The 230,686-nt window shown below is 73.0% G+C and carries 173 protein-coding genes and 9 pseudogenes (1 of these 182 cut by a window edge); 92 read left to right on the forward strand and 90 right to left on the reverse strand.

The window, feature by feature from the left end; translation table 11 throughout:
• Positions 1-87 precede the first annotated feature (87 nt).
• Positions 88-426 carry a MerR family transcriptional regulator gene (locus POF43_RS05215; protein WP_271317900.1) on the reverse strand — a complete coding sequence of 113 codons (339 nt, stop codon included), beginning with the start codon at positions 424-426 and terminating at the stop codon, positions 88-90.
• A gap of 1,610 nt (positions 427-2,036) precedes the next feature.
• Between POF43_RS05215 and POF43_RS05225 the strand changes: the two genes are divergently transcribed.
• Positions 2,037-2,783 carry an RNA polymerase sigma factor SigF gene (locus POF43_RS05225; RefSeq protein WP_372515844.1) on the forward strand — a complete coding sequence of 249 codons (747 nt, stop codon included), beginning with the start codon at positions 2,037-2,039 and terminating at the stop codon, positions 2,781-2,783.
• 415 nt (positions 2,784-3,198) lie between these two features.
• A complete protein-coding gene (locus POF43_RS05230; RefSeq protein ID WP_271322153.1) occupies positions 3,199-4,431 on the forward strand; it encodes a PP2C family protein-serine/threonine phosphatase in 1,233 nt (410 codons plus the stop codon).
• 333 nt (positions 4,432-4,764) lie between these two features.
• On the opposite strand, the gene POF43_RS05235 is transcribed toward POF43_RS05230, so the two are convergent.
• The 8 genes from POF43_RS05235 to dnaK all read right to left on the reverse strand — a co-directional run bounded on the left by POF43_RS05235 (position 4,765) and on the right by dnaK (position 13,863).
• Complete coding sequence (locus tag POF43_RS05235) at positions 4,765-6,441, reverse strand: FAD-dependent oxidoreductase (RefSeq protein ID WP_271322147.1); 1,677 nt, start codon at positions 6,439-6,441, stop codon at positions 4,765-4,767.
• Positions 6,442-6,561: 120 nt separating this feature from the next.
• Complete coding sequence (locus tag POF43_RS05240) at positions 6,562-6,825, reverse strand: UBP-type zinc finger domain-containing protein (protein ID WP_271322146.1); 264 nt, start codon at positions 6,823-6,825, stop codon at positions 6,562-6,564.
• A complete protein-coding gene (trxA, locus tag POF43_RS05245) occupies positions 6,822-7,346 on the reverse strand; it encodes a thioredoxin (protein ID WP_271322145.1) in 525 nt (174 codons plus the stop codon). The genes POF43_RS05240 and trxA overlap by 4 nt, the downstream gene beginning before the upstream one ends.
• Entirely contained in the window at positions 7,346-9,970 is a 2,625-nt protein-coding gene (gene clpB, locus POF43_RS05250) for an ATP-dependent chaperone ClpB (protein ID WP_271322144.1), read from the reverse strand. Before clpB ends, trxA begins: the two co-directional genes overlap by 1 nt.
• On the reverse strand, positions 9,961-10,377 hold the full coding sequence (locus POF43_RS05255; RefSeq protein ID WP_372515845.1) for a chaperone modulator CbpM: 417 nt from the start codon (positions 10,375-10,377) through the stop codon (positions 9,961-9,963). Before POF43_RS05255 ends, clpB begins: the two co-directional genes overlap by 10 nt.
• A gap of 5 nt (positions 10,378-10,382) precedes the next feature.
• Entirely contained in the window at positions 10,383-11,360 is a 978-nt protein-coding gene (locus tag POF43_RS05260; protein ID WP_271322143.1) for a DnaJ C-terminal domain-containing protein, read from the reverse strand.
• A gap of 7 nt (positions 11,361-11,367) precedes the next feature.
• Complete coding sequence (locus tag POF43_RS05265) at positions 11,368-11,943, reverse strand: nucleotide exchange factor GrpE (protein ID WP_271322142.1); 576 nt, start codon at positions 11,941-11,943, stop codon at positions 11,368-11,370.
• 9 nt (positions 11,944-11,952) lie between these two features.
• Positions 11,953-13,863 (reverse strand): molecular chaperone DnaK, encoded by a 1,911-nt coding sequence (gene dnaK / locus POF43_RS05270; protein WP_271322141.1) that lies wholly within the window; start codon positions 13,861-13,863, stop codon positions 11,953-11,955.
• Positions 13,864-14,204: 341 nt separating this feature from the next.
• On the opposite strand from dnaK, the gene POF43_RS05275 reads away from it, so the two are divergent.
• The 3 genes and pseudogenes from POF43_RS05275 to POF43_RS05285 all read left to right on the forward strand — a co-directional run.
• Complete coding sequence (locus POF43_RS05275) at positions 14,205-15,980, forward strand: PucR family transcriptional regulator (protein ID WP_271322140.1); 1,776 nt, start codon at positions 14,205-14,207, stop codon at positions 15,978-15,980.
• A gap of 321 nt (positions 15,981-16,301) precedes the next feature.
• Complete coding sequence (locus POF43_RS05280) at positions 16,302-17,975, forward strand: SpoIIE family protein phosphatase (protein ID WP_271322151.1); 1,674 nt, start codon at positions 16,302-16,304, stop codon at positions 17,973-17,975.
• Between the two features lie 26 nt (positions 17,976-18,001).
• Positions 18,002-18,187: pseudogene (locus POF43_RS05285) on the forward strand (SDR family oxidoreductase); the annotation flags it as partial.
• Positions 18,188-18,263: 76 nt separating this feature from the next.
• Here POF43_RS05285 and POF43_RS05290 read toward each other — a convergent pair.
• Entirely contained in the window at positions 18,264-18,800 is a 537-nt protein-coding gene (locus POF43_RS05290; RefSeq protein ID WP_271313113.1) for a MarR family winged helix-turn-helix transcriptional regulator, read from the reverse strand.
• A 276-nt stretch (positions 18,801-19,076) separates the two neighbouring features.
• On the opposite strand from POF43_RS05290, the gene POF43_RS05295 reads away from it, so the two are divergent.
• The 3 genes from POF43_RS05295 to POF43_RS05305 all read left to right on the forward strand — a co-directional run bounded on the left by POF43_RS05295 (position 19,077) and on the right by POF43_RS05305 (position 21,503).
• Complete coding sequence (locus POF43_RS05295; protein ID WP_271322150.1) at positions 19,077-19,295, forward strand: NADPH-dependent FMN reductase; 219 nt, start codon at positions 19,077-19,079, stop codon at positions 19,293-19,295.
• 142 nt (positions 19,296-19,437) lie between these two features.
• Positions 19,438-20,427, forward strand: a complete 990-nt coding sequence (locus tag POF43_RS05300) for an amidohydrolase family protein (protein WP_271322139.1) — start codon at positions 19,438-19,440, stop codon at positions 20,425-20,427.
• 182 nt (positions 20,428-20,609) lie between these two features.
• Positions 20,610-21,503 carry a dioxygenase family protein gene (locus tag POF43_RS05305; protein ID WP_271322138.1) on the forward strand — a complete coding sequence of 298 codons (894 nt, stop codon included), beginning with the start codon at positions 20,610-20,612 and terminating at the stop codon, positions 21,501-21,503.
• A gap of 102 nt (positions 21,504-21,605) precedes the next feature.
• On the opposite strand, the gene POF43_RS35100 is transcribed toward POF43_RS05305, so the two are convergent.
• The 3 genes from POF43_RS35100 to POF43_RS05320 form a co-directional block, all read right to left on the reverse strand.
• Positions 21,606-21,896 (reverse strand): HAAS signaling domain-containing protein, encoded by a 291-nt coding sequence (locus tag POF43_RS35100; RefSeq protein WP_372515846.1) that lies wholly within the window; start codon positions 21,894-21,896, stop codon positions 21,606-21,608.
• The gene (locus tag POF43_RS05315; RefSeq protein WP_271322149.1) at positions 21,893-22,192 is read right to left on the reverse strand and encodes a PadR family transcriptional regulator; all 300 of its coding nucleotides are present in this window, start codon (positions 22,190-22,192) and stop codon (positions 21,893-21,895) included. Before POF43_RS05315 ends, POF43_RS35100 begins: the two co-directional genes overlap by 4 nt.
• A 448-nt stretch (positions 22,193-22,640) precedes the next feature.
• Positions 22,641-24,095, reverse strand: coding sequence for a dihydrolipoyl dehydrogenase family protein (locus POF43_RS05320; protein WP_271322137.1), 1,455 nt, complete (start codon positions 24,093-24,095; stop codon positions 22,641-22,643).
• 434 nt (positions 24,096-24,529) lie between these two features.
• On the opposite strand from POF43_RS05320, the gene POF43_RS05325 reads away from it, so the two are divergent.
• Entirely contained in the window at positions 24,530-26,296 is a 1,767-nt protein-coding gene (locus POF43_RS05325; protein WP_271322136.1) for an MOSC domain-containing protein, read from the forward strand.
• Between the two features lie 67 nt (positions 26,297-26,363).
• Here the strand turns inward: POF43_RS05325 and POF43_RS05330 are convergent, their stop codons facing one another.
• From POF43_RS05330 to nhaA, 3 genes are all read right to left on the reverse strand, one after another.
• A complete protein-coding gene (locus POF43_RS05330; RefSeq protein ID WP_271322135.1) occupies positions 26,364-27,143 on the reverse strand; it encodes an SDR family NAD(P)-dependent oxidoreductase in 780 nt (259 codons plus the stop codon).
• Positions 27,144-27,424: 281 nt separating this feature from the next.
• The gene (locus POF43_RS05335; protein ID WP_271322134.1) at positions 27,425-27,880 is read right to left on the reverse strand and encodes a hypothetical protein; all 456 of its coding nucleotides are present in this window, start codon (positions 27,878-27,880) and stop codon (positions 27,425-27,427) included.
• A gap of 114 nt (positions 27,881-27,994) precedes the next feature.
• Positions 27,995-29,272, reverse strand: coding sequence for a Na+/H+ antiporter NhaA (gene nhaA, locus POF43_RS05340; protein WP_271322133.1), 1,278 nt, complete (start codon positions 29,270-29,272; stop codon positions 27,995-27,997).
• 284 nt (positions 29,273-29,556) lie between these two features.
• Between nhaA and POF43_RS05345 the strand changes: the two genes are divergently transcribed.
• The gene (locus POF43_RS05345; protein ID WP_282704432.1) at positions 29,557-31,104 is read left to right on the forward strand and encodes a cation:proton antiporter domain-containing protein; all 1,548 of its coding nucleotides are present in this window, start codon (positions 29,557-29,559) and stop codon (positions 31,102-31,104) included.
• Between the two features lie 121 nt (positions 31,105-31,225).
• On the opposite strand, the gene POF43_RS05350 is transcribed toward POF43_RS05345, so the two are convergent.
• Both POF43_RS05350 and POF43_RS05355 read right to left on the reverse strand, forming a co-directional pair.
• Positions 31,226-31,987, reverse strand: coding sequence for an SDR family NAD(P)-dependent oxidoreductase (locus tag POF43_RS05350; RefSeq protein WP_271324232.1), 762 nt, complete (start codon positions 31,985-31,987; stop codon positions 31,226-31,228).
• The gene (locus POF43_RS05355) at positions 31,984-32,406 is read right to left on the reverse strand and encodes a VOC family protein (protein ID WP_271313903.1); all 423 of its coding nucleotides are present in this window, start codon (positions 32,404-32,406) and stop codon (positions 31,984-31,986) included. Before POF43_RS05355 ends, POF43_RS05350 begins: the two co-directional genes overlap by 4 nt.
• Before the next feature lie 69 nt (positions 32,407-32,475).
• Between POF43_RS05355 and POF43_RS05360 the strand changes: the two genes are divergently transcribed.
• Complete coding sequence (locus POF43_RS05360) at positions 32,476-33,150, forward strand: GntR family transcriptional regulator (RefSeq protein ID WP_271313902.1); 675 nt, start codon at positions 32,476-32,478, stop codon at positions 33,148-33,150.
• Positions 33,151-33,298: 148 nt separating this feature from the next.
• Here POF43_RS05360 and POF43_RS05365 read toward each other — a convergent pair whose 3' ends face one another.
• Together POF43_RS05365 and POF43_RS05370 are read right to left on the reverse strand one after the other, a co-directional pair.
• The gene (locus POF43_RS05365; protein ID WP_271324231.1) at positions 33,299-34,477 is read right to left on the reverse strand and encodes a GDSL-type esterase/lipase family protein; all 1,179 of its coding nucleotides are present in this window, start codon (positions 34,475-34,477) and stop codon (positions 33,299-33,301) included.
• Between the two features lie 15 nt (positions 34,478-34,492).
• The gene (locus POF43_RS05370) at positions 34,493-35,080 is read right to left on the reverse strand and encodes a TetR/AcrR family transcriptional regulator (RefSeq protein ID WP_271324230.1); all 588 of its coding nucleotides are present in this window, start codon (positions 35,078-35,080) and stop codon (positions 34,493-34,495) included.
• Between the two features lie 186 nt (positions 35,081-35,266).
• Between POF43_RS05370 and POF43_RS05375 the strand changes: the two are divergent.
• From POF43_RS05375 to POF43_RS05385, 3 genes and pseudogenes are all read left to right on the forward strand, one after another.
• Positions 35,267-35,658, forward strand: a pseudogene (locus POF43_RS05375) (FBP domain-containing protein); the annotation flags it as partial.
• A 1,107-nt stretch (positions 35,659-36,765) separates the two neighbouring features.
• Positions 36,766-37,293 (forward strand): DUF4232 domain-containing protein, encoded by a 528-nt coding sequence (locus POF43_RS05380; protein WP_271324229.1) that lies wholly within the window; start codon positions 36,766-36,768, stop codon positions 37,291-37,293.
• A 378-nt stretch (positions 37,294-37,671) separates the two neighbouring features.
• Positions 37,672-38,568, forward strand: coding sequence for a hypothetical protein (locus POF43_RS05385; RefSeq protein ID WP_271324228.1), 897 nt, complete (start codon positions 37,672-37,674; stop codon positions 38,566-38,568).
• 85 nt (positions 38,569-38,653) lie between these two features.
• Here the strand turns inward: POF43_RS05385 and POF43_RS05390 are convergent, their stop codons facing one another.
• Together POF43_RS05390 and POF43_RS05395 are read right to left on the reverse strand one after the other, a co-directional pair.
• Entirely contained in the window at positions 38,654-39,244 is a 591-nt protein-coding gene (locus tag POF43_RS05390) for a hypothetical protein (protein WP_271324227.1), read from the reverse strand.
• 396 nt (positions 39,245-39,640) lie between these two features.
• Positions 39,641-40,378, reverse strand: a complete 738-nt coding sequence (locus tag POF43_RS05395; protein WP_271323793.1) for an SDR family oxidoreductase — start codon at positions 40,376-40,378, stop codon at positions 39,641-39,643.
• A gap of 189 nt (positions 40,379-40,567) precedes the next feature.
• Between POF43_RS05395 and POF43_RS05400 the strand changes: the two genes are divergently transcribed.
• Complete coding sequence (locus tag POF43_RS05400) at positions 40,568-41,179, forward strand: TetR/AcrR family transcriptional regulator (protein WP_271323792.1); 612 nt, start codon at positions 40,568-40,570, stop codon at positions 41,177-41,179.
• Between the two features lie 250 nt (positions 41,180-41,429).
• Here POF43_RS05400 and POF43_RS05405 read toward each other — a convergent pair whose 3' ends face one another.
• The 4 genes from POF43_RS05405 to POF43_RS05420 all read right to left on the reverse strand — a co-directional run bounded on the left by POF43_RS05405 (position 41,430) and on the right by POF43_RS05420 (position 45,433).
• Entirely contained in the window at positions 41,430-42,203 is a 774-nt protein-coding gene (locus tag POF43_RS05405) for a 3D domain-containing protein (RefSeq protein ID WP_271315235.1), read from the reverse strand.
• Between the two features lie 681 nt (positions 42,204-42,884).
• The gene (locus tag POF43_RS05410) at positions 42,885-43,451 is read right to left on the reverse strand and encodes an inorganic diphosphatase (protein WP_271323791.1); all 567 of its coding nucleotides are present in this window, start codon (positions 43,449-43,451) and stop codon (positions 42,885-42,887) included.
• Between the two features lie 218 nt (positions 43,452-43,669).
• Positions 43,670-44,326 carry a phosphatase PAP2 family protein gene (locus POF43_RS05415; RefSeq protein WP_271323790.1) on the reverse strand — a complete coding sequence of 219 codons (657 nt, stop codon included), beginning with the start codon at positions 44,324-44,326 and terminating at the stop codon, positions 43,670-43,672.
• Positions 44,327-44,587: 261 nt separating this feature from the next.
• On the reverse strand, positions 44,588-45,433 hold the full coding sequence (locus tag POF43_RS05420) for an MIP/aquaporin family protein (RefSeq protein WP_271315238.1): 846 nt from the start codon (positions 45,431-45,433) through the stop codon (positions 44,588-44,590).
• Positions 45,434-45,748: 315 nt separating this feature from the next.
• Here POF43_RS05420 and POF43_RS05425 point away from each other — a divergent pair, with 315 nt between their 5' ends.
• Together POF43_RS05425 and POF43_RS05430 are read left to right on the forward strand one after the other, a co-directional pair.
• On the forward strand, positions 45,749-46,099 hold the full coding sequence (locus tag POF43_RS05425; RefSeq protein WP_271315239.1) for a CrcB family protein: 351 nt from the start codon (positions 45,749-45,751) through the stop codon (positions 46,097-46,099).
• Between the two features lie 331 nt (positions 46,100-46,430).
• A complete protein-coding gene (locus POF43_RS05430) occupies positions 46,431-47,126 on the forward strand; it encodes an SDR family NAD(P)-dependent oxidoreductase (protein ID WP_271315240.1) in 696 nt (231 codons plus the stop codon).
• A 95-nt stretch (positions 47,127-47,221) separates the two neighbouring features.
• Here the strand turns inward: POF43_RS05430 and POF43_RS05435 are convergent, their stop codons facing one another.
• The 17 genes from POF43_RS05435 to POF43_RS05515 all read right to left on the reverse strand — a co-directional run bounded on the left by POF43_RS05435 (position 47,222) and on the right by POF43_RS05515 (position 65,003).
• A complete protein-coding gene (locus POF43_RS05435) occupies positions 47,222-47,389 on the reverse strand; it encodes a hydrophobic protein (protein ID WP_271315241.1) in 168 nt (55 codons plus the stop codon).
• A gap of 113 nt (positions 47,390-47,502) precedes the next feature.
• Positions 47,503-48,636, reverse strand: a complete 1,134-nt coding sequence (locus tag POF43_RS05440; protein WP_271315242.1) for a carboxylate-amine ligase — start codon at positions 48,634-48,636, stop codon at positions 47,503-47,505.
• 265 nt (positions 48,637-48,901) lie between these two features.
• Positions 48,902-49,081, reverse strand: coding sequence for a hypothetical protein (locus POF43_RS05445; protein WP_271315243.1), 180 nt, complete (start codon positions 49,079-49,081; stop codon positions 48,902-48,904).
• 339 nt (positions 49,082-49,420) lie between these two features.
• On the reverse strand, positions 49,421-50,701 hold the full coding sequence (locus tag POF43_RS05450) for a glycosyl hydrolase family 8 (protein ID WP_282698958.1): 1,281 nt from the start codon (positions 50,699-50,701) through the stop codon (positions 49,421-49,423).
• Between the two features lie 37 nt (positions 50,702-50,738).
• A complete protein-coding gene (locus tag POF43_RS05455) occupies positions 50,739-51,671 on the reverse strand; it encodes a glycosyl hydrolase family 18 protein (protein ID WP_271316593.1) in 933 nt (310 codons plus the stop codon).
• Positions 51,672-51,898: 227 nt separating this feature from the next.
• Entirely contained in the window at positions 51,899-52,999 is a 1,101-nt protein-coding gene (locus tag POF43_RS05460) for an N-acetylglucosamine kinase (protein ID WP_271324620.1), read from the reverse strand.
• On the reverse strand, positions 52,996-54,261 hold the full coding sequence (locus POF43_RS05465; protein ID WP_271324621.1) for a 6-phospho-beta-glucosidase: 1,266 nt from the start codon (positions 54,259-54,261) through the stop codon (positions 52,996-52,998). The genes POF43_RS05460 and POF43_RS05465 overlap by 4 nt, the downstream gene beginning before the upstream one ends.
• A 5-nt stretch (positions 54,262-54,266) precedes the next feature.
• Positions 54,267-55,193 (reverse strand): carbohydrate ABC transporter permease, encoded by a 927-nt coding sequence (locus tag POF43_RS05470; RefSeq protein ID WP_271316591.1) that lies wholly within the window; start codon positions 55,191-55,193, stop codon positions 54,267-54,269.
• Positions 55,194-55,206: 13 nt separating this feature from the next.
• The gene (locus POF43_RS05475) at positions 55,207-56,163 is read right to left on the reverse strand and encodes a carbohydrate ABC transporter permease (protein WP_372515851.1); all 957 of its coding nucleotides are present in this window, start codon (positions 56,161-56,163) and stop codon (positions 55,207-55,209) included.
• Positions 56,164-56,170: 7 nt separating this feature from the next.
• Entirely contained in the window at positions 56,171-57,526 is a 1,356-nt protein-coding gene (locus tag POF43_RS05480) for an extracellular solute-binding protein (RefSeq protein WP_372515863.1), read from the reverse strand.
• A gap of 216 nt (positions 57,527-57,742) precedes the next feature.
• A complete protein-coding gene (locus tag POF43_RS05485) occupies positions 57,743-58,930 on the reverse strand; it encodes an ROK family transcriptional regulator (protein ID WP_271318450.1) in 1,188 nt (395 codons plus the stop codon).
• Positions 58,931-59,018: 88 nt separating this feature from the next.
• On the reverse strand, positions 59,019-59,774 hold the full coding sequence (locus tag POF43_RS05490) for a hypothetical protein (RefSeq protein WP_271325783.1): 756 nt from the start codon (positions 59,772-59,774) through the stop codon (positions 59,019-59,021).
• A gap of 268 nt (positions 59,775-60,042) precedes the next feature.
• Positions 60,043-61,359: an MFS transporter gene (locus tag POF43_RS05495; protein WP_271324629.1), complete on the reverse strand. Its 1,317-nt coding sequence runs from the start codon at positions 61,357-61,359 to the stop codon at positions 60,043-60,045.
• 22 nt (positions 61,360-61,381) lie between these two features.
• The gene (locus tag POF43_RS05500; protein WP_271316588.1) at positions 61,382-61,651 is read right to left on the reverse strand and encodes a PqqD family protein; all 270 of its coding nucleotides are present in this window, start codon (positions 61,649-61,651) and stop codon (positions 61,382-61,384) included.
• On the reverse strand, positions 61,644-62,528 hold the full coding sequence (locus POF43_RS05505) for a nucleotidyltransferase domain-containing protein (RefSeq protein WP_271324630.1): 885 nt from the start codon (positions 62,526-62,528) through the stop codon (positions 61,644-61,646). The genes POF43_RS05500 and POF43_RS05505 overlap by 8 nt, the downstream gene beginning before the upstream one ends.
• A gap of 70 nt (positions 62,529-62,598) precedes the next feature.
• Positions 62,599-63,855 carry a hypothetical protein gene (locus POF43_RS05510; RefSeq protein WP_271324631.1) on the reverse strand — a complete coding sequence of 419 codons (1,257 nt, stop codon included), beginning with the start codon at positions 63,853-63,855 and terminating at the stop codon, positions 62,599-62,601.
• Positions 63,852-65,003 carry a phosphoenolpyruvate carboxykinase (ATP) gene (locus tag POF43_RS05515; RefSeq protein ID WP_271324632.1) on the reverse strand — a complete coding sequence of 384 codons (1,152 nt, stop codon included), beginning with the start codon at positions 65,001-65,003 and terminating at the stop codon, positions 63,852-63,854. Before POF43_RS05515 ends, POF43_RS05510 begins: the two co-directional genes overlap by 4 nt.
• A 603-nt stretch (positions 65,004-65,606) precedes the next feature.
• Between POF43_RS05515 and POF43_RS05520 the strand changes: the two genes are divergently transcribed.
• The 10 genes from POF43_RS05520 to POF43_RS05565 all read left to right on the forward strand — a co-directional run bounded on the left by POF43_RS05520 (position 65,607) and on the right by POF43_RS05565 (position 78,732).
• A complete protein-coding gene (locus tag POF43_RS05520; RefSeq protein WP_282704433.1) occupies positions 65,607-68,138 on the forward strand; it encodes an AfsR/SARP family transcriptional regulator in 2,532 nt (843 codons plus the stop codon).
• Between the two features lie 404 nt (positions 68,139-68,542).
• Positions 68,543-69,712, forward strand: coding sequence for a 3-dehydroquinate synthase (locus POF43_RS05525; protein WP_271317693.1), 1,170 nt, complete (start codon positions 68,543-68,545; stop codon positions 69,710-69,712).
• Complete coding sequence (locus POF43_RS05530) at positions 69,705-70,601, forward strand: carbohydrate kinase family protein (RefSeq protein ID WP_271317694.1); 897 nt, start codon at positions 69,705-69,707, stop codon at positions 70,599-70,601. The genes POF43_RS05525 and POF43_RS05530 overlap by 8 nt, the downstream gene beginning before the upstream one ends.
• 33 nt (positions 70,602-70,634) lie before the next feature.
• On the forward strand, positions 70,635-71,729 hold the full coding sequence (locus tag POF43_RS05535) for a BadF/BadG/BcrA/BcrD ATPase family protein (RefSeq protein WP_282704434.1): 1,095 nt from the start codon (positions 70,635-70,637) through the stop codon (positions 71,727-71,729).
• Positions 71,726-72,694, forward strand: coding sequence for a sugar phosphate isomerase/epimerase family protein (locus POF43_RS05540; RefSeq protein WP_271317873.1), 969 nt, complete (start codon positions 71,726-71,728; stop codon positions 72,692-72,694). The genes POF43_RS05535 and POF43_RS05540 overlap by 4 nt, the downstream gene beginning before the upstream one ends.
• On the forward strand, positions 72,691-73,809 hold the full coding sequence (locus tag POF43_RS05545; protein WP_271325062.1) for a sugar phosphate nucleotidyltransferase: 1,119 nt from the start codon (positions 72,691-72,693) through the stop codon (positions 73,807-73,809). Before POF43_RS05540 ends, POF43_RS05545 begins: the two co-directional genes overlap by 4 nt.
• Before the next feature lie 175 nt (positions 73,810-73,984).
• Complete coding sequence (locus POF43_RS05550) at positions 73,985-75,016, forward strand: SDR family oxidoreductase (protein ID WP_282704435.1); 1,032 nt, start codon at positions 73,985-73,987, stop codon at positions 75,014-75,016.
• Positions 75,013-76,467 carry a trehalose-6-phosphate synthase gene (locus POF43_RS05555; protein WP_271324993.1) on the forward strand — a complete coding sequence of 485 codons (1,455 nt, stop codon included), beginning with the start codon at positions 75,013-75,015 and terminating at the stop codon, positions 76,465-76,467. The genes POF43_RS05550 and POF43_RS05555 overlap by 4 nt, the downstream gene beginning before the upstream one ends.
• On the forward strand, positions 76,451-77,728 hold the full coding sequence (locus tag POF43_RS05560) for an aspartate aminotransferase family protein (protein WP_271324992.1): 1,278 nt from the start codon (positions 76,451-76,453) through the stop codon (positions 77,726-77,728). The genes POF43_RS05555 and POF43_RS05560 overlap by 17 nt, the downstream gene beginning before the upstream one ends.
• A complete protein-coding gene (locus POF43_RS05565) occupies positions 77,725-78,732 on the forward strand; it encodes an MDR/zinc-dependent alcohol dehydrogenase-like family protein (protein WP_271324991.1) in 1,008 nt (335 codons plus the stop codon). The genes POF43_RS05560 and POF43_RS05565 overlap by 4 nt, the downstream gene beginning before the upstream one ends.
• 156 nt (positions 78,733-78,888) lie before the next feature.
• Here the strand turns inward: POF43_RS05565 and POF43_RS05570 are convergent, their stop codons facing one another.
• The 5 genes from POF43_RS05570 to POF43_RS05590 form a co-directional block, all read right to left on the reverse strand.
• Positions 78,889-80,046 (reverse strand): hypothetical protein, encoded by a 1,158-nt coding sequence (locus tag POF43_RS05570; protein WP_271324990.1) that lies wholly within the window; start codon positions 80,044-80,046, stop codon positions 78,889-78,891.
• A gap of 201 nt (positions 80,047-80,247) precedes the next feature.
• Positions 80,248-82,326: an FHA domain-containing protein gene (locus tag POF43_RS05575; protein ID WP_282704436.1), complete on the reverse strand. Its 2,079-nt coding sequence runs from the start codon at positions 82,324-82,326 to the stop codon at positions 80,248-80,250.
• Between the two features lie 440 nt (positions 82,327-82,766).
• Positions 82,767-83,603, reverse strand: coding sequence for a glycoside hydrolase family protein (locus POF43_RS05580; protein WP_271325242.1), 837 nt, complete (start codon positions 83,601-83,603; stop codon positions 82,767-82,769).
• A 170-nt stretch (positions 83,604-83,773) separates the two neighbouring features.
• A complete protein-coding gene (locus tag POF43_RS05585) occupies positions 83,774-84,529 on the reverse strand; it encodes a thaumatin family protein (RefSeq protein WP_271325241.1) in 756 nt (251 codons plus the stop codon).
• A gap of 282 nt (positions 84,530-84,811) precedes the next feature.
• Positions 84,812-85,723, reverse strand: a complete 912-nt coding sequence (locus tag POF43_RS05590; protein ID WP_271325965.1) for a LysR family transcriptional regulator — start codon at positions 85,721-85,723, stop codon at positions 84,812-84,814.
• A 127-nt stretch (positions 85,724-85,850) separates the two neighbouring features.
• Here POF43_RS05590 and POF43_RS05595 point away from each other — a divergent pair, with 127 nt between their 5' ends.
• Complete coding sequence (locus tag POF43_RS05595; protein WP_282704437.1) at positions 85,851-86,231, forward strand: VOC family protein; 381 nt, start codon at positions 85,851-85,853, stop codon at positions 86,229-86,231.
• A gap of 48 nt (positions 86,232-86,279) precedes the next feature.
• Here the strand turns inward: POF43_RS05595 and POF43_RS05600 are convergent, their stop codons facing one another.
• Positions 86,280-88,289 (reverse strand): enoyl-CoA hydratase/isomerase family protein, encoded by a 2,010-nt coding sequence (locus POF43_RS05600; protein WP_271325506.1) that lies wholly within the window; start codon positions 88,287-88,289, stop codon positions 86,280-86,282.
• A 108-nt stretch (positions 88,290-88,397) separates the two neighbouring features.
• On the opposite strand from POF43_RS05600, the gene POF43_RS05605 reads away from it, so the two are divergent.
• Positions 88,398-88,985: a TetR/AcrR family transcriptional regulator gene (locus POF43_RS05605; protein WP_271325505.1), complete on the forward strand. Its 588-nt coding sequence runs from the start codon at positions 88,398-88,400 to the stop codon at positions 88,983-88,985.
• Between the two features lie 478 nt (positions 88,986-89,463).
• Here POF43_RS05605 and POF43_RS05610 read toward each other — a convergent pair whose 3' ends face one another.
• Entirely contained in the window at positions 89,464-90,843 is a 1,380-nt protein-coding gene (locus POF43_RS05610; RefSeq protein WP_271325771.1) for an MFS transporter, read from the reverse strand.
• Positions 90,844-90,916: 73 nt separating this feature from the next.
• Between POF43_RS05610 and POF43_RS05615 the strand changes: the two genes are divergently transcribed.
• Complete coding sequence (locus tag POF43_RS05615) at positions 90,917-91,675, forward strand: DeoR/GlpR family DNA-binding transcription regulator (protein ID WP_282704438.1); 759 nt, start codon at positions 90,917-90,919, stop codon at positions 91,673-91,675.
• A 329-nt stretch (positions 91,676-92,004) separates the two neighbouring features.
• The gene (locus POF43_RS05620) at positions 92,005-92,253 is read left to right on the forward strand and encodes a hypothetical protein (RefSeq protein WP_271317061.1); all 249 of its coding nucleotides are present in this window, start codon (positions 92,005-92,007) and stop codon (positions 92,251-92,253) included.
• 211 nt (positions 92,254-92,464) lie between these two features.
• On the opposite strand, the gene POF43_RS05625 is transcribed toward POF43_RS05620, so the two are convergent.
• Positions 92,465-93,460 (reverse strand): phosphotransferase family protein, encoded by a 996-nt coding sequence (locus tag POF43_RS05625; protein ID WP_271317060.1) that lies wholly within the window; start codon positions 93,458-93,460, stop codon positions 92,465-92,467.
• A 23-nt stretch (positions 93,461-93,483) separates the two neighbouring features.
• Positions 93,484-93,885 (reverse strand): MarR family winged helix-turn-helix transcriptional regulator, encoded by a 402-nt coding sequence (locus POF43_RS05630; RefSeq protein WP_271317059.1) that lies wholly within the window; start codon positions 93,883-93,885, stop codon positions 93,484-93,486.
• Between the two features lie 83 nt (positions 93,886-93,968).
• On the opposite strand from POF43_RS05630, the gene POF43_RS05635 reads away from it, so the two are divergent.
• The 16 genes from POF43_RS05635 (at position 93,969) to POF43_RS05710 (ending at position 132,713) form a co-directional block, all read left to right on the forward strand.
• Entirely contained in the window at positions 93,969-95,480 is a 1,512-nt protein-coding gene (locus tag POF43_RS05635) for an MFS transporter (RefSeq protein WP_271317058.1), read from the forward strand.
• 787 nt (positions 95,481-96,267) lie between these two features.
• On the forward strand, positions 96,268-97,611 hold the full coding sequence (locus tag POF43_RS05640) for a LysM peptidoglycan-binding domain-containing protein (RefSeq protein ID WP_271322630.1): 1,344 nt from the start codon (positions 96,268-96,270) through the stop codon (positions 97,609-97,611).
• Positions 97,612-97,669: 58 nt separating this feature from the next.
• Positions 97,670-97,966 (forward strand): WXG100 family type VII secretion target, encoded by a 297-nt coding sequence (locus POF43_RS05645; protein WP_271314660.1) that lies wholly within the window; start codon positions 97,670-97,672, stop codon positions 97,964-97,966.
• Between the two features lie 80 nt (positions 97,967-98,046).
• Entirely contained in the window at positions 98,047-102,414 is a 4,368-nt protein-coding gene (locus POF43_RS05650) for an FtsK/SpoIIIE domain-containing protein (RefSeq protein ID WP_271322629.1), read from the forward strand.
• A gap of 30 nt (positions 102,415-102,444) precedes the next feature.
• On the forward strand, positions 102,445-102,735 hold the full coding sequence (locus tag POF43_RS05655) for a hypothetical protein (RefSeq protein ID WP_271314662.1): 291 nt from the start codon (positions 102,445-102,447) through the stop codon (positions 102,733-102,735).
• Positions 102,736-102,745: 10 nt separating this feature from the next.
• Entirely contained in the window at positions 102,746-102,919 is a 174-nt protein-coding gene (locus tag POF43_RS05660) for a hypothetical protein (RefSeq protein WP_271314663.1), read from the forward strand.
• Complete coding sequence (locus tag POF43_RS05665) at positions 102,912-107,465, forward strand: DUF6531 domain-containing protein (RefSeq protein ID WP_271322628.1); 4,554 nt, start codon at positions 102,912-102,914, stop codon at positions 107,463-107,465. Before POF43_RS05660 ends, POF43_RS05665 begins: the two co-directional genes overlap by 8 nt.
• An 80-nt stretch (positions 107,466-107,545) precedes the next feature.
• Positions 107,546-107,968, forward strand: a complete 423-nt coding sequence (locus POF43_RS05670; protein WP_271314665.1) for a hypothetical protein — start codon at positions 107,546-107,548, stop codon at positions 107,966-107,968.
• Complete coding sequence (locus POF43_RS05675; protein ID WP_271322627.1) at positions 107,965-108,576, forward strand: hypothetical protein; 612 nt, start codon at positions 107,965-107,967, stop codon at positions 108,574-108,576. The genes POF43_RS05670 and POF43_RS05675 overlap by 4 nt, the downstream gene beginning before the upstream one ends.
• Before the next feature lie 205 nt (positions 108,577-108,781).
• Positions 108,782-110,053: an alpha/beta hydrolase family protein gene (locus tag POF43_RS05680; RefSeq protein ID WP_271322626.1), complete on the forward strand. Its 1,272-nt coding sequence runs from the start codon at positions 108,782-108,784 to the stop codon at positions 110,051-110,053.
• Between the two features lie 617 nt (positions 110,054-110,670).
• Positions 110,671-111,285, forward strand: coding sequence for an ArsR/SmtB family transcription factor (locus POF43_RS05685; protein ID WP_271317613.1), 615 nt, complete (start codon positions 110,671-110,673; stop codon positions 111,283-111,285).
• Complete coding sequence (locus POF43_RS05690; RefSeq protein ID WP_271322625.1) at positions 111,285-112,703, forward strand: MFS transporter; 1,419 nt, start codon at positions 111,285-111,287, stop codon at positions 112,701-112,703. The genes POF43_RS05685 and POF43_RS05690 overlap by 1 nt, the downstream gene beginning before the upstream one ends.
• 546 nt (positions 112,704-113,249) lie before the next feature.
• Positions 113,250-119,942: a non-ribosomal peptide synthetase gene (locus POF43_RS05695; RefSeq protein WP_282704439.1), complete on the forward strand. Its 6,693-nt coding sequence runs from the start codon at positions 113,250-113,252 to the stop codon at positions 119,940-119,942.
• Positions 119,943-120,063: 121 nt separating this feature from the next.
• Positions 120,064-127,905, forward strand: a complete 7,842-nt coding sequence (locus POF43_RS05700) for a non-ribosomal peptide synthetase (RefSeq protein ID WP_282704440.1) — start codon at positions 120,064-120,066, stop codon at positions 127,903-127,905.
• The gene (locus POF43_RS05705; RefSeq protein ID WP_282704441.1) at positions 127,902-131,882 is read left to right on the forward strand and encodes a non-ribosomal peptide synthetase; all 3,981 of its coding nucleotides are present in this window, start codon (positions 127,902-127,904) and stop codon (positions 131,880-131,882) included. Before POF43_RS05700 ends, POF43_RS05705 begins: the two co-directional genes overlap by 4 nt.
• A gap of 306 nt (positions 131,883-132,188) precedes the next feature.
• Positions 132,189-132,713 (forward strand): hypothetical protein, encoded by a 525-nt coding sequence (locus POF43_RS05710; RefSeq protein WP_271318893.1) that lies wholly within the window; start codon positions 132,189-132,191, stop codon positions 132,711-132,713.
• Between the two features lie 95 nt (positions 132,714-132,808).
• Here the strand turns inward: POF43_RS05710 and sbnB are convergent, their stop codons facing one another.
• The 6 genes from sbnB to POF43_RS05740 form a co-directional block, all read right to left on the reverse strand.
• Positions 132,809-133,816 (reverse strand): 2,3-diaminopropionate biosynthesis protein SbnB, encoded by a 1,008-nt coding sequence (sbnB, locus tag POF43_RS05715; protein WP_271322598.1) that lies wholly within the window; start codon positions 133,814-133,816, stop codon positions 132,809-132,811.
• 44 nt (positions 133,817-133,860) lie between these two features.
• Positions 133,861-134,808, reverse strand: a complete 948-nt coding sequence (sbnA, locus tag POF43_RS05720; RefSeq protein ID WP_271313304.1) for a 2,3-diaminopropionate biosynthesis protein SbnA — start codon at positions 134,806-134,808, stop codon at positions 133,861-133,863.
• 55 nt (positions 134,809-134,863) lie between these two features.
• A complete protein-coding gene (locus POF43_RS05725) occupies positions 134,864-136,117 on the reverse strand; it encodes a glutamate synthase-related protein (protein WP_271322599.1) in 1,254 nt (417 codons plus the stop codon).
• Positions 136,114-137,130: an asparagine synthetase A gene (locus POF43_RS05730; RefSeq protein WP_271322600.1), complete on the reverse strand. Its 1,017-nt coding sequence runs from the start codon at positions 137,128-137,130 to the stop codon at positions 136,114-136,116. The genes POF43_RS05725 and POF43_RS05730 overlap by 4 nt, the downstream gene beginning before the upstream one ends.
• A 117-nt stretch (positions 137,131-137,247) precedes the next feature.
• Entirely contained in the window at positions 137,248-138,516 is a 1,269-nt protein-coding gene (locus POF43_RS05735) for a methylaspartate mutase (protein ID WP_271313301.1), read from the reverse strand.
• Complete coding sequence (locus POF43_RS05740; RefSeq protein WP_372515855.1) at positions 138,503-138,991, reverse strand: cobalamin B12-binding domain-containing protein; 489 nt, start codon at positions 138,989-138,991, stop codon at positions 138,503-138,505. Before POF43_RS05740 ends, POF43_RS05735 begins: the two co-directional genes overlap by 14 nt.
• Positions 138,992-139,326: 335 nt before the next feature.
• Here POF43_RS05740 and POF43_RS05745 point away from each other — a divergent pair, with 335 nt between their 5' ends.
• Entirely contained in the window at positions 139,327-148,206 is an 8,880-nt protein-coding gene (locus POF43_RS05745; protein WP_271322601.1) for a non-ribosomal peptide synthetase, read from the forward strand.
• Between the two features lie 95 nt (positions 148,207-148,301).
• Here POF43_RS05745 and POF43_RS05750 read toward each other — a convergent pair whose 3' ends face one another.
• Complete coding sequence (locus POF43_RS05750; RefSeq protein ID WP_271322602.1) at positions 148,302-149,297, reverse strand: LuxR C-terminal-related transcriptional regulator; 996 nt, start codon at positions 149,295-149,297, stop codon at positions 148,302-148,304.
• A 380-nt stretch (positions 149,298-149,677) separates the two neighbouring features.
• Between POF43_RS05750 and POF43_RS05755 the strand changes: the two genes are divergently transcribed.
• The 3 genes from POF43_RS05755 to POF43_RS34770 all read left to right on the forward strand — a co-directional run bounded on the left by POF43_RS05755 (position 149,678) and on the right by POF43_RS34770 (position 154,382).
• Positions 149,678-149,839: a hypothetical protein gene (locus POF43_RS05755; protein ID WP_271313297.1), complete on the forward strand. Its 162-nt coding sequence runs from the start codon at positions 149,678-149,680 to the stop codon at positions 149,837-149,839.
• Between the two features lie 425 nt (positions 149,840-150,264).
• Positions 150,265-151,050, forward strand: a complete 786-nt coding sequence (locus tag POF43_RS05760; RefSeq protein ID WP_271313296.1) for a leucyl/phenylalanyl-tRNA--protein transferase — start codon at positions 150,265-150,267, stop codon at positions 151,048-151,050.
• 437 nt (positions 151,051-151,487) lie between these two features.
• Positions 151,488-154,382, forward strand: coding sequence for a helix-turn-helix transcriptional regulator (locus POF43_RS34770; protein WP_282704446.1), 2,895 nt, complete (start codon positions 151,488-151,490; stop codon positions 154,380-154,382).
• 257 nt (positions 154,383-154,639) lie between these two features.
• On the opposite strand, the gene POF43_RS05770 is transcribed toward POF43_RS34770, so the two are convergent.
• The 3 genes from POF43_RS05770 to POF43_RS05780 form a co-directional block, all read right to left on the reverse strand.
• Positions 154,640-156,205, reverse strand: a complete 1,566-nt coding sequence (locus POF43_RS05770; RefSeq protein ID WP_271324962.1) for a flavin-containing monooxygenase — start codon at positions 156,203-156,205, stop codon at positions 154,640-154,642.
• A gap of 2 nt (positions 156,206-156,207) precedes the next feature.
• Positions 156,208-156,672, reverse strand: coding sequence for a cupin domain-containing protein (locus tag POF43_RS05775; RefSeq protein WP_271324963.1), 465 nt, complete (start codon positions 156,670-156,672; stop codon positions 156,208-156,210).
• Positions 156,673-156,990: 318 nt separating this feature from the next.
• Entirely contained in the window at positions 156,991-157,758 is a 768-nt protein-coding gene (locus tag POF43_RS05780; RefSeq protein WP_271324646.1) for an IclR family transcriptional regulator, read from the reverse strand.
• Between the two features lie 154 nt (positions 157,759-157,912).
• On the opposite strand from POF43_RS05780, the gene POF43_RS05785 reads away from it, so the two are divergent.
• The 7 genes from POF43_RS05785 to dmpG are packed head-to-tail and all read left to right on the forward strand — an operon-like array spanning position 157,913 to position 163,766.
• Positions 157,913-158,668, forward strand: coding sequence for an SDR family oxidoreductase (locus POF43_RS05785; protein ID WP_271324645.1), 756 nt, complete (start codon positions 157,913-157,915; stop codon positions 158,666-158,668).
• On the forward strand, positions 158,668-159,171 hold the full coding sequence (locus POF43_RS05790; RefSeq protein ID WP_271316645.1) for a cupin domain-containing protein: 504 nt from the start codon (positions 158,668-158,670) through the stop codon (positions 159,169-159,171). Before POF43_RS05785 ends, POF43_RS05790 begins: the two co-directional genes overlap by 1 nt.
• Positions 159,168-160,049: an alpha/beta fold hydrolase gene (locus POF43_RS05795; protein ID WP_271316646.1), complete on the forward strand. Its 882-nt coding sequence runs from the start codon at positions 159,168-159,170 to the stop codon at positions 160,047-160,049. The genes POF43_RS05790 and POF43_RS05795 overlap by 4 nt, the downstream gene beginning before the upstream one ends.
• A complete protein-coding gene (locus tag POF43_RS05800) occupies positions 160,046-160,981 on the forward strand; it encodes a DODA-type extradiol aromatic ring-opening family dioxygenase (protein WP_271324644.1) in 936 nt (311 codons plus the stop codon). Before POF43_RS05795 ends, POF43_RS05800 begins: the two co-directional genes overlap by 4 nt.
• Position 160,982: 1 nt before the next feature.
• Positions 160,983-161,786 carry a 2-keto-4-pentenoate hydratase gene (locus POF43_RS05805; protein WP_271324643.1) on the forward strand — a complete coding sequence of 268 codons (804 nt, stop codon included), beginning with the start codon at positions 160,983-160,985 and terminating at the stop codon, positions 161,784-161,786.
• Positions 161,787-161,820: 34 nt separating this feature from the next.
• Positions 161,821-162,750, forward strand: a complete 930-nt coding sequence (locus POF43_RS05810; protein WP_271316649.1) for an acetaldehyde dehydrogenase (acetylating) — start codon at positions 161,821-161,823, stop codon at positions 162,748-162,750.
• Positions 162,747-163,766: a 4-hydroxy-2-oxovalerate aldolase gene (dmpG, locus tag POF43_RS05815; protein WP_271316650.1), complete on the forward strand. Its 1,020-nt coding sequence runs from the start codon at positions 162,747-162,749 to the stop codon at positions 163,764-163,766. The genes POF43_RS05810 and dmpG overlap by 4 nt, the downstream gene beginning before the upstream one ends.
• A gap of 72 nt (positions 163,767-163,838) precedes the next feature.
• On the opposite strand, the gene POF43_RS05820 is transcribed toward dmpG, so the two are convergent.
• Entirely contained in the window at positions 163,839-164,651 is an 813-nt protein-coding gene (locus POF43_RS05820) for a thioesterase family protein (protein ID WP_271325744.1), read from the reverse strand.
• Positions 164,652-165,059: 408 nt separating this feature from the next.
• Positions 165,060-165,893 (reverse strand): aldo/keto reductase, encoded by an 834-nt coding sequence (locus POF43_RS05825; RefSeq protein WP_271318349.1) that lies wholly within the window; start codon positions 165,891-165,893, stop codon positions 165,060-165,062.
• Positions 165,894-166,436: 543 nt separating this feature from the next.
• Here POF43_RS05825 and POF43_RS05830 point away from each other — a divergent pair.
• On the forward strand, positions 166,437-167,777 hold the full coding sequence (locus POF43_RS05830) for a ThuA domain-containing protein (RefSeq protein ID WP_372515856.1): 1,341 nt from the start codon (positions 166,437-166,439) through the stop codon (positions 167,775-167,777).
• Between the two features lie 213 nt (positions 167,778-167,990).
• Positions 167,991-168,863, forward strand: a complete 873-nt coding sequence (locus POF43_RS05835) for a hypothetical protein (RefSeq protein WP_271325428.1) — start codon at positions 167,991-167,993, stop codon at positions 168,861-168,863.
• Positions 168,864-168,967: 104 nt separating this feature from the next.
• Here the strand turns inward: POF43_RS05835 and POF43_RS05840 are convergent, their stop codons facing one another.
• Both POF43_RS05840 and POF43_RS05845 read right to left on the reverse strand, forming a co-directional pair.
• Entirely contained in the window at positions 168,968-169,411 is a 444-nt protein-coding gene (locus POF43_RS05840; protein WP_271317949.1) for a lamin tail domain-containing protein, read from the reverse strand.
• Between the two features lie 336 nt (positions 169,412-169,747).
• The gene (locus POF43_RS05845) at positions 169,748-170,122 is read right to left on the reverse strand and encodes a MerR family transcriptional regulator (protein ID WP_271326045.1); all 375 of its coding nucleotides are present in this window, start codon (positions 170,120-170,122) and stop codon (positions 169,748-169,750) included.
• A 303-nt stretch (positions 170,123-170,425) separates the two neighbouring features.
• On the opposite strand from POF43_RS05845, the gene POF43_RS05850 reads away from it, so the two are divergent.
• Complete coding sequence (locus POF43_RS05850) at positions 170,426-170,683, forward strand: hypothetical protein (protein ID WP_271326044.1); 258 nt, start codon at positions 170,426-170,428, stop codon at positions 170,681-170,683.
• Between the two features lie 364 nt (positions 170,684-171,047).
• On the opposite strand, the gene POF43_RS05855 is transcribed toward POF43_RS05850, so the two are convergent.
• Entirely contained in the window at positions 171,048-171,470 is a 423-nt protein-coding gene (locus POF43_RS05855) for a DUF5959 family protein (RefSeq protein ID WP_271326076.1), read from the reverse strand.
• Positions 171,471-172,088: 618 nt separating this feature from the next.
• Here POF43_RS05855 and POF43_RS05860 point away from each other — a divergent pair.
• Positions 172,089-172,406, forward strand: coding sequence for a peroxiredoxin family protein (locus POF43_RS05860; protein ID WP_271322475.1), 318 nt, complete (start codon positions 172,089-172,091; stop codon positions 172,404-172,406).
• A gap of 426 nt (positions 172,407-172,832) precedes the next feature.
• On the opposite strand, the pseudogene POF43_RS05865 reads toward POF43_RS05860, so the two are convergent.
• Positions 172,833-173,075: pseudogene (locus tag POF43_RS05865) on the reverse strand (LmrA/YxaF family transcription factor); the annotation flags it as partial.
• A 742-nt stretch (positions 173,076-173,817) separates the two neighbouring features.
• On the opposite strand from POF43_RS05865, the pseudogene POF43_RS05870 reads away from it, so the two are divergent.
• The 10 genes and pseudogenes from POF43_RS05870 to POF43_RS35105 all read left to right on the forward strand — a co-directional run bounded on the left by POF43_RS05870 (position 173,818) and on the right by POF43_RS35105 (position 183,259).
• Positions 173,818-174,593 (forward strand): annotated as a pseudogene (locus POF43_RS05870) (transposase).
• Positions 174,571-175,069, forward strand: a pseudogene (locus tag POF43_RS05875) (IS110 family transposase); the annotation flags it as partial. The pseudogenes POF43_RS05870 and POF43_RS05875, both read left to right, overlap by 23 nt.
• Before the next feature lie 484 nt (positions 175,070-175,553).
• A complete protein-coding gene (locus POF43_RS05880; protein ID WP_271316910.1) occupies positions 175,554-176,645 on the forward strand; it encodes an NADH-quinone oxidoreductase subunit B family protein in 1,092 nt (363 codons plus the stop codon).
• A gap of 113 nt (positions 176,646-176,758) precedes the next feature.
• A complete protein-coding gene (locus tag POF43_RS05885) occupies positions 176,759-178,540 on the forward strand; it encodes a nickel-dependent hydrogenase large subunit (RefSeq protein WP_282698748.1) in 1,782 nt (593 codons plus the stop codon).
• Positions 178,537-179,097: a NifU-related iron-sulfur-binding protein gene (locus POF43_RS05890; RefSeq protein ID WP_271317285.1), complete on the forward strand. Its 561-nt coding sequence runs from the start codon at positions 178,537-178,539 to the stop codon at positions 179,095-179,097. Before POF43_RS05885 ends, POF43_RS05890 begins: the two co-directional genes overlap by 4 nt.
• Positions 179,094-179,708, forward strand: a pseudogene (locus POF43_RS05895) (DUF5947 family protein); the annotation flags it as partial. The gene POF43_RS05890 and the pseudogene POF43_RS05895, both read left to right, overlap by 4 nt.
• A gap of 200 nt (positions 179,709-179,908) precedes the next feature.
• Positions 179,909-180,553 (forward strand): annotated as a pseudogene (locus POF43_RS05900) (DUF6084 family protein); the annotation flags it as partial.
• Between the two features lie 287 nt (positions 180,554-180,840).
• Positions 180,841-182,490 carry a hypothetical protein gene (locus tag POF43_RS05905; protein ID WP_271322474.1) on the forward strand — a complete coding sequence of 550 codons (1,650 nt, stop codon included), beginning with the start codon at positions 180,841-180,843 and terminating at the stop codon, positions 182,488-182,490.
• The gene (locus POF43_RS05910) at positions 182,487-183,056 is read left to right on the forward strand and encodes a hydrogenase maturation protease (RefSeq protein WP_271322473.1); all 570 of its coding nucleotides are present in this window, start codon (positions 182,487-182,489) and stop codon (positions 183,054-183,056) included. The genes POF43_RS05905 and POF43_RS05910 overlap by 4 nt, the downstream gene beginning before the upstream one ends.
• Before the next feature lie 101 nt (positions 183,057-183,157).
• Complete coding sequence (locus tag POF43_RS35105; protein ID WP_372515857.1) at positions 183,158-183,259, forward strand: DUF6893 family small protein; 102 nt, start codon at positions 183,158-183,160, stop codon at positions 183,257-183,259.
• Positions 183,260-183,644: 385 nt separating this feature from the next.
• Here POF43_RS35105 and POF43_RS05915 read toward each other — a convergent pair whose 3' ends face one another.
• The 4 genes from POF43_RS05915 to POF43_RS05930 form a co-directional block, all read right to left on the reverse strand.
• Entirely contained in the window at positions 183,645-185,018 is a 1,374-nt protein-coding gene (locus POF43_RS05915) for a hypothetical protein (protein ID WP_271322472.1), read from the reverse strand.
• A 23-nt stretch (positions 185,019-185,041) separates the two neighbouring features.
• A complete protein-coding gene (locus POF43_RS05920) occupies positions 185,042-185,245 on the reverse strand; it encodes a hypothetical protein (protein ID WP_271322471.1) in 204 nt (67 codons plus the stop codon).
• Positions 185,246-185,553: 308 nt separating this feature from the next.
• Entirely contained in the window at positions 185,554-187,377 is a 1,824-nt protein-coding gene (locus POF43_RS34775) for an ABC transporter ATP-binding protein (protein WP_271322470.1), read from the reverse strand.
• 435 nt (positions 187,378-187,812) lie between these two features.
• On the reverse strand, positions 187,813-188,811 hold the full coding sequence (locus POF43_RS05930) for an Lrp/AsnC family transcriptional regulator (RefSeq protein WP_271322469.1): 999 nt from the start codon (positions 188,809-188,811) through the stop codon (positions 187,813-187,815).
• Positions 188,812-189,240: 429 nt separating this feature from the next.
• Between POF43_RS05930 and POF43_RS05935 the strand changes: the two genes are divergently transcribed.
• Complete coding sequence (locus POF43_RS05935; protein ID WP_271322468.1) at positions 189,241-189,957, forward strand: SDR family oxidoreductase; 717 nt, start codon at positions 189,241-189,243, stop codon at positions 189,955-189,957.
• A 218-nt stretch (positions 189,958-190,175) separates the two neighbouring features.
• On the opposite strand, the gene POF43_RS05940 is transcribed toward POF43_RS05935, so the two are convergent.
• The 8 genes from POF43_RS05940 to bioB all read right to left on the reverse strand — a co-directional run bounded on the left by POF43_RS05940 (position 190,176) and on the right by bioB (position 199,730).
• Entirely contained in the window at positions 190,176-191,012 is an 837-nt protein-coding gene (locus tag POF43_RS05940; RefSeq protein WP_271322467.1) for an oxidoreductase, read from the reverse strand.
• Between the two features lie 283 nt (positions 191,013-191,295).
• Positions 191,296-192,201: a helix-turn-helix domain-containing protein gene (locus POF43_RS05945; RefSeq protein WP_271322466.1), complete on the reverse strand. Its 906-nt coding sequence runs from the start codon at positions 192,199-192,201 to the stop codon at positions 191,296-191,298.
• Positions 192,202-192,519: 318 nt separating this feature from the next.
• Positions 192,520-193,536 carry a phosphotransferase family protein gene (locus POF43_RS05950; protein ID WP_271322465.1) on the reverse strand — a complete coding sequence of 339 codons (1,017 nt, stop codon included), beginning with the start codon at positions 193,534-193,536 and terminating at the stop codon, positions 192,520-192,522.
• A 406-nt stretch (positions 193,537-193,942) separates the two neighbouring features.
• Positions 193,943-194,665 (reverse strand): hypothetical protein, encoded by a 723-nt coding sequence (locus POF43_RS05955; RefSeq protein WP_271322464.1) that lies wholly within the window; start codon positions 194,663-194,665, stop codon positions 193,943-193,945.
• 619 nt (positions 194,666-195,284) lie between these two features.
• Positions 195,285-196,070, reverse strand: a complete 786-nt coding sequence (locus POF43_RS05960) for an SAM-dependent methyltransferase (protein ID WP_271313736.1) — start codon at positions 196,068-196,070, stop codon at positions 195,285-195,287.
• 261 nt (positions 196,071-196,331) lie between these two features.
• Positions 196,332-197,051 (reverse strand): dethiobiotin synthase, encoded by a 720-nt coding sequence (gene bioD / locus POF43_RS05965; RefSeq protein ID WP_271322477.1) that lies wholly within the window; start codon positions 197,049-197,051, stop codon positions 196,332-196,334.
• Positions 197,052-197,194: 143 nt separating this feature from the next.
• Complete coding sequence (locus tag POF43_RS05970; RefSeq protein WP_271324685.1) at positions 197,195-198,508, reverse strand: adenosylmethionine--8-amino-7-oxononanoate transaminase; 1,314 nt, start codon at positions 198,506-198,508, stop codon at positions 197,195-197,197.
• The gene (bioB, locus tag POF43_RS05975) at positions 198,501-199,730 is read right to left on the reverse strand and encodes a biotin synthase BioB (RefSeq protein ID WP_271313734.1); all 1,230 of its coding nucleotides are present in this window, start codon (positions 199,728-199,730) and stop codon (positions 198,501-198,503) included. The genes POF43_RS05970 and bioB overlap by 8 nt, the downstream gene beginning before the upstream one ends.
• Before the next feature lie 120 nt (positions 199,731-199,850).
• Between bioB and POF43_RS05980 the strand changes: the two genes are divergently transcribed.
• Entirely contained in the window at positions 199,851-201,110 is a 1,260-nt protein-coding gene (locus POF43_RS05980) for an 8-amino-7-oxononanoate synthase (RefSeq protein ID WP_271324684.1), read from the forward strand.
• A gap of 2 nt (positions 201,111-201,112) precedes the next feature.
• Here the strand turns inward: POF43_RS05980 and POF43_RS05985 are convergent.
• Positions 201,113-201,630 (reverse strand): annotated as a pseudogene (locus POF43_RS05985) (MFS transporter); the annotation flags it as partial.
• A 29-nt stretch (positions 201,631-201,659) separates the two neighbouring features.
• Here POF43_RS05985 and POF43_RS05990 point away from each other — a divergent pair.
• Complete coding sequence (locus POF43_RS05990; RefSeq protein ID WP_271324683.1) at positions 201,660-202,595, forward strand: LysR family transcriptional regulator; 936 nt, start codon at positions 201,660-201,662, stop codon at positions 202,593-202,595.
• A gap of 55 nt (positions 202,596-202,650) precedes the next feature.
• Here the strand turns inward: POF43_RS05990 and POF43_RS05995 are convergent, their stop codons facing one another.
• Positions 202,651-203,835 (reverse strand): L-talarate/galactarate dehydratase, encoded by a 1,185-nt coding sequence (locus tag POF43_RS05995; protein ID WP_282704442.1) that lies wholly within the window; start codon positions 203,833-203,835, stop codon positions 202,651-202,653.
• A gap of 121 nt (positions 203,836-203,956) precedes the next feature.
• Entirely contained in the window at positions 203,957-205,234 is a 1,278-nt protein-coding gene (locus tag POF43_RS06000) for an alginate lyase family protein (RefSeq protein WP_303659190.1), read from the reverse strand.
• Between the two features lie 429 nt (positions 205,235-205,663).
• Here POF43_RS06000 and POF43_RS06005 point away from each other — a divergent pair, with 429 nt between their 5' ends.
• The 7 genes and pseudogenes from POF43_RS06005 to hypE all read left to right on the forward strand — a co-directional run bounded on the left by POF43_RS06005 (position 205,664) and on the right by hypE (position 213,812).
• Positions 205,664-207,043, forward strand: coding sequence for a sugar porter family MFS transporter (locus POF43_RS06005; RefSeq protein ID WP_271312582.1), 1,380 nt, complete (start codon positions 205,664-205,666; stop codon positions 207,041-207,043).
• Between the two features lie 361 nt (positions 207,044-207,404).
• Positions 207,405-207,782 carry a hydrogenase maturation nickel metallochaperone HypA/HybF gene (locus tag POF43_RS06010; RefSeq protein ID WP_271323931.1) on the forward strand — a complete coding sequence of 126 codons (378 nt, stop codon included), beginning with the start codon at positions 207,405-207,407 and terminating at the stop codon, positions 207,780-207,782.
• A 4-nt stretch (positions 207,783-207,786) separates the two neighbouring features.
• A complete protein-coding gene (gene hypB / locus POF43_RS06015; RefSeq protein ID WP_271323930.1) occupies positions 207,787-208,620 on the forward strand; it encodes a hydrogenase nickel incorporation protein HypB in 834 nt (277 codons plus the stop codon).
• Between the two features lie 14 nt (positions 208,621-208,634).
• Entirely contained in the window at positions 208,635-211,052 is a 2,418-nt protein-coding gene (gene hypF / locus POF43_RS06020; RefSeq protein WP_271323929.1) for a carbamoyltransferase HypF, read from the forward strand.
• Positions 211,053-211,148: 96 nt separating this feature from the next.
• A pseudogene (locus tag POF43_RS35380) lies at positions 211,149-211,418 on the forward strand (HypC/HybG/HupF family hydrogenase formation chaperone); the annotation flags it as partial.
• Between the two features lie 155 nt (positions 211,419-211,573).
• Positions 211,574-212,713: a hydrogenase formation protein HypD gene (hypD, locus tag POF43_RS06030; RefSeq protein ID WP_271323927.1), complete on the forward strand. Its 1,140-nt coding sequence runs from the start codon at positions 211,574-211,576 to the stop codon at positions 212,711-212,713.
• Positions 212,706-213,812 carry a hydrogenase expression/formation protein HypE gene (hypE, locus tag POF43_RS06035; RefSeq protein WP_372515859.1) on the forward strand — a complete coding sequence of 369 codons (1,107 nt, stop codon included), beginning with the start codon at positions 212,706-212,708 and terminating at the stop codon, positions 213,810-213,812. Before hypD ends, hypE begins: the two co-directional genes overlap by 8 nt.
• Before the next feature lie 361 nt (positions 213,813-214,173).
• Here the strand turns inward: hypE and POF43_RS06040 are convergent, their stop codons facing one another.
• The gene (locus POF43_RS06040; protein ID WP_271322570.1) at positions 214,174-214,350 is read right to left on the reverse strand and encodes a hypothetical protein; all 177 of its coding nucleotides are present in this window, start codon (positions 214,348-214,350) and stop codon (positions 214,174-214,176) included.
• Positions 214,351-214,366: 16 nt separating this feature from the next.
• On the opposite strand from POF43_RS06040, the gene POF43_RS06045 reads away from it, so the two are divergent.
• The 3 genes from POF43_RS06045 (at position 214,367) to POF43_RS06055 (ending at position 217,832) form a co-directional block, all read left to right on the forward strand.
• Positions 214,367-214,537, forward strand: coding sequence for a hypothetical protein (locus POF43_RS06045; RefSeq protein ID WP_372515860.1), 171 nt, complete (start codon positions 214,367-214,369; stop codon positions 214,535-214,537).
• Between the two features lie 1,185 nt (positions 214,538-215,722).
• A complete protein-coding gene (locus POF43_RS06050) occupies positions 215,723-216,523 on the forward strand; it encodes a GH25 family lysozyme (protein WP_271312608.1) in 801 nt (266 codons plus the stop codon).
• An 841-nt stretch (positions 216,524-217,364) separates the two neighbouring features.
• Positions 217,365-217,832, forward strand: coding sequence for a GNAT family N-acetyltransferase (locus POF43_RS06055; RefSeq protein WP_271322571.1), 468 nt, complete (start codon positions 217,365-217,367; stop codon positions 217,830-217,832).
• A gap of 198 nt (positions 217,833-218,030) precedes the next feature.
• Here the strand turns inward: POF43_RS06055 and POF43_RS06060 are convergent, their stop codons facing one another.
• On the reverse strand, positions 218,031-218,783 hold the full coding sequence (locus tag POF43_RS06060; RefSeq protein ID WP_271322572.1) for a class I SAM-dependent methyltransferase: 753 nt from the start codon (positions 218,781-218,783) through the stop codon (positions 218,031-218,033).
• A 659-nt stretch (positions 218,784-219,442) separates the two neighbouring features.
• On the opposite strand from POF43_RS06060, the gene POF43_RS06065 reads away from it, so the two are divergent.
• The 4 genes from POF43_RS06065 to POF43_RS06080 all read left to right on the forward strand — a co-directional run bounded on the left by POF43_RS06065 (position 219,443) and on the right by POF43_RS06080 (position 223,496).
• Positions 219,443-220,288, forward strand: coding sequence for a dimethylarginine dimethylaminohydrolase family protein (locus POF43_RS06065; RefSeq protein ID WP_271312609.1), 846 nt, complete (start codon positions 219,443-219,445; stop codon positions 220,286-220,288).
• Positions 220,289-220,409: 121 nt separating this feature from the next.
• Positions 220,410-221,615: a type III PLP-dependent enzyme gene (locus tag POF43_RS06070; RefSeq protein WP_271322573.1), complete on the forward strand. Its 1,206-nt coding sequence runs from the start codon at positions 220,410-220,412 to the stop codon at positions 221,613-221,615.
• A gap of 418 nt (positions 221,616-222,033) precedes the next feature.
• The gene (locus tag POF43_RS06075; RefSeq protein WP_271322574.1) at positions 222,034-222,867 is read left to right on the forward strand and encodes an EamA family transporter; all 834 of its coding nucleotides are present in this window, start codon (positions 222,034-222,036) and stop codon (positions 222,865-222,867) included.
• A 104-nt stretch (positions 222,868-222,971) separates the two neighbouring features.
• Positions 222,972-223,496, forward strand: coding sequence for a GNAT family N-acetyltransferase (locus POF43_RS06080; protein ID WP_271322575.1), 525 nt, complete (start codon positions 222,972-222,974; stop codon positions 223,494-223,496).
• 318 nt (positions 223,497-223,814) lie between these two features.
• Here the strand turns inward: POF43_RS06080 and POF43_RS06085 are convergent, their stop codons facing one another.
• On the reverse strand, positions 223,815-224,225 hold the full coding sequence (locus tag POF43_RS06085; protein WP_271312610.1) for a winged helix-turn-helix transcriptional regulator: 411 nt from the start codon (positions 224,223-224,225) through the stop codon (positions 223,815-223,817).
• A gap of 127 nt (positions 224,226-224,352) precedes the next feature.
• Between POF43_RS06085 and POF43_RS06090 the strand changes: the two genes are divergently transcribed.
• Both POF43_RS06090 and POF43_RS06095 read left to right on the forward strand, forming a co-directional pair.
• Positions 224,353-225,210 carry an NmrA family NAD(P)-binding protein gene (locus POF43_RS06090; protein WP_271322576.1) on the forward strand — a complete coding sequence of 286 codons (858 nt, stop codon included), beginning with the start codon at positions 224,353-224,355 and terminating at the stop codon, positions 225,208-225,210.
• A gap of 68 nt (positions 225,211-225,278) precedes the next feature.
• Complete coding sequence (locus POF43_RS06095; RefSeq protein WP_271322577.1) at positions 225,279-226,265, forward strand: SMP-30/gluconolactonase/LRE family protein; 987 nt, start codon at positions 225,279-225,281, stop codon at positions 226,263-226,265.
• 117 nt (positions 226,266-226,382) lie between these two features.
• Here POF43_RS06095 and POF43_RS06100 read toward each other — a convergent pair whose 3' ends face one another.
• Both POF43_RS06100 and POF43_RS06105 read right to left on the reverse strand, forming a co-directional pair.
• Entirely contained in the window at positions 226,383-226,847 is a 465-nt protein-coding gene (locus tag POF43_RS06100) for a MarR family winged helix-turn-helix transcriptional regulator (RefSeq protein WP_271322578.1), read from the reverse strand.
• A 79-nt stretch (positions 226,848-226,926) separates the two neighbouring features.
• On the reverse strand, positions 226,927-227,661 hold the full coding sequence (locus POF43_RS06105) for an SDR family NAD(P)-dependent oxidoreductase (protein ID WP_271322579.1): 735 nt from the start codon (positions 227,659-227,661) through the stop codon (positions 226,927-226,929).
• 263 nt (positions 227,662-227,924) lie between these two features.
• Here POF43_RS06105 and POF43_RS06110 point away from each other — a divergent pair, with 263 nt between their 5' ends.
• A complete protein-coding gene (locus tag POF43_RS06110) occupies positions 227,925-228,134 on the forward strand; it encodes a hypothetical protein (protein ID WP_271322580.1) in 210 nt (69 codons plus the stop codon).
• A 275-nt stretch (positions 228,135-228,409) separates the two neighbouring features.
• Here POF43_RS06110 and POF43_RS06115 read toward each other — a convergent pair whose 3' ends face one another.
• Entirely contained in the window at positions 228,410-229,348 is a 939-nt protein-coding gene (locus tag POF43_RS06115) for an ROK family protein (protein ID WP_271322581.1), read from the reverse strand.
• Positions 229,345-230,686, reverse strand: partial view of a dipeptide ABC transporter ATP-binding protein gene (locus POF43_RS06120; RefSeq protein WP_271322582.1) — the 3' portion only. It continues 497 nt past the right edge of the window; the window shows 1,342 of its 1,839 coding nt (coding positions 498-1,839); the start codon falls outside the window, past its right edge; the stop codon is at positions 229,345-229,347. The genes POF43_RS06115 and POF43_RS06120 overlap by 4 nt, the downstream gene beginning before the upstream one ends.

Raw genomic sequence — 230,686 nt, forward strand, 5'->3', positions numbered from 1 at the left:
GCGGTGCCCGGAAGGCTGCCGCGTTCCGGGCAACTCTCGTGAGCGGCAGTGGTGAAGCCGCTGGGGGAACCACTAGTCCCGGTCATCTCAGCCTGTTCTCCGTAGGCCCGCTGATTCAGCGGCCCGGCGGTATTCGGCGTTTATACGCTGGGCTTCCTCGAGTTGGTCTTCGAGGATGACGATGCGGCAGGCGGCCTCGATGGGGGTGCCCTGGTCGACCAGCTCGCGGGCGCGGGCGGCGATGCGCAGTTGGTAGCGGGAGTAGCGGCGGTGCCCGCCCTCGGAGCGCAGCGGGGTGATCAGGCGGGCCGCGCCGATGGCGCGCAGGAAGCCCTGGGTGGTGCCGAGCATCTCGGCGGCCCGGCCCATGGTGTAGGCGGGGTAGTCGTCGTCGTCGAGTCGGCCGAACGATTCGCCTGCTGTCATCTCACCTCTCTGTGGAACGCGCGTGGAGGGGCCCTGGTGCCGCATGGCACCAGGGCCCCGAAGGAACTGCTACACCATCTGCCGGCCTCGATCCTGCGCCGGCCTTCTGTTTCCGCACACCCACGTGGGCAAGAACGGGAAATGCGGGGATCGCGGTTGCTCGACCGGAGACCACCTCACTAACGATGTCCTGCGGTACCCGGGCCCAACGTCTTTCGCCCGGGCGATCCTGATGGCGTTCAACTCCTCCGTTCTTCCCTCTGGATCAGCTGCCTGTCTACGGAAGTTGTTCACTGCTCGTACTGCGTACTGCTGATGACCTGTGTGAGCGTCACCTTTCGGCAGCCGGCCCCGTCGCCCATATGGCATCTGCTCCGGCTTGGAACCCCGCTGCCGAACCTCCCGGTACGCGCGCCCGCAGCCGACGCCTTTACCGGAGAACCACTGAACCGCGCTGCTGGTATCGCGAACTGCACTACTGCATTGCCTTACTGCTGTCGGCGGCCCCTGAGCACTGCGGGCCACCCGGTACGGTCGTCAGCTCCGTCGCCGTCCTGCAACCACCCTGGCTCCGGAACTCCACCACCGCACCGTCCTGCGTACTGCACGTACTGCTTCCCGCCAGTTCGTCTCTGCCGGGCCTGCTCGATCTCGGCTACGAGAGAAACCATAACCACGCCCCGCCCCAATGTCTACTCCGACCGACATAGATTTTTGCGTGTCCTGCGATGAGGCAATCGCCCCCGGTCGGGTTGAGGGAGCGCTGCGCCGGGGTCGGCGGGCGGCGTGGGCGGGGCCAGGCGGTGACGAGCCGGGCGGCCGAGGGGGACCTGAAGGACGCGGTGTGCGTCGACGCCCATGACCACCCGCTCCGCGACCGCCGTCGCCGAAGCACGCGGTACCACCCGGCCTTCCTCGAATGCCCTGCCGGCCATCGACTCGGAAGCGGCCGACACGGTCGTCCTGCTCGTCTGCGTACGTGTCACGCCCTGCGCCGCGGCGGTGGCGTCTTCACTCTGCGCCTGACCGCGCACCCCGGCCTCACCGAGGTGGCCGTCGATGACCCCGGCCCGCGGACCCCGCGCATGCGCGCCTCGACCTGAACGGCGGCGCCGGCGGCTTCGGCGGGGGCGTGGCCGGTCGCCTCGCCCCCGCCATCCGGGTCGCCCGCGGAACGTTCGGTGGCAGGACCGTGGGTGCTCTCATCGCCCGGTGACGGCAGGGTGGCCGGAGCCGGCCGCTCCGTGGAGCCGGGAACCTGCTGATCTCATTTCCCCGAATTCGTACCGTTGCCCAGAATCGTTTCGGCCCGTAGGACGAGTTGTGGCCGATAGCGGAGCCCTCCGTGAGCACAGGCGAAAGGGCGGCCTCGGCGATACATGCAGACGCAGAGATGGCTCCCTCTTTGCCTTGAATTGGCAATTGCCCCCCACAATGTGGGTAGCAAGACCGCAAATAACGGACAGAATGGGATGTTGGGAGGCGTGGTGACGCTCCGGATCACCGAGGGTGCGGTCACATCGGCAGCACCGGAAGCGGAAGGTGTCGAGCCTTCCTGGCTCGCCGGCTTCCCGCCCTCCGGTAGCGCCTCGGTGGCCCAGGTGCGCCAGATGTCGAAGGTGCTCTTCCAGCGACTGGCCGCCCTGGAGGAAGGCACGCGTGAGTACCAGTACGTGCGCGGCACGCTCATCGAGCTGAACACCACGCTGGTGAACTTCGCTGCCAAGAAGTTCGGCAACCGGCCTGATCAGATGGAGGACATTCATCAGGTTGGCATGATCGGGCTCATCAAGGCTGTCGATCGCTACGACCTCGCCTACGGTACAGAGTTCACCACTTTCGCCATCCCCACGATCGTCGGGGAGATCAAGCGTTTCTTCCGCGACACCAGCTGGTCCGTCCACGTGCCCCGTCGTCTCCAGGAGATGCGGGTGGATCTGGCCAAGGCCAATGATCTCCTCGTCTTCGAACTCGGTCGTACGCCCACCACCGCGGAACTGGCCGACCGACTCGGTCTCGACCTCGAAGAGGTCGTCGAAGCGCAGATCGCCGCCAACGCCTACACCACGGATTCCATCGACGTCGGGGCCGGCGCCGAGGACGACGAGGGCACCTCGTGGGGCCGCCGCATCGGCTTCGAGGACCCGGCATACGAGGGCGCCGAGAACCTCTCCGCCCTCAAGCCGCTGATGGCCGCCCTGCCGGAACGGGACCGGCGGATTCTCGCCATGCGCTTCGGTGCCGACATGACCCAGGCGCAGATCGGCGCCGAACTCGGCCTGTCCCAGATGCAGATCTCCCGCCTGCTCAACACCGCCCTGCGCAAACTGCGCCGCGGCCTGCTGACCGAGGACTGACCCCCCCAGCTCTCCTGCGCCGTCTCGCGCCGCAAGCCATCGCGGCGCGAGACGGCGCTCGCTGTGCCGGGTCGTATTCCCCTCATTCAGGGCGTGCGGGAATTCGTTTCCTGTCGCCGCCTTCAGCGCGCACCACACGTCCGTCCCCCGATCAGCCGCATGACGGACTTTCGGGGAAGGCTGAAGCAACGGGCACGAGGGGGCATGGCCGCGCGTGGTCCGAATGGGGCGGGAGGGCCGGTCGGCGGCGGGTCCGGGCCGGGCCGGAGGCCTCATGATGCAATATGACGGTCCGGTGCCGGTCCCGGTGCTGGTCTCTCACGAACGGTGAGGAGCCACCGTGACCGCAGACGGGCCGGACGGAGACACCAGGCGTCCCACACGTCCAGGGGACGGCGGCGACCAGGGCCGGACGATGACGCTGGCCGGGGCGCTGTCGGCGGCGGAGGCGGCTGCGCCCGTGGAGTCGCTCGACGTCGTCGCGCGCATGCTCAAGGAACACCTCGGGGCCGTGGCGGTGTCGTTCCTGATCACCGACTTCACCGGCAGCTCAGTCGTACGGCTCGGGGCCGCGGGCAGCGTCGGGACCGATGAGCCCGCCCGGCGCATCTGGCTGCGGGGGACCCTGTACGACGACGTGATCCGCACTCAGCAGCCAGCCGTGGAGACCGATGGCGAGGGGTCGCTGGTACGGGTCGTCGCTCCGGTGACCAACCGCGGGGACGCCATCGGGCTGCTCGAGCTGTTCCTGTCCGCGGCGCCGGGCGCTCAGGTGATGCGGGAGATCGGCGAGACCGCGCACGCACTGGCGTACATCGTCATCGCGAACCGGTCCTTCACCGATGTGTACCAATGGGCCCGCCGCACCAGCCCGCTCAGTCTGGCCGCGGAGATCCAGCACCGGCTGCTCCCGGCCTCGCTGGCGTGCGAGGCAGCGCAATTCGCGGTCGCCGGCGCCCTGGAACCCGCCGACCACGTAGGGGGCGACACCTTCGACTACGTCATCGACCGGGACACCGTCCAGCTCTCCGTGACCGACGCCATGGGCCACGATGTCGCCGCCGCGCTGCTGGCCACCCTCATGGTGAGCGCCCTGCGCCGGGCACGACGGGCGGGCGGAAGCCTCCTCGAGCAGGCCCGCCAGGCCGACCGGGCCCTGTACGAGCACGGGCAGCACGGCTACGTCACCGGCCAGCTGCTGCGGATCAGCCTGCTCGACGGCGGTACCGAGTTCATCAACGCCGGCCATCCCTGGCCGCTGCGCATGCGCGACGGCCGGGTGCAGCAGATCGCTCCCGAGGTCGATATGCCGTTCGGCGTCCGCATCCCGCACGGCTACCGGGTCCAGTCGCTCGACCTTCGGCCCGGGGACCGGCTGGTGATGCTCACCGACGGCATGCTGGAACGCAACATCATGAACCTGGACCTGTCGGACCTGATCGGCCGAACCCGCGCTCTGCACCCCCGCGAGGCCGCCCGCACCCTCATCGCCGCGGTCATCGACGCCAACCGGGGCCATCTGAAGGACGACGCGACCGTCATCTGCCTGGATTGGCACGGCACCGGAAACGCTCGACGGGACGCCGCCACCGGCGCCGACCTCACCAACGCCTCACAACCGTCACAGCGGGACAAGCCCACTGCGTGAGACTGCGTGCCCCGCGCGTTCCGCCCGTGACCGGCAGGACCGGGACGAACGTTGCTCGACGCGGTACCGGGCGCTGGCGGAGCTGGAGGGCAACGGTGTACGCGTGCCGGGTCTGCCTGCCGCCTGACCGGCACCGCCGAACCGGCCGGAACGCCGGCCCGGTGGACACCCCCGCTCGGATCAGCAGGTCGAAGAGTTCGAAGGCCTCGTTCCACTGGTCCGTGGCGCGTTGTTGTGGACATCCCTGCCGGCCGCGCGGAAGAAGCGCTCGAACGTGGTGACTCCCATGACGGGCATCCCGTTTCACCTTCTCGCGTTGTGGACGGGCTGAGGTCATCGGACGACGGGTGGTCCCGCCTCCGCGAGGTGCTCGTACGCCAGGCGCACGGCCATGGCGCCTTCACCGACTGCGGAGGCCACCCGCTTGACCGAGCCGCTGCGGACGTCGCCGACGGCGAAGACCCCCGGCAGACCGGTCTCCAGGGCGAGCGGGGCGCGGGCCAGGGGATCCCAGAGGTCCGCTGTCACCTCGGCCACGTCCTGCCCGGTCGGAATGAAGCCGCGCCGGTCCAGGGTGACGGCGTCGGCGAGCCAGGAGGTGGCGGGACGCGCGCCGATGAAGACGAACAGGGCGCGAGCGGTCAGCACCTGCTGCTCGCGGGTGCGGTTGTCCGCGACGACCAGGGACTCGACCTGGTCCTCGCCGGCGACCTCCCGGACTTCGGTATGCAGCCGGACCTGGATCCGCGGATGCCGTTCGATCCGGTCGATCAGGTAGCGGGACATGCTGTGTTCCAGGTCGCCGCCGCGGACCAGCAGATGGACGGCGGGTGACTCGCGCGCCAGGAACAGGGCGGCCTGGCCGGCGGAGTTGCCGCCGCCGACGACTGCCACCGGGTCGAGACGGCAGGTCCGTGCCTCCCAGAGCGTGGCGGCGTAGTGGACTCCGAGTCCCTCGAACCGCTCGACGCCGGGGGCGGTCAGCCGCCGGTAGCGGGCGCCGGTGGCCACCACGACGTTCGTGGCGGTCACCGTGCCGCCGTCGGCGAGTCGCACCACGCTGTTCCCGTCGCGCTGTTCGAGGCCGGCGGCCTCGGTGGGGACGTCGATCCGTGCGCCGAACCGGTCGGCCTGTACGACGGCGCGGTCGGCGAGTTCCCCGCCGGAGATGCCGGCGGGGAAACCGAGGTAGTTCTCGATCCGGGAGGAGGTGCCCGCCTGGCCACCGGTCGCCACGGCGTCCAGGACGACGGTGGAGAGCCCCTCGGACGCGCCGTACACCGCGGCGGCCAGGCCGCCGGGGCCCGCTCCGACGACCACCAGGTCGCAGACGTCCTTCGGGGCGATCTCGGTGCGCAGCCCGATGACCCGGGCGAGTTCGACGTTGGAGGGATTGCGCAGCACCCGGTGACCGTGCCAGACGACGACCGGGGTCTCCTGCGGAGCGACCCCCAGACGCGTCAGCAGCGCCTCGGCCTCGGTGTCCCTCTCCAGATCGGCCCAGCGGTGCGGGAGGCGGTTGCGGGCGGCGAACTCCAGTAGCCGACGGGTGTCGGGGGAGAAGGCGGAGCCGATGATGCGGAAACCCGTGCCCGCGCCGGCCAGCATCGTACGGCGCAGCAGGTAGGCCCGCAGGATCACGTCGCCGAGCGCGGGTTCGCGGCTGAGCAGGTCGCGCAGGGCGGCCGAGCCGACCACCAGCACCTCGCCCGGTGTGTTCACCACCGCGCTGAGGAAGGAGGTCTGGCCCTCCAGTACGCCCAGTTCGCCGAGGAAGCTGTGCGGACCGTGCAGCTGGACGACCCGCTCCTGGTCGCCGAGGTCTTCGACCACGGCTACCGTGCCGCTGAGGACGACGAAGAACTCCTCGCTGGGTTCGCCCTCCCGAAAGAGCCGTTGCCCCGCACGGACCGGCTGTACCCGGCCGCAGGAACTCAGGATGGCGATCTGGTCGTCCGTCAGCGACGGATAGGCGCTGTGGACATCGACCGTCGGCGTGGGCGTCGACACGATTGGCTCCTTTCGCCGGGAACGGAGGCGGAAGCGGACAGCAGCAGGGGGTGCAACGCGGCGGCGCGGGCAGCCGCCGGGGTGACGGCGCTGGAGGAACCGCCGGGCGGGCTCACCGGCTCACACCATCGCTTCGTGCACGAAACACCACCGCCAGTCCTCGCCGGGTTCGAACGACTGGACGATCGGGTGCCCGGCGCTCGCCGCGTGGGCGCGGGCGTGCCGCATCGGCGAGGAGTCGCAACAGCCGACGTGGCCGCAGGTCAGGCACAGGCGCAGGTGCACCCACGGAGTCCCCATGCGCAGGCAGTCCTCGCAGCCCTGCGGTGTTGTGGGCTCCACGGGCCGGACCATGGACAGGTGCGGGTCGGGAAGAGTGGTCATGACGGCCTCCTGGAGGCGGGATCAGCTGGTCCGTGCGACGTCGGCAGCGACTCGTCCACCCACCGGCGCAGCGCGTTCGCGGGCGCGGCGCCTGTCCGGCGGGCAATGGGCCTGCCGTGGTCGAGAACCAGGAGGGTGGGTACGGCTTGGACCTCGAACCGCCGTGCCAGGACGGGGGACTTGTCGATGTCGACCTTCACGAGCTTGAGCCGGCCGGCCCGGTCCTCGGCGACCTGTTCGAGGGCCGGGGTCACCTGGCGGCAGGGGCCGCACCAGGCGGCCCACAGGTCGACCAGCACGGGCAGGCTCGCCCGCTCGGCGACCTCCCCGAAGTCGGCGTCCCCCGCTTCGGCGATCCACGGCAGCGGGGCCCGGCAGTTTCCGCAGCGCGGGCTGCCCTCCGCCGCGGCGGGTACGCGGTTGGTACGGCCGCAGGTGACGCAGACGACCGTCCGCACCGCGGTCCCGGCGCCGTCGGTACCGCGGTCCCGGCCGCCGCGGTCCGGTGGAGAGGCACTCATCACGGCTCCCGCTGCTCGTCCTGGAGGGTGACGGTCAATTCGCCGCCCGCGGCGTCGACCAGGATGGTCACGCCTTCACGTGCCTCGCCGCTGAGCAGCGCTCGGCCGATCCTGGTCTCGACCTCGTGCGAGATGAAGCGGCGCAGCGGCCTGGCCCCGTAGACCGGGTCGTAGCCCTCGGCGGCGATCAGGTGGCGGGCCGGCTCGGTCAGGACGAGCGTGATGCGCTGTTCGCGGAGGCGGTCGTACAGCTCGGCGAGGAGCAGGTCGACGATGCGCTCGATCTGCGCGATGCCGAGCGGGTGGAAGAGGACGACGTCGTCGACCCGGTTGAGGAACTCGGGGCGGAAATGGCCGTTGAGCTCGGTCATCACCATCGCCCGTGCCTCGGGCTTGATCTCGCCGGCCTGGGTGGCGTCCTGGAGCAGGTACTGCGACCCGAGGTTGGAGGTCATGATGATCACGGTGTTGCGGAAGTTGACGGTACGTCCCTGGGCGTCGGTGATCCTGCCGTCGTCCAGCACCTGGAGCAGCGTGTTGAAGACGTCGGCGTGCGCCTTCTCGATCTCGTCGAACAGCACGACGGAGTACGGCTTGCGGCGCACCGCCTCGGTGAGCTGGCCGCCCTCCTCATGGCCGACGTAGCCGGGGGGCGCGCCGACCAGGCGGCTGACGGTGTGGCGTTCCTGGTACTCGCTCATGTCGAGGCGGATGATGTTGCTCTCGCTGTCGAACAGCGCTGCGGCCAGCGTCTTGGCCAGCTCGGTCTTCCCGACGCCGGTCGGGCCGAGGAAGATGAACGAGCCGATCGGCCGGCCCGGGTCGCGTACGCCGGAGCGGGCCCGTACCACCGCGTCGGCGACGAGCTGGACGGCCTCGTCCTGGCCCACGACCCGCTCACGCAGGATCTCGTCCAGCCTGAGCAGCTTCTGCCGTTCGCCCTCCTGAAGGCGGGTGACGGGGATGCCGGTCCACGCGGAGACGATCTCGGCGATCTCCTCGGCGGTCACCACCTCGCGCAGCAGCCGGCTGTCGCCCTGCTTGCCGGCGAGCTGTTCCTCCTCGGCGGCCAGCCGGCGCTCCAGTTCGCCGACGGTGCCGTAGCGCAGCTGGGCGGCCCGGTTGAGGTCGTAGGCGCGTTCGGCCTGCTCGGCCTCCTGCCGGGCGCGCTCCAGGTCCTGGCGCAGTTCCTGGACCTTGCGGATGGCCTGGCGCTCGGCCTCCCACTGGGCGTGCTTCGCGTCCACCTCGCCCCGCAGGTCGGCCAGTTCACGCCGCAGGTCCTCCAGGCGGGCGCGGCTGGCCGGGTCGGTCTCCTGGTCCAGCGCGGCCTCCTCGATCTCCAGGCGGGTGGCCCGGCGGGTGAGTTCGTCGAGTTCGGCGGGCATGGAGTCGATCTCGGTGCGCAGCCGCGCGCAGGCCTCGTCGACCAGGTCGATGGCCTTGTCCGGGAGGAAGCGGTCGCTGATGTAGCGGTGGCTGAGGGTGGCGGCGGCGACCAGCGCACCGTCCTGGATCTTGACGCCGTGGAAGATCTCCAGTCGTTCGCGGATGCCGCGCAGGATGGAGATGGCGTCCTCGACGGTCGGCTCGTCCACCTGGACGGTCTGGAAGCGGCGCTCCAGGGCGGCGTCGGACTCGATGTGCTTGCGGTACTCGTCCAGCGTGGTGGCGCCGATCATGTGCAGCTCGCCGCGGGCCAGCATCGGCTTGAGCATGTTGCCCGCGTCCATCGCGCCCTCGGCGGCGCCGGCCCCGACGACGGTGTGCAGCTCGTCCACGAACAGCAGGATCCGGCCCTCGGCGCCCTTGACCTCCGACAGCACGGCCTTGAGGCGCTCCTCGAACTCGCCGCGGTATTTGGCTCCGGCCACCAGCGAGCCCATGTCGAGCGAGAACACCGTCTTGTCCCGCAGCCCTTCGGGCACGTCGCCGCGCACGATCCGCTGGGCCAGGCCCTCGACGATGGCGGTCTTGCCGACACCCGGTTCGCCGATCAGGACCGGGTTGTTCTTGCTCTTGCGGCTGAGGATCTGGATGACGCGGCGGATCTCGGCGTCCCGGCCGATCACCGGGTCCAGCCGGCCGGTGCGGGCCTCGACGACGAGGTCGCGCCCGTATTTCTCCAGGGCCTCGTACGCCTCCTCGGGGTTGGCGGAGGTGACCCGCTGGTTTCCGCGCACCGTGGTGAGGGCGGCGAGGAAGGAGTCCTTGGTGATGCCCTGTTCGCCGAGCCGCCGGGCGGCCGCGGTACCCGTCCCCTCGTCCACCAGGGCCAGCACGAGGTGCTCGGTGGAGACGTACTCGTCCTTGAGCCGCTTGGCCTCCCGCTCGGCGGCGTCGAGCAGCCGGGCCAGCCGCTGGGTCACCACCACCTGGCCGGGGGAGGCGCCCGGACCGGTCGTGCGGGGGCGTCGGGCGAGATCGTCCTCGACGGCGGCCCGCAGGGCGGTCGGGTCGGCGCCGGCGTCGGCCAGCAGGCGGGTGGTCAGGCCGTCCTTCTGATCGAGCAGGGCCAACAGCAGGTGCTCCCCGTCAACCTCGCTCTGGCCCATCCGTACCGCGACGCTCTGCGCTTCCTGAAGCGCTTCCTGGGACTTCTGGGTGAGGCGGTTCATGTCCATGTCGTCGGCTCCTTGGCGGCTCGTTCGCTGCGGCGCAGTGCGGTTTCCAGCCGTTCGACGCGGTCGAGCAGGTCCACGACGACGCCGACGGCCACGTAGTTGAGGCACAGTCCGTCCCGCAGCCGCCGCACCCGGGCGATGGCCGACGGCGCGCTCGGCCGGAACCACAGCCGACCCCGGGCGTCCCGCTCGGCGTCCACCAGCCCCAGGGCCACCAGGCGGCGTACCAGCTCGGGCGGCAGTCCGCTGTGGGCTGCCACGTCGGCGATGGTGAGCTGGTAGGGGCCGGTCCGGTAGGCCCGCATCAGGGGGTAGTCGGGCCCGACCCGCCGGACGGCGTGGGCGGCGGGCGCGTTCTCGGCGCCCGAGACCCTTCCGGGGGCGGGGCTGCGGTGATGAGCTGTCATGTCTGCTACCTCGGGTTCCTCGGGTCGAAGGAGGAGACGGCAGCCAGTTCCTCGAACAGCTCGCGTTCACGCGGGCCGGGCGACGGCGGCACCGTGACCTTGATCTCGGCGTAGAGGTCACCGCGGGAACCCTTGGGAGCAGGCATCCCCTCGCCGCGCAGCCGCAGTCGGCGGCCGGTGGAGGTGCCGGGCGGTACGTGCACTTTCGCGGTCCCGCCCGGTCCGGTGACCGGGACCGTCGCCCCCAGCGCGGCCTCCCAGGCGGCGACCGGCAGATCGACGTGGATGTCGCGCCCGGCGAGCCGGTAGCGGGGATGGGGGGCGATGCGGACCACCAGGTAGAGGTCCCCGGCGGATCCCGGGCCGCGGCCCCGGCCGCCCTCGCCGGCGAGCCGGATGCGCTGCCCGTCGACGACGCCCGCCGGGACGGTGACGTCGTAGCTGCGCTCCCCTTCGGGCCCGCCGAGGGTGATCTTCCGCCGGCCGCCGTGGTACGCCTCCTCCACACTGAGCGTGAGTTCGGCCTCCTGGTCCGCGCCCGGGATGGGGCTGCCTCGCCCCGCGCCCCCCGCCCGGCCGCCGAAAATGCCTCCGAAGAGGTCCTCGAAGTCCACGCCAGAGGCATCGAAGCCGGTATCCGTCCAGGTCCGGGCCCCTGCCCGGCCGGCGCCCGCGGTGCCTGTGAAGGGACTGCCGCGGTACGCGCCGGCTCCGCCGCCGAAGCCATGGCCGGCTGCGACCCGCTCGTCGTAGTCCTGGGGAACCTGCCGGAAGTCGGGTCCGAAGCGGTCGTAGCGGGACCGGGTGTCGGGGTCGGACAGCACGCTGTAGGCCTCATTGATCTGCTTGAAGCGCTCCTCCGCGGCCGGATCGCGGTTGACGTCCGGGTGGTAGCGGCGGGCCAGGGTGCGGAACGCCTGCTGGATCTCGGCGGCGTCGGCGGTGCGGGGAACGCCCAGCACCTCGTAGTGGTCGTCTGCCATGGCGGCCTCACTCCTGCTTGCGGCTGACCGTCACCGCGGCCGGCCGCAGCTGGTGACCGGGCTCGCCGTAGCCGGGCCGCAGCACCTGGACGACAGTGCCCGCGGGGGTGCCGGGTTCATCCACCACGGAGACCACCTCGTGCTGCTCGGGGTGGAAGGGGACGCCGCTCTCCTGGTGGCGGGGGTAGCCGAGGGTGCGCAGCACCTCGACGGCCTGGTCGCGTACCGCCCGGACTCCGCTGACGATCGCGCCGGGGTCGTCGGCGCCCGCGTGGGCGAGGGCCAGTTCGAGGTTGTCGACGACCGGGAGGAACGCCGCGGCCACCTTGGCCCGCTCGGCCTCCCGTTCCCGCAGCAGCTCACGGGCGTAGCGCTTGCGGAGGTTGTCGAGGTCGGCGAGGGCTCGTCGCCACCGGTCCTCCAGCTCCTCGACCTCGGGGCTGCGGGGTGCGGGCGCCGCCTCCCGCTGCCCGGCTTCGGGGGCTCGCGGTGCCGTCCGCGGTGCCGGTGTCCCCTCGGGCGACGTCTGCTCGGACTCGGTCGGGGAATCCTGGGCGGGAGGCGTCTGTTCCTGATCCGACATGTCGCCGCCTCAGCTCTTGTCGAAATCGGCGTCGATGACGTCGTCGTCGCCGCTTCGGGAGCCGTCCTCGGCACCCTGGCCGGTCGCGGCGCCGGGTTGCGCCCCTTCACCGGCTCCGCCCGCTTCGGTGGCGTGGGAGGCCAGCGCCGCGTGGATCTGCTGGAGTTCGGAGGCCAGGCTCCGGGACCGTTCCGCCGGTGCCTCCTCCTTGACCGCGTCGCGCGCCTCGTCGACGAGCAGGCGGGCGCGGGCGCGCTCGTGTTGCGGTGCGGCGTCGCCGAGGTCGTCCAGCCGGCGCTCCACGTGGTACGCGGCGGCGTCGAGCTCGTTGCGGGCGTCTATGGCTTCGCGCAGGGCCACATCGCTGGTGCGGTGGCTCTCGGCCTCGTCGATCATCCGCTCGACCTCGGACGGGTCGAGGTTGGAGCCCTCACTGATGGTGATCGACTGCTCGGCACCGGTGTCCCGGTCCTTGGCACCGACCTTCAGGATGCCGTTGGCGTCGATGTCGAAGGTGACCTCGATCCGGGTCTCCCCCCGACGGGCCGGCCGCAGGTTCTCCAGCCGGAAGCGGCCGAGCACCCTGTTGTCGGCCGCCAGCTCGCGTTCGCCCTGGAGCACCACGATGTCCACGGCCGGCTGGTTGTCCTCAGCGGTGGAGAAGGTCTCGGACCGGCGGGCGGGGATGGTCGTGTTGCGCTCGATGATCTTGGTCATCACGCCGCCGGCCGTCTCGACGCCCAGCGACAGCGGGGTGACGTCCAGCAGCAGGACGTCCTTGACCTCGCCCTTGAGCACACCGGCCTGGATGGCGGCGCCCAGCGCGACCACCTCGTCCGGGTTGACGCTCATGTTCGGGTCCTTGCCGCCGGTCACCCGGCGCACCAGGTTCTGCACGGCCGGGATGCGGGTCGAGCCGCCGACGAGGATGACCTCGTCGATGTCGTTGTCGGTGACCTTGGCGTCACTCATCGCCGTCCTGACCGGTTCGAGGCAGCGTTCCACCAGGTCCGAGGTGATCTGCTCGAAGGTGGAGCGGCGCACCGTCTCGGTGAGGTGCTTCGGCCCGGAGGCGTCCGCCGTGATGAACGGCAGGCTCACCTGGGTCTGGCTGACCGAGCTCAACTCGGTCTTCGCCTTCTCGGCCGCCTCGAACAGGCGCTGCAGAGCCTGCGGGTCCTTACGCAGGTCAATGCCCTCGTCCTTCTGGAAGCCGTCCGCCAGGTGGTCCACCAGCCGGCGGTCGAAGTCGTCGCCGCCCAGGTGGGAGTCGCCCGCGGTGGCGCGGACCTCCACCACACCGTCGCCGACGTCCAGCAGGCTGATGTCGAACGTGCCGCCGCCGAGGTCGAAGACCATGACCGTCTCGTGCCCCTTCTTGTCCAGCCCGTAGGCCAGCGCCGCGGCGGTCGGTTCGTTGATGATCCGCAGGACTTCGAGGCCGGCGATCTTCCCGGCGTCCTTGGTGGCCTGGCGCTGAGCGTCGTTGAAGTACGCCGGTACGGTGATCACCGCCTCGGTCACCTTCTCGCCGAGCGACTTCCCGGCGTCATCGGCCAGCTTGCGCAGCACCTGCGCGCTGATCTCCTCCGGCGCGTACTGCTGTGCGCCCACCTCGAAGCGGGCCACCCCGCCGGGTCCCTCGACCACGTCGAAGGAGACCGCCTTCGCCTCGTCGGAGATCTCGTCGTAGCGGCGTCCGATGAACCGCTTCGCGGAGGTGATGGTTCCTTTGGGATTGAGGATCGACTGCCTGCGGGCGAGCTGTCCGACCAGCCGCTGCCCGTCATCGGAGAAGGCCACCACCGACGGGGTCGTCCTGGCACCTTCCGCGTTGGGCACCACGGAGGGCTCACCGCCCTCCCAGACCGCGATGACCGAGTTGGTGGTGCCGAGATCGATGCCTACTGCCTTCGCCATGAGAATCTCCTCCGCCTCGAAGCGGGACCGGTCGGCGGGATGCCGGACGAACGCAGCCGGGGCATACCGCACCTGTTCGCAGCCTCGCGCGGTCCGGTGACGCGCTTCCTCGCCCTGGCGGGACCAATCCGTGTCGACGTTCCGGATCGCGGGGACAGGGACACGACACGGCTGGCAGGTGAGACACCATGCCGAGCGGCGTAGCGTGAAAGGGGGGAAGCCGCAGTCGAGCCACGAATGGACCTGCGATGGACGCTGTACCCCGTCCGACGGGCGGGTCCCTCCACCTCACCCCGCAGCCGGGGGCCGCGCGACACGCACTGCTACGACTGGTGACGGTCATGCTCGACCGCACGGACGAGCGCGGGGTGCTGTGGGAGGCCATGGTGGCGATCGCCGCCACCGGCCCCTTCACCGCCGAAGCCGCCTACACCGTGCACGACGGTCTGGCGCGGCGCTGCCCACCGCGCCAGGTCGCCGCCCCCGTCATCGCCCGGCCGGGTAGTCCCGTGCTGCGGTGGCCGGCGGCGGACCCGTCGCGCGGAACGCCGGCCGACGTGGCCGCCGCCGACGTGGCGGCCGCCGACCGGCTCGACCGGCGGATCGACGCTCTGGACGGCCACAGCCGGCACCTGGACGAGCCGGGCGTGCCGTGGGCACGAGCCATCGCTCTGCGATACCGGGACCACTGCCTCGGCTATCTCGTCGTTCGATCCCTGACCATGCCCTCGGCCGAGGAGAGCGCCCTGACGGACCTGCTCGCGCAGCAGACGGGGATCGCCCTCGCACGCCTGACCGGGTACCGGGCGCAGCCGGCCCGCGTCGAGTCGGAGGGCATGGCGGGGACCGGGGAACTGCCGGAGAGCGGGAACGTCCGGGGGGCCGCAGACGGCCCGCCCACCCCAGCACTCACCGCGACCGTCTCCGCCCTGGCGTCGCGGCTCGCCGTCCAGGACGCGCTCTCCCGCGCCGCCGTCTCCGGCGGCGGCGAGCAGGGAATCCTGCACGCCCTGCACGACCACACCGGATTCACGGCCCTCACCGAGGACCGATTCGGCAACACGCGGGCCCGGGCCGGTCCCCGCCGGGGCGAGTCCCGGACAGTACCCGGCAGCCGGCCGTACCCGCAGCCGGGCGCCCGGCGCCGGACCGCCCTGATGGACGGGGCGCTGCGCCGGCCCGGCACCGTCCGGGACCGGGACCGGCTGATCGTCCCCATCCAGATGGCCGGCGATCTGCTCGGTGTGGTCGCGCTGGTCGACCCGGACCGGCGGGCGACCGAAACGGACACCGCGGCGCTCGAACAGGCGGCGCTGGTGCTGGCCCCCCAGCTCGCGCACGAGTACAGGCTGGCCGAGCTGGAACCCCGGCTGAGAAGCGCGTTGGTCGACCGGCTGATCTCAGGTGGGACGACCGACGACGTCTTCACCCAGGCGGCGGCCCTGGGCCACGACCTGCACCGGCCGCACAGGGTTGCCGCACTGGAATGGCCCGGCACGGCCGCGACGGCCGTCGTCGGGGAAGCGGTGGTGCGGGTGGCCGGGCGGCTGCGCCGGGAGGTGCTCGTCGGCTCCCGCGGCGCCACCACGGTCGCCCTGGTGACCGACGAGGACCGGCGTGATCCGGGAAGCGAGCTGCACCGGGCCCTCTCGGACGAGCTCGGCACCGGGGCCGGCACGATCGGGGTCGGCGGCCGGTGCGACGTCTTCACCGATCTGCCCCACTCCTACGACGAGGCGGTCCGCGCCCTCACCATCCGCCGCCGGTCCCAGGACCCGTACGGCAGCACCGGCTTCGAGGAACTGGGCCTGTGCCGCATGATGGGCGCCGGCGACGGGCAGCGGGAAGCCGACCGTTTCGTCCGCGAGTGGCTGGGCCGGCTGCTGGACTACGACGCCCGCCACCACACCGAGCTGGTGACCACCCTCTCGCGCTATCTGGAGAGCGGCGGCAGCTACGACACGACCTCGCGGACGCTGCTCGTCCACCGCAGCACGGTCCGCTACCGCCTCCAGCGCATCGGCGAGATCACCGGGCACGACCTCAGTGACGTCGGGACCCGCCTCAACCTGCACGTCGCCACTCGCATCCGCAACGTGCTCGACGTACCGCACTGAGTCGTGGGCGTTCGGGAGGGACGCCGGCGACGCAATGGCCGGCACCGGTGCGCGCGGGTCCGCGGGTCGGGTTCACCGGTTCTCCGAGGCGGATCGCGGCCAGCAGCGGGCGGCTGGCGCGGGGTGGCGTGGGGACGAGGTTCCGGCGCTTTCGTGTTTGTCCCGCCTGGGAATCCGTGGTATGCGGGTCAGTGCGTTCCGTCGCACGAGCCCGGCTGGTCCGGCTTCGGCCACCTGGCACGGATCGTGAGAGGCTCACGCCGTCCGGACAGGACGGGCCGAAGGAGGGAGGAGATCGTGGTGAACGCCGGGGCCGGTGATATGCGCGCAGCCGGGGCGGCTCCTCCGGCCGGGGTGCCCGACCTGCTGGGGGCGGCGGTCTGCGTGGTGGACAGGCACGGGGTGATCGCCCGGGTCAACGGCCACGCGGAGCGACTGCTGGGCAGGGACACCGCTGATCTGGTCGGGCAGGATGCTCACGACCTGCTGCACCGCGACCAGCACGGGCAGCCGCCGACCAGGGCCGGGTGCCCGATAGCGCGGGCGTTCTCCGCCCGCCGCGCCCAGGCCGGCTCCGGATGGTTCGAGCGCGGCGACGGGGCGCTGGTCGAGTTGTCCTGGCTGATCGCGCCCTACGCCGCGCCGAGTGCCGACGCGGACACGGTGGTGGTCTTCGCCGACCACGGCCGCGCCGCGGACGACCCCGACCTGCCGCGCGAGCCCGGTGCGGTGCTGTCGGAGCTGGAGCGGCTGGCGCTGCTGGCTGAGACGACCACCCAGCTGACGTCCACCCTCGACAGCGACGAGGCGCTGAACCGCCTGGTTCGCCTGGCCGTTCCCCGCATCGCCGACTGGGCGGTGGTCGACCTGATCACCGAGAGCGACGAGGTCGAACGGTCCATCGTCATGCACTACGAGGACGGTGTGCTCGCCGCTCGGGAGGACTTGCAGGGGCCGATGCCGCCGGTGCCGGCCGACTCGCCGATGCCGCTGTCCCGCGCGCTGCGGGGAGCGGCCTCCACCTTGGTGACGCCGCAGACCTACCAAGGGCCGCCGGACTCCGGCATCGCCATCGAACAGGCCAGGCTGTTCGAGGCGACGGGCATGCACTCGGCCGCCATCGCGCCCATCAGAGGTCTGCGGGACGTGCTCGGCGCGCTGACCCTGGGGCGGTCGAGACAGTGCGGTCCGCTGACCTCGGCGGACCTGTCGCTCGTGGAGGACCTCACCCGCCGTACGGGGCTGGCCCTGGACAACGCCCGGCTCTACCAGCGCCAGCGCAAGGTCGCCGAGACCATGCAACGTCACCTGCTGCCGCAACTCCCCTCGATACCGGGGCTGGGCATGGCCGCGCGCTACCTTCCCGCGCCGGACGAGTCCCAGGTCGGCGGGGACTGGTACGACGCCTTCACCCTGGCCGACGGCATGACAGCTCTGGCCATCGGCGACGTGGTCGGGCACGACCTGGACGCCGCGGCGGGCATGGCGCAGATGCGCAGCATGCTGCGCGCCTACGCCTGGAGCCACCACGAGCCACCCAGCGCGATCGTGCGGCGGCTGGACGGGTCGACGCGTCTGGCGGGCGTGCCGATGGTGACTCTGGTCTTCGCGGTCATGGAGCGGGGCGCCGACGGCATGTGGCGGCTGACCTGGACCAACGCCGGCCACCCGCCGCCGCTGCTGGTCACGCAGGACGGACGGGCCAGCTATCTCACCGACGGACACGGCATGCTCCTGGGCACCGGGCTGACGCCTACGCGCACCGATGCCAGCGTCACCTTGCCGCCCCGATCGACCCTGGCCTTCTACACCGACGGCCTGGTCGAAAGCCGCGCCCGCCCCATCGACGACGGTCTCGGACGGCTCCGCAAGCATGCCGCGTCCCTGGCCCATCGCCCGCTGGCGGCGTTCACCGACCTGCTGCTGGAGCGAACTCGCCCGGCCGGCGACAAGAACGACGACGACGTCGCCATCCTCACCTTGCGCACCCCCTGACCCGCCGATCGTTCGAGGCGGGCCTGCTGTCCTTCTCCCGCGGGCTGACCCATGAGCTGAGGGACCGGGGTATCCGGGTCGACGGGCTGAGCCCGGGGCCGACTGTCACGGCCGTGTCCACGTCGCCCGGTCCCGAGCGGCAGGCCGCCGTCCACGGCGAACTCCGGCGGACCGTGCCCCTCCACCGCGTCGGCACCGCCGCCGAGTTGGCGAAGGCAGCCGTCTCGGTACCGGCGGCGCAGGCGGACTCTTCGCAGGCACGGCACCTCGCCCACCGACCCCCGTACTTCAGCGGCCCCGTTGCCCGACCGGGTTCTCGGCCCGCCCCGTTCCGCCCTTTTCCGGCGAGCCGTCGATGCGGGCGCCGACCTTCTCGGCGCACCGGCGCAACGTCTGCAGTTCCTCCGGGTCGAGGACGTCGATGAACAGCTCGCGCACCCGCCCGACGTGCCCGGGGGCCGCTTCCGCCAGGTAGGCGTACCCGGCGTCGGTCAGGATCGCGTGCGTGTACCGCCCGTCGCACGGATCGGGTTCGCGGCGGAGCAGACCGCGCTTCTCGAGTCGGCCGACCATGTGCGACAGGCGTGACAGCTCCGAGTTGGCCCGGGCCGCCAGTTCGCTCATCCGCATGCGGCGCTCGGGCAGATCGGACAGGAGCGCGAGCACGTAGTACTCGATGAAGCTGAGCTGCGCGTCCCGTTGGAGCTGCCACTCGAGAGCGGTGGGGAGCCGCTGAAGGAGGTTCATGAACCCGCGCCACGCCGCGAGCTGGTCGGCGGTGAGCCAGTGGGGCTCGGCCGCCTCGGGCTCCCCTTGAGCAGACATGCGCACAGTCTAAGCTCCGCTCCGGCCGGGAGGACTTGAATTTTCACGTGATGGTCGCCTACGGTTACACATGAACGTTCAAGTGATGCGTCGATCGTCACCGGAGGCTGCACTCATGAGCGACCTGAAGCTCGCGATCATTCCGGGCGGCACCCACCCCGGCCGCAACGGCAAGGCGGTGGCGGACCGGTCCCGGCCAGGGCGGGGGAACGCACCGCCGCCGTCCACGAGTTGATCGACCTGGCCGATTTCCCGCTCCCGCACCTGCACGAGCCGGTGCCGCCGGCCCGAGGCGCCTACGCCGGCGATCACACGAAGGCCTGGGCCGCGAGGATCAGCGCGTTCGACGGGTACGTCTTCGTCACCCCGGAGTACAACCGCTCCATCCCCGGAGTGCTGAAGCACGCGATCGACCACGTTCAAGCCCGCGGCGCACCACGACCGCCGCGGCCGCTGCCCAGTTCACCCGGCTCGAGTCCTGGGCCGGCGCGCTGAAGACCATCAGGTACTGACACGCCCGCACTCACGGCGGCCGACCACCGGGACCCGCCGCGAACCCACCGGGCCGGCGACCTCGAAGTGCGTCCGCGCTCGACGAGCCGAGCCTGACGTGAAGAACAAGGAGGCGGTTTCGTCGATGAGGATCTACGGGCTGGAGGAGCACATGGCCACCGCCGATGTGATCGAGGCGTGGAAGCTGCAGGACCCGCAGCTCACCGAGCCGATGATGCGATGGGCCGTCGGGAGCGACGTCACGCCGGCGCTGCTGGATCTCGACGACGGCCGCCTCGCCGCCATGGACGACGCCGGGATCGACACGGCGGTGCTGTCCCTGACCACGCCGGGCCTGCAGAACCTGGCCGCGGCAGAGGCCGTCGCCCTTCAGCGGCCCACGAACGACGCCATCGCTGCCGCCGTGCGCCGCCACCCCGAGCGGCTCCAGGGATTCGCGACGCTCGCCATGCCCGCTCCGGTGGCCGCCGCCACCGAACTGCGGCGTGCCGTCACCGAACTCGGGCTCAACGGCGCGCTGGTCCCCGCGCGGTCCGGCGACCGCACGGTGGACGCACCGGCGTTCTGGGACGTCTACGAGGCGGCCGCACACCTGCGCGCGCCCGTCTACCTGCATCCGCGCGCTCCGGTCCCGGTCGTCGGGCAGGCCTACTACAGCGGGTTCGACGAGCCCGTGAACAGCCTGCTCGCGACCGGGGCGTTCGGCTGGCACTACGACGCCGGGCTCACCGTCCTGCGGATGATCGTCTCGGGCCTGTTCGACCGGTTCCCCGATCTCCAGGTGATCCTCGGGCACTGGGGCGAGGTCGTCCTGTTCTACCTCGACCGCATCGCCGCCCTCGACAGGGTCACCCGCCTCCAGCGGCCGGTCGCCGAGTACTTCCGCTCGAACATCTTCATCACGCCCGGCGGCATCTCCAGCCACAAGTACCTGCGGTGGAGTCTGGAGACCGTGGGCGCCGAGCGGCTCATGTACGCCTCCGACTACCCGTTCAACCGCGAGCGCGACGGCTCCGCGCGCCGATTCCTCGACACCGCGCCGCTCAGCGACGCGGAACGCGAAGGCATCGCGTTCCGCACCTGGGAGAAGCTCGTCGCCGGCATCCGCCGCTGACCGGCCACCCGGCTCGGCTCCGGTCCGATCGGGGCCCCGGCCCCGTCGGGCCCGGCCCGGCTGCGGCAAAGGGCGCGTCCGCGAGCCGGGGAGCCGCCGGGGCGAAGGCCGCCGGCCGGACACGCCTGGTTCGGCCCGCACCCGTTCACCTCCCGCCACCCGCGTCCAGGAGAGGAAGAGCCATGAGCAAGCCCGCCGGGACCAGACTTCAGGTCGTGTTCGCCGATCTGCGCCGCGCCGTCGACGACGTGATCGCCAAGCACCGGGTCACCATGGAGGAGCTGTCGGCCGCCGTGAGGTGGGTCCAGCAGGCCGCCGACGCCGGGGAACTGCCGCTCGCCACCGTCCTGTTCGTGAAAGCCGTGCTGAAAGGCACCGAGGGCGCCGGCTACGCCCATCCGGAATCGGACGGCGCGAGCTCCTGGGAGATGGAGGGCCCCGCCCACCTGCCCGGAGCCCCGCTGCTGGACAGCCCCGCCGTGCTGCCGAGTCGCCCCGGCGAACCCGGCGAGCCCCTGATCGTGTCCGGGAGCGTGCGGTCCACTGCGGGCGAGCCGCTTCCCGGTGCGGTCCTCGACGTCTGGCAGATCGACGCCGACAACATCTACTCCGGCCTGACCGCCGCCGACTTCATGCCGCTGGACATCCCCAACGACGCGACCGGCATCCCCGCCGACAACCTCCGGGCCCGGGTCGTCGCCGACAGCGGCGGGCACTACGAGTTCCGCACCGTGATGCCCGGCGTCGAATCCTTCGGCTTCCGGCCCGGCGGCCCCCTCGCGGACCTCACCCGGGCACTGCGGCTACCGGGCGAACGCCCCGTGCACATCCACGCCATCGTCTCCGCCGGCGAATCCCTGACGCTGACCACCCAGATCTACTTCGACGGCGACCCCCGCGTCGACGGCGTCATCGAAGGCCCCGTTCCCGCTGCCGCGGTCGGGACCACCACCCGGCACGACGACCCCGACGACTGCCGCGCCCACGGCCTCGACCGGCCCTACCGCGCCCTCACCCACGACTTCGTCCTACGGCCCGCGACCTCAGCGGTTCCCGCACGCGGCGTGGGCCGGTGATTCAGCAGCGGTTTTCCGATTGCGCTGGTCAGGATGGCTGTCGGTTGCTGTCGGAAGTTCCGGCGGGCGGTGTGCCGCAGGGCTGCGGGGCGAGGGCAGGTCCTAGCCGTGCGGGTGCGGAGCCGACCGCGAGCGCTCCGACGGCCAGCCGCGGGTTGCGGTCCCTGGCGTGGTCGGCATCCACCGCGTTCTCTTGCAGGCGATGGCGGCGATCTCCTCCGGATCACCCAACTCAGCGAGAATGGCGACCAATTGGCCCGGTCGCTCGATGAGGTTGACCCCTATGTGCTCAGCGAGATCTTCAATCAGCTCTTCGCGCCGTCGGGCCGGCAGCGCGGACGCGGCGCGCTCGACGGAGGCCAAGTAGGGCCGTATCCGGGAATCGGTCTTCACTGCTTACCCCGAAGGTGGGGCCGGTCGAGAGCGAGGACGCGGTCGACCGCGTCGGTGAACTCCGCCCACACCGAGGAGAAATCCTCCAGTGCGGCACGGCCTTGTGGGGTCAGGGTGCAGAAGCGGCGGGGCGGGCCGTTGGGCGACTCGTTCCAGTCGGTGGTCACCAACTCCTCTCGCCGCAGCCGCGCCAGCAGCGGATACGCGGTGCCCTGGCTGGTCGCCAGGGCACCGGTCTCGGCCGGCGCCGCCAGTAGCTCCGTTCCGTAATGCGGCCCGCCGCGCAGCAGGCTCAGGACACGGTCGTCGGACCAGGCGGCAGGGCACCATGACGTGCAGACAACGGAGCTCCGTGAGTGGCAGAAGTCTTGGCGGACTACCTGCTCCAACGCCGTTCCGTTGCCCGCGTTCCCTCCGGCACGACGACCGCCGCCAACTCCCTTGCCACCAGCACGAATGCGCTGAATACCCGGCCTTGGAACAAGCTCACCCGCTGTCCCGCATCATGTAGCCGGTGTTCAGGCAGTCGATGAGATGGCGGCCGGGCCGGTCCGCCGCGGCCCCTGCGATGCCGCGTACGACCCGCGCTCGCTCCGCAGCCACGGTCCTGGTTCCGGCCGCGTCATGGGGCCGGTGGCGCCCGGCACCTCCCCGTCGTCCCCCTCACGCTCGGGGAAGACGGTGGCGTGGCCCCGGCCCGGCCGCCCCGGCCGCACCGGACCGGCGGCGGGGCGGACCGGCGCGTCAGCCGCGGTACGTCTCCAGCAGCCGCAGCCAGATCTCGCTGATGGTGGGGTAGGACGGGACCGCGTGCCACAGGCGTTCGACGGGGACCTCGCCGGCGATGGCCACCGTGGCGGAGTGCAGCAGTTCGCCGACGCCGGAGCCGACGAAGGTGGCGCCGACGAGGTGGCCGCGGTCGAGGTCGACCACCATGCGGGCCTGCCCGCGGTAGCCGTCGGCGAACAGCGCGGCCCCCGCGACGGCCCCCAGGTCGTGGTCCACGACGCGGATCCGGCGGCCCTCGCGTTCGGCGTCGGCGGCGGACAGGCCGACGGAGGCCACCTCGGGGTCGGTGAAGACCACCGCGGGCACCGCCGCCGAGTCGGCCGTCGCCGCGTGCGGACCCCACGGCCCCGGCTGGACCGCTTCGCCCTGCGCCCGGGCGGCGATGACCGCGCCGGCGATCCGGGCCTGGTACTTGCCCTGGTGGGTCAGCAGCGCGCGGTGGTTGACGTCGCCCGCCGCGTACAGCCAGCCGCCCTCGACCGCGGTCACCCGGCAGGTGTCGTCGACGGTGAGCCAGCTCCCCGGTTCCAGGCCGACGCTGTCCAGCCCCAGGTCCGCGGTCCGCGGGAAACGCCCGGTGGCGAACAGGATCTCGTCGGTGTCGAGCCGGCCGCCGTCGTCCAGCGTGAGCGTCACCGGTCCCGCCGCGTCCGCACGGCTGAGCCCGGTGACCGACACGCCGGTGCGGACCGTGACGCCGGCCTCGGTCAGCCCCTTGGCGACCAGCTCGCCCGCGAACGGCTCCAGGCGCGGCAGCAGCCCGTCGCCGCGCACCAGCAACGTCACCTCGCTGCCGAGCGCCCGCCACGCGGTGGCCATCTCGACGGCGACCACGCCGCCGCCGACCACCGCCAGCCGGCGCGGTGCCTCCTTGGCACTGACCGCCTCCCGGCTGGTCCACGGCCGGGCCTCCTCGATCCCGGGCAACGGCGGCAGCGCCGCGCCGGACCCGGTGCACACCGCGACGGCGTGCCGGGCCGTCAGCACCCGTTCGCCGCCGTCCGGTCCTGTCACCACCACCCGGCGCTCGCCGTCGAGCCGCCCGTGCCCCCTGACCAGGTCGATCCCGGCCGATTCCAGCCAGGAGACCTGGCCGTCGTCCTTCCAGTGCGACGCGAAGGCGTCCCGGCGCTCCAGCACCGCCGGCACGTCGGGCGATCCGGTCACCGCCTGCCGCGCCCCGCCCACCCGTCCGGCCTCGGCCAGCGCCACCACCGGCCGCAGCAGCGCCTTGCTCGGCATGCACGCCCAGTACGAGCACTCGCCGCCGACCAGTTCGCTCTCCACGACGACGGCCGTCAGGCCCGCCGCGTGCACCCGGTCGGCCAGGTTCTCCCCGGTCGGCCCGGCGCCGAGCACCACCACGTCGTACTCGGCCTGGTCGCCGGTCCTGTCGTCTGCCGCTGTCATGCGATCCGCCCTTCGTCACCGGTGGTCCGTGATCATCATGGCGAATCACCGGGCGTTCCGCGGCACCGCCCGCCGACACGCCCTTCCCCCGAAGGCGTTCGCCGGGCGTCGGCTGCCCCCCGGTGGCCCCTGGTGGTCCCGGTGCTCCCGTTGCTCCCGGTGGCGGCGCGGGCGCCGACCGGGGACGCGGCGCGCGGTGAGCCGTCCGACGCGGGTGCCGTACGCAGCGCGGCGGGGCGGAAAGCGGCGCACTGCCGTCCTTGGCGGTGCGGCGCGCGGCGGGGCGGGGGAACTCGGCGGTGCGGCGCGCGGCGGCGCGCGGTGCGGCGGGGCGCCGTACCGGCGTCGCGCGCCCGCCGGTATCCGCCGGACATGGCCTACCCTGAAGCGGAACAAAAGTACTGAAATCGGATGTCGCGGGATGAGGTGGCGTCGTGGCCAGGCTGGTCTCCGTGAACGTGGGGTTGCCCCAGGACGTCTCCTGGCGCGGGCGGACCGTGCGCACCGGGATCTGGAAGAGCCCGGTGCGCGGACCGCGGATGGTCCGGCGCCTCAATGTCGACGGCGACGGACAGGGCGACCTGGCCGGCCACGGCGGTGAGATGCGTGCCGTGATGGTCTACCAGCTCGACTCCTACCGGTACTGGCAGCGCGTCCTGGGCCGCGACGACTTCGTCCTGGGGCAGTTCGGTGAGAACTTCACCGTGGAGGGGCTGGCGGACGACGAGGTATGCCTCGGGGACCGCTACCGGATCGGCGACGCGGTCTTCGAGGTGACCCAGCCGCGGGTGACCTGCTACCGGGTGGGTCTGCGGATGGCCGAACCCCGGATGCCCGCCCTGCTGGTCTCGCACCGGCGCCCCGGCTTCTACTTCCGGGTCCTGACCGAGGGCGCGGTGGAGGCCGGCCAGCAGATCACGAAGATCGCCTCCGGACCCGGCCGGATGACCGTCACCGAGGTCGACGGTCTGCTGTACCTGCGCGACCACCCCCGGGACCGGATCGAACAGGCGCTGCGCGTCGACGCGCTCAGCCCCGGCTGGCAGCAGTCGTTCCGCGCCCTGCTCGACCAGGCCGGCCAGGGCCCGGGCACCTCGGGCAACGCGGGGTTGAGCCCCGGCACCGCCGCGCCCCCGCCCGCCTGGCCCGGGTTCCGCCCGCTGACCGTGACGGCGATCCGGCACGAGAGCCGCAGCATCGTGTCGCTGTGGCTGGCCGCCGCCGACGGCACCCCGCTGCCCGCCGCCGCGCCCGGCCAGTACCTGACCCTGCGGCTGGACCCCGACGACGCCGGGCCCGCGCTGGTCCGCAGCTACTCGCTGTCCGGCCGACCCGGCGCCGACCAGTACCGCGTCAGCGTCAAGCGCGAACCGCACGGCGCCGCCAGTGCCCGTATCCACACCCGGGTACGGGAGGGCGACACCCTGCGGGCCGCCGCTCCCCGCGGCTCCTTCGTGCTCGCCCCCGGCACCGGGCCGCTGGTCCTCGCCTCGGCCGGCGTGGGCGCCACCCCGGTCGTGGCCATGCTGCGGGCCGTCGCCGACAGCGCCTCCGGCCGGCCGGTGTGGTGGCTGCACGGAGCACGCGACGGCGCCGAGCACGCCTTCGCCCGCGAGGTCAGGGAACTGCTGGACCGGTTGCCGGGCAGCACCTGGCGCGTCTGCTACAGCCATCCGCGCCCGGAGGACCGGCCGGGCACCGACTACACCGACACCGGCCGCCTGTCCGGTGAACTCCTCGCCCGCGCCGGCCTGCCCACCGACGCGGACGCCTACCTGTGCGGACCCGTCGCCTTCATGGACGACCTCACCGCCGCGCTGACCGCCCACGGCCTGCCGGCCGGCCGCGTCCACCGCGAGGTCTTCGGCACGGCCGCCGCCGTCACCCCCGGCATCGCCCCCGCCACGGCCGTCCGCCCGCACCCGCCCACCGGGCGACCGGGCCCGGGGCCGGCCGTCTCCTTCGCGCGCGCCGGCCTCACCGTCCCGTGGGACCCCGGCCACGGCACGCTGCTGGAGCTGGCCGAGGCGTGCGACGTGCCGGTGCGCTGGTCGTGCCGCACGGGCGTGTGCCACACCTGCGAGACCGCCGTCCTCCAGGGCGACGTCGTCCACGACCCCGACCCCGTGGAACCGCCGGCCGCGGGCAGCGCGCTCATCTGCTGCTCGGCGCCCGCGGCGGACGTCGTCCTCGACCTGTGACAACGGGTCCGCTCGGCCGGTGATATGCCGGTATGCCGGTACGCCGGTACGCCGATACGCCAGTGCGTCAGTAGTGAATCGGTCCGAGGGTGCCGCCGCTCGCCACCACCGGGTCGCCGTTGAGCGCGACGCTGCGCGGGCTGGCGAGGAACGCGACGACGTCGGCGACCTCCTCGGCGGTGACCATGCGGCCGATCGAGATCGACGCCTCGGCGGCGCGCTGGACGTCCGTTACGTCGGTACCGCGGTTCGCGGCCATCGTGGCGAGGGTCTGCGGGGTCCGCTCGGTGCGTGTCAGGCCGGGGTGGACGACGACGACGGTCACCCCGTGCGGGCCGAGTTCGTCGGCGAGGTTCTTCGACAGCGCGGCCACCGCGACGTTCCGCACGGACCCGACGAGCGAGCCGGTCTGCCGGGCGGCGCTGCCGCTGATGTTGATGATCCGCCCCCAGCCCCGCTCCCGCATGCCCGGTGCGAAGGCGCGGGCGGTGCGCAGATACCCCTGGACCTTGACGTTGACCTCGTCGGCGAGGGTGTCCTCGGGGAAGCTCCCGGTGCTGGCGGTGGCCGCCGCGTTGACCAGGATGTCGACCCCGCCCAGCCGCCCGACGACCTCCTCGGCCATCGCGGCCACCGAGGCGTCGCTCCCGGTGTCCGCCGGTACCGCGACGACCAGCCGGCCGCTCTGCGCCGCCACCCGTCCGGCCGCCTCGTCCAGCGCCCGCGCACCGCGCGCGACGAGGGCCACGTCGGCCCCCTCGGCGGCCAGCGCCCGCCCGATCGCCAGCCCGATCCCCCTGCTCCCACCGGTCACCACGGCCCGCCGGCCGGTCAGCCCAAGATCCACGATGTGTCCTCTCGCCGCGTGCTGTCCCTTCGTCAATCGGCCCCGGCGGCGGATTGTTCCTGGCGGAGGCGGGTTGTTCCCGGGGGAGGCGACGACGGACGCGGCGATGGTGCCGCGTCCCCGATCTCGCGCGAGCGGTCGGCCGGACCGTGCCGATCACGGACGCGTTCGTCGCCGCGCTCCCACCCGCCGCCCGCCGGTCCACCGTTCCGCCGCTTCACCGTTCTGCCGCTTCACCGTTCTGCCGCTTCACCGTTCCGCCGGTCCACCGCACTGCCGCTTCACCCGTCCCGTTCCGGCGCCGGCCCCGGCGCGGGCGGGCCGTTGAAGGTGAGGCCGCCGAAGAAGTCGCGGCCCTGGAAGACCGGGCCGTGCTGGACGCCGCCGCTGATCGTGTTGTGGACGGACTCGGCGGACTGCGAGGGGGCCGCGCCGTCCAACTCCGCCAGCAGCGCCAGCAGTTGACGTCCGGCGTCCGGGTCGCGGCGCAGGAGGCGGCGCAGGCGCGGAGTCCACTCCTCCACGTAGTCGGACTCGGCCTCCTCGTCGCCGTCGTCCCGGGCGGCGACCACCCCGTCCCGCGCCCGCTGCAACTCGGCCTCGGCGGAGGGCACGTCACCGTCGCGCGCGAGCAGCCGGGCGATCCGCCGCCGCACCTGTTCCCAGCCGTCCGAGACCATCAGCCCCACCAGCGTCGACGCCCCCGACCCGGCCAGCGCCACCAACTCCGCTTCCACTCGTCCCCCTCGACCCACAGCCAGTGCCCCTACGGCGTCGTCCCACCGTAGACAGCGTGCCGGGCCCTGGGTAGTACGACCGCGGCGTGCCGCGCGACGCATGCCGGGGAACGCTCACGCCGGCACGGAGTGGTCGTCGCCGGGGGAGTTCTCCGCCTCCCACAGCCGCCGGTAGACCCGGTTGCGGCGCCGGATGAACAACGTGGCCAGCGCGGCGGCGATCAGCGAGCCGACCAGGACGGCGGCCTTGACGTGGCCGGCCTCGTCGGCGCCGGGGAAGGCGAGTTCGCCGATGAGCAGGGAGACGGTGAAGCCGACGCCGGCCAGCACGGAGACGGCGAAGACGTCGGCCCAGGCGAGGTCCGGGTTGAGGCGGGCGCGGGTGAAGCGGGCGGCCAGGTAGGTGCCGGCGAAGATGCCCAGCGTCTTGCCGGCCACCAGCCCGACCAGCACCCCCAGCGGCTCGGGAGCGGTGAAGACCGCCCGCAGCGCCGGGCCCGAGACGCTCACCCCGGCGGCGAACAGCGCGAACAGCGGCACCGCGACCCCCGCCGAGACCGGCCGCAGCAGGTGCTCGACCCGTTCGCCCGGCGACGCGGTCTCACCGGCCGCCTCGTCGCGCCGGGTGCGCAGCAGCAGCCCCATGGCGATGCCGGCGACGGTGGCGTGCACCCCGCCGTTGTAGGTCAGCGCCCAGATGACGAGCGCCAGCGGCACGTACCACCACCAGCCGCGCACCCGGAACCGCTGCATCAGGTAGAAGACGACGAGCCCGGCGGCGGCACCGCCGAGCGCGGCCGGGGCGAGGTGGCCGCTGAAGAACAGCGCGATGACGATGATCGCGCCGAGGTCGTCGACGACGGCCAGCGTGAGCAGGAACGCCCGCAGCGCGGACGGCAGATGGGTGTTCAGCACCGCGAGCACCGTCAGCGCGAAGGCGATGTCGGTCGCCATCGGCACCGCCCAGCCCGCCGTGCTGCCGCCGCCGGCCCGGGCGACGGCCACGTACAGCGCGGCGGGTACCGCCATCCCGCACACCGCCGCGATGACCGGCAGCGCTGCGGCGGCCGGAGTGCGCAGCTCGCCCAGCACCAGTTCACGCTTCAGCTCGATCCCGGCGACGAGGAAGAAGACGGTCAGCAGTCCGTCGGCCGTCCAGTGCGCCACCGACAGGTCGAGCCCGATCGCGGCGGGACCGAAGTGGTACGCGGCCACCCGGGCGTACGCGTCGCGCCAGGGGCTGTTCGCCCAGGCCAGCGCCACCACCGCGGCGGCCAGCAGGATCACGCCGCCCACCGTCTCGGCCCGCAGGGCGCGGGCCACCTCGACCCGTTCGGGCCACGGCAGCAGCTTGAGGAAGACCGAACGCCGGGGCGGGGTGCCGCGTTCCAAGACGACCTCCTGGCTGTCGGGCCGGGTCCCCGCGGACCCGCACCTCGCCGACCAGTCTTCCCGGCGCACCCCGCGTCCCGTGCCGCGGCACGTTCAGCATACGGGCGGATACCGGATGATATGGGCGGTGCGGGGGCGTGGGTGCGGAGTACCAGGAGAGCGGGTCGCGGCCGCGCTCGCCGGGCAGGTCATCGGGTCATGGGCCAGGCAGGTCATCGGGTCATGGGCTGGGCAGATCATCAGGTCACGGGCGTGACGCGGTGGGCGTTTGATGGAATGACCCGGTGCGAAGTACGGAGAACATCGGGCTGACGGTGCTGGTCCTCGGGGTCGTGGTGCTGGCCGGGGTGCTGTCGAACCGCGTCAGCGAACGCACGCGGGTGCCGGCGCCGTTCCTGTTCCTGGTGTGCGCGGCCGCCGCGTCCGACCTGGTCCCGGGGCTGCGCGCACGGGTGCCGGTGCCGCTGGTCGAGCAGGTGGTCACCGTCGCGCTGATCGTGGTGCTGTTCGACGGCGGCCTGGGCATCGGACGGCGCCGGTTCCGCGCGGCCGCGGTGCCCGTCGTCTCGCTCGGCGTGGCCGGCACCGTGCTGACGGCCGGCGCGGTCACCCTGCTGGCCCACTACGCCTGCGACCTGTCCTGGCGCACCGCCCTCGTGCTGGGCGCCGCGCTCGCGCCGACCGACCCGGCGGTGGTCTTCTCGGTGCTGGGCCGCCACGAGATCACCGGTCGCACCGGCACGGTCCTGGAGGGCGAGTCCGGCGCCAACGACCCGGTGGGCATCGCGCTGATGGTGGCCCTGCTCGGCGCCGGCGGTACGACCGGTGAGCAGATCGGCCACATCCTGGTGACGTTCGCCGAACAGCTGGCGGTCGGCGTGGCGGTGGGCGTGGCCGGCGGATACGGCCTGCTGCGGTTCATCCGGGCGGTGCCGCTGCCGGGCGCCGGCCCCCATCCGGTACGGGCGCTGGCCGGCGCGGCGGTGATCTACGGCGCCGCCTCGGTCGCGCACGGCTCCGGGTTCCTCGCGGTGCTGGTGGCGGGCGTCCTGCTCGGCGACGAGGCCGTTCCGTACCGGATGGAGATCCGGCAGGTGTGCGGTGCGCTGGCGTCCCTGGCGGAGATCGTGGTGTTCGTCGCGCTCGGCCTCACCGTCGGGCTGCGGGCGCTCGGGCGCGACGACGTGTGGCTGATCGGCCTGGTGCTCGCCGTCCTGCTGGCGTTCGTCGTACGGCCGTTGCTGGTCGGCCCGTTGCTGCTGCCGGTGCGCCTGCGCGCGGGGGAACGCGCATTCGTACTGTGGGCCGGGCTGAAGGGAGCGGTGCCGATCCTGCTGGGCGCGTTCGCCGTCACCGCGGGGGTGCCGGACGCCCATCGCGTCTACGGGATCATCTTCGTGGTCGTCGCGTTCTCCGTCCTGGTCCAGGGCGGCACCGTCGGCTGGGCGGCCCGCCGCTTCGGCGTCCCGATGCGCACCGCCGACCCGACACCGTGGACCTTCGGCGTCCGGCTGCCCCACGAACCCCGCAACACCCGCCGCCACGCGGTCGAACCGGGCTCCGACGCCGACGGCACCACCCTCGGCGACCTCGTCGGCGCCGGCGACGTCTGGGTCAGCATGGTGCTGCGCGACGGACACCTGCTGACCGCCTCCGCGGACACCGTCGTCCGCGCGGGCGACGAACTCCTGCTGGTCACCGGCGAGGAGGACGCCGGATCGGCGGGCCAGGAGCGCCTGCCGGCGTCGTGGGCCGCGCGCCGGCCGCCGGCCGGCCGCGTTCGGCGCGCGGGAACGCCGGCGGGGTGGACGTATCGCCGGCGGAGGCGGTGAACGGAGGGGTGGGGGCACCGGGGGCGTGGTGCGTCCGGGGGCGTGGTGCCTCCGGGGAAGCTCAGCCGCTCGGAGCCGTGCTCACTCCCGTCTGCATGCGCCCCCCGTCCGCAATCAGTCCTCACGTACGCAAGTGGGACGCGCCGTTCAGGTCGAGCACCGTGCCGGAGGACCAGACGGCTTGCGGTGAGGCCAGGAAGAGCACGGCGGCGGCGACCTCCTCGGGGGTGCCGACCCGGCCGAAGGGGCTCTGGTCCCGCAGGGCGTCGCCGTCCGGGCCGGCCAGCTTGCCGGACTGCCGCTCGGTGGCCACGAAACCCGGGGCCACCGACGTCACCGCGATGCCGTGCGGCGCCAGCGCGACGGCCATCGACTGCCCGAAGGCGTGCAGCGCGGCCTTGCTCGCGCCGTAGGCGGGGAAGTCCGGCTCCCCCCGGAAGGCGCCGCGGGAGCCGACGTTGACGATGCTGCCCGTCGCACCGCGGTCGATGAGATGCCGGGCGACACCGTAGGTCAGGTTCGCCGCGCCGAGCAGGTTGACGTCGATCATGCGGTGCCAGGCCCGCTGCCAGTCCGCGTAGGACACGTCGGCCACCGGGTGGCGGTTGGCGGCGGTCGGGGCGACGCCGGCGTTGTTGACCAGCACGTCGATCCCGCCCAGCTCCTGCACCGCGTCCCGCACGACGCGCTGAGCGGCCTCCGGGTCGCCGAGGTCGCCGCCGATCAGCGCGTGACCGTGGCCGGACAGCGCGCGCAGCGTCTGCTCGGCGTCCCCGCGCCGGGAGGCGTAGTGCACGGCCACCCGGTCGCCGCGTTCGGCGAACGCCACGGCGACGGCGCGACCGATCCCGCGCGAGGCTCCGGTGACCAGGACCCGCCTCACGGGGTGAAGATCTTCGACTCGTCGAGGAACGCCTTGAACTCCAGCGCGTTGCCGGCCGGGTCGTACAGGAACATCGTCCACTGCTCCGCCGGCTCGCCGGGGAAGCGCCGGTAGGGCTCGATGACGAACTCGGTGCCCGCCGCCCGCAGCCGGTCGGCGAGTTCGTGGAACTCCCCGGTCGACAGCAGCAGCCCGAAATGCGGTACGGGCACGGCATGCCCGTCGACCGAACTGGTTCCCGCCGCCGCGGGGCCGCCCGCCACGACATGCGTCACCAACTGGTGGCCGTGCAGGTCCCAGTCGACCCAGTGGCCGGTGGAACGCCCCTCGCGCAGGCCGAGGACGCCGCCGTAGAACCGGCGGGCGGCATCCAGGTCGTCGACCGGGACGGCCAGGTGGACTGCGGGGCGCGTGGTCATGGGCGTCTCCTCTGCCGGCTGGGACCCCCGATCTTGCGCCGCGCGATGTCCGGATGTCAACATTCGGACATGACCGCAGCACCGCTCCCCAAGGCCCGGCTTCGCGGGCTGGCCCAGGAGGCCGCCGACCTCGTGCGCGAGGCGATCTTCGCCGGCCACTTCCCGCCCGGCTCGCCGCTGCGCGAGGTGGAACTCGCCGCCGCGCTCGGCGTCAGCCGCGGATCGGTGCGTGAGGGACTCGCGCTGCTCGAACGCGAGGGGCTGGTCCGCAGCGTCTGGCACCGCGGCACCACCGTCGTCGACATCACCGCGCAGGACGTCGAGGAGGTCTACGCCGTGCGCGCCGCACTCGACCGGCTCGCCGCCACCAGCGCCCGACGGACCGCGTCCGAGGGGCAGTTGGCCGAGCTGGACGACCTGGTCGGCGCGATGTCGGCGGAGATCGCCGGCGAGGCGTCCGGGCCACGGCTGCTCGCGCTCGACATCGCCTTCCACGACCGGATCTACGACGCCGCCGGCAACCGCAGGCTCAGCGACGCCTGGCAGGCGGTGCGCTCCCAGGTCCACCTGTTCCAGCTGCGCCGCGTCGCCCTCGGCTACCAGCACTACCGCGCCCGCGTGGTGGACGAGCACCGCGAACTGGCGGCACTCCTGCGCTCCGGCGATCCCGCGACGCTGGCCCGGCGCGCCGAGGAACACGTCCACTCCGCCTGCCGCAGCCTGCTCGCCGGACTGGGCGGCTGACGGGGCCGGGCTTCCGGGGGAACGTGACGGGGCCGGACCTCCTGCGTGAGCCCGGTACGCAGGCGTACCCCGGCCGTGCACACCGGCGGCATCGGCACCGGCATCGGTACGGGCTCCGGGTGTCGCGGTCCGCGTGACCGCGGGGTGGTCAGCCCTCCCGGGCGGCGAAGGGGCCGTTGTCGCCGAACACGAGCCGCGCGAAGTTCTCGCCGATGCGGCGGTGGCCTGCGGGATCGGGGTGTACCTCGTCGGGCAGCGGGAACGCGGCGTAGTCCGCTTCGCCGTAGAGGTTACGGCCGTCGAGGTAGTGCAGGTTCGGGTCGTCAGCCGCCCGCAGTTCGACGATCCGGGCGAGTTCGTCGCGGATGATGTTGAGTGTCAGGCGCCCGGTGGCGCGTTCGGCCGGATCGCCGGTGGCCTTGAACCGCAGGGTCCCGCCGTCGAAGTCGGGCGCGAGGGGGCCGGGGGTGTCCTCCTGGACCGGACACAGGATCGGGGACACCACCAACAGCGGGGTGGTCGGGTGTCCCTCGCGGACGGTGTCGAGGAAGCCGTGAACCGCGGGGATGAAGGCACGCAGGCGCATCACGTCGGCGTTGACGATGTTGATGCCGATCTTGACACTGATCAGGTCCGCGGGTGTCTCCCGCATCGCACGTGCGGTGAACGGGTCGAGCAGCGCGCTGCCGCCGAACCCCAGATTGACCAGCTCCACGCCGCCCCGGGCCGCGGACAGGGCAGGCCAGATGGCGGTCGGGTGGGCGGCGTTCGAGCCGTGGCTGATGGAACTGCCGTGGTGCAGCCACACCCTGCGCCCGCTGTCCGGAGCCGGCTCGACCGGGGCATCGGTGCGCAGAGCGATCAGCTCGGTGATCTCCGTGTGCGGAAGCCAGATCTCGACGTCCTTGTCACCCGCCGGCAGACCGGTGAACCGGGCGGTGCCGGCGGGCCCCTCCCGCAGTTCGGTGGACTGGGTGACCATGTCGGTGACCGTGCAGACGTTACCGCCGGCCACCGTGGCCCGGGCAGCGAGACGGCCATCGACCAGCAGGTCGTACACGCCGTCCGCCGGGGCCGGGAAACCTTGGTAGACCCGCTTGGTGGGCAGCGTGTCCAGTTCGATGGTCGTGGCCCGGGTACGGAATGCCAGGCGCACGCCGGAGGGCTGGGCCTCCGCCACGGCCAGCCGGTCGTCGGGGATCTGCCGGCGCAGCCGCGCGGGCAGCCGATGCGGCAGCAGGCCGCGCCCGGTCGGTTCCAGGTCGAGGAAACCGCGCAGGATGTCCGCGGTGACCGGTGTGGTGATCCAGTCGTGCTCAGTGTTCATTGTTCAACCTGTTGGTCACGTTATCGGGGGTGTTGTGCGGGCGTGCCGGTTCCGCAGAAGCGCGTCGAGGGAATCCAGGACCCAGACCCAGGACTCCTGCGAGTCGATGGCGGTGTGGCTGAAGCCGCCGGCCGTCTCCAGGCTGACGTAGCCGTGGAAGACGCTGCCCAGCATCCGGACCGCGTGTGTCTGGTCCGGTTCCGTCAGGTCGTAGCCACGCAGGATCGCCCGCGTCATCTGTGCGTGCCGCACGCCGGCGCTGGCGGCCGCCGTCGCGGGGTCGAGCCTGAGCCGGGCGGCGGCATAGCGGCCGGGGTGCTCGCGGGCGTAGTCGCGGTAGGCGTTCGCGAAGGCGGCCAGGGCGTCCCGGCCCGCGCGTCCGGCCAGGGCGGCGGCGACCCGGTCGGCGAGTTCGTCCAGTGCGAACAGGGCGATCCTGATCCTGAGGTCCTGGGAGCTCTTCAGGTGCGAGTACAGACTCGCGACCTTGACGTCGAACTGCCGGGCGAGCGCCGAGACGGTCACCTGGTCGAAGCCGACCTCGTCGGCCAGTTCCGCTCCCGCCCGGGTCAGCCGCTCCGGGGTCAGTCCCGCTCGAACCATAGCCTTCCTTCCATATGACGAACACCATTATGCTCTTGCCTAACACCTTTAGGCAAATGAGCCTGCCGTTCATGCGGCCGCTGCACCGTTGTCGCAGCGAAGCGCCGGTCCGACGGACCGGCGTGTCGGGCCGGAGGAGCGTTGCTGTTCGCTGAAACCGTTGATTGGTCGTTGACTTCGACAATCGTCCCCCGCGACCTGGCCGAGCGGCCCTGGGACGACCTGGACTTCCTCGGCCGGCGGGTCCCCGGGCCCCCACCGGGCCCACCTCGCCACGGAGCTGGACGGCCGCCCGGTGGCGCTGGCGCTGCCCCGCTGCCGCTTCCTGGCAGGCGCGGCGCAGCAGGTGCCCGCTGTGCACGGCCACCCCCACCGGAGGCGTCTCGCTCATGGTTGCCGCGAGGGCGGGCAGGGCAGCGGAACCCCTACATGTGCAGCGACCTCGCCTGCCCGCCGTACGTGCGGGGCAAGGGGGAGGCGGGCGTCGGCGCGCGGCTCCACGAGTCGCTCACCTTGGGGAGAAGATCCAGCGGACCGTCGCCGACCTCGCCGCGTTCATCACCGAGGTCACCGCCTGACGCGACCGGCGGCCCGGCCGCCCGACGCGGGAGGACGCTCGCGGCGCTCCGCCCCGGCGGCCCGCCTGCCGTCGCGGGCCTGGACCTTCCCGTTGAACCGGACAGTTCCCCTCACGCCTGTCGGGGCGGTTCTCCGCCAGGGTGCGGCGAGCCTTCGCGGTGCGAGCGTGGACGCGGTCGATCTGAAGCCGGCTTCCGGGGCTTCGGAAAGTGGCGGACGCAGGGGGCGCCTCGCAGCCGGCGACGTGGCGCCAGGGCGTCAGCGATCGGGGACGCCCTGGCGCCTGGCGCGCTCCGGTGGGCAGCGGCATCCGCCGCACCCGGGTTCCGGCACCGCCTGTTCCGGCAGGATCCCGCCCAGTGGGAACGGCTGACCGGCGCCGCCGGGGCCGCCCGAGGAGAACGGGCGTGCGCACGACCCGTGTGCCGTCCGTACGGCTTCACCGGCGGGCTTCGTCACCACCTGCGGAATTCTGCTCGTCCGCATACCGAAACCACGTACTCCACCAGGCGGCGGGCGGTCGGGCCGCCCTCGTCAACGTCTTTGAGCAACGGTGAATCCCGGTTATGAATTCATGCCTCAATATGCCATTCAACCGCAGCCGGGTATCTGCCACCAGGGTGTGATGCACCCCCTCGAAAATCCGGGCCGTTCGGTACGATGAGTGCTTCGCTCGTGCGGTTCCGAGGGGGCGCGTGAGGGGTGCGCCGATGTGACGGGAGGCGAACCGCTCGCAAAAGGACTGAGGGCCACGGAGAGGTCGATCGAGGCACGTCCGAGGTCCGTTCGGCAAGACGGCGTGAGCGAGCCGTGCGACAGTGGCGGCTGCGAAGTCAAAAGGCATGATAAACAGCGCGATTAGTCTCCCGCTCATAGTCACGGCGTACCGGGGCGGTTCTCAACCGCCCCGGTACGCCGTGCTGCCTTTTGTCAAAAATTCTTCGCGCGGTGGCATTGGTATCGGTTCTTCCTCGCGGCGGCCGGGACACGTGAAAATATCGACGCTTCGTCAACCGGGTGTTACGAAACCCGGATATTCGGCGGCCATGATTGATGGCAGACGCCCGGCGGGGAAAAGAGCCGTCGGGCATTCGAAAGGAACACCTATGCGCACACTGATGACCGCGATGGCCGCCGCTTCCGTCGTGGTGCTCGCCGGAGCCGGGGTCGCCACCGCGGCCGCGCCCGCGGCCCACGTGACCGCGGCCAAGACCTCGCCCTGCCAGCCGGGCACCCTCGCGGCGCACACGGTGGGCGATCAGTACGAGACGAGCACCTTCGGGACGCTGCTCCAGGTCACCAACCACGGCACCCGGAGCTGCACCGTCAGCGGTTACGCCGGCCTGGGCCTGGAGGGCGCCGGGCACAAGGCGGTCAAGATGACCGTTAAGCACGGCAGCACGGAGTTCACCCACAACTCCGGTACCCGCGCCATCACCTTGAAGCCGGGCGCCAGCGCCTGGGCCGACCTGGCGTGGACCAACACGGGCGACGACTCGGCGAACGCCAAGTACCTGCAGATCTCGCCCAGCGGGAGCAACAGCCACAGCACCGTCGCCTTCTCCCACCTCATCGACAACGGCGCCCTGACCGAGACCGCCTGGTCCACCAGCAAGCCGACGATCGCCGGCTGACCCTCCGGGTACTCCGGCTCACCCACCTGGCACTCCAGGTGGCCGCGCCCCGGCAGCCGCCGGGGCGCGGGCCCGGAGCCGAACGGGAAGCAGCGGACCCGCAGAAGATCCCGGCGCCCCCGCGATCCCGCGCGCCGTGGCCGCGCCCTCGTGGCGGCGGCTCGAGCCCGTGGTGAACGTGCGAGTCCCGTGGCGGAGACCCGAATCCTGTGGCCGGCCGCACCTTTGGCAGAGCCACATCGCCCGAAGCCCGTGGCGTCGTTTTGCAACCCGTCGCGGTCCGGTGGTGTCTTGTCACATGAGTCAGCAGACTCGTTGACCGCCTCCGCCGCGGCGGCCGGATCGCGGTCGCCACGGCGCCTGTTCACCGGAGACTTCATGCGCTATCGCACCACCGCGGCCATCGCGGTCGTGTCGGGGGCCCTGGCCCTGACCACAGCCGCCATACCGGCCGCGCAGGCCACCGGCCCGGCCCACCCGGCGGCACCGGCCGGGTCCCGGTCGCCCGCCACCACGTCCGGCCGGCTCGCGCCCGCCGTCAACACCACCAACACCATGGACGTCACGTTCTCGAACGTGGACATCGACAAGGGCGCGGCGTATGTCGCCGCCGGTACCACCAACACCGTGCCGGTGCCGTACACGTACACGCTCACCGCCACCGGCGTGGACCCCACGAAGGACTTCAGCACCAGCCTGGACCTCTACCGCGGTGCCGTCGCCAGCCCGGACAACCTGCTCAGCGGCAACCATGCCGGCTGCGAGCACGCCTCGACCACGACCGGTGCCGGGGGTGCCACCACGGTCACCGAGACGTGCTCCGGCACGGTCGACATCCACCCCGACGACCTGGCCACCGCGGACGCCGGAGCGACCTGGAAGGGCGTCGCCTACGCCTTCGACAGCGCCACCTCCGGCTGGGCCCAGCACGGCACCTGGCCCGCGCCCACCATCAAGCGCTGGGGAACGCTGACCGACGACGCCAACCCGGAGCCGGTCACCAAGGGCGACGACGTCACCGTGACCGGCACCCTGAGCCGTGCGAGCTGGGACACCCACAAGTACTGGGGCTACGCCGGCGAACCGGTCAAGCTCCAGTTCCGCCCGGCGACCAGCAGCACCTACACCACGCTGAAGACGGTCACCACGAACAGCGACGGCGAGGTGACGGCCTCCTCCCCGGCCACCGTCGACGGTTACTGGCGCCTCAGCTTCGCCGGTTCCACCACCACGGTCCCGTCCACTCCGACGGGCGACTACGTCGACGTGCGCTGACTTCTCCCGCCGCGCTCAGCCCCCGACCCGTGCCGTCGTCAACCCCGAGCCCGTACCGTCGTCAACCCCGAAACCCGTACCGCGATCAGGCCTTGACCCGGCGGTCGGTCAGGAAGAACGTCAGGACCGACACCACCAGGTAGACCGGGAAGCCCACCGTGTACAGCACGGCCTCCGCACTGTCCTTGCGGGCGAGCCGGGCGATGGTGGTCACCACGGCGAAGTAGGCGGCGCCGGCCAGCAGGGTCCCGGCCACCGCCGCGACGTCCCACCACACCGGCCGGGCGCCGCCGGGGACGCCCGGGCCTGGTACGTGACGGGCCGCCAGCCACAGGCCCGCGTAACACCCGGCGCACGCCAGCGCGTAAGGCGCCCTGCGCAGCAGGTGGTTGAGGCGCCCGGCGCCGACCGCGACCACGAGCAGCAGGCCCGACGCCATGTCGACCAGATCGCCCAGCACCGGAACCGCCACGGCCAGCCCCGCCATGACCGGCGGCACCAGCACCGCGGCCACCGCGCGCCGGGCGACATCGTGCAGGATGACCGGCGCCGGCAGCACACCCAGCACCGCGAACAGCAGCACGGCGTCGACCCGGTGCCACAACGACAGCGCCAGGCAGCAGGCGAAGGCGGCCACCAGGCCGACGGCGAGCACGAGGCGTCCGTTTCCGCGCATCCGCCCTCCCACGCCGTCGCCCGAACCGGGTAAGCGACCGTAGTCCTGCCGCCCGCCCGGGACAAGGGCGCCTGACCACGCGGCGTCGCCGGTCCGCGCGACGCGAGCCGGGGGCGTGAGGTCCGAACGGGCAGCGGTGGCAGCGGTCGTGCCGGAACGTCAGGCGGCCGCGCAGCTGGACGGCGGCGGCGTCTCGGCCCGCGCCGCCCGTCTCACCCCTGCCTGCCGACCGCTCCGCCGACCGGTCATTCCGCCTGCCGGCCGCCCCGCCGGTCACCCCGCCTGCCGGTCGTCCCGCGAACCGGTCACCCATGGCGCCGCCACCCCCACGGTCCCGTTGCCCTCGCGGCCCCGCCGCGCCCCCGGCACCCCCGCGCCCTCGCCCCCGCGCTCCCGTCACCCCTGCGCCGTCGGGCGGACCACGATCTCGTTCACGTCGACGTCGGCGGGCTGCTCGACCGCGAAGGCGATGGCGCGGGCGATCGCGTCGGGTGCGATGGCGAACTTCTCCTTGGACGCGGTGAGCCGGGCGCGTACCGCTGCGTCGGGCACCGAGTCGGTGAAGCCCGTTCGGATGAATCCGGGGGAGACGATCGACACGCGGACCGAGTCGCCGGCCTCTTGGCGCAGGCCCTCGGACAGGGCGCGTACCGCGACCTTGGTGGCGGAGTACACCGACTGGTCCGGCACCGTCCGGTACGCCGCGGTGGAGGCGACGTTGACGAACTGCCCGTACCCCTGCTGGCGGAAGACCGGAAGCGCCGCCGCGATGCCGTACAGCACCCCCTTGAGGTTGACGTCGATCATCGCGTCCCAGTCGTCGACGCGCAGGTCGTCGAGGGCGGAGACCGGTCCGATGCCGGCGTTGGCGACCAGGACGTCGAGCCGGCCGAAGCGTTCGCGGGCCAGTGCGACCAGGCCGGCCAGGTCCTCGCGCCGGGTGACGTCGGTGGGCGTGTGGGCGGCCTCGCCGCCGGCGGCCGTGATGCGGGCGGCCAGCGCCGCCAGCCGTTCCGGCCGGCGCGATCCGAGGACGACCTTGGCGCCCCGTTCGGCCAGCAGCAGGGCTGTCGCCTCGCCGATGCCGCTGCCGGCGCCCGTGATGGCGATGACCTTGCCCTTGATCCCTGTCATGTCGCTGTCCTCTCCGGACGCGGTGGACGCGGTCGCGCGCCCCGGGCCGCGTCTGCCACCTGCCGTAACAGCACATTGGCGGTGCCGCGGCAACCTGGCGTAGCATCGAAACGGACGGATGTCCGTTACTCCTGACGACGGTAGCGGACATGTGTCCGCTTGGCAACGGACGACGACCGAGGGGTGCTCATGCCGGAACGCCGAGAAGCGGGGGAGAGCCGCCGGGCCATGCGCTCCGACGCGGAGCAGAACCGCGCCCGCATCCTGGACGCCGCCCGCGCGGCGCTGGACGCCTCCGGCGACGCGTCGATGCAGTCGGTCGCGAAGCTGGCCGGCATCGGACAGGGCACCCTCTACCGGCACTTCCCGAACCGGGAGGCCCTGGTGCTCGCGGTGCACCGGCACGACGTCGGCGAACTGGTCGACGCCGCCCCCGCGTTGCTGGCCGCGCATCCGCCGCTCGAAGCGCTGCGCCGGTGGTTCGACCGGCTGGCCGCGTACGGACGGATCAAGCACGGCCTGGCCGGCGCGCTGCACACCGTCACCAGGGCCCAGCTGGGCGACGAGGGCTACGGTCCCGTGGTGGCGGCGATCGCACTCCTGCTGGACGCGGGCCGGGCCGAGGGATCGATCCGGCCGGACGTCGACGCCGAGGAGGTGCTGCTCCTGGTGGGCTTCCTGTGGCGCATCGACCTCGACGCCGACTGGGAGGCGCGGTCGGGGCATCTGCTCACGCTGGTGATGGACGGCCTGCGCGGCGGACCGGGGCGGCCCTCCCCGGGATCCGGCGGTGCGGAGTAGCGGTCGGCTTACTCCGTGCGGCGGGTGGCCGCGTGCCGGGGGCGCCGCGTGGCCGGTCCCGGCGGCGGACCGCGCCCCGGCGAACGCCCGAGTCGCCGCACCGGCGCACCGCCGAACCGCCGAACCGCCGAACCGCCGAACCGGCGAACCGGCGGACCGGCGGCCGCCGCGTCGCGCCGCCGCCCGCGCGAGACGCTCCGCGCGGGCGGGTGGGCGTACCGGGGCCGGTCGCGGCCGCGGTGACGGCTCGCTACTGCACGACGAGCGTGCGCTGCTGGACGCCCCAGTCGTCGGCCTCGGTGCCGGGGAGCCAGACGTCGACGATGTCGTCCTTGATCCAGCTGCCGATGTCGGCGGCGTAGCAGTACCCGTAGCCGGGGACGTAGAAGCGGGTGCCCCAGGGGATGTTGCGGGCGTCGACGGCGCAGAATCCGGGGCCGGCGTTGTAGCCGAGCGCGGTCTGGCCGGTGTCGTTGTAGGAGGTCACCTTGTACGTGAAGGTGGTTCCGGCCGGGATCGACCAGGCGGCGAGCTGGTCGTCGGCGCCGACCCGGTAGGCCGTGGAGATCTGTCCGATGCTGCTCGCCGAGCCGGAGGTGTCGGACATCGCGTAGATCTGGTAGTTGGCGTCCTCGCACGGCGCGGAGTCGGTGACGGTGAAGCTCGGCTGCCCCCAGTCGTCGATCCACTGCAACGCCTGGCCGTTGCGGAAGGCCCGGTAGGCCACCGCGCCCGGCACCCGGTCGAACGTGAACGTCACCGTGCCGTCCGCGTTGAGCCCGCCGGACACGCCGCCGGGCGCGGCCAGCCTGCCGCTGACGTCGACGGCGCCGATCTCCGGGCTCGGCCCCACCCCCGGCGACAGCGGGCGGTCGGGGATCGGGCCGGTGTAGAAGTGCTGGCACGCCGGCAGCGCGGCGGGGGCGACGGGCGCGGCGGACGCGTGCGGCTGAAGGGCGACGGTGGCGGCCAGCACGGTCGCGAACACCGCTGCGATGGATCCGGTCCTTCGGGAGTTACCCATGGGGCGGTCACCTCTGTGAGCCGATCCGGACGGAGGCGGGGCATGGCGCGGATGGTCCTGCGACGCTGTCCGTGCGCCCGGTCGTGCGAGCCGCACGGGAACGGGCCCGACGGGCCCGCGCCGAGGATATTGGCGTGGACCAGCACCGGTCAATGGGTCTAGACCTTTTTGGGGCGCGTGGTGTTGACGCGGCCTGCCGTGCGTCTGCCGTGCGTCCCGGCCGCGGGTTCGCAGCGGGGCCATGCCGCTGTTTTGCTGGGCCGCGGTATGCGGTGCTGCCGCATGGCTGCGTGTCTGCTGATGCTCAACTCAGGCTGTGCAGACGGGGATTCGGTGCCGGGGTTCGCCGTCCGCGGCACCGCCGTATGCAGTGCCGCCGCATGCCTGCGTGCCTGCTGACGCCTCCCGGCGTTCAACGCGGCGTGCGTAGGCGGGAGTTCAGCGCCGGTGTTCACCGTCCGCCGCGCCGCCTTACGTGGTGTCGCCGCAGGCATGCCTGCCGCCTACGCCTGCCGACGTTCAACGCGGCCTGTGGTGGCGGGAGTTCGGTGCCGGCGCGGATCGGCCGCAGGCATCACGCGTACCGCCTGACGCTCCGTCACGCGATCCGACCCGCGGCGCACGGTCCACCGCAGCGGCCATCAAGTCACGGGCGCCGCACGGAGGTTCGCCCCGGCGCGGTCACGCCTTCCGCGTCGACGCTGCTGAAGGCCCCGCCGCCGAAGGCGTGACCGTCGCGGGGCCCGCCGTCGCAGGGACCGACGCCGCGCGTCGTCGTGAGGCGGCGATCTCCTGGTAGGTGCTCTCCCGGCCCTCCCAGTGCGAGCCCTCGACGGACTTGCCGGGTTCGAGGTCCTTGTAGACCTCGAAGAAGTGGGTGATCTCCAGGAGGTCGAACTCGGGGATGTCGGCGAGGTCCTGTACGCCGGCGAACCTCGGGTCGTCGGCCGGCACGCACAGCACCTTCTCGTCGGGCCCGCGTTCGTCGGTCATGCGGAACATGCACACCGCCCGGCAGCGGACCACCACCCCGGGGTAGGTCGGCCCGGTCCCCATGACGAGGGCGTCCAGCGGTTCGCCGTCCCGTCCGAGGGTGCCCTCCACGAAGCCGTAGTCGCACGGGTAGCGGGTCGAGGTGAACAGCAGCCGGTCCAGACGGATGCGGCCGGTCGCGTGGTCCATCTCGTACTTGTTCCGGGACCCCTGGGGGATCTCGACGATGACGTCGAACGCGGTCGCGCCGTCCATGGCTTCCTCGGTTCTCTCCGGGGGTCCTCCGGCGGTTTCCTCGGGCGGCGGGCGCTTCGCCGGGGCCGGCGCGAGCGGCTGGTGCGGCGGGCCGGTGCGCGCCCGCCGCCTTCTCGGGGGCCCTGCCCCTCGAAGGGTCCATCGCCTGGTCACAGTGAAGGTCGCGCTCCTTCGGCCGTCAAATCGTGACGTACGCCGAATGGACCCCGTTCGTCCGCTCAGTCCGCCGCGCGCGTCCCGGCCGGGTCGGCGGTCAGGACCGGTGCCAGGGCGCCGCCGGCCCGCCACCGGGCGACCAGCGGCGTGGCCGTGCGGCGCAGGGCGAGGCTGGTGAGCAGGGCGACGGGCGCGGCGAGGATCGCGGCGCCGACGACGTCGTGCGGATAGTGGCCGCCGACGTAGACGCGGGTGAACGCCTCCAGCACGGCGAAGACCGCGGCGATCGCGGCGAGCCGGCGGTCGAGCAGCCACAGTGCCGCGACGGCGGCGGCAGCCGTGGTGACGTGGCCGCTGGGGAAGGCGTAGTCGCCGGGCGCGGGGCAGGCCTCGACGATGAACGCGTGCGGCACCGAGCGGCACGGCCGCAGTTCCCCGACGTACTTCTTGACCACCTCGGCCACCGCGAAGGCGGCGACGATGCTCACCGGCGCGGCGAGGGCGAGCGTCATCGCCTTCGCGTCCCGGCGCCGGGCCCGCCACCAGCCGACGGCCACGAGGACGGCGAACACGCCGAGCCCGGCGTTCGTCCACCACTCCATCGGAGCGTTCAGCCACCGCGTGTCGCGGGCGAGGCCGGTGATCGCGGTGAACAGCGAACCGTCGATGTGCGAACCGTCGTAGGCGAGCGGCAGCAGGGGTGGGGCGGCGTTCGGCACGGGTTTCTCCCACGGCGCAGGGCGTCCTCGGCGGTCGGCGTGCCGGTCCGCCGACCGGACGGTCGCCGCTCGGCGCCCCTGGCCGGGGGCGGCCGGATCGCGGGAACGTTGAGTTCCTACGAACTGTAGTAGATGAAGCGGGCGGGTCGTGCCGGGGACGCCGTCCGGGGGTCCGCGCGGCGCCGGGCCGGGTGGCGGAAAGCCGTGAGCCGTGCCCGGCGGGGGCACGGCTCACGGCGGTGGGCGCGGGGGCGTGCGCGGTCACACGTCCGGCTGGGGAATGCGGCCGGTCGGCTCCGCGTCGGCGGTCGGCAGGTAGCTGCTGATCAGGAACTTGTAGATGGCCGCGCCGATGAGGCCGCCGATCAGCGGGCCGACGATGGGCACCCAGAAGTAGAGGTTGCCCCACTGGTCGCGCCAGGCGCTGTGGTAGCCGGTGATGAAGCTGGCCAGGCGCGGGCCGAAGTCACGGGCCGGGTTGATGGCGTAGCCGGCGTTGGTGCCGAAGGCCATGCCGATGGCCACCACGATCAGGCCGGTGATGAACGGCGCCAGGTTCGCCTTCGGCGGGGTGTTGAGCAGGTCGGTGACGGCGAAGATGAGCATCATGAGCAGCGCGGTGCCGATCACCTGGTCGCGGAAGGCGCCCCACTCGTGCACGCCCGCGGTCGTGGAACCGTTGCCCGGCAGGGTGGAGAAGACGATCTGCGTCATGAAGGAGTGCTTCGGGTCCGCCTTGGCCAGCACCTCGGTGTAGTCCCAGCGCACCAGCAGGGCGGCGACGAACGCGCCGAGTGTCTGCGCCAGGATGTAGGGCGCGACCTTGGACCACGCGAAGCCCTTGAATGTGGCCAGCGACACGGTGACGGCCGGGTTCAGGTGGGCGCCGCTGAGCCGGGCGGCGACGTAGATGCCGAAGGTGACGCCCAGCCCCCAGGCCCAGGAGATGCTGTCGTGGTTGCCCAGGCCGCCCTTGGGGCTGGTCAGGGCACCGCCGGCGATCACCTGGGCCACGACGCCGGCCCCGAAGAGCAGCAGCACCATCGTGCCCAGGAACTCCGCGGACATCTCACGGATCAATTGCGGTTTGTGAACCGGTTCGCTCATGTCTTTCCCGGTCTCCTCGACGGTGGGACCCGGGCGTACGAGTACGGTCGGCCCCGGGTTCGGCCATCATCGGGCGCCGCGCCCGCGCCCACCCTGCGGGACGGGCCGCGACCCCCTCTACCGGGTGAGTGGATTGCTCCGTTCGGTGGCGTGGCCGACGCCGGCGCCCGCGCGGCGGACGGCTCGGGGCGCGGGGGAACGGTTACCGTGCGCGAAACGGCGGAGGGGCCCGCCGGGACCGCGACACGCCGGGCGCGTGCGGTTCGCGCGCCGCAGCCCGCCCCACTCGTACGTTCCGTGAGGGAGCCCTCGCCCATGCCCCTGCTCCTGGCGCTGCTCGGCGGACTGGCCGGCGGCACGCTGCGCTACCGCACGGAACGGACGCTCCAGACCCGCGCCCGGTGCCCCACCCACTGGGGGCCGTTCACGCTCAACTTCCTGGGCTGCTTCCTCATCGGCGCGCTGGCCGGATGGGCGTACCGCAGCGGGCTGGGCTGGGGGACGGCGCTGCTGGGCGGGTCGGTCGTCGCGTTCAGCGTCTGCGGCTACGAGACCGCCCAGCTCCTCGGCGGCGGACGGCACGGCCGGGCCCTGGTCAGCGCCCTGGCCGGCTGGTTCATCGGCCTGGCGGCGTCGGCGATGGGGGTCTTCCTGGCGCTGGGCTGACCGCCCCGCGGGCCGGCCCCGGCCGGGAGGACCGTCGCCGGTCGGTTCGTACCCCGGGACGACCCGTACCCCGGACGGCCTCGTACCCCGGACGGCCTCGTGCGCCGGTCGGCTCGAGCCCCGGACGGCCTCGTGCTCCGGACTGACTCGCACCCCCGCCCGCACGGTCCGCGACACCGCGGCGCATCCCCGCACGGACGCTGCCGGTCGGCTCGCACCCCCGCCGGTCGGCCTCGCGTCCCCGCCTGCACGGGCCGGCTCAGCCTGGTACCGCGGGTACCGGTACAACCGGTGGCTGGCTGGCAACCCTCGCGGGCGAGAGGGTGGAGTCATGACCATCACATTGATCACCGGGGCCAACAAGGGCCTGGGCCGGGAGACCGCCCGCCGGCTCGTCGCCGCCGGCCACACCGTGTACGTCGGTGCCCGCAGCGAGGACAACGCCCGCCGGACCGCCGAGGAGCTGGGCGCCCGCCCGCTGCTCATCGACATCACCGACGACGCCTCGGTCCGGGCGGCCGCCGACCGGCTGGCCGCCGAGCACGACACGCTCGACGTCCTGGTCAACAACGCCGGGATCGCCGGCCCGCGCACCGGTGTCGGCGAGTCCACCGGTGCGGACGTGGCGGCCGTGCTGGACACCAACGTCGTCGGCATCGTCCGCGTCACGCACGCCTTCCTGCCGCTGCTGCGGAGCGGCGGCCACGGCGTCGTCGTCAACGTGGGCAGCGGCCTGGGCTCCTTCGCGCGGGTCCACGACCCCGAGCGGATCGAGTCGAAGGTGCCGAGCCTGGCGTACACCGCCTCGAAGGCCGCGGTGTCGATGCTCACCGTCCAGTACGCCCGGGCCTTCCCGGAGCTGCGGGTCAACGTGGTCGACCCCGGCTACACCGCCACCGACCTCAACGGCTTCAGCGGCACCCAGACCGTCGAGCAGGGAGCCGAGCCGATCGTCCGGGCCGCGCTCCTCACCCCGGACGGCCCCACCGGCGCCTTCTTCGACCCCGAGGGGATCTCACCCTGGTGAGCGCCCGCCGGGCGGGCGGCCGGCGCGATGCCGTCAACGGGCCGGGGGCGACACCTGTGCAGGTGTCGCCCCCGGCCCGTTCACGCGTCATCCGGTCACCATCGGTACCAGCGGCCCCGGGACCCACCGGAACCGCTCCGGAACAGGAATCCCAGCAGCCACACGACCAGTACGACGATCGCGACCCACCACAGGATGTGTACCGCGAAACCGATGCCGCCGAGAATCAGCGCCAGCAGCAGGACCAAGAGCAGAGCACCCATGTCATCAACCTCCTGAGCAGCGTATTCCCCGGTTTGTGGTGAACATGCGCGCAGATCGTCGCAATATCGTGGAACGCCGACGGGCCAGCCTCCGCCCGTGATAAAGGGCCGCCTCAGCCGGTGGCGATCGTCTCGCGTTCCGCGCCCGGCGGCAGCGCCAGCCCGCCGCCGCCCGCCCCGAGCAGGTCCAGCAGGGCGCCCGGGCCGCCGCCGTCCAGGGCCCGGCGCTGCCGCTGCTCGCCGGAGCCGTCGGTCAGCAGCCGGCGCACGCCGCCCTCGACCCGGTCCAGGTCGCCGGCCTCCTTGAGCGCCGGGGTGAGGTGCTCCAGGAGGGTGGTCACCACCTCCGCCGCCGGCCGCAGGCCACCGCCGACCGGGTCGACCAGCTCGCCGTTGAGGCCGTGCCGGGCCGCGTGCCAGTTGGCGGCGGCCAGCAGCTCGGACGGCTCCGGGGTGAACGGGGTGCCGTCGTCGGCCTCCCGCAGCGCGGTGGCGACGAGCGAACGGATCAGACCGGCCAGCGTGACGGCGTCCTCCGGCAGCAACTGGACGTCCAGGGCGCGTACTTCGAGGGTCGGATACCGTTCCGACGGCCTGGCCTGCCAGTAGATCTGGCCGCGGTCGCGGATCACCCCGGTGCGCAGCAGGGCCGCCGTCCGGTGGTCGTAGTCCTCGGGGCCGGCGAACACCGGCGGCGGACCGCTCACCGGCCAGCGGCCGAAGACCACCGTGCGCCAGCTGGCGAAACCGGTCTCCGAACCGTCCCAGTAGGGGGAGTTGGACCCCAGCGCCACCAGGACGGGCAGCCATCGGCGGATCCGGTTCAGCGCGGCGATCGCGGCGCGCCGGTCGGGTACGGCGACGTGCACGTGCATGCCGTTGATCATCATCTCGTCGACCAGCCGGGCCGCGTCGTCGAGCATCGTGCGGTAGCGCGGCTCGTCGGTCACCGTCGCCGGCCCGAGGAACGGCGCCGCCCCGCAGGCCGCGATCCGGCAGCCGGTCTCGGCCGCCGCGAGGTGCAGCGCGCCGCGCAGCCTGCGCAAGTGGTCGCCGACCTCGTCGATCGAGCCGCACACCGGCGTGGCCACCTCCACCTGTGCCTGGAGCAGCTCCCTTTCGACCTCACCGTTCAGCAGCGCGGGCTGCCGGACGGCGGCGGCCCGCACCTCTTCCCATCGCGAGACCGGAGACCCGCTCTCCGCGTCCAGCAGCAGGTATTCCTCTTCCACTCCCACGGTCACCATGGCGGGTGCCTACCCCCTCGGCCCCAGGCCACACGGTGGGCCCGCGGCCCGCGCGCGTGCGCCGGGGGCGCGAACGGCGCGAAAACGACAAGGGTGGCGAGGACGGCGCGGCGTGCGCACCGATCGGCTCGCCGTGACGGCGGCGTCACCGGGAGTCTGCGGGCACGGCTCCTGGCGGTCGGCCGGTGCGACCGCGTGCCGGACGGACCGGGGCGCCACGACGGCCTGCGGTGACCGGGACGCTGATGGACCGGGCATGACCCGATCAGCGGGGCATGGCCTGGTCGGCGCCGTCCTCGGCGCCGGCGGTGGCGAGGCTGCCGACGGCCGCGGCCGCCGTGCGCCGGGCCTGTTCGGCGGTGCGGCGGGTGTCGGCCGGGATGTCGCCGAGTTCGGCCACGAGCATGTCGTAGATCGGTGATTCGCCGCCGGCGGTCTTCAGCACGGTGCAGTCCTCGGGGGTGGGGGGAGGGGCGGCCGTACCGCCCGTTGACCTGCCACGGTTACCCCGGCCCTCCGCCGCCATGCATACGGTCGCGCGCCGCCCGATCCGCGCCGGCGCCCCGGGGACAGCGCCTGGTCAGCGGGCTGTCGTCGGGTGCGGCGGCGGGCCGGCCGGGGTACCCCTGCGGCGCCGGCGGCACGCCTCGGCGGTGGAGGCCGCCGGACCGCGCGACGGCGCACCGCACGTGGTGGCGGTGCCGGACGCGGCTGTCCGGGTGCCGTGCGGTCGCACGGCACCCGGACAGCCGGTCCCCGGGCCCGGCGGGCCCCGGTGCGCCGGTCAGGAGGTGGCCGGGTTCCAGTAGTCGCCGGCCATCACGATGTAGACGAGCATCTTGATCGTCTCGCCGTAGTAGGCGTCGCCGAAGGGGTTGGTGGCCAGCTGCTTCCAGATCGCGTCGGTCCACGTCTGGTCGCCGGCCGCCATGGCCGCCGGGCCGACCGCGTCGCCGGCCTCCTCGGCCTGGGTGTCGTCGGAGATGTTGCCGTTGGCGCAGGTCAGCTTGATGTGCGGCTGGACCTTGGCCGGGTTGCCGCCGGACAGCGACTTCAGGCAGGCCGACTCCTGCTTGGCCGTGGCGTAGGACACGGCGGCGGTCGAGGAGCCGTTGACCAGCGCGTCGGTGCCCAGGTGCCACGGCACGCGCAGCGAGTTGTAGCCGACGATGTTGTCCGGCTGGTCCTCCTGGTAGTCGGCCGGGGCCGGCTTGGGGGAGCTGGTGTCGGCGTTGACGACGAAGTCCGACAGCAGGCCGGCCGAGGGGGAGTGGGCGGCGGTGAAGGAGCTGATGACCGCCTCGGTGCGGGTGACGACCTTGCTCCAGTCGTGCGCGGTGTCGTAGGCGGCGAAGGCGCGCAGGTGGTCGAGCATCATGTCGGAGGGCCGGGTGTCGGTGTTCGGGCCGTCGTCCTCGCACTTGAGGTGGCCGTCGGGCGCCACGTCGTGGGCGTAGAAGGAGGCGAGCCACGCCTTGGCGTCGGCGGTGTAGCCGCCCCACTGCTCGTCGGCCAGGATCAGCCCGTAACCGACGTCGAGGTCGCCGTCGGTGGCCGCGTCGGGCGTGCCGCTGTCGGTGTACTTGCACGTCTTGCCGTCCAGCTGCCACTGCATCAGGCCGTCGGCGTCCTCGTGGTCCTTCACCAGCTGCCACAGCCCGTTGAACTCGGTCTGCGCGGAGCTGTCGTAGCCGGCCATCAGCGGCACGATGTTCATGCCGTAGCCCTGCGCCTCGGAGACCGTGCCGTTGTTCGGGGCGTCGTCGTCGCCCTTGGTTGACACGTAGTACTCGTCGGAGGCGCAGCCGTGCACCAGGTAGGTCTTCTTCCACGCGTCGTAGGCGGTCTCCACCGCGGTGTCCCGGGAGGACTGGGACGCCGACGGCATGACGCCGACCTTGTACGTCACGTGGGTGGGGAAGGGGTGGGCGGTGGTGGCCGCGGGGTGGGCGGCCGGGGCCGGGGTGCGGGGGGCGGCGGCGGATGCCCCGCCGATGCCCGCCAGGGTCAGGGTGAGGCAGGCGGCCGCGCAGGCGGCCGCCGGCTTGCGTCCGGGAAAGCGCATGACGTTCTCCTTGCGGGCAGGGGAGGGGAGGGGTCTGTCAGATCTTGTTGAAGATCTTCGAGTAGGCGTAACCGGCGCTCTTGTCGTACTGGTCGACCTCCCAGAACGACAGCTCCTGCACGCCCTCGGAGGCGGCGAAGCTCTCCAGGGTCGAGGCGTTGGACTGGGTGAAGTCCTCGTTGTCGTCGTTCTGTCCGGCGATGGGCGTCAGGCCCAGGCGGGCCCAGTTCTGCGCGGCGGACCCGCCGTAGATCGAGGCGAGTTGCGGCTCGGTGCCCTTCGCGGCCGACTCGCTGTCGTTCAGCGCGTTCTCGCCGTCGCCGAAGTCCATGGTCATGATGTTGACCAGGTTGACGCTGACCCCGGCGGACTTGGCGTCCTTCAGCAGCTTCGTCGCGTCGGACTCCAGGCCGCTGGGGTCGACCGGCAGCGTGAAGTCGACCTGCACCGAGGGGTCGGCCTGCTGCAACGCGGCCAGTGCCTGGTCGCGGCGCTGGTTGGAGGTGGTGTCGTCCAGCGCGCCGCCCTCGATGTCGAAGTCGAGGCGGGTGATGCCGTAGGTGGTCACCACCTTCTGGTACGCGGCGGTGAGGCTGGAGACCGACGTGCAGGACTTGGCCAGCTCGGTGCTGCCCGCGCCGCCGAACGAGATGATCACCGAACCGCCCGCCGACTTCAGCGAGTTGATCTGCGAGGTGAAGGCGCCGACCGAGTCGCCGCCGTCCTCCCACTGCAGGGTGCAGCCGGACTTGGAGGTCAGGAAGGCGAGCGTGTAGTAGCTCAGGCCGGTCTTCGCCTTGTCGGCCGCCATGTCGGCGGCCGAGCTGCTGTCGATCTGCAGGTAGGGCGCGGCGTACTGGGTGGGGAAGGTGCCCGCGGCCTGGGCCGGTACGGCACCGGCCAGCAGGAGCAGGGCGGGGCTCACCGCGACGGCGGCGGTGAAGGCGGTACGCGCGAGGTGCTGGGCCATGAGGTGACCTCTCCAGTCCGCGTAGCTGTTAGGAAACCTTCCTAACACGCCGAGAATGTTCTTCCGCGTCCCTGTGGCTGTCAAGGCATCGGCCACGATTGGAAGTTCGGACATCGGGCCGGTGCCGCCGGCCCCCCTGACGGCCCCCGCGACCGGCCCGGCGAACGCGCGCACGCCGCAGTCCCCCGGGGCGGTGGGCCGCCGCCGGGGGTGCCGGACCGGTGCCGTCAGCCGGTGCCGGACTGCCCGGACCGGTGCACCGCGTGGCCGGCGCGCAGCCGTTCGTGGCTGTGCGGGCCGCCGCCCAGTCCCACGGCGGCCAGGTGGTCCAGGCCCAGCAGTGCGGCGCCCACCACCGGGGCCGTGGTGGCGATCCGCGGCACCGCCTTCGGCGCGCCGGCCGCCAGCCGGGCGAAGACGCCGTCCAGCAGCAGCCGCTGACCGGCCGCCAGCACTCCGCCGCCCAGCACCACGTCGACCGGTTCGTCCAGCAGGTCCAGCCGGCGCAGCGCCACCAGGGCGAGCCGGGCGACCTCCTCCGCCTGCCGCTCCACCAGCCGTACCGCGGCGGTGTCGCCGGCGCCGGCCACTCGGAACAGCACCGGCACCAGCTCGTGCAGCCGCTCCTTCGACAGGGCGCCCAGATGCACCGCCTCGGCGACCGCCATGGCGGTGGGCAGCCCGAAGTGCCCGGCCACGGCCGGGGCGAGCGCGGTCTCCGCCCCGCGCCCGTCCTCCGCCCGCACCGCGTGCCACATCACCTCCAGCGCGAGGCTGCCGCCGCCGCCCCAGTCGCCGGTGATCATGCCCAGGGCCGGGAAACGCACCGTGCGCCCGTCGGGCAGCAGCCCGGCGCAGTTGATGCCCGCGCCGCACACCACCGCCACCCCGCGCGGCTCGTCGGTGCCCGAACGCAGCAGCGCGAACACGTCGTTGGCCACCACCGTGGTCCGCGACCAGCCGCGCCCGGCGATCTCCTCGCCCAGCTTCCGTTCCTCCACCGGCAGGTCCGCGTTGGCCAGGCACGCCGAGGTGTGGGTGACCAGCGGCCGGCCGGCGCCGGGATCGAGCCCGGCCCGTTCGGCGGCCAGCGCCACCAGCGGTGCCAGCCCGTCGACGGCGGCGCGCGGGCCGACCAGGTGCGGTACGAAGCCGTCGCCGCGCGCGGTGCCCAGGACGGTGCCGTCGGCGGCGACGATCGCCACGTCGGTCTTGCTGTTGCCGGCGTCCACCGCCAGCACGCCGCGCACGAGTTCGGTGCCGGTGGCGCCGGGCAGGCCCGCGCCGAGGGGACCGTCGATGCCGGGGACGGGCGCCGTGGTCGTCATGCCCACGCCAGGTGGGCCCGGTTGTGGTCGATCAGCTGATCGGTGAGCCGCTCCGCCAGGTCGAGCTGGCCGACCAGCGGATGGGCCAGCAGCGCGGCGAAGACCCGGTCGCGGCCGCCGAGCACCGCGGCCTCCAGGGCCAGCGCCTCGTAAGCGGTGGTGTGCGCGATCAGCCCCGCGTACAGCGGCTCGACCGGCGCGACCGGCAGCGGCACGGCACCGCGGGCGTCCACCAGGGCGGGGACCTCGATGACGGCGTCGTCCGGCAGGAACGGCAGGGTGCCGGCGTTGGCCACGTTGACCACCTGCTCGCTGCCGGCCGCCGCCGCGCCGCCGCCCAGCAGTGCGGCGATCAGCTGCACCGCCGCCTCGGAGTAGTACGCGCCGCCGCGCTTTTCCAGCAGCGCCGGCTTCTCCTCCAGCGCCGGGTCGGCGTACATCTCCAGCAGCTCCCGCTCGATCGCGGCGACCGCGCTGGCCCGCGACCCCTCGGCGCGCAGTTCCTCAACGACCTGGTCGTGCTGGTAGAAGTACCGCAGGTAGTAGGAGGGGACCACACCCAACCGCCGTACCAGGGAGGCCGGCAGGTGCAGGTCGGCGGCGATCCGCTCGGCGTGCTCGGCCAGCAGCTGCGGCAGCACCTCGCGGCCGTCCAGGCGTACGCCGCGTTCCCACGTGAGGTGGTTGAGGCCGACGTGGTCCAGCGCGATCCGCTCCGGGGCGACCCCGAGCAGGGCGGCGAACTTGCGCTGGAAGCCGATCGCCACGTTGCACAGCCCGACCGCCTTGTGGCCGTGGGTCAGCAGGGCGCGGGTGACGATGCCCACCGGGTTGGTGAAGTCGACGATCCAGGCGTCCGGGTTGGCCCGGCGGACCCGCTCGGCGATGTCCAGCACCACCGGGACGGTCCGCAGCGCCTTGGCCAGCCCGCCGGCGCCGGTGGTCTCCTGCCCGACGCAGCCGCACTCCAGCGGCCAGGTCTCGTCCTCGTTGCGGGCCGCCTGCCCCCCGACACGCAGTTGCAGCAGCACCGCGTCCGCGTCGGCCACCGCCGGCTCCAGCTCGCCGGTGACGGTGATCCGGCCCGGGTGGCCCTGCTTGGCGAAGATCCGGCGGGCCAGTCCGCCGACCAGGTCCAGCCGGTCGGCCGCCGGGTCCACCAGGACGAGTTCGCCGATCGGCAGGGTGTCCCGCAGCCGCGCGAAGCCGTCGATCAGCTCGGGCGTGTAGGTGGAACCGCCGCCCACGACTACCAGCTTCAGGCTCATCAGCCCTTGACTCCCGTCAGTGTCACGCCTTCGATGAAGGCTTTCTGGGCGAAGAAGAACACCACGATCACCGGTGCCATCACCAGCAGGGTGGCCGCCATCGTCAGGTTCCAGTTGGTCTGGTGGGCGCCGTGGAAGGACTGGAGCCCGTAGGACAGTGTCCAGGCCGCCGGGTTGTCGGAGGAGTAGATCTGCGGGCCGAAGTAGTCGTTCCAGCAGTAGAAGAACTGGAACAGCGCCACCGCGGAGATGGCCGGCCTGGCCATCGGCAGCACCACCCGCAGCAGGGTGCGCACCTCACCGCAGCCGTCGACCCGGGCGGCGTCGAGGTACTCCTTGGGGATGGTCAGCAGGAACTGGCGCAGCAGGAAGATGGAGAACGCGTCGCCGAAGGCCATCGGGATGATCAGCGGCCACAGCGTGCCGTCCAGGTGCAGCTGCTTGGCCCAGAACAGGTACATCGGGATGATGATCACCTGGGGCGGCAGCATCATCATGGAGATGACCAGCATCATCGCCAGCCGCCGCCCGGGGAAGCGGAACTTCGCCAGCGCGTAGGCCACCGGCACCGACGAGACCACGGTCAGCACGGTGCCCAGCACCGCGTACTCGATCGTGTTGCGCCACCAGGTGCCGAAGCCGTGGACCCGGAAGACCGCGGTGTAGTTGCTCCACACCCAGTGCTGCGGCCACAGCGTCGAGGTCAGCGCCTGGCTGTCGCTCATCACCGAGGTCAGGAAGAGGAAGACGAACGGCAGCAGGAAGGCCACCGCGATGGCCAGGCCGACGGAGTGGACCGCGATCCACTCCAGCTTCTTGCGGCGCCGCGCCTGGCGCAGCGCGATGCCCGAGGCGGACGGCACGCCGCCGCGCCCGGACCGGCTGGTCCGGCCGGGGCGGTCGCCGGCCGTGACGGTGTTGCTCATGGTGGGCTTCCTCTCAGTCCTCGGCCATCAGGCCGGAGCGCCGGCGCATCAGCAGCGCCGTGCACCCCATGGCGACGACGAAGAGCAGCAGCGACACGACGCAGGCCGAGCCGTAGTCGAAGCGCTGGAAGCCGATGTTGTAGACGAGTTGGGGCACCGTCCAGGTCGAGCCGTTCGGGTAGCCGGGCTCGAACTGCTGCCCGGCGTTGCCCGCGATACCGGAGGCGACCTGCCCGGCGATGATGGCCTGCGTGTAGTACTGGAGGGTCTGGATCACCCCGGTGACCACCGCGAACATGATGATGGGCGAGATGTTGGGGTACGTCACGTAGCGCCACCGGTGCCACCAGTTGGCCCCGTCCAGCGACGCGGCCTCGTACTGCTCGGCCGGCACGTCCAGCAGCGCGGCCATGAAGATGACCATCAGGTCGCCGATGCCCCACAGCGACAGCAGCACCAGCGAGGGCTTCGACCACGACGGATCGGTGAACCAGCCCGGCTGCGGCAGCCCCAGCCGGCCCAGGATGTGGTCGACCGGGCCGGTGCCGGGGTTGAGCAGGAAGGCGAAGCCGATGGTGGCCGCCACCGGCGGTGCCAGGTAGGGCAGGTAGAACGCGGTCCGGAAGAAGCCGGCGCCCGACTTGATCTTGGTGATCAGCATGCCGATGCCGATGCCGAAGACCGTGCGCAGCGCCACCATGGCCACCACGAGCCAGACGGTGTTGCGCACCGCCTGCCAGAAGAACGGGTACTCGGTGAGCACGTAGACGTAGTTCTTCAGCCCCACCGGGGTCGGCGCGTTGAAGCCGTCGTAGTGGGTGAAGGAGAAGTAGACGGTGGCGATCAGCGGGTAGGCGAAGAAGACGGCGAAGCCGATCAGCCACGGGGACAGGAAGCCGGCCGTCGTCGCCAGCTCCCGGCGGCGCTTGCGGCGCAGGGCGGGCGGGGCCGCCGCACGGGGGGTCCTCACGGCGCCGTCACCGGGCCTGGGCCAGGTCGCTGTCGATCTGGCCCGCGGTCTTCTTCAGCGCCGCCTGGAGGTTGCTCACCTTGCCCGACTCGTAGGCGTAGCCCAGGTTCTGGTATGTGACGATGAAGGAGTCGCCGTTGGGCTCCGAGGGCGTGGTGTTGCTGCCCGGGTTGGCCGCCACGTTCAGGAACGTCTGGAACTGCGCGTTCTTCTCCAGCTTCGGCGACTTCAGCGCCGCGTAGGTGCTGGGCACGTTGGAGATCGCGTTGGCGAAGCTGACCAGCGCGTCGGTGTCGGTGGTCAGGTACTTCAGGAACTCCCAGGCGGCCGCCTGCTTGTGGCTGGTGGCGGCGATGCCGGCGATGGTGCCGGTCTGGTAGCCGATGCCGTACTGCGAGACCTGGTTGTCCGGCACCGGCAGCGGCGCGGTGGCGTAGTGGACCTTCGACCCGTCGGCCTTGATCATCGACACCCGCCACTCGCCGTCCATGGCCATCGCGACCTGGCCGGTCTCGAACGGGTTCTTGGCGCTGAACTCGTCACCGAAGGACGAACGGTACTTCGACAGCTTCTGGTAGCCGCCGAGCTTGTCCACCAGCGTCTTCTGCTCCTTGAGGGAGTCGGCGAAGGCCGGCGAGCTGGCGATCGCCGACTTGCCGTCCGCGGTGAACCAGGTCGGCTGGTACTGCGCCGCGTAGTGCTCGGTGGTGGTCTCGTAGCCGTGGTAGAGCGGCATGAAGCCCAACTGGCGGTAGCCGGCCCCCTCGGACTTCGTCAGCTTGACCGCGTCCTGTTCGAACTGGCTCCAGGTCTTCGGCGGCGCGGTGATCCCGGCGGCCTTGAACTCGTCGGTGTTGTAGTACAGCCCGTAGGCGTCGCCCAGCAGCGGCAGTGAGCACTGGTCGCCGTTGTAGCTGGTGTAGTCCAGCATCGCCTTGGAGAAGGTCTTGTCCTTGTCGATGCCCGACTTCTTCAGCAGCGGGTTGAGGTCCACCCACTCGTGGCTGTTGCAGAAACTGCCCACGTTGTTGGTGGTGAACGACGAGACCACGTCCGGCGCGTTGTCGCCGCCGGCCCGCAGCGCCTGGTTGATCTTGTCGTCGGTGACGTTGGAGACGGCCTTGACCTTGATGTTCGGGTGCAGCTTCTCGAACGCGGAGATGTTCGCGTTGATCGCCGCCAGCTCGTTCGGCGCGCTCCAGCCGTGCCAGAACGTGATGGTCACCGGCTTGGCCTTGGTACCGGTCGAGCCCTGGCCGCCCCCGCCGCCACTGGTGCCGGCGCAGCCGGCGGCTATCAGCGCGAGGGTCGCGGTACAGGCGAGCGCGGCCGCTGTGCGGCGCGCCCTGCGGGTCTGGCGGATGGTCACGGGTCCTCCCGGGGCGGCGGCCGAGGCAGTCGGTCGGCACGGTAAGTGGCTGCGGTGGGGTGGGGTGGGGCGGCTGGAGGTGCGGAAACGGGCGTGGCGGTGGGCCAGGGGGCAGTCGGACGGATCGGAGGGCGGATCGGTGGGCGCGGGGGGGGGGCGGGCAGCGGTGGGGTCGGCGGGTGGGTCAGTGGGCGGGGTCAGTTGGTGGGGTCAGTGGGTGGTGAAGACCTGCTCGCGCACGGTGGACAGCGCGGCCTGGAGGGCGCCGGTGACCACCGGCGAGCCGGTCAGTTCGCTGATGGCGAGCCGGGGACGGGGGACGGCCAGGCCGGTCAGCCCGTCCGCCACCAAGGTGCGCAGCGGTTCGCCGCCCGCGATGGGGATGTCGCCGCTGAGCAGCACCAGTTCGGGGTCCATGACGGCCACGATCGCCGCCAGACCGGTGGCCAGCCGCTGGGCCAGCGTGCCCAGGAACGCCGTCGCGGCCTCGTCCCCGCCCTCCGCCAGCTGCCGGGCGCGGGTGACCATGTCACGCGCGGTCCGGCCGCTGATCCGGTGCTCGCGGGCCAGTGCCCGCACGGCCGGGGCGCCGGCCAGTTCCTGGAAGCCGCCGGAGTTCTCCCGGCGGACGTTCTTCATCAACGGCGCGCCGGGCATCGGCATGTAGCCGACCTCGCCGGCGCCGCCGGTGTGCCCGCGGTGCAGCCGCCCGGCGATCACCACCGCCGCGCCGACGCCCTCCTCGGCCCACAGCAGCACGAAGTCCTCCACGCCTTGTGCCAGGCCGACCTTCTGCTCGGCGACCGCGGCGAGGTTGACGTCGTTCTCCACGTCGACCGGCAGATCGAGCGCCTCGGTCAGCTCCGCCAGCAGCCGCGGCGAGTGCCAGCCGGGCAGGTGCGGCGCGTACCGCAGCTTGCCGGTGCCGGGGTCCAGCGCGCCGGGGGTGCCGATGACCACCCGGTGCAGTTCGTCACGGGTGAGCCCGGCCACCGCCAGCGCCGCGTCCAGCGCCTCGGCGACCCGGTCCAGGGTGCCGTGCCGGCCCGGGGTCGGCAGCCGGTGCTCGGCGACGGTGCGGCCGGTGATGTCGGCCACCGCGACCCGGATGCGGGTGGGGGTGACGTCCAGCCCCGCGACGTGCGCCACCCGCGCGTTGATCTCGTAGAGCGTGGCGCCGGGTCCTGGCCGGCCGGCCGTGATGCCGATCGGCACCACCAGGTGCGCGGCCTCCAGCCGGGCCAGCAGTTGCGAGGCGGTGGGCTTGGAGAGACCGGTCAGCCGGCCCAGCTCGCCGCGCGACAACGGACCGCGCGACAACAGCAGTTCGAGAGCCGCGCGGTCGTTGATCGCGCGCAGCAGGCTCGGGGTGCCGGGCTGTGAGGGGCTGGCGGGCATGTTGCGACTCGCTCCAACTGATAGGAAGGTTTCCTAATGGTGCGAGGAAGGTATGACCGGCCCGCCGACCTGTCAATAGGGTGTCACTCTACGGACACGTCGCGGTACCGCCGGACGCCCGGCGCAGGAACTCCAGCTTGGTCTCGGTGTCGAACGCCAGACGGCTGCCGTCGGCGTCGGCCAGCGCCGTGCCCAGGCCGGCCAGCACCGCCAGGACCTCTTGCTCGCCCGGGGTGCGCGGCGGGTCGGCCGGATGGGTGAAGTGGCCCGCGTACTCGATCTCCAGCTGGAACTGCCGCGCGGTGCCCGCCGAGCAGCGGGTCGCCGCCAGTTGGAGCAGCGTACGGGTGGGCCGGTGCAGCAGGTGGGTGCGGCAGCGCTCCTTCAGCAGGGAGCCGGACGGTACGGCCGAGGCGGTGTTGCGCGCGATCCGCCGCGGATCGGTCTCGAACGACTCCCGCGACCGCATGACGTGGACGCCCCGGCCGCCGCCGACCGGCACCGCGGTATGCGTCTTGATCTTCTGCACCCGCCGGCCGTCCTCCTCGAAGACCGAGTACTCGCTCCCGCCGGCCAGGTGGTAGACGGGACGCAGGGTGGCCGCCTGCCGTCCGGAGCCGGCCAGCACCCCGGCGCCGGCGGCCAGCACGGTCACCGCCTCCTCCAGCAACGCCGCGGGGGAGACCGGTCCGGGATGCGCGAGCTTGATCTCGTACTCGAAGTCGGGATTCCACCGGGTGAGGACGAAGCCGCCGGGGCCGGGCGAGCCGCCGGCCGGACCGGGTTCGGCTGCGGCGCGACGGAACGCCTCCTCCAGCGCGTGGGTGCGTGCGGACACGGTCACGGTACGGGCTCCGTTTCTGCGGGCGGGGGGTGCGGCTGGTCGCCGCGGTCCCGGGGGCGTGCGTATGGGGGGCGGGGGAGGTGTGTGCCGAGGTGTGGCGGACGGGGAGGCGTGGGCGGCGTCGGGAGGTGTGCGTCAGCGGGGCGGGGGAGGCATGGCCGGCGTCGGGTGTGGCGTGCCGCGTACTGCCGTTTCGAGGTGCCGTACCGGCGTCAGGGTGCCGTACGGCCGTCAGGGTGCCGTACCGCCTCAAGGTGCCGTGCCGGCGTCAGGCGTGGTCGGCCAGCGCCTTCGGGTCCGGGGTGTCCACCGGACCGGCGGGGGAGCGGGTGCGCCGGGTGATCAGCGCCAGGGCGGCCGCCCCGGCGACCACGAACAGCGCGGCGTACAGCAGCCAGCCCAGGGTGCCCAGCGCGACCACCGCCGCCAGCGCCAGTGGGCCGAGGATGCCGACGGTGGCGCCGCTGAGGTCGAAGGCCGACAGGTACTCGTCCCGGCGGTCCGGCGGCGACAGTTCGAAGGAGATGGTCCACCAGGCGGGCGACTCGTACAGCTCGCCGAAGGTGAGGGCGACCGCGGCGGCCACCACCAGGACCACCGCCCACGGCGTGGAGACCTCCGCCGTGCCGCCGATCAGCACCGCCATGGCCACGAACGCCACCACGCTGCCCCTGATCGACCGGCGGGCGCCGTCGAGTTCGGCTGACTTGCGGGAGTAGCGGTGCTGGAGCACGACCACGACCAGGGTGTTCACCACCAGGACCACCCCGACCAGCGCCCGCGGCACCTGCGGATGGCGCAGCACCCACAGCGACAGGCCGACGTCCAGCACGATCAGGCTGGTGCCGAACACCGACGCGCACAGGATCAGCCCGAAGTACGGGGCGTCGCGCAGCACGCTGAAGTCGGTGCGGCCCGGCGACCGGCGCGCTCGCCGGGCGTCGACCAGCGCCATGCACACCGTGCCGCACACGTACGACAGGCCGTTGACGACCAGTGAGGCGCGCAGCACCCAGGGGGAGTCGAAGGTCAGCATGGCCGAGCCGAGCGCGCCGGAGACCAGGTAGCCGACGTTGCGCAGGGCCCGGACCGAGCCGAGCACCTCCGAGCGGGCGCCGGACGGCAGGACGGCGGCGGTCACGCTCTGGCTGAGCCCGCCGCCGCCGGCCCGGGCCACCCCGGTGGCGGCCGACAGCGCCAGCAGCCCCCAGAAGCCGTGGGCGAAGGCCATCGCGATCCACAGCACCGCCTGCGCCGTCTTGGCGGTGACGATGAACCGGCGGACCCCGAACCGGCCGGCCAGCGCGCCGTTGGGCACCGCCGCCAGCAGTTCGCAGCCGGCGGTGAGGGACAGCACGGTCACCAGGCGCGCGGCGTCGACGCCGGCCACCCGGACGGCGAACAGCGGCAGGCACACCGTGGCCAGGCCCGAACCGCAGGCGCCGGCCAGGGCGTTGACCGCCAGCAGCCGGGGCGGCCCCGGGGTGGTGAGCGTCTCCCACCACCCCAGGGACCCCGCCAGGCGCCGCAGGGCCGTCCTGCTGCGGGGATTCCCGGACGTTATGTGCGGATTCTGGGACGTCATGTGCGGATTCTGGGACATCACGTCAGGCCGGGGCGAGGAAGCCGCGTTCCCCCAGCAGGGAGAGGAACGCCGTGACCGCCTCGTCGGCCCGCTCCGGCGCGACGCCGAACTCGCCGGCCACCGCCGCGGCGATCTGCCCGGTGGTCGCCCCGGTGCCGACCAGCGACCAGATGAACGCACCGGTGCCGTTGACCTCGTAGCCGTCGTGGTAGGTCTCGATCAGCGTCCCGGTGTCGGATCGTCGGGTGTACGTGCCGATCGCCCGCATCGGCTGCCAGCGCGCGTCAGCCATGCCGCTTCGCCCCCTCGACGGTGATCAGCAGCCGCTGGGACAGCGCGGCCGTCGCCCCGGCCCAGCCGGCCGGATCGTCGGCGGCGCCCACCATGGTCAGCGCCCGCCACGCCGCCTCCACCGAGATCTCCGGCGGGCGTACCGCCAGCAGCCGCCGGTAGAGCCACTTGCGGTTGATCGAGTAGTCCCGGTGCACCGCCAGCAACGCCTCGACCGACGCCACCAGCGCGTCCCGGGCGGCCAGCACCGCGGTCTGCTCGTCGCCGCTGACCAGCAGCCCGCCCACGTCCTCCAGCAGCGTCTCGGCGGTGAGCTTGCGGTTCTCCGCCAGCCAGCCGCCGTAGCAGGAGGCGTTGATCTCGTCGCGGCGCCGCTGCCACCAGTCGGCGCCGGTCAGCGGCATGCCGGAGGCGAGGCGGTACAGCAGGTCCTGCTCGGTCTTGCCGGGTTCGGGCGCCTCCTGGCTCGGGGTGCTCCCGGCGAACCGGGCGATGATCTCGTCGACCTGCGCGGCCCGCCACAGCTCGATGTCGGCGCGGAACGGGCCGAACTCGCCCAGCACGATGCGTATGTCGGGGTCCTCGGTCGACACCCGGCGGTCGAAGTACTCCAGCCCGCTGTCCGTCAGGTCGATCGGCTCGTCGGTGATGACGTACAGGTCCAGATCACTGTTGGCGTGCCCCCAGCCCTGGACGACCGAGCCGGCCGCGTAGACGCTGACGGCGTCCGCGAAGATCGGGTACCGCGCGGCGATCTCGGCGCCGTCCGGGACGGCCGCGGGCTCCCGGCGCCCCGCCTCCAGGTCGCGGCGCCGCTCCGGCGTCGCCTCGGAGCCGCTGCCGAACCGCAGCGCCATGGTGGGCAGTTCGAAACGCATGGGGTGATGTCCTCTCGTGGGGTGGTGAGTTGACGGGTGGTGAGTAAAGGGGGTGCCGGGCCGGGGCGGCTCAGCGGGTGTAGAGGCCGTCGGCCTCCATCCGGCGCAGCGCGGCGTGGTCGCGGGCGACCTGTGCGGGGTCGGCGGAGGCCAGGTAGGCGTAGCCGGGGGAGCTGAACAGGTCGACCGTCGGGGTCAGCCGGTCGCCGACGGCGATGCCGGGGGCGACGTGCACCACGCTGGGCAGGGCGGTGACGGCGTCCAGCCAGCCCGTCCCGCGGACCGTGCCGTGGTGGTGGTTGCGGAACGCGACGTTCTTCAGGTGGCCGTGCCACCCGACCGCGGCGTCGTCGAAGCCGGCCAGCGACCGCGGGGTGAGGATCGAGTCGGCGAACAGGCCGGTCTGCGAGACGCCGCAGTACTCGCGCACGGTCTGCGGGCTGGTGGCGCCGCCGAGCCGGGCGCCGGACTCGATCAGCACTGGCCCGTCCCCGGTCAGCATGATCTCGGTGTGGCCGGCCGAGGACCTGACGCCCAGCGCGTCCAGCACACCCGCGGTGAACCCGCGCAGCAGCCGCCACTCGGCGGACCCGGGCGGTACCGGCTCCTCGTAGTCGTAAACCGGCGCGCCCGACGGTCCGACCGCCTTGACGTACCCCCAGATCTCCGCGACCCGGTGCGTTCCCCGGTACGAGACGGTGTTGACGTAGTACTCCCGGCCGGTCACCCGCCGCTGCACCAGCACCGAGCGGTTGCGGGCGCCGTAGACGTTGTCCGACGCCAGGACCGCGGCGGCCGCCGACCGCACGGCGGCGGCGGACCGGGCGAAGCTGACGTTGTCGGTGCCGGCGCTGTCGACCGGCTTGACGACGGCCTCGTCGAAACCGGTCCCGGCGAACCAGTGCGCCGCGCCGGCCGCGGAGTCGAAGGCCCGGCCGGCCGGCACGGCCAGCCCGGCCCGGCGCACGGTGTCGGCCATCGCCCGCTTGTCGCGGCGCGCGACCGCGTTGACCGGGTCGTTGCCCGGCAGGCCCAGCAGATCGGTCAGTTCGTCCGCCAGCAGCACGCCGGACTCCGTCCCGGCCACCACCCGCCGCACCCCGCGCTCGCGCAGCACGGCGGTCAGCTTCGCCCGGTCCGGCTGGTGCCCGAGGTCCTCGGTGAAGTCGTCCGGCGCGAAGGACCGGGTGAAGTAGGCGGGGATGTCCTGCTGGCTGCGCACGTGCACGCAGGCCGCGCCGCGCCGTGCCAGCTCCGCCGCGAGGTGGCGGCCGGTGGAGTAGGCGTCGACCACCGCCACCACCGGCGCGCCCGCCGGCCCGGTCACAGCAGACCCGCCACGGTACGCAGCACCGGCTCGTTGCCGGCCGGCTCGTGGCCCAGCCGTACGCCCCGGCGCGGCAGCCGGCCGAACGCGGCCAGCAGGGCGCGGTGGTGCTCGGCCGCGGCGCCCTCCGGCAGCCGCCGCACGCCGAAGACGTCCGGGTAGGAGTCCTCGGTCCCGGCGGTGAACAGGTCCGGCGCGCCGATCCGGTAGTCGCCGCCGGTCAGTTCGGGGACCCGGCCGGCCGCCACCGCCGGGAACAGCAGCAGGCCCACCTCGGCCTCGCCGACCGGCTCGACCCCGAGCCACGGCGCGAGCCGGTCCGGGGCGACCAGGACCTTCATCTCCCGCCCGGTGGGGTCGAAGACCGCGGTGCGGGTGCCGGCCCGCAACGCCTCCAGCACCAGCGGGTCCTGCGCCGGGTGGAACGGCTCACCGGCCAGCAGCCGCTCGCGCACCCCGTCGTACAGGCCCAGGCCGGCCAGCAGCCCCAGCCCGACCGACGTGACGGACGCCCAGGTCAGCAGGCGCACCCCGGAGCCCTCCGGGCGGGCGAAGACCCGGTCGTTGGCCAGCAGCCGCAGCCCCAGGCGCCGCGCGCACATCAGCGCGGTCGTCGTCTTGCCGGCGCCCTTGCCGCCGAACGACAGCAGGGCCCGGTCGCCGGCGCCGACGACCGCCGAGGCGTGCAGCAGCGTCCAGCCGGCCCGCTCCAGCCGGCCCCACACGACGGTGCGGGCCACCCGGGCGGCCGGGATGCGCAGGGCCGACGGCTCGGTGCCCACGATCCGCACCCGCCCCGGGGTGACCTGGTAGGCGATCCGCTCCTCGGGGGTGACCACGAGCAGCCGGTCGCCGTCGCGCCGGCTGTAGGTCCGGCTGCGGACGTACTCCGTCTCGGCCGGCTCCGGCGCCGACAGCACGGACTTCGCCCACAGTTCGTACGTGGCGGGGTCGGCGACCGCCTCGATCACCGGCGCGTCCGGGTCGGTGCCGTCCGCGCCGCCGGGCGGCGGGCCGGTCGTCTGAGTGGCCGTCACCGTCCACCAGGGGGTGAAGTAGCGGCGGACCCAGTCGACGACCTCACCGATGTCGGTGACGACCGTGGTCGTGGCCTCCGCCGCGGTCAGGCGGCAAGCTGTCAGCGTCATGGCACCTCTGGTCCTTCGTCAGGGTCTCGCCGGTCACCGGGAATCGCCCCGGGCGGCTGCTTCGCCCCGACAGTAGGCGGCGCCGCCCCGGACACGATCCGCGCGGACTCAGCGGGAGATCCTTCCGCGATATCCGCCCGGAGAGACCCGCGGCCCCCGGATGGACGGCCTTCGGGTAACCGGTGCCGGGGACGGGCCGAAATGACCTTCGCACCCCTGCGCCGCCACGCCGAGGGCGATGAGTTCCGTACCTGGCGTGAATTCTGCGTTCCGCCCAATGGCCGCACCGGCGGCTGCCCGATCACCTGGGGACAGAGCATTTCCCGCCGGTGGCCGGGAATGGACTTTGAGCCATTCGGCGGGTGCTCGCGGGCCGGTGTCGAACGCGGCGCGTAATAGGTTCGGTGAAGCGTTCGCCGCGGCCCCCGGGGGCTCGCCGTGGCGGGCACCGCCCTGCCGTCGTCCGGCGGGCGGGAACGCGGACCCGCCGCCGGCGGGAACGCCGGCCCGCCGCCGTCCGGCGCCGCACCGCCACGCCACCGCGTGGCGAGGGCGCCGCCACCGGCGGCCCGGTACTCGGTACGTCCAGCTCAGGAGGGTTCCATGGCCATGGAGAGTGTCCGCTTTCTCGCCGATCCGCCGTCGGCGGCGCCGCCGCGGGACGCGGAGGACGGGCCGAGATTCGGCATCCTCGGCTCGTTACGGATCAGGTCCGCCGATACGTTCGTGACCCGGGGATCGCCGCAGCAGCAGGCGTTCATGGCCGCGCTGCTGCTCCAGCCCGGCCATGCCGCCACCCTCGCCGAGCTGGTCGACGCGCTGTGGGGCGACTGCCCGCCGGACACCGCGGTGACCACGATCAGGACGCACGCGTGGTGGTGGCGCAGGCTGCTGGAGAAGCGCGGCGCGATACCGCGGGTGCTCGTCTCGGTCGGCGACGGCTACCAGATCGCGCTGCCGGGCCCGGTGACCGACCTGGAGACGGTCGGGGAGCTCGCGGACCGGGCCGCCCAGGCCCGCCGGGAGGGCCGCGAGGCGGAGGCGGCGGCCCTGCTGTCCCACGCCCTCGGGCTGTGGCGCGGCCACGCGCTGGCCGGCGTGCCGGGGGCCTTCGCCGCCCAGCAGCGCTCCCGGCTCACCGAGTTACGGACCGCGCTGAGCGAGGAGTACTTCGACCTCCAGCTGGCGCTGGGCCGGGCCGCCATCGTCGTCCCCGACCTGTTCGTGCTCTCCGAACGGCATCCGCTGCGCGAGCGGGCGCACGGGCTGCTGATGCGAGCTCTGCACGCCACCGGGCGGCAGGCCGAGGCGCTGGCCGTCTTCGGCCGGGTGCGGCGGCTGCTCGTCGCCGAACACGGCATCGCCCCCAGCCCGCTGCTCGTCCAGCTGCACCAGCAGATCCTGGAGGGCGACCCGGCACTCGACCACCCCGCCGGCCCGCTCCCCGCCGGCCCCGTTTCCGCCGAAGCGCTGACCACGTCGGGCCGAGGGGACGTCATGTCGTCCGGGACGTTCGGCGCCGCCGGTTCGGCTGGCGTCTCCGGTGCGTCTGGCGCCGCGGGTACGCCTGGCGCCGCCGGTGTGCCTGCTGCCTCCGGTGCGTTCGGCACCGCCGGTCCGTCCCATGCCGCCGACGCGTCCGGCGCCGCGGGTACACCTGCTGCCTCCGGTGCGTTCGGCCCCGCCGGTACGCCTGCCGCCACCGGTGCGTCCGGCGCCCTCGGTACGTCCGATGCCTCCGGCGCGTCCGCAGCCCTGGCCGGCGCAGCGCCCGGCGCCGTGCCCGATGCCGCCGTCCCCACCGCCCCCACCGGAGGAGCTGGCACCGTGGTCGCCGCTCCCACCGGAGGAGTTGGCACCGTGGTCGCCGCCCCCACCGGAGGAGCTGGCACCGGGGCCGCCGCCCCCACCGCTCCGGTCGCCCCCGCCTCCGCCCCTCCGGCCATCCCCGCCGCCTTCCCCGCCGACCCCGGGACCGCTGCCCCCGTCGCCCCGACCGTCCCCGCCGGAGGTCCTGCCGCCCCCGCCGCCCTACCCTCCGCGCAGAGCGCCGTACCGGTCGCCGTCCCGGCTGCGGCGCTGGAGCGGCGGGGGCCGGTCGCCTGGCCCGTGCCGCGTCAACTCCCGGGTGACATAGGGGACTTCGCCGGCCGGACCGAGAGTCTACGGGCGGCGGTGCGGGCGCTGACCACGCCGGAGCGGACCGGGCCCGCCATCGTCGTGGTGGGCGGCAGCCCGGGGTCGGGCAAGTCGGTGTTCGCGGTGCGGGCGGCCCACCGCGTCCACGACGACTACCCGGCCGGGCAGCTCTACGCCGACCTGTGCCCCGGCGGGACCGCCGCCGATCCGGCCCAGGTGCTGGCCGGATTCCTCCAGTCGCTGGGCCTGCCGGCGGCCACCGTGCCGGACGGGCTGGCGAACCGGTCCGCCCTGTTCCGCTCGGTGGTGGACGACCTCGACCTGCTGGTCGTGCTGGACAACGCCCTCGACCTCGACCAGGTCCGGCCCCTGCTGCCGGGCAGCCCGCGCTGCGGCGTCCTGCTCACCGGCCGCGCCCAGCTGTCCGCCCTGTCGGCCACCGAACGCGTCCGCCTGGAGCCGTTCGCCGTGACCGAGTCGCTCGACCTGCTGTCCTCGGCGGTCGGTGCGTCCCGGGTGGCCGCCGACCGGGCCGGGGCGATCGCGCTGGTCAGGGCCTGCGGCATGCTCCCGGCCGCGGTCCGCGCGGCCGGCGCCCGGCTCGCCGCCCGCCCGCAGTGGCCCTTCGGCGCGCTGACCGGCCTGCTGGGGGAGGGGGACCGCCGACTGCGCGAGCTGTCGCCGAACGACCCCTCGCTGACCGACAGCTTCGAACGCGGGTACCGCCAACTGGCCCCCGCGCAGGCCGAGGCATGGCAACGCCTCGCCCCGCACGGCCCCGACATCAGCCTGCCGGGGGCGTCGTCGGTGCTGCGGATCAGCGAACTCCAGGCCGAGCGGGTGCTGGAGGAGCTGGTCGACGCCTCGATGCTGGAATCGCCCGCCTACCGGCGCTACCGCTACCCGGACCTGCTGCTGGCATTCGCCCGCGCCAAGCAGGCGGAGGCCGGCGGGACCGGCCGGCCGGTCTCCTTTCCGGCCCCCGGCGCCGCCTGACTACGCCGCCCGGCGCATTCCCGGCGCCCCGGTCCTGTGCCGCTGGACTGCCCACCCCGCATATTCACCACAGATCCGCCGAAGACCACGGCCGGGCGCCGCGCGCATAACGTGGTTCGTGAGCGACCCCGCAGGAGAATCCGAGGCGGCGGGCCGTCCGCCCGGCCCGGCGAGTGCGCGGGAATGCAACCGCGATCATGGACGGAATGTCACCGCGGGAATACGGAACGGCGTGTCCGCCATTCCTTCGCGGCCATCGACTTCAACACCGTCCGGTGTCCTCTTGAAGGCCCGTCAGGAAAACGACATTTGTCTCCACCAGAGAGCGAAAAGGCAGACGAGTGAAACTCACGACTGAATCCACGAGAATATCGGAACGGCTCGGCATTCCTGAGGACACCGGTGTGCCCATTCTCGGTTCGGCCCAGCGGCTCGACCAGTACCCGGTGGACGTCTGCCGGGACGAGCCGGCCGCCGTCCGCAGCCTGCTGGGCCGCATCGACGGGCGCCGGGTCGCCATGGTCACCGACGACTCGGTGGCGGCCCTGCACGCCCGCCGACTCGCCGGACTGCTCGGCGGCCAGGGGGTGGACGTCGCCATGACGTCGTTCGCGGCCGGCGAGGCCAGCAAGAGCGTGCCCACCGCGGTCGGCCTGCTGGACTGGCTGGCCGGCACCGAACTGGCCCGCCGCGACGTCGTGCTGGCGGTCGGCGGCGGCGTGGTCATCGACACCGTCGGCTGGGTGGCCAGCGCCTACATGCGCGGGGTGCCCTACTGCAACGTCCCCACCACCTTGCTGGCGCAGGTCGACGCCTCGCTCGGCGGCAAGGTCGCCGTCGACCACCCGAGCGCCAAGAACCTCATCGGCAGCTTCCACCAGCCGATGGGCGTGGTCTCCAACGTCGGCTACCTCGCCACCCTCGACCGCCGCCAGATGCGGGCCGGGCTGGCCGAGGCGATCAAGAAGGGCGTCATCGCCTCCCCGGCGCTGTTCGCGCTGATCGAGCGGGAGTACCGGGCGATCCTGGCCGCCGAACCCGAGGTCACCGCCCGCCTGGTGCACGGCGCGAGCCTGATCAAGTGTCAGCTGATCGCCAAGGACCCCTACGAGGAGGACCTGCGGCGGCCGCTCAACTTCGGCCACACGATAGGCCACGCGGTGGAAACCGTCACCGACTACGGGCCGGTGCTGCACGGTGAGGCGGTAGCGTTCGGCATGGCCTGCGCGGCCCGGATCGCCGAGCGCCGCGGCCTGCTCGCCCCGGCCGCCGGCCGGCGGGTGACCGGCCTGCTGGAGCGGGTCGGACTGCCGACCGTGCTCGGCGACCTGCCCGCGCCGCTGGACCCGGCGGCGGTGGTCTCCGCCCTCGGCCAGATCCGCAAGATCCGCGACGGCCACCTGCGGTTCGTGCTGCCCGTCACCCTGGGAGAGACCTTGATCACCGACGACGTCACCGACGACGAGATCCGCGCCGCCCTCACCGCCGTCCGCCCCGGGAACGGGAACGCGAACGGGCACGGGAACACGAACGGACACGGACACGTGAACGCGAACGGGGACGCCGATGCCTGAGTCCGACGTCCTGGTGGTGGGCGGCGTCGGGGTCGACACCATCGTGCGGGTGCCGTCCCTGCCGCTGCCCGACCTCGACACCGTCAAGGTGCCGCCCATCCAGGAGTACGTCGCGCACACCGGCAACGGCGTCGCGATGGGCCTGCACACCCTCGGCCTGCGCGTCCACCTGGTCGACACCATCGGCGACGACCACGAGGGCCGGCTGATCACCCGGCACTACGCGCGCGCCGGCTTGTCCTTCGACCACACCGTCCACCCGGCCGGAACCCGCCGCAGCGTCAACCTCGTCGACCCGGCCGGCCGCCGCCTGTCGCTGCACGACGCCCGCCACCCCACCGGCGAACCGCCGCGCCCCGAGCTGTACCGCCCGGCGCTCGGCCGCGTCCGGCACGTGCACCTCTCGCTGGTCGACTGGGCCCGGTACGCCCTCGCCGACGCCGTCACGGCCGGCCTGACCACCTCCACCGACCTGCACAACTGGGACGGCCGGGCCGAGTACCGCCAGGACTTCGCCTACGGCTGCGACCTGGTCTTCCTGTCCGCCGCCCTGCTCGGTGACCGCGTCGAGCAGGTGGCCGACGACATCCTCGCCCGCGGCCGGGCCCGCGCGGTCGTCGCCATGGACGGCGCCGGCGGCAGCCACCTGAAGATCCGTGACCAGCCGCTGCGCCACGTCCCGGCCGTGCCGCTGCCACCCGACGAGGTGGTCGACACCAACGGCGCCGGCGACAGCTACGTCGCCGCCTTCCTGTGGGCGTGGCTGGCCGGCCGCGGCTGGCAGGAGTGCGTCACCGCCGGCTCGCTGGGCGGCGCGCACGCCGTGCGGACCGCCGGAACCCACACCTCGTTCATCACCGCGAAGGAACTCCACGATGCGCTGTCCTGACCGGATACCCCCGCACCCCGGACGGAGCCCCCGGTGACCGCCCGCGGCGAACCGCCGCAGCGGCTGTGGGCGGTCGACGCCGGCGGCAGCGGAACGACCGCGCTGGCCGACGACGGGACCCGCTGGCACCGCCGGTCCGCCAACCCCTCCTCCGTGGGGGCGCCGGCCGCCGACGACCACCTCCTGGAACTGCTGCGCGAGGTGGCCGGCCACCTCGGCGGCGCGCCGTCCGCCGGCTGGCTGGCCACCGCCTCCGTCACCGACGCGGCCCCCGGTGAACCGGCCAGGTCGCTCAGTGCGGTGGCCGCCCGCGCCGGGCTGACCGGCACCCTGACGGTCTCCCGCGACGTCACCCCGCTGCTGCTCGCGCCACCGCTCGACGGCCGCGGCCTGGTCGTCGTCAGCGGCACCGGCTCCGGCGCGGTCGCCTGCGACGGTGTGCGCCCGCCGGTCGCGGCCGGCGGCTGCGAGTACCTCGGCAGCGACGAGGGCAGCGCCTTCGCCCTCGGCCTGGCCGGGCTGCGGGCGGCGATCCGCGGCGCCGACGGCCGCGCCCCCGCCACCCGCCTCGGCCCGGCCCTCGCCGCCCACGCGGCCGCCACCCGCCACGCCACCCCCGCCGCCGCACCGGTGTCCTTACCCGGCGGCGTCCCCGGCGGCCGGACCCTCGCGCCCCCCGGCGTCCCCGCCGGCCGGGCCGACGAGGACGTACGGGACCTGGCCCGCCGGCTGGCCGCCGAACCGTTCCCCAAACCGGCGGTGGCCGCGCTGGCCCCGGCGGTGTGCGCGTGCTGGCTCGACGGCGACGAGGCCGCCACCGGTGTGGTGCGCGACGCGCTGCGCGACCTGACGGCCGCCGCCCGCGCCGCCCGGGACGCCGCCGGGCTGACCGGACGCTGGCACGCGGTGCTGTCCGGCGGAGTCTTCCGCGGCTGCCCGCCGTTCGCCGACGCGCTCGCCGCCCGGCTGGCCGCCCTCGGCCCGGCCGCCGTGCCCGTCGTCGCCCACGACCCGGCCGCCGCCGTGCTGTCCGCCCTGACCGCGCAACGCGCCCGCGACCGGGCCGGCCGCCCCCGGCCCCGCTGGACGGCACGCCAGACCCTGACCACCCGCGGAGGTGTGCGGTGAACGACTGCGGAGCCCCCCTCACCCTCGGCCTGTGCCTGGCCGCGCTGGCCCCCGCCGGGCTGGCGAACGCCCTCGCCACCGCCGCCTCCTGCGGCGCCCGCGTCGTCGACCTGCCGACCGACTCCCCGCTCGGCCTGGTCGACCCGCGGCGGATCGCCGACCCCGACTACACCGCCTGGCTGGCCGCCGCCGTCGCACGCGCCGGGCTCAGCGTCGGCTGCGTCAGCAACAGCCGCGACGCCCAGCTCGTCCTGGGCCCGCACGGCCCGCACACCGACCCCGTCCACGGCGGCACCCCGGACGACAAGCGGCGGCACGGAACACGGGCCGCGCTGGCCGCCGTCCGGCTGGCCGCCGCGCTCGGCGCACCGCAGGCCCGCCTGATGCTCGGCGTACCGGACCTCGGCCGCTGGCTGTCGTGGTGGTCCAGCGACGTCAGCTGGCAGGACAACGTGCAGCAGTGGGCGCAGGCCGCCGGCCCCGCGCTGCGGCTCGCCGCGGACCTCGGAGTGCGCGTCGTCGTCGAACCGCACCCCAAGCAGGTCGCCTACGACCCGGCCAGCGCCCGCGCCCTGCTGGCCGCGGTGGACGGCGTCGGGCTGTGCGCCGACCCGGCGAACCTGGCCGCCGTCGGCCACGACCCGGTCGCCGCCGTCACCGGCTGGGGCCCCGACCTGGCCGCGGTGCACGCCAAGGACCTCCAGGTCTGGCGCCTGCCGCAGGAACCGCGCGGCGCCGGCTGGTCCCGTTACGGACCTGGCCCCGCCATCCGCTTCCGGGCGCTGGGCGCCGGGGAACTGCCGTGGCCGTCGATCGTGGCGGCGCTGCTGGACGAGGGCTACCGGGGCGTGGTCTACGCCGAGCACGAGGACGCGCTGCTGCCGACCGGACAGGGCGTCAGGCGCTCGCTGGAGACGCTGCGCGGCCTGGTGCCCGAGGCCGTGGCGCAGGGGAGGACGTGGTGACGCTCGACGCGGTACGCGGCGCCCTGCTGGCCGGCGGTCTGGGCCAGCGCATGGGCACCCTCACCGAGGGCACCTGCAAACCCCTCGTGCCCTACGCGGCCTCCTGTCGGCTGGTCGACTTCAGCCTCGCCAACGCGGTCCGCTCCGGCGTGCCCGAGGTGGTGCTGCTGTCCCTGCACCGGGAGGCCGACCTGGTCCGGCACCTGATGGAGCACTGGGACGCCGCACCCGGCACCCGGCTGCACTTCGGCGTCCACGAACGACGGTTGCGCAACGCCGGGCTGCCCGCGCCCGGCGAACGGCTGCCGCCCCGCCCGGCCGAACGCGGCACCGCCGACGCCCTGCTGGCCAACGCCCGCCACCTGTTCGCCCCCGGCGCCCGCGACATCCTGATCCAGCACGCCGACCACGTGTACGTCCACGACTACGCCGCGATGCTCGAACAGCACCGCCGCACCGGCGCGGACTGCACCATCGGCGTCCAGGCGGTCGAACCGCGCTGGGTACGGCTGTTCGGCATGGTGGAGACCGACGCCGACCTGCGGGTCCGCGCCCTGGTGGAGAAACCCGACCACCCGACCTCCGACCTCGTCTTCACCGCCTTCTGCCTGTTCCGCGCCGACGTCCTGCGCGACACGCTCGCGCGACTCGCCGCCCTCGGCCCCGACGGCTGGCAGCACGACATCAGCCGCGACGTGCTGCCCGCGATGATCGGCGCGGGACGCGACGTGCGGGCCTTCCCCGTCGAGTCGTACTGGGCCGACATCGGCACCGTCGAGCGGTACCACAGCGAGCAGTTGGCGCTGCTGACCGTTCCGCGGCCGATCCCCGCCGAAGCGCTGCCGCGCACCCTGGCGGCCGGCCCGCCGCGGTTCGCACCGGACGGCGCCGGACTGCTCGGCGCCGAACCCGCCCCCGGCGCGCTGGTGCGCGACAGCGTCCTGCACCCGGGGTGCCACGTGCGGCCGGGCGCCGCCGTCGTCCGCTCCGTCGTGCTGCCCGGTGCCGTGGTGCCGGCCGGCGTCACCGTCCGCGACACCGTCGTGCGGGCCGGCGAGCACCTCAGCGCCGACCGCACCGGCCTCACCGCCCTCGGCCCGGCCCCCCGCGCCTGACCGCCCGCACCCGCACGGCCCCCGCGCGCTCCTGACCGCGCACACCCGCACGGCCGCCGCGCGCCCCTGACCGGACCCGCGCCCCGGACCGACCCCCGCACCTCTGACCGGCCCCACCGCGCCACGCGGTCCTTCGCCGATCCGTCGGCGACCCCACCCGCACGCTGGAGGACACGTGATCGACCCCGACCGACCCACGACGCCGGCCCGGTCCCCGGGACCACCGGGCGGGCCCGGCCGCGTCCTGGTCCTGGGCGCCGGCTACCTCGCGGGCCACATCGCCCGGCGGCTGGCCGCCACCGGCGCCGCCGTCACCGTCAGCTCCCGCCGTCCGCCGGCCACCCCGGAGACCGGCGGACTGCGCTGGCGCCCGGTCGACGTCGCGGCACCGGCCGCCGTCCGCGAACTCCTCGGCGCCGAACGGCCGGACGCCGTCGTCGCGGTGCATGGGCCGTCCGACATCACCTGGTGCGAGGACCACGCCGACGCGGCCCTCGCGGTCCACCTCGGCGGCGCCCGCAACCTCGCCGCGGCCCTCGACGGCCGCCGGGTGCTGCTGATCTCCACCGACAACGTCTTCCCCGGCCACGCCGACAGCTGCGGCGAGTCCGCGCCCTGCGCGCCCGCCAACGCCTACGGCCGGGCCAAACTCGCCGCCGAGCAGGCTCTGTTCGCCACCGGCGCCGCGCTCGCCCTGCGCGTCAGCCTGGTCTACGGCTGGGACGACGCCGGCCTGCGCCCCAACTTCCTCACCACCGCCGCCCGGACCCTGCGCCGCAGCGAACCGCTGCGCGTCCCCGACGACCACTGGAACACCCCCGTCCTGGTGGACGACGTCGCCGCCTGGACCACCGCACTGCTCGGCTCGCCGCACACCGGCACCGTCCACCTCGGCGGCCCGCGCCGGGTCTCCCGGGTCGACTGGGCCCGGCACATCGCCCGGCTCACCGGCGCCGACCCCGGCCTGGTGGTCCCCGCCCCGCGCGACAGCACCCTGTACGCCTGCCGCCCGCGCAACGCCTGCCTGCACAGCGAACGCGCCGCCCGGCTGCCCGAGTTGCGGGGCCTGCGCCCGCTGGACGTCCTCGACGCCACCCGGACCCTGCTGTCCGCCAACCCCACCGACCCCGCCCCCTTCACCATCGATCCCGCCGACCCCGCCGACTCCACCCGCCCCGCCGACTCCGCCCGAAAGGCAACGACATGACCGCCTCCGAGGTCTTCCTCGCCAGCAAGCGCGCCGCCATCACCTACGACACCGACCCCGACACCGGCGAACTGCGGCCGTGGCTCGCGCCCGGCGGCACCGGCAACGTGGTCGCCGAACAGGCCGGGGTGCTCAACGTCTCCTGGATCGCCAGCGCCGACTCCGAGGACGACCGGCGCGTCGCGGCCGAACAGCCCGAGGGCGTCATACTCGCCCTGCCGTCCGGCCGGGACATCCGCGTCAACCTGATACGCCACGACCGCCGGGTCTTCGACTCGGTGCAGAACCACCTGACCGCCCAACTGCTGTGGGCCGCCAACAACTACGGCTGGGACAAGTGGACCGAGCCGTCGTTCGGCGCCGAAACCTACGCCGCCCAGGACGACTTCGACCGCTTCACCCGCGACTTCGCCGACGCCCTGCTGAAGAGCTCGGCCGCCGCCCGCGACCCGCTCTACCTGGTCCACGACTACCAACTCGTCGGCGTCCCGGCCAAGTTGAGGCAGGAGCGGCCGGACGCGCCGATCCTGCTGTTCGTCCACATCCCGTGGCCGTCACCGGACTACTGGCGCGTCCTGCCCGCACCGCTGCGCACCGGGATCATCGAGGGGATGCTCCCGGCCACCACCATCGGCTTCTTCGCCGACCGCTGGACCCGCAACTTCCTGGACTGCGTCGAGGACCTCGTCCCCGACGCCCGGGTGGACCGCGACCGCGGCACCGTGCACTGGCGGGGCGCCCGCACCCGGGTGCGCACCCTGCCGCTCGGCTACAGCCCGCTCACCCTCGACGGCCGCGCACCGCGGCTGCCCGAAGGCATCGGTGAGTGGGCCGACGGCCACCGGCTCGTCGTGCACAGCGGCCGTACCGACCCGATCAAGAACGCCGAACGGGCCGTGCGCGCCTACGCCCTGGCCGTCAAGGAGGACCAACGGCTGCGCGACACACGGATGTTGGTGCGGATGAACCCCAACCGGCTCTACGTACCGGCCAACGCCGACTACGTCCGCCGGGTCGAGGCCGCCGTCGCCGACGCCAACCGCGAACTCGGCCCCGACACCGTACGCACCCACACCGACAACGACGTCGACCACAGCATCGCCTGCTTCCGGCACGCCGACCTGCTGATGTTCAACTCCACCGTCGACGGCCAGAACCTCAGCACCTTCGAGGCGCCGCTGGTCAACCAGCGCGACGCCGACGTCATCCTGTCCGAGATGTGCGGCGCCGCCGAACTGCTCGGCCCGCACTGCCGCACCGTCAACCCCTTCGACCTGCACGAGCAGGCCCGCGCCATCTCCGCCGCCCTCAGCGCCGGCCCCGCCGCACGCGCCGCCTCCGCCGCCCGCCGCCGCGACGCCGCCCGCCCCTGGACGCTGGAGGCCTGGGTGCAGGCCCAGCTCGACGCACTCGCCGCCGACCACGGAGCACGCCATGACGACCACCACTGAACCGCTCGCCGGCCCGCAGGACGTCGCGCAGTACCAGCTCGGCGAGACCCTCCTGGTGCACGGCGAGGGGGTCCGCGCCTGGGACAGCGAAGGGCGCGAGTACCTCGACTGCGTCTCGGGCACCTTCAACCTGCTGCTGGGCCACGGCCACCCCGAGGTCATGGCGGCCGTCCGCGAGCAGAGCGAACGCCTGGTGTTCGCCAGCTCCTCCTTCCAGACCGGGCCCACCAACCGCGTCATGCAGGAACTCGCGGCCATCAGCCCGTCCAACCTCACCCGGGTCAACCTGCGCAGCGCCGGCGGCTCCACCGCCAACGAGGGCGCCATCAAGATGGCCCAGCTGCACACCGGCCGCCGCGACGTCATCGTCCCGTTCCGCGGCCACCTCGGCCAGACCATCGCCATGGCGAGCCTCAACGGCACCACCCGGATGCGCGCCCCCTTCCCGCACCGCTACCCCGGCGCGCTGCACGTCCCCGGCCCGTACTGCTTCCGCTGCTTCTACCGGCAGAGCCCCGACAGCTGCGGGATGCTCTGCGTCGAGCGGATCGAGGACTTCATCACCTACGCCAGCTCCGGGAGCGTGGCGTGCGTGGTCATCGAGCCCATCTCCGGCGTCGGCGGCAACATTGTCCCGCCGCCCGGCTACCTGCCGGAACTGCGCAGGTTCTGCGACGAGCGCGAGATCGTGCTGATCTTCGACGAGATCCAGACCGGCCTGGGCCGCACCGGCCGGATGTTCGCCGCCGACCACTTCGGCGTCCAGCCGCACATGATGACCCTGTCCAAGGGGCTGACCGGCAGCGGCCTGCCGCTGGCCGCCATCCTCACCGAGGAGCGGATGGCCGACTGGGACCGCTCCCTGCACAGCTTCACCTACGGCGGCCACACCCTGTCGGCCGCCGCCGCGGTCGCCACCCTCCAGGTCGTCCAGCGCCCCGGATTCCTGGAGAACGTCCGGGCCAGCGGCGGCGTCCTGCTCGGCCGGCTGCGCGAACTGCAGGCCGAGCACCCGGTCCTGGGCGATGTGCGCGGCGTCGGGCTCATGCTCGGCGTCGAAATCGTCGAACCCGGCGGCGGCAAGGCGGTGCGCCGCGCCCACGACTACCAGCGCGCCCTCCAGGACCGCGGCGTGCTGACCCGGGTCTCCGAACACGGCGCCGGCAACGCCATCGAACTGCGGCCCCCGCTCATCCTCACCCCCGAGGACGCCCACCTGATCGCCGACCGGTTCGCCGAGGCGCTGGAGGCCGTCGAATGAGGCTCGTGCTGGAGGACGGCGAACCCCGGCTGCGCCACTCGCCACCACCGCCCCTGGCCGGTGAACCGGCCGTCCTGATCGAGGTGGAACTGGCCGGACTGTGCCGCTCCGACCTCAAGGAGGTGGCCGGCACCCGCTACGGGCCCAGCCAGTTCGGCCACGAACTGGTCGGCACCGTACGGGAGTCGACCGCCCGGGACCTGCCCGAGGGCACCCGGGTGGTGCTCGACCCCAACGTGGTGGTGGACCGCGGCTCCGGCTTCGCCGACCGGATGCGGGTGGCCGGCCCGGCGCAACTGCTGCGCCGCGCGCTGCCGGTCGTGCCCGGCGGCACCGACGCCCGCCGCCTGGTGTTCGCCGAACCGCTGGCCTGCGCCCGGCACTGCCTGTCCGCGGTGGAACGCCGCCTCGGCGGTCTGGCCGGCGCCAGGATCGCGGTGCTCGGCGCCGGCACCGCGGGGCTGCTCATCGCCTGCCTGGCCCGGCTGGCCGGCGCCGAGGCCGTCCTCGCCAACCGCGGTGCCGAACGCCTCGCCGCGGTCCGCGCCGCCGGACTGCTCGACGGGCCCGTCGTCGCGTACGGCGACCTCGCCGACGCCCGCGCCGACGCCGCCGTGGTGGCCACCAGCTTCGTCGTGCCCGAGGTACTGCGACACGCGCTGCGCGCCGTCGTCCCCGGCGGCCTGGTCATGCTCTACGGCGGCACCGCGCCCGGCGACGCACTGCCCGGCCTGGACTGCGACCTGGACGCCGTGCGCCGTACCGAGGGCCTGGCGGCGGCCCGTTGGCACGGCAGGCCGGTCCGGGTGGCCGGCAGCTACGGCACCACGCCGCACGACTTCGCCGCCGCCGTGAGCGTCCTCACCGACCCGTCCGCCCCGCTCGCCGCCGAACGCACCGTCACCCGGGAGGTCACCCTCGGCCGGCTCCACACCCTGCTGCGCGACCGCGGCACCGCCCTGCCGCCCGGCAAGATCCTCGTCAGGCCCGCCCCGCCGCCGTGACCGGCGCACGGCCGCGGTTCGCGGTCCGACCCCCCCGTGCGACCCCGGTACGCGGTCCTGCCTCCCCGGTGCGTCCGTGCACGCGTTCCCCCGTACGACCGCGGCGCGCCGCGGTCGTACGGATATGACGGGCCGTCATTTTGAACTGATGGCCCGTCAACTGAACGAGACAGCAGCGGTTTTGTTGTCGAAGCCGAGCGCCGCGAGCCGCGAGACCTTGCCGTCGATGACGACGGACCGCCCGGTGCAGCCGTGGCCGGACCACAGGGTCAGCCGGCCCTCGGCCTGGACGGAGGAGACCACCGCCGGGTGGGAGAGGTTCTGGCAGCTGCCGACCGGGCCGCTGACCCCCTGCGAGCCGCTGCCGGCGAAGTCGGCGTCGTCGTCCAGGACCGCGTCGGCGGCGGGCCTGGTGGTGTCGTCGTCGCCGACGTACACCGAGGCGAACCTCCCCGCGAAGCCGATCGCCGCCAGGTCCGAGACGTTGCCGTCGACCACCCAGGACGCACCGGAGCAGCCGGCACCGCTGTGCAGCGTCAAGGTGCCGCTGACGAAGTCCAGCGAACCGTCCGGTGCGGCGGTGACGTGCTGGCAGGAGCCGGCGTCGCCGCCGACACGCTGGGAGCCGGCACCGTCGGAGAAGCCGGCCCGGAAGTCGTAGGTGGCGGTGGCCGGTGCCGCCGACGGACGGGCCGAGGGCGCCCGGCCCACCGCGACGGCCGGCGCCTCGACCGCCTTCCCGCCGTCCGGCCGCACCCCGAACCAGGTGCCGGCGACCCCCTGGCCGTTGGTCTCGCCGGGCTGGAGGTCCTTGCTGAACCGGTAGACCGGGTGCCCGGCGATCGTCAACTGGTGTGTGCCGTCAGGCCGGTTGACGATCCCGACGGTTGACGGGTCGACGCCTTGGACGAAGACCTTGCCGTGCGGGGCGATGACGACCGGCGGCCAGGTCACCGCGCAGTTGCCCTGGCAGGTCGAGCCCGGCGGGTTCGTGGTGTCCTTGTCGAACCGGTAGAGGGTGAACCCCTGCCCGTTGACCACGACCGGGTCGAGGGAGCCGGACTTCGCCGCCGACAGCTGCACCCACTTCTGCGCGGCCGGGGTGGACGGCCGGCCCGCCTGGAGCGCGAAGTCCCCGGTGTGCGCGGGGGCGTGGTGCTCCAGGGCGGTCCCGCTGACGAACGACAGCCCTCTGAGCAGGTCGGACGTGGCCGTCGTGCCCGCCTGCGAGACGTTGGACGGACTACAGGCGGTGAGCAGGACCGCGCCCGCCGCCGCGATCGCGACGAGCAGACCGGACCTCTTGCGCAACATGATGATCGGACTCCTCAACAAGACCCCGGAGCGGTTCCGGAGCCCTCTGCCGTCTTCACGCGGATCGACGCCGCGCTGTTCGGGTGATGATCATTTCGAGACATGACCTGCACGTTTTCCTTACGCGGCCCCGCGCCACGCCGCCGCGGCGGCGTGGGACAGGGGCGGTAACCCGCGCCGACCCGCCCGCGCCGGTGCCCGTCAGCCCTCGCGGGCCAGGGCCTTCGCCGGGGACGGCGCCTTCGCGGGAGCCACAGCCGGCGTGGCAGCCGAACCCGGAGCGGCAGCCGACCCCGACCCTGACCCTGACCCCGAACCTGACCCCGAACCCGAACCCGAACCCGGAACCCCCGCCGGAGCCGTCCCCCGCGTGTCCTGCTGGTAGAAGATGTCGATGTCCACCTCCTCACCCCCGACGATCAGCGTGTCCCACGCGCCGCTGTCCAGCAGGGTGCGCACCGTCTCGGCCTTCAGGGCGCCCAGGTGGTCCGCCAGGGCGGTGTCGTCGGGCATTCCGGGGATGCGGGACGACAGGCGGCCGCGGATCTCCCGCAGCCGCTCCATGAGCGCCGCGGTGTCCGCCGCCCTGTCCGGCTCCCGCGTGCCGGCCCGGTCGATGCTCTCCGCGATCCGGTCCCTGATCGCCCTGCTGACGCCCTGCTCGTCGGTGGTCACCATGGCGTTCCACGCCCGGCTCTTGTGCCGGTACTGGAGCATCGACATCGCGGCCTCGTGGCGCACGAAGTCGGCGTCGCGGAACGGCCGCCCGCGCCAGGCGCCGCTGAGCGACCGGGCCAGCGAGATGGCCGACGCCAGCCCGCTGTTGAGCCCGCGCCCCGGCCAGAAGTGGATCGCGTTGGCCGCGTCGCCGAGCAGGAAGCCGTACGTGCCGGGGGCCGACGCGGTCGTGGAGTACAACTGGGCGGTGAAGCGCGGCCGTTGCACCATGTTGAGCCGGAACGCGGTGACCGCGCTGAGGTCCCGCTCGGCGACGCCGAAGAGCGCCAGGCCCTCCAGCACCCGCTTCCACAGGGCGGAGCCCTTGACCAGCGCGGGCAGGAACAGCGTGCTGTGCGTCGGGCACTGGAAGTCGCCGTGCTCGTCGCGGCCCATCACGCACGGGCGCGAGGCGATGCAGTCCTCGAACACGTGCCGGACGGGGTCGATGCCGACGACCTCCTTGGCCTCCGCCTCGGTGAGCCGCATGTTCAAAAAGCCCTCGCCGCGCAGCGCGTTGAGCAGGAAGCGGTTCTGGGCGACGGTCAGCAGGACGGTCATCGGGTCGGTCAGCGCGGACTTCACCCGCAGTCCCAGCACGACGTCCTGGAGGTGCTGGCCGTCGACGGAGTAGATCGACTTGTCGGCGTTGCCGAACTTGTCGGTGAAGTGCTCGCGGGTCCGCGACCGGCCGCCCTCGCAGATGGCGAGCACGTGGTCCCTGGCCGCGGACCCGCGGTGTTCGGCCGGGTCGAAGACGGCCGGCACCAGCCGGATGCTGCCGGACTTCTCGCCGGCCAGCTCAAGGAGCTTGTCCTCGATGTGGGATATCCGGATGTTGCGCGGGTTGAAGCCGCGGATCGAGTCCGGGCCGGCCGGCCACATCTCGGAGTACGACGCCTGCGCGAAGAGCCGTTCCTGCACCTCTTCCGGCAGGTTCAGGTACTGGCGGCTCTGCACCGTCACGACCTGCTGCCGCCGGGTGTTGCCCTGCGCCTCGTTCTTCCACACGACCCGCGAACCGTCCCGGGTCCAGCGCCCGTCGTGGACGGTGACCGACACCCGGCGGCCCATGAGGTGTTCGAGCAGCAGGGCGAAGGCCAGCCCGACCGGCCCGCCGCCGGAGACCGTGACCCGGAGCACCGGATCCGGTTCGTCGTTGCCGGCGGCGGCGGCGGCGGAGCCGGGCGTGGCGGGCGCGGTCGGTGCGGCCGGCGTGCTGGACGCGATCAGCGACTCGATGACGGCGAGGTCCATGACCGTCTCCATCGCCTCGGCGAACTCGAAGCAGAAGGTCTCGCCGCCGATCTCGATCAGGTCGCCCGGCTGGAGCGCGTGCGACGTGACGCGCCGGCCGTTGACCAGCGTGCCGTTGCGGCTGTCGCGGTCGTACAGCAGGTAGCCGTCGGTCTCGCGGACGATCTCGGCATGCAGCCGTGAGGCGTTCCGGCCGGCGATCACCACGTTGTTGTCGCCCTTGCGGCCAAAGGTGACGGGGATGTCCCGGACCGGGAACCGCTGTCCGGCGAGCGGGCCTGTGCGTCCCACGATCTCTGGTGGCATGGGTTCTTCCTCTCGGTGCGCCATGGAACCGGCGAAAGCGGTGCGAACAGCGCACGCTCGCACCCGATACGCCATGTCCCTGCGGCGCGTGCGAACCCCGTCCACCCGGGGGAGCCCCCCACGTCGGGTAGACGTCTCACTTTCAACCAGTCCGCAGCATAGCCGTGTTCGTGATCTTCCTGATGCCCCGTCGGCCGGCGGGGTGACCTGGGACGACCGCCCGCGACCGGCCGCCGCGACCCGGTCGGCGGGACGGGGAGAAGCGCGGGGCGCAGGCGGCGATGCCGGTCGGCGGGACTGCGGCGGCCGACAACGGGTGCCCCCGTACGTCCTGTTAGACGGCGCCGCCTTCCGCCCGGCAGCACACCGCCCGACCGGCTGTTCGCCGATCGGGCGGTCGATCACCGAGGTCTCACCGAGGTGTCACCGGGTGGCTGTCCTCACTCGGCCGCCCGGTAGGCGACGCCGCTGTCGTTGGGCGTGGTGCCGGTGTACAGGCCGGTGGGGCTGGTCTGGGTGGACAGGCTGAACCAGGCGTAGCGCTCGACGAACGACAGGCTGTCGAGCATGGCGGTCGAGGAGTTGATGAAGTCCACCTGCTGCTGCGAGGTGGGGTAGCGCGGGGTGCTGCCGGAGAAGTCGGTGAGCGCGTACTCGGTGAGCCAGATCGGCTTGTGGTAGCGGTTGTAGACGGCCTGGAGGTACGACTGCAACTCGCCGGTGGCCGCCGAGCTGAAGTCGCCGCCGTACCAGTGCAGCGGGATGAAGTCGACCCGGTAGCCCCGGGCGGCGGCGCCGCTCATGAACTGGTCGAGCCAGCCGCCGGGCGTGTCCCCGCCGTACGCCACCGCGGGGGCGCCCAGCCGCATGCCGGTCGCCTCCAGCTGCGGCCACAGGTCGAGGGCCTGGTCGGGGGTCATGTTCGCCTGGCCGGCCATGTCGGGCTCGTTGAACGTCAGCAGTTCGCTGCCCTGCTGCTCCGCGGTGGCCAGGTCGGTCGGGTCGACCGCGCCCGACCCCCAGATCATCGGCACGAACTCCGATCCGGCCGGCTTGGCGATGCCGCCGGTCGACGGCCCCCAGTCGTAGTACCAGGAGGCTCCGACATCGGTGATGTCCTGCGAGGCGCCGTCGACGGCGTTGGCGCTGACGCCCTTGCGGGCGCTGGTGGCCGCGCCGGCCGGCGGTGCCAGGACACCCGCGAGCAGCAGCAGCGCGGCCGCGAGCAGGAGCAGCGGCGCGCGCACCGCGGCGGTGGAGGCTTTCACGTCGGGCATCCCATCGTCAGGGGAACGTCACGGTGAAGGTCGGTGGATCACGGGGTGGGGCGGCGGAACGTTCCGCCGGACCCCGGGGTCCGGTGGAACGTCCCGGTGGGCAACGGGGGACGTCCGGGGCGGACCAGGACGCGGCCCGGTGGGACGTCCCCGCGGGTCAACGGAGTGCGTCAGTGGAAGGTCACGGTGAGGCCGGAGCACTCCGGGCACTGGCGCATCACCTGGTTGCCGGGCACGGTGTCCTGCCCGGACCAGGCGTAGGCGTACGGGCAGTGGGCGGTGATCGCGTCGCTGTACGAACTGGTCGCGTCCCGACTGGGGTTGACGCACTCCAGCGCGGCGCCGGTGCCGGGGTCGGTGACCAGGTCCTGCTGCGGGCAGTACGGCAGCAGGTCGTCGGGGCAGCCTTCGACGGCACACTCACCACCGCCGGCCGGCGGCGCGGAGACCCCGTCCGGGGTGATGGTGACCGGCACCGAGAAGGCGTTGACGTAGCTGACGTCGTACCAGGGGGCCAGCGAGTCGGACGGGTCGAAGTTGAACTCCGCCAGGCTGACCGGCTGTTCGCCGGTGGTGCAGTGGTCGGCGTACGGGCCGCAGTCGCCGACCTCGCAGTGGAAGGTAGTGCCGTTCTGGCCGGAACAGCCCTGCCGCGCGAAGAACTTGCCGCGCCAGTGCATCGCCCCGGTGTCCTCCGGGATGCTGACGGTGGCCGACCCGCCCGGGGCGAGCGTCGGCATGCCGGTGAGGGCGGCCGAGCCGTCGGCGTTGACGTTGCTGCCCACCCAGACGGTCTGCCCGGTCGCGTTGACCAGGGTCACCGTGTGCGTGGTCGCGGCCGGTACGGGGGCCGGTGCCGCGCTCGCCGCCGCCGGCGCACCGGCGAGTACGAGCAGTAGTGCGCACAGGAGTACGCGGATTCGCATGCGCTCACCCTTCGACTGAAGACTTCAGCACGTCCGCTGTCGCACCGTGGATAGCACGGCCCGGGCGGGATGGCAACGATGTCAGCAACGGGCCTCGGAGGCGGGGGTTCCGTTCCGGACAGGGGCGGCGGTACGGCGCCGGCGGTGGGTCGTGGTGGATCGCGGCGGGGCAGGCGGGCGCGGCGGGCCGGGCGGGTGCGGTCTGGCGGCCGGGCGCGGTGGGACGGGCCGTACGGCGGGGCCGGTTGGCGCGGCGGGCCGGCCCGGGAGGGAACGCGGACGTCAGCCGAGGGCCGCGCCGACGTGCGGGCACAGGTCACGGGTGACGGCAAGGAACGCCGCCTGCACGGGGGACGCGTCGTCCGCGCGGAACGACATCACCAGGTCGGGCAGCACGACGCCCGGGGTGACGTCGCAGATCCAGGTGTCCGGCCGCCGGGCCGCGCGCATCGAGGCCGGCCCCAGGCCGACGCCGAGACCGCAGGCGGCCAGCCCCATGATCGTGTGCACGTCCCGCGCCCCGGTCCAGCCCCGGTGGGTGAACACCCCGTCGCCCCCGGCCTGGCGCAGCCGGGCGAAGGTGGCCGGCTCCTCCTCGGCGGACGCGGTGATCAGGTGCTGTTCGCGGAGTTGACCCACCGACACGGCGGCCTGTCCGGCGTAGGGGTGGGCGGCACCGACCACCGCGACCAGCCGGTCACGGCCCACGGCGACGGTCACGATCTCCCGTGCGCCCGGTCCGCGCGGTGCGCCGCGCCCGACGCAGACGTCCAGTTCACCGTCGAGCAGCGCCCGCCCGCCACGGGCCGTCGACATCTCCGCCGCCTGGAGCCGTACGTGCGGGTGGTCCCGCGAGAACCGGTTCAGTACGGACGGCAGCAGTTCGAGCAGCGCCGAGCCGACGAACCCGAGCCGCAGCCGGCCGGTCTCACCCCGGGCGGCCCGTTCCGCGTCGCCGGCCGCCGCCTCCATCTCGGCCAGCGCCCGCCGCGCCCGGGCCAGGAACGCCTCGCCGGCCGCGGTCGGGAAGACCCCGCGCGCGGTCCGGTCGAACAGCCGGGCGCCCACCTCGCCCTCCAACTGCGCGATCTGCTTCGACAGCGGTGGCTGCGCGATCCCCACCGCCTTCGCCGCCCGGCCGAAGTGCTGATGCTCGGCCAGTGCGAGCGCGTACCGCAGATGACGTGCTTCCACGCACCGAGCCTACCTCCGGCCATACCTGGCAGGTATCGGCAGCGATCGTGTCAGACATGACGGCGGATGGGCGGGCCGCCGGGCGGTGAGGTGGGAACCGCACGATCCGCCGACCAGGAGGCCACCGATGATCATCAGGACCTACGCCCGCGTGTTCACCCACGACATGGACGCCACGCTGTCCTGCCTGCGCGAACTGCACGGGCACCCGGAGGAACTCCGGGTCGACTTCGCGGAGTTGGAGATCGCGACCATCGGCGACCTGTGCGTGGTCGCCGGCCCCGAGGAGGCCCTCGAACGGTACCGGCCCACCGTCGGCCCGCTGATCGTCGACGACCTCGACGCCGCCCGCGAGACCGCCCGCCGGTTCGGCGCCGAGTTCACCGTCCCGTCCTTCGATTCCCCCACCGGCCGCGGCTTCTACGCCCGCCACCCGGACGGCGTGGAGATGGAGTACGTCCAGTGGAACGCCGAGACGCTGGCGCGGGTGCGGCGAGCGGCGCACTGACGGGGGAGGGGCGGGGGCGGGCCGGCGGCGAGGTGGTCGCCGGGAGCATCAGGCGTTCCTGTCCGGGGTCGGGCGCGCGTCCGGCGCCGGAGCCGTGACTGCTGCCGTGCTCGCGTCCGGCGAGAGGGCTGATGCCGGAGCCGTGACCGTTGCCGTTGCCTCCGCAGGAGTCGTTGCCTCCGCCGGAGCCGCGACCGGAGCCAGCGCCGCGACCGGCATCGGCGACCCGGGGAGGCGGAACCGTTCGCCGTGGCGGTCGGCCAGTTCTGCGGTGCGGGTGGTGAACGCGGCGGGGCCGCCCGGACGGCTCGCGGCGTACTGGACCACACCGCCCGTCCACGACGGGAAGCCGGCGCCCAGCAGCGAGCCGAGGTTGGCGTCGGCCTCCGCCATGACGATCCCGTCGGCCATCGCGCGTCGGGCCCCGACCGCACCGGCCATCAGCAGCCGTTCCGCCAACTCGTCCAGCGGGCAACCCGGTTCGGCCGTTCCGGCCCGCGGTGCGTCGGGAGTCCGCGCTTCCGGGTGCGGCCGTACGGGATGCGGTGCCGAGGGGGCCGGCGCGTCCGGGGCCGGCGGTGCCACGGGTGACGCGTCGGTGAACCCGGCGTAGGCGCGGGCCCGTTGGACGGTGTGCGGATCGACGCCCTCCGCGAGCAGGGCGTCGATCTCGGCCCGGAGCGCCCGCCGCAGCCGGTCGACGAACGACGTGCGGGTGCCCCGGACCACCATGGGAATCCCGAGACCCGCCGCCACGTCGAACGCCTGGGCCACCACGGAGTCCGGGGTGCCGTCGGGGCACGCGATCTCGACCAGCGGCGCGGACTCGTCCTCGAAGAACACCGTCAGCAGCGGCGGGCGCCCGGTCGGGACGAACAGCCGCAGGCCCACCTCGACCCCGCCGATCACCATCCTCCCGGCGCCGGTATCGGCCCCGGCCCCGGACCCGTCGTCGCCATCGGCGTGGATGACGAGATCGCAGTCCCCGGTCGCGTTCCGCCGGACGGAGTGGCCGACACGCGCGCAGCGGTCGGCGATGTCGGTGGCGAGCGTTCCGCCGCCGAGTACCGCGACCTGCTCCGGCCGCCACGGCGGATGTCCCGGTGGGCGTGCCGCGCCGTTCGCGATCGACTGCGCGTCGAAGAAGAAGGCCTTGGACATGTTGGCCCTCGCCGGGGTCTCCAGCAGGTCGAGGAAGTGGCGCGTCTCGGCCTGGAAGGCGGCGTCGGCGTCGAGCCGCACGCTCTCGGCGGCCGCCGTCAGGACGGCGCGCGGCGCGGGGGTGAAGGCGCTGCCGGGCAGGGCGTCCAACGTCGCGGCCAGTGCCCGGACCTCGGCGTCGAACCGCGGCGTGCCCGGCGGCCGGCCGGGGATCACGTAGCCGGGCTGCTCCCACCGCTGCCGTGCGGGCCCGCCGTCATCCGCGGCCGGCTGCCGCGCGATCCAGGCCCGCGCGCGGGCGATCACCTCCTCGCGGCTGGGCGCGAGTTCGTCGACGAGCCCGGCCCGGAGCGCCTCCGCCGGGCGGTACACCGGGCCGGGGCCGACGATCCGTTCGACGACGGCGGCCACCCCGAACATCCGGGTGGCGCGGACCACGCCGCCCCCGCCGGGCATCAGTCCCATGCCGGTCTCGGCCAGCCCCCAGAAGACGCCCGGCGCGTCCAGACCGACGCGGTAGTGGCAGGCCAGGCCGATCTCCAGACCGCCGCCGAGCGCCGAACCGGTCAGTGCGGCGGCCACCGGGCGGCCGAGCGTCTCCAACCGGCGCAACTGGTCGCGGACCGGGACCAGCAGCCCGTACAGGCCGGCCATCTCCTGCGGCGGGATCTCGCCGAAGTCGACGTCCTGCCCGGAGAAGAACGAGTGCTTCGCCGAAGTGACGATCACACCGCGCAACGTCGCGCGGCGGGCCTCCAGGTCGTCGAGGCAGGCGTTGAGCCCGTCGTAGTGCCGGGCGTTGACCATGTTGGACGTCCGCCCCGGGTCGTCCAGGACGACCACGGTGATGCCGTCGCGGTCCCGCTCCCAGCGCACCGCCCCGTGCTGCTCCGCCATGCTTTCGGGCCTCCGCGAGGTTCGGCGGTCGGATATCATCTGACAGTAAGTGGAAGAATCTTCCACTTAACCTTATGGAAGATTCCTCCGTTTGGCGAGAGGGGCCGGATGACCGAGGTACCGCGACCGCTGCGCGCGGACGCCCGCCGCAAGCGGGAGGCCGTCGTCGGCGCGGCACGGGAGGTCTTCGCCGAACGGGGTGTCGACATCGCCCTGGAGGAGGTCGCCCGACGCGCCGGGGTGGGCATCGCGACGCTCTACCGGCACTTCCCGACCCGGGAGGCGCTCATCGCGGGCGTCTACCTCCGCGAGGTGGACCTGCTCTGCGACGGTGTCGCCGACCTGCTCGCCGACCAGCCCCCCGACCGGGCGCTGGTGACGTGGATGCGGCGGTTCATCGGCTACGTGGGCGGCAAGCGCGGCATGGCCGTCGCCATGAAGTCCATCGTCATGACCAGCGACTCGGCGCTCTTCCGGCCGAGCCACGACCGGGTCCACGCGGCGATGGACCGCCTCATCGACGCGGGCGAGACGGCGGGCGTCTTCCGGACGGGCGCCCAGGCCCAGGACCTGGTGCTGGCGATGACCGGCTTCTGCCTGGTCACCGACCGCCCGGGCTGGCAGGACCGCGCCGACCGCCTCGTCCAACTACTGGTGGACGGCCTGCGGGCGGTTCCCGGGCGGGGAGCGCCTTGACGGGGTGGTGGAACCGGCGAGGTGGGTGGCGGTGCGGCGGGTCGCACGGTAGCCGCCGGAGGCGGGGGACGCCTCGGCTGCGGAGGGCACGCCGGCCGGCGGGGGCGGTGTGCCTGGGCAACGGGCAGATCCCGACGGGTTCGCACGGCGGACGGGATGCCCGACGGCGCGGGCGGTGCGTCCCGAGCGCCGGACGGTGAAAACCCCGGCTGCGGACGGTGCGTCGCGAACGCGGACGGCAGGTCATGGGCGTTGGACAACGCCCGCCCGGCCCCGGGCGGTACGCCTCGGCTGCGGAGGACACGCTGTTGGGCGCGGACGCCGCATCCCGAGTCCCGAACCGCCCGCCCGCTGCGGACGGCCGCCCCGAACGGACGGAACGGCCCCACCGCCCTCTGCCGACCGCACCTCTGCCCGACCGCGCCGTCGACCTCGCCCCGCCGTCGACCACCGCCCCCCACCCGGTCGCGCCCCCGCGTCACCCCGCCGTCCGGTCCGCCGCCGGCAGCGGCTCCCGTCCGGCGGGGTGCGGGGTGCCGGTGCGGGCGCGCAGTACCGGGGCCGTGCAGCCGGCGGCGACGCAGAGGGCGACGGGGAGGAAGAACGTGTGCTGGAGCGGGAGGAAGTGGGTGAGGGGGCCGATGATCGCCGGGCCGGCGAGCATGCCGAGGTAGCCGAGGCCGGCGACGCGGGAGACGTTGGCGCCGGCCGCGGCGGGGTCGACGCGGCCGGCCGCGCTGAACAACTGCGGTACGGAACCGGACAGTCCGGCGCCGAAGACCGTCCAGCCCACGAGGGCGACCGGAACCCACGGCGTGAGCGTCACGGCGGCCAGGCCGGCCGCCGCGAGCCAGGAGCCGTACCGCACGACGGCCACCGGGCCGAAGCGGCCCGACACCCGGTCGGCGACCAGCCGGCCGGCCGTCATCGCGGTGGCGAACGCCCCGAACGCCAGCGCCGCGGTGCCGGCCGGGGCGTGCAGGACGTCCCGCAGGTCCAGCACGCTCCAGTCGTTCGCCACGCCCTCGCTCAGCATCAGCATCAACGCCAGCGTGGCCAGCGCCCACACGCGCCCCGACGCCGCCGGCCGGACCGCGCCCGCCCCGGTGACATCCCCGGCCGCGTCCCCGACGGTGTCCCCGACAGGACGCCCGACAGCCGCACCGTCGACCGCGCCGGTCCCGGCGCCGGTGCCCACGGCCGGCCCCGCGTCGCCGACCCCGACCCCGCCGGCCGCGACCTCGCCCCCGATCCCGTCGGCCGCGCCGTCCCCGGCGCTCCCGGCACCCGGCCCCCTTCCCGCCGGCCGCAGCAGGCCCCGCGTGGCGAGCGCGGTCGCCACGAGGCCGAGGGCGCCGACCCCGGCCAGCGTCGCCGGCGCGCTCCAGCCCCGGCCCAGGGCCCACGCGCCGATCAGGGACGCGGCCACGCCGCCGATGGAGAACACCGCGTGGAACGCCGACATCACCGGCCGGTCGTAGCCGCGTTCGACCTGGACGGCGTGGGCGTTCATGCTCACGTCCAGGCATCCGTTGCCCAGGCCGAGGACCAGCAGCCCGCCGGCCAGCGTCCAGGGGCCGCGGGCCAGTCCGGGCAGGACCACCGCCGCGCTGGTCAGCACCGCGCCGGCCGGCACGAGCCGCCGGGCGCCGAACCGGTCGGCGAGCGGACCGGCGACCCGCATGCCGGCGTACGCGCCGCCGCCGAGCAGCAGCAGGAGCCAGCCCAGCACCGCGTGGCTGATCCCCGTGCGGCCCTCCACGGCCGGGATGTGGACGACCCACATGCCGAGCACGAAGCCGTTGAGGGCGAAGAACGCGAAGGTGGCCGCTCGCCCGGCGCGCAGTGTCCTGTCCATGGCGCGACCGTATCAAACAGATTTGACGTTCATAAGATGGTCTTTCGAACATGCCTGATGTTCAATAGCGCGCATGGCGAGCACGGAGCGACTGCACCAGATCACCGACGCGCTGCGCGGCAGTGGCCACCGGAGCGTGGCGGAGCTGGCGGCGCTGACCGGCGCGTCGGAGATGACGATCCGCCGCGACCTGGAACTCCTCGCCGAACAGGGCGTGTTGGAGCGCTACCGGGGCGGTGCCCGCAGTCTGCTGCTGCGCGGCGAGGAACCGCCGTTCGGCCTGCGGTCCCAGGAGGGGCAGCAGGCCAAGCGCCGCATCGCCGCCGAGGTCGCCGGGCTGATCGCGGACGGCGAGTCCGTGGTGCTGGACAGCGGCACCACCTGCCTGGAGGTGGCCAGGGCGCTGGTGGATCGCCGCATCACCGTCATGCCGCTGTCCCTGCACGCCGCGAACGCGCTCGCCGCCGCGCCCCTGATGACCCTGCTGGTCCCCGGCGGCCAGCCGCGGCCCGGCGAACTCGCCCTCACCGGACCGCTGACCGAGGCGTCCCTGGCGTCGCTGCGCTTCGACACCGCCGTGATGGGCTGCTGCGGGCTGACCGCCGAGGACGGCCTCACCGCCTACGACCTGGCCGACGCCGCGGTCAAACGGGCCGCGATCGCCGTCTCCCGCCGGGTGATCGCGGTGGCCGACGCGGCGAAGTTCTCCCGCGCGGCCCTCGCCCACGTCGCCCCCGCCACCGCCCTGCACGCCGTGGTCACCGAGGCGTCCGCCCCCGCCGAGCAGACCGCGGCCCTCACCGCCGCGGGCGTCCTGGTCCGCACGGTCTGAGCCGGCTCACCGGCGCGGGCATTCGGCGGGGCGTCGCCCGTCGCCCCGCCCGCGCCTCGTGGGCGGCGGGGGAGCGGCCGCACACGGCTGAAGTCCCGCGATCCGGACCGGACATGACTGAACGCCCCTGGCCCGGGCGGAGTTGACGGACTGTTGGATTCCGTTGAGGCCGCGGTCCGGGGCTGCATCTTCCTGCCACGGTGTGGCGGGAGAAATCTCGAAATACCCCTCCCGCCGAAGTTGTCACTCTTCTACAGTTCCAGCCAGGGCGCCGGTTCGTGACGATGCCTGCGAGTTCCGTCCCACTGGCGTACGTGAAGGGGAACACGATGAAGCGCACCACAGGCGTCCGTACCGCGGCAGTGGCGGCGACGCTGCTGGCCGCCGCCCTGGTCGGCAGTGGCACCGCCAACGCGGCCGAGACCCACGCCGCCCCCCGCGTCAGCGCGCAGGCGCTGCACGCGAGCATCCTCAAGGCCGCCGCCCACGAGTCGCTCGCCTGCTCCGCCGGCGCCTCGATCGCCACCGCCAACCCGATGGGCGGCCGTCCCGTCAACCCGGTCGTCCCCCCGGCGTAGTCCCCGCGCGGCAGACCACGCGGGAGGGGCCCGGCCGGTACCGGACCCCTCCCGCGCCGCGTTCCGCACCCGTCCCATGAAGGGGACGTGATCCGGTGGGCCAGGGGCTCCGCGGGACAGCGCGCCTGACGGGCCGTCAATACCATGTCCGACGAGGCGCCGGATATTACGCCGCTCAGCCACTTTCGCGGCCCCGTTGCATGACTGAGCGTCAGAATGCCGTGCGCAAGCGGGAGATGACGTCCCGCATCTCGTCGTAGGACGCCGGGATGTCGTCGGTCCTGCCCAACCGGTGCCGCTCCAGCCGTACGGCGCCCAGGTGTTGGGCCTGGTAGAACAACGCCCGCCGCTCCGCCTCGGGGGTGGACGCCGGCGGCCCGTAGGTCTCCCGGAACGCCCGCCGTTGCTCGGGGCGGGTGCGGCCGGCCACGAAGATCGTCCAGTCGGCCTCCGGGTCGCCCCACGAGGCCCGGTCGCAGTCGAAGACACCGGTGATGGCGGGGACCGGCGCGCCGCCGGCCATCATCACGTTGGCCGTCCACAAGTCGCCGTGCAGCAGCCGGGGTTCGGTGATCTCGTCGAGCAGCGCGCGGTGCCGTACCGCGGCGGCGGCGACCTCGCGCACGTCGGACGCGTCCAGGCCGACGTCGTCGAGGTCGGCCGCGGTGTCCCGCAAGGTGGCGACGACCGCCTCGCCCCAGGTGGCGAACCCCGGTCCGGCCATCGGCCCGAAGCGGTCGCCGCGCACGGTGTGGATGTCGCGCGCGATCGTGCCCAGGCCCTGGAAGAACGGCGCCCACTCGGCCCGCGGACAGGCACGCAGGCCCTCGGGTGCCGGGACGCCGTCCAGCAGCGTCTGGAACAGGTAGTCCCGTCCGATGACCGCGTGGGTGAAGTCGGCCGCCAAGGTGCGCGGGAGCAGCGGCGCGATGACGGCGAAGTAGGGCACGCCCGCGTACTCGTTGCGCATCCACTGCCGTTCGATGCGGAACTGCCGGGCCGGCTCCGGCGCGACCCGCAGGATCACCGCGCGCTCCGCGCCGACGTCCACCCGGTAGGCGCTGTTGTACGACCCGGGCCCCAGCTCCACGGCGGACCGCACGCGTACCCCCGCCCCGAACGCCCGCCGCGCCATGGCCCGGATCTCCTCGGCGGTCACCGTCCGCTGGAACGCTCCGGGGGCGCGCTCGATCGGCGTGAACTCCATGCGTCCCCCCGGACCTCGACCCGCTAGCGGGGCGCGTCGGCCGACGGCGTCATCCGCTCGCGCAGGATAGCGCGCTGGGTGGGCCTCGCCTCCAGGAAGCGGCGCGAACCGGCGTCGGTGACGCGGGTCCAGGCGGAGCGGCGATCGTCCGCGCAGGTGCCGCGTTCCACCAGGCCGGCGCCTTCCAGGCGGGTGATCAGCCGTGACAGCGCGCTCTGGCTGAGGTGCACCCGCTCGCCCAGTTCGCCCATCCGCACCGGCTCGCCGAGCCGGCAGGCGTGCAGCTGTTGCAGCACCTCGAAGTCACTGGCCGTCAGGCCGTGCAGGGTGGTGAGGGTACGGTCCAGCGCGCAGGTGGTGCGGTGGTAGCGACCCATGAGGTCGTGCCACTGGGTCGCGAGCTCGTCGTCGGTACGCTGCGTCACGAGCCAAACCGTAGCATAACCATGCATATTACATGTATGCGAATTACATGCGAGCGCATTAGATGCGTGTGCATGATGTCCGGGTGACTCCAAACGAGACCGGCACTCCCGCCCCCACCTCGCCCCGAACCGGGGACGCGACCGCGTCCGGCCCCGGCCTCCGCGCCCCCAAGGCCGTTGAGATCGTGGACCTCGCCTGGAAGCCGGCCACCTGGCTGCTCCTGGTGGTCCTGTGCGGCGCACTCTTCCTCGACGGGCTCGACATGTCGATGGTCGGTGTCGCCCTGCCGTCCATCGGCACCGACCTGCACCTGGGCTCCAGCTCGCTCCAGTGGATCGTCAGCGGCTACATCCTGGGCTTCGGCAGCCTGCTGCTGCTCGGCGGCCGCGCCTGCGACCTGCTCGGCCGCCGCCAGATCTTCCTCATCGCGGTCGCCGTCTTCGGCGCCGCCTCCGTGCTCAGCGGTGTGATCAGCAGCGACGTCCTGCTCATCGTGCTGCGCTTCGTCAAGGGCGCCGCGGCCGCGTTCACCGTGCCGGCCGGACTGTCGATCATCACCACCACGTTCGCCGAAGGCCCGGCGCGCAACCGGGCGTTGACCATCTACACCTCCTGCCAGGCCAGCGGCTTCTCCTTGGGCCTGGTCATCGGCGGCCTGCTGACCGAACTCGGCTGGCGCGTCACCTTCCTCGTGCCCGGGCCGATCGCCATCGCCCTGGTCCTGATCGGCTGGCGGGTCGTGCCCACCTCGGTGCGCGAACGCGTCAGCCTCCAGCAGTTCGACCTGATCGGCGCACTGAGCAGCACCGTCGCCCTGCTGGTGCTGGTCTTCGCCGTCGTCGAGGCCCCCAGCAGCGGCTGGGGCAGTCCGCAGACCATCGGCCTGCTCGTGCTGAGCGCCGTGCTGATGGCGGTCTTCGTCGCCGTCGAACGCCGGCACCCGCGCCCCCTGGTACGGCTGGCCATCCTGCGCTCCCGCACCCTGCTGCACGCCAACTTCTCGGCGGCGGCCATGCTCGGCGGCTACGCGGGCTTCCAGTTCGTCGTCACGCTGTACGTGCAGAACTCGCTCGGCTGGTCGCCGCTGGGCATGTCGCTGGCCTTCCTGCCGACCGGCCTGCTGATCATGGCCAGCGCCGCGCGCATGGGAGCCATCCTGAACCGCTTCGGCACCACCAAGCTGATCTTCGCCGGCATGCTGGCCCTCATCGTCGGCTACCTGCTCTTCCTGCGCGTCGACCCGTCCATGTCCTACCTGGACTTCATGCTCCCGACCATGCTGCTGCTGGGTGTCGGCTTCGCCCTGTGCGCCCCCTCGGTCAGCGTCCAGGCCACCAGCGGTGTCGCCGACCACGAACAGGGCCTCGCCTCCGGACTGCTCAACACCAGCCTCCAGATCGGCTCGGCGGTCGTGCTCGCGGTGGTCAGCGCCGTCCTCAGCGGTTCCGGATCGGTCGCCGTCCACCACCACCAACTGCTGCCCGGCATGCGGCCGGCGATCGGCGTGGTCGCCGGCGTCACCCTCCTGGCGCTCGTGGCCACCGCGTTCCGCCTGCTGAAGCGCCCCGACACCGAACCGGCCCTCGCCACCTGACCGTTGCCCGCGCCGGACGGCCCACGGTGCCGTCCGGCGCAACGTCGCCAACTGCTGGGTGTACGGCGATGGTTGAGGCGGTATCGGTTCGCCGTCAACTGCTGGGTGTACGGCGGTGGTTGAGGCGGCATTGGGTCGGCGCCAACTGCTGAGTGCGCGGCGGTGGTTGAGGCAGCACGGTTCGTCGCCAACCGCTGCGTGCACGGCAGCGGTCAGGCCGGCACCGCGCAACCGCTACGTGCGCAACGGTCGTCGGGCCGGCACCGCGCCAACCCCTGCGTGTGCGACGGACGTCAGGCCGGCACCGCGTCAACCGCCGCGTGCACGTCGACGGTCGGGTCGGCCCCGGCGCGGCGGCATCGTCACAGCGGCCCCGGCCCCGGCGCCGTAACGGCGACGTCGGCCACGCCCTCGCCGGTGCTCCCGCCGACCCCTGTCCGGCCCGCGCGGCCCGAACGGCCTCAGCAGCCCCCCGGTGGTGGCGAATTACCGTCTGACGCCGTCCAACGCAAGGCCACACACGTCTTGACATCGCATCAGTTAGGGAAAACCCCCGTGTTGTAGAGTGGGTTGGACTCCGTCCCGGTGCGGGAATCGCGTGCCCGGTGGCGGAGCCATCTGCCCCCCACCCCCCGCACCCGGATTCTCATTGCGCCCCCATGCGAGCAGTGCCAGCGAAGACGTGAGAACGCGACGGCGGCGTCGCGCTGATGACGGCCCCGGGCCCGGTGTCCGCCGTACGCGGCGGCAGTCCGTCCCCCATCGTCAGCCATCGGAGGAGATGGGTGTGACCCACGAAGGATCTTTCGGGCGGCGCGTCGTGCGCAGACTCGCCATCGCCGTACTCGTCTGCCTGCCCCTGGCCGGCCTGGCCAACGGGCAATCGACCGGAGGTGATCGCGCTGCCGCGCAGGTTCAGCTGCGGGACCTGGCCGCGGAGAACTCGACGCCGCCCGCGGGCTCGGTCAAGTACTACGTCGTGCGCAGCAGTTACGGCGGTCAGAAGGAGTTCCTCTTCGAGATCGCGCAGCGTTTCCTCGGTGACGGCAACCGCTACACGCAGATCTTCAGCCTGAACAAGGGCCGGCCGCAGCCCGGCGGGGGTTCGCTGCAAAGCCCGACCGGCGTGCTCCCGGGGTGGGTCCTCGTCCTGCCGAGCGACGCGAAGGGCTCCGGGGTGCAGTCCGGCCCGTTGCCCAAGGTCGTCGCCTCGGCCACCCCGACGCCGCAAGCCGGCAGTACGGCACCGGCGGCGTCGAAGTCGCCCGCGTCCCACGGGTCGTCGGCCGTGCTGTGGATCGTGCTCGCGACCGTGCTCGTCGCCGCCGCGGCCGTGGTCGCGGTCGTACTGGTCCGGCGCCGCAGGAAGCCCGCCGCGAAGAAGGCCGGGCCGGCGACGCAGGTCGACCGGTCCTCGGCCTGGACCATCGACCGTGCGCTCAAAGCGCTGACGACCGCGTGCGACGACGAGGACATCGCGTTCCCCGGCGTCTACCTCGTCACCGTGGACGCCGTGTCGGTCAAGGTCACCGTGTCGAAGCCGTCGGCCAAGGCCCCCGCGGGGTGGACGGCGTCGCGGGACGGGCGGACGTGGAGCGCGCGACTGGCGGCGCTCCAGGCGTCGAACGTCCGCGACAGCGACCGGCACTCCTTCGCCGGGCTGGTGATGCTCGGCGCGTCGGACGACGGCAAGGTACTGCTGGACCTCGACCAGGCGGTCGGCCCCATCTCGATCGACGGGCCGAAGGGCGCCGTGGACGAGATCGTCGAGGCGTGGATCGCGGAGCTGACCACCAATCCCTGGTCGGCGCCGGTACGCGTCGCACGGATCAGCGCGCGCAGCGAACCGAATCTCGACAGCGCCGAGAGCCTCCTCGCGGACCTCGACACCGGCGAACGGGCGCTCATCGTGTTCGAAGAACCCCCGTCGCGCTCTCAGACCGCCGCGCTGCGGGCCCGCTTCGCCTCCGCCACGACCGCGTGGATCCTCATCAGGGGCAACGCGCCGGTGGCCACCTGGAAGTTCACCGCGGACGGCGGTGTGCTCTCCAGCGGGTTCCTTCCCGACATCCGCTACAGCGCTTCCGCCGGCACTCCCCGCCGCGGCCCGCTCTTCCGAGCCGGCAACTGACCCCGAGCGCCGATGCGGCAACCCCGGCGCGGCCTTCGAGACGACAGGTGAGGACCACATGCCCAACATGAACGTCACGTACCAGGACATGCACGACGCGGCTTCGCAGCTGGGCAAGGGCGAGGACGACATCAAGTCGAAACTGACCCAGCTCAAGTCCCTCATCGAATCGCTGGTCTCGGGCGGTTACGTCACCGACAAGTCCTCGGTGGCGTTCAACAACTCCTACCAGGAGTTCAACGACGGGGCGAACAAGACCATTTCCGGCCTCTCCGGCATGGCCACCTACCTCAACAAGGCGGCCGACGCGCTCGCCCAGACGGACAGCGACCTGGCCAACGCGCTCAAGAAATAACGGGAAGCGGGTCCCGCCGTCGTGTGCGGCGGGACCCGCACGACTTCTTCGACGCGGCTACCGACCAAAGGCCAAGAATCTTGCGTATCGCCCTCTCCCTGCGTCACGGCGACGATGACTCGCGCGACTTCCTGGTGGACGCCGACCAGGACAACACCGTCGGCGATCTGGTGCGCCGGATGGGCGGCGACGACACGGGCGCGGCGGACGGCGAGCGACGCGTCCGGGTCGCCGACCGCGAGGTGCGCTACGACGCGTCGCTGCGTGAGGCCGGGGTGCGCCAGGGAGCGGTGTTCGACGTCCGGGGGCTCCCGCGGTCCCCGGAACCGGCCGCCGGGATGCTCGACGTGGGCATCGCGAGCGGCCCCGGGGCCGGCAACACCGTCAGGCTCGGACCGGGAGAGCACGCGATCGGCGGCCGGCTCGCCCCGGTTCCCGACGGCGCCCTGATCGTCCAGGTGGACGTCACGATGCGCACCCGCGTCCGCACGACGTCGCCGGACATCGACGCGCGGATCGGCGGCACACCGCTGACCGAGGAGTTCACCGCCTGGCCCCCCGACGCCCAACTCGTCATCGCCGACTGCCTGTTGGCGACGCGACCGGTGACCGACTCCGACGCCGTCCTCGAACCCGACGCCGAGGCCGGCGGCTTCGACTTCAACCGTCCGCCGCGCACGGTACGCGTCTCCGCCAAGAGCGAGTTCCGCATCCCGGCCCCGCCCGCGGCGCCGCAGACCAGTGCCCTGCCGTGGGTCGGGGCCCTGGTACCGGTCGTCGGGGCCCTCGTCACCGCGGTCCTGTTCCACTCCTACGCCTACCTGGCGGTCGCGGCGCTGTCGCCGGTCGTCGTCATCGCGAACACCCTGTCCGCCAGGCGACGGGGCCGGCGCGGACACCGGTCCCTGACGGCCGACTACCAGGCGACCCTCGCCCGCATCGAGGCCGACATCGAGGCCGGCAACGTGGCGGAGCGGATCTCGCTGCTGACGTCGGCGCCGAGTGCGGTCGACCTCGGGCGGATCGCGTCCGTGCCCGAATCGCGGTTGTGGGAGCGGCGCTTCGCCGACGCCGACTACCTCCTGCTGCGGGTGGGAACCGGCGACGTTCCCAGCTCCGTGATGGTGGACGACGCCAGGGAGGAACGCGAGTACCGCCGGCGCCTCCCGGCCACCCTGCACGACGTCCCGCTCGCGGTCTCGCTGAAGACGGCCGGCGTCCTGGGCGTCGCGGGGGCTCCTGCCCGGACCCGTCCTGTCGTCGAATGGCTCCTCGCGCAGGTCGCCGTCCTGCACAGCCCGCACGACGCGCAGATCGTCCTCCTCACCGCGGGGCGGAGCAGCGCCGAGTGGGGCTGGACGGCGTGGCTGCCGCATCTCGCCCCCGCCTTCGGGCAGGACACCCGCTCCACGGTCGGCAACAACGCGGAGACCATCGGACGGCGGGTGGCCGAACTCGGCCGGCTGCTCAGCGAGCGGCAGACCCAGGTGTCCGGGGCTCCCGGACGCCACCCCCGGCTCGGACCCGACGTCGTGGTCGTCTGGGACGGCGTCCGGCGCCTGCGCAGCTACCCCGGCGCGGCCGTCATCCTGCGCGACGGCCCCGAAGTGGGCATCTACAGCATCTGCGTCGACGACGACGAGCGGTCCCTGCCGGAGGAGGCCACGGCGGTCGCCGTGGTGCACGCCGACGGCAGCGCCGACCTGCGCCGTACTCCGCAGGACAGCAGCCACCGGACCCGCCTCGACGTGATCGGCCAGGAGTGGTTCGAACGCACCGCCCGGGCGCTCGCCCCGATCCGCGACACCGGCGGGGACGACGACGCCGCGCTTCCGCAGGCCGCCCGGCTCACCGAGGTGCTCGACCTCGAACCGCTGGCACCCGAGCAGTTCCTGTCCCGCTGGGCCGGCGGCGCCCGCAGCACGCGGGCGACGCTGGGCGTCTCCTTCGACGGCCTGTTCTCCGTCGACCTCGTCGTCGATGGTCCCCACGGGCTGGTCGCGGGCACCACCGGCGCGGGCAAGTCGGAACTGCTCCAGACCATGGTGGCGAGCCTGGCCGTCGCCAACCGGCCCGACGCCATGAACTTCGTGCTCGTGGACTACAAGGGCGGCGCCGCGTTCAAGGACGCGGTGCGCCTGCCGCACACGGTCGGCATGGTCACCGACCTCGACGCCCACCTCGTCGAACGCGCACTCACCTCCCTCGGTGCCGAACTCACCCGGCGCGAGCACATGCTCGCGGCGGTGGGGGCGAAGGACATCGACGACTACTTCGACGCCCGTTCCCGGCGCGACGCGGAGCCGATGCCGCGACTGCTCATCGTCATCGACGAGTTCGCGTCCATGGTCCGCGAACTGCCCGACTTCGTCGCCGGCCTGGTGAACATCGCGCAGCGCGGCAGGTCGCTGGGCATCCACCTGATCCTCGCCACGCAGCGCCCCTCCGGAGTGGTGTCCGGGGAGATTCGCGCGAACACCAACCTGCGGATATCGCTGCGGGTCACCGACGCGGCCGACAGCAGCGACATCATCGGCGTACCGGACGCCGCCCAGATCTCCGCCTCGACCCCCGGCCGGGCCTTCGTACGCCTCGGACACGCCTCGCTCATCCCGTTCCAGACGGCACGGGTCGGCGGCCGCAGCAAAGTCGCCGTCGCCCGGGGGCCCAGGACGGTGCCGGCGCCCTTCGTCGCTCCGCTGAGCTGGGCGACCGCCGGCTACCCGCTGCCCGCCGCGCCGCGGCACGACGCCCAGGACGGCGAGGACACCGACCTGACCCGGCTGGTCCAAGCGGCCCGGGACGCGGCCGGTCGACTCGGGCTGCCGGCCAACCACTCACCGTGGCTGCCGCCGCTGCCGGAATCGGTCACCCGCGCCGACCTGCTCGCCGCACACGCCCGACCCGAACCGGATGACGGCGCCCTGCCGGCCGTACCGTGGGCCCTGGGCGACCTGCCGAGCGAACAGGCACAGCGTCCGGTCACCGTCGATCTGTCGAAGTTCGGTCACCTCTTCATCGCCGGCGCCTCCCGCACCGGGCGCTCCCAGGCGCTGCGGACCATCGCCGGCAGCCTCGCCGACGCGATCTCGACCGCGGACCTGCACCTGTTCGGCATCGACATGGGCAACGGCGCCCTGCTGCCGCTGACGCGTCTTCCGCAGACGGGAGCGGTCGTCCAGCGCAGTGAACGCGAGCGCCTGACCCGCCTGTTCGACCGCCTGCAGGCCGAAATGACCAGGCGGCAGGAGCTGTTCGGCCGCCTGGGGGTGGCCGACATCGGCGAACAGCGGCGCCAGGCCGCCCCGGGCGACCGGCTGCCGCACCTGGTCCTGCTGCTCGACCGGTGGGAGAACTTCACCAGCAGCTACGGCGACCTCGACGGCGGGGTGTTCGTCGAGCAGGTGCTCACCTTCCTGCGCGAAGGCGCCGGCGCGGGGCTGCACCTCGTCCTGGCCGGGGACCGCTCGCTGTTCTCCGGCCGGATCGGCGTGCTGACCGACGACAAGTGGGTCCTGCGGTTCGCCGACCGCAGCGACTACTCCATGGCCAACCTCAACCCGCGCAAGCTTCCCGAACGCATCCCCGACGGCCGCATGCTGCGCGCCGTGACCGGCCAGGAGGCGCAGATCGCCCTCCTCGCCGCCGATCCCAGCGCGTCCGCGCAGGCCGAGGCGCTCGACGAGATCGCCGTGCGCGCCCGCGAGCGTGACCGCGAGGTGCCCCTCGGCCTGCGTCCGCTGCGCGTCGACCTGCTGCCCTCGACCCTGACGTGGCAGGAGGCGGAGCGGTATCCGGTGGAGCCGCACGACGATCCGCTGTGGGCCATGATCGGAGTCGGCGGGGACCAGCTCACGACGGTCGGTACGGATCTCGCCGGGCCGGCGCCGACCTTCCTCATCGCCGGCCCGCCGCGCTCGGGGCGCAGCAATCTGCTGGCGGTGATGACGCGCTCGCTGCTGGACGCCGGGGCGCAGACCGTTCTGCTCCTGCCGCGCCGCTCGCCGCTGGAGTCGCACTTCACCGGGGAGCCCGGGGTCCGCGCGATCCTCACGGGCACCGAGCCGCCGGCCGAGGAGCTCCAGGAGGCCCTTCGCACGGACGCCGGACCCGTCGTGCTCGTCATCGACGACGGTGAACTCGTGCGAGACAGCTCGGGACTGACGTTCCTGCGCGAGTGGATCAGGAACTCGGCCGGAGCCGGGGGAGCGGTCGTCCTGGGAGGGAACGCCGCGGAGGTCGGCGGCGGATTCTCGGGGTGGCAGACGGACATCCGCAACAACCAGCGCGGTGCGCTGCTCAGTCCGCGCAATCCGTTCGACGGCGACCTGCTGGGCGTGCGCCTTTCGCGGTCGTTGACGAACGGTCCGGTCACGCCCGGTCGCGCGCTCGTACACCTCGGCAACGGCGAACTTCTCACGCTGCAGGTGCCCCGCCTCATCGAATGAGCGGTGCGACCGGACTTAGGAGGGTGACGGATGGCGGATCTCATCGTCGACGCGAGTCTCGACGACACCAACCGCGATCTGAAGGCGATTCTCGACGAGTACAACAACGCCCAGAAGAACGCGAAGGAGGACCAGGGGGTCTGGGGGCAGTCGGACGTGGCCAGTGCGATGAACGCGTTCGCCAACAACTGGTACGTGCATCGGGACGCGATCCAGTCGCGCCTGTCCAAGCTGAGTGACCGCGTCGACAAAGCGTGCTCCGCGTGGAACGACGCCGACAAGCAGCTCGCGGACAGTCTTCAGGTCGACAACAGCCAGTAGGGGCCAGCCGATGAGGATCGAGATCGAGACCGAGACCTGGCCGGAGCCGGCCGGACGGCCGCAGCCGGGCCCGGTGAATACGCCGCCTCCCGCCGAAGGGCGATGGCGCTTGCTCCAGGTCGTCCTGTCCGCGCACGACGCCGACACGGAACGCCTGACGAACGAAGGACAGCAGGATGCCTGAGCGTCCCGGGCCGTGGGACCTCCTCGACCGGCCGTCGGACCCGGTCGTCGCGGACCTCCCCGAGATCGACTCGCGGCTGGCGTATTTCCGGTCGCTGGCCGAGACGATGCGCACCGAGGGGCAGCGGCTGTCCCGGATCGCCTCGGGCGAGTCGTTGCAGGGCAAGTACGCCGACGAACTGCGCTCGTCCTCCGGCGACGTCGCGAAGGACCTCGACCAGGTCGTCGGCCGTTACGAGGCCGTGGTGAGCGCGCTCGGCGACTACCGGCCGGCCCTGGACGCGGCACTCCTGGGGTCCTCCCAGGCGCTCGACGACGCGATCGACGCGGACGCCGCCCAGCGCGCGGCCGACGCGATGCCCAAGGCCACCGCGTCGGACGGCGGGCAGCTGACCACCCAGCAGGAACAGGCCAACACCGACAAGACCACGGCCACCGACGCGGCGGCCGGCCGTCTGGACGCCGCCAAGCAGAAGCTCGCCAACGTCCTGTCGGCTCTGGACGAGGCAGGACAGAGCGCGGCCGCCACGATCCGCAAGGGCTTCAACGACGGGCTCACCGACTCGGGCTGGGACCGTTTCAAGTACGCGTTCAAGAAGTTCCTGCAGATCCTGATCAAGGTCCTCACCTACATCGGCATGGCGCTGGCGGTGATCGCCCTGGTCATCCCCGGGGTGGGTGAGGCGGTGTTCGCGGCGACCGTGGCGGTCGCCGGCGTGACGCTCGCGGCGAACATCGGCCTGAAGGCGCTGGGCGGCGGTTCCTGGGCCGACCTCGGCATGGCGATCGCCGGCCTGGTCACCCTCGGCGGCGCCAAGATCCTCGGTCCCGCCATCCAGGGCGGCCTGAAGTCCCTCACCGGGGCGGTCCGCGGCGGCGACGCCGTCGAGGAGGGCGGCAGCGGCGCCGCTACCGACATCGAGGACCTGACCGACGCCGACGGGATGTCCTCCGCCGGCGAGTCCAAGGGCGCGTCCTACGGGAACGACGAGGCGTGCACGAACGGCGACCCGGTGGACGTGGCCACCGGGGACGTGCTGACCACCGAGACCGACGTGTCGCTGCCGGGAATCCTGCCGCTGGTGATCGAGCGGACCCACCGCTCGTCCTGGCGGACGGGACGCTGGTTCGGGCCCGGCTGGCTGTCCTCGCTCGACCAGCGGCTCGTGGTGAGCGCCGGGCGGGTGCGCGGGGCGTTCGCCGACGGCCGGGTCGTGACCTGGCCCCTTCCGACCGGTGACGAGGCCGTGCTGCCGCAGTCCGGACCGGTATGGACACTACGGCCGGTGTCGAACGGGACGTACGAGGTGCACGACCCCCGGCGCGGGCTCACCTGGACGTTCGAACGGAGCCCGGCGGACGCCGAGGAGGCCGCGGCGGGCAGTTTCCCGCTGGCCGCGGTGAGCGATCGGACGGGGCACCGGATCTCCTTCTCGTACGACGCCTTCGGGGCCCCGCAGGCGGTGACGCACTCCGGCGGCCACCGGGTCGACGTGACGGTCACCGACGGTCTGGTCACCGCGCTCACCCTGGCCGGCGAGGACGAGCCGCTGCGGCGGTACGTGTACGACGAGCACGCAAACCTGACCGGGGTCGTCAACGCGTCCGGGAAGCCGCTGCGGTTCTCCTACGACCCCGAGGGACGGCTGACCGGGTGGCAGGACCGCAACGAGCAGTTCTACCGGTACTCCTACGACGAGCACGGCCGGTGCGTGGCGGGGGACGGACCGGGCGGCGCCCTGTCGGGAACGTTCGTGTACGAGCCGGGGGTCACCCGCTGGACGGACGTCAGCGGCGCGACCACCACCTACGAATTCACCGGGCCCGGCCGCTTGGCCGCGTTCACCGACGCCCTCGGCCACACGAACCACCGGGAGTACGACGCCCGCGGGAACGTCACGGCGGAGACCGACCCCCTCGGCCGGGTCACCCGGTACACCCGTGACGCGCACGGCAACATCACCGTGATCACGGCGCCCGACGGCGGCCGGGCCACAGCCGAGTACGACAGCCGCGGCCTGCGGACCGTCATGACCAATCCGGACGGCAGCACCTGGCGGCAGGAGTACGACGAACGCGGCAACCGCACCTCGACGACCGGCCCGGACGGGTCCGTCACCCGGTTCGGGTACGACGAAGCCGGCCACCTGGCCGGCGTGACCGGCCCGGACGGCTCCGTCACCGAGGTGGTCTGCGGCGCCATGGGAATCCCGGTGGAGGTGACGACCCCGGACGGCGCCCGGACACGGTACGAGCTGGACGCCCGCGGCCAGGTAACCCGGGTCACCCTGCCCGACGGCAGCGTCACCTGCCTGGGCTGGACACCCGAAGGCCAGTTGGCGTCACGGACGCGCCCCGACGGGAAGGCGGAGAGCTTCTGGCGGGACGCGGAAGGCAACCTGTCCCGTTACGTCGACGCGGCCGGCGCGGTAACCAGCTACGAGCACGGCCCGTTCGACTCGGTGACCGCCGAAATCTCGCCCGACGGTACGCGGACCGAGTTCGTCCACGATCACGCACTGCGCCTGACCGAGGTCCGGCACGGCAGCCTGACCTGGCACTACGACTACGATCCCGCGGGCCGGCTCGCGGCCCAGACCGACTACAACGGAGCCACCACCACTTACGCCTACGACGCCGCCGGGCAGTTCATCCGGCAGGCCAACGCCGCGGGCCAGGAAACCACGTTCGGCTACGACGTCCTCGGCAACATGACCGAACGGGTGGCGGGCGGTATCCGGTCGTCCTTCGGCTACGATGCCGCGGGCCATCTGCTCCGGGCCCGGAACCCGGAGGCCGAGGTGCGTTTCGCACGCGACGCGCTGGGCCGGGTGATCACCGAGACCTGCAACGGGCGCTCGGTGAGGACTTCCTTCGACGGCACCGGCCGGGTCGCGGGCCGCGTCACTCCTTCCGGCCTGGCGACCGACTGGGAATTCGACACGGCCGGCCGCCCGGTCGCGGTGACCGCGGCGGGGCGACAGTGGCGTTTCGGCTACAACACAGCCGATCAGGAGACCGACCGCGCGCTGCCGGGCGGCCTTTCGCTCGTTCAGGAATGGGACCGGCGCGGAGGCCTCACGCTCCAGTCCCTGACCGGCCCCGGACGCCAGATCCAGCGGCGTTCGTACCGTTACCGCGACGACGGTGTTCCGCACCGCGTCGACGACCTGCTGGCCGGCGACCGTTCCCTCGCGCTCGACCCGGCCGGCCGGGTCACCGCGGTCACCGGTCCGGACTGGGCCGAGCAGTACAGCTACGACCGGGCCGGGAACATCGTCTCGGCCACCTGGTCCCTGCCCTCCGGGGCCGCGGCTCCGTCGCTGGACAGCGGTTCCCAGGGCGGCAGGCAGGTCACCGGTACCCGCGTCACCCAGGCCGGCAACGTCCGCTACCGCTACGACGCGGCGGGCCGCATCGTGACACGCACCCGTACCCGGATCTCCCGCAAGCCGGAGAGCTGGCACTACGTGTGGGACGCCGACAACAGGCTCACTTCCGTGACCACACCGGAAGGCGGCAAGTGGCGTTATCTCTACGATGCGTTCGGGCGGCGCGTCAGCAAACAGCACGTCTCACCCGACGGACACCTTCTCAGCGAGACCCGGTACACCTGGAACGGTTCCGTCCTCGTCGAACAGGCGGAAGTCTCCGATTCCGGTGAGCGCGTCACCGCCTGGGAGTACCGGCCGGGAACCCACACCCCGATTCTCCAGACGGAGCGCGAGTCCGTTCGCGACGCGCCGCAGGAGGAGATCGACCAGCGGTTCTACTCCATCATCACCGACCTCACCGGGGCCCCCGTCGAACTGCTCGCCGAGGACGGAACCCTGGCGGGGCGCCAGCAGCGCACCCTGTGGGGGGCGACCGTGTGGAATTCCGGCGGAGCGTCCACCCCGCTTCGTTTCCCCGGCCAGTACGAAGACCAGGAAACAGGGCTGCATTACAACAACCAGCGATACTACGATCCGCTGATCGGGAGCTACCTCTCACCCGACCCGCTGGGCCTGGAGGCGGGGCCCAACAACCACGCGTACGTCGCCAACCCGTACCTCCTGATCGATCCTCTCGGCCTCCAGGGGTGCGGGGTGTCGGAGTACACCCACATCGTCATCGACAAGGAGGGCGCGGGCCTCGGCCAGCTGCGCTCCTCGCTCGACACGCAGGGCCTTCAGACGGCCGCGAACCGGGGTATCAAACTTCCTTCCGGCAGCGTGAAAATGGGACATGATCAGCATGTCTTCATGTGGGACAAGACGGCCAAGGGGATTGACGGCGCTTCGGGGATCGTCAGCCACGCCGGACAGGACGGCAGCATCCTGGTGAAGATCCGATGGGCCAATCTGAAAGAGCCCACCTGGTTGTCGTCAGGCACGTTGAAGACCGACGGTATGGGGGTGCTGGGCGGCGCGTCGAAGACCGGCGCGTGGGCGTACCAGGGTGACATCCCCCGCAAGTACCTGTTCATCGACAAGGTCGACTGGGCGGATCAACCCGGCTTCCAGGACTGGCTCGATGGCAAGGGGTGGCCCGAGAGCAACGCCTAGCGGTTCGTGACGGCGTCACTTGCTGTTGTTGTCGACAGGCGTCTCCGGGAAGGGGCACCTGAGGATTGAGGAGAAGGGCGATGAACGGCCGACTACAGATCGACGCGCTCCCCGCGTCGTGGCAGCAGGGCCCCGAGCCCGGCTGGTTCCGGGCGACCGCGGTGCCGGCGAAGGGTGCCACCTGGTCCCGGGTCCGGGCGTTCGAACCCCTCGACCGCAACCCGGACTACCTGCTCGATCGCGTCGGGGCCCGGCGCGAGGGACCGCTGGGCCGGCCGGCGGTCGCCAGCCTGCCGGCGTCCCTCGCCGACGGCATCGCCGTCGTCGCGTTCGAGCTCGAGTCCGATGACACCCTGACCGCCCGCATCGAACTCGTCCGCCGTGCCTGGGACCTCGACGTCGTCGTCTCCGCCCGCACACCCGAGATCGGGGCCACCGAGGCCCTGGTCTCGGCGATGGTCGAGCTTCTGGGAGCAGTCGTACCCTCGGGAGAGGCCGCATGAGCGCGTATTCGATCGTCCAGATCCCGGGCTGGGAGACCCTGTCGCTGCATCCGCGCGACCACAGTGCTCTTGAGCGGCGGCTCACGGAGCTGGCACACGGCGCGGTTCCCGCCGAGGTGCCGCGCGACACGGCGACGCCGTTCCGCAAGGAGGTCAGGAAGGAGCTCGCCCGGGTCGTCGCGCACGCTCAAGCCGCCGGTGCCGGTCTGATCGCCCTGCCGGTCGAGACGGTCGACGGCTCCGCCGTCCCGGCGTCCTACACCGTGTCGGAGTGGCGGGACCCGGACCCCGACGACGTCGCCCCGCTCGACGTCCTCAAGGCGATCGCCTCGGCGAGCGCGGCCCGTACCGAGATCGTCGAGGTGGACGGCCGGCCCGCGCTTCGCGAGGAGACGGTCGAATTGGCGGACCCCGAGGCCGAACCCCTGGCCACGCACGCCGGGCGCCGGGTGACCTACACCGTCTCGGCCCCGGACAGCCGGCATTTCTGGGTCATCTTCACCTTCATCACCCTCGGCGACGGCAATCCCGACGGTCCGCTCGCGCATCTGCTGACCGAGCTGTTCGACGCGCACCTGACGACGCTGCGGTGGAAGGTCCGCGCCTGAGACGGAGTCCCGTGCGGGCCGGCGGCCGAGGCGTTCGCGGCAGCCAGGGCTGGGCGGGGCCGCGGGCTGCCTCCCGCCCGGCCCGCCGTCCGTCAACGGGACCGGCACGGCGGCCACCGGCACCACCGGGGTGGGGGAACACCCACTGCCGGAACGGGGGTTGGCCGGATGGCGCAGCCGGGTCCGGCCGTCGGAGCATGGCGGTATGACGAAGGATCAGCCCCTGATACGGCGAGTTCCCCGGCGTCGCGCGCGGCGATGGGCCGTCGTCGCCTGCGCGGCGCTCGTGATCGGCACGACGGCCGCCGCTCCGCCGGCCGGCGCCGCCCCGGCCCCCGCGCCGCCCGCGCCCCCGGTCGCACCGAGCCTGCCGGCGCCCACCGGCCCGTACCGGGTCGGCGAGGTGCCGCTGCACCTGGTGGACCGTTCCCGGCCCGACCCCTGGGTGACCGGCAAGCCGTCCCGCGAACTGATGGTCAGCGTCTACTACCCGGCCACGCGGACGGCCGGCCACCCCGCCGCGCCCTACATGCTGCCCGGGGCCGCCGCGCACTTCGACGCCGTGACCGCCGACGGCTACCTCGGGCTCGGCGTGCCGCCCGGGCGCACCGACTGGGCGGCGACCGTCACGCACGCGGTCCAGGGCGCGCCCGTCGCCGCCCGGCGCGGGCGGCTGCCGGTGCTGATCTACTCGCCGGGGCTGGGCGAGCCGCGGACCTGGGACACCACGCTGGTTGAGGACCTCGCCTCCCGGGGCTACGTCGTGGTCACCGTCGACAACACCTACGAATCCCCGGAGGTCCAGTTCCCGGACGGTTCACTGGCCACGATGGTCACGCCGACCGACCCCGGCGCGTTCATCGACAAGGCCCTCGCGGTGCGGGTCGCCGACACCCGGTTCGTGCTGGACCAACTGGGCCTGCTGGACGCCGGCCACGATCCCGACGCGGACGGCACGCCGCTGCCGCCGGGGCTCGCCGGGGCGCTGGACCTGTCCGAGGTCGGCATGTTCGGCCACTCCATGGGCGGTACGGCCGCCGCCCTGGCCATGGACGCCGACCCGCGCATCCGGGCCGGGATCGACATGGACGGCAACCTGACCGAGTACGACGGCACGCTCATGCCGGTGGCCGAGCACGGGCTGAAGGACCCGTTCCTGTTGCTCGGCAAGGACGGCAGCACCGACACCGGCCCCGGCTGGCAGGCGTTCCGCGCCCACACGCCGGGCTGGACGCGCCAACTGACGCTGCGCGGCTCGGAGCACGCCTCGTTCACGGACGCCGAGGCGCTGGTCCCGCAGCTGGGCCTGCCGGCCGCCACCCGTACCGGGGACATCGGCACGATCGCCCCGGCCACGGCCGTCCGCACCACCGAGGCGTACGTGTCCGCCTACTTCGGCCACTGGCTGCTCGGCCGGCCGGGCCGTCTGCTGACCGGCCCGTCCGGCCGCTACCCCGCGATGGAGTTCGTCGACTGATCTCGGCAGGGTGACCGCAGCCTCCGGGGGCCGGGGCCGGGCGGGTTCCAGGACGCACGGCCTGTTGCACGAGGACGGACCGGCCCTCGTCGTGGATGGCCCCGCCGCCAACGCCCATGACGGCCGGTCCGTGCAGCCGAAGGTCGCCGGTCTCCACACGAGACACGACCCTCGCCGGGGTCGCCGCTCCACACCCCGGCGGCTGCGTGCCGCCCCGGTGGCCGCCGTCGGTGCGTCAGGCCCGTCCCCTCCTGGTCCAGTTGAGCGCCGCAGACACCCCGCGCCCCGCGCACCGCCGGGTTCGACGCCGGGACGGGCCCGGCCGACCCGAGCGTTCGTGCCGTGCCCTGCCGTGGCGTGCGGACCGCTCCGCCGCGGTCGACCGCGCGGTCGACCGCGTCCACGCCCGGCAGCTGCGGCGGGCCGTGCGCTGTCGCGCCGCACGCCTGCGCGGGCGGCGCCTCCTCGCCCCGCGTTCCCGGCCGGTTCGCCCGCAACGCCCCTGGCTGAACGCCTCGTTCGCGCCGGAGCGTGCGGCGGCGTCTCACGTCCATAAGTTACTGGTGAGTACAAGATTTCCTTTGCAAAGACTCCTGTGGACTCGTATGGTGAACCGCATGGAGCCGAACGAACCGCTGCCGCAAGTGAGCCTGGACGCGCGGAACCTGCGCGGGATCGCCCACCCGTTGCGGGTGCGCATCCTCGGGATTCTGCGGACCGAGGGGCCGGCGACCGCCTCGACGCTGTCGCGCCGCCTGGACCAGAACACCGGCGCGACCAGCTACCACCTGCGCCAGCTCGCCGAGCACGGCTTCATCACCGAGGTGCCGGACCGCGGTGTCCGCCGCGAGCGGTGGTGGCAGGCCGCCCACGCCAACACCGTGGTGCCCGACAGCGATCTGCTGGCCGACGGCGGGGGACTCGGCGCCGCGTTCCTCGGCTCGCTCGCCCAGGTCTGGGCGGACAACATGCTCCGCGCGGTCGCCGCCACCCCGGCCCTGACGCACGAGTGGCGCGACGCGCAGGACTTCGGCGACTACGCGTTCACCCTCACGCCCGAGGAGGCGAAGGACCTCATGGCGGAGTTCCACCGCGTACTCAAGCGCCGCACGGCCGCCGCGGCCGAGGCCGGGCCCACCGAGGGCGCGGCCCGCGTCTCCTTCCAGTTCCAGATGTTCCCCAGCCCCGAGGACCGGCAGCCCCGCACCGACGCGACCGAAACGGAGAAGTGATGTCCCATCAGATGCCCGCGGTGACAAGCACCGAGGCGACGGAGGTGCCCGGCAAGCGTTTCCTGGGCGCGCTGATCGGTCTGCTGTCGGCCAACGCGGCGGCTCTGTCGGCGAACCGCGTGCTGTCGATCGCGCTGCCGTGGTTCGTGCTCACCACCACCGGCAGCATCGGCAAGACGGGCCTGGTCGCGTTCTGCCAGATCCTGCCCTACGTCATCTCGCAGGCGCTGTCCGGACCGGTCATCGACCGCATCGGCCCGAAGAAGGTCAGCGTCTTCGGTGACCTGACCTCCATGACGGCGATGGCGATCGCACCGGTGCTCTACCTCACCGGGACGCTCTCTTTCGGGGTGCTGCTGATGCTCCTGGCCGTCGTCGGTATAGCGGACGGCCCGGCGAACGGCGCCAAGGGGCTCTTCGTACCGCCCGCCACCCGCGCCGCCCGGGTACCGCTGGAACGCGGCACCGGACTGTGCGGCGCGGTCGAGCGCACCGCCACGACGGTCGGCCCCGCGATCGCCGGCGTCATCGTCGCGTCCTTCGGCAGCGTCTACGCGCTGTGGGTCACCTCCGCGCTGTTCGGGGTCTCCGCCCTCATCGTCTCCACCACCCTCACCAACCCGGTCCCCGAGCCCGACGAACTCCCCGTCGACGACAGCGCCGGCTACCTCGTCCGGCTGCGCGAGGGCGCGGACTTCCTGCGCGGCGCCGGACTGCTGCGCGCCATCGTCGGGATGCTGGCCGCGACCAACCTGCTGGACCAGGCGTTCATGACGGTGCTGCTCCCGGTGTGGGCCAAGGAGTCCGGCAACGGCCCCGCGGTGATCGGGCTGGTGGTCAGCGTCTTCGCCGCGACCTCGATCGTCGCCGCCCTGGTGGCGGCCGGCCTGGCCGAGCGGCTGCCCCGGCGCACGGTCTACCTGGTCGGCATGCTCATCGGCGGCATCCCGCGCTTCGTCGCGATGGCCGCCGGCGTCCCGCTGTGGGGCGTGCTCGCGGTCCTGGCGATCGGCGGCCTCGGCTCCGGCTTCGTCAACCCGATCGTCGGCGCCGTGACGTACGAGCTGATCCCGACCGCGCTGCTCGGCCGCGTGAAGACCCTCGCCCAGGCGGTCACCTGGGCCGGAATCCCGTTCGGCGGCCTGGTCGGCGCGGGACTGGTGACCGTGGCCGGTGTGACCGGGGCCCTGTGGATCGTCGGCGGGCTCTACCTCGTCGCGATCGGCGTGCCGGGGATGAGCCGCCAGTGGGCCGGCATGCGCAAGGCACCCGCCACGGCGGCGCCGACGGCACCCACCGGGGAGCCGGCCGCGTCGACCGCGGGGGAGCGGGAGCCGGCCGCGACGGCCGCGCGGGAGGCTGACGCGGAGGCCGCCCGGCGGACCGCGGAATCCGCACCGGAGCTGGCCACCACCTGACCCACCGCCCCGCCCTGTGCGCCGCCGGCCGAACGTGCCGCCGGCGCACGAGGCGTCCCTCCGCCGGTCACTCCTCCGGTGCGGAAAGGTCTTCCGGCGCGGCGGCGTCCTCCGGGGTGGCTTCCTGCGGTGCGGAAAGGTTTTCCGGAGCGACGGCACCCTCCGGAGCGGCACCTCCGGTGCGGAAACGCCCCGGCGCGGCTGCACCCCCGGAGCCTGACCGCCCCCGGTGCGGGAACGCTCCCGGAGCGATGGCTCCCCCCGGCGCGGAAACGCCCCCCGGAGCCGCACCGCCCCCCCGGAGCCGCACCGCCCCCCCCGGAGCGGCTGTCCCCGGAGCCGCACCACCCCCGGAGGGACCCCCCTCCGGGTACATGCGGCCACCGCCCCCCGGGGTGAAAGTGACCAGTTATCTGCCCACACCGCCTCTGCCAGCATCGAAATCGGCTGATGGTCAACGGCTCACCCCGAGCCGGCCGATGACGAGGATCTGGTGGACGCATGACGACGAATCCCCTTGCGGCTCCCGCGACAGGTACGGCGGCCGTGCGCGACGATCTGTCTCCGGCGGAGATCCGTATCGCGGCGATCTGGCAGGAGCTTCTCGGCGCCGACCGGATCGACGGTGACAGCGAATTCTTCGTACTCGGCGGAAACGACACCCTCGCCGGGGAAATGGCGCGGCGCGTCGCGGACGAATTCGGCACCGAAGTCCACCTCTCCTCGATTTCCCGGCCGATGACCGTCAGCGCGATCTCCGGTTACCTCGAACAGCAGGCGTTCGAGCGGGCCCGGCTGCTGTTCGAGGCGAGCCTGGGGTCCGTCGGCGACGCCACCGCGGGGTGGCAGGTGCCCGAGGAGCCGGCCATGGCCGCGGCGGCCGCCGGGGACGGCCCGCTGCCGCTGTCGTTCGCCCAGCAACGCCTGTGGTTCCTCGACCAGTTGGACCCCGGCCGGGCCGAGTACCTGATCCCGATCGGGCTGCGGGTGCGCGGCCCGCTGGACGTCGGCGCGCTGGAGACGGCGCTGACCGCGGTGGTGGCCCGGCACGACTCGTTGCGCACCCGGTTCACCGCCGACGACGACGGCCACCCCCGGCAGACGGTCGACGCGCCGCGGCCGCTGCCGCTCGCCGTGCGCGATCTGCGCCACCTCGCCGACCCGGACGCCCGGGAGGAGTCCGCCCGGCACATCATCGACACCGACGCGTTCCAGCCGGTCGACCTGGCCACCGGACCGTTGATCCGCGCCTTCCTCATCCGGCTGACGGACGACGAGGCCATCCTCGCGGTCACCGTGCACCACATCGTCTTCGACGGCTGGTCCGCCGGTGTCCTCGCCCGGGAGGTCTCCGCGCTGTACACCGCCGCCCGCACCGCGGCCGGCGGCGACCCGCTGCCCGAACTGCCCCTTCAGTACGCCGACTTCGCGGTCTGGCAGCGCGACTGGCTGACCGGGGAGGTGCTGGCGGAGCAGTTGGCCTACTGGTCGCAGCGGCTCACCGGCCTGGAACCGCTGGAGCTGCCGACCGACCACCGCCGGCCCGCCCGGCGCAGCGGCAGCGGTGACTCCTTCGTCTTCACCATCCCGGCCGCCCTCGCCGACCGGGCCCGCGGCACGGCCACCGCGCACGGCGCGAGCCTGTTCATGACGCTGCTGTCGGTCTTCCAGCTGCTGCTGTCGAAGTACAGCGGCCAGCAGGACATCGCGGTGGGCACCCCGATCGCCGGGCGCAACCGCGTCGAGATCGAGGACATGATCGGCTTCTTCGTCAACACCCTGGTCATGCGCACCGACCTGTCCGGCGACCCGACGTTCACCGAACTGCTGGAGCGGGCCAAGGACACCGCGCTGGGCGCCTACGACCACCAGGACCTGCCGTTCGAACGCCTGGTGGAGGAACTCGCCCCCGAGCGCGACCTGTCGCGCAACCCCCTCGTGCAGACCATGTTCGTCGTGCAGAACATGCCCGACGCCGACGGCTGGGACCTGCCCGGCCTGACCGTCGAACCGGTCACCGTCCAGGCGCAGGACGCCAAGTTCGACTTCACCTTCTACGTCACCGAAGCGGCCGACCGGTCCTTCGAGGGCATGATCGTCTACAGCACCGACCTGTTCGAACGGGCCACCATGGAGCGGCTGGCCGGCCACTTCCAGACCCTGCTGGACGCCGTCACCACCGACCCGGCGGCCCGGCTGTCGGCGGCCGGCATGCTCACCCCCGCGGAACGGCGCCAGATCCTGGTCGACTGGAACGGCGCCACCACCGACGGGCCCGACGACGTCACCGTGCACCAGCTGTTCCAGGAGCAGGCCGCGCTGCGCCCGGACGCCCCCGCGGTCAGCTGCGGCGCCGGCGCCCTCAGCTACCGGGAGCTGAACGAGCGGGCCAACCGGCTCGCCCACCACCTGCGCTCGCGCGGCGTCGGCCGCGACAGCCTGGTCGGCGTCTGCCTCGACCGCGGCACCGACATGATCTGCGCCCTGCTCGGCATCCTCAAGGCCGGCGCCGCCTACCTGCCCCTCGACCCCGACTACCCGACCGACCGCCTCACCTACATGGTCGAGGACAGCGCCACCCCGCTGGTCATCACCCAGAGCGCCCACGTCCACCGGCTGCCCGCCGCCACCCCGCGCCTGCTGCTCGACCAGGAGGGGCCGGCCGCCCTCGCCGCGCAGCCCGTCACCGACCCGCCCGCCGCCACCGCGGACTCGCTGGCCTACACGATCTACACCAGCGGTTCCACCGGAAAGCCCAAGGGCGTCCAGATCGAGCACGGCGCGCTGCGGGCCCGGATGCGCGAGACCCGCCGGCAGCTCGACCTGACCCCCGACGACCGCGTCCTGCAGTTCGCCTCGATCGCCTTCGACTCCTCCGTGGGCCAGATGTTCGCCGCCCTGACCTGCGGTGCCTGCCTGGTCCTGCGCGACGACCGGTGGGCCCCCGACACCCTGGCCGCCTCCCTGCGCGACGCCGCGGTGACCGTCGCCTGGCTCACGCCGTCCGCCTTCGCCGCGCTGACCGCCCAACTGGACGGCCCCGACGCGCTGGGACCGCGACTGCGCCTGGTCCGGCTCGGCGGTGAGGCACTCCAGCACGAGCAGGTCAGACAGTGGTTCGCCCACTCCCGCGTCCCGCTGGTCAACGGCTACGGCCCCACCGAGGCGGCCCAGGAGGCCACCACCGCCCGCATCGAGGGCACGCCGGACTTCGTCCCGGTCGGCCGGCCGGTCGCCAACGCCCGGGTCTTCGTCGTCGACCGGCACGGCCGGCCGGTGCCGGTGGGCATCCCGGGCGAGATCTGGATCAGCTGCCCGGGCCTGGCGCGCGGCTACCTCAACCAGCCGCAGCTGACCGCCGAGAAGTTCGCCCACCGCGACGTGGACGGCACCCTGCGGCGCGTCTACCGCACCGGTGACCTGGTCAAATGGCGCTCCGACGGCCAGTTGGAGTTCGTCGGCCGGGCCGACAACCAGATCAAGCTGCGCGGCTACCGCATCGAACTGGGCGAGATCGAGGCCACCCTGCTGGCCCACGACGCCCTCGCCTCCGCCACCGTCATCGTGCGGGAGGACACCCCCGGCGACCGGCGGCTGGTCGCCTACACCGTCGCCGCGCACGGCACCGCCCCGACGGCGGGCGAACTGCGCGCCCACCTGCGCCGGGACCTGCCCGACCACATGATCCCGGCCGCGTTCGTCGCCCTGGACCGGCTGCCGCTCACCCCGAACGGCAAGACCGACCGCCGCGCCCTGCCGGCCCCCGACAACCTGCGCCCCGACCTGGAGTCCGCCTACACCGCGCCGCGCACCCCGGCCGAGGAGGCGGTCACCGCCATCTGGTCCGACATCCTCGGCGTGGCAGCCATCGGCGTCGACGACAACTTCTTCGAACTCGGCGGCCACTCGCTGCTCGCCACCCAGGTCACCAGCCGCATCCGCAAGGCCCTCGGCGTGGACCTGCCGGTGCGCACCCTGTTCACCGCGCCCACCCCCGCCCGGCTCGCCGCCGCCGTCAGCGCCACCGGCGTCTCGGACGCCGCCCGGCTCGCCCCGGCCGCCCGCGACGGCGGCCCGCTGCCGCTGTCGTTCGCCCAGCAACGGCTGTGGTTCCTCGACCAGTTGGAGCCCGGCCGCGCCGAATACCTCGTCCCCGTCGCGCTGCGGGTCACCGGACCGCTCGACACCGCCGCCCTCGACGCCGCGCTCACCGCGCTCGTCGCCCGGCACGAGGTGCTGCGCACCCGGTTCACCGCCGGCCACGACGGCGAGCCCGCCCAGCTCGTCGACGCCCCGGCACCCGTCACCGCCGTCCGGCACGACCTGAGCCACCTGCACCCCGACGCCCGGCAGGCCGCCGCCCGCGACTTCGTGGACGCCGACATCCGCCGGCCGGTCGACCTGGCCGCCGGCCCCGTGCTGCGGGCCGCCCTCCTGCGGCTGGACGATGACGACCACGTCCTGACCGTCACCGTCCACCACATCGCCTACGACGGCTGGTCCGCCGGCATCCTCTCCCGTGAGCTGGCCGCGCTCTACACCGCGGCGGCCACCGGCGCCGGCACCGCCGACGCCCTGCCCGCCCTGCCCGTGCAGTACGCCGACTACGCGGTCTGGCAGCGCGACTGGCTCAGCGGCGAGGTGCTGGACGCCCAGCTGGGCTACTGGCGCGAACGGCTCGACCGGCTGGAACCGCTGGAGCTGCCCACCGACCACCGGCGCCCCGCCGAACGCAGCGGCCACGGCGAGATCGTCCACTTCACCGTCCCGGTGGACGTCACCGCGGGTCTGAAGGCCGCCGCGGCGGGTCAGGGCGCCAGCTTGTTCATGGCGTTGCTGTCGGTCTTCCAGTTGCTGCTGTCGAAGTACAGCGGGCAGCAGGACATCGCGGTGGGCACCCCGATCGCCGGACGCAACCGCGCGGAGATCGAGGAGCTGGTCGGCTTCTTCGTCAACACGCTGGTCATGCGCACCGACCTGTCCGGCGATCCGACGTTCACCGAGCTGCTGGAGCGGGTCAAGGAGACCGCGCTGGGCGCCTACGACCACCAGGACCTGCCGTTCGAACGGCTGGTGGAGGAACTCGCCCCCGAACGCGACCTGTCGCGCAACCCGCTGTTCCAGACCCTGTTCATCCTGCAGAACGTGCCGGACCTCAACACCTGGCGGCTGCCCGGCCTGATTGTCGAGCCGGTCACCACCGCCCGGCACGACGCCAAGTTCGACCTCGGCATGTACCTGGTGGAGGAGAGCGACGGCACGCTGGGCGGCGCCATCGTCTACACCACCGACCTGTTCGAGGACGCCACCGTACGGGCGCTGGCCGGCCACTTCCAGAACCTGCTCGCCGCCGTCACCGCCCGCCCGCAGGCCGCCCTGTCCGAACTGAGCCCGCTCGCCCCCGCCGAACGGCACCGCATCCTCGTGCGGTGGAACGACACCGCCGCCAGCCGCCCCGACACCGCCACCCTGCACAGCCTGTTCGAGGAGCAGGCCCGGCGCACCCCCGACGCCCCCGCGCTGAGCTGCGGGCCCGACACCTGGACCTACCGGCAGTTGGACGAGCGGGCCAACCAGCTCGCCCACCACCTGCGCGACCTGGGCGTCGGCCCGGACGTCCCGGTCGGGGTGTGCCTCGAACGCGGCCCCGAGATGGTCCGCGCCCTGCTCGGCGTCCTCAAGGCCGGCGGCGCCTACGTCCCGCTCGACCCGGAGCACCCCGCCGACCGGCTCGGCTACCTCGTCCAGGACAGCGCGACACCGCTGATCGTCACCCATTCCGGTCACCTGGACCGGCTGCCGCCCGGCACGACCCGGCTGGCCCTGGACCGCGACGCCGCCGCCCTCGCCGGCCGGCCCACCACCGCCCCGGCCCCCACCGCCGGCCCCGGCGACCTGTGCTACCTCATCTACACCTCCGGCTCCACCGGCCGGCCCAAGGGCGTGCGGATCGAACACCGCGGCGTCGTCAACTACCTGTCCGGCATGCAGGACGAGTTCCCGCTCAAGGCCGGCGAGGGCTTCCTCCAGGCCACACCGCTGTCCTTCGACGTGTCCGCCTACGAGATCTTCTGGCCGCTGTGGCGCGGCGCCAACGTCGTGCTGGTCCCCGGCGCCGACCGCCTCGACATGGCGTCCGTCAGCCGGCTCATGCGCGACCACCACGTGGTCGGTCTGCACTTCGTGCCCAGCCTGCTGGACCTGTTCGTCGCCGAGGCCCGCCCCGAGGACTGCGCCGACCTGCGGTACGCCTTCTGCAGCGGCGAACCCCTCCAGGCCGCCCTGGTCCAACGGTTCCTCGACCGCCTGCCCGGTGACCTGGTCAACCTCTACGGCGCCACCGAGGTCTCGGTGGACACCACGTTCTGGCGGGCCCGCCGCGACGACCCGGCCGGCCGGGTGCTGGCCGGCCGCCCGATGTCCAACCAGACCGTCTACGTGCTCGACCCGGCCGGCGCGCCGGTACCGGCCGGTGTCCTGGGCGAGGTTTACCTCGGCGGCGCCAGCGTGGGCCGCGGCTACCACAACCGCCCAGAACTGACCGCCGAACGCTTCCTTCCCGACCCGTTCGCCGGTGGCGAGGCCCGGATGTACCGCACCGGCGACCTGGCCCGGTTCACCGCGGACGGCGACCTGGACCTGCTCGGCCGGGTCGACCGCCAAGTGAAGCTGCGCGGCGTGCGCATCGAACTGGGCGAGATCGAGGCCGCGCTGCTGGACCACCCCGACGTCGGCACCTGCGCGGTGGTCGTCCGCGAGGACACCCCCGGCGACAAGCGGCTGGCCGCCTACTGCACCGCCGCACCCGGCCGCGTCCTGGACCCGGCGGCGCTGCGGGTCTGGACCGGTGAACGCCTGCCGCGCGCGATGACGCCGTCGGTGTTCACGGTGCTCGACGCGCTTCCGCTGAACTCCAACGGCAAGGTCGACCACAAGGCGCTGCCCGTCCCCGACGGCGACGGGGTGGACGGCGGCGGGGAGTACACCGCCCCGCGCGACGAGATCGAGACGCTGCTCGCCGAGATCATGGCGGACGTCCTCGGCGTCGAGCGGGTCGGCGTCCACGACGGATTCTTCGCCCTCGGCGGCCATTCCCTGCTCGCCACCCGGCTGGTCAACCGGATCGAATCCGCGACCGGTGTGCGGGTGAGCCTGCGCACGTTGTTCCTCCAGCCCTCGGTCGTCGGTATCAAGGGCCAGCTCATCGAATTGCTCGCATCCGAAGAACTGCCCTCCTAGGCGATGTCCGCCGACCGGCGCCGCTCCTGATTCCCGCAGCGGCGCCGGTCGGCGGAAACGGCCCGGAAAACCTCCCTCCGCGACCGCGTGGATAGACGTGGATAGATAGGAAGCAAAGAAGATGATGGGCGAGAAGTCGATCGAAGCGCGTCTCCTGTCCCGTATGCGGCAGCGGGCGGACTCCGGCCGCATTCCGCGCCGGGACACCGACGGCCCGGTGCCGCTGTCCTTCGCGCAGCAACGCCTGTGGTTCCTCGACCAGCTGGAGCCGGGCGGCGCCGAATACCTGCTGCCGTTCGGCATGCACGTCACCGGCCCGCTGGACGTCCCCGCGCTGGAGAGCGCCCTGAGCGGCCTGGTGGCCCGGCACGAGGTGCTGCGCACGCGCTTCGAGGCGGCCGCGGACGGCCAGCCGGCGCAGATCGTCGGCGAACCGTGGCAGGTCACCGCCACCGTCCACGACCTGCGCGGCCCGGCCGGCGCCGGCGACCGGCAGGAGGAGGCCCGGCAGATCCTGCGCGCCGCGGGCAGCCGCCCGTTCGACCTGGCGGCCGGGCGCCTGCTGCGCGCCGACGTGGTCCGCACCGCGGACGACGAGCAGTACCTGCTGGTCACCGTGCACCACATCGTCGCGGACGGCTGGTCGGAAGGCGTCCTGGCCGGTGAGCTGCGTGACCGCTACGCCGCCGCCCTCGGCCAGCGGCAGGCGGAGTTCCCCGAACTGCCCGTGCAGTACGCGGACTTCGCCGTCTGGCAGCGGGGCTGGCTCACCGGCGAGCGGCTGGAGGGGCAACTGGACTACTGGCGTGAGCGGTTGACCGGTGTCGAGCCGCTGGAGCTGCCGACCGACCACCTGCGCCCGGCCGTTGTCGGCAGCGGGGGCGCGACCCACACCTTCACCGTCCCGGCGGACGTCACCGCGGGTCTGAAGGCCGCCGCGGCGGACCGGGGCGCCAGCTTGTTCATGGTGCTGCTGTCGGTCTTCCAGCTGCTGCTGTCGAAGTACAGCGGACAGCAGGACATCGCGGTGGGCACCCCGATCGCCGGCCGTAACCGCGCGGAGATCGAGGAGCTGGTCGGCTTCTTCGTCAACACCCTGGTCATGCGCACCGACCTGTCCGGCGACCCGGCGTTCACCGAGCTGCTGGAGCGGGTCAAGGAAACCGCGCTGGGCGCCTACGACCACCAGGACCTGCCGTTCGAACGGATCGTGGAGGAACTCGCCCCCGAACGCGACCTGTCGCGCAACCCGCTCTTCCAGACCCTGCTCGTCCTCCAGGCGCCGCAGGAGGCCGCCGCGGACGGCGCCGCCGGAGCCTGGGAGTTCACCGGCACCCGGGTGCATCCGGCCGAGGTCAAGCGGGGCTTCGCGAAGTTCGACCTGACCGTCAACGTCACCGAGACCCCTGACGGCCTCAGCGCCGCGCTGGAGTACCGCACCGACCTGTTCGAACCGGCCACCGCCGAACGCCTGGCCGGCCACTTCCGCACGCTGCTCGCCGCCGTCGCCGCCACCCCCGGCGCCCGGCTGTCGGAACTCGACATGCTCACCCCCGCCGAGCGGACCCGCCTGCTGACCGACTGGAACGACACCTCCACCGGGCCGGAAACAGCCACCACCGTCCACCGGCTCGTGGCGGAAGCGGCCGAACGGCACCCCGAGCTCGTCGCGGTCGCCACCGCGACCGGCGGCGTCACCTACCACGCCCTCGACGAGCGCGCCAACCAACTCGCCCACCACCTGCGTTCCCTCGGCATCGGCCCCGGCCGGCTGGTCGCCGTCTGCCTCGACCGGTCGCCCGACATGATCGCCGCCCTGCTCGGCGTGCTGAAGGCCGGCGCCGCCTACGTCCCGCTCGACCCCGGCTACCCCGCCGACCGCCTCGCGTACATGGTCGAGGACAGCGCCGCGCCCCTGGTCATCACCGAGACCGCCCACGCCCACCGGCTCCCCGCCGCCACCCCCCGGCTGCTGGCCGACACCCAGTGGCCGGCCGACCGGCCCGCCACCGAACCGGATCCGGCCGGCACCCCCGAGGACCTCGCCTACGTCATCTACACCTCCGGCTCCACCGGCCGCCCCAAGGGCGTGCAGATCCGGCACCACAGCCTCGTCAACCTGATGCGCTGGACCGCCGGGACCTTCGGCATCACCGCCGGCAGCCGCGTCGCCCTGCTGGCCGGCGTCGGCTTCGACGCCGCCGCCTGGGAGCTGTGGCCCGCCCTCGCCGCCGCGGCCACCTGCTGCGTCACCACCGAGGCGGTCCGCCTCAGCCCCGCGCTCCTCCAGCAGTGGCTGACCGACCAGGCCGTCCGCGGCACGTTCCTGCCCACCCCCATGCTCGAAGCGCTCGCCGCCCTGCCCTGGGACGCCCCGACCGCCCTGGAGTACGTGCTGACCGGCGGCGACCTGCTGCGCCTGCCCGCCGACGTCCGGCTGCCGTTCCGCGTCGTCAACAACTACGGCCCCACCGAGTCGACCGTCGTGGCCACCTCCACCGACGTCGTCCCCGGCGAGCCCATCCCGCCGATCGGCCGCCCGATCCGCAACACCGAGGTCTACGTCGTCGACCGCTACGACAAGCCGGTCCCGGTCGGCGTCCCCGGCGAACTGCTCGTCGGCGGCACCGGACTGGCCCTGGGCTACCTCAACCAGCCCGAGCTGACCGCCCGGAAGTTCACCACCCTGCGGCTGGCCGGCGCCACCCGCCGCGTCTACCGCACCGGCGACCTGGCCAGATGGCTCCCCGACGGCCGGCTGGAGTTCGCCGGCCGCATCGACGACCAGGTCAAGCTGCGCGGCTACCGCATCGAACCGGGCGAGATCGAGGCCACCCTCCTCACCCACGACGGCCTCGCCGCCGCCACCGTCACCATCCGCGACGACGGCCCCGGCGGCCGCTACCTCGCCGCCTACACCGTCCCGGCCGGCGGCACCGCACCCACCGCCTCCGACCTGCGCGCCCACCTGCGGCTGCGGCTGCCCGACCACATGGTCCCGACCACGTTCACCACCCTGGACGCGCTGCCGCTGACCCCCAACGGCAAGGTCGACCGCAAGGCGCTGCCCGCCCCCGACGCCCGGCAGCGGCCCGACACCGCCCACACCCCGCCGCGCACCGCGATGGAGCGGGCCGTCACCGCCATCTGGACCGACATCCTCGGCATCGACGGCATCGGCGTGCACGACGACTTCTTCGAACTCGGCGGCCACTCGCTGCTCGCCACCCAGGTCACCTCCCGCATCCGCGCCGACCTGGGCACCGACGTGCCGGTGCGTACCGTCTTCACCGCCAGCACCCCGGCCCGGCTCGCCGCCGCCGTCGAGAGCATGGGCACCGCCGGGCGCGAGCCGATCACCCCGGCCCCCCGCGACGGCGGCCCGCTGCCGCTGTCGTTCGCCCAGCAGCGGCTGTGGTTCCTCGACCAGCTGGAGCCGGGCAGCGCCAAGTACTCCGTCCCCATCGGCCTGCGGGTCCGCGGACGGCTCGACACCGGCGCGCTGGGCACGGCGCTGACCGCACTGGCGGAACGGCACGAGATCCTGCGCACCCGGTTCGCCGCCGACGACGACGGGCGCCCGGCCCAGATCGTCGACGCCCCGCGGCCGCTGACCGCGAGCGTGCACGACCTGCGCGGCGTCGCGGACCCCGCCGCCCGCGAGGAGCGCGCCCGCGGCATCGTCCGCGCCCAGGCCGCCCTGCCCTTCGACCTGACGGCCGGACCGCTGCTGCGCGCGGACGTCGTACGGCTCGCCGACGACGACCAGTACCTGCTGCTGACCGTCCACCACATCGTCGCGGACGGCTGGTCGGAGGGCATCCTCGCCCGCGAGCTGCGGGAGTTCTACACCGCGGCGGCGACCGGTACCGACACCGGCGACCGGCCCGGACTCCCGGTGCAGTACGCCGACTTCGCCGTCTGGCAGCGCGACCGGCTGACCGGCGAGGTGCTGGACGGGCAGCTGGACTACTGGCGCGAACACCTCGCCCACCTCGAACCGCTGGAGCTGCCCACCGACCACCGGCGGCCCGCCGAACCCAGCGGTGCCGGCGACACCGTCCGGTTCACCATCCCGGCCGACGTCGCCGAGCGGGCCAAGCGCCTGTCGGGCGAGCGGGGCGCCAGCTTGTTCATGACCCTGCTGTCCACCTTCCAGCTGCTGCTGTCGAAGTACAGCGGCCAGCAGGACATCGCGGTCGGCACCCCGATCGCCGGCCGCAACCGCGCCGAGATCGAGGGCCTGATCGGCTTCTTCGTCAACACCCTGGTGCTGCGCACCGACCTGGCCGGCGACCCGGCGTTCACCGAGCTGCTGGACCGGGTCAAGGACACCGCGCTCGGCGGCTACGACCACCAGGACCTGCCGTTCGAACGCCTGGTGGACGAGCTCGCCCCGACGCGCGACCTGTCGCGCAACCCGCTCTTCCAGACCATGCTCGTGCTGCAGAACGCCCCCGAGGACGACACCTGGACCCTGCCGGGCCTGACGGTCGAACCGGTCGGCGTGGAGGGCCAGCAGGTCAAGTTCGACCTCCAGCTGACCCTCGCGGAGACCGCCGCCGGCCTGGAGGCCGCGCTCGAATACCGCACCGACCTGTTCGAACCGGCCACCGCCGAACGCCTGGCCGGCCACTTCCGGACCCTGCTGTCCGCCGTCACCGCCGACCCCGGCGCCCCGCTGTCCACGTTCGACATGCTGACGGGGACGGAGCGCCAGCAGCTGGTGGTGGAGGTGAACGCCACCTCGGGTCCGTATCCGGACACCGCGACGATTCACGGGTTGATCGAGGAGCGGGTGCGGCGTTGTCCTGATGCGGTGGCGGTGTCGTTCGGTGGGGTGTCGTTGTCGTATCGGGAGGTGAATGAGCGGGCGAATGCTTTGGCGTGGCATTTGCGGGAGCGTGGTGTGGTGCCGGATCAGTTGGTGGCGGTGTGTTTGGATCGTGGTCCGGAGTTGGTGTGTGCGTTGTTGGGGATTTTGAAGGCGGGGGCGGCGTTCGTGCCGTTGGATCCGGATTATCCGACGGATCGGATCACGTTCATGGTGGAGGATACGGCGACGCCGTTGGTGGTGACGCAGTCGGGTCACAGTGGTCGGTTGCCGGTGGGTGTGCCGCAGTTGTTGGTGGATGTGGAGTGGCCGTCGGGTGGGGTGGGTGATCCGGTGGCGGTGGCGGGTCCGGATGATCTGGCGTATGTGATTTATACGTCGGGGTCGACGGGTCGGCCGAAGGGTGTGCAGTTGGATCATCGGGGTGTGGTGAATTATCTGGATTGGTGTGACCGCAATTATCCGCCGGTGGCGGATAATGGTGTGGGGACGTTGTTGTATTCGTCGGTGACGTTCGATCTGACGATTACGGCGTTGTTCTTGCCGTTGATTCAGGGTCAGCGGATCGTGGTGCCGGTTCCGGGTCCGGATCGTTCGGCGTTCGATGCGGCGATCGAGCTGGTGTTGTCGGGGATGGAGATCGGTTTCCTGAAGGCGACGCCGTCGCACCTGGAGGTGCTGACCGCGCATCTGGAGGCGGCGGGCGCACGGCACGCGATCGCCACGGTGGTGGCCGGTGGTGAGGATCTGTCGCCGACGCTGGCGGACCGGGTCTTCCGCTCCAGCAGCCGTACCACGGTCATCTCCAACGAGTACGGCGCCACCGAGGGCTCCGTCGCCAACGTGATGAGCCTGACCACGACGGTCGACTCCAGCCGGGAGACCACCTCCGTCGGCGTCCCCATCACCAACACCACGGCCTACGTCGTCGACCGCTACGACCAGCCCGTGCCGATCGGCGTGCCGGGCGAGTGCCTGCTCGGCGGGATCTGCGTGGCCCGCGGCTACCTCAACCGCCCGGAGCTGACCGGCACCCGCTTCGTGCCCGACCCGTTCTCCACCGAACCCGGCGCCCGGGTCTACCGCACCGGCGACCTGGTGCGCTGGCGTACCGACGGGCAGATGGAGTTCATCGGCCGCATCGACAACCAGGTCAAACTGCGCGGCTACCGCATCGAACTCGGCGAGATCGACAACACCCTGCTCACCCACCCCGGCGTCAGCGCGGCGGCCGTCGTCGTCCGCGAGGACGCCCCGGGCGAGAAGCGCCTGGTCGCCTACCTCGTCCCGGCCGGCAACGCCGCCCCGACCGAGGGGGACCTGCGCGCCCACCTGCTCCAGGGCCTGCCCGACTACATGGTCCCGGCCGTCTACGTCACGCTGGACCAGCTGCCGCTGACCCCCAACGGCAAGGTCGACCGCAAGGCGCTGCCCGCCCCGGACGGCCACCGCCCCGACATCGGCTCGGCCTACGCCGCCCCGCGCGACGCGGTCGAGCAGGCCCTCGCCGAGGTGTGGAGCGAGGTCCTGGGGATCGACACCGTCGGCATCCACGACAACTTCTTCGAGCTCGGCGGTGACTCGATCATCAGCATCCAGATGATCGCCCGCGCCAAGAAGTCCGGTGTCCACCTCACCCCCCGGATGATCTTCAAGCACCAGACCATCGCGGAGATCGCCCTCCAGGCCGGCAACGGCTGCGCGGTGGACGCGGAACAGGGCAAGGTCACCGGCGACGTGCCGCTGACCCCCATCCAGCACTGGTTCTTCGAAAAGGACCTGCCGGACAGCCACCACTTCAACCAGGCCGAACTGCTGGCCGCCGACGGACTCGACCCGCAGGCGCTGCGGCTCGCGCTGGGCGACCTGACCGAACACCACGACGCCCTGCGGCTGCGGTACACCAACGGCGCCGACGGCTGGAGCCAGCACCTCGACGACAGCGCCGGCAGCCACCTGCTCGACGTGCACGACCTGTCGGACCTGACCGACGAGGCCGTGTGGCCGGCGGTGCGCGGCATCGGCGACGAGGTCCAGCGCAGCCTCGACCCGCACAAGGGACCGGTGCTGCGGTGCGCGCTGATGGACCTGGGCCCGGCCCGGGGACAGCGGCTGCTGATCGCCGTCCACCACCTCACCGTCGACAGCGTCTCGTGGCGCATCCTGCTGGAGGACCTCGGCAGCGCCTACGAACAGCGCGCCGCCGGCACCGTGCCGCGGCTGCCCGCCAAGACCACCTCGTTCAAGGCGTGGGCCGAACACCTGGCCCGCTACGCCGGATCGGCCGAGGCACGCGCGGAGGCCGGCTACTGGAGCGAACCCCAGCCGGTCGGCCGGCTGCCGCGCGACCGGGACGGCGTCAACGCGGTGAACACCGCCGCGAGCGTCAGCGCCGCACTGACCGTACGCGAGACCGGCGCGCTGCTGCGCGACATCCCCCGGGCCTTCAACACCCGCATCAACGATGCCCTGCTCACCGCGCTGGCCGGCGCGCTCAGCACCTGGACCGGGCGGAACGACACGCTCATCGGCCTGGAGGGCCACGGCCGCGAAGACCTCTTCCCGGACGTCGACCTGTCCCGCACGGTGGGCTGGTTCACCAGCGTCTTCCCGGTCGCGCTGCGGCTCGACCCGGCCGCCGGCCCGGCCGCCGCGCTGACCGCCGTCAGGGACCAGCTCGACCGGGTCCCGAACAAGGGCGTCGGCTACGGCATCCTGCGCTACCTCGGCGCGCCGGACACCGCCGCACCCCTGGGCGCCCAGCCCACCCCCGAGGTCAACTTCAACTACCTGGGCCAGTTCACCGAGCAACTGCCCGGGATCGGCAGGTACGCCGCCCCCGGCGAGCCCAGGGGCGACTCCATCAGTCCCGACGGCATGCGCTGGAGCGTCCTGGACGTCACCGCCGCCGTCGAGGGCGACACGTTCACCGTGCACTTCGGCTACTCGCGGGCGCTGCACGAGCGCCGCACCGTCGAGCGCCTCGCCGACGACATGGTGGCCCGCCTGCGCGGCCTGATCTCCGAAAGCTCCCGCTCCGCCGACGCCGGCCGGTCCAGCGAAGGCACCCCCCTCACCGGTGTCAGTGACACCGACATGGCCGCGATCCTGAAGAGGTTCTCCGCATGAGCGCTCACAACGTCGAGGATGTCTACGGACTCTCGCCCCTGCAGTTCGGCATGCTCTTCCACTCGCTGGAGGACACCTCCGACACCCGCCCGTACACGGTGCAGATCACCGAGGAGATCACCGGGCCGTTCGACGAGGGATGCCTGCGGGACGCGTGGCAGCGGCTCATCGACCGGCACACCATCCTGCGCAGCGCCTTCGTGTGGGAGGGGGTCTCCGAGCCGGTCCAGGTCGTGCAGCGCACCGCCGAACTGCCCTTCACCGCCCGTGACCTGCGCGGCCTGCCGCAGGAGGTCCAGGACGAGCGGGTCAAGCAGTTCCTGGCGGAGGACTGGGAGCGCGGGTTCGACCTGTCGCGGGCGCCGCTGGTACGCATCGGCGTGCTGCGCACGGCGGAGGAACGCCGGCTGCTGGTGTGGTCGTTCCACCACATCCTGCTGGACGGCTGGAGCATCCAGTTCCTCCAGAAGGAACTGTTCGAGATCTACCGCGGCCTGCTGGAGAACACCCCGGTCACCCTGCCGCCGGCCGTCCCGTACCGCCGGTACATCGAGTGGCTCAGCACCCAGCGGCCCGCCGACTCCAAGGCGTTCTGGACCCGTTACCTCGACGGGGTGACCGAGCCGACCGACCTGCACGTGGACCGCGACACCGGTGCGACCGGCATCGGCGAGCTGGAGATCTTCTCCGACCCGGCGCTCTTCACCCGGGCCCGCGAGTACGCCCGCGCCCAGCGCATCACCATGAACACCCTCGTGCAGGGCGTCTGGTCGGTCCTGCTGTCGCGCTACAGCGGCCGCGAGGACGTGCTGTTCGGCTCGACCAACTCGGGCCGCTCGATCGCCATGCCGCAGATCGAGTCGATGGTGGGGCTGTTCATCAACACCCTCCCGGTGCGCGGGCGGGTCGACGGCGCCGCGCGGACGGCCGACTGGCTGCGCGAACTGCAGGACGAGCAGCTGGACATGCGGCAGTGGGAGTACTGCCACCTGGTCGACGTGCGCGAGTACAGCCGCATCCCGCGCGGCGAGCAGCTGTTCCGGTCGATCCTGGTCTTCGAGAACTACCCGGTGATCGGCAAGGAGTCCGACCTGCCGCAGGGCATGGACCGCCGGCTGGTCAACTGCGTGGAGCGCACCGGCTTCCCGCTGACCCTGGTGGCCACCGCCCGGCACGTCTTCGAGTTCAAGTTCGTCTACGACCGGGCGCTGTTCGACGACGACGTCATCGAGCGGATGGCCGGCCACGTCGAGACGCTGCTGGCCTCCGTCGTCGACCACCCCGACGCCCTGCTGTCGGAACTGGAGATGCTGACGGGGGCGGAGCGGGAGCAGGTGGTGGTGGAGTGGAACGCGACGTCGGGTCCGTATCCGGACACGGCGACGATTCACGGGTTGATCGAGGAGCGGGTGCGGCGTTGTCCTGATGCGGTGGCGGTGTCGTTCGGTGGTGTGTCGTTGTCGTATCGGGAGGTGAATGAGCGGGCGAATGCTTTGGCGTGGCATTTGCGGGAGCGTGGTGTGGTGCCGGATCAGTTGGTGGCGGTGTGTTTGGATCGTGGTCCGGAGTTGGTGTGTGCGTTGTTGGGGATTTTGAAGGCGGGGGCGGCGTTCGTGCCGTTGGATCCGGATTATCCGACGGATCGGATCACGTTCATGGTGGAGGATACGGCGACGCCGTTGGTGGTGACGCAGTCGGGTCACAGTGGTCGGTTGCCGGTGGGTGTGCCGCAGTTGTTGGTGGATGTGGAGTGGCCGGCGGGTGGGGTGGGTGATCCGGTGGCGGTGGCGGGTCCGGATGATCTGGCGTATGTGATTTATACGTCGGGGTCGACGGGTCGGCCGAAGGGTGTGCAGTTGGATCATCGGGGTGTGGTGAATTATCTGGATTGGTGTGACCGCAATTATCCGCCGGTGGCGGATAATGGTGTGGGGACGTTGTTGTATTCGTCGGTGACGTTCGATCTGACGATTACGGCGTTGTTCTTGCCGTTGATTCAGGGTCAGCGGATCGTGGTGCCGGTTCCGGGTCCGGATCGTTCGGCGTTCGATGCGGCGATCGAGCTGGTGTTGTCGGGGATGGAGATCGGTTTTCTGAAGGCGACGCCGTCGCACCTGGAGGTGCTGACCGCGCATCTGGAGGCGGCGGGCGCACGGCACGCGATCGCCACGGTGGTGGCCGGTGGTGAGGATCTGTCGCCGACGCTGGCGGACCGGGTCTTCCGCTCCAGCAGCCGTACCACGGTCATCTCCAACGAGTACGGCGCCACCGAGGGCTCGGTCGCCAACGTGATGAGCCTGACCACCGCCATCGACACCACCTCCCCGGCGAGCCCGGTGGGCGTGCCGATCACCAACACCACGGCCTACGTCGTCGACCGCTACGACCGGCCGGTGCCGATCGGGGTGCCGGGGGAGTGCCTGCTGGGCGGGATCTGCGTGGCCCGCGGCTACCTCAACCGCCCGGAGCTGACCGACACCCGCTTCGTGCCCGACCCGTTCTCCGCCGAACCCGGCGCGCGGGTCTACCGCACCGGTGACCTGGTGCGCTGGCGGGCCGACGGGCAGATGGAGTTCATCGGCCGCATCGACGACCAGGTCAAGCTGCGCGGCTACCGCATCGAACTGGGCGAGATCGAGAACAACCTCATCACGCACCCGCGGGTCGCCGCCGCCACCGTCACCGTCCACACCGACGCCACCGGCGACAAGCGGCTGGTCGCCTACCTGGTAGCCGCCGGCGGTGCCACCGCCCCGACGGCCGGCGACCTGCGCACCCACCTGCTGCAGGGCCTGCCGGAGTACATGGTCCCCACGGTGTACGTGCCGCTGGACCAGCTGCCGCTGACCCCCAACGGCAAGGTCGACCGCAAGGCGCTGCCGGCCCCCGACAGCCAGCGCCCGGACCTCGAGGCCGACTTCGCCGCGCCGCGCACCGCGGCGGAGAGCGCGATCGCCGCCATCTGGAGCGACGTGCTGGGCATCGACACCATCGGCGTCCACGACAACTTCTTCGACCTGGGCGGGCAGTCCATCAAGGCGGTCCGGGTCGCCTCCCGGGTCAGCGAGGCCGGCTGGACCGTCAGCGTGCAGCAGGTCATGCGGTACACCACCGTCGCTGCCCTCGCGGCGGCCGTCGCCGGCCCGGCCCCGGCACCGTCCGGCCTCGTCGTGCGCCTGACGGAACGGGAGGAGGCGCCGGACCTGCCGGGGCTGTTCTGCATCCACCCCGGCGGCGGCAGCACGCACTCCTACCGGCAGCTGGCCGCCCGGCTCGCCGACTCGTTCGAGGTCTACGGCGTGCAGGCGTCCGGACTCAACGCCGGCGAGGCGCCCATCCTCGGCGTCGCGGCGATGGCCGCCCGGTACTGGCAGGAGATCCGCTCGGTCCAGCCGCAGGGACCGGTGCTGCTGCTGGGCTGGTCCACCGGCGCGGTGCTGGCGCAGGAGATGTGCGCGCAGCAGCCGGACGCGGTCAGCGCCGCGTACCTGCTGGAGCCGGCCGTCACCGGGCCCGACCGCCAGGAGTGGTTCCTCGGGCACGCCGAGGTCTACCGGCAGGCCGAGGCGCTGTGGCGCAGGGGCCAGGACGAGACCGGGACGGCCCGGGAGGAGACCGCGCGCGAGCTGCGGGCGATGGCGCCGCGGCTGAACATCGACGCGGAGTCGGTGACCTTGGAGGAGTGGCTGCCCTACGCGGTCATGGAGGCCGAGGTCGACTCGCTGGCCGGCCACCGGGCCCGGCCGTCCTTCGCCCCGACCACGCTCTTCGTCAGCGACACGGTCCGGCTGGCCGGCCCGGAGGGCAACGAGGACGAGGTGCCCCACGAGCAGTACACCGCCTACTGGCAGCAGCTCCACCTGGGCGGCCTGGACATCGTCGACCTGCCGGGCCGTCACCTGCGGATGGTCAAGGACGACGAGCAACTGGAGATCCTGGTCCGCGCGGTCGAGCAGCACGCGGTGGCGACGCGGTAGGCCCGCCCTGGCGCACGGCACCCTCGTGCACGGCACCCTCGCGTGACCCCGCCCGCCTCCGACCGCCCACCCCAAGCCCTCCGCCCGCCGAAACGCTCGCGTCACCCGTTCGGCGGTACCGCCTCGCACCCCCGCCCCGCCCGTACCCTCCGGGCGGATCAGGCGCACCGCACCGCCGGAGCCGGGGGCGGCGGTGCGGTGGCCCGGGGTGGCCCGCGCGCCGGCCGGGGCGCGGCGGCCTAGCCTGCGGTCCAGGGGGCGACCGCGGCTGGCGCGGCGACGGGTACCGAGGCCGGGAGGTCACGTATGGGGTCCGACGCGCCGTCCCCGGGCGATCCGGAACCGCAGCGGCTCGCCGAGCACTGGCACCGGGCGGCGGAGCGGCACCTCACCGCCACCACGAGGTCCCTGCTGGTCACCTGGATCTCCTTCGGGCTGACCTTCGGCACCGCCCGGCTGATCACGCACGGCATCCGCGGCGGCTGGCTTCCGTGGGGGAACGTCTCCGCCGGCGGCCGCCACCTGCACCACTACAACTTCGGCATCGCCGCCCTGACCGGGGTCGGCCTGGTGGCGGTGCGCGGCGACCGGCAGGCGGTGGGCCATCCCGCGGTGGCCGCCGCCTACGGCAGCGGGCTGGCCCTGATCGCGGACGAACTCGCCCTGCTGCTCGACCTGGAGGACGTCTACTGGGCCCAGCAGGGCCGGGTCAGCGTCGAGGTCTCCCTCGGTATCCTGTCCGGCCTGGGCACGTACCTGACGGCGGCGCCGTTCTGGCGCGAGATCGCCCGCACCACCCGTCAGCACCTGGCCCGGCGCCCGCACGCGTGAGGGCCCGCACGACAGCGCTCCGCCGACCGGGACCGAGTGGGTCCCTCGTCGGCGGAGCGCGGGCGGGCGGGCGGTTCAGGAGGGGGTAACGGCGGTCACCACCGGGACAGTTCAGGGAAGAACCCGGGGATCTCGGTGGCCTGCTCCTGCTCCAGGGCGGACTGGTAGACGTGGCAGCCCACGGCGAGGTCCAGCACGCCCAGCCCGAACGGGGAGAAGATCGTGGCACGGTCGGCGTTCAGCGTCGCCTCGCCGCGCAGCACGTCGGCGAGGGTGCCGTTGACGAAGTCGCGGCTGCCGTACTCGATCTCGGTCAGGTGCGGGGAGGTCTGGGCGGTCAGGCAGTGGTCCAGGTCGTCCAGCACGTTGTTGCACTTGATCATCACGGTCGGGTGGATGTCGCGCAGCGACAGGTTGAGGATCAGCTGCCCGGGGCGCAGGATCTGCTCGTCGCACAGCCACGGCGCCGGCGCGGTGGTGGCCAGCACCACCAGGTCGGCGGCGGCCAGGGCGCAGTCGACGTCGGGGACGTGCCGGGCGCTCCAGCCGTGCGTGTCGCTGACGTAGGAGGCGAACGTGCGGGCGTAGCCGTCGACGTGGTCGTGGACCATGCACTCGTCGACGGACAGGCCGCGGGCGGCGAGGAAGTCCGAGACGGTCCGGCCGATCACCCCGGCGCCGACGAACAGCACCTTGCGCGGCCGGTCGCCCTCGGAGAGGGTCTCCACCGCCAGGGCCGCGGACGCGGCGGTGCGGGCCGCGGAGATCTGCGAGGCCTCCAGGCAGGCGAACGGGTAGCCGGTCTCCGCGTCGTTGAGCAGCAGGACCGCCGAGGCGCGCTGGAGGTTGCGCTCGATGTTGGGCGGGTAGCTGGCGATCCACTTGATGCCGGACACCGGCTGGTCGCCGCCGATGTGCGCGGGCAGCGCGATGATGCGGCAGCTGGGCCGGTCCGGGAAGCGCAGGAAGTAGCTGTTGGGGTTGACCGTCTCGCCGGCGCTGTGCCGCAGGTAGGTCTCGCGGACGATCTCCAGGATCCTCGACGGGGACGCGGCGATCACGTCCTGCGTGACCTTTCCGCCGATCACGTGGAACGTCGACATCGTGGTGGCCTTTCGGGCTGGAGGGAACGGGAGGAGGGGCAGGGCTACCACAGGCCGCCGAACTGCTCGGCCACCCATGCGTCGTCGTAGACGGTCCGCAGGTAGCGCTCGCCCAGGTCGGGGGAGATCGCCGCGATGCGGCTGGCGGTGGGGAAGGTGCCGCCGCGCTGCCGGATGGCGGCGAGCACCGAGCCGGTGGAGCCGCCGACCAGCAGGCCGTGTTCACGGGCCATCAGCCGGCACTCGCGGACGGCGTCCAGTTCGGTGATGTACACCACCTCGTCGGCCAGTTCCGGCCGGCACAGCTCCGGGCGCCGACTCGCGCCCAGGCCGGGGATGCGGCGGCGGCCCGGCACGCCGCCGAAGGTGACCGAGCCGGCCGCGTCCACCGCGACGACGCGGGTGTCGGGGGAGTACTCGCGGAAGTACTCGGCGCAGCCGACGAACGTGCCCGTCGAGCCGACCCCGACGAACAGGTAGTCGATCTGCTGGAGTTCCTTGAGCATGCTGCTGGCGGTCTGGTCGTAGTGCGCCCGGGGGTTGGCGGGGTTGGCGTACTGGTTGAGCCAGATCATCGTCGGGTCGGTGGCGGTGCGCTGCTGGATGTAGGAGATGCGCGACTGGAGGAATCCGCCGTTGGCGTCCAGGGTGTCGACGACGACCACCTCGGTGCCCAGGGCGCGCATCAGGTCGGCGCTGGTGGCCGAGGTGTTGGGGTCCACCACGCAGGTGAAGGCGTAGCCCTTGGTGGCGCAGATCGAGCTGAGCGCGATGCCGAGGTTGCCCGAGGAGGACTCGATGATCCGGGCTCCCGGCTTGAGTCTGCCGTGGTTCTCGGCGTCCTCGATGAGGCTCAGCGCCGTCTTGAGCTTGACCGAGCCGGCCGGGTTGAGGCCCTCGATCTTCAGGAACACCTCCGCGCCCGGCGCCAGGTACGGCAGGCGCATGAAGATGTCGTCGGTGACCATGTCGTACGTTTTTTCGTAGATCACGGTGAGAACTCCGCCCAGGCTCGATGAGAGAGGACACGAGTCGATGGCGCCGCCATCAGGTGTCCTCGTGGCTTGACCAGCCGGAGGGGGCCCACAGGTCCTCGCCGCCGATCTCGTCGGTCGCGTACTTGCCGAGCGCGCTGATGATCAGCTTCATCTCCAGCTCCACAGCGCCCACCAGCCGCTCCAGCCCCCGGTCGGGGTCCTCGTCGACGGCGACCAGCGCGGCCCGGCCGAGTCCGGCGGCCGAGGCTCCCAGCGCGAGCAGCTTCACCGCCCGCGATCCGTTCCACACCCGGCCGCTGGCCAGCAGGGTTCCGGCGCCGGCGTCCACCCGGCGCAGGCACTCCGCGAGCGGCAGGCCGACGTCCTGAAGGAAGGAGGTGGGCGCCCAGCCGGTGCCGCCCTCCGCGCCGTCGACGGTGACCGCGTCCGCGCCGGCCGTCCACGCCACGCTCGCCGCCCGGCCCACGTCGCGGCCGGGGAAGAGCTTCACCCAGCAGCGGGCCCGCGGGTAGTTGTTGCGCATGAGGTGGATCTGCTGGCGGAAGATCTCCTCGGTGAACGTCCCCGGGCACGAGCAGCGCAGCACCGGCCCGTCCTGGGTCAGCCGCTCGATGGCGTACTGCTCCTCCAGGCCGGGCGCCGCCTCCTCGCCGACCATGGTGAGGCCGCCGAGTCCGGGCTTGGCGCCCTGGCCGGTCTTCAGCTCGAAGGCCAGCCGGCCGGTGGCCAGCAGGCCGTTGACGGCCGGGTCGCTGTAGACGTGGTTCCACACCTCGGAGTTGGCGTCCTCGGTGCTCTGCTGGACGACGACGCCCCCCAGCCCGTCGGGCAGTTCCTCGACGTAGGCGTGCACCCGTTCCAGCAGGCCCTTGCGGTGCTCGTCGCCGGTGGAGCGGAAGCCGTTCATCGGTGCGACGTTCTCGCCGATGATCATCGGGACGCCCAGCCGGCCGGCCTGCCGGCTGATGGCCAGCGTGGTGCTGGCCACCCGGGTGGAGCCCAGCGCCGAGACGTAGACCGGCAGCGGGGAGCGCAGGCCGCCGAAGCCGGTCTCCAGCGCGACGTCGGAGTAGAGCGGTTCGCGGCCCAGGTCGATGAGCTTGGCGAGCCGGCCCGGCATGAAGACCGGCGGCACCAGCCGCAGCGCGTCGATGTCGTCGCCGGCCCGGGCGGACCGGTCGGAATCGGCGCCGTAGACCGACGTGCCGTAGTCCTCCAGCGGCGGGAAGACCGCCGCCGCGCCGTCCCGGGCCCGGCGCCGCACGTCCTGTTCGGGGAAGCCGGGTGCGTTGAGGTAGGTCACGGCGACACGACCCCCGCGAGCTTGGGGAACGCGGTCGCCTGCCAGACCGAGTCCAGGCCGGCCACCCAGCGGGTGAGGCGCTCCAGGCCGATGCCGAAACCGGCGCTGCCCGGGATGCCGTTGCGCACCACGTCGAGGTACCAGGCGTACTTCGAGGGGTTCTCGCCGGTCTCCCGCATCCGCGTGATGATCTTGGCGTACTCCGACTCCCGCTCGCTGCCGCTGCACAGCTCCCCGCAGGACTCCGGCGCGATCAGGTCGAAGTTCAGCAGCGTGCCCGGCTCCTGCGGGCTCTCCTTGTCGTAGAAGCCGCGCGAGCCCTTGGGGTAGCCGACGATGAAGAACGGCGCGTCGGCGTCCCGGGAGATCAGCTCCTCCGCCTCCCACTCGATCTCGGTGCCGGCCGCCTGCGGGTAGCCGCCGGCGCGCAGCTTGTCGACCACCTCGGTGTGCGGGATGCGGGCGAACGGCTCGGCGACGAAGGCCAGCAGCTTGCCCGGGTCGCGCTCCAGGACGGCGAGGTCCTCGGCACACTCGTTCACCACCGCGCTGACCGCGTGCCGCACCAGGCCCTCGACCAGGTCCATCGCGTCGTCGCGGGTGGCCAGCGCGACCTCCACGTCGATCTGCCGGAACTCCGCGAGGTGCCGGCGGGTGGAGCTGGTCTCGATCGGCTCCAGCCGCACGTTCGGCGCGATCAGGAACATCCGGTCGAACGCCAGCAGCGACGCCTGCTTGTAGAGGATCGCGCTGGTCATCAGCTTGTACTTGTGGCCGTAGAAGTCGATGTCGGCCTGCTTGGCGCCGCGCGAACCGGGGTCGGTCACCGGGCCGATGATCGGGTGCAGCATCTCCACCGCCCCGCCGCCGCGCAGGAACTCACGGGCGCCGGCGACCAGGGTCTGCTGGATCCGCAGCGTCGCGCGGGTCCGCGGATCACTCAGCCGCAGCCGGGGCGGCGGGATGAGGTCGGCGGCGGGGACGGAGAGCGGCCGGTCCATCTGCGTGGTCATGCCAAGTCCTTTCGGTGGTGCTGGTGAGGGTGCGGACCCGGGCCGGGCAGCCCGGCCGCGGCGTGCCGGGGACACGGCCCGCCCGGGAAGGCGGTGCGCCGGGGCCCCGGGCGCGGCTCAGGCCGGCGTCGGGAGGTCGTCGTAGCGGTGCTTGACGTAGCTGAGGGCGTGCAGCAGGCGCGTGGAGGTCAGCTGCGCCGACCGGTGCGGCTGCGTGAGGTGGCCGATGGGCAGCGAACCGGTGCGGGTCCACTCCAGGCGCCCGTCGTCGGAGATCACGCTGCGGGTGCGGCCGGCGTTGTCCGGGTGCATGCAGTACGGGATGTCGAGGTAGCCCTGGGCGAACGCCTGCACCAGCGCCTTGCCGACGTCGCCGTTGAGGTCCAGCACCGCGTGGATCAGCGCCAGCGCCTCGGCCTCGACACCGGTCGGGGCCGGCGCGGTGCCGCGGCTGGTCATGGCCGCCGCGGCGGCGGCCACCTCCATGGCGGTGACGTTCTCCGCGATGGAGGGGATGCGCTCGGCCTCCGCGGCGGTCTTGACGATCAACCGGGTCGACCCGGTCCTGACCGCCAGCCGCGCCGCGTCGGCCACCAGCCGCAGCGCCCCGGGCTCGGTGGCCGGGTACAGGCCCATGTAGGCGTAGATCACCACGTGCCAGGCCGCGTCCGGCATCAGCCGCGCCGCGATCCGGTGCAGGGCCGTGACGGCCTCCTCGTCCTGCTGCGCGCTGGTCTGCTGCGCGTAGCTCAGCGAGATGCTGCGCACGCCGTTCTGGAGGAAGAACAGGCCCTCCAGCACGGTGATGGCGATCAGCAGCGACGGCGGGCACAACTGGCCCAGCATGCAGCCGCCGAAGCTCTCCAGGTGCGGCTCCACCCCCCGCTCGCGCAGCGCCGCGAGCTTGCGGCACGCCTCCTTCCACGCGGCCACCGACCGCTGCACCGGGGTGCGGCTGTAGGGCAGGCAGTACGAGATCGGGCCGCCCTCGGTGGCGTCGATCCCGGCGTCGATGAGGGCGTCGAAGATGCGGCCGGGCAGCGGGGAACCGTGCCGCACCTGGACCGGGAAGTCCGGCCCGCACACCCCGTCGAGCATCGTGCGGGTGACGTCGGGCGCGAAGCTGACGATGGGGTACCCGTTCAGCGGCCGGCCCTCACGGACGGCGCGGGCCGCGGCGTCGAAGTCGCCGACCCGGGTGAAGCTGTCCAGCGTCAAGGTGCCGACCGTCGCGGCGTTCGCGTCCCGGGTGGCGATGAGCCCGGCCCGCATCCGCGCGGTGTCGCCGAAGCCCATGCGCGGCTGGACCACGAGGGTGCCCGACCGGCGGGCGGCGTCCATCGCCGCGTGGAAGGTGCCCGCGGCGGCGAGCTCAGCGGGCGGCATCGACGTACGCCCTCCGCCCGGTGCCGTCGTGCCCGACGGACGGCAGCCGTTCCAGCAGCGCCAGGAAGTCCGGCACGGCCGTCACCCCGACGTGCACCGCGTCGAACCCCGCGTCCAGCAGCGGGCGGAAGTCCGCGGCGGTCCGGGACCCGGCGGTGTCGATCTTGCCGCCGATGACCAGCGGCACGCCGTCCAGCTCCCGCCGGCCGCGCACCGCCCGGGCCACGTCCAGCCCCTCGTGCACACCGTGCCCGTTGACCGTGCTCAGCACGATCAGGTCGGGGCGGCAGCGCACCGACTCGGCGACCAGGGTCTCCACCGGGACGCAGGCGCCGAGATTGGTGACCGCGCAGCCGTGCTCCTCCAGCAGCAGTTGCAGGAACAGCAGGTTCCAGGTGTGCGCATCGGAGGGGATGGTGCTGAGAACGACCTTGCGGGGCGAACCGTTCCTCGAGGACTGCTGACGCAAGTCCACAGCCGACCTGCCTTTCTGACGCCGTGAGCGGGACCGCGACCGAAGCGGCCGGGGCCTGGTACCCGTGGACGTCTGTGCCGTCGAACCGCTTGGGCAGTCCACAAGTGACGCCTCATCGTCGCCAGCGAACCCACCGCGTGGAACTGGGTACTTGTGCCCACCCGCCCCCGAGGCACTTTCGCCCACTGGGACGGCCGCGGGCCGCGCCCTAGCGTTCGATCGCGGGTATCTCCAATGACGGTCACGTCTTCGCACCGTCTGCCTCTGCGACGGGTCCGTGCGGTTTCCCACGGCCCACCAAACACCGAACGCGCTGACGATGTGGGGAGCGAACGATGACTGATCACCGGTCGGACTACTGGCGGCAGGCGTTGGAGGGCCTGGAACCGCTCGAACTGCCGACGGACCGCCGGCGGACCGCCGGGTCCGGCGCGCCGCGCGCATCGGTCACCTTCGACGTCCCCGCCGGCACCACCGCGGCGCTGGCCGCGACCGCCGTCGGCCGCGGCGGCCTGCCGGTCGCCCTGCTGGCGGTCTTCCAGCTGCTGCTGGCCCGCTACAGCGGCCAGGACGACATCGCGGTCGTCACCGCCGCCGGCCCCGACACCGCGCTTGTGCGCACCGACCTGTCCGGCGACCCGTCCTTCAGCGGGCTGCTCGACCGGGTCGCGGCCGCCGCCGCGCCGGCCGCCGACCACCGCGGCCTGCCGTCCGCCGGGCCGGCCGGCGAGTTCGGCACCGCCTGCGACCTGCCCCGCACCCCGGTGTTCGTCCTGCGCGACGCCGCCGGCGCACCGCACCCGGCGCCCGACCGGGACACCGCCCGCCCGGACCTGGTCTGGGACCTCACGCGGCACGACGGCGCGCTCAGCGGCTCACTCGGCTACCGCGCCGACCTGTTCGACCGGGACACCGCGCTGCGCATGGCCGGCCACCTCGGCACGCTGCTGGCCGGCGCCGCCGCCGACCCGCACGCCGCGCTGTCCGCACGGGAGATGCTCACCGCCGCCGAACGCCGGCAGATCCTCACCGAGTGGCGCGGACCGGTCGGCGCCTACCCCGACACCGCGACCGTCCACCAGCTCGTCGAGGCGAGCGCCCGGCGCCACCCCGACGCCGTCGCCGTCACCCGCGGCGCCGAGACCCTGACCTACCGCCAGGTCAACGAGCGGGCCAACCGGCTGGCCCACCACCTGCGTTCGCGGCACGGCGCCGGCCCCGGCACGCTGGTCGCCGTCCTCCTCGACCGCGGCCCCGACCTGATCTGCGCCCTGCTCGGCATCCTCAAGGCCGGCGCCGCCTACGTCCCGCTCGACCCCGAACACCCCGCCGACCGCATCGCCTACATGGTCCAGGACACCGCCACCCCGCTGGTCGTCACCCACACCGACCACGCCGGCCTGCTGCCGGCCGCGACCCCCCGGCTGCTCACCGACACCGGCTGGCCGGCCGGCCCCGCGACCGACCCCGGGCCGGCCGCCACCGCGCACGACCTGGCCTACGTCATCTACACCTCCGGCTCCACCGGCCGCCCCAAGGGCGTCCAGCTCGACCACCAGGGCGTCGTCAACTACCTCCACCAGTGCGACCGCAACTACCCGCCGCACGCCGGGCACGGCACCGGCACCCTGCTGTACTCCTCGGTCACCTTCGACCTGACCGTCACCGCCTTGTTCCTCCCGCTGATCCAGGGCCTGCGGATCACCGTCCCGGTGCCCGGCCCCGGCCGGACCGTCTTCGACGCCGCGGTCGAGACCGTCCTGACCGGCGAGCCCATCAGCTTCCTGAAGGCCACCCCGTCGCACCTGGAGGTCCTCACCGCGCAGCTGGAGCACACCGGTGCCCGGCACCGCATCGCCACCGTCGTCGCCGGCGGTGAGGACCTCACCCCGGCCCTGGCCCACCGCGTGCTGAGCACCAGCGCCTGCGGCACCGTCCTGGTCAACGAGTACGGCCCGACCGAGGGCACCGTCGGCAACGTGGTCAGCATGACCCGCGAGGTCGCCCCGGACGCCGAACGCGTCCCGATGGGCCGCCCGATCGACAACACCGAGGTCTACGTCGTCGACGCCGCCCGGCGCCCGCAGCCGGTCGGCGTCCCCGGCGAACTCCTGCTCGGCGGCGTCAATGTGGCCCGCGGCTACCTCAACCGGCCCGACCTGACCGAGCAGCGCTTCGTGCCCCACCCCTTCAGCGACACCCCCGGCGCCCGCGTCTACCGCACCGGCGACCTGGTCAGATGGCTGCCCGACGGCCGGCTGGAATACCTCGGCCGCATCGACGACCAGGTCAAGCTGCGCGGCCACCGGATCGAACTGGGCGAGATCGAGGCCGCCCTGCTCGCGCACCCCGCTGTCGCCGCCGCCACCGTCGTCGTCCGCGAGGACACCCCCGGCGACAAGCGGCTCGCCGCCTACCTGGTGCCCGCCCCCGGCGCCGCGCCCACCACCGCCGACCTGCGCGCCCGGCTCGCCCGGGACCTGCCCGCGTACATGCTGCCCGCCCGCTACGTCACCCTCGACCGGCTGCCGCTCACCGCCAACGGCAAGGTCGACCGCAAGGCGCTGCCCGTCCCGGACGGCCGCCGCCCCGACCTGGAGGCGGCCTACACCGCGCCGCGCACCCCGGTCGAGCAGGCGATCACCGCCGTGTGGTCCGACATCCTGGGCATCGAACCCGTCGGCGTCCACGACGACTTCCTGGCGCTGGGCGGCCACTCGCTGCTGGCCACCCGGGTCGCCTCGCGCCTGCGCGCCGACCTCGGCGTCGAGATCCCGGTCCGCGCCCTGTTCGGCGCGTCCACCCCGGCCGCGCTCGCCGCCGCCGTCGCGACCCTGGACACCGCCGGGACCGCGCCCGTCCCGCGCGCCGACCGCACCGGCCCGCTGCCGCTGTCCTTCGCCCAGCAACGCCTGTGGTTCCTCGACCAGTTGGAACCCGGCCGAAGCGAATATGTGCTGCCCGTCGCCCTGCGGGTGCGCGGTCCGCTGGAGACGGCCGTGCTGGAGAGCGCGCTCGGCGCGCTGGTGGCCCGCCACGAGACGCTGCGCACCCGGTTCACCGCCGACGCCGACGGCCGCCCGTTGCAGACCGTGGACGCCGCGTACCCGGTGCCGGTCACCGTCCACGACCTGCGGGACGCCGGCGACGCCACCGCCCGCGCCGAGGCCGCCCGCACCCTGCTGGCCGCCGAGGCCGCCCGCCCGTTCGACCTGGCCGCCGACCCGATGCTGCGCGCCGCCGTCGCCCGGCTCGCCGACGACGACCACCACCTGCTGCTCACCGTCCACCACATCGCCTCCGACGGCTGGTCGGAAGGCGTCCTCGCCCGCGAGCTGCGCGAGCACTACGCGGCGGCGCTGGAGGACCGCGAGCCCGACCTGCCCGAACTGCCCGTGGCCTACGCCGACTTCGCCGTCTGGCAGCGGCAGTGGCTGACCGGCGAGCGACTGGACGGCCAACTGGACTACTGGCGTGAGCAGTTGGCCGGCATCGAGCCGCTGGAACTGCCCACCGACCACCGGCGGCCGCCGGTACGCGGCAGCCGGGGCGCGACCCACACCTTCAGCGTGCCCGCCGACGTCACCGCCGCGCTGAAGGCCGCCGCCGCCGAGCGGGGCGCCAGCCCGTTCATGGCGCTGCTGTCGGTCTTCCAGCTGCTGCTGTCGAAGTACAGCGGGCAGCAGGACATCGCGGTGGGCACCCCGATCGCCGGGCGCAATCGCGCCGAGGTGGAGGACCTGGTCGGCTTCTTCGTCAACACCCTGGTCCTGCGCACCGACCTGTCGGGCAACCCGACGTTCACCGAGCTGCTCGACCGGGTCAAGGACACCGCGCTGGCCGCCTACGACCACCAGGACCTGCCGTTCGAACGGATCGTGGAGGAACTCGCCCCCGAACGCGACCTGTCGCGCAACCCGCTCTTCCAGACCCTGTTCGTCCTGCAGAACGTCCCCGACGGCAACGACTGGGCGCTGCCCGGCCTGACCGTCGAACCGGCCGCCGTCACCACCCCCGAGGCGCAGTTCGACCTCACCCTGTACCTGACCGAAGCGCCCGACGGCTCGCTGGACGCCTCCCTGGTCTACGCCGCCGACCTGCTGGAGCCGGCCACCGCCGAACGGCTGGCCGGCCACTTCCGCACCCTGCTGGCCGCCGTCGGCACCACCCCCGGCGCCCGGCTCGGCGACCTGGAGATGCTCACCCCCGCCGAGCGGCGCCAGACCCTCGTGGAGTGGAACCGCACCACCGCCCCCTACCCGGACACCAAGACCGTCCACCAGCTCGTCGAGGAACAGGCCGCCCGCCGCCCCGACGCCGTCGCGGTACGCCACGGCGACCGGGAGACGACCTACGGCGAACTCAACGAACGGGCCAACCGGCTCGCCCACCACCTGCGCTCCCGCCACGGCGTCGGCCCCGACACCCTGGTGGCCGTCTGCCTGGAACGCAGCGCCGAACTGTTCTGCGCCGAACTGGCCGTCCTCAAGGCCGGCGGCGGCTACGTCCCGCTCGCCCCGGACTACCCCGCCGACCGCCTCAGCCACATGGTGAGCGACAGCGCCACCCCGCTGGTCATCACCGACAGCGGGCACGCCCACCTCTTCGACGGCAGCACGCTCCTGCTCACCGACCGCGACTGGCCGGCCGCCGGCGACCAGCCCGGCACCGACCCCGAGCCCGCCGCCGGCCCCGGCCACACCGCGTACATCATCTACACCTCCGGCTCCACCGGCCGGCCCAAGGGCGTCCAGATCCAGCACGACAGCATGGTCAACCTGGTGCAGTGGACGCTCGACCACTTCCCCCTGGAGACCGGTGACCGGGTCGCCATGGTGGCCGGTGTCGCCTTCGACGTCGCCGCCTGGGAGCTGTGGCGCGCGCTGGCCGACGGCGCCACCTGCTGCATCCCCACCGAGAGCGTCCGCCTGACGCCCACGCTCCTTCAGCGCTGGCTGGAGGACGACGGCATCCGCTGCACCTACCTGTCCCCGCCGATGCTGGAGGCGCTGGCCGCGCTGAGCTGGGGCGCAACCACCACCTTGGAGTACGTCCACACCGCCGGCGACCTGCTGCGGCTGCCGGCCGGCGTCCGGCTGCCGTTCCGCATCTACAACGACTACGGCCCCACCGAGACCACGGTCATCATGACCTTCACCGAGGCCGAACCGGGCGACCCGCTGCCGCCCATCGGCCGGGCCATCGCCAACACCACCCTCTACGTCGTCGACCGCTACGACCGCCCGGTGCCCGTCGGCGTCACCGGTGAACTCCTCATCGGCGGGGTGTGCGTGGCCCGCGGCTACCTCAACCAGCCCGAACTGACCGGGCGCAAGTTCATCGACTACGGCGTCGACGGCCGTACCGAACGCGTCTACCGCAGCGGCGACCTGGTCAAGTGGCGCACCGACGGCCAGCTGGAGTTCGTCGCCCGCGTCGACAACCAGGTCAAGATCCGCGGGTTCCGCATCGAACTCGGCGAGATCGAGGCCGCCCTGCTGACCTGCCCCGGCGTCACCGCCGCCGTCGTCATCGTCCGCGAGGACACCCCCGGCGACAAGCGGCTGGCCGCCTACCTCGTCGCCGACGGACCCACCGCGGCCGACCTGCGCGCCCACCTCCAGCAGCGGCTGCCCGACTACATGGTCCCGCCCGCCTTCGTCCTGCTCGACCGGCTGCCGCTCACCAAGAACGGCAAGATCGACCGCCGCGCCCTGCCGGTGCCCGACACCGGGCGCGACGACCTGGAGTCCGCCTACACCGCACCGCGCACCCCGGCCGAGCAGGCGGTCACCGCCATCTGGTCCGACGTGCTGGGCGTCGCGACCATCGGCGTCGACGACAACTTCTTCGAACTCGGCGGCCACTCCCTGCTCGCCATCCAGGTCGTCTCACGCCTGCGGCAGGACCTCGGCGTCGAACTGCCGGTCCGCGCCCTGTTCACCTCCTCCACCCCGGCCGCCCTGGCCGCCGCCGTCACCGAAGCCACCCCCGGCACCGCCGCCGCACCGCTCCCCGACGAGGCCCGGCCGGTCCCGGTGCCGCGCGACGGCGGCCCGCTCCCGCTGTCCTTCGCCCAGCAGCGGCTGTGGTTCCTCGACCAGCTCGACCCCGAACGCGCCGAGTACGCCCTGCCGTTCGCGCTGCGCGTCACCGGCACCCTCGACATCCCCGCGCTGGAGACCGCGCTGACCGCGCTGTGTGCCCGGCACGAGGTGCTGCGCACCCGGTTCGTCGCCGACGACGACGGCGAGCCCACCCAGATCGTCGACGCCCCGGCGGCCCTGACCGCCACCGTCCACGACCTGCGCGCCACCGCCGACGCCGCCGAACGCGAGGCCGCCGCCCGCCGCATCATCGACACCGAGACCGCCCGCCCGGCCGACCTGGCCCGCGGACCCCTGCTGCGCGCCGACGTCGTCCGGCTGGCCGACGACGACCAGTACCTGCTGCTGACGCTGCACCACATCGTCGCCGACGGCTGGTCCGAAGGCGTCCTCGCCCGCGAACTGCGCGCCTGCTACGCCGCCGCGCTCGCTGACCGCGCGGCCGACCTGCCCGAACTGCCCGTGCAGTACGCCGACTTCGCCGTCTGGCAGCGGCAGTGGCTGACCGGCGACGTGCTGGACCGCCAACTCAACTACTGGCGTGAGCAGTTGGCCGCCATCGAGCCGCTGGAGCTGCCCACCGACCACCGGCGGCCCGCCCTGCGCAGCGGCGGCAGCGGCACCGTCGGCTTCACCGTCCCGGCCGGCACCGCCGACCGGCTGCGGGCCACCGCCGCCGACCGCGGCGCCACCTTGTTCATGGCGATGCTCTCCACGTTCCAGATCCTGCTGGCGAAGTACAGCCGGCAGGAGGACATCGCGGTCGGCACCCCGATCGCCGGGCGCAACCGCGCCGAGATCGAGGACCTGGTCGGCTTCTTCGTCAACACCCTGGTCATGCGCACCGACCTGTCCGGCGACCCGACGTTCACCGAACTGCTGGACCGGGTCAAGGACACCGCGCTGGCCGCCTACGACCACCAGGACCTGCCGTTCGAACGCATCGTGGAGGAGCTCGCCCCCGAACGCGACCTGTCGCGCAACCCGTTCTTCCAGACCATGTTCCTGCTGCGCGCCGCCGGGGCCGACACCTGGGCGCTGCCCGGCGCGAGCGTCGAGCAGGTGCCGGTCGCCCTGCGGGACGCGAAGTTCGACCTGATCGTCACCGTCGACGACACCGACGGCGACGACCTGCGGGCCACCGTGGAGTACCGCACCGACCTGTTCGAACCGCAGACGGTGGAACGGCTGGCCGGGCACTTCGCCACCCTGCTCGACGCGGTCGGCGGCACCCCGCAGGCCCGGCTGTCGCAGCTCGACCTGCTCACCGCGGCCGAACGCGGGCAGATCCTCGGCGAGTGGAACGACACCGCCGCCGACTACCCCACCACCGCGACCCTCCACCAGCTCGTCGAGCAGTGCGCCGCCCGCCTGCCGGACGCCGTCGCCGTGGACTGCGCGGCCGGCCCGCTGACGTACCGCGAACTCAACGAGCGGGCCAACCGGCTCGCCCACCACCTGCGTTCCCGCTACGGCGTCGGCCCCGACACCCTGGTGGCCGTCTGCCTGGACCGCGGCCCGGACCTGGTCTGCGCCCAGCTCGCCGTGCTCAAGGCCGGCGGCGCCTACGCCCCGCTGGACCCCGGCTACCCCACCGACCGGCTGGCGTACATGGTCCACGACACCGGCACCCCGGTCGTCGTCACCGACTCCGGCCTGGCCGGCCGGCTGCCCGCCGACACCCCGCACTTCCTCACCGACCGGGACGGGGAGGCGCTGCGGGACCTGCCGGCCGGCGACCCCGAACCGGTCTCCACCCCCGACGACCTCGCCTACGTCATCTACACCTCCGGCTCCACCGGCCGGCCCAAGGGCGCCCTGATCCAGCACCGCAGCGCGGTGGACCTGGTGCACTGGACCTTCGACGGCTTCGCGATCGTGCCCGGCGACCGGGTCGCACTGCTCGCCGGCGTCGGCTTCGACGCCGCCGCCTGGGAGCTGTGGCCGGCCCTGGCCGCCGGCGCCACCTGCTGCGTCACCGACGACAACGTCCGCCTGACCCCGCCGCTGCTCCAGCAGTGGCTCATCGACCAGGGCATCCGCGGCACGTTCTTGTCCACCCCGATGCTGGAGGCGCTGGCCGCCCTGCCGTGGGACGGCACCGGCGGCCCGGAGTACATCATGACCGGCGGCGACCTGCTGCGGCTGCCGGCCGGCGTCCGGCTGCCGTTCCGGGTGCACAACGTCTACGGGCCCACCGAGACGACGGTGCTGGTCACCTCCACCGACGTCGAGCCCGGCGACCCGCTGCCGCCGATCGGGCGCCCGTCGGCCAACTCGCTGCTGTGGGTGGTCGACCGCTACGACCGGCCGGTGCCGGTCGGCGTCCCCGGCGAACTGCTCATCGGCGGCCGCGGACTGGCCCGCGGCTACCTCAACCAGCCCGAACTGACCGCGGCGAAGTTCGTGCCGTACGAACTGGACGGCGCCACCCACCGGGTCTACCGCAGCGGCGACCTGGTCAAGTGGCGGCCCGACGGGATGCTGGAGTTCGTCGGCCGCATCGACACCCAGGTCAAGCTGCGGGGCTTCCGGATCGAACTCGGCGAGATCGAGTCCACCCTGCTGGCGCACCCGGGCGTCACCGCGACGACCGTGGTGGTCCGCGAGGACACCCCCGGCGACAAGCGGCTGGCCGGCTACGTCGTGCCGGCCGACCCGGCCGCCGCGCCCAGCGTCGGGCAGTTGCGCGCCCACCTCCAGCGGCACCTGCCCGACCACATGGTGCCGGCCGCGTTCGTCGTCCTGGACCGGCTGCCGCTCACCCCGAACGGCAAGACCGACCGCCGGGCCCTGCCGGTGCCCGACACCGGGCGCCCCGGCCTGGATTCGGCCTATACCGCGCCGCGCAACCGGGTGGAGGAGGCGATCACGGCGATCTGGTCCGACATCCTCGGGGTGCAGACCATCGGCGTGGACGACAACTTCTTCGAACTCGGTGGCCACTCGCTGCTGGCCACCCAGGTCACCAGCCGGCTGCGCAAGGCGCTCGGCATCGAGATCCCGGTGCGCACCCTGTTCACCGCCCCCACCCCCGCCCAACTGGGCACCGCCATGGCCGACATCATGATGGCCGCCATCTCCGCCCAGTTCAGCCGGGCGAGCTGACGGCACGGCACCGCACCTCACCGCACCGAACGGCGTGAGCCGGACCCCCTCGGGGTCCGGCTCACGCCGTGCGCGGTCCCGGTGGGCCGCCGCCGTCAGATCATGTCGTCGGCCAGGATGCTGCCCTGCGCGATCGCCATCGCCCCCAGCTGGAACCGGCTGTGCGCGCCGAAGCGTTCGGTCAGCTTCTCCGACAGCCGCCGCACCGTGCGCAGCGAGACGTCCATCTGCCGGGCGGCCGAGGCGTCGGTCAGCCCCCTGGCCCACAGCCGCAGGATGTGCTGCTCCTGGAGCGACAGCCGGCCGTGGGTGCGCGGACGGGCATCGGTCAGCGGCGTCGCCTCCTTCCACAGCTTGGCGAACAGCTCGGCGAACGCGTTGACGATCGACTCGGTGGTGCACACCAGGCCGCCCATGACGGACCGGAAGTTGCTGACCGGCACGACGACGTGCCGGCGGTCGATGAGGATCATCCACACCGGCAGCGAGGGCAGCGTCCGCACCCCGCCGACCGACTCCGTCTTCCACCGCAGGTAGTCCATGGCCGACGGGTCGCTGCGCGCGCTGTCCAGCAGGATGGAGCGCGAGCGGATCCCGCGCAGCAGCAGCGACTCGTCCACCGGCCGGCTGGCGTCGATGACGGTCTGCGACAGCCGCTCGGTCGGGCCCAGCGACAGCGTCTCCTCCTCGCAGCCGTCGGCCAGTTCGGCCACCCGCTTCCACACCGCGCTCTCGCCGGACAGCCACTCCACGCCGGGCACGTGGCCCTGCGGGCGGCTGCCGTGGGCGGCCAGCAGCCGGGCGACCTCCAGGCGGCTGTCCTCGAACTGGAGCTGGCGCCTGGCCAGATCCGCCTGCTGGCGGGCCAGCATCGCGGTCAGACCGACCTCGGGCTCCACCGGCATCCAGCCGGTGGCGGCGTCACCGGGCGCGACCAGTGACAGCTCGGACAGCTGCTCCAGCGCCCGGTTCACCGACCCGTCGCTCTCGTCCAACTGCTCGGCCAGCTTCCGTACGTCGGCGTGCGGCTGGGCAACCATCGCCAGGTAGACGCTCTTCGCCACGGAATCGAGTTCAAGAGTGGTCGGCACCTTCTTATGCTCCTGTCGTGTCGGAGGACAGCACATGGGGAAAGGACGACCGGTCGGACCGGTCGGACGGCGCGTGATTCCGCACTCCGCGCCGTCTCCGTCCGAAACCGGGACCGGCTTGAAATGCCCGCCATCAGTGAACGTGATCCGGCCAGAACGTGTGTACGTGCTGGGTACCCATGTTTGTCAGCCCTCGTGGATGAACCCGCCCAGCGGCTCTACGTGTGCCGACGGGCCGCCGTCGCCCGCCGTGTTTCCGTCGCGGCGCAGCTCCTGGCCTGGCATGGGTGTCCGGGGGGAAATATGGGTGGGCGGCACGCATGTGACGAACCGTGGCCGCCGCCAATCTGGTGTCACCAGCCGACGAGGGGACATCAGTGATGAAGACCAGAACCCACAGAACCCTGCGCACCGCCGTCATGACCGTGCTGCCGGCCGTCGCGATCCTGACCGGCCTGACCGCGATCTCGCACCCCGCGGCCTGCGACCACCACGCCAGTGCCTGCGTCGTGCGGGCCGACGGCGGCACCGGCAACGGCTGAGCGCCGCCCACCCGGGCGCACCCGCGGCGGACCCGCGGGCACCGGGTGACCCCCTCCGCGCCGCGGGAGGCCGGCCACGCGTCCGGCACCGGCGCCGCGGTACCCGCCGGACCGGTTCGCCCCCTCCCGGGCGCCCCGCGAGCGCGAGCCGCGTGAACCGGCGGCGCCGCCGCCGGCCCTGACCGATCATCCGGCCGGCACGCCGTACCGTGTGCCGGCCCGTTCCCGGCGGCAGCACCGACACCGGGGCCGGCCCACCGCCGTCCGCCCGGCTCACCGCCCGCCATCCGTCCCGTCCGCGGCCCCCATCCGGGCCCGGCGCGAAAAAGTGGGGCAGGACCACCCATGACTCCGGGCGCCCGAACCAGCACGTTGGACGGCATGCGCATCCACACTTCCCGCGAAACGGCCACGGGGGCCCAGCGGTGATCGCCGACATGTCGTGGGAGCGGGTCGACCTGTCGATGGCCGAACGGGAACTGCCCATCGCGGTGGGCGGCTCGACGGCACCCCACCGGCTGCTGGAGGCCCACCGGCACGGCGCGTTCCCCTATCCGCGCTGCCGCGGTCACGCCGCCGGGAACCCCCGCGATCCGTACACCCGCTACCTGGCCGACGGGCGGATCACCGCCTTCCCGTGCGGTGACGGCGGCGACGCCCCCGCGGTGACCTGGTGGAGTCCGGCCCGGCGCCCGGTGATCGCGGTCGGCGCGCAGCCGCCGGACGGCTGCCTGCGCGACAGCGTCGGCGACGGGCCCCGGTGGATCGTCACCTGCGGCCACGACTTCGCCGGTGTGGTCGACGCCTGCCGCGACCGGGGCGGCTCCGGCTGGATCACCGGCCCCCTGCGCTCCTCGCTCATCACCCTGCACGAGGCCGGCTGGGCGCACAGCATCGAGGTCTGGCACGGCGAACGCCTCATCGCCGGCCTGTTCGGCACCGGTATCGGCAACGTCTTCAGCGTCGACTCCGCCTTCGGCCTGGGCCCGCACGCGATCCGGGTGGCCTTCGCCGACCTCGCCCGGCGGCTGCGCGGCCGGGCGGAGCTGATCGACCTGCAGGTGCCGCGCGACTTCGCCGCCGGGCTCGACGTGCGCTCCGTCAGCCGCGAGGAGTACCTCGACGCGCTGCTGACGATCGACATGCCGCTGGTGATGCGGGCCGGCGTGCTGGCCGTCCAGCCCCTGCCGCACGGCGCGGCCGCCCCCTGACCGGCGCCGGCCGGTCCGGCAGGCCCGGGGCCGGTGCGGCGCGCGGCTCGCGCCGGGCCGGCCCGGGGTGGTGGCGGCTTCCGCCGGCGTGCTGACGGGGGTGTCGGAAAACACCGCGAATTGCCGCGAAAGGCCGGTTGCCGGACCCGGCGCGGGAATGGCGGGACATTCCGCAGCGTTGCCGGGAGGCTGCCGGTGACTTCCCCCGGGTCGCACCCGGTAGCGCGAGCGGTCGATTCCCGCGGGTGCGAAGCCCCTGACCAGGGCGGCGATCCATTGCCGTCCGATAGGGCAAGTGGAAGCGATCCCCGTTCCGTGGCGCCGAATTGGTGAACGGGCCTTCCGCGATCGATGGCCATACCACGCGATCTCGAAGACATGTACATGATCAGCGCCGAACAGGGTAGTCTGACGAGGTGCAGGTGTCCTCACCGACTGTGATCGGGCGTTCTGAAGAGCTCGGTGCCCTCCGTGAAGCGCTGGCGGGGGCACGGTCCGGGCGAGGTGGGGCGATCTTCATCGTCGCCGATGCCGGGGTGGGCAAGTCCCGCCTGATGAGGGAGTCCATCACCCGCGCCGGCGACAGCGGAATGGCCGTCCTGCGCGGCCGCGCGACCCAGGCCGGCGCCACGGTCCCCTACCGCCCGCTGACCGAGGCCCTGTTCTCCATCGTGCGCTCCGGCGCCGTACCGCACGACCCCGACCTGGCCCCCTACCGCCCCGCGCTCGGCCGGCTCATCCCCGAGTGGCGCGACCGCGCCGCCCCCTACGCCGGCGACGACTCGCCGGTCGTGCTGGCCGAGTCGGTGCTCCGGCTGCTGAGCGTCGTCGGCCGCGGCCGCGGCGCCCTGATGTGCCTGGGCGACCTGCACGACTGCGACGCCGAGACGATGGGCATCGTCGAATACCTCGTCGACAACCTCGCCGACCAGCCGGTGCTGCTGCTCGCCAGCATCCGCTCCGCGCCGTCCCCCGCCCTCAGCCTGGCGCAGTCCGGCGCCCGCAACCGCGTCGCGCAGCTGATGGAGATCGGACCGCTGAACGACACCGAGGTCGGCGAGCTCACCGCCGCCTGCCTGGGCGTCGGCGTCGCGGAACTGCCGGACGGCGTCCTGCGCTGGCTCGTGCAGAGCGCGGACGGCAACCCCTTCGTCGTCGAGGAACTGCTGCGCGGCGGTATCGACTCCGGCGCGCTCGCCCGCACCCCGGACGGCTGGCGGATGGTCGAGGGCGTACCGCGCAGCGTGCCGTCCACCGTCACCTCCAGCGTCAACGACCGCGCCCGCAGACTCGGGCCCCGCTGGCACCGCGCGCTGGAGGCCGCCGCCATCATCGGCCGGCACTTCCCGCTCGACGTCCTTCAGCGGGTCACCGGCCTGTCCGACGACGAGCTGCACACCCTGGTCAGAGCCGGCACCGAGGCACAGCTGTTACAGCCGTCGTTCAGCTCGCCCGACTGGTGCACCTTCTGCCACACCTGGACCGCCGACGCCCTCGCCAGCGGGGTCCTGCCCTCGCAACGCAAGGCACTGGCCGCCGCCGCCGCCGGCGCGGTGGAGTCGCTGTCCCCCGAACTGCCCGGAGAACTGTGCCAGTTGGCCGCCCGGCTGCGGCTGGCGGCCGGCGACGAACCGGCCGCCGGACTGCTGTACGCGATGGCCGGCCGCCGCGCGCTGGGCGCCGGCGCCGCCGCCTCCGCCGAACGCCTGCTGGACCGCGCCCTCGAACTGCTGCCGCCGCACACCCACGCCGCCCAGCGGGCCGAGGTGCTGGAGTCGCTGCTCTACGCGCTCACCGAGGCCGGCGACATCGAACAGGCGCTGCGCCGCGGCGCCGACCTCTACACCTCCACGCTGCTCGCGCCGCAGCACCGCGCGGAACTGCTGACCCGGCTGGCCTGGGTCTGCGTGGTCGGCGGCCACTGGGACAAGGCCGCCGAGCAGGTCGCCCTCGCCCGCGGCCTGCTGGCCGACACCATGTCCCCGGCCCACCTGGCACCGCTCGACGTCGTCGAGGCCCACCTGCTCACCCTCGGCGGCAGCCAGGGCGACGACCAGGCCGCCCGCGCCGAGGAACTGGCGCTGCGCGCGGTGCGGATCGCCGAGGAGATCCCGCTGCCCACCACCGCGTGCCAGGGCCGCCAGATGCTCGCCCTGCTCGCCCGGCGGCACAGCTTCGACGACGCCGACGTCCACCTGCGCCGGATGTTCACCACCGCCGAGGAACACGGCCTGCCCATCTGGCGGTTGCGGGCCCAGATACGGCTGGCGACCAACGAGCTGATGCGCACCGGTGAGCCGGCCCAGATCCTGCTCGCCCGGCAGGCCGCCCTCGCCCTCGGCGCCGTCACCGCCGGCATGCAGGCCGACGCCACCATCGCCATGCAGCAGGTCCTGTACTGCGAGTTCGACCAGGCCGAGGCGCTCGCCGACCAGCTGCTGGAGTCCACGACCCGGATGCACCAGGAGGGCGACTCCCAGTTCTGCCTGGTCATCAAGATCGCCGCCCAGGCGCACCAGGGGCGCCGCGAGGCGATGCGGACGCTGCTGGCGGAGTTCCGGCAGCGCGGCGCCGAGCAGTCCTTCCACGCGCCGGTCGTCTTCGGCCACCGCGCGATCTGCGCCCTGCTCGGCGAGGACCGGCCCGGCGCCGAGGCGGAGATGGCCCGGGTCCGCGAATGGGAACGCACCCACCCCACCATCTACTACCAGTCCGGCCGCTACGGCCTCGGCGTGCTGCTGGAAGTACTCGCCGGCCGGGCCGGCCGCGAACTGCTCGCCGAGACCGGCTCCGCGGCGGCCGCCCAACTGCGCTGGAACCTCCAGTTCGTGCTGGCCGCCGAGGCGGTCCTGCTCGGCCGGGAGAACGCGGCCCGCGCCGCCGGTACGAAGATGGCCGAGGCGCTCGCCGCCGCCGCGCCGTTCCCCATGGCCCGCCACCTGATCCTGCGCCTGGTCGCCGAGGCCGCGCTCGCCGACGGGTGGGGCGACCCGGTCGACTGGCTGCGGGCCGCGGAACAGCACTTCCACGGTCAGGACGTCGCCGCCACCGCCGGCGCCTGCCGCGCGCTGCTGCGCAAGGCCGGTGTCCGCGTCATGCAGCGCCGCGCCGGCATCGGCGCCGTACCGGCCCAGCTCGCCGCCCGGGGCGTCACCGCCCGCGAGTTCGAGGTCCTCACCCTGCTGGGCGAACGCCGCGCCAACCCGGAGATCGCGAAGCTGCTGTTCATCTCGCCGCGCACGGTGGAGAAGCACGTGGCCAGCCTGCTGAACAAGCTCGACAGCGCCGACCGCCGCGAACTGTCGGAACTGGTCACGCAGTTGTACTTGTAGCGGGGACGCGGCCTGACGTGACGTGGCCTGGACTTGCTGAACCGGGCCCCGAGCCGGGGGCCGGAGGCCGGGAGAGCGGAGGCCGGGGGAGCGGGGACCGGAGGGGCGGGCTGCGCCGATCAGGTGCGGGTGGAAGGCCGGTGGACGTCGCCCGTGGACCGTCCCCGGCGCCGCCGGCTCCCACGAGCCCCCGCCAGCCCCGCCGCCCCCGCCACCACCAGCCCCGCCCCCGGCGTCGCCGGCTGCCCCCGCCGGCCTCAGCCGACCGGGTCCGCCGTCGCGATCGGCCGTGCCGTGCCGCCGTCCGCCGGGTGGGATCCGCCGGGCGCGCCGGCGGCCGGGGCCGTACCGGCCAGCCGGGCCAGCAGGGCCGGGGTCACCCCGCGGTAGGCGGCCGGGTCGATGGGCTTGAGCCAGTGCAGGGCGCGTACCCGGGCCGGGATGTTGAGGCCGAGGTCGTCGAGCAGTTCGTCGATGTTGTGCATGGAGAACGGGATGACCTTCGTGCCGCGGCCGTGGTGCCGCCGGGTGGCGTCGTCCATGAACGCCAGGTGCGCGGCGACCGCCTGCCGCATCGCACCGGGCGGCGGCAGCGCGATCGCGCCGGCCAGGTGCGCCGCTATCCACACCGCCGCCATCTCCGCGCTCAGCGGGCTCAGCAGCGAGGAGTTGTAGCCGTTGAAGTACAGGCCCGGCACGTCGACCGGCAGGACCTGCCGGTAGAGCGTGAAGTTGCCGTCCACGTCGGTCAGTTGACGCTGTACGTCCTCGTCCAGGAACGGCACGCCCTGCCGGAAGCCGGTCGCGCAGACCACGAGGTCGGCCGGCAGCACCGTGCCGTCGTCCAGTTCGGCGCACGGCCGGCCGTCGCGGGCGGACAGCCGGGCGATGGTCCGGTCGCGCCGCACGGTGATGGACCCGTCGGCGACGCCCTCGAAGAACCCCTCGGTGGCCAGGCCCAGGGCAGTGGTGATGATGTGCTCCAGCCTGCCCCGCGGCACCAGGCCCAGCGACTTCAGCCCGAACTGGCGCACCGACACCGAACCGACCGAGTTCAGCAGCGCCCGCCGCAGCCCGTTGCCCGGGCCGTGCAGGAACTTCTCCACCCCGCGCAGCCGCGCGTACCGGAACAGCGACTCACCCAGCCGGGTGAGCAGCAGGTTCTTGAAGTTGACCACCCCGGCGATCTTGCGCGGCACCTTCCACAGCAGCTGGCGGGCGATGACGTCGGTGCTCGCGGCGACCCCGCTGACCGCCACCGTGACGTCGCAGGCCGACTTGCCGTAGCCCACCACGAGCACGTGCCGGCCGCGGGCCTGCGCCGCGTCGGTCAGCTCGCTGCCGGCGCACAGCCGCCCGCCGGCCGCCGTGAACTGCGCCCGGCCGGGGTAGTCGGGCACCGCCGGTTCGCAGAAGACGCCGTTGGCCACCACCAGGCGGTCGTACGTCTGCCCGGCCCGCTCGCCGGTGGCGTCGGTGGTCTCCAGCCTCCAGCGCCCGTCGCCGGCCGGGCGGGCCGCGGTCACCTCGGTGCCCAGCCGCAGCCGCTCGTCGAGGCCGAACGCGGTGGCGTAGCCGGCGAAGTACGCCTGGACCTGCTCGCCGTCCGGCCACTCGGGGAAGCCGGCCGGCATGGGGTGGTCCGACAGCGCGTACTGGTCCTTCGGGCTCTGCGTCGTCACCCCCGGGTAGCGCCGGCTGCGGCTCCACACCCCGCCGACGTCGGGGGTCCGGTCGTGGACCACCACGTCGTGCCCGGCCTGCGTGAGCACCTTGGCGGTCGCCAGGCCCGCGACCCCGGCGCCGATCACCGCGATCCGCACGGTCAGCCCACCTCCGGCGGCAGCTGCATCTCGATGCCGAACTCCGCCATGACCTTCTTCATCACCGAGATGTCCTTCGGCCCCGGCGGCAGGTCCGCGAGCGCCTGGTAGTACTTCTCCAGGCCGGCCGGCGAGACCACCGAGATCACGCGCGACTCCTCGCCGTAGGGGTTGCGGAACGCGTGGACCACGTCGCGCGGCAGGAACAGGTAGTCGCCGTGCTCCAGGACGAAGTCCCGTCCGCCGAGGTGGACGTCCAGCCGTCCGGCGAGGCAGATGAACGACTCGTCCTCGCGGGTGTGCAGGTGGGCCGGCGGCCCGTCGGTCTCCGGCGGGATCGTGTACTCGAACAGCGAGTACGCCTCCCGGGTCGAGGCTCCGTCGGTCTTCTTCGTGATGCCGAGCCCGATCGCCGCGATCGGGTGCCCGTCGCGCGAGGGGAGCATGTAGCCACCGCCGAGGGTCATCGTCGTCTCCTCCAGGACCGCTGCCACTGTGTGCCGAAGCCCACAGTGTGGTCCGCGCCCCGACCCCGGACCAGAGGGCTGTCCCGCTCAGCGGGACGGAAATGTCACCGCCGCGACGCCTCCGCCGGGGCCGGGAGTTCCCCCGTCGGCGACGACCTCTCGCTCAACGCCACCGGAACCCCGCCCCCTCGGCGCACCGGAGCGGACACCGTCCCCCTCAACGCCCCCGCGGCGACGACCTCCCCCTTCAACGCCTCCGTCCACGACGCCGTCCCCCTCAACGCCCCCGGAACACCGCCCCCTTCAACACTCCGGGGCTCAGCGCCGCCTGGAGTACGCCCGGCTCGCCGCCGCCGCGGCCAGCCGGACGGCCGGGCCGACGCGGTCCGGGCGGACGACGCCGGTGGGGCCGGTGACCGACAGCGCCGCCACCACGTCCCCCAGCGGTCCGAAGACCGGGGCGGCCACGCAGTTGACGCCGATGTTGCCCTCCTCACGGTCCACCGCCCAGCCGCGCTGCGGGATCGCGGCCAGCTCGCGCAGCAGCGCCACCCGGGTCGTCAGGGTGCGCGGCGTGCGCGCGGTGAGGCCGGCCGCCACGACCGCGTCCACCGTCTCGCCGCCGCAGTACGCCAGGATCGCCCGCCCCAGCCCCGAGCAGTGCGCCGGGATCATCCCGCCGACCTGGCTGAGCATCGGCATCGGACGGTGGCCGGTGATCTTCTCCACGATCAGCACCTGCGTGCCGTTCAGCACGCCCAGTTGCACCGTCGTGCGGGTCGCGCCGTGCAGGTCCTGGAGGAACGGCAGGACCGACTCGCGCAGTTCGTGCCGGATGGGCGCCAGGCCGGAGATCTCGAACAGCCGGTTGCCGATCCGGTACCGGTCGGCCGGCTTGTCCAGCCAGCCGAGCCGGATCATCCGGTCCGCGGTGCGGTGCGTCGTCGAGCGCGGCATGCCGCACCGGGCCACCAGCGCGGCGAGCGTCAGCTCGCGGTGGGTGTCGTCGAAGGCGCCCAGGATCGCCGCCGCGCGCTCCAGGCCGCCCGGCGCCACGGAACCGTCGTCCCGCTGGGCGGGACTCATCGTTGGCTCAGCGAAGTCATGGCCACGAGACTAAACCGCGTCGCCGACAGCGACCCGGGGCCGGTCCGCCCGAACACGGCGGACCCGCCCGATCCGCACGACACGCCCAGCACCTGGACGCCGGGAGGCCGTCATCAGTACGCGCAACGCACTCGTGGGCGGGGGAGGTTCCGGCATCGGCCACGCCGCCGCCGAACTGCTGGCCCGCGCCGGCCACCGCGTCGTCATCACCGGCAGACGCGCCGGCGTGCTCGACGCCGCCGCCGCCCGGCTGCGCGACGCCACCGGCGCCGACGTCGGCCACCTGGTCCACGACATCGCCGCCCCCGGCACCGCCCGGCGGCTCCTGGCGGACTTCGAGAGCCGGCACGGCACGCTCGACGTCCTGGTGCTCAACGCCGGCGGACCGCCGCCCGGCGGCATCCTCGAGGTGGCCGACGACCAGTGGCGGCAGGCGTTCGACCTGCTGCTGCTGGGCCCGCTGGCGCTGGCCCGGCTGGCGCTGCCGGGCATGGCCGCCCGCGGCTTCGGCCGGGTCGTCCTCGTCACGTCCACCGCGGTACGCCAGCCGCAGCCCGACCTGGCGGCCTCCGTCGTGCTGCGCTCCGCGGTGACCGCGGCCGCCAAGCTGCTGTCGCGGGAGTTCGCCGCGGCCGGGGTCACCGTCAACTGCGTCGCCCCCGGCGCCACCGACACCGACCGGCGCCGGCAGATCCTCACCGCCCGGGCCCGGACCGCCGGCGCCGACTACGACCTGCTCGACGCGCGCGACGCCGAGGCCGTCCCGGCCGGCCGCGCGGGCCGGCCCGAGGAGGTCGCCGCCGCCGTCGCCTTCCTCGCCTCCCCCCAGGCGGCATACGTCAACGGGACCGTGCTCACGGTCGACGGCGGAAGAACGGAGACCATCTGATGGACCAGCCCGACACCGGATTCACCCTGGCCGGATTCCTCGCGTCGATCTCGGACACCGTGCGGCCGGGCGCCGCCCGCCCGATCGTGGTGCGCGCCGGCGAACTCGAACCGCTGCCCGCCGACCAGGTGCACAACCCGACCAAGCTGTCGGTGGCCGGCCGGCTGCCCACCACGTCGTTCGAGATCTTCCGGCAGACCATCCCGGCCGGCCTCAGCTCCGACATGCAGCGCCACCACCACGAGACCGTGCACTACGTCATCTCCGGCACCGGCCACAGCGAGGTCGAGGACGACACGCAGCCGTGGTCCACCGGCGACTTCGTCTACACCCCGCCGTGGACCTGGCACCGGCACTACAACGACTCGGCCGAGGAGCCGGTGGAGTTCCTCACCATCGAAAACTCCCGGCTGCTGAACCTGCTGGGCGTCGGCCGCCGGCAGAGCGCCGGCCTGGCGACCGTGGAGGAAGCCCGCGCCCGCTTCCCGGAAGGAGACGCGTGAGCACCCCGCTGCCCGACCACATCAGCATCTGGGGCGAACTCGCCGACGTCGACCACCAGGTGCTGCACGTCGACGCCGCCGGCGTCCGCACTCGGGTGCTGCGGGCCGGCTCCGGCCCCGACCTGGTGCTGCTGCACGGCACCGGCGGCCACCTGGAGGCCTACGCCCGCGACATCGCCGGCCTCGCCGCCGACTTCCGCGTCACCGCCTACGACATGGTCGGCCACGGCTGGTCCGAACTGCCCGACCGCCCCTACACCACCGACGTGCTCGCCGACCACCTGCTCGCCGTCATGGACGCGCTGGACATCGGCGCCGCCCACCTGTCCGGCGAGTCGCTGGGCGGCTGGGTCGCCGCCTGGGCCGCCGCCCACCACCCCGAACGCGTCCGGCGGATGGTCCTCAACACCCCGGGGAACATCGCCAACAAGCCCGAGGTGATGGCCCGCATGCGCGACAGCACCATGGCGGCGGTCCGCGACCCCAGCGACCCGACCGTCCGCGCCCGGGTGGAGTTCCTCTTCCACCACAAGGAGATGGTCACCGACGAACTCGTCACCCTGCGGCGCGCCGTCTACAGCCGCCCCGGCTTCCTGCGGGCCATCACCAACACCCTCGTCCTCCAGGACCCCGAGATCCGCAAGGACTTCGCCTGGGACCCCGCCTGGGTCGGCGCCGTCACCGCGCCCACCTTGCTGCTGTGGACCGAACACGACCCCACCGGCGGGCTGGACGAGGCCGCGATGCTGCTGGAGTGGCTGCCCGACGCCCGGCTGCACGTCATCCCCGACGCCGGGCACTGGCCCCAGTGGGAGAAACCCGGCGCGTTCCTGCGCGCCCACCGGGACTTCCTGCTGAACGGAAAGGACCCGGCGTGAGCGAGATCCTCGGGTTCGTCGGCATCTCCCACTCGCCGTTCGCCACCCTGCTGCCCCCCGACGGCCCCACCCGGCCCGGCGGCGCCTTCCTGGCCGGCGCCGCGCGGGTGGCCCGGGCCGTGCGGCGGCTGGCACCGGACGCCGTCGTGGTCATCGGCCCCGACCACTTCCACGCCAACTTCTACGACGCCATGCCGCCGTTCGTCCTCGGCGTCGAAGAGGCCACCGGGTTCGGCGACTTCGGCAGCCACGCCGGTGTCCTGCCGGTCGCCGCCGAACTGGCCTGGTCCCTCCACGACGGGGTCAGCGCCGCCGGATTCGACCTGTCGCTCTCCTACGCCCTCACCGTCGACCACGGCATCGCGCAGAGCTACGAGATGCTGTGCGGCGCCGACGGACCGCCGATGGTCCCCCTCGTCGTCAACACCGCCGCCCCGCCGCTGCCCGGCCTGGAACGCTGCCTGCACCTGGGCCGGGCCCTCGGCGCCGCCCTGCGCGCCTCCGCCTACCCCGGCCGCGTCCTGGTCGTCGCCAGCGGTGGCCTGTCGCACTGGCTGCCGTCCAACGACCCGCGCGACCCCCGGCTGCCGGGCGAACGCCGCGCGTCGGTCATCCACGGCCGCAAGGACGTACGGGCCGTCGCCGCCGCCCGCGAACCCCGGGTGCGCGCCATGGGCGGCGACCCCACCGCCCGGGTCAACGCCGCCTGGGACACCTGGTTCCTCGACCGGCTCGCCGCCGCCGACCCGGCGCCCGTCGCCGCCCTCGGCGACGCCGAACTGGAGAAACGGGCCGGCAGCGGCGGCCACGAGATCCGCACCTGGCTCATCGGCCAGGCCGCCGCCGCCCGCCCGCTCGCCTGGACCTGCTACGAACCCACCCCCGAATGGATCACCGGCATGGGCATCGGCACGACCTTCGAGGTGCGCTGACATGACGACCCCCCTGACCACCGGCGCCGCCGAGGCGCTGCGCCGGCTCACCGCCGCCCGCGCCGGCCACCGGCCCTGCCCCCCGGTGCGCGACCTGCTGCCGCCGGGCGACCTGCGGGCGGCCTACGCCGTCCAGTCCGCCTGGACCGCTGCCCGTACCGCCGCCGGCGCCCGGGTCACCGGCCGCAAGATCGGCCTGACCAATCCGGCCGTACAGGCCCAACTCGGCGTCGACCAGCCCGACTTCGGTGTCCTGCTGGACGACATGGCCTGCCCCGGCGACCAGCCGGTCGACATCGGCCGCACCCTCCAGCCCAGGATCGAGGCGGAGATCGCCTTCGTGCTCTCCCGCGACCTCGACGGCCCCGGCACCGGCCCGGCCGACGTGGCCGCCGCCACCGCCCATGTCGTCGCCGCCCTGGAGATCGTCGACAGCCGGATCGCCGACTGGGACATTGGCATCGTCGACACCGTCGCCGACAACGCCTCCGCCGGGCTGTTCGTGCTCGGCGACCGGCGGCGCACCCTCGAAGGGCTCGACCTGCCGGGCTGCGCCATGACCCTGTGGCGCGGCGAGGAGATCGTCTCCACCGGCACCGGCGCCGCCTGCCTGACCGACCCGCTGGTCGCCGTCGCCTGGCTGGCGGCCACCGCCCGCGACCTCGGCGCGCCGCTGCGGGCCGGCGAGACCGTGCTGTCCGGGGCGCTCGGCCCGGTCGTGCCGGTGGCGCCCGGCGACCGCTTCCGGGCGGAGATCACCGGCGTCGGCGACGTCGCCGCACGCTTCACGGGAGGCACGCCATGAGCAGCAGGACCAAGCGCTCCACGGGAGGCACCTCATGAGCCGGACCAAGGTCGCCGTCATCGGCTCCGGCAACATCGGCACCGACCTGATGCTCAAGGTCATGCGCTGGGGCGAACACGTCGAGATGGCGGCGATGGCGGGCATCGACCCGGCCTCGGAGGGCCTGGCCCGGGCCCGCCGCCTCGGCGTGCCGACCACCGCAGACGGCGCCCGCGGCCTGCTCGCCCTGCCCGGCTTCGAGGACGTCCGGATCGTCTTCGACGCCACCTCCGCCGCCGCCCACCGGGCCAACGCCCGGCTCCTGGCGCCGCACGGGGTACGGATGGTGGACCTCACCCCGGCCGCGCTCGGCCCGTTCGTCGTCCCGGCGGTCAACCTCGAACAGCACCTGGACGCGCCCGACGTCAACATGGTCACCTGCGGCGGCCAGGCGACCATCCCGGTGGTCGCCGCGATCCGCGGCGTGACCGCGGTGCCGTACGCGGAGATCGTCGCGTCCATCGCCTCGAAGTCCGCCGGACCCGGGACCCGGGCCAACATCGACGAGTTCACCGAGACCACCGCCGCCGCCATCGAGTCGGTCGGCGGCGCGGCCCGCGGCAAGGCGGTCATCGTCCTCAACCCGGCCGAACCGCCGCTCGTCATGCGCGACACGGTGCTGTGCCTGGTCGCCGACCCCGACCACGACCTGATCACCGCCGCCGTCGAGCGGATGGTCGCCGAGGTCGCCGCCTACGTCCCCGGCTACCGGCTCAAGCAGCCGGTGCAGATCACCGCGCTGGACCAGGACGTCACCACCCTGGCCGGCGACGCCCGGGTGACCCACCGGGTCGGGGTCTTCCTGGAGGTCGAGGGCGCCGCGCAGTACCTGCCCGCCTACGCCGGAAACCTCGACATCATGACGTCGGCCGCCCTGCGCGTCGCCGAACGCATCGCGGCCCGCGGCGCGCAGGTGGCGGCATGAACCGGCGGATCTTCGTCCAGGACGTCACCCTGCGCGACGGCATGCACGCCATGCGCCACCGCATCGAGCCGGACCGCGCCGCCCGGATCGCCGCCGCCCTGGACGCGGCGGGCGTCGACGCCGTCGAGGTCGCCCACGGCGACGGCCTGGCCGGCGCCAGCCTCACCTACGGACCGGGCAGCCACCGCGACCAGGAGTGGATCGAGGCCGTCGCGGCGAGCCTGACCCGGGCCCGGCTGACCACCCTGCTGCTGCCGGGCATCGGCACGCTACGGGACCTGCGGCAGGCCTTCGCGCTCGGCGTGCGCTCGGTACGCGTGGCCACCCACTGCACCGAGGCCGACGTCGCCGCCCAGCACATCGCCACCGCGCGGGAGATGGGCCTGGACGTCAGCGGCTTCCTCATGATGAGCCACCTCGCCGCCCCCGCCGAACTCGCCCGCCAGGCCGCCCTGATGGAGTCCTACGGCGCCCACTGCGTCTACGTCACCGACTCGGCGGGACGCCTGACGGTCAACGGGGTGCGCGAACGGGTCCGCGCCTACCGCGACGTCCTCGACCCCGGCACCGAGGTCGGCGTCCACGCCCACGAGAACCTGTCGCTGTCGGTGGCCAACTCCCTCGCCGCGGTGGAGGAGGGCGCGATCCGGGTGGACGCCTCACTGGCCGGGCACGGCGCCGGCGCCGGCAACTGCCCCGTCGAGGCGTTCGCCGCCGTCGCCACGCTGGAGGGCTGGCAGCACGGCTGCGACATCCTCGCCCTCCAGGACGCCGCCGACGACCTGGTCCGCCCGCTCCAGGACCGCCCGGTGCGGGTGGACCGCGAGACCCTCACCATCGGCTTCGCCGGCGTCTACTCCAGCTTCCTGCGGCACGCCGAGACCGCCGCCGGCCAGTTCGGGGTCGACGCGCGCACCCTGCTGCGCGAGGCGGGCCGCCGCGGCCTGGTCGGCGGCCAGGAGGACATGCTCACCGACATCGCCCTGGACCTGGCGGCGGGGCGGGCCACCGGGTAGCCGGCGGGGGTGGGAACGTCGTCCTGGCCACCGGAGCGGCGAACCGGCCGGCGCGGCCCGTGCGCCGGCGCCTCAGCCGCGGGCCGCGATCAGCAGCGGCTGGCTGACGACGGCCAACAGCCCGCTGTCGTCGGCGAGTTCGGCGCGGGTGAGGCCGACCCCGTCGCCGGAGAAGTCGGTCCGGGCGTCCATGTGGACCCAAGGGCCGGCCGGGTGCCGCAGGAAGCCCACGTTGAGGGACGTCGGCATCGACAGGAAGCGGTCCAGCGGGAGGGAGAGGCTGATCCCGTTGGCGGAGTCCGCGACGACCAGGGCGCGTTGCAGCCCGGTCATGGCGGTCCCGGCGATCAGCGGCACGCGGGGCCGGGCCCAGACCGCGCCGGGGCCCGGCTCGTCCGCCGAACCCGCGGTCGTCCGCCACTCGATGGCCCGGCCGTAGCCGAAGGCGCTCATCATGGCCCCGCCGTCCGGCACCGGCGCCGGCAGCGGGGGCGCGGCGCCGTCCGGGGTCCCGGCGGCGGCGTCCGGCGCCGCGTCGACCGCGTGCTGCCAGGCCCGCGCGACGGCCACCACCTTGCCGTCGTGCGCCAGTTCGGCCTCCGCGAGCTGAACGCGCCTGCCCGGGCGCAGGACCCGGACGGCCACGCTCAGTTCACCCACCGGGATCGGCCCGAGGAAGTCGACCGACACCCGCACGATCCGCAGTCCCGGCCGGCCCGTCCGCTCCTCGATGGCCGACGCCAGCAGCGCCGACGGCGGTCCGCCGTGCTGGCTGCCCGGATCCCACGGCCCCTGGACCGCCGACGTCGAACCGTAGACGTCCTGCGACCGCCTGACGTAGAAGCCCTCGGGCAGCTGCGGCGCCCCGTCCGCCGTGCTCGTCACGCCCGTCCTCCCACGCACCTGGTCATACCGGTCCTCCCACGAAGACGGCGCCGGCCCGCAACCGCGGTCCCGCCGGCGGTGGCGTCGAATCGATCACGCCCCACCGGAATCTACCCGCCGGTCCGCGTCGCTGGTGGCCTCCGGCGGATGACGGTCGAAGGGGCCGGACGGCTGCGGAGGGGAACCGGCGTCCGGGTGTCGCCCCCGGCGAACGTGCCCACCGCACCGGGATGCCCGGGCGGGGGCCCGCCGGGGCGCCGGTGCCTCGCCGGACGAGCGTCGCGGGCCGACCCGCGGGACGCGCCCGCCGCGCGAGCCGCCCTCACCGGGCAAGCGTCCTCACCGGCAACCGCCGTCACACGGGAGCCGTCCTCACCGGCAACCGCCCTCATCGGCGAACGGCGACCGTCACGGTACGTGGTTGAACGCGTCGGGGTCCGGGCCGGTGCGGTGGTCGCGGTTGAGCGCGGTGATCGCGGCCATGTCCTCGGTGGTCAGCTCGAAGTCGAACAGGCGGAAGTTCTCCGCCATGCGCTCCGGGTTGACGGACTTCGGGAAGACGATGTCGCCGCGCTGGACGTGCCAGCGCAGCACCACCTGCGCCGCGGTGCGCTTGAGCGCATCGGCGATCCGGACGATCTCCGGGTCGTCGAGCACCAGGCCCTGCGCGATCGGCGACCACGCCTCGGTGGCGATGCCGTGCTCGGCGTCGGCCGCCCGCACGTCGTCCTGCGTGAGGTAGGGGTGCACCTCGATCTGGTTGACGGCCGGGACCACCGTGCCGGACTCGATGAGCCGGTTGAGATGGTGGGGCTGGAAGTTCGACACGCCGACCGAGCGGGCCTTGCCGGAGGCGTAGATCTTCTCCATCGCGGCCCAGGTCTCGGTGAAGTCGCCGACGCCGGGCAGCGGCCAGTGGATGAGGAACAGGTCGACGTGGTCGAACCCGAGGGCCTCCAGGGTCCCGTCGAAGGCGCGGAGCGCGTCGTCGTGGGCGTGGTACCCGTTGTTCAGCTTGCTGGTGACGAAGACGTCCCCGCGGTCCAGGCCGCTGGCGCGGATCCCCTCGCCGACCTCTTTCTCGTTGCCGTACATCTCGGCGGTGTCGATGTGCCGGTACCCGGTCTCCAGGGCCTTCAGGACCGCGTCCTTGGTCTCCTCCGGCGGGATCTGGAAGACCCCGAAACCGAGCTGCGGGATGGTGACGCCGTTGTTCAGCGTGATGTCGGGGACGGAGGTCATGCGGATTCCTCTCCGGTTGCGCCCTCGCGGGCCGCGTTGTCCCGGGCCGGTTCGCGGTGGCTCGCCCGGCCCCCGGGCGGCCCGGGTCTGCCTTTCCCCCCGGGTACCCGAGATGCCGCCGGTCACGCACGGTGCGGGTTCGCGCGGGGTCGTGCGGTGGGGGTTGCTTGGGCGGGGGTGCCGGGGCGGGGGTTGCTCGGGTGAGGGTGCCGGGGTCGGGGTGATGGCGTGGGGTGGCCCGGGTGAGGGGGCCGGGGTGGGGGTGGCCTGGGTGGTGGTGCCGGGGTGGGCCCGGCGGGGCGCAGGGTGCGCCGGGTGAGCCGTGCCGTTCGTCCCGGCTCTGTCCGGCGGAACGCGTCCGCGCGACGCGGTCTTGACGTGAGCACGGCAACCTCTTTACCGTCGCGAAAGGTCTATACCTTGGTGCGTCCGTTGTCGGGTGCGGTGGGCCGGGCCGGCGCGGCGGCCTGTCGCCGCGCGCCGTGCCCGGCCGCACCCCCCGCCCGCGGCGAACGTGCGAACCCGTCGAGGAAGGGAACCGCCTTGGACGTGCCCCGCACCACTCCCGCCGGACGCCGTGGCAGACGCGCCGCCGCAGCGATCCTCGCGGCCGGCGCCCTGCTCCTGGGACTGGCCGGCGGCTCGGCCGACGCGGCCGGCGCCGCCCCGCACCCCGCGGCGCGTCCCGCCGCGACCCCGGCGTTCAAAGTGCTCGCGTTCTACGACAGCGACGAGAACGACGCCGCCCACGCCAGCTTCGACAACGAGGCCAAGCAGTGGTTCCCGCAGGTCGCGGCGGCGAACAACTTCTCGTGGACCGCCACCGACGACTGGTCGAAGGTCAACGCCTCCACCCTGTCGCAGTACCAGGTCGTCATGTTCCTCGACGACCTCCCGCAGACGTCGGCCGAACAGACCGCGTTCCAGCAGTACATGGACAACGGCGGCGGCTGGATGGGCTTCCACGTCTCCGCCTTCAACACCGACCCGTCGACCTGGTCGTGGTACCACAACACCTTCCTGGGCACCGGCGCGTTCGTCTCCAACAGCTGGGGCCCCACGAGCGTCACGCTCAAGGTCGAGGACCCCTCGACCCCGGCCACCGCCGGCCTGCCCGCCACCATCGGCTCGTCGGTCAGCGAGTGGTACAGCTGGGCCAACGACCTGCGCAAGAACCCGGACATCGACATCCTCGCGTCCATCGACCCGTCCAGCTTCCCGGTCGGCACCGACCCCGACCAGACCTGGTACAGCGGTTACTACCCCATCGTGTGGACCAACAAGAACTACCGGATGATGTACGCCAACTTCGGGCACAACGCGATGGACTACACCGACAACACCACCTTGTCGCTGACCTTCGGCAGCGCCCAGCAGGACCAGCTCGTCCTCCAGGAACTGCTGTCGCTCGGCGGGGACTCCGCCGCGCCCGCCCCCATGCCCGCGTACTCCTCCAGCGCCTGGTACAGCCTGTCCAGCGCCGCCAGCCTCAAGTGCGCCGACGCCCGTTCGGCCGCCACCGCCAACGGCACGGCGGTCCAGCAGTACACCTGCAACGGCACCGACGCGCAGCAGTTCCAGCTCCAGCCCACCAGCGACGGCTACGTGCGCGTCAACGACCGCGCCGACAGCTCCGAGGTCCTCGACGTCACCGACGTCTCCACCGCCGACGGCGCCCCCATCCAGCTGTGGGACTACTCCGACGGCACCAACCAGCAGTGGAAGCCGGTCGCCGAGAACAGCTGGACGTACCACTTCGTCAACCGCAACAGCGGCAAGTGCCTGAGCGCCGCGAGCGACTCCACCGCCGACAGCGTCCAGCTGGTCCAGGCCACCTGCGACGGCAGCACCCTCCAGTCCTTCCGCCTCCAGCCCGCCGCCTGAACCGTCCCGCCCGGCCCGCTGTCCGCACCGGCGACAGCGGGCCCGCGGCGAACGCGTCCGTCCTGCGGGGCCCGTCCGGCGCGTCCGTTCCGTGAGTTCGTCCCGGGAGTCCGTCCGGCGCGTCGTTCGCCGGCGCGTTCGTCCCGTGAACCCGTCCCGTGAACCCGTCCCGTGAATCCGTCCCGTGAATCCGTCCTACGAAGGAGAATGTCCGTGGGTACCGTACGCATGCTGTTACGAAGATCGTTCCAAATGGCGACCGTCGCCGCGCTGGCCTTCCTCGCGTTCGCCGTCCCCGGCGCCACCGCGGCGCAGGCGGCGGTCCCGGCCGTTCCCCACACCGCGGTCCCGGCCGTAGCGCACTCCGTGGCCCCGGCGTTGACGACCGTGTGCGCCAACCAGCCGTTCCCGGCCGGCTACATCGTGACCGCGGCGGCCACCACCGGCCTGTCCAGCCCCTGCCAGGGGTTCCTCCAGTACACGATCGCGCTCCCGACGAACGGCGCCCACGCCTGTGCCGTCGGCGCGGCCGAGATCCCGGCCGGCTGGGTCATCACCGGTTCCAGCGTCGTCGCGCAGCCGCAGTGCGCCGGCGAGTACGCCACCGACACCATCAACCAGCCCTACAACGGGATCCAGGCCTGCCTGGGCTCCACCTTCCCGTCGCCCTACGTGCTCACCGCGATCACGTCCGGGAACTACGCACCGTGCGACGGCCAGGCGATGACCCTCACCCAGCAGTACGCGGGCATCGTGGCCTGCGCCAACACGGCGGTGTGGACCGACTGGGTTGTCACGGCCGTCAGCAGCGGCTCCGCCTGCGCCGGTTACGGCCTGGAGACGCTCGACCCGGCGTACGACGGCATCGTCGCCTGCGGCCAGGGCCCGAACCCGGCCGGCTACGTGATCACCGAGAACTGGACCACCTCCAACGGCTGCGGCCTGGACCAGGGGCTGAAGTACAACCTCCCCTACAACGGCATCCACGCCTGCGGCGACTCGACGCTGCCCACCGGCTGGTACGTCACCTCGACCTACGCCGACAGCCTCTGCGGCCTCTTCCAGGGCGAGACGCTCCAGTCGTAGCGCTCCGCCCGGACGGTCTTCCGCCCAGGCGTGAACCCCGCCGGCCCCCGGGTGGATTCCAGGGGTCGGCGGGGCACACGCGTCGGATCAGCGGGACCCGCGCATCACCGGTGGCGGGTGCCCCAGCTCTTGCTGGCGACGACGTGGCCGGCCGCGTCGCGCAGGATCGCGGTGTCGTGGGCGTCCCAGATGCTGCCGCGGGAGTCCTGGTAGAGGTCGCGCGTGGTGTTGCGGCCGGTGCCGGTGTGGACGCGGACCGACTGGCGGGCGCCCAGGACGACATGGCCGAACCGGTAGGTGTGCCGCGCGCTGTCCGACAACGTCCAGCGGCTCAGATCGACCCGCCCGCGTCCGTTGTTGGTGACGGTCACCCATTCGTTGTCCAGGGCCCGGTCACCCCGGCCCGGGGCGTTGTACTGGACCTGGCTGATGACCACCTGCGGGCGTGAGACCGGGCGGTGGCCGGCGGCACCGGCCGGGACGGCGGCGGCGCCGGTGATCGTGAGAGCGGCGAGAGCGGCGGCGGCCAGGCGGGTCGTACGGAACATGTGGACCTCGTTCGTGGTGCGGGCACCCGGTGCGGTGCCGGTGACGCGGACCGGCGGTTGCCGGTGGGATCACTGTGCTCCGAGAACCGGTAGGTTTGCGTCCAAAGCGACTTTTGTTGCCTAATGCGGATAATCACGACACGCGACGATCGCCGGCGCGGGCGCCCCGGCGCGAAGTCGCGGTCCTCGGCGGTCGGTGTGCGCCCTTGACCGCTGCCCTGTCGCGTGGGGTGCCGTGCCGTGCCTTGGCGGGGCGGGGCGGGGCGGGGCGGTGGCGGAGCGGGACGGTGAGGTGCCTGGACGGCGCCGGGTTCCGCCCTGATGGGACCGGGGGGCTCAGGGCAGGCGCTCGCGGAGCGTCGCCGCGAATTCCTCCGCGCGCGGGAGTTGTTCGCGCAGGTCGGCCACGCGCTGCCGCGCGGCTTCCTCGAAACCGCCGATCCGCTGGAGGTGTTCGTCCCGTTCGCCGGTGGGGACCGGTGCACCGCCGTCCAGCCGGTCGGTGGCCTCCAGCAGCGCGCGCGTCTCCTCCGGGGTGAAGCCGAGCGGCTTCATGCGGCGGGTGACCATCAGGCGGGCGACGTCGGCGCGGGTGTCGAGGCGGCAGCCCCCCTGCGAGCGGGCGGACGGGATGACCAGCCCGGTCTCCTCGTAGTGCCTGATGGTGCGCAGGGACAACTCGGTCCGCGCGGCGACCTCGCCGATCTGCATGTGCTTGCCGTCCTCGGCCGTGGTCACGGTCCTTCGCCCTTCCGTGGTGGGGCCGCACCCGCGCGATCCCCGGCGCCGCCCTCCACGGCAGACTCAGCGGTGAACTCACCGGCCACCACTGACGCGCGTTCGCGCCGGAGCGCACCGATCGGTCCACGACCCGCTTGCGCACTGATCGGTCCGCGACCCGCTGACGAGGCGACAGGCACGCCGGCCGAGCGGCAGCTGCCGCGATCCGTCGCCCGCCGGGACCGGACGGCCGTGGCCGGCGGCGTTGTCAGAGGTGGCTGGGAAGCTGTCCGTATGGACGAACTCACGCGCCGGGTCTACGGAGCCGACCACGACGACCCAGGACCGGAGCCGGGCTGCGACTACGTCGACCTGGTCGCCGGCCCGCTGGACGGCCTGCTGCTGAACGTCACGGGCTGGACCGGCGAACGGTTGCGCGAAACCGCGATCCTGTCCACCGAGATAGGGCGTCACGGCCCCGGCGGCCACACGATGTACGGTCCTCGCCCTGGCGACCCCGCACACTGGGACTGGCGCGGCGACACCCCCTGACGCGCCCCGCCCGGGTTCGACGGTGGCGCGGTCCGGGGGCGGGGGCGGGTGTCCCGGAGGCCCGGCACGGCGCGGTGGCGGGGCGGGCCCGTGGCCCCGGCACGGCGCCGTCCGTGCCCCCGATCGCCGTCCCGCTCTGGCTCAACGCTCGCCTTGCCGCCGTCAGTTGGGCCGGTCCTCCGGCGTCCGTGCGACCGGGCGGCGAACGTGCTCAGGCCCGCGTCGAGCAGTCGGACCACCCGGCGGACGTCGAAGGTCACCGCGGCGCGTTGATTCGGGCGGATGGAGGGGTGGGGAAGGGTGGCGGGGGAGCGGAGGGGCGCGGGTGCGGAAGGTGTTCGTGGAATCGCCGCCGGGGGAGTGGTCAGCCGCGTGCGTCGTCCAGGGGCCAGGCTTGCTGGACGAGTTCCAGGCGGTGGTAGGCGTCGTCGAACCAGGTGTCGGGCAGGTCGACCGTGATCGTCACGCTCGTCGGCGACGCCGAGCGGTCCGTGACCGTGACGTGGGCCCGCTCGCCGTCCTCGTCGAGCCCGATGAGCAGCTCCGTCGGGCGCTTCCCCTCACGCCACCCGATGTCCTCCCCGCAGTCGAGCGCGTCCAGCGCTTCCTGCCACTCCGTCAGGTCGTCCGGGAAGACCTCAGCCGCGATGCTTCCCCGTACGAACGCGGTGTCGACGAGGATCTCCCCGACCAGCCCGTCGGCGCCGGACGCCCGGTCGGCGGACTGCTTCCCGGCGATCCGCACGATCACGCTGCCGCCCGCACCCTCCAGACGGATCAGGTCCATCGAATCTGTCGGCCTCTCGGACGCCATGGCCTTACCCCCACCGCTCGGTTGATCTCCCCGAGACCCTAACCGCCGGCACCGGCGCCCCGGCCGCCAGGGCCGACAGTGGGCTCCGGGGCCGTTACGGGGTTCCTGACGAACCGGGGGAACGAACGGCGGGGCGCCGGCCTTGACTTCGGCCCAGCGGCCGCCAACGCCGGTAAGGGGAGCTCACGGGGATGAACGGTTGACGTCAGGGCAGGGGTCCGCGCGGGGGCGTGGGATGGGGTCCCGGTTCGGCAACCCTGCGCCGGTGCGGGGACAGGCTCCCGGTTTGGTTGCCGGTGTGGTCCTGGCTCCGCCTGGCACGAGAGCGGCCGACGGCGCCCCCGCGCGGGGTTCCCGGTTCGGTTCTCAGCGCGGTTCCGGTTCGACGGCGGGGGTGTGGGGTGGCGGCGGGGCCCAGCGGGGTCCCGGTTCGGCAGGTTCCCCATGAGGTCGTCACGTGAGGGCGGTTTCCGGAACGCGGATGCGGGATTCTGGTGTTGGCACTCCAAAAGATGGCACGCATGGTACCCCTACTGCATCGCTCAACTCGGGGCGCTCCAGCGCGCATAGGAACGACTGACGCAGGAAGGTGTGAAGGTCGTCGCCCTGTCGGTGGACGACCAGGCGACCACGCGACAAGTGGTCGAGAAGCACGGCCTGACTTTCCCGGTCGGCCACAGCGCCGACGCTCACCAGGTCGGCGCGGTCACCGGTGCGTTCGCCCACGACGACCCCGCCCACCTGGAGTCCACCGGCTTCGTCCTCGGCCCCGAGGGCCAGGTGCTAGTCAGCGTCTACTCCAGCGGCGCCATCGGCCGGCTCGTCCCCGACGACGTCATCGGCATGATCCAGTACGTCAAGCGGCTCGCGACGACGGCTTCGTCAGTGCCGACCGAGTTGCCTGACTGATAATCCGGCTTCACGCGCAGACCCGGTCAAGATCGGCTGCCTGACCACGGCTCACGTGGACCACGACGACAACGGCCTCGCCCTACAGCTATAAGGCCCAGACTCCGGTGCGGCTGCCCCGCCCACGGACACCCCCGCTCTCCAACTCGCTCACATCGCCCAAGGTCACGAACGCGCGGTCATAATGATTGCGTGGCCTCCAGCCCGTCGGCCGCTGACTGGTGGGTGGCCGGAGCCGTCAGAGCTGACTGCGCAGTCGAGGGAGCTCGCCGATGATGACGTCACCTCGCTGCGGAACGCCAGGCCGCGAGCTGAGCAGTTCCTCCCCGATCGCCGCTTGCCAGATGTTGTACGCCAGGGCCGAGCGCGTGTTCCTCGTCGTTTCATCGATCAGGCGGATGTGGCCCCACTGCATGGCAGCCGAGTTCAGGCGGCTTCAGTCGAACTGCGGCCACACGTGCGCAGCAGTAGCCCGCCCTGTAGTGCGGTGAGCAGCGCCAGGCCGAGGCGGTCGGGGTCGGCCTCGCAGCGCAGTACGCCCCGGTCGCGCATGGCGTGCAGACCATCGCGGATGGACTTCTCCCACAGGGCGAACCCGGCCGCCACGTCCTCACGCGCCGACGCATCGACCTCGGCCGGCTCACTGCCCAGCGAGCTGATGGGACAGCCTCCGGTGGCCTGCCGCGGCGGCCGCGATCCGGTCCCGTGTCGCCCGACCCTTGCGCGTCAGGCGTGGGGCGGCGGTGACGGCCTCATCTGCTCGTATGTCGTCACGGCACCGATTTTGGAGTATTCGTTACAAGAATATCGTCCGTCCGACGAAGCGACAGTGCCTCGCGACTGCCGCCGAACCGTCAACGGACCAGGTGAGTGACGGCGATCGCGGCGTGTCGGGCAGAGGCGGCGATGCCGGTTCGTGAATTCGTTGACTGGTTGTTGTTGACGTCAACGATGTGATGACGTCAAGTCGTTGTCGCAATCAACGACCAGTCAACGGTTTTGGAGAACGGCAGCGCCTCTTCTGACTGTATTGCCAAGCGGCATATCGCGTCAGACGGCTCGGTCCAGGCACGGAGGCTCAGCACGGGCGGTTTTTCCCTCGCTGATCCTGCGGGCGGCGTACGTCTTCGAAGTGGGTTCAGTCGGATGCGGATAGGTGTGAAATGGGGCAGCCCCCCGCTGTAGCAGCCGTTGCGTGGAGGGTCATGCCGTGTCCTGGGCGGTGCCGACAGCACAGGCCGAGTGAAGCGATCGCCCGACGTTTTTGGTGTGGATGCGGGGATGTCGCCGCCACCTACACAGGCCGGGGCCAGGCTGTTTGTGGAATTGGCCGGGTGCTTGGCCGTCGTCGATCGTCGCGGCCCTGTATTGGTCGGCGAGTGCTTTGATCTGCGGTGTCCAGAGCTGGACGATGTGCTTGTCGCCTCGTGCAGCCAGCTTCGGCAGTACAGGTGACGGTTCTGCGGCGCGAGGAGGCGGACGGGGGCCGGCAGGGGGCGGCCGTGGAGCCTGCCCCTGAAGGACTGGGCACTGCTGGTCGCGGCCTGCTGGCGCACGAACCTGACCGTGCGCCAACTGGCGCCGTTGTTCAGGATTTCCAAGTCAGCGGTGGACCGGATCATCGACCACCTCGGGCCGATGCTCGCACTTCAGCCCCGCAAGCGGTTCACGAAGGACGCCGCGTTGATCGTGGACGGCACCCTGGTGCCCACCCGCGATCACGCTGTCGTCGAGCAGTCGAAGAACTACCGCTACTCCACCAATCCCCAAGTTGTCATCGACACTGACAGCCGCCTGGTGGCGGCGGTCGGCCAGCCTTTGCCCGGCAATCGAAACGAACGCAGAACGTGGGAGGAGTCCAGAGAGAAGGCCGTCGTCGGCACGACCGTGACGATCGCTGACGGCGACTATCCGGGCGCCGGACACGTAATGTCCCACCAGCGCCGCAAGGGCGAGGAACTGTCCGACCGGAAGCAGGCCCACAACAAGTCCCATGAGCAGGTTTGCATTCGCGTCGAGCATGTCTTCGCTCGGACGAAGACCTGGCAGGTCCTCCGCGGCTGCCGTCTCAAAGGTGATGGAGTCCACCACGCCATGCTCGGTGTCGCACGGATGCACAACCTTGCTCTCCTCGGACAGACCACTCGGTTACGCAGCAGCAGGGATGCACGTGTTCGGCACCGGTGACATCGGTGTCCTTTTCGGCCTGAACGGTCGGCAAGGGCGAACACCACGTCGTCATCGTCCTCCCGGCTGGGAAGAAGGCGTTCGACAAGCGGCTGCCCGGCGACGAGCCCATACTCCGCGAGGTGCTCGGCAAGCTGAAGGCCAAACACGGCACCGTGCTCGTGGTCGTCGATCAGTCCCCTTCGATCGGCGCCCTACCGCTGGCAGTGGCCCGGGATCTGGGTTGCCCGTTGCCCATCTGCCCGGACTGACGATGCGCCGGACGCTGATCTCTGCCCCGGCGAGGCCAAGTCCGACGCTCGTGACGCGTTCGTCATTGCGGACGCCGCCCGCGTCATGCCCCCATGTCCTGCGTACGGTCAACCTCGAAGCCGAGGCCATCGCCGCCTGGCCTCCTTGCCCGGATCCATCCGAGCCTCGAACGCGTGCTGGAACCACGGCTCGTCCACCCGGCCCGCCTGGCCCTGCTGGAGCGGTCCGGCTGACCAGCCACTTTGCGCAAGGCTGGACGCCGCTGCCCGATCGATCTCGTCGGCCGTGAGCCCCACGCATGTTCGAGCTGTTCTCCGAGGAGCACCGCACCGCGCTCGACGAGCAGACCGCCGTCGTCGCCGGCACCGAGGCGGCCGCATCGGTCGTGCCGAGCCCGGCCCACGTCCGTTCGCTCGACTGCACCAGGTCGAACACCACGTGCCAGTCCTCAGCCGGGGTGCCGGCCACGGACGCATCCGGCAGAGCCCCCGTCCGGTCAGGATCGAACCGGCCCCACCCCGAGCCCCCGCGGACCCGTGCCCTCCGCAGACCCGCTTTCGCCGAGCCCGACCGGCGGCGTCCCCGCATGGCCGTGCGTCCGTCACCCCGGTGGGCGCATTCGGCAGGGCGTCCCGGCGCGGCGCCCGGTATCCAGGAGGGGAACGCCTTTTTCTGGCGTGAGCCGACCCCGCCACCCAGGAGGCATCCATGCCCGGTGCGAGCGCTTCCACGGCCTCGGAGACCGCGAGCGGAGCGGGTTCCGCCGCGGACGACGAGTCACCCATTCACATCCTGTGGATCAACGCGGGCCTCAGTTGCGACGGTGACTCCGTTTCGTTGACCGCGGCCACCCAGCCCAGCATCGAGCAGATCGCGCTGCAGGGGCTGCCGGGGCTGCCGAAGGTGGCCATCCACTGGCCGCTGATCGACTTCGAGTGCGGACCCACGCAGGGCGCGGACAACTTCATCGAGTGGTTCTTCAAGGCCGAGCGTGGCGAGATCGAGCCGTTCGTGCTGGTCGTCGAGGGGTCGATCCCCAATGAGTCGATCAAGGCCGAGGGGTACTGGTGCGGTTTCGGCGACGACCCGGAGACCGGACAGCCGATCACCACGAGTGAGTGGATCGACCGGTTGTCGCCGAAGGCGCTGGCCGTGGTCGCCATCGGCACCTGCGCGACGTACGGCGGTATCCACGCGATGGAGGGCAACCCGACCGGGGCCATGGGGGTGCCGGACTACCTCGGCTGGGAGTGGAAGTCGCACGCCGGGATCCCCATCGTGTGCGTGCCCGGGTGCCCGATCCAGCCGGACAACTTCGCCGAGACGCTGACCTACCTGCTGCACCAGGCGGCGGGTTCGGCGCCGATGATCCCGCTGGACGACAAGCTGCGCCCGACGTGGCTGTTCGGCGCGACCGTGCACGAGGGCTGCGACCGGGCCGGCTACTACGAGCAGGGTGACTTCGCCACCACGTACGACTCGCCCAAGTGCCTGGTGAAGCTGGGCTGTTGGGGGCCGGTCGTCAAGTGCAACGTGCCCAAGCGGGGCTGGATGGACGGCATCGGCGGCTGTCCGAACGTCGGCGGCATCTGCATCGCCTGCACGATGCCGGGCTTCCCCGACAAGTTCATGCCGTTCATGGACGAACCCCCCGGCGGCAAGGTGTCGAGCACCGCCAGCGGGATCTACGGGATGGCCATCCGCAGACTGCGCGGCATCACGCTGAAGACGGTCGACAAGGAGCCGAAGTGGCGCCATCCCGGCCGTGAACTGACCACGGGCTACCGCAAGCCCTGGTAACGGCCGGGCAGGCCGACAACCGTCGATCGGCAACGACGGACCGCACCGCAGGACAACCCCACCAGACGGCACCACCTGACGGCGACACGACGACGAAGGGCACGGCACCGACGATGGCAACGCCCACGACCGCGGGAAAAAGCAGCGGTCTGACGGAGATGTCCTGGGATCCGATCACCCGGATCGTGGGCAGCCTCGGAATCCATACGAAGATCGACTTCAAGCAGAAGCGTGTCGCCGAGTGCTACAGCACCTCGTCGGTCTTCCGGGGCTACAGCGTCTTCATGCGCGGAAAGGACCCGCGCGACGCGCACTTCATCACCAGTCGTATCTGCGGCATCTGCGGTGACAACCACGCCACCTGCTCGGTCTACGCGCAGAACATGGCGTACGGCGTGAAGCCGCCGCACCTGGCCGAGTGGCTGATCAACCTCGGTGAGGCCGCCGAGTACATGTTCGACCACAACATCTTCCAGGAGAACCTGGTCGGCGTCGACTACTGCGAGAAGATGGTCCGCGAGACCAACCCCGGCGTCCTGGAACGTGCCGAGCACACCGAGGCCCCGCACGCGGGCGACCACGGATACCGCACCATCGCCGACATCATGCGCTCGCTCAATCCGCTGGAGGGCGAGTTCTACCGGGAGGCCCTCCAGGTCAGCCGGTACACCCGGGAGATGTTCTGCCTGATGGAGGGGCGCCATGTGCACCCCTCCACGCTCTACCCCGGCGGCGTCGGCACCATCGCCTCCGTCCAGCTGCTGACCGACTACCTCTCCCGCCTCATGCGCTACGTCGAGTTCATGAAGCGCGTGGTGCCGCTGCACGACGACCTGTTCGACTTCTTCTACGAGGCGCTGCCCGGCTACGAGGAGGTCGGCCGCCGGCGGGTCCTGCTCGGCTGCTGGGGCGCGCTGAACGACCCCGAGCACTGCGACTTCACCTACCGCAACATGACCGACTGGGGCCGGCGGATGTTCGTCACCCCGGGCATCGTGGTGGACGGCAAGCTGGTCACCAACGACCTGACGCAGATCAACCTCGGCATCCGCATCCTGCTGGGCAGTTCGTACTACCAGGACTGGCAGGGCCAGGAGCAGTTCGTCACCCACGACCCGCTCGGCAACGCCGTCGACCCGCGGCACCCGTGGAACCAGCACACCATCCCGGCGCCGCAGAAGCGCGACTTCGACGACAAGTACAGCTGGGTGATGTCCCCGCGCTGGTTCGACGGCACCGACCACCTGGCGCTCGACACCGGCGGCGGACCGCTCGCCCGCCTGTGGTCCACCGCCCTGTCCGGCCTGGTCGACATGGGCTACGTCAAGTCCACCGGCCACAGCGTCGTCATCAACCTGCCCAAGTCGCTGACCAAGCCGGAGACCACGTTCGAGTGGAAGATCCCGAAGTGGAGCAACGCCCTCGAACGCAACCGGGCGCGCACCTACTTCCAGGCGTACGCGGCCGCGGCGGCGCTGCACTTCGCCGAGCAGGCGCTCGTCGAGGTCCGCGCCGGCCGCACCAAGACGTGGGAGAAGTTCGAGGTCCCCGACGAGAGCATCGGGGTCGGCTTCACCGAGGCGGTACGCGGCGTCCTGTCGCACCACATGGTCATCCGGGACGGCAAGATCGCCAACTACCACCCGTACCCGCCCACCCCGTGGAACGCCAGCGTCCGCGACACCTACGGCACCCCCGGCCCGTACGAGGACGCGGTGCAGAACACGCCGATCTTCGAGGAGAACCCGCCGGAGAACTTCAAGGGCATCGACATCATGCGGGCGGTCCGCAGCTTCGACCCGTGCCTGCCGTGCGGGGTGCACATGTACGTCGGCGGCGGCCGGACGGTGGAGAAGATGCACGTGCCGACCGGGCTGAGCGGGCTCGCCGGATGACGGGCCGGCAGACCCAGGAGGTCCGGCGGGCGCCGTCGCCGGACGCGGTGGCACAGCACGTCGGGGAGCTGCTCGACCGGTTGGCCGCCGATCCGGTGGCCGCCGAGACCGCCGAGGAACTGGTCCGCGCCCTGATGGACTTCTACGGCACCGGACTGACCCGGGCCGTCGCCCTGCTGTCCGGGCGCAGCGGCAATCCGCTGGGCGCGCTGCTCGACGACGAGGTCACCGCGGGGCTGCTGGTCCTGCACGACCTGCACCCCGACGACGTCCCGGTCCGCATCGACCGGGCCCTGCGCGCCGCCGACGCCGCCACGTTCGGCGTCGAGGGATTCGACGCGGACACCGGCACTCTGCGGTTGCGGCAGACCGGAGACGGCTGCGGGTGCGGCAACACCGCCGCGGCGGTCCGCGAACGCGTCGAGTCCGCGCTGGCCTGCTTCGCCCCCGAGGTCACCACCGTCGTGGTCGAGGAAGCGCCCGCCGACCGCCCCGAGCCGGTCCTGCTCCAGATCGCCGCCCGCCCGCCCGGCACCAGCCCGGTGGGCGCCCGGTGAGCGACCACACCACCGCCGCGCGGGGGCTGCGCAGGTACCTCGGGCCGCGCCCGCCGGCCGTGGAGCGCTGCGAACTGTGCGCGGTCCCGGTGGACGACGGCCACCGCCACCTGGTCGACACCGAGCGGCGCGCGCTGGCCTGCGCCTGCCGGGCCTGCGCGATGCTGTTCGACCGGGACGGCGCGGACGGCGGACGCTTCCGCACGATCCCGGACCGCTACCTGAGCGATCCGGCTTGGGACGCCGACACGGCCGCGTGGCAGGCCCTCGGCATCCCCGTGGGCGTCGCGTTCTTCTTCCGCAACGCCGCCCTGGACCGCGTCGTCGCGTTCTACCCCAGCCCGGCCGGCGCCACCGAGAGCGAGGTCGACCCCCAGGCATGGGAGGGCGTCTTCCGCGACTCGCCGCTGGCCCGCACCCTGCTGCCGGACGTCGAGGCACTGCTCGTGCGGCGCACCGACGAACACGCCGCGTGCCACCTGATCCCCATCGACGCCGCCTACGAACTCGTCGGACGGCTGCGCCTGCACTGGCGGGGGTTCGACGGCGGCGCCGACGCCCGCGCCGAACTCGACACGTTCTTCACCGGCCTGGACCGCAAGGCGGCACCGGCGCCGCCCGCGGTGCGCGGTACGGCCGCCGGAACGCCGACTGGTGCGACGGCGGGAGCGCCGACCGGCGGGGCGGCGGGAGCGCCGGCCGGCGGGGCGGCGGGAGCGCCGGCCGGCGCGGTCGCCGGAACGACGCCCGGTGCGGTCGCCGCAACGCCGGCCGGTGCCGGGTACGCGACCGCGGACGGGGGCGCGCGGCCGTGAGCGATCTGGGCTTCACCTGTACCGGCGTGACCGCCGACCCCTACGCCGCCGGACCCACCCTCGTCTTCCGGCTGCGCGTCACCGCCTCCAGCGGCGAACGCGTGCACGCCATCGCGCTGCGCTGCCAGATCCGCATCGAACCGGCGCTGCGCCGCTATGCCCCGGCGGAGGCCGACCGGCTCGGCGACCTGTTCGGCGAACCGTCCCGCTGGAGCCGGAGCATGCAGCCGCTCCAGTTCGCCCACGTGTCCGTGATGGTCCCGGGCTTCACCGGTGAGACGGAGGTCGACCTGCCGGTGCCGTGCACGTACGACATGGACATCGCCGCCACCAAGTACTTCGAGGCGCTGCGCGACGGCGAGGCGCCGCTGACCCTGCTGTTCTCCGGCACCGCGTTCCGCGGCCGGGGCGGGTTCCAGGTGCAGCCGGTCCCCTGGGACCGCGAGGCGCCGTGCCGGATGCCGGCGCGGGTGTGGCGGGAGATGATCGACCAGCACTTCCCGGGCTGCGGCTGGCTGCGGCTGCCGCGCGACACGATGGACGAGCTGCTCGCCTTCCGTTCCCGGCACGCCCTGCCGTCGTGGCAGGAGACCGTCACCACGCTGCTGGCCGCCGCCGAACCGACGCCTCCCGCCGGGGGAGCCCGCGTGCCGGTGGCCCCCTCCCCGGCCGTCGCCGAATCGGTTGCCGCCGAACCGGTTGCCGCCGAACCGGTCGCGGCTGAGCCGGTTGCTGCCGAACCGGCTGCCGCTGAACCGGCCGCTGTCGAACCGGCCGCCGCCGAGTCGACCGCACCCGCGGCGACACCTCTCCCCGGGGAAGCCCGCGTGCCGGTGGCCTCCTCCCCGGCAACGGCAACGGCAACGGCAACGGCAGCGGCCCCGGCAACGGCAACGGCAACGTCGCCGGAGGCGCGGGTGACGGCGCCATGACCACGGTCACCCCGGCCGACGCGGACCAGCTGTTCGACACCGCGTGCAAGGCCGCCGACGCCGTCCTGTTCGAGGGTTATGTGCTCTACCCGTACCGGGCGTCCGCCGCCAAGAACCGGATGCGCTGGCAGTTCGGCGTCCTGGTCCCGCCGTCCTGGGACGGCCACCGCGGCGAGCACAGCACGCAGCGCACCGAGTGCCTGATGGAACCGCGCGGCGACGCCGAGGTCACCGTCCGGCTGCGCTTCCTGCGGGTGCGGCGCCGTACCGTCCTGCGTTGCCTGCCCGGCGGCGGTCACGCACCGGCCGACAGCCTCGACCTGCCCGACCGCGTGCTGGTCCCGTGGGACGAGGGCGTCGAGGAGCGGGTCGACGTGACCGCCACGATCGAGCAGTTGTGCGGGGTGGGCGTCGAAGCGCCGGTCGGCCTGCCGGCGGACGAGGACACCGAGGAGGTGTACGACGCCGCAGGTGCGAAGGTGGGACGGCTGGTCCGGCGCGGGGAGCGCGTTGACGCCGTCGTACGGCTCACCGCCACCGAACTGCCCGGCCCCTACCGCGTGTTGAGGCTGACGGTGGTCGTGAAGAACACCGGGGACTGGACCGCCGAAGCGGGCGGTGACACCTCCCGGGAGGCCGCGCTGCCGCACTCCCTCGTCGCCGCTCACCTGATGATCGGCCTGACGTCGGGGTCCTTCGTGTCGATGACCGATCCGCCGGAGTGGGCCCGGGCCGCGGTGGCCGACTGCCGCAACGACCGCACCTGGCCGGTGCTGGCCGGGGTGGACGGCCGGGCCGACGTGATGCTGTCGTCGCCCATCATCCTGGAGGACCACCCGCGCATCGCCCCGGAGAGTCCCGGCGCGCTCTACGACTCCCTGGAGATCGACGAGATCCTCGCGCTGCGCACCGCGGCCCTCACCGACCAGGAGAAACGCGAGGCACGCGGCACCGACGAACGCGCCGGCGCTGTGGTCGACCTGGCCGACTCCCTGCCCCCCGAGGTGCTCGAACGGCTGCACGGCGCGGTCCGTTCGCTGCGCGAGGCCACCGGTGAGGTCGACCGGCCGGACGAGCCCCCGGTCCTCACCACACCGGACCTTGACGGACCTCCGGTGCTCACCACCCCGGACCGCGACGAGTTCCCGGTCCTCACCGCCCCGCACCCCGACGGATTCCCGGACCTCACCACCCCGGTCCGCGACGAACTCCCGGTCCCCACCGCCCCGCACGCCGACGAACCCCTGGCGCCCAGCAGCCCCGACCCGGACGAGGGCCTCGCCCGCGCCTTGCGGCCCGACGCTCCCTGGTGGGATCCGGCGGCCGACCGCAGCGTCGACCCGGCCCGCGACCGGGTGCTGGTCGACGGCCGGTCGGTGGGAGCGGGCAGCCGGGTGCGCCTGCGTCCCGGGCAGCGGCGTACCGACGCCCAGGACATCTTCCTGCACGGCCGGACCGCGCTGGTCGAGGCGGTACTGCACGACGTGGACGGCGCGGTCCACCTCGCCGTCACCGTCGAGGACGATCCCGGAGCCGAACTGCGCCGCCTTCAGGGCCGGTTCCTGTACTTCCAGCCCGACGAGGTCAGCGTGCTGCCCACCCCGTCCGGCACCCCGGGCGGCTCGGACTCCAGGGCGCCGGCGTGAACGCGCCGGGCGGTGTGCCGGTGACCTCGGGGCCGCCGCGCGTGCTGGTGGCCGGCCTCGGCAACATCTTCCTCGGCGACGACGGCTTCGGCGTCGAAGTGGTCGGCCGGCTGGCCCGGCACCCCCTGCCGCCCGGCGTGGAGACCGCGGACATCGGCGTGCGCGGCGTCCACCTGGCCTACCAGCTCCTCGACGGCTACGACAGCGTCGTCCTGCTGGACGCCACCGCGCGCGGCGGTGTCCCCGGCACCGTCTACCTCATCGACGACGCCGCGCCCGCGGAACCGGCCCCCGGCGACGTCCTGATCGACGGCCACCGGATGACACCGGACGCCGTGCTGGCGCTGCTGGCCACCCTCAGCGCCGGCACCGGGGGCGAACGTCCCGGGCGGGTACGGGTGGTGGGCTGCGAACCGGCCTGCCTGGACGAGGGCATCGGCCTGAGCGACCCGGTGGCCGGCGCGGTCGACCGGGCCGTGGACGTGGTCCTGCGCCTGCTGCGCGACGACCCACCGCCGGGCCGGACGTTCGCCGCGGCGGTCCGCAGCGACGAGCCGGCGCGCTGACCGGCCACGCACCGTCCGGCGCCCGCGACGGGCGTACGACCGAAGCGCGCCGAGCCGCCCGGACGGGCCGGCGCACCGAGACGCACGAAGGAGAACAGCGCATGAAGAAGATTTTCGTCGGCGCCGCCGCAGCCGTGGTCGCCGCCGCCGTCGCGGTCAACATCCCGGACATCAGGCGTTACTTGAAGATGCGCAACATGTGAGCGGCAACATGTGAGCGGCGGTCAACGGAGACGGCGCCGACCCGGGATTTCACCGCACCCGAGCGAGCACGACAGCTCCCGGGGGACTTCTCAGGGACACTTTCCTGTTGATCTTGAGCGAGTCGGGCGTCCAGCACCGACAGGCCCCGCCCGCCCGCGCCGGGCATGAAGTGGGCGTAGCGGACGAGCGCGATGGCCGGGGAGGAGTGCCCCGGCCACACCGACACGCTCACGATGGACTCGCCCGCCGTCGCCCCGCCGTCAGCAGCACCGGCTGCCGCGCACATCTCCGGAGCCGCTGCGGCGCCGGAGCCCGGCGGGCGGCGGACCGGGGCCGTCAGGGCGAGCCACCCCCGGTGGTGAACGGCACTGTCGGGCCGGCCGATCAGTTGCCCGGTGCCTGAGGCCGTTCCGGCGCGGTCGTCGAACCTCCCCGATGCGGCGATCCTCGGTCGTCCTCGGGGGTGCGGGGGCCCGTCAGGTGGGTGAGGGCTTCCTGCCAGGTGCCGGCACGGACCGGCAGCGGATCCAGGAACGCGGCCAGGGTGTGGATGGCGTCCGTGGCGGCGGGGCGGGCGATCCAGTTGACGATGGACGCCAGCAGCCGGGCCCGGGTGGGGGTGCCGGTTTGGGGCGGTTCGGTCAGGACTGCCGTGACGGCGTGGCCGGGGTCTTCGGGCCGGGCCGGATCGGGCAGGTGGAGGGCGCCGGTCGTGGGGGAGGCCCGCAGCGTGGTGTAGGGCTCGGGCGGGAGTCGCCAGCCGGCGCGTTCCAGCTGCCGGGCGCGTTTGACGAGGTCGGACATCCAGGTGCGGGGGAACAGCACGGCATGCCCCCCGTCGTGCACGGCGGCCCCGCACAGCAGGGGGACCGTGCCCCGTTCCGGCGAGGCGTGGCTCGCGTAGCCGGCGAGGACGGCGGCGAGGCTCTGCCGGAGGGCGTCGGCGGTGCGGGCCCGGGTGAGGAGTTCACCGCCGCGGAAGAGGAGGTAGAAGGTGTCGGGGCGTTCGACAGTGAGGGTGACGGGCGTGTAGCCGCTGTCGCTGAGGCCGCCGGCGGTCTCCACGATCCGGCGGACCTCGCCGCCGCGGACCGCGATCCCGAGCCGGGTGCCGTTGACCCGTGCGGTCAGCAGCGCGTCCACCGGTTGGGCGGCGACGTTCACCGAACAACTCGTCGGTGCCTCGATGACGGTGGCCCGCGGGTCGGCGCCGCTGAGTTCGACCAGTGCGTGGCCGACCTCGTCGAAGCCGGTCAGCACCCGGGGCGGCCGGTCGGGGGACAGGAGTACGGCGGTGGGTGTGCCCTGCTGGGCCGCGCGGCGGCCGAGGCGGGCCAGTCGCCGGCGTGCGGGTTCGGCCAGCGGCCGACCGAGCGCACGGGTGTCGTCGCCGTCGACCAGGAGCACGGAGGCGTCGAGGTGCGTCAGGCCGGGGGCGTTCGCCGCGAGGTCGGCGGTCAGTTGGGTGCAGAAGCCACAGGCGGTGGCCATCGCGATCACCAGCACCGGATGCCGTGCCGACGGGGCGCAGTCGGCGGCTTGCGCCCGGAGGTCGTCGTGCGCCGCGGGTCCGGCGGAAACGGTGTCCGGTGCGAGGAAGCCGGCGGCCCGCCACTGGGTGAAGCAGTGGGTGTGCTGGGCGTGGTGTTCGGCGGCGGGGGGCCGGCCGCGCAGCCAGCCGAGAGCGGTCGGACTGAGGTAGGCCGCGGCGGGCCTGCCGGTGTCCAGCAGGACCCCGCCGCTGCCCAGCTCAGCCACGACCACTCCCGGTTGCAACATGGCTACGGCTGCTGGCAGAAGCCGCTGAAGCCGTTCTGGGACACACATACGAGTCCGGGGCAGCAGCCGACGGAACCGGTACAGCCTTCGCCTTGGACCCGGCAGGCGGAGGGGGCGATGAAGCCGTCGGTGAAGATCTCTTCGATCTCCGCGATGGTCTCGGTGTCGAGGGACAGGGGGCGCGTCTCTTGCAGGTAGGTCACCATGGGAAAAGTCTGCTGGATCGGCCACTCTCTGTATATCACCCGCGCGTATGAAACTCGGCTGGGCTTATGTGACAAGTCATGTGCGGTCCCGTCGGCTGCCGGGGAAGAGGCCGTCCGACGGGCGACCGGCGAGCGCATCAAAGGGGCAAAGTGCCAGCTGAGAGCGGTTGTTCTCCGTCGGGTCGCCATTGGTTCCCTGCCGGGGCGGGGCCGGAGCGCGGGCCGATCAGGACCGGTGCGGCACCGACCGCCATGGTGACGGAAAGTGATGACGTCTTGCGGTGTGCCGATGTCAATTCCCGTCGCGATCATGGGGTGTTGGTGTCGTGGTACGCGCTGGCCTGGGTGCGGAAGAGGGAGGCGTAGTGGGCGTCCGCGCGCAGCAGGGCCTTGTGGCTGCCCTCCTCGACGACGCGGCCGGCCCGCAGGACGTAGATGCGGTCGGCGTGGCGGACGCTGCGCAGGCGGTGGGAGATCAGGACGACGGTGCGGCCGGCGAACAGCCCGCGCAGGCTGGTGAACAGCTGGTCCTCCGCGTGCGCGTCGAGGGCCGCGGTGGGCTCGTCGAGGATGACGAGGGGAGCGTCGCGGTAGAAGGCACGGGCCAGGGCCAGACGTTGCCACTGCCCGCCCGACAGGTCCGCGCCGCCGGTGAACTCCTTGCCCAGCGGGGTGTCCAGGCCCGCCGGGAGGCGTTGGAGGAAGTCCAGCGCGCCGGCCCGCCGTGCCGCGTCCAGCACGCGCAGGGGGTCGGCGGTGCCGTGCGGCCGGCCGAAGCCGACGTTGTCCAGGGCCGGGAACTTGTAGCGGGTGAAGTCCTGGAAGACCACCGCGGTCCGTGCCCGATGGGCCCGCAGGTCCGTGATCGGCGTGCCGTCGTGCAGCAGCCGCCCGCTGTCCGGCGGGTAGAGCCCGGCCAGCAGGTGGGCGAGCGTCGTCTTGCCCGACCCGTTCACCCCCACGAGGGCCACCACCTGACCCGGCTCGACCGCCAGGCTCACCTCCCGCACCGCCGGGCTGTCCGCACCGGGGTAGGTGAAACTCAGGCGTTCGGCACGCAACGGACCCAACTCGTTCCGTGGCGAAGGCAGTTGTTGGCGGACCGGCGCTGTCGCGGCCGCCGGGGCGACGGGGCCCGCAGCGGTGAAGCTCCACAGATCGGTCAGGCGCAGCAGATTCTCGCCGATACCGGTGAGCATGCCCGCGAACGCGTTGAGCCGTACCGAGAGCAGCCACACCCCCGCCACGGCGGTCCCGGCCACGGACAGGGGCAGCAGATGACGGGCCGCCGCCCACCACAGGGCGCCGACCGCCAGGCACGTCAGCGCCCCGCCGGTGGCCTGGGCCGCCATCCGGCGCCGCGCGTGGGCCTTCAGCAGGGCCTCGGTGTCGCGGACCTCGCGCGCGTACTGGTCCTGCCAGCGCCCGGTCAGCACGGCCCCGAGGTCCAGGGCCCGGATCTCCTTGGCCTCCTGGCGGCCGGTGAGCAGCTGTTCGAGGTACTCCCGCAGCCGCCGGCCCTCCGACAGCCCATGGTGCAGGTCGTGGTGCGCGTCGCGCTCCTTTCCCGCGGCCCTGATCCCGGGAACGGCGCCGAGCAGCACGAGCGGGAGCAGCCACCACGCCATCAGGACGAACGCCCCTCCCACCGCCAGCACGGTCAGAGCCGCCTGGAAGGCGGTGACGAGGAGGACGACGGCCATGGCGGGCTGGCGCCGCGAGGCGAACACCGCTCGCTGGAGACCGTCGTGGAAGTCGGGCTCCTCGAACCGGGGCAACTCGGCCGCCGCCGCGGCCTGGAGCACCATCCCGGCCACCAACCGGTCCACCTTGACCGTCAGCACCGCCATCCGCGCCGCGCCGGACAACCGCAGGGCGCCGGCCGCCGCGCCCGCCACCAGCAGCACGACGACGGCCGGCACGACCACCGGCGACCGCCCGGCCGCCGCGGGGCCGTGCGCCAGTACCGACCCGAACACCGTCTGCACGACGACCAGTCCTCCGGCCATCGCGCCCGCCAGGAGAACCTGTACCAGGACCACGTGGACCAGCGCCCGCCGGTCCGCCCGCCAGGCGAGACGGACGGCGAAGGCCGCCGAGGACCACAGGACACCCACACGTCGATCAGCCACCGCGGCTCCTTCCCGAGCCCTGGCGGACTCCTTGCGGAGCCCCCGGACCGATAACGGCCCGCAGCGGCCCGGGGTTACCGTCGGCCTAGGTGGCGCGAGCCGCCGTCCGCGCGACGGCCCCGGCGAGCGGCGGCAACGACGGCCGCCTCCGCTTGCACCGGTTGCCGCATGCCGGTCGCGCCGCGCCGCGGTGCCGGAGTCGTCGGCGCGACAGGAGGGCGTCCCGGCCAGAGCCGGCTTACGCCGGTCACCCGGGGGAGCCGGTCCGGGGCGGGCTGCCGCGGCGATCGGGATCGTCACCGTGTTGCTGATGGCGGGGCCGGAGCCGGCTCGGCCTTCCCCCTCGGTCACGCACTCGGTGCGGTGTCCATCAGCCGGTGCGGTGTCGATCAGGAACGGAAACCCGCCTGCCGGGGACGGCACGCCTGCCTCCGGTCACGTTCGCGTACGGGACGGCTTGACGAGGCGATCGCCGGACAGCAGCGTGCCGGCCTGCTTGACGTGCTGGAGTACCGGGGAGATCTCCATGCTCTGCAGGCCGGCCAGCGACCCGATGCGATCCGAGGTGAACTCGAACAGGTCGTCGAGGTCCCGGCAGTGGGCGACGGCGTGGATGTTGCAGGGCCCGGAGACGGCCGCGGCGAAGGCGATCTCGGGTTCCCGCGCGAGCGCGCGCCCGACGCTCTTGACCGCCGACGGATGCACGCGCAGCCACAGGTTCGCCCGGGCGTGGTAGCCCAGAGCGGCCGCGGCGATCTCGACGTCGATGTGGACCACGCGGCTGACGAGCAAGGCGTGAAGGCGGCGTGACACGCGCCCCGGCGTGGAGTCGGCGGCCGCAGCGAGGTCGACGAGACCGGCGCGGCCGTCCGCGGCGAGCGTGGCGAGAATCCGCTCGTCCTCAACGGTGAGCCGCACGGGATCACGGTTGACGACCGGGGATTCGGTGAACGGGGAACCCTCGCTCCCGAGCATGGCCTCCTGCTCCGGCGACAGCACGCCCCGCAGGGCAGCCCAGTAGTGGCCGCGGCCTCCCATGAACTGGCGCAGCATGGCGAAGGCGTTGATGTCGAGCACCGCCGCGGTACGCGGAAGCCGTTGACCGAGCAGGTCCTCGCGCTGTTCGCGGGTCCGGGACTGGGTCGCGCAGGTGATCTCGCAGCCCGCCGCGCTCAGGGCCACCCAGTTGACGTCGTCGCGCCTGGCGAGTGCGTCGGCGATCGCCGCGACGCTGCCGGGGCGGCACCGCAGCCGCACCAGCCACCTGCTCTGTCCCAGCGCCCCCGGGTTGAGCACGCCGGCGACGCGGATGACACCGTCGGCACGCAGCCGGCGGTACCGGCGGTTGACGGCGCTCTCGGTGAGGCCCAGCGCGACCGCCATCGAGGCGAAGGAAGCCCGCGGCGCGATCTGAAGCGCTCGAATGATTCGCACATCGTCGGGCTGCACGGCGACGGAATCAGACATCGAAGCGTCTGTCATGGGAGGAATCCTACAGACGGGCCCCCGCGACTCGCCCCGGCGACAGCACGGCGGACAGACTTGCCACGTACGACGGCACGGCGGACGGATCGCCACGTAAGGACCGCACGGCGGACCGCTTCGTCACGTAAGGCGTAAGGCCATAAGGCGTACGCGGCTCCCCGTACGGCCGAACGGCGGACCGACGTCCCCCGTACGGCCCGGCGGCGGACCGCCCCGCCCCGCACCACCGCGCGGCGGACCGACCCGCCCCGCACAGATCACGCCCCACAGCGGCCGCACCGGCCGACGCCTCGCCGAGGCATCGGTGACGGATGCGACCGACCGGGTTCACCACGCGCAGAACGAAACGCGAAGAACGAAGAACGGAGATGACGCCGGATGTCATCGACTGTCACCGGCCGGCACACGCCGACCGCTCTCATCATCGGGGCCTCGCGCGGCCTCGGCCACGCGATGGCTGCCGAATTCCTCGACCGGGGCTGGCACGTGATCGGCACGGTCCGCGACACCACCGCCCGAACGCCCCTGCACGATCTCGCGGACCGGGCCGACGGGCGCGTCACCATCGAGCGTCTCGACATCAACGAGCCCGACCACCTGGCGCCCCTGCGCGAGCGTCTCGCGCGACGCCGGCTCGACCTGCTCTTCGTCAACGCGGGCACCACGAACAACGAGCAGACACCGATCGGCGCGGTGCCGACCGCCGATTTCGTCGAGGTGATGATCACCAACGCTCTCAGCCCCATGCGGGTCATCGAGGCGCTCGAAGACCTCGTGACCCCCACCGGGCTCATCGGAGCGATGTCGTCCGGTCAGGGCAGCATCACGAACAACACGACCGCGGGCCGCGAGGTCTACCGGGGAAGCAAGGCGGCCCTGAACATGTTCATGCGCAGCTTCGCGGCCCGGCAGGCCGGGACGCGGCGCGCCTTCGTGCTCCTGGCGCCCGGCTGGATCCGCACCGCACTCGGTGGGCCGGACGCACCGTTCACCGTCGAGGAGAGCGTCCCGCTCCTGGTGGACGTCCTGTTGTCCCGACTGGGCACGCCCGGCCCGGCGTTTCTGGACCGCTCGGGTCGGACCGTGCCCTGGTGACTTCGTGCTGCGGCCTTCGCCCCGGTGTTTTCATCGGGTGACTTCGCCCTGCTGCCTTCGCTCGGGTGACTTCCGCCGCCCGGCCGTTGCGGACGCCCGGGCGACGACCGGAAACCCGTCGGCAGTCCGGCCGCTCGAACGCCCGGACCGCCTCGCCGGCCGTGTCACCCGCGCCGGGACGGTTTCCCGGTACCGGGCGGGTGACGCGGGGAGTGGGGCTACGCGGCGGGGAAGTCGGTGGACAGGGCCAGTTCGCGCCACTGGTCGAGTTCCTCGGCGACGGAGGCGAGCTTGCCCTCGACGAGGTTCACGCAGTCGCTGCCGAGTTGCAGGCGCAGCGGCGGCTCGGCGGCGACGGCCAGTCGCCGGATGGCGGCCACGGCCTTGACGGGGTCCCCGGGTTGCTTGCCGTTGTTGGCCGCCATCGCCGTGTAGAGCGTGCCGACCGTGTCGGCGTAGGCCGGGATGTCGGAACCGGCCTGGCGCTTGCTGTCCGCGCTCAGGAACTCGGTGCGGAAGGAGCCGGGTTCCACGACGGTGACGTGGATGCCCAGGGGGCCGAGTTCGCCGCGCAGCGCCTCGGTGATCGATTCGACGGCGAACTTGCTGGCGCCGTACAGGCCCCGGCCCGCGCCGGCGGCGAAACCGGCGCTCGATCCGATGTTGAGGACGCGCCCCGCACCCTGGGCCCGCAGGGTCGGAAGCGCCGCCCGGGTGACGTTGAGCAGGCCGAAGACGTTGGTGTCGAACAGCGCGCGTGCCTCGGCGTCGGTGATCTCCTCGACGCTGCCGAACAGCCCGTAGCCGGCGTTGTTGACCAGCACGTCGATCCGCCCGAAGCGTTCGGTGGCCGCCGCCACCGCCGCGCTGGCCTGCTCCTGGTCGGTGACGTCGAGCGCCACGGCCAGCAGTGAGTCGCCGGCCTCGGGAAGGGCGTCGAGGACCGCTTGCGGGTTCCGGGCGGTCGCGACGACCTGGTCCCCGCCCGCGAGTGCCGCGGCGGCCAGTTCCTTGCCGAAGCCGCGCGAGGCGCCGGTGATGAACCAAACAGACATGGTTGCTCCAGGGATAGGGGGCATCGGAAGGACACCCGTGGATCATGAGAGAGCCGTGGCCGTCAGGCCGTCAGGCATGCGGGCATCGGTGGCCACCGGGCCTGCCGGACGACGCGGATACGCGTCCCGGACAGGGCCTGCCGCACGAGGGTGCTGCCGCATCAGGGCGACGCGGATTTCCCGTGGTCCTCCGGTGGTGGTCGCCGCCCGCGCCGGCGCCGACCGTGGCGCGGGCGTGCGGGGACGTATCGGGACGTGCGGGAGTTCTGTCAGCTCCGCCGGGTCAGCGGATGCCCTTCTCCGCCGCTGGGCCGTCTTCCGCGGCCAGGTCCTGACGGCGCGAGGCGTGGCTGTCGCTCGCGGGGGTGGCGGCGTAGCTGCCCAGCAGGGCGAGGGCCTGGTCCTCGCGGCTGCCCGGCTCGGCGTGGTAGACGACCAGGTGCTGGCCGGGGGCGCTCGGGACGGTCAGATTCTCGAAGCGCAGGGACAGCTCGCCCACGTCCGGGTGGGTCAGCCGCTTGATCTCGGCGGTCTTGGCCCGTACCTCCTGGCGACCCCACAAGCGGGCGAACTCGGGGCTGTTGACGCACAGTTCCCCCACCAGCTCGACCAGCCGCGGGTCGTCGGGGTCGATGTTGGCGGCCCGCAGCGCCGCGACACACCCCTCGCCGATCCTGGCCCAGTCCCGGTAGAAGGCGCGGGCCGGTGGCATGAGGAAGATCGCGCGCAGCAGGTTGGTCTCCTCGCCCAGCCAGCTGAACAGTGCCTCACCGAGTGTGTTGGCCGCCAGGAGATCCATGTACCGGCCGTACACCAGCGCCGGAGTGCGGGGCCAGGCGTCCATCAAGGAGACCAGGCCGGGGGAGGCGTACTCCTGGTGGCGCGTGCGCCGGGAGCGCTGCGACGGGCCCGGTTCCGCCAGCCCGCGCAGGTAGGCGCTCGCCTCGTCCTCCAGCAGCAACGCCTCGGCCAGCGCCTGGACGACCTGCTGTGAGGGGTGCCTGTCGCGTCCCTGCTCCAGCCGGATGTAGTAGTCGGTGCTGATGCCCGCCAGCATCGCGACCTCTTCGCGTCGCAGGCCGGGCGTCCGGCGGGTCCCGGCGGGCATCCCGTGGTCCTCGGGGCGTACCCGTGCCCGCCGGGCCCGCAGAAACTCCCCCAGCCGTGGGGCGACCCGCCGCTCGGTCATCTCATCACCTCCGTACCCGTCCGACGAGCTCCTGCCGTCCTGTGCCCTCCACGCTACAAAGCGGCCGATCGAACCGGGTAGCCCCGCCACACCCACCTTCGCACCGCACCGGCGCCGGGGGCGTTGACGGTGCGTGTCGGCGGTGAGACGGACGGTCGGGCGCGGGATGACCGCCCCGGCGGTGCGATCCGCGGGGCGGGTCGGCACGCGTCGCCCCGGGGCCCGGCCGGCGTCCGCTACGACGGGTGGCCGGCGACGGCTCACCCCGCGCCCGCTCCCGAAGCGGTCGCCCCCGGCGCCCGGTACGCCCGCCGGGACTTACCCCCTCCGCTCGCCTGCGCCCACCAGCTCACGCAGCTGACGGTCGAGGGCCGGCAGTTCGTCCCGCTGCCCGCTGATCGTGAACCAGTTGTGGAGCTCGACGGCGAGCGCGATGCGGTAGAGGTGGAGCCGCGGGCGCCAGGCCACCGGCCAGGCGCCCGGGTGCGTTGCGGCCTCGTGGGCGCCGTAACCGGACAGCAGCCCGGCGATCTTCGTCGGGTCGCCCTGCAACGAGAACGCGTCGAGGCGTACGAAGTCCGTCAACGGATCGCCCGCGTGCATGTTGAGCGGGTCGATCAGGCCGGTCAGCGAACACCGGTCGTCCCCGGCCGGCTCCACCAGGAGGTTGGGCTCGTGCACGTCGCCGTGGCAGTAGGCGGGCCGGGGGCACGCGGCGAACGCCTCCGCGCGGTCGGCGACGTGTCCGGCGAGGGCGTTCACCAGGGCGGGGTCGGCGCCGTTCGCCCGGAAGCGGCGCAGCTCCCGGTCGAACACGCGGGCCATGTGCGCGCGGTTGTCCGGCAACGCGGTCCGGACCGCACCGTCGGCGTGGCCGGGGTCGCCGGCGGCGAGGTATCCGTAGCCGGGGGCGGGGACGGCGTGCAGGCGCCGCAGGACCTCGCCGACCTGCCGGTAGACGTCGTGGCGCTGAGCGGGCGTCAGCTCGTCGTCGACCGTCGTCAGCGTGCGCCCCGGCCGGAGCGAGGAGACGACGCAGGGGCGGTCGCCGAGCAGCTCGGCGCAGCGGCTGAAGGCCAGCACGCGCGGCGAGACGTCGATACCGTGCCGCGTCAGGAAGCGCAGGGCGCGGGCCTCCCGGACCGCGGACACCAGGTCGTCGCGGCCGTGCACCTTCACCACGACCGGCGCGGTACCCGCGGCGGCGAAGTCCACCCGGTACGCGCCGGTGACCGACCCCTCGGCGAACCGTGTGACGGCGCGGACCGAACCGTACGCGGGCAGCAGACCGGTGAGGAGTCCGCCGGCGCTTTCCACCGTCAACACGTCTGACACCGGGCAAGTATAGGGAGGACGGCACGCCGGCCGGCCCCGGAATCCCCCTGGGCGCCGCACCCGAACGGCCGGCCGGACGCGGTCGCCGGCGGCGCCGCGAGCACGGTCGCCGGTGATCGGGACGCGGTCACGGCTGCGGCGGATGCCATCGCGGTCGGGGTGCGGAACACCGGTGCCGCGGGCCGGGCGGGCCACCGGTTGCCGGTACCTCCACGAGGACAGCGGCATCCTCGCGGAGCAGGCACCGAGAGGCACCGGCAAGCACCGAAAGGCACCCCGCGGAGCCCGCGTACCCGGTCGGCGGTGCCGGGCGCGCGACCCGTGGTGCTCATCCGCCCGGGGCGGAACGCGGTGAGCCCCCGACCGAAGCTGCCGAGGGCTCACCCGGGGCCGGGGCCGTCAGCTGTCACCAGCCTCCGTGGTCACGGCCCTGCTTGCCGCACGTGCGGCCGCTGTCCTCGACCGACGCGGCGCCGTACCACGACAGGCCGGCCGACGGAGCGACCACCTGCCGCAGCGGCAGCAGCCGGTCGGAGGGGGCGCGGGGCGGTGCCGGCAGGCGGTAGATGGCGCCGTTGGTGGCGGCGAGGAAGAGCCGGCCCCCGGAGACGGTGAGGCCGTAGAACCCGGTCCCGTTCGGGAGGTGGCCCACCACGGTGCGGCTGCCGTCGGGGTGGATGCGCACCAAGTGCTCGTCGCTCTCCGTCGCCGCGTCCTCGTCGACGGCCAGCAGGTCGTGGTCGCGCAGGGTGATGATGTCGCCCGCCAGCGATCGTCCCGGTGCCAGGCTGACGGGCAGTACGGTCGCCACGGCGGTGACCGGGTTGATCAGGTACAGCGTGTTCGCCGACGCGTCGCCGGCGAGCAGCATGCCGTCCGCACGCCGCGACAGCCCGTTGAGGAACTCCGTGGCCGGCACGCCGCTGATGGCGACCGAGGACAGGACCGCCCCGGTCGCCGGGTCGACGGTGTCCAGCCTGGTCGGGAGGCCCGACTCCAGCGCGTAGAGCCGGCTTCCGTTGGAGTTGGTGGCGATGTCGAAGTACGGGGACGCCACCGCGACGATGTCCAGCAGCGCGCCGGACGGCGAGTACCGCCGCAGTTCGAACGGCGCGATGCTGTCGTTCACCCAGAACGACGGGTGGCACCGCGAATCGCCTCCGCGGTCCGTGGTCGAACAGCACGAGCGCGGCGAGGACGCGTCGGCGTGTGGCGTCACCCCCACCGACAGGGCACCCGTGAGGACCAGTCCCGCCGCGATACGCAAGCAGGCCAAAAGGCCGCGCGGTCCACTTCTCGGTTTCATCGTGCGATTACCTCGGCATCCCGTTCGGTGGGGAAATCCCTTTTTGACCGCAATGGGTCGATGCCGTGTGAACGTAACCCGGGCCCGTTGATATCGCCGGACATCCCGGCGTGGGGAGAAGGCCGTCGAAAAACGCGATGGGCTGGTCATCGCGGGTATGAGCGGCGGGAGAAGGACCGGTATGGCCGCCGTCCGTCCGCCTCACGGCGGCTCCATTCGCCGGACCTGAACGTACGGCCGTACCTCGCAGCCCCCTGCGTGACCTGAACGCCCATCAGAACCGCGTACCCGGGCGGCCGCAGCCGTGGAACCCCGTCGGGGTCCCACGGCTGCCGGAAGCGGCCCGCCGCCGGGGCAAGGCTGCCGACCCCAGCGGTGTCAGCGGAATCGGCGGCGCCGGGGAGGAGAGCGGAGGGGCGGAAGGGGGGACTGGGTCGCCCGGTCAGCGGATTCGGGCGATCCCCGCGTAGATGCCGCTGACCTCTTCCGGCGGGGCGGGCGTGTCCTTGAACCACTTCGTGGTGGCCACCAGGCCGGGGTCGACGAAGTCGAGGCCGTCGAAGAACCGGAGGATCTCCGTACGGCTCCGCGGGGTCAGCGCGACGCCGCTGGCGGCGTACTTCTGGGAGACCGAGGCCGCCATCTCCGGCAGCAGTTCCGAGGAGCCGTGCGACATCACCAGGTAGCTGCCGGAGGGCAGCGCGTCCACCAGGGTGCGGACGATGTCGTGCGGCTTGTCCTCATCGGGCACGAAGGGCATGAGTGAGATGAGGGAGAGCGCGATCGGGCGGTCGAAGTCCAGGATGCGGCGGGCGTGTTCGAGGATGCGTTCCGGGTCGCGGACGTCCGACTGGATGTAGTCGGTGATCCCCTCGGGCCGGCTGACCAGCAGGGCTTGGGCGTGCCGCAGGACGATGGGGTCGTAGTCGGTGTAGACCACCCGCGCGGTCGGCACGATCGCCTGGACGACCTGGTGCAGGTTCGGCTCGGTCGGGATGCCGGTACCGATGTCGAGGAACTGGTCGATGCCCGTGCCGGCCAGCCAGGCCATCGCCCGGTGCATGAACTCCCGGTTCTGCCGGGCCGACTCCTTCGCCGCGGCCGGCAGCTTTTCGCCGACCTCCCAGTCGGGCCGGTAGTTGTCCTTGCCACCCAGCAGAAAGTCGTAGACCCGCGCGGGATGGGCCTTACTGGTGTCTATCTGCGGACCAGGGGTGTCTGCCGCCATCACAAAGCTCCGTTACGCGAAGAGATACGCAGAGTAGATCGAGCCACCTTATCCGCACGTGTCGACCCGGTCCATGCGGTAACGCGAATACGGGTGACCGGCATTGACGTGCCGTCACCACCCTCGCCGGCGCCCTGGCGGCATCGCGGTCCCCGGGCCGGCGTGCGACGGTATCCGGTCGGTGGGCAACCCCGGCCGGGGGTGCCGCGGTCCCAGGACCCCCGGCACCCCCGGCCCGGTCGCGACGCCCGGCCCGGCCCCCTACGCCGTCTCCGCCCGACGTGCGAACGACTCCGCGTCCCAGCGGCCGCCCAGGAGCGGGGCGAGCCAGTCGGCGGCCGCGGTGCGGAAGCCGGCCGGGCGCAGGGTGCCCGCGCCCTGCGGGACGGCGCCGATCAGGGGCAGGCCGGTCACCGCGGGCAGGTCCGCGACGTTGCAGCGTTCGGCGAGGCCCGGGCGGTCCGGCCAGCTGCCGACGACCACGCCCGGGCAGTCGAGCCCGCGCCGCCGCAGCTCCCGCGCGGTCAGCTCGGTGGCGTTGAGCGTGCCGAGCCCGGCCGCCGTGACGACCAGCACGGGCGCGCCCAGCAGCCGCGCGGCGTCCGCGATCGTGGCGCCCCGGTCGTCGAGGCGCACGAGCAGCCCGCCCGCGCCCTCCACCAGCACCAGATCGTGTTCGGCGGCGAGCTTGCCGACCGCCTCCGCCACGTGTTCCGGACCGATCGGGGGCAGCCCGGCCCGCCGTGCCGCGGTGTTGGGCGCCAACGGGTCCGGGTACCGGGCGAGTTCGGCCTGCGTGACCGGGCCGGCCAGCCGTGCCACCTCCGCCGCGTCGCCCGGCTCGTGCGCGGTGACCCCGGTCTGCGCGGGCTTGAGCACGGCGACGCTGCGCCCCGCGGCCAGCGCACAGGCGGCCAGCGCGGCGGTCACCACCGTCTTGCCGATCTCGGTCCCGGTACCCGTCACCACGATCACCGGCACGTCGCGGCCTCCCATGTCACCCACACCATCACCCACTCGATCACCCACTCCGTCAACCCGCTCCACCGGTCGCGCCGGCCCTGTCGCGCCCGGTCCGTAACTCCCCACCCCGGCCCCGCTCCCTCCGGCACCGCCGCCGGCGCTCACCCCGCCCGCGCCGCGGCCAGCACCGCGGCGCCGATCCGCGCGAGGTCGTCGTCCCCGGTGACGTACGGCGGCATCACGTAGACGAGGTCGCGGAACGGCCGCAGCCACACGCCGGCGTCCACCGCCGCGCGGGTCGCCGCCGCGACGTCGACCTCGTGGTCGAGCTGTACGACGCCGATCGCGCCGAGCACCCGTACGTCCCGTACGCTGTCGATCCGCGTCGCCGGCGCCAGACCCGCGCGCAACCCGGCCTCGATCCGGCGTACCCGCGCGGCCCAGTCCTGGCCGAGCAGCAGGTCGACCGAGGCGCACGCCACCGCGGCGGCCAGCGGGTTGGCCATGAACGTGGGACCGTGCGCGAGCACCGGGACGTCGCCGCCGCTGATCCCCTGCGCCACCCGGGAGGTGCACAGCGTCGCCGCCATCGTCAGATAACCGCCGGTCAGTGCCTTGCCCAGGCACATCACGTCCGGTTCGACCCCGGCGTGCTCCGCGGCGAAGAGCCGGCCGGTGCGGCCGAAGCCGGTGGCGATCTCGTCGAACACCAGCAGCACGTCGTGCTCGTCGCACGCCTCGCGCAGCACCCGCAGGTAGCCGGGCGAGTGGAACCGCATCCCGCCCGCGCCCTGCACCACCGGCTCGACGATCACCGCGGCCAGTTCGCCGGCGTGCCGTGCGACCAGCTCACGCAGGTGCTCGCAGTACGCCGGATCGGGCTCGTCGTCGTACCCCCCGGGCGGCGCTTCGGCGAAGACCTGGGCCGGGAGCGCGCCGGACCACAGATGGTGCATGCCGCCGTCCGGGTCGCACACCGACATCGGCTGCCAGGTGTCGCCGTGGTAGCCGCCGCGCCAGGTCAGCAGGCGCCGTTTGGCGGGGCGGCCGGTCGAGCGCCAGTACTGAAGGCACATCTTGACCGCGACCTCCACCGACACCGAACCGGAGTCGGACAGGAAGACGTGGCGCAGCGGGTCCGGGGTGATCTCCACCAGCCGGGTGGCGAGCCGGACGGCGGGCTCGTGGGTGAGCCCGCCGAACATCACGTGGCTCATCCGCTCCAGCTGGCCGCGGGCCGCCCGGTTGAGCACCGGGTGGTTGTAGCCGTGGATCGCCGACCACCACGACGACATGCCGTCGACCAGTTCGGTCCGGCGCCCGTCGCGGCCGGCGACCCGCAGCCGTACACCGCTCGCCGACTCCACCAGCAGCGGTTCCGCGCGGCCCGGCATCGGCCCGTACGGATGCCAGACGTGCTCCCGGTCGAGGTCGAGGAGGTCGGCCACCTCCAGGAGGTCGGACGGCTCAGGCATTGGGCGCGAGATCCGTGCCCGCGCCCCGGCGGCGGACGGCGACCAGGTCGGTACGGGCGGGCGCCGCCGCGGCGGGCTGCTCACCGCACGGGCCGCAGCCGCCGGCGTGTCCGGCGCACGCGCCTTCGTCCGCCGCCGCGCCGCCCTCGTGCGTACCGCATCCGCCGTCGTGCGACGCGCACCCGCCCTCGGGCGAGCCGCAGCCGGCCGCCGCGTCGAGCCGGTGCCGGGGGAGGGTCGTGGTGCCCGCGCCCTCGACCTCGAAGCCGGCGTCCGCGATCATCTCCAGGTCGGTCCTGCCCGCCTGCCCCTCACTGGTCAGGTAGTCGCCCAGGAAGATCGAGTTGGCCAGGTGCAGGGCGAGCGGCTGGAGGGTGCGCAGGTGGATCTCGCGTCCGCCGGCCAGCCGCACCTCCACGTCGGGGCAGACGAAGCGGACCATGGCCAGGATGCGCAGGCAGCGCTGCGGGGTGAGGGTCCACTCCTGGGCCAGCGGCGTTCCCTCGAACGGGATGAGGAAGTTGACCGGAACGGAGTCCGGGTCCATCGCCCGCAGTGCGAAGACCACGTCGACGAGATCGGCGTCCGACTCGCCCATGCCCGCGATCAGTCCGGAGCAGGCGGAAAGACCGGCGGCCTGCGCCTGCTTGACGGTCTCCACCCGGTCGGAGAAGTCGTGCGTGGTGCAGATGTCGCCGTAGGTCGCCTCGGCGGTGTTGAGGTTGTGGTTGTACGCGTCCGCGCCGGCCGTGCGAAGCCGTTCCGCCTGGCCGCCGGAGAGCAACCCGAGGCAGGCGCAGACCTCCACACCCTCGTTCTCCTGCTTGATCGCCTCGATGGTCTTCGACACGCGGTCCACGTCACGGTCGGTCGGACCCCGGCCGCTGGCCACCAGGCAGACCCGCTTGGCGCCCCCGGCCACGCCGGCCCCCGCGGCAGCCGCCGCCTCCTCGGGCTTGAGCCAGGTGTACTTGAGGATGTCGGCCTTGGAACCCAGCCGTTGCGAGCAGTACGAGCAGTCCTCGGGACACAGCCCGGACTTGAGGTTGACCAGGTAGTTGAGCTTCACCCGCCGCCCGAACCACTGGCGGCGCACCTTCCCGGCCGCGGCCACCACGTCGAGCAGTTCGTCGTCGGAGGTCGCCAGCACGGCCAGCGCCTCGTCGCGGGTCGGCAGTTCGCGCCGCAACCCCTTGTCCACCAGCGTCTTCAGCAGATCCATGGGCCCGATCTTCGCGCAGTGCACCGGCCCCGGCCAATGACGGACCGCATAACACCGGCCGCCGAAGGTGTGTGTATCACCACACGCCGTCTGGTACGCGGGCCCGTTAGGTTGCCCTGCATGACCACTGACCCGCAGCCCGTCGCCCCGGCCGGGCCGCTCGCGCCGCCGCAGCCGCCCGCGTCACAGCCGTCGCCCCCGCCGGCGCCGGCCCGTGACCCGTTCGCCTGGATCGACGAGCACGCCGCGACCCGCCGCCGGGCCGGCCTGGTACGGACCCTGCGGCCGCGCACCGTCGACGCGCGGGTGGTCGACCTGGCCGGCAACGACTACCTGGGCCTGACCCGGCACCCCGAGGTCACCCGGGCCGCCGCCGACGCGGCCCTGAGCTGGGGCGCGGGCTCGACCGGGTCGCGACTGGTCACCGGGACCACGGGACTGCACGCCGAACTGGAAGGCGAACTCGCCGGCTTCAGCGGCTTCGAGGCGGCGCTGGTCTTCGCCAGCGGCTACGCGGCCAACCTCGCCGCGGTCACCGCGCTGAGCGCGCCCGGCGGCCTCATCGTCTCCGACACCGGCAACCACGCCTCGCTCATCGACGGCTGCCGGCTGGCCCGGGCGGCCACCGAGGTCGTCGCACACCGCGACCCGGACGCCGTACGCAAGGCGCTCGCCGGGCACGACGGCCCCGCGGTCGTGGTCACCGACTCGGTCTTCTCGGTGGACGGCGACGCCGCGCCCCTCGCCCGGCACGCCGAGGTGTGCCGTACGGCGGGCGCCGCCCTGCTGATCGACGACGCGCACGGGTTCGGTGTGCTGGGCGAGGGGGGACGCGGGGCGGCCCACGCGGCGGGGCTCGCCGGGGCGCCCGACGTGGTGTGCACGGTGACGCTGTCGAAGGCGCTGGGCAGTCAGGGCGGCGCGGTGCTCGGACCCGCCCGGGTCGTGGAACACCTGGTCAACGCCGCCCGCACCTTCATCTTCGACACCGGCCTCGCGCCCGCCGCCGCGGCCGGCGCGCTCGCGGCGCTGCGGGTGCTGCGCCGCGAGCCGCAACGCGCGGGCCGGGCGGCGGCCGTGGCGCGGGAGCTGTACGACCGGCTCGGCGCCGCCGGACTCGACGCGGTGGCACCGGACGCCTGCGTGCTGTCGGTGCTGGCACCGGATTCGCGGGCCGCGGTGCGCTGGGCGGCGGACTGCCGGGCGGCGGGACTCGCCGTGGCCTGCTTCCGGCCACCGTCGGTGCCGGACGGGATCTCCCGGCTGCGCCTGACCGCCCGCGCCGACCTGACGGGCGACGAGATCGCCCGGGCCGTCGAAACGATCGTCCGCGCCGCACCGCCGGAGGCCTTCCGCACGCCTCCGACAGGGGGCCGGTGACCCGCGGGGCGGTCGGTCGCGGCGCGTTCGAGGCGGTAGGTGGCGTGGACGGGGTTGAAGACGCCGCAGCAGAGGATGAGCCCGAGTTCGACGCCCACCACCAGCAGCAGCCCGCCGGTGCCCGGTCCCGGGAAGGCCAGGCCGATGGGCCGGATCGCGCGCGGCGACCGACCGCGACCAGGACCTGCCGCTGCCCGAACCGGGCGACGAGCGGTCGGGCGAGCCGTGAACCGAGCAGTCCGCCGGTCGAGGGCGCGGCGAACGCCAGGCCGTACTGCCACGGCGGGAACCCGGGCCGGCCGAGCATCAGGACGGCCATCAGCGGCTGGGCGGCCGTCACCAGGCCGTTGAACAGGGCGGCGTTGAACAGCGCCGGCCGCAGCGTCGCGTCGGTGAGGATGTACCGCCGGCCGTCGAGCAGGTCCCCGGCGCGCAGGCGTGCGGCCTCCCGGCGCTCGGGGCGCGGTTCGGGCCCGCCGATCGCGCGGACGCCCGGCGCCGGCAGCAGGCGGCTGATCGCGAACGGTTGTGCCCCCTAGGGTCTACGGCATGGATCTCGACGCCGTCCGGACCTTCGTCGCCGCCGCAGACGCGGGACAGTTCCAGGAAGCCGCCGCCGAACTGGCGGTCACCCAGCAGGCCGTCTCCAAGCGCGTCGCCACGCTGGAGCGCAACCTCGGGGTGCGGCTGTTCACCCGCACCCCGCGCGGCGCCGAACTCACCATCGACGGGCAGGCGTTCCTGCCCCACGCGCGCGAACTGCTGCGGGTCGCCGAGCGCGCGGCGGCCTCCGTGCGCGCCGGCCGCCGTCCGCTGCGTGTCGACGTGATCTCCTCGCGCGGCGCGGCGGCCGGCCTGATGCGCGACTTCCACCGGGTGCATCCCGACATCGAGCTCGGCGTGGTGATGCTGTTCGAGATCGAGACGGCGCTGGCCACCATCCGGTCCGGCGCGATCGACGCGTCCTTCCGCGCCGTCGCCATGCCCGGCCGGTCGCTGCCCGAGGACATCGAGTCCGTGCGGGTGATCGACGAGCCGCTCCAGCTCCTGACCGGTCCGGCCCACGCGCTGGCGGGCGCCCGGTCGGTGACCCTCGCCCAGCTGATCGGACACCGGATCTGGATGCCCGGCGTCGTCCCCGGCACCGAGTGGGCCGCCTACTACGACGACCTGGTCGCCGAGTTCGGCCTCACCATCGAGGCGACCGGTCCCAACTTCGGCTCCGACGCGCTCCTGGACACCATCGCCGACACCCCGGCGCTGGCCACCTTCATGGGCGGGCGGACGCGCCTGGTGTGGCCCGTCGACCACGGGCTGCGCCGCATCCCGGTGACCGACCCGACGCCCGTCTACCCGCACTCGCTCGTGTGGCACCGCGACAACCCCCACCCGGCGCTGGCCACCCTGCGTGCCCACCTCGCCGCCACGGCGGCCGGCCAGGACGCGGCCGGGACCTGGACGCCGGGCTGGGTCCGTCCGCGCTGAACGCCGGGTCGTACCGCGGCCGGGCGCTGTCCCGGTGCGGCTTGCGGCGGGCCGGTCAGAACGTGCCGAACCCGGCCGTCTCCCGGGTCCAGGCCCGGGCCTGCTCGCTCAGCGTGAAGCCGAGTCCGGGACGGTCGGGGACGTACATCCGCCCGTCGCGGGTCTCCAGCCGCTCGTTGAACAGCGGTTCCAGCCAGTCGAAGTGCTCCACCCACGGTTCCCGCGGGTAGGCCGCGGCGAGGTGCAGGTGGATCTCCATGGCGAAGTGCGGGGCCAGTTGCAGGTGTTGGTGGTCGGCGAGGGTGGCGAGCTTGAGGAACTGCGTGATCCCGCCGACGCGCGGCGCGTCCGGCTGGATGATGTCGACCGCGTCGTGCTTGATCATCTCCCAGTGCTCGGCGACGCTGACGAGCATCTCCCCGCTGGCGATCGGCGTGTCCAGCGCCGCGGTCAGCGCCGCGTGCCCCCGCACGTCGTAGGCGTCCAGCGGCTCCTCGATCCACTCCAGCCGGAACTCCTCCATGGCCCGGCCCATCCGGCGCGCGGCGGGACGGTCCCACTGCTGGTTGGCGTCCACCATCAACGGCACGCCGGCGCCCAGGTGTTCACGGACGGCGGAGAGCCGGCGCAGGTCGACCGCGTGGTCCGGGTGACCGACCTTGATCTTGATGCCGCCGACTCCCCGGGCGAGGCTGGCGTCCGCGTTGTCCAGGACCTGTTCGACGGGGGTGTGCAGGAAACCGCCCGAGGTGTTGTAGCACCGCACCGAGTCGCGATGGGCTCCCAGCAGCTTGGCGAGCGGCAGCCCGGCCCGTTTGGCCTTCAGGTCCCACAGGGCGATGTCGATGGCCGCGATGGCCTGGGTGGACAGGCCGCTGCGCCCGACCGACGCGCTCGCCCACACCAGCTTCGTCCAGATCTTCGCGATGTCGCTGGGGTCCTCGCCGAGCAGTTCCGGCGCGACCTCGCAGGCGTGCGTGAACTGGGCGGGGCCGCCGGCCCGCTTGGAGTAGCTGAAGCCCAGGCCCTCGTGGCCCCGCGCGGTGCGGACCTCGGCGAACAGGAAGGCGACCTCGGTCATCGCACGCTGCCGCCCGGTGAGCACCTTGGCGTCGCTGACGGGCGTGGTCAACGGCAGGTGCACCGCGCGCAGTCGTACTCCCGTGACGCGGTCGGATGTCGCGTCGCCCTCGGGGGAGGCGAGTGAGGTCGGGGAGGTGGGGGAGGCGGGTGCGGTCACGGTGTCTCCTTCGATCACGGTCGCGAAGGCGGTCCAGGACGGTTCGCGACGGTCCTGGACCGCGTCCCCTCGCGTGCGGCACCGCCGGCGCCCCCCGGCCGGCCGGTGTGGGGGACGGGCGTCAGGAGGTGACCGGGTCCAGTTGCTCCGGTGCGGGACGCAGCAGCCAGAACTCTCCGCCGGGCGGCTGCGTGAGGTCGGGCAGCGCCTTGCCCGCGGTGTGGTCGCCGGCGTCAGCGGCCGCCTCGATGACGTCGGTGGCGGCCCACGCCTGGAAGTTGAGGTCCGGATAGCTCCACGACGCGGTGCCGGTCGCCGCCGGGACGAGGAAGTCGACGGCTTTGAAGATGCTGCCGCCCGCCGGCGTCCGGTAGTGCCACAGGTCGACGCCGACCTTCTGCCCGATCATGGCCAGCCGGGTCAGCGCGAGCAGGTTGAAGGTGGAGTAGTGGAAGGGCAGCGTGCGGCTGAGTTCCAGCGGCTGGCTGCCGTCGGCGGCGAGCTGGACGTCGAGCCGCTTCGTCTCGGCGGTCTCGGCGATGGACTTCGCGAGCCCGGGACGGCCGACCGCCAGCGCGAGCGCGGCCTCCTGCATGTCGAAGAACGAGCCGTGGTTGTTGGTGGCTGCCGCCTCGTCCGCGCCGTTGGAGCTGGTCATCAGCCAGTTCAGGAACTGGGTGTCCCAGCCGGTCATCGCGGTGTTGTCGGAGTGGCTCCAGCCCGGGGCGCCGGTGTTGAGCAGCGCGACCGCGTCGAGGATGTCGGTGAACTGCTGGGAGAAGTCGATGATGCCGATCCCGCGGCCGTCGAGCTGGCAGGGGATGCCCTGGGTGTAGGTGAGGTTGGGGTTCATCCGCGTCGCCGGGTCGATGAACCAGGTCTCCAGGTCGAGGGCGGCCCGCTTGCCGTAGGCCGGGTCGCCGGTGTAGTACCAGGCCAGCGTCAGGTCGTAGACGGCGTTGAACATCTCGCCGCGCTCGGAGTGGTCGGTGATCGTGTCGACCTCGGGGTTGCGCACCCCGTCCCGGTCGACGTACGGGCAGCCCTGCGGATTGCTCGCGGTCGCCGGCTGGGAGGGCCACCAGTAGGGCGCCTGGCTCAGGTAGTCGTGCTTGTCACCGCTGGGCGGAGTCTGCGGTTTGTCCATCACCGACCACGGCCCCTGGGTCAGGTAGCTGTCCGCCTGCGCCTTCAACGAGGAGACCGGGCCGCGGAGTTGGGGAGCCCCGGCCCGCACCATCAGGCGCGTGAGGGCCAGCCGCGGTCCGTCCAGCACGACGGTGCGGGGCACGCCCCCGGGGCCCGCGGCCGGTGACGCGGCGGCCGGTGACGTGGCGGCCGAGGCGGGCGAGGAGATCGCGAGGGCGGTGAACAGGCCGGCGACGGCGGCCACCGACATGAGTTTTCGGGCCAGACTTCCGCTGCGGGTGCGGCGCACGATGACGACTCCTTGGATGGTGCCGGCCGATGGGATCGGTGGCGAGCGCGGGTGAGGCGTAGGAGGAGCGGAGCGAGCGGCCCTGACGAAGCGTGACCTCATGGTGGGGCGCGTGAGCGAGCCGGAGCAATCGGCGGTACGTCAAGGAGAGGTAAAATTGTTCACTCCCTCGACTTCTGTTCACATCAGTGAACGGACGCGAGGGGTGATTCCCTGCCGAACATCCTAAAAGCTGCCGGGTTCCGATCCCGGATGGGGACGCGCGGTCTTGACCCGCGTTGCGGGCCGGCGCTTCAATTCCAGCACCACTCGCCCTCCGGAACGGTCTGGAACGGTCCTGCGAAGCGCGCACCGACCAGCCGGATACGCTCTGAGACGAGGCAACCCCGCATGGCAAAGGCGCCTACAGGCCCGCCGTCCAGCCTGCGCAGGATCAGTCCTGCCACCCTCTACTTCTTCGGTGCCCTCGGCGGCATCCTCTTCGGGTACGACCTGGGCGTGATCGCCGGCGTGCTCGTCGTGATCTCCAAGGTCTGGCAACTGACGGGCCTGGACAAGGGCGTTGTCACCGCCAGCCTGTCCGTCGGCGCCATGGTCGGGGCCGGCCTCGCCGGCCGGCTGACCGGCCTGATCGGCCGGCGGCGCACCATCATGGCGGCCGCGGGCGTGGTCATCCTCGGCACGGTGGCCTGCGCCCTGGCACCCGGCTTCGGGGCCCTGGTCGCCTTCCGCACGGTTCTCGGCGTGGGCATCGGCCTGTCCTCGGCGACGGTGCCGACGTACCTGTCCGAGCTGGCGCCCAGCCGGATCCGCGGTGCGATGGGCTCGCTCAACCAGATCTTCATCGTCAGCGGCATCCTGATCGCGTTCCTGGTCGACTACTGGCTCCAGCCGCACCAGGCGTGGCGCTGGATGCTCGCGGGCGCGCTGGTTCCCGCCGTGCTGCTGGTCGTCGGGCTCACCCGCCTGCCGGAGACGCCCCGTTGGCTGATCAACCTGGGCAAGGACGACGAGGCGCGCGCCGTGCTGGAGTGCACGCATCGCGGCGAGGACGTCGACGCCGAGATCTCGGCCATCCGCGAGGTCATCAGGATCGACAGCGAACGCGTCTACCGCATCCGCGACCTCGGCGCCCGCTGGGTGCGCCCGATGCTGTTCGTCGCGATCCTGCTCGCTGTCGGGCAGCAGTTCAGCGGTGTCAACGCGATCAACGCCTACTTCCCGACGATGCTGGTCTCGCTGGGCTTCACCGCCAGCACCGCCCTGCTGTCCGCCGTCGTGCTGGGCGTCACCAAGCTGGTCTTCACCGCCTGGGTGGTGTTCGTCGTCGACCGCTGGGGGCGCAAGCCACTGCTGCTCATCGGCAACGTCATCATGGTGGTCACGCTCGCCCTGACCGGCTGGGTCGTCATCAGCGTCCACGACCAGAACACCCTGGGCACGCTGGCGGTCGTGCTCCTCGTGCTGTACCTGGCCGGCTACGAACTCGGGTGGGGCGCGGTCGTGTGGGTGATGATGGCCGAGGTCTTCCCCCTCAAGGCGCGCGGTGCGGGCATGGGCGTCGGCGCGGTCGTGCTGTGGGCGGCGACCGGCATCGTCACCGCGGTGTTCCCGATCATGTCCGACGACAACCACCTGGGCCTCGGCAACACCATGTTCGTGTTCGCCGGCGTCAACGCGGTGCTGTTCGTCCTGACGCGCTGGCTGGTGCCGGAGACGAAGGGCCGCAGCCTGGAGCAGATCGAACTGGGCCTGCGCGACGGAAAGTGAGCCCGGACCGGGCGTATCCGCGACCGAGGCAACGACGGCCTCACGGCCCCCGCCGGGCGCACGCGTTCGCGACGGCCGCCGCCACGGCATGGCCGGCCGTGGCCTCTGCGGCGTCCACGGCAGCCTGCGACGCGAGGTGATCATCGGCTGAGCCCCGGCCGGGGACGCCGGCGGGGGCCGGCTGGTGTGCGGGCCCGCCACCCGCCCGTCTCCTCGCTGCGGCCACCCGCGCCCACGGGGTACCCGCCGTCCGGGCGACGCCGGCCGGCCCGCGCGGCGTGGCGGAGCCGGCGGCCCGTGGCACACCCCTGTACTGATCACGGCCGCCGGGCCCGCCGGGGGCTGCCGCGCGGGAGTGATCATGCACGAGATGTCCATCGCGCTGGCCGTGGTCGACCAGATCGGGGACGCCGCACGCAGCGGCGGCCACGAGGCGGTCGAGACGGTGGTGCTGCGCGTCGGGGAACTCGCCGGTGTCGTCCCGGACGCCCTGCGGTTCTGCTTCGAGCTGGCCTGCGAGGACACGGTGCTCGCCGGCGCCGTACTGCTGACCGAACCGGTACCGGGCCGGGCGCACTGCGCGCCGTGCGCCCGGGAGTGGGCGACCGGTCTGCCGCCGCACCTGTGCTGCCCCGCCTGCGAGGGACCGGCGGCCGGCCTGCTGTCCGGGCGGGAACTGGAGATCGCCGAGGTGCGGTGGGCGCCCGGCCGGCGTGCCGCCGCCCATGAGGAGGCCTGACGCCATGTGCCGTGCCACCGACCTTCGAACGGCGGTGCTCGCCAAGAACGACCGGAGCGCCCACCGCCTGCGGGCCGAACTCGCCGCCCGCGCGACCGTCCTGGTCAACCTGCTGTCCAGCCCCGGCAGCGGCAAGACCGCCCTGCTGGAGGCCGAACTCGCCCTGGCCCGGCGGCGCGGCATCCCGGTCGCCGCCCTCACCGCGGACCTCGCCACCGAGAACGACGCGACCCGGCTGGCCCGGGCCGGCGTACCGGTCAAGCAGGTGCTGACCGACGGCCTGTGCCACCTGGAGTCCGACATGCTCCGGGACCACCTCGACGGCTGGCTGCCCGCCGGCACCCGGCTGCTGTTCGTGGAGAACGTCGGAAACCTCGTGTGCCCGGCGTCGTACGACCTCGGCGAGTCGCTGCGGGTGGTGCTCGCCTCCGTCACCGAGGGCGAGGACAAACCGCTGAAGTACCCGACCGCCTTCGGGCTCGCGCAGCTCGTCGTCGTGACCAAGCAGGACATCGCGGCCGCCGTCGAGTTCGACCAGGAGGCCTTCCTCACCAACGTCCGGCAGGTCAACCCCGGCGTCGAGGTGGTCCACACCTCGGCCCGCCGCGGCGAGGGCGTCGGCCGGCTCCTCGACCGGGCGCTCGCGGTGAGCCACGGCGCGGCCGTCCACCAACCCGTGATGGCCACGGCCCTCGACGGGCACGGTCACCGTGACGGGCGCGGCCACGGAGACGGGCACGGCCATGATCACGGGCATGATCACGACCACGACCACGACCACGGTGACGAGGACAGCCACGGCGACGGGCATCCCCTCACCCACGAGCACGCGCACTGATCGCGGGAAGGCCGATGACCGCCGAGCCGACGCTCGCCCCTGCCGCCGCCGTGCGCCGCCGCGTCGTGGTGCGCGGCGTGGTGCAGGGGGTCGGATTCCGCCCGTTCGTCCACGCGCTGGCCCACCGGCTGAAGCTGTCCGGGTACGTGACGAACACCGGCGAGGGCGTGGTCGCCGAGGTCGAGGGCGCGCCGGCGGCCGTCACATCCTTCTGCGGGCTGATCGCGGCGCAGGCCCCGCCGCTGGCCGTGGTGCAGTCGGTGGACCACCGGCCCCTCGACGTGCGGGGCGTCAGCGGCTTCAGCATCGTGCCGTCCCGCGCGGACGGCCCCCGGCGCACCCTCGTCCCGCCGGACACCGCCACCTGCGCCGACTGCCTGGCCGAACTGCGCGACCCCGCCGACCGGCGCCACCGGCACCCCTTCATCACCTGCACCCACTGCGGACCGCGCTTCACCATCGTCACCGGACTGCCGTACGACCGCGCCAACACCACCATGGCCGGCTTCGCGATGTGCCCGCGCTGCGAACGGGAGTACACCGACCCCGCCGACCGGCGCTTCCACGCCCAGCCCGTCGCCTGCCACGACTGCGGCCCGAAGCTGCGACTGCTGCTGGCGCCGGCCCCGGACACCGCCGCCCCCGCGGACGTCACCGCCGCGCCGCGGCCGTACGCCGGGGGCGGCGCCGACCCGGTGGCCGCCGCACGCCTGCTGCTGGCGCGCGGTGCGATCATCGCCGTCAAGGGACTCGGCGGCTACCACCTGGCGTGCGACGCGGCGAACGCCGACAGCGTCCGGCGGCTGCGGCGGCGCAAGGCCCGCGGCGACAAGCCGTTCGCCCTCATGGCCGCCGACGTCGACGACATCGCACCGCTGGCGTACCTCGGCCCGGAAGAACGGCGGCTGCTCACCGGCCACCGCCGGCCCGTCGTGCTGCTGCGCCGCCGGCCCGCCACCGGCCCCGGGACACGGCGGGTGGCCGACGCCGTCGCCCCCGGCAGCCCGGACCTCGGCGTCATGCTGCCGTACACGCCGGTCCACCACCTGCTGCTGGGGCTGCCCGGTGATCCGCCCGGACCGCGGCTGCTGGTGATGACCAGCGGCAACCGCGGCGGTGAGCCCATCGTCACCGACGACGCGGCGGCCCTGGAACGGCTGGCCGGCCTCGCGGACGCCTGGCTCACCCACGACCGGCCCATCCACGTCCCGTGCGACGACACGGTGGTCCGCATCTGCGACGGCGAGGAACTGCCGGTGCGGCGCTCGCGCGGCTACGCACCCTTCCCGGTGCCGTTGCCCGTCGCGGTCACCCCGGTGCTGGCGGTCGGCGGCGACCTGAAGAACACCTTCTGCCTCGCCGAGGGCCGCCAGGCGTGGCCCTCGGCCCACGTCGGCGACATGGACGACCTGGCCACCCTCACCGCGTTCGGCCTGGCGGAACGGCAGCTGGAGAGCATCACCGGCGTGACGCCGCGCCTGCTGGCCGCCGACCGCCACCCCGGGTACCGCTCGTCGCGCTGGGCCGCGCGGCACGCCGCCGGGCGCCCGGTACGGCACGTGCAGCACCATCACGCGCACATCGCCGCGGTCATGGCGGAGAACGGTCTCGACGGCGGCCGCCCGGTCATCGGCGTGGCCTTCGACGGGACCGGTTACGGCGACGACGGGGCCGTGTGGGGCGGGGAGTTCCTGCTCGCCGACTACGACGGCTACCGGCGCGCCGCCCACCTGGCCTACGTACCGCTGCCCGGCGGTGACGCCGCGGTCGAGCGCCCGTACCGGATGGCCCTGTCCCACCTGCGGGCCGCCGGCCTGCCGTGGAGCGCGGACCTGCCGTGCGCCGCCGCCTGCCCGGAACCCGAACGCACCCTGCTGGCACGCCAGTTGGACACCGGACTGAACTGTGTGCCGACCTCCAGCATGGGCCGGCTCTTCGACGCGGTCGCCTCGCTCGCCGGGGTCCGCCAGCACGCCGGCTACGAGGCGCAGGCCGCGATCGAGCTGGAGGCCGCCGCGGCCGCCTTCCCCGGCGAACCGGACCACCCGTACGCCTTCGCCCCGCGTCCCGGAACCGCCGACCGCGCCGACGGCCCCCTGATCCTCGACCCCGCCCCCGTGCTCGCCGCGATCGTGGCCGACCTGCGGTGCGGGACGCCGGTGCCGCTGGTCGCGGCCCGGTTCCACGCGGCGGTGGCCGCCGAGGTCCGCCGCACCTGCCGGACGCTGCGGGACCGGTGGGACGTGCGGACCGCCGCCCTGACCGGCGGCGTCTTCGCCAACACCCTGCTGTCGACGGCCTGCGCGCGGGGCCTGCGCGAGGACGGCTTCACCGTGCTGCGCCACCGCCTGGTGCCCCCCAACGACGGCGGGCTCGCCCTGGGCCAGGCCGTCGTCGCGGCCCGCCGGCGGCCCGACCCCGCCGACGCCTGAAGGCGTCAACTCCGCACATCCGCACCGTAGTCCGTGCCTCAGCCCACCCCCCTTACGCCCGCCCCTTACGTCCACGCCCGAGACGAGGAGAACGACATGTGCCTGGCGGTGCCCGGCAAAGTCCTGGAGATCGAGGAACGCGACGGTACGCGGATGGCGACCGTCGACTTCGGCGGCGTCGTGAAGGAGGTCTGCCTGGAGTACCTGCCGGACCTGAAGGTCGGTGAGTACACCATCGTGCACGTCGGCTTCGCGTTGCAGCGGCTGGACGAGGAGTCCGCCCGGCAGACGCTCGCCCTGTTCGAGAGCCTCGGCCTGCTGGTGGAGGAGTTCGGCGACCCGTGGGAGGCCGCCGCCGGCGCGGCGCCCGAACGACCGGTGCCGGTACGGACCGCCGGGCAGCCGGGCGAACCGGTCGCCCCGCCGGGGCCCGAACCTGAACCCCAACCGGGGCCGGGGCCGCTGTCCGTGCCGGAGCCGGTGCTCGCGGCCGGGCAGCAGGCCGTGGGGGAGGAGGGGCGGTGAAGTACATCGAGGAGTTCCAGGACCCGCAGCTGGCCCGGCGCCTGCTGGACGAGATCCACGCCACCGTGACCCGGCCCTGGGCGCTGATGGAGGTGTGCGGCGGCCAGACCCACTCCATCATCCGGCACGGCATCGACCAACTCCTGCCCGAACAGCTTGAGTTGATCCACGGCCCCGGCTGCCCGGTGTGCGTGACCCCGCTGGAGATGATCGACAAGGCGCTGGAGATCGCCGCCCGGCCCGGCGTGATCTTCTGCTCGTTCGGCGACATGCTGCGGGTGCCCGGCACCGGCCGCGACCTGTTCCAGGTCCGGGCGGCCGGCGGCGACGTGCGGGTGGTCTACTCGCCGCTCGACGCGCTGCGCGTCGCCCAGGACAACCCGGGCTCCGAGGTCGTCTTCTTCGGCATCGGCTTCGAGACCACCGCGCCGCCCAACGCCATGACGGTCCACCAGGCGAGCCGCCTGGGCATCCGCAACTTCAGCCTCCTGGTCTCGCACGTCCGCGTACCGCCGGCCATCGAGGCCATCATGCGGTCGCCGGACTGCCGGGTGGACGCCTTCCTCGCCGCCGGCCACGTGTGCAGCGTCATGGGCGTGGGGGAGTACCCCGCGCTGGCCGACACCTTCCGGGTGCCCATCGTCGTCACCGGGTTCGAGCCGCTGGACATCCTCGAAGGCGTGCGCCGCGCGGTGCGGCAGCTGGAGAACGGCGAACACCGGGTGGAGAACGGCTACGCCCGCGCGGTCCGCGACGAGGGCAACGCCGCCGCCAAGGAGATGATCGCCGACATCTTCGAGGTCACCGACCGCGCCTGGCGCGGCATCGGCGTCATCCCCGGCAGCGGCTGGCGACTGGCCCCCCGCTACCGCGAGTTCGACGCGGAAGACCGCTTCGACGTCGGTGACATCACCACCTCGGAGCCCGCCGAGTGCCGCAGCGGCGAAGTCCTCCAGGGCCTGCTGAAACCGCACCAGTGCGAAGCGTTCGGCACCACCTGCACCCCGCGCAACCCGCTCGGCGCGACCATGGTCTCCAGCGAGGGAGCCTGCGCCGCCTACTACCTCTACCGCCGGCTCGGCGGCACGCGCGCGACCGCGACATCCCCCACCGTGGAGGCGACCCCCGTTGGCTGACACCACCGACCTGACCCGCCGGCCGGCCGTGACCCCCGCGCGGCACCGGCCGCCGGACTTCTCCGGCTGGACCTGCCCGGTCCCGCTGCGCGACCACCCGCACGTCGTCATGGGCCACGGCGGCGGGGGCGCGCTGTCCGCCGAACTCGTCGAGCACGTCTTCGCCCCGGCCTTCGGCGGGCCGGTGCTGTCGGCGCTCGGCGACTCCGCCACGGTCCGGCTGGGCGGCGCCCGGCTGGCCTTCTCCACCGACTCCTTCGTGGTGCGCCCGCTGTTCTTCCCCGGCGGCTGCATCGGCGACCTCGCGGTCAACGGCACGGTCAACGACCTGGCCATGAGCGGTGCCCGGGCCGCCTACCTGTCGTGCGGGTTCATCCTGGAGGAGGGCGTCGAGGTCGCCGCCGTCGCCCGGATCGCCGAGGCCCTCGGCGCCGCCGCCCGCACAGCCGGCGTCGAGGTGGCCACCGGGGACACCAAGGTGGTCGAGGCCGGCCACGGCGACGGCGTCTACATCAACACCTCCGGGATCGGCCTGATCCCCGACGGCGTCGACATCCGACCGCAACGGGCCGTCCCCGGCGACGTCGTCATCGTCAGCGGCCCCGTCGGCGAGCACGGCGTGGCCATCATGAGCGTCCGCGAGGGCCTGGAGTTCGGCGCCGCCGTCGAGAGCGACTGCGCCGCCCTCGGCGGACTCGTCGATGCCATGCTCGCGGCCACCCGCGACCTGCACGTCCTGCGCGACCCGACCCGCGGCGGCCTGGCCGCGGCCCTCAACGAGATCGCCGCCGCCGCGTCGGTCGGCGTCGTCGTCCAGGAACGCGCCGTCCCGGTCCCGCCGGCCGTGGCCAACGCCTGCGCCATCCTCGGGCTCGACCCCTGGTACGTGGCCAACGAGGGCAAACTCGTCGCCTTCGTCCCCCGCGAACACGCCGACGCCGTCCTCGCCGCGATGCGCGCCCACCCGCTCGGCGCCGGCGCCGCGGTCATCGGCGAATGCGTCGAGGCCCACCCCGGCATGGTCGTCGCCCGCACCGCCCTGGGCGGCACCCGGATCGTCGACCTGCCCCTGGGCGAGCAACTGCCGCGCATCTGCTGACGGTTCGCAGGACCGGCCGGCCCCTTGAACGGTCGAGGGGCCGGGCCGGCAGCGGGTTGTCGATCGCCGACCGCTTGCGGAGGGCGGGTCGGTGACGGGGGTCGGGTCAGCGGGTACGGCGGCTCGGTAACGGGGGGCGGGGCAGGGCCGTGCGCCGGAATCGGTAACGGACGTCAAGTCAGGGCCGCACGTCGGGTCGGCAATGGACGTCGGGTCAGGGCCGTACGCCGGGCCGGTAACGGACGTCAGGTCAGGGCCGCGCGCCGGGGGCGGCAGCGGATGCCGGCCAGGACCGTACGTCGGATCAGTACCGCATGCCGGGCGGTCAGTACCGCACGTCGGTCCGGCAGTGAACGTCGGGTCAGTACCGTGCGTCGCTCCGCGGCAGCGGCGGATGCGCGCTGGACGTCTCGCCGTCCACGCTGGTGCCCGCGAACTGGAGCACCGCCCGCAGCGCGCCGTGCACCGGTGCCGGGTAGTCCAGGGCCGGACCCGAGAGCTCGTCGAACCGCCGCAGGTGTTCGGGGCCGAGGTCCACCGCCGGGCCGGCGAGCTTGCTGGTCGCCCGCGCGGCCGGCGTCGCCGCCGTCGGACATCTCGTCGGCTACGACAGCCCGACCCGGTTCAGCCACGAGTACCGCCGCCTGTTCGTAGCTCCGCCCGGCCAGGACACCGCACGCCGGCGCGCGAACACCGCCCCGCACGACGTCCGGCGCCTGCCGTGATCCGGCACGCGCGGTGCCGGTGGCTGTGGCGGTCGGGCGTGCGCGGGTGTGGTGCGGCGGCCTTCGGCGTGGTGGGCGTGGGCGCGGACGTGGACACGGACGCGGTGCGGTGTGTGGCCCCGCCGCGCTGCCCGCACTCGCGCTCCGCGCGGTGGGCGGACCCCGCGGCTTCGGTCATCCGGAGGGCACGCCCGGCGGCCGGGAAGCGAAACTGATTTTCACGCGCTGAAAGTTCCCGCCGAACGGGAGACATCACCGCAGCTCCCTGGGCTCCACTTTGGTCTGGACCACAGGTGATCCGAGGAACCTCTTTACGTCCAAGGGCAGTTCATGGCTCACTTATGACGCGTCCACGTCAAGAGCAACATCGAGCGCATCAGCACCACGTATGAACAGCACTGCCCAGCGTGCCCGTCCCCCACCCCGCTGTCGTGCTCAGGAGGAAGCGTTGCTGTCCCGCAGACCCGCCACGCCGAGCGTCGGACACGCGAGAGTCGCCGTGGCAGCTGTCCGTGGTGCGTTCCTCCCCGCCATGCCGACCTCGGTGCTGTTGACCACGGCGCTGCTGGCCGCGGCGGTGCTGACCACAGCGGTGAAGGCCGCCGCGGGGGCCGCTGCCGCGTCCCCGTGGTCTGCCGTGGCGTCCTCCCGTTCGGTGGGTGCCGCGTGGGCATGAGCCGTCGGATCGCAACGGGCGCCCGCCCGACCGGCCCGCTGCCCGGCGCTGCCGGCGCGGAGGGCGTCGACGCCCCGCGCCGCAGGGGGACCGTCGTCCCGTGCGGCAGGGAGAGCGGCGCCCGGCCGAAGGCGCGGACCGGCGGCGCCCGGTCCGCCCGGAGTGCGATGCCCCTGAGTCCGTGGATCGCGGCGAACTCACCGGCCGCCGGGACCGGCCGCCGGCACTCGCCGGCAGCTTCTCCGATCGTTCGTGAGATCCGGGAGCGCCCCCTGACCTCATGAGGACCCCGCCATCCCGGAGCGGCGGTGACGACCGCCGAACCCTTCGGGCGCTACGCGAGTAGAACCGCCCGGTCGCGGGGTACCCCCCAGTCCTGTCCGCCTCACCACCCCCATCAAGTGCCCAGGAGGCAAGCCGTGTTCTCCCGAATCCGCACCACCAGGTCCGTGAACCGAAGACTGCTGGTGGCCGGCGTCCTCAGCGCGAGCGTCGCCCTGACCGCGACCATGGCGGCGGCGGGCACCGCCTCCGCCACCCCGGTGCCGGTGGCCAGCAGCATCCCGGTCGGTCAGGGATACATGGGCGCCGGTTACGCCCAGGACAACAAGGACTTCAAGCCGGTCACGGGGCAGCTCCAGCTGAACACCCCGGGCACGGTGACCCCCGACGCGGCGAACCCTCCCGGCATCGACGTCTCGCACTACCAGGGGTCGATCAACTGGTCGTCGGTGAAGGCGGCCGGCATCCAGTTCGCCTACATCAAGGCCACCGAGAGCACCACGTACAAGGACCCCGACTTCAGCGCCAACTACCTCAACGCCTACAACGCCAAGGTGATCCGGGGCGCGTACCACTTCGCGCACCCGGACCTGTCCAGCGGCGCGGCGCAGGCGACCTACTTCGCCGCCAACGGTGGCGCCTGGTCGGCGGACAACCTGACGCTGCCGGGGATGCTGGACCTGGAGGGCGGCTGCTACGGCCTGTCGGCCGCGTCGATGCAGTCGTGGATCCTCGACTTCTACAACACGTACAAGGCGAAGACCGGCCGCGACATCGTCATCTACACCAGCCCCAGCTGGTGGAACTCCTGCACCGGTGGCTGGAGCGGCATGTCCACCAGGAGCCCGCTGTTCGTGGCGGACTGGACCACCGCGGCCAGCCCCGTCATCCCGGGCGGCTTCCCGTACGCGACGCTGTGGCAGTACGCCGACAACGGATCGGTGAGCGGCATCTCGGGCGCCGTGGACCGCGACTACTTCATCGGCACCAGCGCCCGTCTGCTGGCGCTGGCCAACAACACCCCGTGACAGTCGCCTGAGCGCTGCCGGTCACCGCGGACGACGCCGGCCGCCCGGACCCCGGGCGATCACCGCGGCGCACCGGCCGAGCCCCGGTCGAAGTGGGATCGTTCCCCACTCCGACCGGGGCTGCGGCATGTCGTCCACCGGTTGTGACGGGCCCCGGCGGCGTGCTGCCGCGCGCGCCCGATCCGGTTGGCGGCCCGGCGCCGGGGGCTCCGGGTCGTCACGCGGGAGCCGGTAGCCGGAGACCGGTAGCCGGAGACCGGTAGCCGGTAGCCGGTAGCCGGTAGCCGGTAGCCGGGAGCCGGGCGCCCAAGTCGGTTGTCGTGGTTGCCGTGGGTGGGGTGGTCGCGCGAGCGGTCCGCGTCGCGGCCGGCGCGGACCGAGTGCGCCACGGCGATACGGACCACCGCGCGGTGGCCGGTGGGACGTCCGTCCGGGGGACTACCGGGCGGCGTTGAGGACTGTGTACGGTGTCGCCACGGACGCGGAGGTCGGACTGCCCGGCGCGTGGCGGCAGGGCGCGACGAGGTCGACCCGGTGGCCCGGCCCGATGGAATCGAGCGCCTGCGCAGCGCACTTGATGAGACGTTCGGTGAACACGCCATGGCGACGAGCACGCTTGACGACCGGGAGGCCGTCGTCGCCGGGACCACCCTGCGTCCCTCGCGGCCTGCGACCTCGATGCCCCGGGACCCCGGACGGCGGCCGGTGAGCGGGGAATCGGTACCCTCCGTCGCCTTGGAGCACCGCCCGCCGTTCCGGCCGCACCCCGCGTCGCTCCACCGGCGGCACCCGAACCTCACGACCCGCTCATCACCACCGATTCGATTGAGGCAGACCAGCAATGACAACGATTCGCCCGGCCCAGGCCGCCGACATCGACGCGATCGCCAGCCTTCTGGACGAGATGGACCGCTTCTACGGCGGGACTTCGACGGAACCCCTTGAGGACCGGCTCGCGCAGATCGACACCGCGCTCTTCGGGCCGACCGCGACGAGCCGTGCGCTTGTCGCCTGGGACGAGGAGACCCTGGTGGGCCTGGTGTCCTACTCGTTCCTGTGGCCGGCCGCCGGTCTGACGCGATCGCTGTACATGAAGGACCTGTACGTCGCCAACTCCTGTCGCAGTGCCGGAGTGGACAAGATCCTCGAAGAGCGCTTCATGAACGAGCTGTTCACCATCGCGCGCGACAACAGCTGCTGCCGCGTCGAGTGGGCGGCGGACGTCGACGACACGCCTGCTCTGAACTTCTACGACAAGCTGGGGTTCAAGCCGAGCACGTCGCAGCACTTCTATCGAACGGTGCTCTAGGCCGACGTCCGGGCCGCCGGCGTCCGGGCCGGCGTCCGGCGATCCCGGCGGGCTCGCGACGCCCGCTACGGCATCGCGCCGCGGTGCCGAAACGTCCCGACCGCCCGCGTCAACAACCCTGCGGGCCGAGGCACTTGGCGCGGCCCGCCGTGCGTGACGAGGGTGGCGACTCGCCCTCGTGACGCACGGCGCACCGCCCTACGCGGCCTCCAGGGCGAAGAACAGGAAGCTCAGGAAGGACCCCGAGGGAAACGTCGCGAGGACGTCGGGGAACAGATCCCGGGCCTGCGGTGCCGGGGGCGGTTCGCTCATGACGGTGATCCGGAAGCCGGCCGCGGTGAAGGCGCCGGTCATCGCGTGCAGCGGCCGGTGCCAGTAGGTCAGTACGGCGTGTCGGCCGCTGAAGGTGTGGTCCTCGGACCACTGGTGCGTCGTGAAGTAGTCGGCGCCGGGGCTGATCAGCTTCCTGACGAAGGGATGGTTGACGGCCACGATGAGCCGGCCGCCGGGCGCCAGCACGCGCCGCAGTTCGGCGAGCGGCGCCGTCCAGTCCTCCAGGTAGTGCAGGACCAGGCAGACGACGACGTCGTCGAACGCCCCGTCGGGGAACGGCAGCGGGCTGCCGAGGGCGGCTTGGCGCAGGGCCGCGCCGTCTCCGAGCCGCTGCCTGGCCAGCGCCAGGATTTCCGCGCTGGAGTCGACGCCGGTCACGATCGCGCCCCGCTCGCGCAGCGCCGCCAGCAGGGGGCCGGCCCCGCAGCCGACGTCGAGGATCCGCCGCCCGGCCACGTCGCCGGCCAGGTCCAGGATCGCGGGCCGGGTGTAGTAGCCGTTGATGAGGTTGGACTCGGTCTCGGCCGCGTACGCCTCGGCGAAGCTGTCGTAGTCGTTGGTCACCGGCTGGTCCGCGCGCCCGGCGGAGTTCTCGGGAGCGGGAGGCATGCGGCCCATCCTGGCACAGCGGGCCCGTTCCCCCGGTGGACCCGGCGCCGGACGAGGAGCCGTCCGACGGGAGGCGGCCCCCGCCGAGCAGAACGTCGAAATGCCCGACCGCCCGACGCGACGGCCTCCCTCGCTTTCTCATGACGGACAGTCCCGCTGAAATCCGCCAAGTGCGGCATTTCGCTGTCGCCGATCGAATACGCGTGCCCCCGTATGTATGGACCAGGGCCGCCGGGGGGACTTCTTGCAAAGGTCCGACTCGTCACCATCGGCGAGCGGAAAATCGTCAGCAACAAGACGAAATGACAGAAACCGAAGCGCGGGAACTAGGGTTTTTCCTATGGTGCGTTGCCCGGGTGTCGTGGTGCACTCAGTGCCGCAAGTCTTCGGGGAGAAAACCGCATGGAAACACGGTAATGCTTCATTGCGGTTTCACAGGGCACGCGCGCCCTCGCTCATAGCTGCGCCACGGAGGATCGTCCCGGCTGTCAGGGTCAAGGCGATCGCGGCATCTGAGAGCGGCCGAACCATTCAGCGTCACCAAGACAGGAGCGGCTCATATGTCACACGAGGTTGTCGTAACGACGGGGGACGAGCGGGCGAGTGCCGGTGTGCTCACCACTGCGGCCATGGATTCGCCTGCCTTCCTCGTGGCACCGCCCCTGTCGATGGCGGCTGACGTTCCGAACAACGTGTACATGACCGAGATGACCGACGAGCAGCGTGCGGTCGACCGTCCCAAGGCGATCCGCCAGTTCGCCTCGTTCGTCCAGGAACTCAGCCGGGACGGCTCGCTCGTCTACTCCCTGCCCTCCCCCCTGCCGCTTCAGGACCAGCCCTACACCAGCAACGTCGGCATCGTGCTGCCGCACCGTCCCGACACGGCGATCGTCGCCAACTTCTCCACCGAGCCGCGCCGCGGTGAGGAGAAGGTCGCCGGTCCCTTCCTCGAAGCGCTCGGCTACAACGTGGTCCACCCCCCGGAGCTGTTCGAGGGCGAGGCCGACATGAAGTTCCTCGGCGGCAACACCTACGCCTGCGCGTACGGCATGCGCACCTCGCACGAGTTCGCGGACTGGTTCGCGGAGTCGTTCGAGGCCGACGTCATCCCGGTCGAGATGACCGACCCGCACCTGTACCACCTCGACTGCGTGATGCTTCCCCTGCCGGGCGGCCGTATCGGCGTCTGCTCCGAGCGGCTCGACCCCGTGGTGCTCAAGCGCCTGGAAGCCGACTACGACGTCATGGACGTGCCGCTCTCCGCACCGGTGGGCGCTCTCAACTGCGTCGTCTCCGGCCGTCGGCTGCTGAGCAACTGGGCCCTCAGCGAGGACACTTCGCACACCTCGAAGGAGGACCAGCTGGTCCGTATCCACCAGGTGGAGCGGCTTGCCGAATTCGCCGGTCTCGAGCCGGTGTTCCTCGACATGAGCGAGTTCCTCAAGTCCGGTGCCGCGCTCTCGTGCATGGCCATGCACCTGAACCGCAGCAGCTACGACCTCGCCTCCTCCTGAACCCGGTGCGAGCGCGCTGACGCGTCGCGGGCAGGCCGGAATCGCTGCCTTCGTGCTCCAGGGTGTGACGGGTCCGTTGTCGAGCTGTCCGTGTGACTGAGACCGGAGAGTAGTGAGCGGTATGGGAGACATGACAGCCCGCCGGGAATTGACGACCTATCCTCCGTCGAACACGGAGGACAGCGAGGCGATGGCTCGCATCCGGGAGTTCCTCGACCGTGTGGCGCCGCCGACGCCGTGCCTGGTCATCGACCTGCAAACGGTCCGCGACCGTTATCTGGAACTGACCGAGGCGCTGCCCGGGGCCCGGGCGTTCTACGCGGTCAAGGCGAATCCCGCGCCCGGGGTGCTGCGTTTGCTGGCGACCCTGGGGGCGGGCTTCGATGTGGCCAGCATTCCGGAGATCGAACTGTGTCTGGCCGAGGGCGCGCGGCCGGAGGACATCTCCTACGGAAACACGATCAAGAAGCGTGCCGATGTCGCGAAGGCATTCGCGCTCGGTGTCCGGAAATTCACCACGGACAGCATGGCCGACCTGGAGAACCTGGCCGAATGCGCACCGGGTTCCTCAGTGTTCTGTCGCGTCGCGCTGAACGACACCGGTGCCGTGTTCGAGTTCGGTTCGAAATTCGGCTGTGCTTCGGACATGGTCGTCTCCCTTTTGGCGCGCACCGGTGAACTGGGACTGCACCCGGCGGGTGTCTCCTTCCACGTCGGTTCGCAGCAACTGGATCCGGCCGCGTGGGACGCCGGAATCGCCGAGGCGGCCGAAATAGCCGCCAAGCTGGCGAGCGACGGAATTCAATTGCCGCTGCTCAATATAGGTGGAGGATTCCCGGGGAATTACACCGTCGTGTCGCCTCCGACCACCCACTATGCGACGGTGATCTCCGATTCGCTGGCCCGGCACTTCGGGGCCGCCGGACTTCCGCTGCCGGAGGTCATGCTGGAACCGGGCCGGCTGCTCGTGGCGGACGCGGGTCTGCTGCGTACGGAGGTCGTGCTGGTCTCCCGTAAATCCACTGCGGACGACCATCGCTGGGTGTATCTCGACAGTGGCCGCTACAACGGCATGGCGGACACCGAGAACGACTGGATCTATTTCCAGCTCACCACCCCGCGGCGCGGCGGTGAGACCGGCCCGGTGATTCTCGCGGGACCGACGTGCGACGGTACCGACGTGTGGTACCACAACCGCATGTACGAACTCCCCCTGGAGCTTCGGGCCGGAGACCACGTCGACGTCCTGAGCGCCGGCGCGTATTCGACGAGTACCTCCTGCGCGGACTTCAACGGGTTCGCTCCGACGACGACTCATTGCGTCTGAGTTCTCCCCGCGAGCCGGCCGCCGAGGTCTGCGAGTGCGGGACGAACAGCGGGAGTTGAGTCGGCCGGGACATCCGGACGGCCACGCGGACCCCCACGGTGCGCACCGGGAGCGGACACTCACGGTGTGCGGCGGGAGTTGCTCCGCGTGGCCCCGGGCTGTCCCGGCCTTCGTCGGCGTACGGCGTTGCGACGGCGGCGAGTTGCCGCAAGGCAGCGCAGCACGCCGAGGGCGGCCCGGGACGCCGCGCTCACCGAGAAGCGGGGCGGTGCGCGCAGGCGGGCCGCTACGACAGCGCGCCATGGTCCTCGATCCCGGACGGGCAGCAGCCGGCCGGGTACGTCCGGCGCGGCGGTGACGTTCCGTCGGTCCCGCAGCCGGCCATGACCTGGCATCACTCTTTCGGCAGGACGGACCAATGACCGCTTTTCTCGCGCTCCTGGCGTCGGTGCTCTGGGGCGCCACCGACTACGGCGGGGGCACGCTCTCGCGGCGTCTGCCGGTCACGGTGGCGCTGCTGGGCTCCCAGGTCACGGCGGTGGTCGTGCTGGGCGTCGGCCTGGGAGTCCCGGGGGTGCACGTCGGGTTCGGCGGCTACCTGGTCTACGGCGCCCTGGCCGGCCTGCTGGGAATGCTCGGCCTGTTCGCGTTCTACCAGGCCATGGCGACCGGTCCGATGTCCGTGGTGGCCCCGGTCTCCGCGTGCGGCACCGCGATCCCGGTCGTCTACGGGCTGCTCCGCGGCGAGCACGTCATGCCGGTCCAGGGCCTGGGCATCGCCGTCGCGTTCGTGGGCGTCATCCTCGTCTCCGGCCCGGAACTGCACGGCGGCGCCGGCGGCAGACGGACGGTCCTGTTGTCGCTGGGGGCCGCGGCCGGCTTCGGATCGGTGTTCCTGTTCTCCGGACTCGGCGCACCGCACGGCGTGTACGGCACGATGCTGGCCGAACAGTTCGTCGGGCTCCTGCTCGTGCTCCCCGGCGCGTGGGCGAGGCGGGACCTGCGCGGCATCACGTGGGACCGGCGAACCGTGGCCCTCAGCGTCCTGGTGGGGTTCGGGGACCTCGCCGCGATCGCGTCGTACCTCGGCGCGGCGCGCGGCAGCCACCTCGCGGTGGTGTCGGTCCTCAGCTCGCTCTACCCGGTCGTGACCACCCTGCTGGCCCGGTACCTGCTCGCCGAACGCCTGCGGTCGATCCAGAACGCCGGAGTCGTGGCCGCCCTCGCCGGCATCGTGCTGATCAACCTGTAGGCACCGTCCGGCGGATCACGGCGGCGCCACCGCGCCGCGGCCACCCGGTTCGCCGCGCGGTAATTCGGATGTACCGCCTCCCCGGGCGGAATACCCTGCCCGTCATGACGCAGGAGATCCGGCTTCGGCCCGTGGCCAGGGACGACCTCCAGGTCCTGCAAGCGGTGACCAACAACGGCCCCGAAACGGCGTCGGTCCACGGGTGGTTCGGCTGGACCGACCCCGCCGGCCTGGTGAGGCGCTGGGAGGAGAACGGGCTGCTCACCCCCGACTTCGGACATCTGGTCGTCGCCGCGGGCCCGGAGGCACTCGGGCACGTGTCGTGGTACCGGTCGGGCCAAGGGCCGCTCAACCACAGCTGGAACATCGGCGCCGGCCTGCTGCCCGCGGCACGCGGACGCGGCGTCGGCACCGCGGCCCAACGGCTGCTCGTCCACTACCTGTTCGCCCACACCCAGGTGCACCGGATCGACGCCCACACCGACGTGACGAACACCGCCGAGCAACGCGCCCTGGAGAAGGCGGGCTTCACCCGCGAAGGCACCCTGCGCGGCGCCCAGTTCCGCAACGGCGGCTACCACGACATGGCCGTCTACAGCATCCTGCGCCCGGAGGTCACCCTCGGCTGAGCACCGCTTGCGTCGGCGTCCTCGGCCGGCTCGTCCGGCGCCGGGGCGGCCCGGGTGCGCCAGGCGCGGGTGGGAACGGAGCCAGTGGTCAGGGCTCCGCCCCCTCCGCGTGCGGCGGTCCGCCGTCCTGTCCTACCTTCCGCGCGGGATCGGCCCGCCCTTCGACGGCTCCGCCGGGCAGGCGGCGGGCCCCCTGCTCCACCCGTTCAACCGCCTCGCCGGCCGCGGGGAACAGCGCACAGCACCCGGCGACGCCTTCGTCCCCCTCGCCTGCGGTCACCTCTGGAGACGCCTCAAGTGCGCCCCGGCGCGAGCGTGTTACGAGCTTGGACGTTTCACGGCCCGTCCGTCGTACTCCTCGCGGGCGGTGAGGACTTCCTCGACGTACCGCACCGACCACTCCGTGAGCGCCTTCAGGGGGCCGCGCAGCGTCTGGCCGAGCGCGGTCAACTCGTACTCCACGCGGGGCGGCACCTCCGGGTGGACCGTTCGCAGGACCAGTCCGTCGCGTTCGAGGGTGCGCAGCGTCTGGGTGAGCATCTTCTCGCTCACTCCCGCCAGCCGATGCCGCAGTTGGGTGAACCGGCACGCCCCGTGCTTGCCCAGTTCGCCCAGCACGAGGACCGCCCACTTGCTGCCGATCTGGTCGAGCAGGTCACGCGACGGGCAGCCGCGTGCGTAAGGGTCCCAGGACGGTATGGGCCCGGTCACATTCTCGGTGGTCGTCAAACTGCTCACCTCGATACTTTCCTGCGGGTGGCCACCTTACCGCGAAGTGGTCACTTACCGAAGGAGAGTGACCAGGTCATCCTGGGGTTCGTGCCGCGGGAGGTCCGCGGCAGGAAGGGGCGAACCCATGTCGATCGTTGTCACCGGAGCCTCCGGTCAGCTGGGCGGGCTCACCGTCGAGGCACTGCTGGCGCGCGGGGTGCCGGCCTCGCAGATCGTCGCGACCAGTCGGGACATCGCCCGGATCAAGGACTTCGCCGACCGCGGCGTCGTGGTGCGGCGGGCCGACTTCGCCGAGCCGGACACTCTCGCGGCGGCCTTCGAGGGCGCGGACAAGCTGCTGCTGGTGTCGACCACCACCGTGGACGAGCGGGTCGCCAACCACCGCCGCGCCGTCGACGCCGCGGTGGCGGCGGGGGTGTCGCTGGTGGCGTACACGAGCATGTCGCACGCGGCCACCGCCACCACGGTCCTCGCCGCGACCCATCGCGCCACGGAGGAGTACCTGCGGGAGCGCGCGGTCCCCGCCGTGATGCTGCGCAACAGCTGGTACCTGGAGAACTACACCGCCCAACTCCCGCTGATCCTGGCCGGCGGAGCCGTCGCCGGCGCGGCCGGCCGGGGCCGGATCAGCGCCGCGACCCGTGCCGACTACGCCGAGGCCGCCGCGGTGGTACTGACCACCGACGGCCACGCCGGCGAGGTCTACGAGCTGGGCGGTGACGAGGCGTTCACCCTGGCCGACCTCGCCGCGGCGATCTCGGCCGCCACCGGGAAGCGGATCACGTACACCGACCTGCCGGCCGGTGAACTCGCCCGGGTGCTGGCCGGCGCCGGCCTGCCCGCCGAGCTGGCACACGTCCTCGTCGACGCCGACCTCGGCATGGCCCGCGGCGAGCTGTTCACCGACTCCGGTGACCTGCGCCGCCTGATCGGACGGCCGACCACCCCGCCGGCCGACGCGATCGCCGACGCACTGCGCTGACCGGCCACCGACCCGCTTCTCCCACCGGCCCACGTGCCTCCCGACCACCCGGGGAAAGGTCCTTCACGATGTCCCACCGCACCACCGCGCAGGCCACTTGGCGGCGCTCGCTCCTCGCCCTCACCGCGACGTCCGCCGCCGTGGCGGCCCTCACGCTTCCCGCCGCCGCCGCGCCGGTCCACGACCGCGAGGGCGGCGACCGCACGATCACGGTCAACGGCGGCAACGCCTTCCCCGAGAGCGTCGCGGCCGACCACCACTACGTCTACACCGCCAGCATCGCCGACGGCACCGTCTACCGCGGGCGCCCCGGGGCGACGTCGCTCGACCTGTTCCTGCCGGGCGGCCAGGACGGCCGCACCCAGGCCACCGGGATCAAGACCACCGGCGACCGCCTGCTCATCGCCGGCGCCTTCACCGGGCGCTTCTTCGTCTACACGGACACCGGCAAGCTCGTCTCCTCCTACACCGTCCCCGACACGGGCGGGCCGACCCTCGTCAACGACGAGACCGTCACCCCCGACGGGGACGTCTACATCACCGACTCCTTCCGCGCCGTCGTCTACCGGATTCCGGCCGCCGAGGTGAACGCCCCGGCCACCGGCGCCCATCGGACCCTGGAGGTGGCCTACCGACTGCCGGACTACGTGGCCGGCCAGTCCAACGGCAACGGCATCGTCACCACCCCCGACGGCAAGTCGCTGATCATCGGCTACTGGTACAGCGGCGCCCTCTACCGGCTCACCCTCGCCACCGGCGAGGTCAGCAGGATCGCCGCACCGGCGCTGGCCGGCGCCGACGGGATGGCACGGCAGGGCGACACCCTGTACATCGCCCGTTCCGTGACCAACGAGGTCGACACCGTACGGCTGTCCGGCGACGAGACCGCGGCCACCGTCGTCTCCGCCCGCACCTACCCCGGGGCCGACACCACCACCGGCGTCGCGGTGAGCGGGGACCGGCTGCTGGTGACCAACTCGCAGATGGACACCTTCCTGTACGGCGATCCGCTGACCAGCCCCGTCTTCACCCTCGAAAGCCTGCCGCTGCGCTGACCCCGCGCCGTCGCTCCGGTGCTGTGCTCCGTGCGACCGGGCCGTGAAGCGGCCCGGTCGCACCGGGCCGCGGTCCTACGGCGCCCGCCGTACCTGCGGCGGGTGTTCCGTGCTGCGTCAACGCCCCCGGTCGCCGGGGTCGGCCGCGTCCGCGTCGAGCAGACGGGTGAGGACGGCGGTGAGCTGATCGAGGTCGCCGGCCGGGAGGGTCTTGATGGCCGGGGGCGGGCGCAGCAGTATGGCGTCGGCGGTCGCGATGACGTCGTGCCCGGCGGCGGTCAGCGTGACCAGCTTGCGGCGCCGGTCATCGGGGTGCGGGCGGCGTTCGACGAGGCCGTGGGCCTCCAGCTTGTCGACGATCAGCGTCGCGTAGGGGGCGTCGACACCGTTGGCCTCCGCGAGCCGGCCCAGGGTCGCCGGTCCTTCGCGGAGCTGGAAGAGGATCTTTCCCCGGCCGCCGCCCAGGCGGAATCCGAGCGCCTCGGCCAGCTCGCCGTGCCGGTTGTGCGCCTCGACGAACCGCTGCATGAGGGCCCAGGCCCGCTGGACGGAATCGTCCGATCGTCCGGAGGAGCCTGTCATCGTCGCCTCTCCCGCTTCCTTCGGTGCCGCGGCGGTCCGGGCCGCCGCGTCGGGTGCCCGGTCCGCCGCGGTGCCGCCGTCACCACGCTACCGTCCGGCCGAGGTAGTCGACGTAGTGCAGCCCGGGGCGGCCCCGGAGGGCGTCGAGCGTTGTGACGACGTTCGGGATGCTCTCGTCCATGCCGAGCCGGGCGTTCGGGCCGCCGAGGTCGGTACGCACCCAGCCGGGGGCCATGAGCACCAGGGTCCGGCCCTCGCCCCGGTGCCGCGCGTCGTAGCTGCGCATGAACGTGTTGAGCGCGGCTTTGCTGCCGCGGTACACCTCGTGGCCGCCGTGCTCGTTGCCGGCCACGCTGCCCTGGCCCGAGGACATCACCCCGATCGTGCCCTCGGGTTCGACGAGGTCCTGGAGCGCCTCGATGACCCGCAGCGGGCCGAGCGCGTTGGTGACCATGACGCGGTTGAACTCGTCGGTCGCGGTCTCCGCCACCGTGCCGTCGGGCCGGTTCGTGACGCCGGCGTTGACGAACAGCAGGTCGAACCTCCGGTCCGCCAGCCGGTCGTGCAGCGCCGCGATCTGTGCGGGCTCGGTGATGTCGACGGTCTCGATCTCGATCTCCTCGGCACGGGTGTCGGCGAGGTCGTGCAACGGGGTCCGGCCCGAGCCGCGCACGGTGGCCACGACCTGCCGGCCGTCCCGCGCCCACTCCTGGGCCAGCGCGAGGCCCAGACCGCGCGACGCGCCGATCAGCAGCACGCGGCCGCCCGGGGCCGACGACGGGTCGGACGGAAGACTCGCGTTAGTTGTAGTCATAACAATGATTGTGTGTCGTATAACTAAATCCGTCAAGCCGTGGCTGCGCGTCCCCGCTCGGGGGTCGGCGTCGCCTGCGGCGGTACGGAGTCGGGCCTGCGGATGCCCTGCGGTGGCAAGCCGGCTTTCCCACCGGGCGCTCGGCCGGCCCGTGGGCCCGCCCGGGCCGGCGGTGGTCTCCTGCGCGGGCGGGGTCGCGGCCGGGCGCTTACGCTGGTGGGAGTGCGCGACGACGGGCCGACACCACGTCAGGAGGTGTTCGCATGATCGCACTGGAGACCATCGGTCTCTCCCTCGGCGTCATGCTCTTCGTGATCGCCGCACTGCTCTTCTTCATGGGCGGACCCCGTTACGCGAACCGGGGCGGCCGGAGCGGGAAGAACGCGACCGGCGACCGGCCCGGAACCGGGCGGAACGACGGCGGAGCGACGCCTTACGACCGGCGGGACCACGAGGACGCGAAGGTCCCCTGAGGGTCCAGCCGACGGCACGGCCGGCCAGGTGGGCCGGCCACCGGTGACGAAGCGGACCCGGCCCGCGAACCGTGCCCGCGAACCCGGTCGGCGGATCGTGCCCGCGACCCGCCCCGCGAACCCGGCAGGCTGACCGAGCGCATCGACGTCCTGACCCGCAACCGCGACGCGGTCGCCGCCTACCTGGACGAACTCCGACAGCGTGCGCACTGACCTGCGGCGCACTGCTCCCGCCGCCCACCGCCGCTCTCGTCAGCCGCCCTGCCTCACCGTGCTCAGCCCGCACCCAGTTCCGTGCGGGCCCGGGACGCGGCGCCGATCGCCACCGCGTCGCTGCCCAGGCGGGCCCGGACGAGTCGCACCGGTGCGCCGCTGACCGGGGGGTCGGCCCGCAGTGCGGTGCGGATCGACGGTTCCAGGAGCGGCCAGGCACCGCTGACCCCGCCGCCGAGCACCACTGTCGTGACGTCGACCAGGCCCGCGGTGATGAGGATCGCGCGGGCGACGGCCGATCCCGCGGCGCCGAAGACCGCCAGCGCGTGCGGATCGCCCCGGCCGGCCGCCGCCGCGACACCGCGCGCGGTGGTGTGCCGCCCGGACCGTCGCGCGTACCGGGCGGCGATGAAACGCCCCGAGGCGAGCGTCTCCAGGTGGCCGCGCCCGCCGCACGAGCACGGGGTGTCGCCGAAACCCGGGACGTGGCCGATCTCGCCCGCCGCGCCGCGCGGTCCGTCGAACAGCGCGCCGTCCAGCCACAGCGCACCGCCCACGCCGGTGCCCAGCGTCATCGCGAGCACGTGCGACTCCCCGGCGACGGCGCCCTTGGACACCTCGCCGCGCAGGAACGCGTTGACGTCGTTGTCGAGGAACGCCGGCACGCCGAGCGCCGCCTCGACGGCGGCCGTGACGGCGAACCCGGCCCAGGCGTGGAAGGAGTCGCTGGCGGCCAGGACGCGCCCGGCGCGGGCGTCCACGACGCCGGCCGCGCCCACCCCGACCCCCAGCAGGCGGGCCGGTACCCGGTCCAGCAGCGGGCGCAGCGCGGCGAGTGCGGCGCCGACCATCGCGTGCCCGCCCTCGGCCGCCGGGGTGGGCACCTCGGCGCGGTCCAGCACGGTCAGGTCACCGGTGCACAGCACGACCTGCGTGGTCGTGCCCCCGATGTCGATCCCGGCGTACGCACCGGGCGGGCCGCCGGCCGCCGATCGCGTCACGCCCCGGCTCCGGAGCCGTCCGCGGCGAGGGCGGCCCGCCGTTCGGTACGGCGGCGGCGTTGCAGGACCGGGTCGGGCACCGGCACGGCGGCCAGCAGACGCCGGGTGTAGTCCGTCGTGGGACGCAGCAGGGTGGCGGCGGTGCTGCCCTCCTCCTCGACGCGGCCGTCGCGCATGACGACGACGCGTTCCGCGAAGTGCTGGACGACGGCGAGGTCGTGCGAGACGAACAGGCAGGCGAAGCCGAGTTCGCCCTGGAGTTCGGTGATCACCTCCAGCACCGTCTCCTGCACGCTGACGTCGAGCGCGCTCGTCGGTTCGTCGGCGACCAGCAGCCGCGGTTCCAGGACGAGCGCCCTGGCGAGGCTGACCCGCTGGCGCTGCCCGCCGGACAGCTCGCGCGGCGCGCGCCGGGCGAACGCGCGCGGGAGCCGGACGCGTTCCAGGACACCGGCGACCAGCTCCTGCCGTTCCTTCGCCGGCATGCCGCGGCGGTGGACCCGCAGCGGTTCGGCGACGCATTCGGCGACGCTCATGCGCGCGTCGAGCGAGGCCACCGGGTCCTGGAGGACCACCCCGATCCCGGAACGCAGCGCGTGGCGGTCGCGGGCCCTGGTCCTGCGCAGCTCGGAGCCGAAGAGCGCGACGGTGCCGCCGGTCGGCCTGATCAGGCCGAGGGCCACGCGGGCCGCGGTCGACTTGCCCGACCCGGACTCCCCGACCAGCCCGACCGTCTCGCCGGCCCGGACCGCCAGCGAGACCCCGTCCAGCGCCCGCACCGCCCGCGCCCCACGCCCGAACACCACCCGGACGTCCCGCAGATCGACCACCGGTGAGTCGACCGCGGGCACGTCGGTGGCGGGTTCGTCGGCGGGAGCGGTTGCGGCTGCGGGGGCGGAGGTGGAGGCCGGTGCGGACCTCGGGCCGTCCTCCTGGCCGGAGTCGGAGCCGGAGCCGCCGGAACCGGACCCCGAGCCGTCGAGCGCCGGTGCCGCCTGCCCCGGCGGCTGCTCGGCGACTGTCAGGCGCGGTACCGCTGCCAGCAGGCGCCGCGTGTAGGCGTGGACCGGGCGCAGCAGGACGTCCTCGACCGGGCCGGTCTCGACGATCTCGCCCTGGAGCATGACGGCGACCCGGTCGGCGAAGTCGGCCACCACGCCCATGTTGTGCGTGACGAGCAGTACGCCGGTGCCGGTCTCGGCGGCCAGGCCGCGCAGCAGGTCGAGGATTTCGGCCTGCACGGTGACGTCGAGCGCGGTCGTCGGTTCGTCCGCGATGAGCAGGTCGGGGTCGTTGGCGATGGCCATCGCGATGACCACGCGCTGCCGTTGCCCGCCC

The sequence above is a fragment of the Streptantibioticus silvisoli genome, assembly GCF_027947535.2.
Taxonomy (GTDB): domain Bacteria; phylum Actinomycetota; class Actinomycetes; order Streptomycetales; family Streptomycetaceae; genus Streptantibioticus_C; species Streptantibioticus_C silvisoli.

Bases quoted from the DNA above. Each gene is read 5' to 3' on its own strand.
- POF43_RS05365 (WP_271324231.1), bottom strand. From the start codon at position 34,477: ATGAACACTGAGCACGACTGGATCACCACACCGGTCACCGCGGACATC.
- POF43_RS05735 (WP_271313301.1), bottom strand. From the start codon at position 138,516: ATGCCGCCCGCTGAGCTCGCCGCCGCGGGCACCTTCCACGCGGCGATG.
- POF43_RS05890 (WP_271317285.1), top strand. From the start codon at position 178,537: ATGACGGGCCGGCAGACCCAGGAGGTCCGGCGGGCGCCGTCGCCGGAC.
- POF43_RS05440 (WP_271315242.1), bottom strand. From the start codon at position 48,636: ATGGTGACCGTGGGAGTGGAAGAGGAATACCTGCTGCTGGACGCGGAG.
- POF43_RS05470 (WP_271316591.1), bottom strand. From the start codon at position 55,193: ATGAGCAACACCGTCACGGCCGGCGACCGCCCCGGCCGGACCAGCCGG.
- hypB (WP_271323930.1), top strand. From the start codon at position 207,787: ATGTGCCGTGCCACCGACCTTCGAACGGCGGTGCTCGCCAAGAACGAC.
- POF43_RS05855 (WP_271326076.1), bottom strand. From the start codon at position 171,470: ATGGACCTGATCCGTCTGGAGGGTGCGGGCGGCAGCGTGATCGTGCGG.
- POF43_RS05215 (WP_271317900.1), bottom strand. From the start codon at position 426: ATGACAGCAGGCGAATCGTTCGGCCGACTCGACGACGACGACTACCCC.
- POF43_RS05755 (WP_271313297.1), top strand. From the start codon at position 149,678: ATGAAGACCAGAACCCACAGAACCCTGCGCACCGCCGTCATGACCGTG.
- POF43_RS06060 (WP_271322572.1), bottom strand. From the start codon at position 218,783: ATGGGCCGCATGCCTCCCGCTCCCGAGAACTCCGCCGGGCGCGCGGAC.
- POF43_RS05265 (WP_271322142.1), bottom strand. From the start codon at position 11,943: ATGTCGGATCAGGAACAGACGCCTCCCGCCCAGGATTCCCCGACCGAG.
- POF43_RS05565 (WP_271324991.1), top strand. From the start codon at position 77,725: ATGAGGCTCGTGCTGGAGGACGGCGAACCCCGGCTGCGCCACTCGCCA.
- POF43_RS05705 (WP_282704441.1), top strand. From the start codon at position 127,902: ATGAGCGCTCACAACGTCGAGGATGTCTACGGACTCTCGCCCCTGCAG.
- POF43_RS05450 (WP_282698958.1), bottom strand. From the start codon at position 50,701: ATGCGCTTTCCCGGACGCAAGCCGGCGGCCGCCTGCGCGGCCGCCTGC.
- POF43_RS05625 (WP_271317060.1), bottom strand. From the start codon at position 93,460: ATGGAGTTCACGCCGATCGAGCGCGCCCCCGGAGCGTTCCAGCGGACG.
- POF43_RS05500 (WP_271316588.1), bottom strand. From the start codon at position 61,651: ATGGCTGACGCGCGCTGGCAGCCGATGCGGGCGATCGGCACGTACACC.
- POF43_RS05520 (WP_282704433.1), top strand. From the start codon at position 65,607: ATGGCCATGGAGAGTGTCCGCTTTCTCGCCGATCCGCCGTCGGCGGCG.
- POF43_RS05240 (WP_271322146.1), bottom strand. From the start codon at position 6,825: ATGACCACTCTTCCCGACCCGCACCTGTCCATGGTCCGGCCCGTGGAG.
- POF43_RS05370 (WP_271324230.1), bottom strand. From the start codon at position 35,080: ATGGTTCGAGCGGGACTGACCCCGGAGCGGCTGACCCGGGCGGGAGCG.
- POF43_RS05775 (WP_271324963.1), bottom strand. From the start codon at position 156,672: ATGACCCTCGGCGGTGGCTACATGCTCCCCTCGCGCGACGGGCACCCG.
- POF43_RS05790 (WP_271316645.1), top strand. From the start codon at position 158,668: ATGGACCAGCCCGACACCGGATTCACCCTGGCCGGATTCCTCGCGTCG.
- POF43_RS05905 (WP_271322474.1), top strand. From the start codon at position 180,841: ATGACCACGGTCACCCCGGCCGACGCGGACCAGCTGTTCGACACCGCG.
- POF43_RS05920 (WP_271322471.1), bottom strand. From the start codon at position 185,245: ATGGTGACCTACCTGCAAGAGACGCGCCCCCTGTCCCTCGACACCGAG.
- POF43_RS05380 (WP_271324229.1), top strand. From the start codon at position 36,766: ATGCGCACACTGATGACCGCGATGGCCGCCGCTTCCGTCGTGGTGCTC.
- POF43_RS05845 (WP_271326045.1), bottom strand. From the start codon at position 170,122: ATGCAGATCGGCGAGGTCGCCGCGCGGACCGAGTTGTCCCTGCGCACC.
- dmpG (WP_271316650.1), top strand. From the start codon at position 162,747: ATGAACCGGCGGATCTTCGTCCAGGACGTCACCCTGCGCGACGGCATG.
- POF43_RS05670 (WP_271314665.1), top strand. From the start codon at position 107,546: ATGAACGGCCGACTACAGATCGACGCGCTCCCCGCGTCGTGGCAGCAG.
- POF43_RS05395 (WP_271323793.1), bottom strand. From the start codon at position 40,378: ATGACAGGGATCAAGGGCAAGGTCATCGCCATCACGGGCGCCGGCAGC.
- POF43_RS06010 (WP_271323931.1), top strand. From the start codon at position 207,405: ATGCACGAGATGTCCATCGCGCTGGCCGTGGTCGACCAGATCGGGGAC.
- POF43_RS05305 (WP_271322138.1), top strand. From the start codon at position 20,610: ATGAGCAAGCCCGCCGGGACCAGACTTCAGGTCGTGTTCGCCGATCTG.
- POF43_RS05825 (WP_271318349.1), bottom strand. From the start codon at position 165,893: ATGACCTCCGTCCCCGACATCACGCTGAACAACGGCGTCACCATCCCG.
- POF43_RS05400 (WP_271323792.1), top strand. From the start codon at position 40,568: ATGCCGGAACGCCGAGAAGCGGGGGAGAGCCGCCGGGCCATGCGCTCC.
- POF43_RS05945 (WP_271322466.1), bottom strand. From the start codon at position 192,201: ATGACCGAGCGGCGGGTCGCCCCACGGCTGGGGGAGTTTCTGCGGGCC.
- POF43_RS06080 (WP_271322575.1), top strand. From the start codon at position 222,972: ATGACGCAGGAGATCCGGCTTCGGCCCGTGGCCAGGGACGACCTCCAG.
- POF43_RS05685 (WP_271317613.1), top strand. From the start codon at position 110,671: ATGGAGCCGAACGAACCGCTGCCGCAAGTGAGCCTGGACGCGCGGAAC.
- clpB (WP_271322144.1), bottom strand. From the start codon at position 9,970: ATGGACATGAACCGCCTCACCCAGAAGTCCCAGGAAGCGCTTCAGGAA.
- POF43_RS05980 (WP_271324684.1), top strand. From the start codon at position 199,851: ATGACCACTGACCCGCAGCCCGTCGCCCCGGCCGGGCCGCTCGCGCCG.
- POF43_RS05425 (WP_271315239.1), top strand. From the start codon at position 45,749: ATGCCCCTGCTCCTGGCGCTGCTCGGCGGACTGGCCGGCGGCACGCTG.
- POF43_RS05690 (WP_271322625.1), top strand. From the start codon at position 111,285: ATGTCCCATCAGATGCCCGCGGTGACAAGCACCGAGGCGACGGAGGTG.
- POF43_RS05360 (WP_271313902.1), top strand. From the start codon at position 32,476: ATGACCGCAGCACCGCTCCCCAAGGCCCGGCTTCGCGGGCTGGCCCAG.
- POF43_RS05555 (WP_271324993.1), top strand. From the start codon at position 75,013: ATGACCGCCTCCGAGGTCTTCCTCGCCAGCAAGCGCGCCGCCATCACC.
- POF43_RS05430 (WP_271315240.1), top strand. From the start codon at position 46,431: ATGACCATCACATTGATCACCGGGGCCAACAAGGGCCTGGGCCGGGAG.
- POF43_RS05530 (WP_271317694.1), top strand. From the start codon at position 69,705: ATGCCTGAGTCCGACGTCCTGGTGGTGGGCGGCGTCGGGGTCGACACC.
- POF43_RS05485 (WP_271318450.1), bottom strand. From the start codon at position 58,930: ATGCCCGCCAGCCCCTCACAGCCCGGCACCCCGAGCCTGCTGCGCGCG.
- POF43_RS06005 (WP_271312582.1), top strand. From the start codon at position 205,664: ATGGCAAAGGCGCCTACAGGCCCGCCGTCCAGCCTGCGCAGGATCAGT.
- POF43_RS05805 (WP_271324643.1), top strand. From the start codon at position 160,983: ATGACGACCCCCCTGACCACCGGCGCCGCCGAGGCGCTGCGCCGGCTC.
- POF43_RS05970 (WP_271324685.1), bottom strand. From the start codon at position 198,508: ATGCCTGAGCCGTCCGACCTCCTGGAGGTGGCCGACCTCCTCGACCTC.
- POF43_RS05390 (WP_271324227.1), bottom strand. From the start codon at position 39,244: ATGCGCGGAAACGGACGCCTCGTGCTCGCCGTCGGCCTGGTGGCCGCC.
- POF43_RS05700 (WP_282704440.1), top strand. From the start codon at position 120,064: ATGATGGGCGAGAAGTCGATCGAAGCGCGTCTCCTGTCCCGTATGCGG.
- POF43_RS05810 (WP_271316649.1), top strand. From the start codon at position 161,821: ATGAGCCGGACCAAGGTCGCCGTCATCGGCTCCGGCAACATCGGCACC.
- POF43_RS05460 (WP_271324620.1), bottom strand. From the start codon at position 52,999: ATGACGACCACGGCGCCCGTCCCCGGCATCGACGGTCCCCTCGGCGCG.
- POF43_RS05230 (WP_271322153.1), top strand. From the start codon at position 3,199: ATGACGCTGGCCGGGGCGCTGTCGGCGGCGGAGGCGGCTGCGCCCGTG.
- POF43_RS35105 (WP_372515857.1), top strand. From the start codon at position 183,158: ATGAAGAAGATTTTCGTCGGCGCCGCCGCAGCCGTGGTCGCCGCCGCC.
- POF43_RS05560 (WP_271324992.1), top strand. From the start codon at position 76,451: ATGACGACCACCACTGAACCGCTCGCCGGCCCGCAGGACGTCGCGCAG.
- bioB (WP_271313734.1), bottom strand. From the start codon at position 199,730: ATGGATCTGCTGAAGACGCTGGTGGACAAGGGGTTGCGGCGCGAACTG.
- POF43_RS05275 (WP_271322140.1), top strand. From the start codon at position 14,205: ATGCTCGACCGCACGGACGAGCGCGGGGTGCTGTGGGAGGCCATGGTG.
- POF43_RS05675 (WP_271322627.1), top strand. From the start codon at position 107,965: ATGAGCGCGTATTCGATCGTCCAGATCCCGGGCTGGGAGACCCTGTCG.
- POF43_RS05940 (WP_271322467.1), bottom strand. From the start codon at position 191,012: ATGTCTGTTTGGTTCATCACCGGCGCCTCGCGCGGCTTCGGCAAGGAA.
- POF43_RS05420 (WP_271315238.1), bottom strand. From the start codon at position 45,433: ATGAGCGAACCGGTTCACAAACCGCAATTGATCCGTGAGATGTCCGCG.
- POF43_RS05255 (WP_372515845.1), bottom strand. From the start codon at position 10,377: ATGACAGCTCATCACCGCAGCCCCGCCCCCGGAAGGGTCTCGGGCGCC.
- POF43_RS05710 (WP_271318893.1), top strand. From the start codon at position 132,189: ATGGGGTCCGACGCGCCGTCCCCGGGCGATCCGGAACCGCAGCGGCTC.
- sbnB (WP_271322598.1), bottom strand. From the start codon at position 133,816: ATGTCGACGTTCCACGTGATCGGCGGAAAGGTCACGCAGGACGTGATC.
- POF43_RS05600 (WP_271325506.1), bottom strand. From the start codon at position 88,289: ATGGCGGAGCAGCACGGGGCGGTGCGCTGGGAGCGGGACCGCGACGGC.
- POF43_RS05960 (WP_271313736.1), bottom strand. From the start codon at position 196,070: ATGGCGGCAGACACCCCTGGTCCGCAGATAGACACCAGTAAGGCCCAT.
- POF43_RS05610 (WP_271325771.1), bottom strand. From the start codon at position 90,843: ATGGACAGGACACTGCGCGCCGGGCGAGCGGCCACCTTCGCGTTCTTC.
- trxA (WP_271322145.1), bottom strand. From the start codon at position 7,346: ATGAGTGCCTCTCCACCGGACCGCGGCGGCCGGGACCGCGGTACCGAC.
- POF43_RS06055 (WP_271322571.1), top strand. From the start codon at position 217,365: ATGACAACGATTCGCCCGGCCCAGGCCGCCGACATCGACGCGATCGCC.
- POF43_RS05745 (WP_271322601.1), top strand. From the start codon at position 139,327: ATGACTGATCACCGGTCGGACTACTGGCGGCAGGCGTTGGAGGGCCTG.
- hypF (WP_271323929.1), top strand. From the start codon at position 208,635: ATGACCGCCGAGCCGACGCTCGCCCCTGCCGCCGCCGTGCGCCGCCGC.
- POF43_RS05320 (WP_271322137.1), bottom strand. From the start codon at position 24,095: ATGACAGCGGCAGACGACAGGACCGGCGACCAGGCCGAGTACGACGTG.
- POF43_RS06070 (WP_271322573.1), top strand. From the start codon at position 220,410: ATGGGAGACATGACAGCCCGCCGGGAATTGACGACCTATCCTCCGTCG.
- POF43_RS06050 (WP_271312608.1), top strand. From the start codon at position 215,723: ATGGCGGCGGCGGGCACCGCCTCCGCCACCCCGGTGCCGGTGGCCAGC.
- POF43_RS05990 (WP_271324683.1), top strand. From the start codon at position 201,660: ATGGATCTCGACGCCGTCCGGACCTTCGTCGCCGCCGCAGACGCGGGA.
- POF43_RS05730 (WP_271322600.1), bottom strand. From the start codon at position 137,130: ATGACCACGCAGATGGACCGGCCGCTCTCCGTCCCCGCCGCCGACCTC.
- POF43_RS06075 (WP_271322574.1), top strand. From the start codon at position 222,034: ATGACCGCTTTTCTCGCGCTCCTGGCGTCGGTGCTCTGGGGCGCCACC.
- POF43_RS05840 (WP_271317949.1), bottom strand. From the start codon at position 169,411: ATGTTCCGTACGACCCGCCTGGCCGCCGCCGCTCTCGCCGCTCTCACG.
- POF43_RS05620 (WP_271317061.1), top strand. From the start codon at position 92,005: ATGAAGCGCACCACAGGCGTCCGTACCGCGGCAGTGGCGGCGACGCTG.
- POF43_RS05935 (WP_271322468.1), top strand. From the start codon at position 189,241: ATGTCATCGACTGTCACCGGCCGGCACACGCCGACCGCTCTCATCATC.
- POF43_RS05780 (WP_271324646.1), bottom strand. From the start codon at position 157,758: ATGAGTCCCGCCCAGCGGGACGACGGTTCCGTGGCGCCGGGCGGCCTG.
- POF43_RS05850 (WP_271326044.1), top strand. From the start codon at position 170,426: ATGGACGAACTCACGCGCCGGGTCTACGGAGCCGACCACGACGACCCA.
- POF43_RS05645 (WP_271314660.1), top strand. From the start codon at position 97,670: ATGCCCAACATGAACGTCACGTACCAGGACATGCACGACGCGGCTTCG.
- POF43_RS05575 (WP_282704436.1), bottom strand. From the start codon at position 82,326: ATGCCACCAGAGATCGTGGGACGCACAGGCCCGCTCGCCGGACAGCGG.
- POF43_RS06095 (WP_271322577.1), top strand. From the start codon at position 225,279: ATGTCCCACCGCACCACCGCGCAGGCCACTTGGCGGCGCTCGCTCCTC.
- POF43_RS05515 (WP_271324632.1), bottom strand. From the start codon at position 65,003: ATGACGCTGACAGCTTGCCGCCTGACCGCGGCGGAGGCCACGACCACG.
- POF43_RS05355 (WP_271313903.1), bottom strand. From the start codon at position 32,406: ATGACCACGCGCCCCGCAGTCCACCTGGCCGTCCCGGTCGACGACCTG.
- POF43_RS05680 (WP_271322626.1), top strand. From the start codon at position 108,782: ATGACGAAGGATCAGCCCCTGATACGGCGAGTTCCCCGGCGTCGCGCG.
- POF43_RS05435 (WP_271315241.1), bottom strand. From the start codon at position 47,389: ATGGGTGCTCTGCTCTTGGTCCTGCTGCTGGCGCTGATTCTCGGCGGC.
- POF43_RS05300 (WP_271322139.1), top strand. From the start codon at position 19,438: ATGAGGATCTACGGGCTGGAGGAGCACATGGCCACCGCCGATGTGATC.
- POF43_RS06105 (WP_271322579.1), bottom strand. From the start codon at position 227,661: ATGACTACAACTAACGCGAGTCTTCCGTCCGACCCGTCGTCGGCCCCG.
- POF43_RS05580 (WP_271325242.1), bottom strand. From the start codon at position 83,603: ATGCCCGACGTGAAAGCCTCCACCGCCGCGGTGCGCGCGCCGCTGCTC.
- POF43_RS06065 (WP_271312609.1), top strand. From the start codon at position 219,443: ATGGCGGCTGACGTTCCGAACAACGTGTACATGACCGAGATGACCGAC.
- POF43_RS05615 (WP_282704438.1), top strand. From the start codon at position 90,917: ATGGCGAGCACGGAGCGACTGCACCAGATCACCGACGCGCTGCGCGGC.
- POF43_RS05655 (WP_271314662.1), top strand. From the start codon at position 102,445: ATGGCGGATCTCATCGTCGACGCGAGTCTCGACGACACCAACCGCGAT.
- POF43_RS05405 (WP_271315235.1), bottom strand. From the start codon at position 42,203: ATGGGTAACTCCCGAAGGACCGGATCCATCGCAGCGGTGTTCGCGACC.
- dnaK (WP_271322141.1), bottom strand. From the start codon at position 13,863: ATGGCGAAGGCAGTAGGCATCGATCTCGGCACCACCAACTCGGTCATC.
- POF43_RS05665 (WP_271322628.1), top strand. From the start codon at position 102,912: ATGCCTGAGCGTCCCGGGCCGTGGGACCTCCTCGACCGGCCGTCGGAC.
- POF43_RS05505 (WP_271324630.1), bottom strand. From the start codon at position 62,528: ATGCGTTTCGAACTGCCCACCATGGCGCTGCGGTTCGGCAGCGGCTCC.
- POF43_RS05290 (WP_271313113.1), bottom strand. From the start codon at position 18,800: ATGTCTGCTCAAGGGGAGCCCGAGGCGGCCGAGCCCCACTGGCTCACC.
- POF43_RS05605 (WP_271325505.1), top strand. From the start codon at position 88,398: ATGACCGAGGTACCGCGACCGCTGCGCGCGGACGCCCGCCGCAAGCGG.
- POF43_RS05495 (WP_271324629.1), bottom strand. From the start codon at position 61,359: ATGACGTCCCAGAATCCGCACATAACGTCCGGGAATCCCCGCAGCAGG.
- POF43_RS05410 (WP_271323791.1), bottom strand. From the start codon at position 43,451: ATGGACGGCGCGACCGCGTTCGACGTCATCGTCGAGATCCCCCAGGGG.
- POF43_RS05885 (WP_282698748.1), top strand. From the start codon at position 176,759: ATGGCAACGCCCACGACCGCGGGAAAAAGCAGCGGTCTGACGGAGATG.
- POF43_RS05280 (WP_271322151.1), top strand. From the start codon at position 16,302: ATGCGCGCAGCCGGGGCGGCTCCTCCGGCCGGGGTGCCCGACCTGCTG.
- POF43_RS05660 (WP_271314663.1), top strand. From the start codon at position 102,746: ATGAGGATCGAGATCGAGACCGAGACCTGGCCGGAGCCGGCCGGACGG.
- POF43_RS06110 (WP_271322580.1), top strand. From the start codon at position 227,925: ATGATCGCACTGGAGACCATCGGTCTCTCCCTCGGCGTCATGCTCTTC.
- POF43_RS05595 (WP_282704437.1), top strand. From the start codon at position 85,851: ATGATCATCAGGACCTACGCCCGCGTGTTCACCCACGACATGGACGCC.
- POF43_RS05585 (WP_271325241.1), bottom strand. From the start codon at position 84,529: ATGCGAATCCGCGTACTCCTGTGCGCACTACTGCTCGTACTCGCCGGT.
- POF43_RS06090 (WP_271322576.1), top strand. From the start codon at position 224,353: ATGTCGATCGTTGTCACCGGAGCCTCCGGTCAGCTGGGCGGGCTCACC.
- POF43_RS05880 (WP_271316910.1), top strand. From the start codon at position 175,554: ATGCCCGGTGCGAGCGCTTCCACGGCCTCGGAGACCGCGAGCGGAGCG.
- POF43_RS05385 (WP_271324228.1), top strand. From the start codon at position 37,672: ATGCGCTATCGCACCACCGCGGCCATCGCGGTCGTGTCGGGGGCCCTG.
- POF43_RS05260 (WP_271322143.1), bottom strand. From the start codon at position 11,360: ATGGCAGACGACCACTACGAGGTGCTGGGCGTTCCCCGCACCGCCGAC.
- POF43_RS05225 (WP_372515844.1), top strand. From the start codon at position 2,037: ATGTCGAAGGTGCTCTTCCAGCGACTGGCCGCCCTGGAGGAAGGCACG.
- POF43_RS05455 (WP_271316593.1), bottom strand. From the start codon at position 51,671: ATGGCCCAGCACCTCGCGCGTACCGCCTTCACCGCCGCCGTCGCGGTG.
- POF43_RS05570 (WP_271324990.1), bottom strand. From the start codon at position 80,046: ATGTTGCGCAAGAGGTCCGGTCTGCTCGTCGCGATCGCGGCGGCGGGC.
- POF43_RS06100 (WP_271322578.1), bottom strand. From the start codon at position 226,847: ATGACAGGCTCCTCCGGACGATCGGACGATTCCGTCCAGCGGGCCTGG.
- POF43_RS06000 (WP_303659190.1), bottom strand. From the start codon at position 205,234: ATGTCGGTGGCCGCCGTCGCCGGCCTGTTCACCGCCCTCGCGATCTCC.